The sequence below is a fragment of the Qipengyuania soli genome (assembly GCF_015529805.1).
GTDB lineage: Bacteria > Pseudomonadota > Alphaproteobacteria > Sphingomonadales > Sphingomonadaceae > Qipengyuania > Qipengyuania soli.
Genome location: NZ_CP064654.1, coordinates 1,915,254 through 2,142,936, shown reverse-complemented (window position 1 = coordinate 2,142,936; position 227,683 = coordinate 1,915,254). Strand labels below are relative to the sequence as shown.

The following is a 227,683-nucleotide window of genomic DNA, read 5'->3' as shown; positions in this document are numbered from 1 at the left end:
TAGCAGGACTGGCCAGGCAAGTGACCGGCAAAGGCACCGACCTGCCCTTGGAAACGACCCACAGCGGCAGAGAGCAGAGGGACACGCTCGGCCACACAGGCGTCGGAGATGGCGAGGCGGGTGGAGAAATTGTCCGTCCCGTCGAGCACGAGATCGGCTCCGATGACGAGGTCGGGTGCATTCTCGACCGTGATACGCCGGTCGCTTATCCCAACGTGCAGTCCCGGATCGAACGTGCTCACCCAGCGCTTGGCAAGAACGGCCTTCCCGTGGCCGATATCACGCATGTTGTAGAGGGTCTGGCGCTGAAGATTGGAGACATCGACCTTGTCGTCGTCGACCAACGTCAATTTCCCGATACCGGCAGCGGCCAGATACTGGAGCGCGGGCGAACCGATGCCGCCGAGCCCGACAAGCACGAGATGCTTGCCGGCGAGGGCTACTTGCCCTGCGCCGCCGATTTCGGGCAGCACGATATGGCGGGCGAACCGTTCGAGGCGTTCCGGAGGCAGGCTCACGGCGCCTGGTCTTCCACCTCGGGCTGCCGCTCTCGTCGGAACCCATGCATGCCGTTCCACCATTGCAGTGCGATCACCGCGCCCTTCGCTGGCTGGAGCAGGGCGATCATCATGACAATGGCCAATGGAATGATGATGGCGACGACGACCAGGGGCGAAAGATCGTAGTCGCCCGCCAGCAGGATCAGCACTGGCGCGAGCAGGTGCCCGGTTGCGAACATGGCGATATAGGCGGGAAAATCATCCGCCCTTTGGCCCGAGATATCGAGCGAGCAATGGGGGCATTTATCGACCGGCTTCAGCCACTTGCGGAAAATTTTTCCGTCTCCGCAGCGGGGGCAGCGACTCCGTGCACCGCGCAGGATGGCGGCCCAGATCGTGGTGGGAAGCGAATAGGCGGCGATTTGCTCGCGTGTTTCGGTCATGGAATGCCTGTTGGCAGGCCGTGGAAGGCCTGTCGACAAGTCTCAGATGGGTTCGACGTTTTTGGCCAGCGTCTTGAACCTGTTCCCGTCGGCCAGTCGCACCGTTATCGTCACTGCGCCGGTCTTGCTGACGTGGCGGTCTTCGACCTGGCCGACCTTGCCCTTGTGCGTTCCCGCAAAGACGCGGCAGTCGATCCCGTTGATGATGGAATCGACTGCCAAAGCCGTCAGCTTTCGAGCTGCCTCAGCAGGCTGCGCACATCGCCGTCCATGTCGGCATCGCGCTGGCGCAGGTCCTCGATCAGGCGAACGGCGTGGATCACCGTCGAGTGGTCACGACCGCCGAACTTGCGCCCGATTTCCGGGTAGCTGCGCGGGGTGAGCACCTTGGCGAGGTACATCGCGACCTGGCGGGGGCGGACGACGGCACGTGCACGGCGCTTCGACGACATTTCCGCGCGATCGATGCGGTAGAACTGGCACACGGTGCGCTGAATCTCGTCGATGGTGATCCGGCGGCGGTTGGCCGACAGGATGTCGGTGAGCTGTTCTTCGGCCAGCTGGAGCGACACTTCCTGCCCCGTCAGCTGGGCATAGGCGATCAGCTTGTTGAGGCCGCCGACCAGCTCGCGCACATTGCGCGTGATGGTGCGGGCAAGGAAGTCGATCACGTCTTCCGGCACCGAGAGGGGCGCGAAGCGCGACAGCTTCGAATGGAGGATCTTCTTGCGCAGCTCGATATCGGCAGCGGCAATGTCCGCCACGAGGCCCATCGACAGGCGCGAAAGGAGGCGGGGTTCGACACCGTCCAGTGCCTGCGGCGCGCGATCGGCCGCGAAGACCAGGCGCTTGCCCTCGGCCAGAAGCGCATCGATCGTGTAGAGGAGTTCCTCCTGCGCCGATGCCTTGCCGATGATGAACTGGATGTCGTCGACCAGCAGCAGGTCGAAGCTGCGCAGGCGCGCCTTGAATTCCAGCATCTGGTTGGCCTTCAGCGCCTGGACGAATTCGACCATGAAGCGTTCGGCGCTGCAGTAGAAGATGCGGCTGCGCGGATGGGCCTGAAGGAAGCTGTGGCCGATGGCGTGCAGCAGGTGCGTCTTGCCCTGGCCGGTCGCGGCCTTGAGGTAGAGCGGGCTGAACTGCGGCTTTTCCGTTGCCGACATGCGCTGCGCCGCATTGAAGGCCAGCACGTTGGCTTCACCGGTGATGAAGGCGGCAAAGGTAAGCGACGGGTCGAGGCCCACCGAAGAGGTGAAGCCGGTGTCGCCCAGCGTGTCGGCGCTGATCGCCATCATGCTGGTGTCGGCGCCGTCGTTTGCCGGGCGGCGGCCGTCGGAATGCAGGCGCAGGTCGGCGACCTGGCGGCGACCCGGATGCACCTGGATGTTGACGTGGCGCACTTCGCTGCGCGCGATCTTCCACGCCAGGCTCAGCCGGTCGGCGAAGCGGTCCTTGACCCAGTTGGCGCTGAATTCGGTCGGCAGGAAAAGGTCGAGCGTTCCCGTGTCCTTGTCGATGCCGCCGACCTGGATCGGTTTGATCCACTGGCTGTGAAGTTGATGCCCCAAATCCTTGCGGAGGCCCTGGCTGATGTCCGACCAATCGGCGGCCAAGTTAACGGCTTCGCTGTCTTCCATGAAATCGTCTGTTGCCTTCCGCTTGTGACCCGCGTGTTCTGATCCCTTACCCATCGTAGTCAAAAATCCCCCGAGCTGGCATCACCATGTGACGCAGCAATCCATCAAATCGCAGTTGTGTCGTTCGGGCAAAGCGTAGCCCTTCTCCGGAATCCACCTTTCCCGGAGTATCCCCCAAGCTGTCTGGTCATGTGAAGCCGGGACTGTCCCGTTCCCGGCTGTGAACACAGGTGTAAGTCGCACTCGGATTGAGTCGCAAGGGGGATAACTGCAAAAAAACTGAAATAATGTTGTTGACTCGCCGCAAGCCGCAGAGTTGCGTTCAACACGCTGAAATTAAACAGAAAACACGATATTGCCGACGCGAATCGTTGGAATCCTTAGAGTTTGATTGCGCCCGCGTTACGATACTGCAACGCAGCATGTCCGAGACACGACAAAAGGCCGCTGCCCACGGCAACGGCCTTGTCGAATTCGATACCCAAATGGGTGACAAGCGGAGCTCCCAAGGAACTCCGAAAGCGCGAATCAGAGAGCGCTGACGCGCTTGGTCAGACGGCTCATCTTGCGCGAAGCGGTGTTCTTGTGGAGCACGCCGCGGGCAACGCCGCGAGCCAGTTCGGGCTGCGCATTGGCCAGGGCTTCCTTGGCTGCGTCCTTGTCGCCACCTTCGATCGCGGCTTCGACCTTCTTCACGAAGCTGCGGATGCGGCTCATGCGGGCACCGTTGACTTCGGCGCGACGGTCGTTGCGGCGGATGCGCTTCTTGGCTTGCGGCGTATTGGCCATGTTTGTCCTCGTCAGGCCGCGCGAGATACGCGGCGGAATAATCTCTTAAAAGCGTGCGAAAACGGCGGCAGGACCGCCGGAAAGCGGCGCACTTAGCGACCGACCCGCGAATCGTCAAGCGAATGCTTGGACCGTTTCGCCGTAACGGAACGGTGGATTGCGACGGATGTACACCTACATAGGTGAGCAAGCCGGAAAGGAAACACCCACAGTGAACGAGAAGACGATCCGCAGTGATGAAGAGTGGCGCGCAAAGCTGACGCCCGAACAATACCACGTTCTGCGCGAGGCGGGTACGGAGCGTGCCTTCACCGGCAAGTACGACAAGCACTACGATGCCGGCGAATATTATTGCGCCGGCTGTGGCCAGAAGCTGTTCGAGAGCGACGACAAGTACAACAGCGGCTGTGGCTGGCCCGCATTCACTGCGCCGGCCGAAGGCGAAGCGGTCGAGGAACATCGCGATACGTCGCATGGCATGATCCGCACCGAAGTGACCTGTTCCAATTGCGGCGGTCACCTGGGTCATGTCTTCCCCGACGGTCCGCGCGACCGCGGCGGCCTGCGCTATTGCATCAACAGCGCGGCGCTGGAATTCGAGCCGGGGGATGAAAAACCCGCATAGTCTCAATCCCCAGGTGTCGTTCACTTGGGGTTAGACCTCGCCTTTGCAGATTGTGGCCGATATAGGGCGAGGCGCAGACAAGGGATATCCCGCTAAAGATGGAAAAGAGAGGGAGTCGTCGCAAGAAAGCGGCGCGCAGCGAAATGGCCCGGCGGGCCGAGGGCGACCGTCCGCAGGGTAGCTGGCGGCGGTGGCTGCGAAAGATCATGATCTGGGGTGGGTCGCTGGCGCTGCTCGGAGCCCTATTCCTGGGCCTTGCAGTAGCCTTCGCCGCCCGTTCGATGCCGAGCTTCTACCAGCTCAAGGCCACCCAGACGGCGCAGACCATAGTCGTCCGCGCGCGCGACGGGACCGAAATCGTCGCCATCGGCCCCAGCTACGGCAAGTGGCTCTCCTCCGACCAGATCCCGCAGGTGATGAAGAATGCGATGGTCGCGGTCGAGGATCGCCGTTTCTACATGCATCCCGGCGTCGACCCCTACGGTCTCGCTCGCGCGGTCTATGTGGCGATAACGGGCGACAAGCGAGTATCGGCGACCTCGACGATCACCCAGCAGCTGGCTCGCAACGTCTTCCTCAACAATAACCGCTCCCTCGACCGCAAGGCGCGCGAAATGATCCTGGCGATGGCGCTGGAGGCGAAGTTCTCGAAAGAGCAGATCCTCGAGCTCTATCTCAACAAAGTCTATTTCGGCGGGGGTGCCTACGGCATCGATTCTGCCAGCCGGAACTTCTTCAGCCATCCCGCGACCGAACTTTCGACGGCCGAGGCCGCCATCATTGCCGGCCTCGTGAAGGCGCCGAGCCGCTATTCCCCGACCGCCGACGTCGATGCCGCCGTGGGCCGTGCCAGCGTCGTCCTGCGCCTGATGAAGGAACAGGGGATGATTGCCCCCGACGTGACGGTCGATCCTTCGGCGGTGAACCTGAAAGAAGAGAAGGGGCAGAATTCGGTCCGCTACTTCACCGATTGGGCACTGCCGCAGCTTGACCTGCTGCTGCCCGAGACGTTCGAGCCGATCGAAGTCTGGACCACGCTCGACACCGGCATGCAGCGTGCTGCCACTGCCGCGATCAAGGGAAATGTACCGGGCGGTGCCCAGGGCGCCCTCGTCAGCCTCGACCGGGATGGGGCCATTCTCGCGCTGGTCGGGGGCACCGACTATGTCGAGACCAGCTATAACCGCGCCACAGATGCCCTGCGCCAGCCGGGATCGAGCTGGAAACTGTTCGTCTACCTTGCCGCGCTCGAAGCGGGCTACACGCCCGATGATCGTGTGGTCGATACACCGGTAACGATCGACGGATGGAGTCCGCGCAACTCGTCGGGCCGCAATGTCGGCGAAATCGACGTGCGCACTGCCTTTGCCTACTCCATCAACACGGTTGCGGCACAGCTGGGTAACGAGGTTGGCTTCGGCACGGTTGCATCGATGGCAAAGCGCTTCGGCATCACCACGCCGATCAAGACCTATCCCTCCATGGTGCTGGGGTCGAACGAGGTTCGCCTGATCGACATGACGAGGGCCTTTGCGGTCCTGTCGGCGAAGGGCGCATCGGTCGAACCCTATGGCATCGTCAAGGTCACCACGGCGGGCGGCAAGCTGCTCTACCAGCACGAGCGGCGGCGGTCTTCGCAACTGGTCGCGGACTATGTTGCAGCAGGCATGACCGACCTTTTGCAAACTGCCGTCAACACGGGCACGGGGCGCGCGGCACAAATCGGCCGTCCTGTCGCCGGCAAGACCGGGACCACGAGTTCGAACAAGGACGGTTACTTCGTCGGCTTCTCCAGTGGCATCACCACCGGGGTCTGGATGGGTCGCGACGACAGCAAGAAAGTTGGTGGATTGCAGGGAGGCACGGCCCCTGCGAAGGCCTTCGCTGCTTACATGCGCTACGCGGTGAAGGATCGTCCGGTCGAAGAGTTCGATACGGACCTCAAGCTGCCCGAATGGCAGCTCGAACCGGACGACGAATACATGCTCGGCGATCCTGACGATTATTACTTCGTCGACGAGCAGGGCAACCTGATCGAGCCCGGCGAACCGCAGGGACCGCGCGATGATCCCTTCGGGGACGCACAGCCTGGACCGGGCGAGGCGCAGAGGCCGGGACGCGGTGCGGACGGCGCGCCGCAGGCGGTCGGAGACGACTTCCTCGACGAAGCAACCGGGGCGCGTCGTGACAGGCGACCGCGCCCGAGCCAAACCCCGACACCTCAGCCGAGCATAGAAATCATTAGACCGCGCTAGGAAGCGCCGGGGAGCAAATAGAGGAAGGGCCCCGTACCTGCATCGGCACGGGGCCCTTCGCTATTGGTCAGGCGCTGATCCTAGCGGAAGCGGACTGCCACATACTGCGGCGGCCGACCGCGGCGCTGGTAGCGCAACAGCACCGCTTCGCGTCCATCGCGCTTGGCCGTGGTGATGGCGCCTTCCAGATCTGAGGGACTGGTCACAGCACGATAGTTGGCAGTGAGGATAATGTCCCCGCGCTGCAGCCCCTTGCGCGCCGCATCGGAATTGGGGTCGACGCCAGCGATGACGACGCCCTGTGTATCCGCACCGGCGCCCAGCTGGCGTGCGATCTGTGCGTTGAGCGACATGACCTGAAGGCCGAGGCCATCTTCGATCGTCTTGTTGTCGCCTGGCTGCATGTCGTCGTCTGGGTCCGCGTCGGGATCGAACTGCTGCTGCTGGCGAAGCTGCTCTTCGCTCGGGCGCTTGCCTACCGTGGCATTGAGCTTGCGGCGCTGGCCGTCGCGAATGATGTCGATCGGGACAGTCGTGCCCGGGCGGATGTTGGCGACGAGGTAGGACAGGGTCTGTTCGGGCGTCACTTCCTGGCCGTTGACCCGCAGCACGATGTCACCGGCCTGGATACCGGCCTTTTCCGCAGCTTCGCCCGGCTGGACCGATTGGACGAACTCGCCCTTGTTCTGCGGGATACCCAGAGAGTCCGCGAGGTCTTCGGTCACCGGCTGGATGCTGACGCCAAGATAACCGCGCTCGATTTCGACACCCTTGCGCAGTTTCTCGACGATCGGCGCGGCGGTTTCGGCCGGAATGGCGAAGCCGATACCCACGCTTCCACCCGAGGGCGAGAAGATGGCGTTGTTGATGCCGATCACATTGCCCTGCATGTCGAACAGCGGCCCGCCCGAGTTGCCGCGGTTGATGCTGGCATCGGTCTGGATGTAGCGGTCATAAGCACCGCCCGAACCGGTGGTGCGCTGGATTGCCGAGACGATACCGCTGGTAACCGTACCGCCAAGGCCAAAGGGATTGCCGATCGCAACGACCCAGTCGCCCGGACGAGCCTGGCGGGAATCGCCGAACTCGACGAAGGGGAAGGGTTCGCGGCGATTGATCTTGAGGACGGCAAGGTCCGACTGGGCATCGTTGCCGACCAGTTCGGCCTCGTATTCAGTGCCGTCGGGCATGGTCACCGTGATTTCCTCGACCGTGCCGCGGCCGCTCGGGCTGACGACGTGATTGTTCGTCACGACATAGCCGTCTGCCGAGATGATGAAGCCCGAACCAAGCGACTGGCCTTCCTGGTACTGCGGCTCCTGCTGCTGACCGCGGCGACTGCCGAAAAGGCCTTCGAACGGCGTGCCGGCGAAGGGGTTGCCCTGCTGCTGGACCTCGATCTTCTGGCGAGTGGAGATGTTTACCACCGCCGGTTGCAGCTGCGCGGTGAGATCGGCGAAGCTTTCTGGGGCCCCAGCGCGCGGGACAACCCGCGCCATGTGGGAGTCATCGTTCTGGGCAACTTGCGCCCCGGCGGGATAACCGGTGGCGAGAGAGATGGCAGCGCCACCGACCAGCAGCGCACTCGTTACGGAATATGCATATCGCACGGGCTTCACGTCCTTTTCATCCTCTTCATTGCTTGCGGCGCACGCGGGACGGCGGGGGTTTCCGACTCTCGTGCGGCGCGAAATCCGGGCGAAATCTCGCCTTTCCCGCTGAATGCCGATTGAACGAAGCCTTGCGACTTCGACAAACCGTCAACGGCGTCCGCGAAACTGCCGCAGATACTCGTTGTCTGGCGACAGGATCACCGAAGTGTCTCCCTTGCCTTGCTCGAACGTCCGGCGGTAGCTCTCCATCGCGCGGTAAAAATCGTAGAACTCCGCATCCTTGCCATATGCTGTCGCATAGATGCGAGCGGCTTCGGCTTCGGCTTCGGCGCGGATGATCTGCGCATTCTTCTCACCCTGCGCACGAATTGTCGCGGCTTCTTCCTGCCGGTCGGTCTGCATGCGGGTGAATGCGGCTGTGAGCGGTGCACCATCGGGCAGGTCAGCGCGCTTGATTCGCACGTCGATGACCTGTGCCCCATATTTGCGCGCCTGGGTATCCAGCGTCTTGGTGATGTTGGTCATCGCCGTTCCACGCTCTGCAGTAAGCAATGCGGAGAAGGGACGGCGTCCCAGTTCCTGGCGCAATACCGAGGTAAGGATCGGCGAAAGCTGGGTGCGAAGGTTGTCTTCGGTTCCTGCGTTCTCGACCATCAGGACTGGGTCGATAATGCGGAACCTGGCGTAGGCGTCTACCTGCAGGCGCTGCTGGTCGTTCGACAGAACCTGCTGCCGCTCCATGTCGAGGTCGAGGATTCGCTTGTCGACCAGTTGCACGCGCTCGTAGCCGGGGATGCGCAGCACGAGGCCCGCGCCGGTCTGGCCGAAGTCGCGGTTGGGTTCGAACCGGTTTGCGACACGGTCGGGGCGACCGGCCTGTATGATGACCGCCTGCTTGGTTTCCGGGACGATCACTGTCGCGCTTGCAAGCACGAGCAGGCCGAGGATGACGGCGATTATGGTCGGCTTGTGGTCCTGCCAGATGGTGTTCATGTCAGCGGCCCTCCGGTCCGGTCACGACGGTGGGAGCGTCCTGCTCCTTCGCGCGGCGACGCACTTCGGGCAGTGGCAGGTAAGGGGTGACCCCATTGGCCTCCACGATGGTCTTGTCGGTTCTTCCCAACACGCTTTCCATGGTTTCGTAATAAAGGCGGCGGCGGGTCACTTCGGGCGCCAGCTTGTACTCGGCGTAGATTTTGTCGAACGCAGCTGCGTCACCCTGTGCCCGGGCCAGCACGCGCTGGGCATAGGCGCGGGCAGAGTTGACTGCGGTCTCGGCATCCTGCTGCGCCGCGGAAACATCCTTGAATGCCTCGACCACCTCGTTCGGCGGATCGGTCTTCTCGATTTCGATGCCCTGGACCGCGACCCCTGCCTTGTAGGCGTCAAGGATTGCCTGCATGCGGCTGCGGACGCGAGCTTCGATGTCGGCGCGGCCGGCGCCTGAGAGCACGCTGTCGAGATCCTTTTCGGCGACCGAGGCGCGCATGGCAGCTTCGGCCACTTCGCGAATGGTCTCTTCCGGCTCGGCGAGCTGGAATCGGAACTGGCGCAGGTCCTTGATGTTCCAGCGAATGAGATAGCTCAGGTCGACGAGGTTCTGGTCCCCCGTCAGGATCAGCTTCTGCTCAGCGGTTCCAGGAATGCTTTCCGAACGGATCTGGCTGACGTTCTCGATATCGACTGTCTGGATCGGCCAGGGTGCAGTGAAATTGAGGCCCGGTGTCAGCGTGCGCGAATACTTGCCGCCCAACCAGCTGACCACTCCCTGCTCGCGCGGGGCAACCTGGTGCACCGCGGTGGCAAAAAACCACAGGGCAACGACGCCGAATACGGCAACCGGGAACCAGCTCTTGCCGCCGGGACGCGGGGGCAGGCGAAAGTTCGGGCCGCCCGATCCACCGCCTCTGCGAGGGCCTTCAGGGCCGCGATTGCGGAAAATGTCCTCAATATTAGCCGCGCGGCGACCTTCATCGGCATCACCGCTTCGCGGCGGGAGCCAGGGATTGCGCGGCCCGTTCGACTTGCCGCCATCGTTCCCAGCATCGCCCGCAGGCGTTCCGTCGCCTTCCGGTCCCTTACCAGAACCGCCGCCCCAAGGGCTTTTCTTCCCGGCCATTGCCAGCCAGATCCTCTGTCCGAACCCGTCCAATGTTCTCATGCAGACCCTTATAGGTGTGGTTTGCCGGAAAAACAGGGTTGAACGCCGCTTTTTGATGCTACAGCAGCCTCGCCCATGAGTTCCACGGACCCGAAAGCGCTGTTGCCTGCCGCCATCGCGCAGCGCGTATCATCCCTCAGTTTCCTCAACCGCCGCGCCATCGCCGTCGTCGACGCGAGCGGGCTGGGCGAAAGCGAGCGTTCCGGGCTGGAGCAGGCGATCAGGGATATCCTGATCGAGCGCGACGATGTCGACGAGGTCCGCGTCGCCATGACGGCCGAGCGCAAGGGCCTGACCATCATCGCGATCGGCAGCGGCAAGGGCGGCGTGGGCAAGTCGACGCTCACCGCCAACCTCGCCATTGCGCTCTCGCGCAAGGGTCGCAAGGTCGGACTTGTCGACGCCGATATCTATGGCCCCTCGCAGCCGGTCATCCTCGGCAACCAAGGCGAAAAGCCGGTCGCACATGACGAAAAGCTGGTGCCGGTCGCGAGCAGATTCGGGGTGCCGGTCCTCTCGATGGGTCACCTCGTCGAACCGGGGCGTGCGATCGCCTGGCGCGGGCCGATGGCGGCGGGCGCGCTGACCCAGCTGTTCGAAGCGCATTGGGGCGATGCCGAGGTGCTGCTGGTCGACCTTCCGCCGGGCACAGGCGACGTCCAGCTGACCATGCTGCAGAAGTTCAAGCCGGCGGGCGCGGTGATCGTATCTACCCCGCAGGACCTCGCCCTGATCGACGCGGCCCGCGCCGGCCAGCTGTTCGACCAGGCAGGCGTCCCCGTCATCGGCCTGGTCGAGAACATGTCCGGCTATGCCTGCCCGCATTGCGGCGAGCATTCGGATCCGTTCGGGCAAGGCGGTGTCGAGCAGGCGGCGGGCCGCCTCGAACTGCCGTTTCTCGGCCGCATCCCGCTCGACCTTGCCATCCGGCAGGGCAGCGACAGGGGTGACCCGCCAGCCGCGTCCGACGAGGCCGTGGCGCGTCCCTTCATCGATATTGCCGACAGGCTCGACGCATGGATTTCCGCGAGAAGCTGAGCGACCTTCCGGTCACCCGGCGTCAAATCATCGCCGGGGCCGCCGTCGGTGGCGGGCTTGCCGTGGCGTGGTGGCTGTGGCCGCGCCATTACTCCAGCCCGCTCACCCCCGGTCCGACCGAGCGCGATTTCGGCGGCTGGTTGACCATCGGGCGCGACGGCGTCGTGACCGTGGCGGTACCGCAGCTGGAAATGGGGCAGGGGATTACCTCGGTCCTCGCGCAGGTCGTGGCGGTGGAACTGGGTGCCGACTGGCGCCAGGTAGCCATCGAACCGGCACCGCCGTCAGGGCTGTATGCCAATGTCCCGCTGGCTGCGAAATGGGCGCCGCTGTGGTCGCGCTTTCCGGATTTGGCTGGCGATCCCGACAGCAGGCTGGCACGAAACTTTGCCCGGTCCAGTGCCTTTGCCGCCACTGCCGAGGGCCTTTCGCTCGACGCCTACGAACCTCCCATGCGCGAAGCGGCGGCATCGGCGCGGGCACTGCTCGCAATGGCAGCCGCCGATCGCTGGGATGTCGACTGGGAACAATGCGAAATAGCCAGCGGCTTCGTGCGGCATGGCGAGAACAGCGCGACCTTCGGCGAGCTGGTCGACGATGCCGCGCGGCTCGATCCGCCCGACCCGGCGCCCTTGCGCGTCGTTGCCGCGTTCGAGGAACCGGTCCCCGGTGAAGAGGAGGTCGATCCGCTCTATCCCCGCCTTGACCTGCCATCGAAAGTGGACGGAAGCTTCCTCTTCGCAGCTGACATCCGCCTGCCGGGCCTGGTATTTGCCTCGATCCGCCATGCACCCGTCGGTGGAGGCTACCTTTCGCGTTTCAATGAAAAGGCGGTGGCTGGCATCAAGGGTCTCGTCGGGGTCGTCAGGTCAAAGCGCTATCTCGCCGCCGTCGCTGAAAGCTGGTGGACTGCCGAACAGGCGCTGAAGGCCATGAAGCCGGTCTTCACCGGGCCGCGCCCGCTCGAAAGCGCAGCGTCGGTCGCGCGCCTGGAGCAGGCCATCCAGGACGACGATGCCGATGTGGAGCGGATCTACGAACTCGGCGATGCCGACGGCCTGCTGGCGCGCGCCGACCTCTCGCAAAAATACGTGGTGGCACCCGCAGTCCATGCCGCCATCGAAACCGCATCGGCAACGGCACGGATCGAGGACGGGAAACTCGAGATCTGGGTCGCATCGCAGGCACCCGAACAGACCCGGCTGGCAGTGGCCGAGGCGGTCGGTATCTCGGAAAGCGAGGTCGTGCTCTATCCCACGGCGGCCGGGGGCAGCTTCGACGCCCGGCTGGAAAATCGGCACGCAATCGAGGCGGCGGTCATTGCGCAGGCAATCGGGCGCCCGGTCCAGCTGACCTGGCCGCGAGTGCAGGAATTCCAGAGCGTGCCGGTTCGCACACCCGTTGCTGCGGAGCTGTCGGTCGCATTCCATCCGGCGACCGGAGGGCGGATCGCCGCCTGGCGCGCCCGGCTTGCCATGCCGGCGACAGTCTGCGAATTCGGCCACCGCCTGTTCGACAACTACACGCCCGAAGCGGCCATGGCCCATGCCTCGGGCGAGGCCGACACACTCGCCTGCGAAGGTGCGGTACCGCCCTATGGTATCGACAATGTGGCAGTCGACCATCTGCCGCTCGATATCGGGTTGCCAACCGGGCGGATGCGCGGGAACTCGGCTGCCTACACGTCATTCTTCACCGAATGCTTCATCGACGAACTTGCCGAGAAGGCCGGGCGCGACCCGTTCCTCTATCGCATGGAAATGCTCGGGCATTCTGCGCGCATGGCCGAGGTTCTCCGACGCGCGACGCGGCTGGGCGGGTGGGACGGCGGACGGCGCGGCACCGGGCAGGGGCTGGCGATGGTCCGCATGGGCGGCATCGACACCGGCGGGCGGATTGCCTGCGTGGCAAATGCTTCTCTGGCGCAGGGCGGGGTAACCGTGACGAGCCTTCATGCGGTTGTCGACATCGGTCGCATCGTGAACCTCGATATCGCCCGACAACAGATCGAAGGAGGGCTGATCTACGGTCTCTCGCTCGCAACCGGTTCGAGCGTGGTCTTCGAACAGGGCAAGCCGCTTCCCAATCGGCTTTCCGGACTGGGGCTCCCGAAACTGTCCGACTGTCCCGCAATCACGGTGGAGTTCATCGCCAGCGAGGCACCCGCCTTCGACCCGGGCGAACTGGGCGTCGCGGTTGCGCCGCCGGCCATTGCCAATGCATTGTATTCGGCGACCGGCACGCGTTTCCGCCGTTTGCCATTGCTGTCGGAAGCCCAGTGAGGAGAAAGAATTGACCTGGCGCCCGCAATTTCTTCCCGTCGACCATCCGCAGGTCCAGTCGGGCAAGGTCGGCGTATTGATCGTCAATCTCGGCACGCCGGATGCGCCCGAACCGGGGCCGGTGCGCCGCTATCTCGCCGAATTTCTCTCCGATCGTCGCGTTGTGGAGATTCCGCCGATTGCATGGCAGCCGATCCTGCGCGGGATCATCCTCAACACCCGGCCCAGGAAGAGCGCGCATGCCTATTCGCAGGTTTGGACCGACGAGGGGTCGCCGCTCGCCGTAATAACGCGCAATCAGGCCGAGGCGATGCAGACCGCGCTCGGCTCGGGAGTGATGGTCGACTGGGCCATGCGTTACGGAACGCCATCGATCGGCGATCGCATCGAGGCGCTGATGAAGGCCGGATGCGAGCGCATCCTGCTGGCCCCGCTCTACCCCCAGTACAGTGGCGCGACGACGGCGACGGTTGTGGACAAGGCAGCGGACAAGTTGCGGACAATGCGTTGGCAAGCCGCCTTGCGCACGCTGCCGCCCTATCACGACGATCCCGCCTACATCGAAGCGCTTTCGAGCGACCTCAATCGCCAGCTCAACGGCCTCGATTTCCAGCCAGAGGTGATGCTGCTGAGCTTCCACGGCATGCCTCAACGGACGCTTGAACTCGGCGATCCCTACCACTGCCACTGCCGCAAGACCGCGCGTCTGCTCGAAGCGGTCATGGCGCGCCCGGGGCTGCGGTTCCGTACCACCTTCCAGTCGCGTTTCGGCCGGGCCAAGTGGCTCGAACCGGCGACGGACGCGGTTATCGCTGAAGAAGCCAAGGCCGGGACCAAGCGCATGGTTATCGCCGCACCCGGATTTTCGGCGGACTGCCTCGAGACGCTCGAGGAACTCGCCATGCAGGGCCGCGACCAGTTCATCGACGCGGGCGGGGACAAATTTGCCGCCTTGTCCTGCCTCAACACCTCTGCCGCAGGACTGGAGATGCTGGAAAAACTGCTGCGTCGCGAATTGTCGGGCTGGATTAACGATTAGCGATTACTTACACTCGGGTAAGTTGCTTGGAGAGACTTGATGGCCACGCTAGCCGCACCCGATACCGCTCCCACTCACTGGACCGAGGGTAACCCCACGCCGGACGAGCTGGCTCATATCCCTGGCGAGGGCGGTTGGCCGATTGTCGGCAATACATTCAAGATGCTGGCCGACCCGCATGGCATGGCACGACGCAATGTCGAGCAGTATGGCCGGGTCTACAAAAACAAGGCCTTTGGCGGCTGGAACATCGCGCTGATCGGACCCGAAGCAAACGAGCTGGTGCTGTTCGACCGCGACAAGATCTTTTCCTCGGAGCAGGGTTGGGGCCCGATCCTCGACAAGCTCTTCCCGCGCGGGCTGATGCTGATGGACTTCGACCATCACCGGGCCGATCGCCGCGCCCTTTCGATTGCCTTCAAGCCCGAACCGATGCGCCACTATTCGGGCGCCCTCAATCGCGGGATCGCCCGCCAGGTCGAGGCATGGGGCGCAGGCCCGATGAAGTTCTATCCCGCGATCAAGGAGCTCACGCTCGACCTTGCGGCGGACAGTTTCATCGGGATCGAGTGGGGTCCCGAGGCGGACAAGATCAACCAAGCCTTCATCGACATGGTCCAGGCCTCGGTCGCACCGGTACGCGTGCCGCTGCCCTTCACGCAGATGAAGAAGGGCGTCGACGGGCGCAAATTCCTGGTCGACTTCTTCACCGCCGAGACCATCCGTCGGCGCAAGGAAGGCGGCGGGCAGGACATGTTCAGCCAGTTCGCCACCGCGACGCATGAAGACGGCAGCCTGATGGCGGTCGACGAGGTGGTCGACCACATGAACTTCCTGATGATGGCCGCGCATGACACCATCACCTCTTCAGCCACCACGCTGGTCTGGCTGCTGGCCAAGAACCCGGAGTGGCAGGAAAAGCTGCGGCAGGAAGTGCTAGCGGTCACCGGCGGTCTCGACGCTAACGGCCGCCCACGCGATCTCGCCTACGAGGACCTCGGCAAGCTCGAGCTGACTGAAATGGCATTCAAGGAAGCGCTGCGTTTCGTGCCGCCGGTGCCCTCAATGCCGCGCCGTGCACTCAAGAGCTTCGAATTCGGCGGCTATCGCATCCCGGCGGGCGCGCATGTGGGGATCAACATCTACCACACGCACCATGATCCGGAGATCTGGGACGAGCCGGAAAAGTTCGACCCGATGCGCTTCACCCCCGACAAGGTAAAAGCGCGGCACAAATATGCCTGGGTCCCCTTCGGCGGCGGCGCGCACATGTGCCTCGGCCTCCACTTCGCCTACATGCAGGTGAAAATCCTCATGGCGCAGCTGCTGCCGCGCTACGAGATCGCGCTCGAAGCAGGTGATCCCGACTGGCAGGCCTGGCCTATCCCGAAACCGAAGGACGGCTTGAAGATCGTACTCAAACCAGTCGCCTAGAAGTCGACCGCTATCCCGTCCTTGACCCAGTCGCCGTAGCGCGTCGGGCTCAGTTCCTCGTCCACCTTCGCCTGCCTGGGCGCGGGCGGGGGATCGTTGGTCCAGTGCTTGGGCTTGGCGAAGCCGGCGGGACGTTTGGTGGCGCGATCGGTCATGCTGGTGAAATGCGCGCACTGGCGCGCGGTTTCAAGTGCGGGTAGGGGCCCAGCCAATGGCCGACCCCACTGGAATTCACGCGCGCCGCGCCGCGCTTCGCCTGCTCGATGCCGTGCTGCGCCGGGGCGAGACGATGGACATCGCCTTTGCCGCCGCGACCAAGGACGTCCGCCGGTTCGAGGACAAGGCGCTCGCCCGGGCCATTGCCGGCGAAGTCCTGCGGTGGCTGACCGATCTCGACGCCCTGATCGACAGCGCGACGAAGAACAACCTGCCCGACGATGCCAAGCCGCGAATGGTCCTGCGGATGATGCTGGCGCAATGGCTGCGGCTGGAGACGCCGCCCCACGCGGTCATCGCGACGGGGCTCGACCTGCTCGCCGGAGGGCCGCGGCGCCTCGCCCACGGTGTGTTCTCCACTCTCGTCAAGCAAGAGGCTCGCCTGCCCGATGTGCCGACGCTGCCTGGCGAGGTTGCCGCCCGTTGGGGAGAGCGGGCTTCCGCAATCGCGGCAGGGCTGGCCGAACCGCCACCGCTCGACCTGACATTGCGCGACTGGTCGGAGACGGCGCACTGGACGAACCAGCTCTCCGGCGACAGCCTCATGCCCGGGCATGTCCGCCTGCCCCGCGGGGCGAATGTCGAGACGCTGCCCGGCTTCAGGGAAGGCGCCTGGTGGGTGCAGGACCTTGCCGCGTCCTTGCCCGCGCGCCTGCTGGGTAAGGGCGAGGGCCGCCACGTTCTCGACCTGTGCGCCGCGCCCGGTGGCAAGTCGCTGCAACTCGCCGCGCAGGGCTGGAATGTCACCAGCCTCGATATCTCCAAACGCCGTCTCGAATTGCTGCGCGAGAACCTCAAGCGGACCGGCCTCAAGGCTGGCATCGTCCGCGCCGACGCGCTTGCGTGGGAGCCGAAGCACAAGTTCGATGCGATCCTGCTCGACGCGCCATGCACCGCTACCGGGACCGCGCGCCGCCACCCCGATGTCCTCCACCGGATAGGCCCGCGGCAGATCGTCGAGATGGCAGAGCTTCAGGCCGCACTGCTCGAGCGGGCACTGCTATGGCTCAAGCCGGGCGGAACGCTGGTTTATGCCACTTGCTCGCTGGAGCGCGAAGAAGGGGAGGAGCAAGCGGCTCCCATAGCCTTCGCACCCCAGCCGTTCTCGGCAGACGAGTTGCCGGAGGGTCTTGCCCCCACTTCCGAAGGCTGGCTGCGCACCGACCCCGGAATGCTGGCCGAGGCGGGCGGCCTCGACGGGTTCTTCGTTGCGCGCTGGAACTCCTGACTGGCGGAAGGGACTGCCGCCAAGTAGAAGCAGCGCAGATGGGTTCATTCGGGGGGATGAGGCATGCGGGGTAACGGCGAAACTACCGGGGTCGTGCGCGACCGTTTCTATGCCAACTGGAGCCTGGTGATCCTGGTCCTGATCCTGGCCAGCTTCCCGCTGACCTATTTCATTCCCGTGTCCACCGGCAGCAAGCAGTTTGCTCCGATTGTCCATGTCCACGGGGCGATCTTCTTTTCATGGGCTGCACTATTTGCCTGGCAGTCACACCTCGTGGCACAGGGCAAGGTCGCGCGGCACCGCGAGATCGGGCTGGCAGGCATAGCCATATCCGCCCTGATGCTGCCGATGGGGATGATCACCGCGGCCGAGGCCATCGCGCGGCGCATTGGCGAGGGCAATCAGACGCCCTATGACTTCGCCTTCTTCAACCTGATCGACATATTGCTGTTCTCGGGCCTCATGGTTGCTGCGATCGCGACGGTGACGCGGCATCGCGAATGGCATCGCCGCTTTATCTTTGGTGCGGCGCTTTCGCTTCTCTCTCCCGCTTTCAGCCGCTGGACCCTGCAGTTGCCCTTCGCGGCGCCCTGGCCCGACCTGATAACCTACGGATTCGACGCCTTGCTGGTCGTCCTCGCCCTGCATGACAGGCGTGTGATCGGCAAGATCCACCCGGCCACTTGGTGGACCGCCGCCGCCCTTGTGCCGCTGCATGTGGCGAGCCCCTTCATCGCCTATGGCGAGTGGTGGCGCTCGGTCGCTCCGGCCATCTTCGATCCGCTCCTGCTGGGAGCCTAGTCCCCCGTCTGCCTAGCCGGCACCTGCCACCGCAGGATTGGACTTCGGACGCGAACCCGCGACCCAGCCAAAGTAGGTGACGGCGATGCCGGCCAAGGCACCTGCTGCCATCGTCACGCTGCCCGGTATCCGGCCATAAGCTTCGAACAATGGGCCCAGGAACGGCATGTCAGGTGCGAACCACATGATGACCGCCTGGAGCAGGACGAAGAAGATCGTCACCAGCCAAGGCGCCCCATTGGCGCGGTCGCGAAGATAGAGCGCGAAGGCAAAGGCGGCGACCAGGACATCGCTGATGAGGATAGTGTCCATGACAGCGCGTGGACCTTCGCTACCGATCACGTTGAGCCAGGGAATGAACCGGTCGATGACCCGGCTGAAGGGAGATTCGAACAGGATGAGCGGGGTTGCCAGCAAATATCCCGCATGGAGCTTGATTTTCCTGCGGTGCTTGAGAGCGTTGTAGAAAAGGGTGAGATACGCTGCGAGTGCGATGACCATGCCGATGCCGAAGGATGGTCCTGCGACCATGATGAAGTCGCTCTCGGCTGCGACATATCTCGCCGCCGACAAGTTGATGATCGCTACGAACCCGACCATCAGCAAGGGAAACAGAAGAAAGCTCGCCTGTCCCAGGGTCCGGTGCAAGGCATTGTGCTTCCGGTGAATGGCGACGCTCTGGACGACAAGGAAGGCAAGCCAGGCCAGCGCCGTCACGGCGTGAATGTGGAACGCCGCCGGCATGGGTTCGGCCATGGCAAAATAGCTGGCCCAGAACCCCGCCAAGGTAATGGCCAGCACGAAACCAACGAAATAGTGTCCGTAGCGATACGGCATGAGTTTCCCCTCCCCATTTGCCGCGACCACTGACTATCGTTTTGCGGCACCTACCATACGTCGGGCGCGAAGGGAATCATGCCGGTAAGGCGGTTTCGAACCGATATCGGATGGAAGTGCAATCGTGCCCCGCCTGCGTGACCTGCATGGCGATCTCGTCAGAATCCGCTCCATCGATTCTCGAGATTTCGAAAGGGCTGCCCAATTCGACGTAATGGCGGAAGGCCATTTCCGCCCACACGACACGGAGCGCCTGTCCTTCATTCACCAGGCTGGCAAACTGGCGTGCTGCTTCGGCAAGGTGGGCGGAGTTCACGTGGTCACCCGATCCGTCGAGCCAGGGATGGCCCGGAGGCATGCCGTTGGCGCGGTCGATCAGTGCGATCGCGACGCGTCCGTTCAGCGGGGAGAGGAAGGGCCGCTCGCCGGGTGCGATGCCGAGCAGGCGTTCGTCCGCGAAGGCAAAAGTGTCCGACAGTGCCTTGGGCGCCGCTTCCTTGTCCGGCTGGCGCCACTTCTCGAAATCTCGGGTGCGGAAAACCACGCCGCGCCCGTCCAGTCGGCAGATGAGCCTGTCGTCAGCATCGTAGAGGTGGATCGAGAAGCTCTCCTTCCCCTCGATGGTGCTGCGCTCGTAAGTGCCGTGGGCAATCCGGCCGACATCGGGGTCGCCGCATTCCCAGCGCGTCCAGGTCAGCGCCGACCACTTTTCCGGATCCCATTTGCCCAGCGCCATCGCGCTTTCGACACTGACCCAATAACTCAGTGCCTGGATCGCGCCCGGGTGGTGCGGATGGAGCAGCGACCACGGCCAGCGCTCGCCGTCCTGCGAACAGGCGAAGGCCACGCTGCCGTCGGCGCGGACGACATGGTCATGCGTATAGGCGCTGGTCTTCGAACCCTGCATTCGTGCAGGATTGCAGAGCTTCGCCCGTCCGACAATCCGCTACGCTTCAGGCCTCGGTCTTGAGGTACTTCTGGAAGCTCTTGCGCAGCTTCATCAGCTTGGGCGGAATGACCGCGAGGCAGTACGGATTGCGCTGCCCTTCGCCCTCCCAATATTCCTGGTGGTAGTCTTCCGCCGGATACCATTCGGCCGGACCCTCGATGGTCGTCACCGCTTTCTGGCCTGCGTGTTCGGCATCCCAGCGGGCGATGGCCGCCTCGGCCTCGGCGCGCTGGTCGTCGTCGAGCGGGAAGATCGCGCTGCGATACTGGGTGCCGACGTCATTGCCCTGGCGATTGAGCTGGCTGGGGTCGTGCGTGCCCATGAACACATCGAGGAGGTCGGCAAAGGACAGCTGGTCGGCATCATAGGTCACGCGCACGGCCTCGGCATGGCCGGTCGCGCCGCTGCAGACCTCCTTGTAGGTCGGGTGCGCGGCGTTGCCGCCGATGTAGCCGCTCTCAACCTCGGTCACGCCGATCACGTCCTTCATCACCGCTTCGGTGCACCAGAAGCATCCGCCCGCGACGATCGCCTGTTCCATAGCCATGAAAATCTCCTTCGCGCGCCAGATAGGAAGCGGACTTCGACTTGTCATCCGTCCACTGCATGGGCAGTAGGCGCGCGGGGGAGTACGAAGGAGAGACCTGATGCGATACTTGCTGGCGGCTGCCGCTGCCATGGCCCTCGCAGCACCTGCTGCTGCCGACCACCACATGACGGCGGAACATGCCGCCCACAGCCCGTCGCACCACGCGCTGATGATGGCTTTGGCATCGGACGCGCGCAAGGACGACAAGGCGCGCGACCAGTATCGCCATCCTGCGGAAACGCTGTCTTTCTTCCAGGTCGAACCGGGCATGACAGTGGTCGACTACATGCCCGCGAGCGGCTGGTACACGCGGGTCCTGGTGCCCTACCTCGGCACTTCGGGGCGTTACATCGGCCTCAATCCTGATGGCTCGACCGCGAACAACACCGGCTGGGTCGATTACGCTGCCAAGCTGACCCCGCGCTTCAAGGAAGTTTCACCCGGCTGGAATCTTACTGGCGCCCCCGTCTCTGTGATGAACTCGAACGAGATCACCGACGACATGAAGGGCACGGTCGATCGCGTGCTGATCTTCCGCGAAATGCACAATCTGCTGCGCAATGGCGTGATGCACCAGGAACTCACCCGCATCCGCTCGCTGCTCAGGAGCGACGGCATGCTCGGCATCGTCCAGCACCGCGCCAAGGATGACGCCAGTGGCGACTACACCGACGGCAGCAAGGGCTACCTGCGGCAGAAGGACGTCATCGGACTTGTCGAGGCGCACGGTTTCGAACTGGTCGGGATGAGCGACATCAATGCCAATCCCGCCGACCCCGCCAATCACGAACGTGGCGTGTGGGAAATGCCGCCCGTCTGGGGCAGCAAGAAAGAGGAGCTCAAGAACCTTGGCGAAAGCGACCGGATGACGCTGCTCTTCCGCAAGCGCTGAACCGTCAGGCGGCGTTAAGGTCGCGACCGTAAGTCATGTGACATTATCTCATTTGGGGAGAATGTCACATGATTCGCAAGACTTGCCTGATCACCGCGCTGCCGCTGGTGCTGGCCGCCTGCTCCGACCGCGCCGACGAGACCCGCGGCGTGGACCATGGGGAGACGCTCTTATCGGTCAGTGCCAGCGGGCAGGCGGAAAGCACTCCAGACCGCGCGCAGTTCGACGCGGGCATCCAGACCTGGGCGCGCTCTGCACGGGATGCGAGCAAGGCGAACGGCGAGAAGATCGCGGAGATCGTCGCGGCCCTGCAGAAGCTCGGGATCGCGGAAAAGGACATCCAGACCCGCGCCGTGAGCGTCCAGCGGATCGACTGGGGTGATCGCAAGGGCCAGTTCCAGGCGGGTAATGTCGTGTCGGTGACGATGCGCGATCCCGGGAAGGTTGGCGATGCCGTCACCGCGGTGACCGAGGCAGGGGCCAATATCGTTTCCGGTCCGAACCTCTCGATGACCGATCCCGAAGCGACCGCCAACCTTGCCTATGCCGACGCGTACAAGGCGGCGCGCAAGCGGGCCGAGGCCTATGCCGAGGCGGCAGGGATGGAGGTGAGCCGGGTGCTCTACATCCGCGATGCCGGAGGGCAGCAGGGCGACACATGGCTGCGCGGCGCGGATGCGATGGCGATCCAGGTCGAGCAGGCCGCACCGCCGCCGCCCGTGGCTCCGCCGCCGCCGGTCATGCGCACCGCCAATCCCGGCATGATGGTCGGCACGACGCGGAGCAGTGTCTATATCCAGGTGGACTTCGCCCTCCGGGAGAAATAGTGCGGGCGACATGAGAGAACTGACCCTCGCCGTCCTCCAGCTCCCGCTCGCTCGGCCCGATGCGGCGGACAATATCGCTGCCGTCTCCGCGCTAGTCGAAGAGGCTGCGGGCAAGGGTGCGCAGGTGATCCTGCCGCCCGAACTATTCGCCGGCGACTACTTCTGCCGCGAAGAGGACGAGGCACTGTTCGCCCGTGCCCATCCGACCGCCGATGACCCGAGCGTCGCGGCGATGCGCGAACTTGCGCGCAAGCATGGCGTCGCCATCCCGACCAGCTTCTTCGAGCGCGACGGGCACCACTATTACAACACGCTCGCCATGATCGGCCCCGATGGCGAGATCATGGGCACCTATCGCAAGAGCCATATCCCCGATGGCCCGGGCTACGAGGAAAAGTACTATTTCCGCCCGGGCAATGACGGGTTCAAAGTGTGGGACGTGTTCGGAGCGCGCATCGGCGTCGGCATCTGCTGGGACCAGTGGTACCCGGAATGCGCGCGCGTCATGGCATTGAAGGGCGCCGAAGTGTTGCTCTATCCCACGGCAATCGGGTCCGAACCCTATGACGCCGATCTCGACACCAGCCGCATGTGGCGCCGGGCGATGATCGGCCACGCGGTGTCGAACTGCATGCCGGTGGCCGCATCCAACCGCATCGGGCACGAAGGTCCCGCCGACCGCGCCCAGAGCTTCTACGGACACAGCTTCATCTCGGACGAATGGGGCGATCTGGTGGAAGAATTCGGCGCTGAGGAAATCGGCGTGCTGGTGGCGACGCTCGATCTCGACCGGGCGAAGAAGCACCGCGCGGGCATGGGTTTCTTCCGCGACCGGCGCCCGCAGCTTTACGGCCGGATCAGCGAGGACATCTGAGCCTGTGGGCGGGGGGATCGGCCAGGGCGAACTCGACCGGCTCTTCTCTGCCGCACTGGAAGCGGCGGTCGCCCGCCTCGAGAAGGACGGCCATTTCTTCCCGCTGATCTTCGAACTGCGCGCAGACGGCACGGTCCAGGCGATTGCCATGCTCGAAACCGGCGCGGTCGAGGGCGACGCAGTTGCCCGCATGTTCGATGTCCTGCGCCAGAGAGGCGAGGAAGGTCTCATCCGCGGTGCGGCCATCGCCTGCCATGAGTCCGGCAACAGCCAGGTGGAAGTCCACCTGCGCGCGCCGAACTACGCGAGCAACATCATTGTGCCCTTCACGGTTACGACACGCGGTTTCTTCCGCCGTCGGCGTGAGCTCACGCTTGGCGAATTTTTGGCCCGTCATGCACAGAACGAGGTCTTTCCCGCGGATTAGCGCCCGGCCAGTTCCTTCAGGATCCAGTACCAGTGGTCGAGCCCGTCATAGAACGACTTGACCAGGAGCCGCTCGTCCAGCCCATGGGCATACATGTCCTGCGGCCTGCTGGCAGCGGCGCTGATCGCCACCGTGTCGTAGCCCAGGCGCCGGTAATGCATCCCGTCGGTCCCACCCGATTCCATGTAGGGGACGATGGGTATCGCCTTGCCGTAGCGCTTCGCCAGCGAGACCTCGATTGCCTTGCGAACATCGTCACGCAACTTGCTGTCCGGACCCTCGACCGGGTCGCCCATGGTCTCGAACTTGATGTCGGGATTGGCGACAACCTTTTCCAGGGTAGCTTTGGTTGCCGCCACGCCTTCACCCGGGAAGACACGGCAATTTACCGTCGCCGTAACCTTCTGCGGCAGCGCGTTCTCGGCGTGTCCGCCATCGATCATCGTGGCGACGCAGGTGGTGCCAAGCGTGCCGACAAATTCGGGGCTGGCGCGCAGGGCGGCTATGGCCTTTGCGTCGGTCGGGTCCTTGGCGAAAGCCTGCAAGGCCGCTCCGGCCTCGCCGGGAATCCTCTGGCCGAGCGATCCGAGATAGCTGCGGGTCAGTTCGGTCGCGCGAACCGGGAAGCTGTAATTCTCGATCGCCAGCAGGGCACGCGACATGTCGTACAGCGCATTGTCCTTGCGCGGACGCGAGGAGTGACCGCCCTTGTTGGTCGCGACGAGATGGAACGAGACGAAGGTCTTCTCCCCGGCCTGCACCAGTTGCGCGAGTGGCGCGAAGTCGTCCGACAATCCGATCCCGCCCGCATCGGAGTTGAGGATGAATTCGGGATCGACGTTCTCCGCCACCCACTTCGCCTGTGCGCGGGTCGAGATCATCCCGCTTTCCTCGTCGCCAGAGAAGACCAGGTAGAGGTCCCGCTTCGGCGTCCAGCCTTCCTTCTTCAGCCGGATGAATGTCCCGCTGAGATTGGCGACGCCATACTTGTTGTCGGTCGTGCCCCGGCCATAGAAATAGCCGTCTGCCTCGGTCAGTTCGAACGGGTTGCGCACCCAGTCTTCGGGCCGCGCATCGACCACGTCCATGTGCGCCAGCATTACGATCGGCTTGGCCTTCGCCTTGCCCTTGGCGCTGTATCGAACGATCAACCCCTGCGTCGGGTCGCCATTGGCATCATAGTCGGTGACCATGATGTCATCCTTGGAGAAGCCCGCATCGAGGAACTGCTTGGAGAGGTAGGCGACCATGTCGTCGACCTGGCCATTGCCGCGCGAGGTCCGGAAAGCGATGATGTCGCGATAGATGTCATGGACGCGCTGCTGGTGTTCGGTCAGCTTTGCGCTAGCGGTGTCCTGAGCCGATGCCTGTCCTGCCATGGCCAGCGCACCCGCCAGCAGTATCGCCTTCATCCGCATCCACTCTCTCCCTGTTCCCCTGTGGGTGCGCGGACGCTAGGGCGAGGGAATGGTCGAGGCAAGCGAGCATTGTTACCTCATCGGGATCGGATCCAACATGCGGGTGCCGGGCATCGGCAATCCGCGTGCCGTCATCATCCATGCAGTTGACGCGGTGGCCGAGCTGGGACTGGATGTGGCGGCGGTATCGCGGGTGATCGAGACCCGCCCCGTTGGTCCTGCCTCGCGCAACTATGCCAATGCGGCGGCGATCGTGTACACGCAGCTTGACCCGCCTCAGGTCCTGCACCGTTTCAAGGAAATCGAAGCGGCCTTCGGCAGGCGGCATCGCGGGCTTCGCTGGCGTGCCAGACCGCTCGACCTCGACCTCGTCCTGTGGAGCGGAGGGATCTGGGTATCACCCGAACTTGCCATCCCGCATCCGCACTTCAGGACAAGGCCATTCGTAATACGGCCCGCAGCGGAAGTAGCGCCGGGATGGAAGGACCCGGTGACGGGTCTTACGCTCCGCCAGCTCGCCTTTCGCGGCGCTTGAAGGGCGCTGCAGGGTTGCCACGATAGATCGTCCAAGGGTCGGTATCTTCGAACAACGCTCCGCGTGCCGCGAGCACCGAACCGTCGCTCATTGCCACTCCCGGGCCGACGAATGCCTCTGCAGCCACCCAGCAGCGATTGCCGAGGTCGACAGGGCGCAAGATCAACTGGAACTCGGGATCGTTCACGTCGTGCGTGCTGGCGCAAAGATGCGCACGCTGCGACACGACCGTGTCGTTGCCGATCGTGATGTAACCTTGGTTATAGATGATCGCGCCGGGGCCAATCAGGACATTGTCCTTGAGTGTGAGGTTAGCCGGCAGCCATATGTTGACGCTGGCATGGACGCGGCAGTTTTCTCCGATCACCGCTCCGAACGAGCGTAGAAGGAAGGCGCGCCACGCATGCAGTGGGGGAGGTGTCCATCGTGCCAGCACCAGCCAGCTCGTCCGCCAGAAGACGCGCATGAGCCGGTTGCCGAGGGTGAAGGAAGGCCCACCCGTGCGACTGGCGGATTCCCTTGCGTCCAAGGGTTTCCAGAATTGCGCGACATTTGTTGTTTTCATACCCGGAATCTATAGGCCCAGCGGGTTAACAACAAGGTCAGACCGCTTGACCATCCCCTGCCATCTGCCTAGTGGCGCTCGCGTGGTCGGGCCCTTAGCTCAGTCGGTAGAGCAACTGACTTTTAATCAGTAGGTCGCTGGTTCGAACCCAGCAGGGCTCACCACGAATTATCTGTCGAATCTTGCCCGGACTGCTAGAGGGTTGTGGTGGTTTCCAGGGTTCGCATCCAGCAATCGCCTTATTGCTTTGTAGTTGCAGCGTATTTGTGCGCTTGCAGCCCTGCTTTCGCACAGGCCCAGGAAAGCGTACTGCCCGCTTCGCAGGAGGCGACAGACCTGCCTGAGCCAGAAGGCAGCCCGCTGGCAATCGACTTCGCGAGCGATCCGATCCTCAACCTTGCGCAAGGTGCCGCGGACGTTGACGAATTTCGCAGGATCGTAGCCGCGGCACTCCAGGAAAACGCCGTGCGGCGCGAAGCCGAGGCGCGCATCAACCTTGCCGAGGCACAGGTGGCCGAAGCCAAGTCGGGATACGAACCGCGGGTCGACCTTTCGGTGAATTCCTTTCGCACGATTGCACGTGATTTCAGCAATGATCCCTTCAACCTCCTCGAACGATCGCGACCGAGCAAGCGCACCGATGCCCTTGCCGAAGTCGAGTACACGGTGTTCGATTTCGGCGCGATCAATGCCGCGATTGCAGCGGCCGAAGCGCGCCTGAAGGCCGCCGGCCACGACCGGGATGCTGCCGCCACACAGATCGTAACGCAGGTTGTCACCACGTGGTATTCCGTCTTTGCCTACCAGTCGCTGACCCGCCTCGCGGAAGGTTTCGTCGCGGCACAGGACGACATCGAGAAGGCCGTCGACAACCGGATTGCACAGGGGGCTTCGGCACCCAGCGAAAAGGCCCGTGTCGCTTCGCTGCGTGCCGACGGCGAGATCCGGCTTGCCCAGTTCCAGCGCCGTCTCGCCAGTGCCGAGGCGCGCTTTCGGGAGCTGACCGGGATGGAGCCCCCCCCGCTCCTGCGGCGTGCACCCTTGCTCGAGGCCGGGCGGTTCAGTCGCGATTTCGTGGTCGCTGCCGCGGCTGACGCGCCAGAGGTCCAGAGCGCCGAGGCGCTGGCGCAGGCCGCAAGGATCGACGTCAACAACTCGCGCGCGAGCCAGGCGCCACGCGTCGCTGCGCGTATTGACGCGGGTCGCTATGGCGTATTCGAGGATCGCGAAGATTACGACGTCCGTGCGAGTCTCAACCTGCGTTACCGCCTCTTCGGCGGAGGCGGGCGTGCCCGCATCGACCAGGCGCAGGCGCGGGCGGATGCCGCGACAGCGACTGCCGATCGGGTGAAGCAGGAGAGCGAGCGCGATGCCGCGGTCGTCTGGGCCGACGTCGATGCTCTGGAGAAGCAGCTCGTGGCACTCGAGGCTTCCTATCGTTCCGCCCGGCAAACCCGGGACGTCGTGTTCCGTCGGTTCGCCGCGCTGCGCGGGTCGCTGTTCGACGTATCGGAAGCACAAAGCGCCTATCTTGGCGCGGCGGTCGCCTATATCGAGGGCCTGACCGAGCTCGATGCGGCTCGCTATCTCCTGCTGGCAAGAACCGGCAGGCTGCTCGACCTGTTCGAGCGCGAAGGGGGGAATGCCGAGTAATGAGCGCCGAACCGCTCGTCGAAGTGCCGGGCAAGCGGCTGGCCGACTGGCTGGTCGAGCCGATCCGCGCCAATTGGCGGACCTATTCCAAGGTCGTCATCGCCGCGACACTGATCAATATTTTCGCACTGGTGTCGTCGCTGTTCACGATGACCGTGTACGACCGCGTGGTGCCGAACAACGCCTTCGGATCGCTGGCGGCCCTGTCGATCGGTCTCGGCATCATCATCGTCTTCGACTTCGCGCTGAAATTGCTGCGCGCCTACTTCGTCGATCATGCGGGCATGAATATCGACCGGGAAATCGGCGAGACCGTGTTCGGGCGCCTGATCGAGATGCGGCTCGAATTGCGCAAGGGTTCGACCGGCCAGTTGACTGGCCTGATGCGCGAACTGGAAACCATGCGCGACTTCTTCGCTTCGGCGACCCTGGCCGCGGTGGTCGATGTGCCGTTCATCATCATCACCCTGGTCGTCATCGCGATTATCGGGGGCTGGGTCGTGCTGGTTCCGGCTCTGATAGTCCCTCTTGTCATCCTTGTCGGCTGGGGTGCGCACCCCGCGCTGCAGCGGCTTTCGGCCAAGGCCATGGACGAAGGCTTGCACAAGCAGTCGGTCCTCGTTGAAACGATCGGCAGTATCGAGGCGGTGAAGACCGCAGGGGCGCGTCAGCTTTTTGAAGAACGTTGGCGCAAGGCGGTCGAAGGCCATGCGGCGGTCTCGCTCAAGCAGCGCCTCATTGCGGCAATCGGTACGACCTTCGCAACCTCGGCAGGCACGATTTCGTATGCCGGCGTCGTCATTGTCGGCGTTTTCTCGCTCGCGGACAATCGCCTAACCATGGGTGGGCTTATCGCCTGCTCGATCCTTGCGGGGAGGGCGATTGCGCCGCTGGCGCAAATCTCGCAACTGGTGTCACGCATCACGGCCACCCGCACAGCCTATCGTCAGGTGCGGGCTTTGATGGAGCGCCCCCCCGAGGGTCCCGGTGCCGATGCTATCGAACTCGATAAGCCGCGAGGCGAAATCGAATTACGGAATGTCGCTTTCCAGTACCCGGGCGCTACGAACAAGGCGCTCGACGGTGTGAGCCTCAAGATCGCGCCCGGTGAGAAAGTCGGCCTGATCGGTCGCGTGGGTTCAGGCAAGTCCACGCTCGCGCGCATGATCCTCGGCCTCTACCCACCGCAGGAAGGCATGGTGCTGTTCGACGGGATCGATATTGCCCAGCTCGCCCCGGCATCGCTACGAAATTCGGTAGCTTCGGTGCTGCAGGAACCGGCGCTGTTTTCCGGCACCATTCGCGAGAATATCGTTCTCGGTCGCAATGCGGTCGATGACGAGGAAATGCTCCGCGTAGCGCGCCTTTCGGGTACGGACGCCTTCGCCAGCCGCATACCGCGAGGGTACGATTTGCGCCTCGTCGATCGGGGAGAGGGGTTGTCGGGCGGACAGCGCCAATCGATCGCCATCGCCCGCGCCCTCGCTGGCAAGCCACCGGTCGTCGTCATGGACGAACCGACCAGTGCCATGGATGCACAAACCGAAGCCGACCTGATCGCGCGGCTGAAGGACGAATTTGCGAAGCGCACGCTAATCGTCGTCACGCATCGCCAGCCCTTGCTCACTCTCGTCGATCGCCTCGTGGTTGTCGATGACGGAAAGATCATGGCTGACGGTCCGCGCGACGAGGTCCTGTCAAAGCTGGCCCGAGCAGCGCGCGGCACACCGGTCATATCGCAGAAGGTCAAGGGCTAGTGAGCGAGCGTGAGGAGCTTTTCGCCGAACACGAAGGCGATGCGGAGGGGCGCCTCGAGGGCATGGTCAATGCGATCGAGCCGCGCACCGCGTCGCGCTGGCTGTTCTGGGGCATCGTCGGCTTCTTTGTGATCTTCCTCGCCTGGGCATCGCTTGCCGAGGTCGACCGCACCGTGCGCGGTATGGGGCGTGTCATTTCGAGCAGCGAGTTGCAGGTCATCTCCAGTCTCGAAGGGGGCGTGGTGGAGGAAATCCTCGTCACGACGGGGCAGGCCGTGAAGGCGGACGATCCGCTGCTTCGTCTCGATCCCACGGAAACCGGTTCCTCGCTTGGCAGCACGTCCGCGACGGCAGGTGCGCTGGAAATGAAAGTTGCCAGGCTTGAGGCTGAAATTGCGGGCCGTGCACCACGCTTTCCGGCTCCGGCAGACGAAGAAGCCGCTCGGCAGTTACGGGTCGAACAGGCGCTCTATTCTTCGCGCCAGGCCGACCTCCAGAGTGCCCTCACCAGTTCGCGCGCACAGCTGGCGCGTTCGCGGCAGATGGTCACCGAGGCCGAGCGACAGGTCGATGCCGTGGCCAGCCGCGCCTCGGCCGCGCGCTCGGAGGCCGATCTCTTGCGGCCCCTTGTCGAGCAGGGGATCGAGCCGCGCCTGTCGCTGGTTCGGGCCGAAAGCCAGGCGGCGAGCGCGGAGGCCGAACTGGCCGGCGCACGCGCGGCCGTTGGCCGGGCTCAGGCCCAGGTTACAGAGGCAGGTGCCAATCTCGACCGCGTTGCGCGCGACTGGCGTGCGCAGGCGGCGAACGAACTCGCCCTTGCACAGGCAGAGCTGGGATCACGGTCGGCGGCAATTCCGGCGCTGCAGGAACGGCTCGCGCGGACCACATTGCGATCGCCTGTCGCGGGCACAGTCAACCGGGTGCTGGTCAACACGCGCGGCAGTGCGGTCTCGACCGGCCAGCCGCTGGTGGAGATCGCTCCTTCGGACGACACGCTGCTCGTCGAAGTCAGGATCCGCCCGCAGGACATCGGCACGGTTCGCATCGGACAACAGGCACGCATCGGCATCACGGCTTTCGACCAGGCCGTCTACGGCAAGCTCGAAGGCAAGGTCGTGACGATCTCCCCGGACTCGATCGTCGACGAGAAGCGGGGCGAGGTCTATTACCTCGTTCGCGTACGGACCGAGGCCGAGGCGCTTCCGTCGGACAAGGGTGACCTTGCGATCGGTCCGGGCATGGTCGCTGACGTCAGCCTCCTCGGCGACAAGCGCACCGTGCTTCAGTACATCCTCACCCCGCTGCTGCGTTTCCGCGACACGGCCTTGCGCGAATAGGCGGTCAGCTACGGTTCAAGGGGCTTGCACGAAGCTTCCGCCCGATGGAAAACCTGCTGCGAAAGGTGATGCGATGAGCCAGGGTGTGACGATTGCGATGGCGCTGATGCTGGCCAGCTGCACCACCACTGCAGGAGAAGGGATTGCCGTGAACGAGACGCCCGATCGTTGTATTGTGGATGGTGCATCGCTTGCCGGGCTCGATCACGATACGATCTGCTCCGTCGTCCGCCAGGAATTCCGTAGTGCTGGCGGCAGTGACGCGATGGGTATCGCCATCGCTATCGTCTCGGACCGACAGGCGCATGGACGGCTGCTCGACGCCGATGGCCAGGAGGTCGCCACTCTTACGCTCGACATTTCCGATGCCACGCTGAACGAGAGCGCGTTCCGCCACTTCGGTGGATCGCTGGCACAGGTCGCGCAAAGCAAGACCGACAAGAGCACCTGACGAACCATGGAAGCGGTGAGGCTCGTCATCTTCGCGCGCCTGCCGCAGCCGGGAATGGTGAAAACAAGGCTGATCCCGGCATTGGGCGAAACGGGCGCAGCAGAACTCTACCGGCGCTTGCTCGACCACACGCTGGCGGAGGCTCGTGCGTCGGGCCTTCCGGTCGAACTGCGGGTGACCGGCGGTGAAATTGCGGATTTCAGGCAGATCTTCGGCGATGATTTCGACCTTGTAGAACAGGGCGAGGGCGATCTTGGCGAGAGGCTTGACCGGGTCCCGACTCCGGCAATCATCATCGGCAGCGATTGCCCGGGAATTTCAGCACCGGTCCTGCGTGCCGCAGCCGATGCCCTCGTCGAACGTTCGGTGGTGCTGGGCCCAGCGACCGACGGTGGATACTACCTCATCGGCCACAGGGAACCGGTGTCGTTCCTGTTCGAGAACATGGCATGGAGCACGCCTTCGGTCTTCGCCGAGACCCTTGTACGCCTTGCTGCGCGCGGCATCGGCCCTGCCATCCTTCCCGAGCTCGCTGACATAGATACGCCGGAAGACCTCGCCAGCTGGCCGGAACTCCAGTGAGCGTCAGCCTGGTCATCCCGGCGCTCGACGAGGCAAAGGCCCTCCCGGTGCTAGTCGCGCACCTGGCCAAGCTTTATCCGCGCCCTCGGGAAATCGTGTTGGTCGATGGCGGCAGCACCGATTCAACCACCAAGCTGGCTCAGGCGGCGGGCTGGAGGGTGGTCGAGTGCGAAAAGGGCCGGGCGCTGCAGATCAACCGCGGCGTGACCGAGGCTCAGGGAGAGCTGGTATGCGTCGTTCACGCCGACAGCCTGCCACCTTTCGACATGGTCTCCGTGATTGAGGCGACGCTGGCCGAAAAGCGGATTGCGCTGGCAAGTTTCACCCCGCTCATCCGTGGACCGGACAAGACCCGGTGGGGGACAACGGCACACAACTGGATCAAGACCTGGTACGCGCCGCTCATTACCCGCCCGCACCTCTTCTTCCGAGGTGTGAGGCTGCTATTCGGCGATCATGCCATGTTCTTCCGCCGCGCGGATTTCCTCGCCATCGGGGGCTGTACGCCAGGCGATGCCGTGATGGAGGAAGCGGACCTGTGCGTGAAATTTGCACGCCTCGGGAAGATCCGCATGGTGCCGCGCTGGGTGATTACGTCCGACCGCAGGATCGCCGCATGGGGTCCGCTCAAGGCCAACTGGATCTATTTCAAGGTCGGCATCCTGTGGGCTCTCGGCCTGCGCCACCGGATGGCGGAGAACTATCCCGATATCCGCTAGGCGGCGGAGAGGAAACCGACTGCGATGCAATGGTCGATCAGGCGCCGGATGTAGGGTTCGCCGGTCGGAGGGCATGCACTTCCGGTAAGTACGCGAAAGGCACTGTCGTCAAATTGGGGGTCGCGCTGGAAGTAGGCGGCGTAAAGGCCAGCAACCCGCTTGTAGAGGCGGCGTTCGAGCGCGGGCAGGCTCGCCGGATCGAACCTCGCCGGTTCGACCAGCGCCGGTTCGTGGAACTGCGGATAGGCGCCGATGGCGTGAATGAAGCGCTCGATCGGCAGTGTTCTGCCCGCAACGAGGTGGAATGTCCGGCCGGACGCTTCGTCCATGTTTTCGGCGATAGCCACGATGCCGCCCGCGACATGGTCGATCGGCACGAAATCGAGTGTCGCCCCAGGAGTTGCGGCCATGTGGCGCACCCGACCCTCGGCAATCAGCTTGAATGCGGCATAGGTGGTGTCGAACTGCCTGATCGCGCCGCTGGCATGTTCCCCGACCACGACCGAAGGCCGTGCAATGGCCCATGGCAGGCCGCTATTGCGAACGAGCCGCTCGCCCGCGGCCTTGCTCGCCTCATAGCCGTTGGCATAGCCGCTCTCGGGCAGCGGATCGTCTTCCCTGATCGGGCCGTTGCGATCGCCGCACACATAGGCGGTGGATACGTGCAGGAATTCCATTCCCCCAGCTTCGGCGAGGGCGATGGCATTGGCCGTGCCGCCGACATTTACCGCGGCATAGTCGGCCTCATCGAGATCGAACCGCACGGTCGCAGCGCAGTGGATGAGGAGATCGTGTCCGGCAGCTATGCGGGCAAATTCGTCCTCGCTCCAGCCCATTCGCGGCAGCGACACATCGCCCGGCACGATCTCGCCAACCGCAACCTTCGTCCCGTCATTCGCAAGAATGTCCGGCGTGCGATGGACCATCGCCGTGACGCTGTGGCCACGGGCGACGAGCCGCGCGCACACCTCACCGCCGAGCAGGCCCGCGGCACCGGTAACCAGTATCCTCGAAATGGCGAAACCCTCTTGGTGTTGAAGTCCCGTTTCGTTTCCTAGGGATTTCGGGTTACGGGGCAAGGCGATGAAATTCACCCATGACGTAATCGTGATCGGCGGCGGGGCCGCAGGGCTAACCGCTGCGGGCGGCTGCGCGCTGTTCGGCCTCAAGGTAGCGCTGATCGAGGGCCACAAGATGGGGGGCGAGTGCCTCAACAATGGCTGCGTCCCCTCGAAGGCGCTGATCACTGCGGCAAAGCGCGCTGCCGAAGCGCGCGAAGAGAAGCGCTTCGGAGTTACGCTGGCGGCTCCGCAGGTCGACTGGACCGGCGTGCGCGGCCATATCCGCGATGCCATCGCCGGGATCGAGCATCACGATTCGGTCGAGACCTTCGAGGAAATGGGCTGCGAGGTCCTGCTCGGCCATGCTCGGATGACCGGGCGGCAGTCGGTCGAGGTCGCGGGCCGGACCCTGCATGCTCCGCGCATCGTTATCGCGACCGGCTCCGAACCGGTCGTCCCGCCGATCGAGGGCATCCACGATGTTCCTTACCTCACCAACGAGAACCTGTTCGAAATCGACGAATTGCCGGGGCATCTCGTCATCATCGGGGGCGGGGTGATCGGCATGGAAATGGCGCAGAGCTTCCGCCGTCTCGGAAGCGAAGTGACGGTGATCGAGCCTCATGACCTCATGGGCCGCGACGATCCGGAATCGGTGGCGGTCGTGGTCGATACGATGAAGGGCGAAGGTGTGCGCTTCGTGCACGGGGCGGCGAAGAAGGTCGAAGGCGAAGCCGGACAGGTCACGGTCCATACCGATGGCGGTGAGACAGTCTCGGGCACCCACCTGCTGCTCGCCGTAGGACGCAGGGCACGGGTCAGGGGCTTCGGGGCGGAAGATCTGGGCATCGCCCTTGGCGGCAACGGCTTCAGGGTCGATGCCCGCCGTCGCACCTCGGTGAAGGGCATTTACGCGATCGGCGATTGCCGGGCGGGCCCACGACTGACCCATGTGTCGGGATACGAGGGCTCCAACGTCGCGCTCGAGATCGTCACCGGCCTGCCGACCAAGGTCGACTACAAGGCGCTTCCCTGGTGCACCTATACCGAACCGGAAGTCGCGCAGATCGGCATGACTGAGGCCGATGCCCGCAAGGCGCATGGCGACAATATCACAGTCGTGCGCGAGGAATTCTCCGAGAACGAACGCGCCGTCGCGGAAGGGTATACCAGGGGCCACATGAAGATGGTGCTCAAGGGCAAGAAGGTGCTCGGCGTCAGCATCGTCGGCAGGAATGCCGGCGAACTGCTACTGCCCTTCACCCAGTCGATCACGGGCAAGAGCAGCACCTTCGCGCTCGGCAGCGCGATCATCGCCTATCCGACCCGCAGCGAGATTTCCAAGGCGTCTGCCTTCAGCGCGTGGGAGCAGACCGTATTCGGCGGCCTGCCCAAGAAATACGCCGCACTCGTGGCAAGGCTGCGCCGGGCATTGTCCTGATGGCGAGCCGCAACGCGCCTGTCGGACCCTCGCCCTTCGCGGTGGAGGCACCGCCTCTCCCGCGCGAAAAGTTCGTCGATCCGCATGTCACCGCGAAGGGGGAGGCGCGCGCAACGGTGCCGCTGGTCAGTCTCGACACGCTCTGGCTCAATACCGGGACGCTGTGCAATCTCGCCTGCGCGACCTGCTATATCGAGAGCAGCCCAACCAATGATGCGCTGGTCTATCTGACTCTCGCGGATGCGACCCCCTTCCTTGACGAGGCCCACGGCTTCGGCCCGCGCGAGATAGGGTTCACGGGCGGCGAGCCCTTCATGAACCCCGAAATCCTGCCGATGCTCGATGCGGCCCTGTCGCGCGGGTTCGAGGTGTTGGTGCTGACCAATGCCATGCGTCCGATGCGGCGGCACGAGGAAGCTTTGCTGGAAATGCACCAGGCGTATGGCGACAGGCTCACGCTGCGCGTCAGCCTCGACCATCACACCAAGCCCGTGCACGAGGCCGAGCGGGGCTTGCGCAGCTGGGACCCGGCGATGGAAGGCTTAAGCTGGCTGTCGCAAAACGGCTTCTCGATTGCCGTCGCCGGGCGTCTTCTCCCCCACGAGGATGAGCAAACCGCCCGCGATGGATATGCGCAGCTCTTCGCCGACCGGGGCATAGCCATCGACGCCCGCGATCCGGCGCGGCTGGTGCTGTTCCCCGAAATGGACGCAACCCGGGACATCGCCGAGATCACGACCGAATGCTGGGACATCCTCGGCAAGTCGCCTGCCGAGGTCATGTGCGCCAACAGTCGCATGGTCGTCCACCGCAAGGGCGAAAGTGCGCCGCGCGTCGCCGCCTGCACGCTGCTACCCTACGAGGCAGGCTTCGACATGGGTGCGACGCTGGCGGAGGCTTCGGGCGAGATTGCCCTCAACCACCCGCATTGCGCGCGTTTCTGCGTCCTCGGCGGGGCGAGCTGTTCGGCCTAGCGCGCGTCCAGCCAGCGGGCGAAAGCCACTCCGCCGGTGATGAGGAAGGGCACGAGGACGATGCTGAGCACGACCTTGGCGATCACCTGGCCGATCAGCAAATTGGTGATCGGGAACTCGCCGTAGAAGGCGAGGGTGATGAAGATCACCGAATCGATCGCCTGGCTCAATGCCGATGCGATCGCGCCGCGGATCATCAGCGATGCGGTGCCGCCGCCATCGCCCGTGCCGCGCAGGCGCGCGAAGATCCAGACGTTGAGCAGCAGCGATACGCCATACGCCGCGGGGCCTGCCGCCATGATGCGCGGGGTGCTCGACAGCACGGTCTCGAAAGCGCCGAGCCGGGTCGCATCCATGTCGGGCGAGGCGGGCAGGCCAAGCACGAGGAAGATAAGCAAGGCCGAGATGGCGAGCGGAACGAAGCCCCAGATCACCAGCAGGTTGGCGCGCGCCTGTCCGTAAAGCTGGGCCAAGGTGCTCGAGATCACCACCAGCAGCAGGTAGGGGAAAATGCCCGCCTCGACTGCCAGGTCGCTCGGCACAAGGCGCACCTGCTTGAACGCCAGGACGCCCGCCAACACGGTCATGCCGCCATAGAGAAGCGTGTAGACGAACAGGGCCCGCGGCATGGCGGCTGCGGCCATATGCTTCTCGTTGGCGATGGCGTCGGTCATTCGGGGTCCTTCACAAGCTGTTCACAGGCGATGCTGCGATAGGGCGCGAAAATTGACTAACGGCCCGCCACGCGCAAGACAGCCGTTGATTTCATCCGCAACTTGTCCGCCCTTCGAGGATTTCGCACCATGCCGCCAATCGTCATCAACCTGCTCGGCATCGTCGCGATCCTTGCGATCGCCTTCCTGCTTTCGGTCGGCAAGCGCCGCATCAAGCTGAGGGTGGTTGGCGCGGCGTTCGCGTTGCAGGCGTTCATGGCGTTCCTCGTGCTGGGCACCACAGGCGGTCGTGCGGTCATCAAGGGCATGGCGGACGGGGTCGCGGCGCTGCTGTCCTATGCGGGGCAGGGGACGCAGTTCCTCTTCGGACCGAACGAGACCAACCCGCTCGCCAACACCTTTGCGCTGGGGGCGCTGCCGGTGATCATCTTTTTCGCCGCGCTCGTTTCGATCCTCTACCATCTCGGCATCATGCAGCGCGTGGTGCGCTGGGTCGGCGGGGCGATCGGCTGGGTGACGGGCATTTCCAAGGTGGAATCGCTCGGTGCGGCGGCGAATATCTTCGTCGGCCAGTCGGAAAGCCCGCTCGTCGTGCGCCCCTATCTTGCTGCCCTGTCGCCCAGCCGTCTGTTCACCCTCATGAGCGTCGGCATGGCCGGCGTGGCAGGCACGATCTTGGCCGCATATGCGGGCCTGCTCGGTAACAGCTACCTGCCCTTCCTCCTCGCCGCCGCTTTCATGTCGGCGCCGGGCGGCATCCTGATGGCGAAGATCATCATGCCCGACGAGGACGAAGCGAACGATCCGCAGGGCGGTGTCGCGCTGCCCGCCGCGCGGATCAGCGGTGACGGACCGGCGGCGATCACCGAAGGCGACAAGCCGCACGAGGTCGAGGTCGCCGAGACCTTCGAGGAAGGCCACAAGCCTGCCAACATCATCGAAGCCGCGGCGCAGGGCGCGCAGACCGGCGTCAAGCTGGCGGTGGCGGTCGGTGCGATGGTGCTCGCCTTCGTCGCGCTGGTTGCTCTGGCCAACGGCATTCTCGGCGGGATCGGCGGCTGGTTCGGCATGGCCGACCTGTCGTTCCAGAAACTGCTCGGCTTCGTCTTCGCGCCGGTCATGTACCTGCTGGGCGTTCCCTGGGCCGAGGCCGGGGCCGCAGGCGGGCTGTTCGGCACCAAGATCGTGCTCAACGAATTCGTCGCCTTCATCGACCTCGGCGCGATGGAGCCGGGCGTGTTGAGCGAGCGGACCCGCGCCATCGTCACTTTCGCGCTGTGCGGTTTCGCCAACTTCAGCTCGATCGCCATCCAGATGGCAGTGACTGGCGGGCTTGCGCCAAATCAAAGACCGGTCATCGCCAAGCTGGGATTGCGCGCTCTCGCCGCCGGCAGCCTCGCCAACCTGATGAGCGCGGCGCTGGCGGGACTCTTCCTCCCGTATTAAGGGCGCACACATTATGACCGACTCGAAAACCGAAATTGCGGTTGTGTCACTCGCACAGCCGCTCGAAACCATTGCCGACGATCTTGGACGCAGCTTCGAGGAGTATGGCTTCGCCGTAATCCGCGACCATGGCATCCCGCAGGAACTGATCGACCGCGCCGAAGCTTTGTCGAAGGCGTTCTTCGCGCTGCCCGAAGAGGCCAAGCGGGCCTATCACATTCCCGGCGGCGGCGGCGCGCGCGGCTATACTCCGTTCGGGACCGAGAAGGCCAAGGACGCCAAGGTCCATGACCTCAAGGAATTCTGGCACGTCGGGCGCGAGCTTCCCGAAGGTCACCCGCTCGCCCAGTACATGGCCGACAACGTCTGGCCGTCGGAGGTCGAGGGTTTCCGCGAGACCTTCAGCGAACTCTATGCCGCGTTCGAGGCGGCCGGCGCGCGCGTGCTCGAGGGCATCGCACTGCACCTCGGCCTCGATCGCGATTATTTCGCCGCCACCGTCAAGGACGGCAATTCGGTGATGCGCCTGCTGCGTTACCCACCGCTGGAAGGTGCCGAAGCCGAGGGCGCCATCCGCGCAGCGGCTCATGGCGATATCAACACCATCACGCTTTTGCTGGGAGCAGAAGAGGCCGGTCTCGAACTGCTTACCGCGCAGGGCGAATGGAAGGCTGTCGCGCCGCCCGAAGGTGCGCTGGTAGTCAATATCGGCGACATGCTCGATCGTCTGACCAACAACAAGCTGCGTTCGACCACCCACCGCGTCGTCAACCCGCGCGGGGAGGCTGCTTACCGGGCACGTTATTCGATGCCGTTCTTCCTGCATTTCCGGCCGGATTACGTCATCGAAACGCTGCCCTCGTGCATCGATCCCGAGCGGCCGGAGCATCATCCCGAACCGATTTCGAGTCACGATTTCCTCTTGCAGCGCCTGCGCGAAATCAATCTCGTTTAGGGACGCTGCATTGCAGCATTATTGGCAGGAATTCGCGGGATAGCTGGAAAAGTTATCCCGCGTTGCCTTTCTGCAACATATCTAAGTATCTGATATAAAGCGATTTATTCGGGATTTCCGGTGCTCGTGAGTCAATGCGGCCACGGTTGTCTTGACTCTGTCATAAATCCTCCGCTTTGCCGAAACGTCACCGGAATAACCGGGCACCGCTTTCCTTTGAGCACATAGTTTCGGACACGTAAGGGGTCTTCAAGATGAAGTTCAAATATCTCCTGACTGCTTCGGCGGTCGGCATTGCAGCAAGCGCAATGGTCGCTTCGCCAGCAGCAGCCCAGTCAACCGGTTCGGCCGACTTCGACGACGAAAACGTCATCGTCGTTTCGGGCGCCCGCGCAACCGATGTCGGTGGCGTCGATATTCCGGATTCGCCCAAGGCGAAGGTCCAGATCGACTCCGAACTGATCGGCCGCCAGACCCCCGGCCAGACGATCAACGATACGCTGAACCTCGTCCCGGGCGTCAGCTTCACCAACAACGACCCGTTCGGTTCGCTTGGTGGCAGCTTCACCATCCGCGGCTTCTCGTCGGACCGTATCTCGCAGACCTTCGACGGCGTTCCGCTGAACGACTCGGGTAACTATGCGCTCTACACCAACCAGATGCTCGACCCCGAAATCATCGAGTATGCGACCGTCAGCCTCGGTTCGACCGACGTCGACAGCCCGACCGCCTCGGCAGCCGGCGGTACGATCAACATCCGCTCGAAGGTTCCCGACGACGAGTTCGGCGTCCTGACCAGCATCACCTACGGCAACATCATTTCGCGCGGCGACCCGGGCGACCGCATGATGTACCGCTTCTTCGGCAAGATCGAGACCGGTGAACTGACTGCCGGTGGCCTCAAGGCCTACATCAGCGCTTCGCGTACCGAGAACGACTCGACCTTCTCGAACTACGGCGGCGTCGACAAGCAGCAGTACAACGCCAAGCTGTTCCAGCCGCTGGGCGACAATGGCGACTTCATCTCGATCGCCGGTCACTACAACCAGAACCGCAACAACTTCAACGGCTCGCCGTCGAACTTCAGCGGTATCGAAACCTATGCCATCCAGGATCCGGAAGACCGCTTCTACGACCTGTCGGACGGCACGCCCTGCACGCTCGTCGATGGCGTCAATGGCGTCCAGGACCGCTACAACTCGTGCGGCACTCCCTTCGAGCGTCGTTACAACCCCTCGAACACGGGCAACATCCGCGGCAACTCGCGCTTCTCGATCGGCGACTCGCTGACCCTCACGGTCGACCCGAGCTTCCAGTACGTGAAGGCCAACGGCGGCGGCACCTCGATCGGTTACGAAGGCTTCTCGCCCGACGGTTTCACCGGCGGCATCTTCCGGACCGATGCGCGTAATCCGCAGCGCAACAACCGTTCGACGCAGTACTACTACTTCGGCGGGACCGACCTGAACGGTGACGGCGATACGCTGGACTACGTGACGATCCTTTCGCCCAGCCACACGCAGACCCGTCGTTATGGCGTGATCGCCAACCTGATCTACGACATCGACGCCAACAACCGCGTTCGTCTGGCCTACACCTTCGACCGCGCGCGTCACCGCCAGACCGGCACCGCAGGTTCGCTGCTGCCGAACGGCGAGCCGGTGGACGTATTCCCGATCAACGATCCGCTGCTCGACAACGATGGCGTTGCGCCCCAGAAGCGTAACCGCCTTTCGTATGCTACACTCAACCAGGTTTCGGCAGAGTATCGTGGCGAGTTCGGTAACCTCGTTGCCCAGGTGGGTGTGCGTGCACCGTTCTTCTCGCGTGACCTGAACCAGTACTGCGTTACGACCGACGCATCGGGCAACGTGAACTGCATCAACGGCGACGCCGACATCGCAGCTTACGTGGCAGCCAACTCGAGCTACGTCGCGCCGGTTTCGGCGAAGTACAAGTACGACAAGCTGCTCCCGAACGTAGGCCTTACCTACAACTTCACCGACGCCTTCAGCGTCTTCGCAAGCTACGCGAAGAACCTGTCGGTCCCGGGCACGGACAGCCTTTACGGCTCGCTCTTCGTCGGTGTTGCACCGGTTCCGGAAACCTCGGACTCGTTCGACCTCGGCCTCCGTTACCAGACCGGTAACGTCCAGGCTCAGGTTTCGGGCTGGTTCAACCGCTACAACAACCGTCTGGCCTCCGCCTACGATCCGGTTCTTGACCGCACCATCACCCGCAACCTGGGCACGGTCGACAAGTACGGTATCGACGGCAGCATCTCGTGGAAGCCTTCGGACCCGTTCCTGCTCTATGTCTTCGGTTCCTACCTGAAGTCGGACATCAAAGACGACGTCCAGACCGGTGCCAACTCGTTCGCTGCAACTGCCGGCAAGCGTGAAGCCGGCGCTCCGAAGTTCACCCTCGGCGCCCGCGCCCAGGCCGAACTTGGTCCGGTGGAACTCGGCGCGCAGATCAAGCGCACCGGCGTCCGCTATCTGAACGACATCAACACCGTCGAGCTTCCGGGTTACACCGTGGCCGATCTCGACATGCGCCTCTCGCTGGGTCACTTCAACGAAGACCTCGAAAAGGCATACGTCCAGATCAACGTCACCAACCTGCTCGATGAAGTCTACATCGGTTCGGCATCGACCGGCCTAACGACTTCGGGTGCGTTCGTGAACATCGGCCCGCCGCGCGCCTTCACCGCGTCGCTCATCTGGGGCTTCTAAGACAATAAGGCACCGGGGGCTTACTCCGGGCCGGACAAGACTAGGGGCGGTCATCCTTCGGGATGGCCGCCCTTTTTCATGCGCCGGGGCTAGGCTGCCTGCAGCAATTCCTCGGCGAGGCGCTGGCGGACTTCGGGTTCGACGCTCGAGCGCAGGGCGCGCTCAAGAGCCGCGGCACGGACGCCCAGTTCTTCCTCGCCGAACATGCCCGCAGTCCCGGCAAGCTTGTGGACCGTGCGCGCCAGGTCCTCGATCCCTTCACCATCCATTGTCCCGCAGCGGACTGCATTGGACACAGCCTCGATGGCTTCGCTGCGTCGAAGGGCCCAGCGATCGTTGAGTTCAGGGGCGGTGGAAGCCGGCTTGCGTGCCGGTATGCGGGGTGGCTCGCGCGCATCGTCGATAATCCGCACCGGCAGCCATCGCGCCAACGCAGCCGCAAGGTCCTCGAACACCAGCGGTTTTGCAAGATGTGCCTGCATTCCCGCGTCCTGGGCAGCGGCGATATCCTCGGGATAGGCATTGGCTGTCAGTGCCACGATCGGGAGCTGGTCTGGCCCAATTCCCCCGGCCCGCACTGTTCTCGTGGCGGCATAGCCGTCGCAGCCCGGCATCTGGATATCCATCAGCACGAGGTCGTACATGCTCCCGCCAGCCTGGGCGTCGAAGATGGCCTCGATGGCAGAAACCCCATCGTGTACCACTTCCACTTCCTGGCCGAGCTCCTCGAGCATCGCGGTCACGAGCATGCGGTTCACGTCGTGATCCTCGGCCAGGAGTACGCGTCCGCCCGGGGGAGCACTCACTTTCGATTGCCCGCCTTCCTCAGGCGAGGCGGCGGCAATGTCGGGCTCCACGATGGGGATGCGCAAGGCGAAGCGGGATCCGACCCCAGGCATGGAATCGACGGAGAGGGTGCCGCCGAGCAGCTGCGCAAGCTGGCGCGAGATGCTGAGCCCGAGGCCCGTGCCTCCGAACCGGCGTGTCGTGTCACCCTCGGCCTGGACGAACGGATCGAAGATTGTCTCCAGCCGTGCTTCGTCGATCCCGATCCCGCTGTCTTCCACGGAAAGGGACAACCGCTTCCCTTCACGCATGACGGAAACGATGATCGTCCCGGTCTCCGTAAACTTGATCGCATTTCCGATCAGGTTGAGGAGGATCTGGCGCAGGCGAAGGGGATCGCTTTCGATGTGGCGCGGGAGATCCCCGTCCAAGACGAGGTCGAGATTGATCCCCTTGCGCTCGGCTTGCGTAGCATGGAGCTCGACACAGTCCGCCGCCAGCTGGCTCAGCAGTATCGATTCTGACGAAACGACCAGTTTCCCCGATTCGATCTTCGAGATGTCGAGGATGTCGTTCAGCAGCATCATCATCGAACGACCCGACCGTTCGATGAGTCTGGCATAGCGTCCCGCATCGCCTTCAAGGCCCTGCCGCTGCAGCAGTTCCGCAAAGCCCAGCACACCGTTCATCGGCGTGCGAATCTCGTGGCTCATGTTCGCAAGGAATTGGGCCTTGGCCCGTGCCGCATTTTCGGCGTGGCGCATGGCGCGTTTCAAGCGTTGCTCGAGCTCGACCCTGGGCGTGACATCGCGAGCCGAAACTACGATTCCGTCGCGAGCGCCCGTACGCGCATTGGTCGCGACGGCGCAGTCGGCTTCGATGAAAACGGGCGAGCCGTCTGGCGCATCGAGATAGCGGCGGTATGTGAAACGCTCCTTGGGGCTGGCTCCCGACAGCAACCGCTCCTCGACCGAACGTATGCTGTCGTACGAATCCGGGTGCAGCCGCTCGCTCGGAGAAAGGCCGACGAACTTTTCGGGCGGCATTCCCAGCACGTTGAGGGTCGAGGGCGAAGCATAGGTGCAAAGCCCGTGCTCGTCGTATCTCAGAATGGCGTCGGTGACGTTTTCGGCAAGCAGAGCCAGTTCGGACCTTTGCGTGATCAGAGCATCGGTCATCCTCTTCCTTGTCGCCAGGATTGCGGCAACCGGGAGGCCGACAACGATTGCCGAGGCGAGGAAGGCTTCCAGCACCAACAGCTGCTCGCTCCTATCGTAGGCGAGCAGATTGATCGGACCCCTGCCCAATTCCGTGCAGACCATCGCGATGATGGCAACCTTCATCGTCGAAAAGGCGGTCCCCAGGAGACCAAGCCTGAAGGCGTGCGCCACGACCACTGGGGGCACGAGGAACAGCAGAGGGTAAGCGTTCTGCAGGAAGATGACCAAGGTCACACTCGTGCCGAACACCGACAGCACCAGCCATTCGCCAAGTTCCTGTCGCGTCGGCCGCCGCCGGTTCCGGATGGCATCGATTGCAATCATGCAACTTGGCGCGATGATCAGCAGGCTCAGGGCATCGGCGATGGCCCATTTCAGGTAAATGGCCTCCAATTCCGCCACGCTTTCCGCAAGCGCTAGAGAGGCGACAAGTGCCGACGATACAGGTGCGACGAGACCGACAGCCAGGCTGAACCTGAGCAGGTCCCCGGTGTCGTCCATTTGTGGTGCCCCCTTGCACCTATGGCGCGACAGGCGCGTCGCGATCACGATCTCAAGCAGGTTGGCGCTCGACAGCATCAGCGCGTGACCAAGGTCGTCACCTTGCAGCAGATTGGCAGCGACATTCCCTGCTCCCATCGCAACCAATATGGCCCACTCCGTTCCCATCCGAAACCGCAGGAGGAAGGCAACTGCGAGGGCATTCGGCAACCAGATCGACGCGATCCGCCCACCGCTCCGCGTCAGGTCGATGCTGAAATAGGCGAAAGCCGTGAAGCCGATGCAGGCAACTCCCGCTATCGCGATTTGCCGCAGGTCCTGCCTGCGCTTGGCAGGGAGGGTGGGTTGCAATCCGGTCGATACCGTCATTCAATTCTCCTCCGGGTCGCGATCGCACTTGATCGACCCGCATAGGAACACGGAGGCGGCGTTTGTCGTTATTGCTGGATGCAGGAAGAGGTTACCCGTTACACAGCAATCAGGAAGCGGCCCAATGTCTGGGTTATCTTCCTCATAGTGTTGATTCATTTGGGAATCTTCTACGTGCTGATACGTAGCTTCGCTCCCGGGGCAGTGGCTACGGTGGAGCGGACAGTCGTGTCGGCATTCACTGTCACGGTGACCGCACCAGAAGAACCGGAAGCTCCCGAACCCGAAGGTGCGCAGGGCGATCCTGGCAAGGATGCCGTTCCCAAGCCGAACACCGCGCCCACGCCCAAGGTACGGATGAAGGAAGACAAGCCCGCCCCGCGCGCATCCTCAACCGGGCCGGCCGACACGTCGGGCGCTACAGACAGCGGTTCGGGAACCGGGTCGGCCGGGTCGGGCAGCGGAACGGGAAGCGGTAATGGTGGCAACGGGCGCGGCGGAGGCATGGCGACCAAGCCCGAGATAATTTCGGGACAGCTCAACTCGGCGCGCGACTTCCCTGTACCGCCCGGAGGTCGCGAGGCGCGGATCGGCACATCGGTCATCGTCAAGGTGACCGTGCAGCCCAACGGCCGCGCCACCAATTGCTCGGTCTACCGGCCCAGTCCGTTCCCGGACACGGATCAGGCCACCTGCCGGCTGGTGATGGAGAAGTTGCGCTTCAAGCCAGCAACCAACGATGCCGGCGAAGCCATTGCCGCGCCGTTCTATTACCAGCAGCGCTTCTTCAACTAGGCGTCGACGGCTTCGTCCGGCTTGAAGCTGGCGAGGATCGAAACGAGCTCGTCACGACCATACGGTTTGACCAGCAGGCCGCTGGCGCCGATTTCGTCCAGCCGATCGCGCATCTCGCCGTATCCGGTGGCGAGCCAGAACGGGATGCCGCGGCGCGACAGTTCTGCGGCGACTTCCTCGCTGTTCTCCTGACCGAGATTGTAGTCGAGAATGGCGATGTCGGGCGCCGACTTCGAAAGGATGCTGAGGGCACCCGCCACGGAACTTGCAACCGGCACATCACCGACACCCAGTTCGCGCAGGCAATCCTCGGTATCGAGGGCGATGATCATGCTGTCTTCGACCAGCAGGACGGTTTCCGGGATTGTGCCGATCTCGGGATTCACGGCTTTCTGACGAGCCTCGCTCTTCCCTGTGGTATTGCTAGATTTCCACTCGACGAAACGAGCGGGAATGCAGAATTCCGCTTCGATTCCGGCGAGCTTGTAGTCGACAGAGGACTTGCCGTTCAGTTCGAACGGGATCGAGCGTTCGATGATGGTGCTGCCGAACCCGCGCCGCTTGGGCGGTTTGACCGGCGGTCCGCCAGTCTCGCGCCAGGAAATCCGCAGATCGCTCTCCGCGTCCCGTTCGATGGCGACGGTTACAGTGCCGGAGTTGTCGCTCAGCGCACCGTATTTCGCCGAATTGGTGATCATCTCGTGGAGCACCAGCGCCAAGACGGTGTAGGCTTCCGGCGAGACTTCGACATCGGGGCCCGTGACGACGACCCGCTCGGTCAGCTGGCCGCTGAGGTATGCCTTGGCTTCGCTGTCGATGAGATCCTTCAACGGGGCAGACGACCAGTTGCCCTTGGTGATGTTGTCGTGCGCCATGGCGAGCGAACCGATGCGACCGCTGATGATGTCGACGAATGCCTCGATATCCCTCGCCTCCGCCTTCGACTGGTTCACCAGGCCGCGAATGAGGTTGAGAATGTTGCGGACGCGGTGATTGAGTTCCGCGATCAGCAGTTCCTGCTGCTGCTGCGCCTTGGCTCGCTCCTGCACGGCCTCGTCGGTGAGCCGCAGGATGATTTCGAGCAGGGTGACGCGCAGGCCCTCGGCAATCTTCTGTTCGGCGGGGGTCCACGGCTCCGCCCGACCTTCGACGGTTTCCTGCCACGCCTCGAAGCTCTTGCGCGGGGTCAGGCGGGCACCGTTGGGTCCATATTCGATCGGCTTTTCGGGATTGCCAGCCCAGTTCACCACCTGCTTCAGCGGCTTGCGCCAGAGCACGAGGTAGTCGCGCGGGCTGCGCGAGATCGGAATGACCAGCGCGCCCACGGCACGGTCGGCGAAGCTCGCCGCACGTGGGATGCGTTCGACAAGTTCCTCGGTCGCCAGCAGGCGGCTTGTGGCTGCGGCGTTGAGGATGGGTGCGATCGCGCGAAATTCTTCCTCGCTCGGTGCAGCACCGCGCGAATCATAAATATCGTCCACGAACACGCTGGCACCGTCGTGCGGAATTATCCGTTCGATGATCGGGTCGATCATCGGCAGGCTCTTGGTCAGCGGCGTGCCTGCGGCAATGTCCCGCATGAGGCGGTCGTGAACCGCGCGCCCCTCGTCCTGCAGGTGCGACATTTCGCGCGCCAGCACGCGCTCCATGACCAGCGAGAAGAGCTCGGAGAACAGCTCGGCCGCGGTGCGCTGTGAATAGGGCAGCAGCTTGGGGCCGTAATGGTGGCAGGCGAACAGGCCCCACAGCTTGCCGTCGATAATGATCGAAATCGAAAGCGAGGCGCCGACACCCATGTTGTGGAGGTATTCGATATGGATCGGCGAGACCGCGCGCAGCGTGCTCATGCTGAGATCGAGCGGTTCGCCCTCGAGTGAGAACTCGGGAAGGATCGGGACCGGCTCCGCCTCGACGTCGCTGATGATGCGGAAGCGATTGCGGACGTATAGCGCGCGCGCCTGGGCGGGAATGTCGGACTTCGGGTAGCGAAGGCCATAGAAGGCCTCGATGTCGTCGCTTTTAGCTTCGGCAATGACTTCGCCCGAAAGGTCGTCGCGGAAACGGTAGACCATGACCCGGTCGATGCCGAGAACCATGCGCAACTGCCGCGCGGCTTCACCCGCCAGCGTCTCGGGACGGTCGAATTTGTCGAGCCTCGCCATGATCGGACGCAGCATGGCGATCTGGCGTTCGAGGTCGCCTGCCGTATGCGGCTCGATCTCGATAATGGTAAAGGCACCTGACGTGTGGACCGCACAATCGAACAGGTTTCCGTTACCGGCCAGGTCGATGCCGAAGAGGCGCTCGACATGATCCTTGTCGCCGAGGATCGACGCGGAAGAGCGGATCCTGGTTTCCGCATTGGTTCCGATTATCGAAGACAGCCGGGCTCCGATTTCGACAGTCTTGTCGAGGCCGAGCATGCTCTCGAGATTGGCAGAGCGATGGGCAATGAACCAATCGGAATTGACCGCCACGAGCGCACCGAAATCCTGGATCTTGCCAAGCTGGTGGATCGGTTCGCGATCACAGTTTGCGAGCGAAAGTGGTTCCTGAACCTCGCTCATGCAGCGAGCTTCGAAGTATTGTCGCCAGCGACAGAGATGAAATGTTCGAAGGTGCGGCGAGCGCCGGCGAGTGCGCATTCCGCGTCCCGCTCATTGGCCGGCCGTTCCAGACGCGGGCGCAGGGCGTTCCAGAAACTGGGCATGGCGTCATCCGCAAGGAAGCATGTGGCCATGCCTCCGTCGTATGCCTTGCGCCGCCGCAGGATCACCCGGTTGCCGAGCGAGGATCCGGCCAAGACCCAGGCGATCCCGATCGCTTCTGCGCTCGATTGCGGACAAAAGCGCGGCGAATTCCTCGACGGTCCCACACGGAGCATGGCGAGATCGGTCGCGATCAATCCGGTCTGTGAGGGTGGGCGAAGCACATCGATTTCGGCATCGAACCAATCTTCGATAGGCAATCGCGCAGCATGCTGGATTGCGAGGAACTCGCTGTAGCGATCGCCATCCGCAAGCGGCGCAAGCATGCCATCAAGCGCGTCGTGCAACTCACGCGTTGAATCTCGCAGCACTTCTCTCAGGGAATCGACCCGAACCATAACACTCCCGCCCCCCTATGACGGTCGCGATAGCTTCCACACCGGCTAACGCAATACGCTGATAGGTGGAAGCGCACGGGACGGCGGTTCGTTCCCGAATTTCCTGATAGTTTTTAGGATTTTCCAAGCACCGGGATTGGCCGCGGTCCGAAGGTCAGTCGGCCGGCTTGGCCTCCAGCATCTTCTGCCCTTTGCTGCGAATCGCATTCGCGACCATCGGCTCGACAAATGACAGTGCTGCAGGCAGGTCGATTTCGAAAATCACCTGGGTATCCTCGATGAGAACCCGTCCGTTCACGCCCTGACCCATGGTCTTGACGGATAGGTTCATCGTGTCCTCGTCCGGCCATCCGGTCGTGACATCGGCCATTCCGCCGGGCACGTAGTTGGCGATCTCGTGGCTACGCGATTGCAACCGCCGACGGACTTCGTCCTTGCCGAGCTGGTGGGGAATGGGAACGCGCATCAGGGTTTGTGCTCCAGTTGCGGACTTGTTTCGGCACCTTCGCCGAACTTGTAGTCGAGGTAGCGGTGCTTGATGGCGAGATCGTCGAGCGAGCCTTCGGCCAGTTGCCGGGTGATCGAATCGATTTCGCCGCTGATTCTCGAGAGGCTGTCGGTCAGCTGTTCGTCGGGGGTCGATCCGCCGCGCTTCTCGGTCCGCAGGTGGGCCGGGATCTTGCGGTAGCTTTCGACCATCTGCGGCAATTGCTCGCCCACCAGGCTGCGCACTTCGCGTGCCTTCGGGTGGTTCTGGTCGAGCCCGTCGAGCTGGTAGCCGAGCCCGTCGAGCTGTACGCCGATCTGGTCGACCAGCGTGACGGCCGGCGGGGGCAGGGCAGGGCGCTGCGCCTCGAGCCACAGCTCGGTGCGGCTGACCATCTGCTGGACGTTGCCCTTGTTGATCTCGGGCAGCTTGGGCGTCTTGAGCCTGGGGTAATTGCCGAGCACGGCGACCGCGACGACGCTTGCCACGACGAGCGCCATGACGCCCGCAAAGCCGAGCCCGTCGATGATCAGCCCCAGAACGCCCATGCCGACCCACAGCGCGAACAGCGCGATGGCGACATTGCGCAGCTTCTTCTTCAGGTGATCGCGCTTCACCTTGGCCGAACCCTCGCCGATTGAGGCGACACGCCGGTGCCGCCCGCCGGCGCGATTGTCGTCGCGCACGATGCGCGCCTCGCGGATCAGGCGGTCACTTTCGCGGGTCAGGTCACCCATTGGCGTGCCCTCAGCCCTCGATGCTCAGCAGGCCCGATTCCGCCACCTGGCGCTGCGCCTGGTTCTGACCTTCGGCGCGGGCGATGTAGCCTTTCGACTTTTCGACCTCGCTCGAAAGCAGGGTCACGGTCTGCTTCATGCTGTCGAGCGCGCGCAGCTTGAAGGCGTCGACCTCGTCCATCGTGTCGTAGATGTTCTGGAAGGCGCGCTGCAGCGTCTCGAGCGGAATGGTGCTGGCTGCGGCCTGTTCGTGGATCTTGCCGGTTTGGTCGCGCAGCATGGTGCTGGTGCTGTCGATGATGCCTGCCGTGGTCTCGTTGAGAGCGGTGATCTGCCCGAGCACGAGCCGCTGGTTGGTCATCGCCTCGGCCACGGTCACTGCAGTGCGCAGAGCGCCGACGGTGGTGGTGCTGGCCCGGTCGACGCCCTTGACCAGCTCGACATTGTTCTTCTTCACCAGATCGAGCGCGAGATATCCCTGCACGCTGACCGCCATCTGGGTCAGAAGGTCCTGCGTGCGCTGGCGGACGTAGAACAGCGCGGTTTCGCGCACTGCCTTGGCTTTCGCCGGATCGGTCGCGTCGAGTTCGAGCGCCTTCTCCTCGAGCTTCTCGTCGAGCGTCTTGGAGATGTGGATCATCTGCTCGAGATTGCCCATCGCTTCCCACAGCTTCTGCCGTTCGACGTCGATCGCGGCGTTGTCCATGATCAGCTCGTCCTTGCCGCTGGCGAGGTTGCCGAGGATCGACTGGATGTGCGTCTGCGCACTCTGGTAGCTGCGGAAGTAGTTGGTCAGCTTGTTGCCGAAAGGAATGATGCCAAGGAACTTGCGCGTGCCCGAGAGCTTCCCGCGCTTGCCGGGATCCAGATCTTCGACGACGCGGCGCAGTTCGGCCAGGTTCGCACCGACGCCTTCGTCCTTGTCCATTGCCCTTATGGGACGATCGAGGAAGCGGTTGGACATGCCAGCGGCAGCCATGATTTCCTTGCGGCCCATGTTGGTGAGCTGGTCGACCTTCTTGCCGAATTCAGGTGAATTGGCATCGGATGCGATGAGGTCGGCAACGAAGCCGTCGACCTTGGTCTCCAGCTTGCTCTTCACCTCGTCGGTCACGGGCACCAGGCCCGCCGCCTTTTCCGGTGCGACGGCCGGCACCGGATCGGGCGGGCTGAGGTCGAAGTCGGTGGCGGTTGCGGTCTGCGTCTTGCTCTCGCTCATGGTGGCGCGGGTCTCCGATTATCGGCGAATTGAACTTCGTCGCTCTGTATTAGGATCATAAGACACGATCTTCAAGACAGGTCGCGAGTTTGTGCCTGCGAAGACCTTTGCTGTGCAAGTGTTTTCCCGTGCGCGCGCGAAAGGACGGGATTCGCTAAGTAGCTGGAATTGTGATAATAGACGGGACTCGGGAGGGGTTGCAGGATGAGCGAGACATTCATGGCGCAGTTTGCCCAGGAGGCAGACGATGTGTTGGGCGCTATCCTTGATCAGACGGCCGACTGCATCAAGCTCCTCAGCGTTGAAGGTGACATCGAGTATGTGAACCGCAACGGCCTCAGGGCCCTCGGCCTGTCCAGCAGCGACGAACTGGTCGGGAGGCGCTGGGACGAAATCTGGCCGGTGGACGGAAGGGCGCGGGTCATCGAGGCCGTCAATCGCGCGGGCCGGGGGCAGAACGACCGCTTCGAAGCCTATTGCCCGATTGCTGCCGGGCAACCACGCTGGTGGGACGTCAGCGTTTCCCCGATCATGCGAGCCGATGGAGAGATCAGCCACCTGCTCGCCACCTCACGCGACGTCACCGAAAAGGTCCAGGAAAGCCTCAACGAGCGCCGGATGCGCGAACGTGCCATGCTCGCGGCGGAGCGCTCGGACAGCATCGCACGCGAGATGCGGCACCGGCTGAAGAACCAGCTTGCAGTCGTTGGGTCGGTAGCCAAGCTGCTGGCCCGCCATTCGGAGGGTCCAAGCGATCTTATCGATCGGCTGGAGAACAAGCTGCAGGCGCTGGCGCGGGCGCAGGACCTCCTCACAGTCCACCGCGACCGGCCGGTCACTGCCAAGCTCGCTATCGAACAGGTGCTCGAAGCGAGTGGGGCAGGCAACCTTATCGAGGTCAGCACCCTGCCTGACGCACGCCTTGGCGACGATGCGGTCCAGCAGTTGGCGCTGATACTCGGCGAATTGCAGACCAACTCGCTGAAATACGGTGCGCTCGGGAATGATTCCGGAAAGATCACCCTTACCGGCTCACTGGGCCGAGATATCCTCACCCTGCACTGGCACGAGGATTGCGGGCGACCCGTCACCAAGCCCGATTACCAGGGCTCGGGGCATATGTTGCTTACCAGGCTGGGATCGACTTCGGGAATGTCCGCTGGGGTGAACTGGCACGGCACAGGTCCGGCTGTGGACTTTCACGTCCGCGTCATGCCGGACTGAGCCGCCCGTCAGCAATCGCCCGAGGCAAGCTCACTGATAACCCCCACGATTTCCTCCTTGGTCGCGGGCTTCTCGAGACAGACCATCCGGCGATAGCGATCGGGGAGGTACTCCTGCGTGCAATCGGCGCTGATGAAGGCAAAGGGCACACGGCGTGCGCTCAAAGCTTCGGCCAATGGCCAGACGAGCTCGCCCGCAAGGTCTACGTCGAGCAGCGCGGCATCGGGTTCGTTGTCGTTGAGCAGCGAAAACCCGGCCTGTAAGTCGAGCGCCGGGCCGATGGGCAATGCCCCCAGCTCCTCCATTAGGTCCTTGATGTCATGGGCCAGCAGCGGATTGTCTTCGACGATCAATACGCGTTTGCCAGGCAGGTTGTGTTGCATGTTCGAACTCGGCCGGTGCGACCCGTGTTCCTGCCGAAAAACGGATGGAAAACGGCAGAGTTCCGCCATCCACGCGATTCCGTCGCCAAAATGCGATGAACCGTGAAGCGTTTGATTTGCTTGGACGTGGCTGTGGCGAACGCGCCACAGCCACGCGTCAGGCGGCGAGGTCCAGCGGCTGGATCTCTCCGGCGAGGTAAAGCCTCTTGGCCTTGGCGCGGCTGAGCTTGCCCGAGCTGGTGCGCGGCAGCGTGCGCGGCGGAACCAGTTCGACTACGCAGCTCATGCCGGTGACGCCGCGGACCTTGTCGGCGATCTGGTCGCGCAGCTTGATTCGCTCGTCAGGGTCGGAGACGCGGCAATGGACGAGGACGGCGGGCGCCTCTTCACCAGCCTCGGTATCGATCGAGAAGGCCGCAATATCGCCGTGGTTGAAGCCCGGCAGCTGCTCGACCGCCCATTCGATGTCCTGCGGCCAGAGGTTCTTGCCGTTGATGATGATCATGTCCTTCGCCCGGCCGACGATGAACAGGTAGCCATCGGCAAGGTAGCCCATGTCGCCCGTGTCGAGCCAACCATCGACGAGACAGTCGTTCGTCGCTTCCTCGTTCCGGAAATAGGAGTGCATGACGCTGTCCCCGCGGCACCAGACCTTGCCGATCTGGTGGTCGCCGCGCACGTCGCCGTTCTCGCCGCGGATTTCGACTTCCATACCCGGCAACGCCTTGCCGCAGTTGACGATGGCGCGATAGCGGGCCGGGTGGCTGAGGTCGCGCGGGCGTCCCGAAAGACGTTCTTCTTCGACCAGTTCCACGCGGATGCCCTCGCCCGGCGGCATAACGGTCACGGCGAGCGTCGCTTCGGCCAGTCCGTAGCTGGGAGTGAAGGCACTGGCCTTGAACCCGGCTTCGGCGAATGCATTGACGAAACTTTGCATGACGTCGGGACGGATCATGTCCGCGCCATTGCCCGCAGTGCGCCACCGCGACAGGTCGAAGCGGTCGCCGACATGGCTCTGGCTCGAGATGCGGCGAGCGCAGATGTCGTAGCCGAATGTCGGCGAATAGGAGAGACTGTTGCCCGGGTTGCGGCTGATCAGTTCGAGCCAGGCCAGCGGGCGGCGGGCGAAATGTTCGGTCTTGATGTAATCGCAGCTCGCTTGGTTGGCGATCGGCGAGAGGAAGCATCCGACAAGGCCCATGTCATGGTACCACGGCAGCCAGCTGATGACCCGGTCGTTCTCGCCCAGGTTCACCCCGGTCGCGTGGCCGTAGAGGTTGTGGAGCAGTGCCTTGTGGGTCACCGCCACGCCGGTCGGGAAGCGGGTCGAGCCGCTTGAATACTGGAGATAGCAGATATCGTCCGGCTGCGCCTCGGGCAGCTCGCACTCGGGGTCGGGCCGCTGGGCGAAATCTCCCCAGCTTTCGCCCGCACAACCCTGACGTTCGGCAGCGGCAAACGCCATCTCGCCGATTTCGCCGGGGTAGATGAGGATTTTAGGATCGCTGCTTTCAAGCTGGACCGAAAGCTGGTCGATATAGCTGTCCTTGCCGCCGAAGGTGGTCGGCAACGGCAGCGGCACCGGCCAAGCACCGGCATAGACGCAGGCGCAGAACAGCGCCGCGAATTCGGGACTGGTCTCGGCGACAAGGGCGACGCGGTCGTCCTTGCCGATGCCCGCGGCGACGAGTTGGCGCGCGAATTTCAGCGCGTCCTCGCGCATCTGGGTAAACGGGTAAACCAGTTCCAGCGTCCCGCGCATGTCGTGGAAATTGAGGCCCTTGGCGCTGCGAGCAGCGTAATCCACCGCCTCGGTGAATGTCGCGAAGTCCGACCGGCGACGCGGCAGGTCGCAATCGTTCGGCGTCGGCGTCAAAACGGCGTCGGTCATAATTGTGTAGCGATACCCGTGGATAGTTATGCCCGAAGGCAACCCTCAGTGGTCCCAATCGGTGCCCGTCTGCGTGCGGGCGCCTGTTCAACGTTTCCCAATCGGTAATGACTGTGGCACGATTATGGCCGATGGACCATCGCCACGCAACATCTCGTCGCAAGCAGCGCACGGTCAGGCCGCTTGAAAGCCAACGACTAGAGGAACTTGCGCTAGCTTACGTTGCCCGATTTGCAACAAGCGCGGGGAAGCTAAAAGCTTACCTCACGCGTAAATTGCGCGAACGAGGATGGGCCGGAGAGACCCAACCGGACGTGGAAGGACTCGTCGCGCGGTTCGTGGACAAAGGGTACGTCGACGACGAAATCTACGGCAAGGCGCGAGCAAGCGGCCTGCTCTCGCGAGGATACGGCGCGCGGCGGATCGACCAGGACCTCAGGGCAGCGGATATCGCCGAACCCCTGCGCGAAGCCCTCGGGCCGGACGAGGCTGCGCGGCGCGAATCGGCCGTGGTTCTCGCCCGTCGTCGTCGCTTCGGCCCTTTCGACACTTCGCCTCCTCGCACTCCCGAGGAAGCGCACAAGCTGCGCGAAAAGCGGCTTGCAGCCATGGTGCGCGCGGGCCATGATTTCGACGCCGCGCGCCATGTCCTGGAAGCGGCCACGATCGAGGAGCTCGAAGAATGGGTCGCAGAAGCACGGGACGCGGACTGACCGCGGGAATTCTGGCGGCAGGTGCCCTGCTTGGCATCGCCGCATGTTCGCCGCAGGTGTCCGCCGAGGCCGGTACCAATGCGGAAACCGCTGCGCCGACCGTCCACCCCGTCTCGGGCCTTCAGGTCATTCCCCTCACCGTCGAAAGCGCTGCGGGCAAGCACCGCTTCGCTGTCGAGGTTGCGGATACGCCCGAAGCGCAGCGCAAGGGCCTGATGTTCCGCACCGAACTCGGTCCCGACGAGGGAATGATCTTTCCCTACGACGGCAAGACCGCGCAAAGCTTCTGGATGAAGAACACCCCGCTCCCGCTCGATATCATCTTTGTCGGGCCCGACGGGCGGATCTCCAACATCGCCGCCAACGCCACGCCCTATTCGCTCGAACCGGTCTATTCGGTCGGACCGGTGTTGGGTGTGTTGGAACTCGCAGGCGGGCGATCCGCCGAACTGGGCATAGAACCGGGCGACAAGGTCGCATGGTAAGCGCCGAATGGCTTGGCCCGCGCGCACGAATCGGCTAGTCGCGCCGCCATGGGTATCCTCGGCAAGATTTTCACCTGGTGGGACGGCGCCACGATCGGCACGCTCCTGTGGTCCTCGCGCAACGGCGTCCACGTCGGCACCGACGCGCAGGGCAACAAGTATTACCGCTCGAAGAAGAAGACCGGCGACGGTCGCGAGCGGCGCTGGGTCATCTACGAAGGCGCCAATGATGCCAGCCGCGTCCCTGCCGAATGGCATGGCTGGCTGCACGGCTCTTTCGACGATGTGCCCGAAAGCCACCTGCCGCCGCCGCGCATCTGGGAAGCTGACTACACTCCCAATGCCACCGGCACCGCTGCGGCCTATCGCCCTGCCGGCGCGCTTGAGCGTGGCGGGCAGCGCGCCCGCGCCACCGGCGACTACGAAGCCTGGTCGCCGGACGCGTGACGATGCGCCGGGCGCTGGCCCTGACCCTCGCGCTCGCTGCGCTGGCCGGCTGCAACCGCGACAAGCCGGAAGACCCGAAGGCTGTCGAAACGGAGATTCCCGACGATCTTAAGCTCGCCCCGGTGCCCAAGCAGCCTGCTGCCGAGGCCGGGATCGGGACGCCGATGGAAGACCGGGTGGCCACGATCGGCCTCCTCAACAAGCGCAACAATGTCAGCCAGGACATCGAGATGAAGCCGGGCGAACAGCGGCGCATCGGCAATGTCATCATCCGCTTGCAGGCATGCGAACGGACCGCGCCGTGGGAGATGCCCAAGGAAACCGGGGCGTTCGTTCAGGTCCTGGTGCTCGAACGCGGGACCGAGGATCAGTTTCGCAAGGTCTTTTCCGGTTGGCTTTTCAAGAATTCACCCAGCCTCAACGTGGTCGAACACCCGATCTATGATGTCTGGGTCAAGGACTGCAAAATGGACTTCCCGGGTGATTCCGCTGAAGCGAATCGCGAGACCGATGCGGGCAAGGAACCGACCACGCCGCGCGAACCCCAGGCAGCGCCCGAGCCAACTCCGGAGCCTGTCGCCGAAGCGAGCAACGACACATAAGCCGATTGGGGCATTGCCACCGCGCCGAGGCTGGCAAGGTGGTCGGTCATGAACTGGCAGTCGAGCACCTCGTATCCGGCATCACGCATTGCCGCGACCAGCCACACCAGCGCGACCTTGCTTGCATCCTTCGTGCGGCTGAACATGCTTTCCCCGCAGAACACCCGGTCGAATGCGGCACCGTAAAGACCTCCGACGAGGCGCCCGCCTTCCCAGCATTCGATCGAGTGCGCATGGCCGGCGCGGTGGAGCGCGTTGTAGCTCGCCTCGATCCGATTGCTGATCCAGCTTTCGGCATGCTCCTCGCGCGGTTCGGCGCAGGCGGCGATAACGCTCGCGAAGTCTCTGTCGCAGGTCACCTGGAAGCGGTTCTGGCGGATTGTCTTCTTCAGGCTCTGCGAGATGTGCAGGCTGTCGAGCGGGAAGATTGCCCGTTCGCGCGGCTCGACCCAGTACACTTCCTCGTCGTTGCGATGGTCCGCCATGGGGAAGACGCCCGCACGATAGGCTCGTAGCAGCAGGTCGACCGGAATCGTATGGGCGGCGGGGGCGTGCATCGCATTATCCTAGCACCAACGACGATGGCGCGATATGCGCCTTGCCAAGCATGCGCGCCCATACTAATGCGCGCGGCTCCTGCAGGGGTGTAGCTCAGCTGGTAGAGCATCGGTCTCCAAAACCGAGGGCCACGGGTTCGAATCCTGTCACCCCTGCCATTTCCTTCTTCATCGCTTGTCCGATGGGCTTCGCGGCCCTATCGGGCGAGCCATGACAGAAGAAGAAAAGAAAGAGCGCGACCTCGCCGCTCGCAAATTCTATCCGGCCGAAAAAGAGGCCGAATTCGACAAGAGCCACAAGAAGCAGACGCCGCAGACGGCCCACCCGGCCTACCGCCTGGCGTTCCAGGATCCCGATTTCCTGCTGCGCGAGGAATTGCGCCCCGTTCGCTTCCAGCTCGAACTCCTGAAACCCGAAATGCTTCTCGAAGAGGCCGGTGTCGGATCGACGCTGGTTATGTACGGATCCGCGCGCATTCCCGCGCCCGACCAATGCGAAGCTGCGCTCGAAGCGGCAAAAGACTTGCCGGATGACGAAAAGCGCATCGTCGAAAGCCTCGTCGCAAAAGCCAAGTATTACACTGAAGCGTATCGCCTCGCGCGCATTGCGAGCGACAAATCGATTGTCGAAGACGGCAAGCGCCAGTTCGTCGTCTGCTCAGGCGGCGGCCCTTCGATCATGGAAGCTGCCAACAAGGGGGCGAGCGATGCCGGCGCAGAATCGATCGGCCTCAACATCATCCTGCCCCACGAGCAGGCCCCCAACCAGTACGTGACGCCCTATCTTGCGCTCAATTTCCATTACTTCGCGCTGCGCAAGATGCACTTCCTGCTGCGTGCGCGTGCGGTTGCGGTGTTTCCGGGCGGGTTCGGCACGTTCGACGAATTCTTCGAGCTCCTTACCCTCATCCAGACCGGCAAGATGAAGCCGATCCCGATCCTGCTGTTCGGTAAGGACTTCTGGACCCGCGTTGTCGATTTCGACGCCATCGCCGAAGAGGGCACGATCTCGCGCAAGGATCTCGACCTGTTCCGCTGGTGCGAAACCGCCGAAGAGGCGTGGGAACATATCAGCGCGTTCTACAAGCTCGATCGCTAGGCCTCAGCGCTAGTCCAGCTTGCGCACCGCCTGATGGCCCAGCGGGCCGTTGCCTTCGCCAAAGCCCGGAGCATTCTCGATGGCTGCGAACGTAAAGCTGCGCGCCAGCCGCACTGCATTGGTCAATGGCTGGCGATAGCCGAGGAAGGTCGCCAGCGCTGCTGACAGCGTGCAGCCCGTCCCGTGCGTGTGCCGTGTGTCGATCCGCGCGTGGCCGAAGCTGGCGATTTTCCCGCTCGAAGAGACGATCCGGTCAATGACCTCGTCACCCTCGCCATGGCCTCCCTTGGCGAGGATGATCGTGTCATGGCGTTCGGCGAGTTCGCCCGCAACATTGTAGATGTCCTCTTCCGCGACCTGATCGCGCCCGGTCAGTGCTGCCAGTTCAGGCAGGTTCGGCGTGACGATGGTCGCAATGTCCATCAACGCACCGAAGGCGGCGATAGTCGCTTCGCTCGCCAGCGAAGAGCCGCTGGTCGCGACCATCACCGGGTCAAACACGATTGCACCGGAGAAGGTATCGAGCCTTTCTGCCAGGCGCATGGCGACCTCGGGCGACCCGAGCATGCCGATCTTGATCGCATCGGCCCCGATGTCGTCGAGGCAGCTGTCGACCTGGGCGAGAACGAAATCGGGCGGCAAGGCCTCGACCCCCTGCACGCCGCGTGTGTTCTGCGCTGTGACAGCCGTGATGGCGGTCATGGCATAGCCTCCGAGCATGGTGATGGTCTTGATGTCGGCCTGTATGCCGGCACCGCCGGAACTGTCCGATCCGGCAATGGAGAGGATTCTGGGGGGAGGGGCGACCAAGGTGTTCTCAGCCCTTGAACTTGCGTTCGGTAGACGGAGGATATTTGTCCTGCAGCTGCTTGGCGCGCGTCGGCCGGTCCATCAGCTCGCCGCCACAATTGGGGCAGACGTCATCGAGGTCGTCGGCACAATCGGTGCAGAACGTGCATTCAAAGCTGCAGATGAAGGCGCCGGGGGCCTCGGCCGGGAGGTCCGTGCCGCAGCGTTCGCAATCAGGGCGCATTACGAGCATCAGGCGGCTCCCTTCACGGCGTCGCAAATCCGGTCGACCACGGCTTCGACCTGGGTGGCATCGTCACCTTCGGCCATGACGCGGATGACGGGTTCCGTGCCCGAAGGTCGAATGACGAGGCGACCCTTGCCTTCCAGTTCGGCTTCGGCGTCGGCAATGACCTGCTTCACCGTGGCATCCTCGAGCGGCTTGCCGCCGGAGTAGCGAACGTTCTTCAGCAATTGCGGAACCGGGTCGAAGGCATGGAGCAGTTCGCTCGCCGGCTTGCCCGAGCGCACGAGGCTGGCGAGCACCCGCAGAGCAGCGACGGTGCCGTCGCCGGTCGTGCCATGGTCGAGCAGGATCATGTGGCCCGACTGCTCTCCGCCGACGTTGAAACCGCCCTGTTTCATCCTCTCGAGCACGTAGCGATCGCCCACCTTCGCGCGCTCGAGCGTCAGGCCCTTGCCCGCAAGGAAGCGCTCGAGGCCGAGGTTGGACATGACGGTGGCGACGATCCCGCCGCCGCGAAGGTCGCCGCGGGCATGCAGGCGATCGGCGATGACCGCCATGATCTGGTCTCCGTCGACAGTCTGGCCCTTCTCATCGATGACGATCAGGCGGTCCGCATCCCCGTCGAGCGCGATGCCGATATCGGCGCCTTCCGCGACCACGCGTGCCTTGATGGCATCCAGCGAGGTCGAGCCGACGCCCTTGTTGATGTTGGTGCCATCGGGTTCGACGCCCATGGCGATGACTTCGGCACCCAGCTCCCAGATCGCCGAGGGAGCAACCTGGTAGGCTGCACCGTTGGCGCAATCGACCACGACCTTGAGCCCGTCGAACCGGATGTCGCTGGCGACCGACTGCTTCACGGCATGGATGTATCGGCCACGTGCGTCGTCGATGCGGCGCGCCCTGCCGATGCGGTGAGGTTCCACCAGCAGCGGTTCCTGTTCGAGCAGCCGTTCGATCGAAGCTTCGGCATTGTCCGACAGCTTGAACCCGTCGGGTCCGAACAGCTTGATGCCGTTGTCCTCGTACGGATTATGGCTTGCGGAGATCATCACGCCGAGATCGGCACGCATCTCGCGGGTGAGCATGGCGATCGCCGGGGTCGGAAGCGGGCCGGTCATTACGACATCCATGCCGACGCTGGTAAAACCCGCCACCAGCGCGCTCTCCATCATGTAGCCAGACAGTCGGGTGTCCTTGCCGATCACCACTCTGTGACGGTGCCCGCCGCGCAGGAAATGCGTACCTGCCGCCTGACCCACGCGCATTGCGGTGGCCGCCGTCATGACGCCTTCGTTGGTGCGACCGCGAATCCCGTCGGTGCCGAAGAACTTGCGTGCCATTTGTGCTCCCTTGGTCTTCGCCGGTTCCATGGCGCGAAGCGGCGCTCTTGTCACGGGTAACTGGCACATTGGGCAAAACGCGCTAAGGCCTGTGCAACATATTTCGGGGAGATTGCATGACGGTTGCGAAGGAAAACGGACTGGTCGAGGTGAGGATACCAGCTGGCTGGACCCTGGCAGGTCTCGTCGCTGGCCTGCTTCTCGGAATGCTGTTTCACGGGACACCGGGTTTCGCGCTTCTCGAGACCGTGGCTGCTCCGGTCGGCACGATCTGGCTCAATGCCCTGCAGATGACGATCATTCCGCTGGTTGCTTCGCTGCTGGTGCTGGGCATTTCGCAGATGGCGCGGGCCGCCTCAGCAGGAAGGGTCGCGCGCACAACGATAAGCTACATCCTCGGCATCCTGGCGCTGAGCGCGATATCCACGTGCATCTTTATGCCGCTCCTCCTCGACGCCTTCCCGATACCTTCCGGCGCTGCGGGCTTCCTGATGGCCGACGGAGAAGCGGGGGCGGGCGAGGTGCCCGGAATTGCTGCTTTCATCACCTCGCTGGTGGCCCCGAACGTCATCGCGGCCGCGGCACAGACTACCATGCTGCCGCTGACAATCTTCTTCGCTCTTTTCGCGCTGGCCATCGTGCGCCTTCCGGAGAGTCAGGCGGAAACCCTGCTCGCCTTCTTCCGCGCACTCGGCAATGCGATGCTGGTGATCATCGGATGGGTGCTGGCAGTGGCTCCCGTAGGCGTGTTCGCGCTGGCGATCGGCGTGGCCGCAGTGGGCGGCGGAGGCGCCTTCGTCACTCTCGCGCACTACATCCTCACTGTATCGGCAATGGGAGCGATCGTTCTCGTCGGCGGTTATGTCGTCGCCATGGTTGGCGGCAAGCGCAGGCCGTTCGCTTTCATCAGGGCGATGCTGCCGTCGCAAGCGGTGGCATTGTCGACACAGAGCTCCCTTGCCAGCCTTCCTGCCATGCTCGTCAGTGCCCGTCGCCTCGATGTAAAGGAGGCGACGGCGGATTTCGTGCTCCCACTGTCGGTGGCGATTTTTCGCGCGACAAGTCCGGCCATGAACATGGCTGTCGCGATCTATGTCGCGCATCTCGCTGGCGTTTCGCTCGACCCGGCGACTCTGGCGACCGGTGCCCTTGTCGCACTGATCATCAGCGTGGGATCGGTCAGCCTTCCAGGTTCGATCAGCTTCGTGATCTCGGTCGGCCCGATCGCTCTGGCCATGGGTGTGCCCATCGAACCGCTAGCCTTGCTGGTGGCGGTGGAGATGCTGCCCGACATCATGCGCACGCTGGGGAATGTGACGATGGATGTCGCCGTCACGACTGCCGTTGACCACAGCGGCGACCTGGGCGAAGAGCCCGTGCAACCCTAAGGCGTCCCGCGCATTGGTGTAGGGACAATCGAATTTCGCGCCACCAAGGATTGGAGAAACCCATGGCCTTTACCCTTATCGACCTGCCTTACGACGACACCGCGCTGGAGCCTGCGGTTTCGGCCAAGACGCTGTCGTTCCACCACGGCAAGCATCACAAGGCTTACATCGACAAGACCAACGCCGCGATCGAGGGCACCGATCTTGCCGACAAGTCGCTCGAAGACGTGGTTGCAGCCGCGCGCGGCAGCAACGCCGGCCTGTTCAACAATGCAGCGCAGAGCTGGAACCACGGTTTCTACTGGCACTCGATGGCGGCTGAAGAAACGTCGGCTTCCGACGAGCTCAAGAGCATGATCAACGACGCATTCGGCTCGGTCGACGACCTCAAGAAAAAGCTCGCGGAGCGTGGTGCAGGCCACTTCGCCAGCGGCTGGGTCTGGCTGGCGGTCAAGGACGGAGCGCTGACCATCGAGGAAACGCATGACGGCGACACCCTGGCGGACCAGTCGGGCACCAACCCGCTGCTGGTGATCGACCTGTGGGAACACGCCTATTACCTCGACCACCAGAACGCGCGTCCGGCCTACCTCGATGCGGTCAACGGCAAGCTCAACTGGAGCTTCGCGAGCGAGAATCTCGCCCGCGGCACCACCTGGAAATACCCCGGCTGATACAGCCTCGCATGAATTAGCAAAGGCCCGCCGAGCTCTGTGCCTGGCGGGCCTTTCTTATGCCTCCTGCTCGGTGTCGGTCAGGATCTCGGCGCCGAACAGCGGTTCGCCAAATATGAACCCGACCAGGTTCGGTCGTCCCACGTGGTCGAACAGCGCGGTGAGCATCAGCAGGATGGGCACCGACAGCAGGGCACCAAACACGCCCCAAACCCAGGAAAAGTAAGACAGGGCAATAAGAATGAGGACGGGATTCATTGTGAACCGCGCCCCGAGGATCGACGGGGTAACGATATTCGCCTCGATCGTGTGCAGTCCCAGATAGGCGAGGGCAGGCAGGATGCCCACGAACACGGTCTCTGTCGTCCCGATACCGAAAAGGCCGAGCAGCGTGATCATGATAATCGGCCCGACATAGGGCAGGAAATTGAGCAGTGCGGCCAGCCCGCCCCACATGATCGGCGCGTCGACCCCCATGGACCATGCACCCACCGCGACGATCACGCCGACGCACGCGTTGATCCATCCCACGGTGAGGATGTAGGAGGCGACGCGGTCCTGAACCTCTCGCATCACGCGTGCCGCCTTGATGCTGGTGCCGAAACTGGTGCGGCCGAACAGCAGGCGCTGGCGCAGGCGCACGCGTGCTTCGACCATGAAATAGGTCATAAGCAAGGTCAGTACCGTCTCGAGAACGATACTCGGCGTAGCGAAGGCTACCTCTTCGAGCAGGCTGGGCGAAGCGAGCACGACCTCGCGTCCCTCTTCCCGGCTTACCAGCGCGGCGAGCTGGTCGTTGATCCTTCCGACCCAGGCGAACTGTCGCTGCAATTCGCCGAAACGGTTGATCACCTGCTGCGCCATCGCCGGAATGTCATCGAACAGTGCGATCGCCGGCTGCAGGATCAGCGCCAGGGCAAGGAGGAGGATCGCAAAGAGCACGAGCAGTGAGACCAGCGATGCCAGAGCATTGGGCAGGCCCCAGCCGTTTAGCTTGTCGGCAAGCGGGGACAGAATGACGGTGAGAACAAGCGCGGTGACGACCGGCAGGAACACCACCGAACCGATGGACAAGACGAAGGGCAGCGCCAGGAATAGCCCGATCCCGATCAGCACGACGAGCGACGAAATCAGGCGCAGTTCCTGTTCCGCAAAACCGAGCGTGCGGGTGCGCTCTACGTGCACCGGTTCCTCAGGCGTGGGGTCGACCTCGGCCATGATCCGCTATTTGCCGCGCAGCAGACGTCGTGACAAGCAAAGCGCGAAGGGAGCAGCCATCAGCTGCGAGAGGCAACCCCGTTGCCCGCTGCAACGTCGTCGAGTTCCTCGAGAATCGCCCTGTGCGCGATCTCGTCATCGATCGAACGCCGCGGGATGGAGCCTTCGCTCAGCATGGTCGTCAGTGCCGCGCGTGCACGACCGACCCTGCTCTTGATCGTACCCACCGCGCAGCCGCAGATCGTTGCGGCTTCCTCATACGAAAAACCTCCTGCGCCGACCAGAAGCAGCGCCTCGCGCCTTTCTGGAGGGAGCGTAAGTAATGCGCGATGCATGTCCGACAGGTGGATGGGTTCTTCCTGACCGGCGGGAGCAGTGAGTACCCGCTCGGCGACGGTCTCGTCATACTCGCCGCGGAAGCGGTTGCGGCGCATGTCGGTGAGGTAGGCATTGCGCAGGATGACGAAGGTCCAGGCGCGCATGCTTGTGCCGGGCTGGAAACGGTCCTGAGCAGCCCACGCCTTCAGCAGGGCTTCCTGGACGAGATCGTCCGCCATGTCGGCGCGACCGCATAGGCCGCGCGCGAATGCACGCAGATGAGGGACCACTTCGGTCAACTCGCGTTTGAAATCGGCCTTTTCCGAGGCCGTACGGTTATCGGCCCCCATCAGTCCTTGTCGTCCAGCTTCGAGAGTAGGTCCTTGAAAGCATCGGGCAGCGGCTCGTCGAGAACCGAATCATAGAGCTGGCGAAGGCCATTGCTCCAATCCGGCTTCTCGGCAGGCCGCTTCGGCGGAAGCTTGCCGCCATCCTTTCCGCTCGCACTAGTGCTGTCGGCGCTCATGTCTGTCCAGTTTGGTCCCTGTTTTGGACACCCCGCATCCTGCTCGCCGTTACGGAAGCGGTCAGGCGGGTGGTGTCGCAAGATCCCTCAAGTGTTCGCGTAACGGGCCTTGGGTAAAATGGTTCCCGCAAATCCCACGTGTGGAACGAAATCGCCAATACATCATAGTATATAATCCGAACGACAGGGACCGATAAGGGGCAGGCCGCTGGCTACCGACGACATCCAACGCAAAGGCAACCGACGCCGTTGGCTCGTCGAGTATCCGCGCGCGATACCCGTCATGATCTTCATCATGGTCATGGCGATGACCGTGTTGAGCGTCTTTGCGATCGAAAAGGGGGAGATCGAACGCGACGCGGCGGACATCAACCGGCGTGCGCAGGCAATGACTTCCGCGATCGAACGCCGTGCTTTCACCGGCTCGTCCTACCTTCGTGCGGGCTCGGCACTGTTGACCACGCAGGACGAGGTATCGCCCGAGCTCTTCCGCCGGTTCGTGTCTGAGCTCAGGATGGACGCCGACTACCGGGGTGCGGAGGGTATCGGTTGGGCCCCTGCCATAGGTCCCGGCGAAATCGAGGAATTCGAGGAACAATTGTCGCGGGGTAGGACCTCGCGACTGGTCATGCGCCCGAGTTTCGATGCGCAGCCGCGTGCCGTTATGGTCCCGATTCTGTATCTGCAACCGGATACGCTCAGAAACCGGCGGGCATTGGGCTTCGACATGTATTCCGAGCAGGTAAGACGGGCGGCGATGGACGAGGCAGTCGAGACCGGCCGGCCCACGGCCAGCGGCCCGATCGTGCTAGTCCAGGAAGGTAAGGGGTCGGATGCTGGATTCCTGATCTACATGCCGGTTTTCACCCCTGCCGAGCAGGGGCGCGACCTGAAGGGATTTGTCTACAGTCCCTTCAACGCACGCCAATTCCTGGAATCGGCGGCGGATCTGGTGAGCTACGATGGAGTGGGAGCCCGGATGTACGATATCGGGGACGGTAAGCGTGAGCTTATCGCGGAGCTTCCCGGATGGCGGGAGACCGGCACGACGGTCGAACGAGAAGTCATCCTCGCAAACCGGAAAATGCTCATATCGGTGCAGTCGGCCCGGGACGAAACACTGTCTTCGATGTCCATGATAACCTTGCTGTTCGGGTTGGCGGTTGCCAGCCTGCTCATGCTCGTCGCCCGACTCCTGACGCAGCAGGCGCTTGAAGACGGTCGTTCGATCGACTGGTTTGCCCAGCAAAACTCGATCAGAGACTCATTGACCCGCGAGCTCAACCACCGCGTCAAGAACACGCTGGCAAATGTGCTTTCCATCGTCTCGCTAACCCGCCGTCGCTCGAAGAGTCTCGACGAGTTTGCGGAAGGCATCGACGGACGGATCAGGGCATTGTCGGCAACGCACGATCTGCTCACACAATCGGAATGGGGCACCACGCCGATCAAGTCGGTCGTGGGCGTGGAACTAGCGCCTTATTCGAGCGATGCGGATCACACCATTACCCTCGAGGGTCCGGACGTCGAGCTCGCACCCAATGATGCGCTCTCGCTGGGGCTGGCGATCCACGAGCTTGCCACCAATGCTGCCAAGTATGGTGCACTGAGCGTTCCTGGTGGCAATGTTTCGATCACTTGGAGTTCGGTCAACGACACGCTTGCCCGCATCGAGTGGGTGGAAAGCAATGGCCCCTTGGTGGTTCGTCCCATGCGTCGCGGCTTCGGGACGGAACTTATCGAAAAGATCGTTGCCCACGAACTGCGCCATCCGGTCGAACTGACATTTGCCGAAAGCGGCGTTCGCTGCGTTCTGTTGACTCCCGTGCGCGAACCGAGCGAGTTTGCCCTGCGCCAGAACCGCCCTAGCGGTCGCGGACACTAGGCGACAAAAAAGGGCCCGCCGTCGCCGGCAGGCCCCACCTTGTTTGCTTTTGCTAGATCAACCCAGCGGTCGGCTTGAACCAAAGAAGAGTGCCTGGCTGATCGCTGCCCTTACAGTCTGTTCCTGGAACGGCTTGGTCACGAGGTAGGTCGGTTCCGGACGATCCCCAGTCAGCAGTCGCTCTGGATAGGCCGTAATGAAGATCACGGGTACACTGCTGATCGCGAGGATGTCATCCACGGCATCAAGCCCCGAAGAGCCATCGGCCAGCTGGATATCAGCAAGCACAAGGCCGGGCGTCTTCTCGGCGACAACTTCCTGCGCCTGGGTCCGCGTCGCCGCAGTGCCGCAGACTTCGTGGCCCAGCGAAGAGACAAGGTCTTCCAGCTGCATGGAAATAAGCGGTTCGTCCTCGATAATCAGGACGCTCGTTGCGGACTCGCGATCAATCTCGGTCACGGCCTCCTGCACCAGCCGTTCGATATCGTCGGGGGCCATATCCATGATGTCCGCTGCCTGTTCGACCGAGAAATCCTCGAGCGTGGTCAGCAGCAGGGCCTGCCGGTTAAGCGGTGTAATGGACTTGAGGCGGTCCTGTGCGGCAGTCTCGTGATCGAGTCCGCCAACTGTCTCTGGCACATCGAGATAAGCGCTCGACCAAACCTTGTTGAAGGCGCGGTATAGGGGCACGCGGCCACCTTCGAGCGATTTTTTCAGCTGTTCGTCCGCCAAGGCCGCCTCAAGCGTGGCCCGAACAAAGGCATCCCCTGTTGCCTGCGAACCGGTAAGCGCGCGGGCGTAACGACGGAGATACGGGAGATTTTTGGCTATCTGGTCACCAAGCGACATTCTGACCCCTTCCATTAGGTGCGCGCATTGAACGTATCGCTTGCCGGTTGGTTCCGCAGGATACGATGTGAAAATTGGGCGTTTGACAAATGTTACCATCCGCCCGACGGTCGCGGGGTGAAGAGGGGAGACTTCGCATGCACACGGTGGCCGATCCCGTACCCTGCCGACAATGCCCGTTACAGAACTGCCCAGGCTTACGACCGCTGGATTCGCGGCAGCTCGCCTACATGGAGGAATTCAAGGCGGGAGAGGTCAGGCTGGACCGGTCGGAAGTACTGATCGAGCAGGAAACAGAGTCGAAGCATCTATACACTGTCCTGGACGGCGTTCTGATGCGCTATCGGACACTGGAGGACGGAAGGCGCCAGATCGTCAACTTCATGTTCCCCGGTGATCTGGCAGGGCTTCAGGGCGCGTTCGAGGAGCCTGCAAGCCATACGATCGAGACGCTGCTCGATTCCCGACTCTGTGTGTTCAAGCGCGGCGAATTTGCGACATTGATCGGAGAACACCCGCGACTGGGCTATGACCTCGTGTGGCTGGCCGCGAAGGAAGAACGTGCGCTTGAGGAACACATTGTCGCGCTTGGCCAGCGCAGCGCGCGCGAGCGCCTGACTTATCTGGCCGTCTGGCTCCTGGACCGGGCCTTGGCCACAGGGGTGTCCTCGAACGACAACATACTCCATCTGTCGATCACGCAGAACCAGATTGCCGACATGCTTGGCCTCTCGCTGGTCCACACCAACCGAACCGTGCGGCAATTGGAACGCGAAGGTCTGGTCATCTGGAAGAACCGCGAGATTACGGTCCCCGACATGGACAAGGCATGTGAATTTGCCCAGTTTGACAGGCATCTCGAAAAGCTCAGGCCCTTCATTTAACAGGATAATTCCGGGCTCTCCGTGGCAATCGAAATATTTTTGGCGAAGGTGGGAACCGCCATTCAGGACGAGCATTTATCCTATGTCACCGCCGAGACCCCCCCTCCCGTCCAAGCGGCTGGTGATACGATCCCGAAAGGCCTCCATCGGAATACCGATGGAGGCCTTTTTTCTCGACATGGCGAGGTGCAATTACATCTAGAGTTGGAGCGCCAACGGCATGGAACCGCTGGCGGCATCGGCTAGAGTCTAGGTGGTTTAGCTAAGAGCGCCACGAAGGCGCGAAATTATCCCGCGCCGCTTGGGTTCACGCAACAAGTCCACGAGCGTTATGGCATCGTATGGCTTCACAAGCACACAACCCTGCGCAGCGATGTCGGTCGGGATGTCTTGCGGCATACCGGTCGAAAAAATGATCCGCGGTGCCTGCGGGCCAAGGGTTTGGACAAGTTCTGCGATGGCCCAGCCATCGTCACGATCTGCCAGATGCACATCCAGCACGATCGCGTCGGGTGCCTGGTTGCGCAAGGCTGCAAGCGCTGCATCGGTGGTCGGGCAGATCCGCACATCAGAGACACCTGCGTCTTCAAGCGCCTGTTCGATCGAAAGCCCGAGCACCGCATCGTCCTCTACGATGAGAACGCGTTGCGGTAGGGGATCCGACTTCGATTTCGAGCGTGTCTTGTTCATGGCGTCCAATGACCGAGGAGCGGGTGTCCTCGGCCAGTCCAACGGTTCATCGAGTCAGCCGGTTCCAATCAGCACTGCAATTTTCCGCGCAGTTGCCCCGGCGCCACAGCGCCAAGTCCAAAACTGCCTAGAGCTGCCTGCGATAGATGATGTACTCGCGGTTCACCTTGCTTTCGATGGCATCCGCGATCGCGTTCATTCCCTGATTGTCGTCCAGGATCCAGCCGATCTCGCCGCGGGTCGAACCCAGCCATTCGACGGCATTCTGGCGGATATTCTCGATCATCATGAAGGCAAGTTGGCTCGCGAGGCGCGAATTGTGCAGCTCCTTGAGCACCCCCATCAACGGTACGCGCATGATCGTGCCCGCCGGCTTGCGCATCCACTTGAGAAGCGAAATCCAGCCAAAGGGGAACATCTTGCCGTCAATCTTCTTCAACACGCCGTTGACGTCGGGAAAGGTCAGCATGAAAGCCACCGGCCGGCCATCAACCTCGGCGATCATGTTGAGCCTGCGATGGATCAGCGGTTTCAGCTTCTTCCCCGCGTATGCGATCTCTTCGGGGGTGAAGGGCACGAAACCCCAGTTCGACGACCAGGCATCGTTGAGAATGCCGAGCACGACTGCGACCTCCTCGTCCCAGCGCTTGAGATCGACATGGCGCACGTTGATCCGTGCATTGCGTTCGCCCGACTGGACGATCCGCTGGATCAGCGGCGGGAATCCCTTCTGGATATCGAGATCGTAGGTGAGCAAGGTCTTCGCCGGCTCATAGCCGGCGCCTTCGATCCACCCCTGGTAGTGGGCGGGATGATGTCCCATCATGATCGTCGGCGGGTGGTCCTGGCCTTTGACCAGCAGGCCCGGCTCTTCCCAGATCGACATTGAGATCGGGCCAAGCACATGGGTCATGCCCTGACCGCGGAGCCATTCCTCGGCGGCGGCAAGCAGGGCCTTGGCAACCTCTTCGTCTTCGGCGTCGAAATAGCCGAACATTCCGGTTCCGGGGCCCATGCCTTGTTCGGGAGGCAGTTCAAGCGCCAAGTGATCGATATGGGCCGAGATCCTGCCAACATCCTTCCCGTCGCGTGTGGCGATGAAGAACTGGTGACTGGCGTGCCCGAAGAACGGATTGCGATCGGGGTCGACCAGTTCGAGCTGTTCAGAGCGTAGCTGGGGTACCGAATGCGGTTCACGCGCTGCGAAGGCGCGGCCCAGGTCCACGAAACGCGCACGGTCCTTCTTGCTGCCGATGGGCTCGATACTTATCTCGTTGCCAGCCACGCGGTGCGCCTTTCCTGTTCAGCCTGGGTTAGCCCGTTGTGTGCATAATGATCTTTGTCAAGGAAACACCCGGCGGCGCGGGCCAGGGCGATCACTATGATCGACACCGCGCGCTGTATTCCCGGCCCCGAATGCGTTAGGGCCACCCCCAAGGAAAATTTGCAATGACCGCTCATCCGACGATGCCATCCGACGACTTTGTCGCCCGCCGCGAGGCCGGGGCGAACTGGCACGCGCAGATGCCCGATGACAAGGCGATGCTGCGCGCCGCGCGCGATCTAACCAAGGACATCGAGAACCATCGCGCCGCCGTCTACTGGCCCGACATGATCGGCTCGGCGCTGGTCGGCTATGCTTCGCTTGCCGGGGCGATCCTCGTCGACAGTCCGCCGTTGGCGATCCTGCTCGGCCTGATTTCCTCGCTGACGCTCTACCGTGCGCTGCTGTTCATCCACGAAATCTCGCATTTTCGCGGCAATCCGCTGCCCGGCTTCCGGACCGCGTGGAACCTGATGGTCGGCATTCCCATGCTGATGCCATCTTTCATGTACGAGAACGTGCATACCCTGCACCACAAGCGCACCCAATATGGCACGATCGAGGATCCGGAGTACCTTCCTCTCGCGCTGATGAAGCCATGGAGCCTGCCGCTATTCGTGCTGGTCGCGCTGCTGGCTCCCGTCGCGCTGCTTTTCCGTTGCGCGGTCCTGCTGCCGCTGGGTCTGGTAATTCCGCCGATCCGCCGCCTGACGTGGGAGCGCTTTTCCGCGCTCGCGATCAACCCCGACTTCCGCCGCAAGGCTGCTGACGGCGAATTCCGCGCCTATGTCCTGCGGCTCGAGCTGGCGAGCTTCATCTGGTCGTGGCTGCTCATCGGCAGCGTTTTCCTGTGGGGCTGGCGTCCGCTGTTGGTCACGCTGTCCGTCGTGTCGGTCACTGCGGTCCTCAACCAACTGCGCACACTTGTCGCGCATTTGTGGGAGAACGAGGGCGAGGCGATGACCGTGACGGCGCAGTTTCTTGATTCCGTGAACGTTCCTCCTCCTGGCGCGATTGCGGAGATCTGGGCCCCGGTCGGCCTGCGTTATCACGCTTTGCACCACCTCATGCCGTCAATGCCCTATCACTCGCTGCCCGAGGCGCATCGTCGCCTGGTGAGGGAACTGGGGGCTGGTTCGACTTATGACGGGGCGAACCACAAGGGCATGGGGGTCCTGGTCGCCCGGATCGCGCGGAGCACGATGCGCCCGCGCGGCTGAGCCAAGGAAACGCTCGAACAAAGCAAAAGGGCCGCTCCCGGCGAGATGCGGGAGCGGCCCTGAATTTTTGCGCGGAACGACAGTCCGCGAGCGTCTTAGTCGACGTTGATCTTGGCCTGCACGCCGTCTTCGCTGACGGTCGCATCGACATCCTTGCCATCGACCGTCACGCTGGTGCCATCGGTGGTGTTCACGGTGGCGCTGGTGCCGGGATCTGCGACGACGGTTTCGGTCGCGGTCGGAGTGATCACAGTGGTGTCACCGGCCTCGGTGGTCGCTGCGGTATCGTCGGTCGCGGGCGCATCGGCGCTGTCGCACGCCGCAAGGCTCAGTGCGGCGGCGAGGGCGGGTAGAGCGAACTTCTTCATGCCATGTCTCCTTTGTGGCAACATTGTGGCATCAATGCTCAATGGCTGGCGAGGGTTCCCGCTCAGGTGAGGAATTTGATCATTGCGCAACGGACGTGTGCAGGCATGCCAGCGGAGATCTTGCGATAGAGATCTTCCTTCAATCGGGGATGCGCGGCGAGATCCTCCACAACTTCGAACCCCCGTCGGCCATAGAACGGGCGGTTCCAAGGCACCTCGCAGAAAGTCTCGAGAGTGACCGCCTGGAATCCCGAAGCTCTCGCATCGATACACAATGCCGACAGGAGCAAGGCACCGGCGCCTTGGCCTTGCCAGTCGCATCCGACGCTGAGCTCTTCAAGGTGCAGTTCGCGACTGAATGGCACTGCGGCTGCCAGGCCGATGATCCGCCCATCGAGTTCCGCGACGAGCGAGCGTCCCTTGCGGATGATGCTTTCGAACTGCTGCGGCGTCCGCGCCGCGCCGATGACCAAGTCATCGAATTCCTCGTACTGTTCGAAGAGATGTGCAGCGCTGGCCTCGATCTCCGACATGGCAGCGCCATCCCCGGGACGCGCGAGCCGGATACGCCAGTCGATCACTCTTCGGTCCGGATGAGCACCGTCTCGCCGATCAGGATGAAGAGCAGGACTGGTGCCCATGCGGCAAGGAAGGGCGGATAGCCGCCGAAGCTTCCCATTGCCAAGGCTGCGTTATCGACCACGAAGAAGGCAAACCCCATGGCCATGCCTATGATAGCGCGCAAGAACAGCTGGCCCGATCGGGCGAGACCGAAAGCCGCCACAGCACCGAGCAGGGGCATAAGGAAGGCAGAAAGGGGCCCCGAAATCTTGTGCCACCACTTGGCCTTGAGCTCATCGGTCCGGCGGCCGGCCTTGTCGTAAGCTTCGATTGAACTTGATAGCGTCCAGAAAGGCTGGGTCTCCGGATCCACCTTGGCCAGTTCGATTTGGCTGGGCGTCACGCCTTCGGCCACAGTCACGGGGCCTGGCTTGTCGGTCACGGCGTTCTGGATGCGAAAGCGCGTGGGGTCTTCCAGCGTCCAGCCCGGTCCGGCAAATGTCGCAGTGGGCGCGACCAATTGCTCGATAATCGTACCGTCGGAATTGCGACGATAGAAGGTGACGTTACGCATCGATGTTGTGTCACCAGAACCGGTGATCGCTGCGGCCGTCAGGACATTGGCGCCGTCGGTCAGGTAGATGTTCGACTTCGCGCCCGATTCCGGGACTTCGGCACCGTAGTCGATGGCTTGCCATGCCTTGAGCGAAGCCGTTGAGCGGGTGACGACGCGCTCGTTGAATCCGAAGCTGGCAAGCGAAACGAGGCCTGCTGTCAGCAACAGGGGGGCAAGGACCTGATGTGCCGAAAGGCCCGCAGCCTTCATTGCGATGACCTCGCTGTTCTGGTTTAGCGTGACGAGAGTAATGAGGGTCGCCAGCAACACGCTGTAAGGCAGGAAGCTCTGAATCAGCTGGGGTATGCGATACCCGACATAAGTCAGCAGTTCGCCTTGGCCATTGCCCGGGACTGCAAGGATTTTCCCGCTGTTCGAGAGCAGGTCGAGCATCATCAGCACCAGCACCAGCATGACCAGCATCGCGAGAATGCGGAAGATGAACAGCTTCGCGAGATAGAGCGTGAGCGTGCGCGAGGGGAAGAAGTCGAGCTGCATACTGTCCTATTCCGCAGGCGCCACGCGCAGGGAAGCCCGATTGCGCCTGCTGAACAGCTTTGAAACGCGCTTTGAAAGTTTGGCGAACCACACCTCGAGGGCACCGATTGCCTGTCCGCCCGGCACGTATGCGACCCGCCAGTACATCCAGATGATGAGCGCCGAAAACAGCGCGAAAGGCCCCCAAAGCGCAAGAACGGGATCAACGCGGCCAAGTGCCGCGATGTCTTCCCCATACTGGTTCACCTTGTGATAGGCGACCACCATGATGATCGACAGGAAGACGCCGAGCGCACTGGTCGATCGCTTCGGCGGGATGCCCAACGCCACAGCCAGCAGCGGCAGCAGGGCCATCATGACGACCTCGACGAGGCGGAAATTGAAGCTCGCCTGACTGGCGTCACGCTTGGTTGCGGTCTCGTCCTTGCTCCAGCCGATGCGCAGGAGCTCGGGCAGGATGTATTCGCGCTCGGCATCGCCGCGGGCGCGGAATTTTTCGATCGCCGGAAGGTCGATTGGCAGGTCGTGGCGGGTAAAGGTCAGGACGCGGGGAGTTTGCCCCCCGGTATCCTGCACGATGGTTCCCTGCGTCAGGCGCAGGATGATGGTGTCGGGATTGTCCTTGGTGGCGAGGAACGCGCCCTCCTTGGCCGATATCGACAGGACCTGTCCCTTGGAATTGGCCACACGGGCGAAGATGCCCTTCAGCTTGCGACCCTCATCCTCGCTTTCTTCGATCCGCAAGGCCATGCGATCGGCAAGGGTGGTGAATTCGCCAACCTTGATCGATGCGCCGAGCGCGCCCGAGCGCAGTTCGTAATCTAGTTGCTCGTAATAGTACCGGCTGATCGGCTGGACGTAGAATACCAGCGCGACGTTCACCGCCATGACCATCGCAGTGATGATGTAAGGCACGCGCAGCAGGCGACCGTAGCTTAGTCCCACCGCGCGGAAGACGTCGAGTTCGCTGGTCGTGGCAAGCTTCCGAAACGCGAGAAGGATGCCCAGCATCAGCCCGAGCGGAATGGCAAGGCTGGCGTATTCGGGCACCAACGCCGCAAGCATCTTGAACACGACGCCAACCGGTCCACCCTCGACCGCGACGAAATCCATCAGACGGCCCATCTTCTCGAGCAGGAGGAGCGAGGCCGCAATCGCGAACACGCCGAGCATCGGCACGACTACGAGCCGGAAAATGTAGCGGTCTATGCTGGGCATGAATTTGAACAAGGTGCCGCCGGTCGTTTGCTTCAGACGCGGCCCCTAGCGCGAATTGCCGGGGAGGTCATGCCCCTTGTCGAATTGCGCTGCGATCAGGCCTTTTCGAGGGTGCATTGCAGCGGATGCTGGTTCTGCCGGGCGAAGTCCATGACCTGGTTAACCTTGGTCTCGGCGACTTCGTAGGGAAAGATGCCGCAGACGCCGACACCCTTCTGGTGGACGTGCAGCATGACCCGCGTCGCTTCTTCCATGTCCATGCGGAAGAAGCGCTTCAACACGATCACCACGAATTCCATCGGGGTGTAATCGTCGTTGAGCAAGAGCACCTTGTACTGGCTGGGTTTCTTGGGCTTCGCACGGGTCTTGGTAGCAATGCCGACCTGCCCCTCGCCATCGCGCGAAACATCGTCACCGGCGGCGTGCGGGGTCAGGAGGGGCAGTTCATAGGTCATTGCACGGCCATTATCGTATCGCTTCGCCAAATCGCAAGCGGTGTGCAGTACCCTAAAGCGTGTCCGGGTTAAGAAAGCTCTGATCTGCGACAAGCAAGGCACGCAAAAGGAAACGGGCCGGACGACGCGAACGTCATCCGACCCGTCCTGTCCAATCGCCGGGTCAAGGGAGAGAGAGGAGAGAGCCCGGCGGATTGAAGTCCTTTTCGCTTAGGCGGCCTTCGAGAACTTCTCGGCGGCCAGGCTGAAGCGGGTCGAGAGCGGAGCGAAAGCTTCGTTCGCGAGCTTCAGCATGGCTTCGGTGTTCTTCGAAGCGCCGGCAACGGCTGCGTCGAAGTTGCGACGGGCGATTTCGCCCTGAAGCTGGAACAGCTCGGTCGGCGACTTCACGGCAGCCATCTTCTTGACGTCGGCCTGGACGGTTTCAACGGCGCCCTTGGCTTCTTCGACATAGGTGCGGCCCATGTCCTGCATGCCAGCGGCGAGGATCTTGCCCGAAGCGACGAGAGCTTCAAAGTTGCCCTTCTGGAATTCAGCGGCTTCCTTGGTCAGCTCGGCACCCTTGTCGTAAGCGGCCTTGGCGCGGGTCTGCACGTCGGCAGCCAGTTCCTTCGCCTTGGCGGTGTAGTCGGTGGTCTTTGCGGTCTTGGCAGTGGCCATGATGGTTTCCTTCATCTTGGAAATGGGGCTGTTCTTGGTGGGGGTCGCCTTCTTGGGGGCAGCCTTGGTCTTCTTCACGAGAGCCGGCGCCTTCTTGGCGGCGACCTTCTTCACCGGAGCCTTCTTGGCGACGGCCTTCTTGGCCACTGCCTTCTTCTTCGGTGCACTCTTCTTGGCAGCGGGGGCCGGAGCCGGAGCGGCGACCGCTTCGGCAACCTTCTCGACCTTCGCCGGAGCGGGCTTGTCAGCTTCGACCGCCTTGGCGACGGTCTTCGCGCTCACTTCGGTCTTCACCGCTTCAGCGGTCTTTTTTTCCGCGGCTTCGGCGAATGCCTTCTCGGCAGCGGCATCGATCTTGCTCTGGCTGTCAGCCATGGGAACCTCGCTTTTGTTGCACTGCACAAAATAGGCATTGCAAGTGCGAAGTCAAGGAATTTTTGTGCAGTGCACAATAATCCGCAAAGGAAAATCATATCAGTGCTTTACCGAGCTGCGACGTATCGTCCCGGCGCATCTTCGATGACCCTATCGCCCTTGCCGCCGGGCACGCGCGCGCCCTTGGCGGGAACCATCTTGTCCCCGTGCGAGCGCATCCATTCGATCCAGTCAGGCCACCAGCTGCCGGGATGTTCGACTGCGCCTTCCCGGAATTCGGCAAGACTGCGGGGGCTGCCGTCGTTGAGCCAGTACTGGTACTTATTCGCATCGGGCGGATTGACCACGCCGGCGATGTGGCCTGAACCGGCGAGCACGAACTTGATCGGCCCCTTGAAGTGCTCGGTGATCTTCCACACGCTTTCTGCCGGGGCGATGTGGTCTTCCTTGCCCGCCTGCACATAGGTGGGAGTCTCGACCCTGCCGAGATCGATTGGCGTGTTGTCGACGCTGAGCGCGTCGGCATCGACCAGGCGGTTGTCGCGGTAGAGGTCGCGGAGGTACTGCTGGTGCCACTTGGCGGGGAGGTTGGTGACGTCGCCGTTCCAATGCAGCAGGTCGAAGGCCGGATAGTCCTCGCCAAGCAGGTAGTTGTTGACCACGTAGTTCCAGATCAGGTCGGTCCCGCGGAGCATGTTGAAGGTCGCGGCCATGAACCGCCCGTCGAGATAGCCGTCAGCCGAAAGCGCCTTGATGGCGCCGAGGCTCGGGTCCTCGACCAGATTGAGAAGCTCGCCCGCCTTCTCGAAATCGACCTGTGCGGTGAAGAATGTCGCACTTGCGACTTTGTCCTGCTGGCCGCGGCGATGGAGGACGGACAGCGTTGCAGCAAGCGTGGTTCCTGCGACGCAATAGCCGATCGCGTGGACGCTCTCGACGCCAAGCCGTTCGCGGATGTGATCGATGGCGTCCATCTGCGCGCGGACATAATCGTCCCAGATCACGTCCTTCATGCTTGCATCTGCCGACTTCCAGCTGACCATAAAGACGGTCAGCCCCTGCTCGACCGCCCATTTCACGAAGCTCTTTTTGGGGTTGAGGTCGAGAATGTAGAAGCGGTTGATCCATGGCGGGAAAATCACCAGCGGCGTTTCCATTACCTCGTCAGTAGAGGGCGAATACTGGATCAGCTGGTAAAGGAGCGTCTCGTGCACGACCTTGCCCGGGGTAACCGCGATATTTTCACCCAGCTTGAAGGCACTCGCATCGGTGTGGCTCAGCTGGCCACGACGCAGGTCGGCCAGCAGGTGCTGCATGCCCTTGACCAGGTTCTCGCCCTTGGTCTCCAGCGTCTTTTCCATCACCACCGGGTTGAGCAGAGGGAAGTTTGCCGGGCTGGCAGCCTCGGTGATCGTGCGTGTGGTAAAGCGCAGCTGCTCGCGCTTGTCTTCGGGCAGGCCTTCCATAGTGTCGATCATCTCTGCCACGCGCTGCGCGAGGAAGAGATAGGTCTGGTGGATCAGTGCAAAAGCCGGGTGCGAGCGCCAGCGCGGATCCGAGAAGCGGCGATCCTTGATCGGCATCTCGGGTTCACCCTCGGTCTTCGGTTCGCCGCCGAGACCGTATTGGCCGAGCACCTGCTGCCAAAGCGCCATGCCTTCCTGCATCAGCTTCTGTTGCTGCGTGGGGTCGGCGATCGGCATCTGCCGGAACCAGTCCTGCGCCATGGTCATCCACCGGGTGGGGTTGAAGTACGGAGCGAGTTCCTGCGGACTCGCGAGTTGTTCCGACTGGTACTGCATCCACATCTGCTGCAGCCGTGTTCCGACATTGGCCCACTGCTGCGCGTCTTCCGGCGACATCGCGAACTGTTCAGCACCCTCCTTGAGCGGGGCCATCAGTGCCTGTGCGAATTTGGCGGGCGCCTCGAACATGTTGGTGAAGGGATCGGGGCCGTCGTCGGTCATCTTCGTTCCTCGTTCGGGCAAGCGCGGGTTTCTTCCGCGATAGGTTATTCCGCAGGCAGTTGCACCCTGCTCGATTGCGCCTGCAGGATGAATAGGTAATCAGTATGACGAAACCAACGCCAACTGGAGCCCGAATGTCCGAAGAATTCTACCGCATCAAGCGCCTGCCGCCCTATGTCATCGCGGAAGTGAACGCGATGCGGCATGCCGCGCGCCAGGCGGGCCAGGACATCATCGACCTGGGAATGGGCAATCCCGACCGCCCGCCGCCGCAGCATGTCATCGACAAGCTATGCGAAGTGGCGAACAAGCCCAACGCGCACGGTTATTCGCAGTCGAAGGGCATCCCGGGCCTGCGTCGCGCCCAAGCGAACTACTACGGTCGGCGCTTCAACGTCGATCTCGACCCCGAGCGCGAAGTCGTCGTTACCATGGGCTCGAAAGAGGGCCTCTCCTCCATGGCGACCGCCATCGTCGCGCCGGGCGACGTGGTCCTTGCACCCAGCCCTAGCTATCCCATCCACACCTTCGGCTTCATCATTGCAGGTGCCACGATCCGCTCGGTCCCGACCACGCCCGACGAGCGATATTGGAAGTCGCTCGACAATGCGATGGCCTTCACCGCGCCGCGCCCGACGGTCCTGATCGTCAATTATCCGAGCAATCCCACAGCAGAGACGGTCGATCTCGCTTTTTACGAGAGGCTGGTCGCGTGGGCACGCGAGAACAAGGTCTGGGTCCTCTCCGACCTCGCATATTCCGAGCTCTATTACGACGGGAAGCCGACCCGCTCGATCCTCGAGGTCCCCGGCGCGAAGGACGTGGCAGTCGAATTCACATCCATGTCCAAGACCTACTCGATGGCCGGATGGCGGTTGGGTTTCGCGGTTGGCAACCCAACGCTGATTGCGGCTCTGACCCGCGTGAAGAGTTACCTCGACTACGGTGCGTTCACGCCGATCCAGGCTGCCGCCTGTGCGGCGCTCAATGGACCGCAGGATATCGTCGAGGAAAACCGCCAACGCTACCAGCGCCGCCGTGACGTCATGGTCGAAAGCTTCGGGCGCGCCGGCTGGGAAATTCCCTCACCGCCGGCAAGCATGTTCGCGTGGGCTCCCCTGCCCAAGGGGTTCCACAATGTCGGCAGTCTCGAGTTTTCGAAGCAGCTCCTCCAGCATGCGGGCGTCGCCGTTGCGGCAGGTGTCGGTTATGGCGAAGAAGGCGAAGGTTACGTGCGAATTGCCATGGTCGAGAACGAGCAGCGGATCCGGCAGGCAGCCCGCAATATCAAGCGTTTCCTTGCCGAACACGGCAGCTGAGGCTTTCCAAACCCGCTACCTTCCCTAATTCCATAGGGGATGAACCGGATTTCACTATTAACTCCCTGCCTTCATGACCAAAGGCTCGGGAGGGGCAGGAGATCGCTATGAGCCTGCCAGGTTTTTGTTGGCTATCGGATGCGTCGATTCCGCCCGCACGTTGGGATTTGCGCCATCTCGGTTGGACCTTGGGAAGTGAGCGTTCGTGCGACGCGGCGGACGGACGCTCACCCGTTTTGCTGGATTGGAGGGACGAGACCCGACCGCCTGAATGGACCTCTCTTCGCAGACCTGAAACGGTAGTCGCGGTCGGCGTCGAGGACCCGTTGGCGCGCGCCAGCTTGCTCGATGCCGGGTTTGGCGACGCTCTTGGAACACAGGTCGCGTTGGTCGAGCTTGCCGCTCGCCTCGTCAAACTGGAAGCCTTTGCCAAGACCATGCCGCGCAGACGCAAGGCAGGGCCGGTGTCGCTCGATATCTTCTATCGTGACGGTTATGTCGATGGCAGTTGGCTGGGTCTCCACCCGCGCGAATTCGCCCTTCTCTGGCGTCTTGCAGAAACACCCTACACCCGCGTTTCGCGCCGCCAGCTACTCGCAGACGTCTGGCGTATGGATCATCTCCCGGAAACCAACTCGCTTGAGGTCCACGTATCGCGGCTCCGAGCAAAACTGGCCATCAGTCGCTGCGGCTGGCTGGTGGAGACGCATCCCAAGGGCGGGTACCAACTTGGAGGCGATCGTCATGGAAGTTTCCATGCCTTCGCCGGGGCTCGACGCGAAATGCTGGACAGCGCCGCCACCTTGGGCAACGGTGGCTTGAAAGGCTCTGCGCAAGAAGGAATTCAGCATGCCATCCAGCGACCGCGTTTCGATTGATCTGGGCGACAACGGGGTCGCGCAGGTTCGCTTTACCCGTGCCGACAAGATGAATGCACTGGATCCGGCGCAATTCGAGGCCATCCTTGAGGCAGGCGAGGAACTGCGATCGATGAAGGGATTGCGGTCGGTGGTTCTATCGGGAGACGGCCGCGCATTTTGCGCAGGTCTCGACCTTGGCAGCATGACTTCGGGCGGGTCGAACCCGACGGCGGATCTTGCCACTAGGACGCACGGTAATGCCAACCGGGCCCAGGAAGCTGCGATGACCTGGCGTAAGTGTCCGGTGCCGGTGATAGCGGCTGTTCATGGCGTCTGTTTCGGCGGCGGCCTGCAGATCGCCAGTGGCGCAGATATTCGGATAGTCCATCCCGCCACGCGAATGGCGGTCATGGAAATGAAGTGGGGACTTGTCCCCGACATGGCCGGCTATGCCTTGTGGCGGGGACTGGTCCGCGACGATGTCCTGCGCGAGCTGACCTATACCAACCGCGAGTTTACTGGAGCAGAGGCTAAGGAACTGGGCCTTGCGACCGAAGTGTCCGAGGATCCCCTTGCCCGTGCGACCGAACTCGCCACGATCATTGCGAACAAGAACCCCGAGGCCATTCGCGGGGCAAAACGCCTGTTCCACGTGATGCGTGAAGAGGGAGAAGACGCCATCCTGATGGCCGAGAGCGTCGAACAGGATGGCGTGATCCGCAAACCCAATCAGGTCGAGGCGGTCATGGCCGAAATGCAGAAGCGCGCGCCCAACTTCACCGACGTCTGATCGGGAACTGCTTCAGAAAGGCAGGTGAGCCCTGTCGGGCTCGACCCATCCCTTGCGCGCCTCGACTGAAAACAGGGTGCCCTCTTTCCAGTAGGCGAGGATCCAGTTGCGCGATCCGTAAGCGGATTCGAGCAGGCCATCGAGCACCACATACAACGGTGTCTTGCCACTTGCGCTTTCCAGAACGTGTCGCGACGCACGCAGTGAAGCGATCGTGATGGTGTGATGATAGCCCGAAGTATCGGTGTTCGGTGTGCCGGTAGTCTCGTTGTAGCGCCAGATCAGGCGCTTGAATTCCTCGGGTGGCGCCAGATCGGGCCGATGCCGCAGAATCCACAAGGCTGCAGCAAAATGGGCTGCATGAGTCCAATCCGCCTTGGGCAGGCTCGTATCGATCAGGCCGAGCGCTATGCGCTCGATCGCTTTGTCATTGGTCGGTATCACAGGTCTTTCCTTTGCACGTGCCCGACCGGAATGAAAAACCCCGCCGATCGGGCGGGGTTGTGGTTCGCGAATGTCGCGGATGCTCTGGCGAGACGTCCTAGCGACCAGACGCGTGCAAAAACGCCGCCGGAAATGGGCGGGCTTGTTGCTTGTCGGTGGTCGTCACGCGGAGCATGGCGCGGGTTTACCGGCGCATTGTGCCGGACTCAAGCTCTTGGTTCCGGCGTGGCGCTTGCCTTCAGCCGAACACCGCCACGCACTGCATGCCGTCGAGGACCTGCTTGCCGTCCGCGTTCCAGAGGCGGAGCCGTTCGGACGAATACCCGTCATCGGCATGCTGGCTGGCATTTTCCGACAGCCACCAACCATCGCGTGTCGTCGGAGCGGTTTCCAGAAGATTGAAGGACCAGTTGATCGAACTGATCGGGCCCTGGCGCTTCATTGCCCGCATTGCGCCAGGGGGCAGCACGTCGCCGAGCAGGATAAGTTCACTGACCGGGTCGAGGCCGTCGCGCTGCGTAAGGCGCGCCCAGCGCCGGACCACGGGATCGCCGGGACCGCGCATGTCCTGCGCCCGCTTTATCTCGAAATTGTTCTGGATGAATGTCGGGCCCTTGTCGGTCATCGCGAGTTCCGCTTCGTCAGGCGAACCAGGCCAGTCTGCCACCGGGGCTGCGGGGTGGACTGCATTCGCCTCGCGACCCGTTCCGAAGAGCCAGAAGGCGGTGAGGGCGCACTTCCCTTCGCACCAGATTTCGCTGCGCACCTGCGCTACGTTGCGCCCCTGCCGCACGATCTCCCGGCGAAGCTCGGCGTCCTCGGTCATCGGAGCGACGAACGCGATCTGCGCCGCACGCAAGGGTGGCAGGTCGGAAAAAGCTCGCACGGCGGCGGTATAGGCGATCAGGGCAGAGGCACCGCCATAGAGGGTGCGCCCTTGCAGCCAATTGTCGAGATTTTCGAAGCGAGTGGCACCGCCTTCGGCGGTTATGGGATCGAGGAGATTTGCAACGCTCATCCCGCTTCTTTGCCTGCGCCAAAGCCCACGTCCAGACTGACGTTACGTAAAGCGCATCAAGCCGATTGCGTTCAGCCTGCAGAATCGCTAGTGCGCCGCTTCCTTCCCGAGAGGGTGGGCGAGGCCCGATGGCGGAGTGGTTACGCAGAGGACTGCAAATCCTTGCACGCCGGTTCGATTCCGGCTCGGGCCTCCACTTCATAGCTTGGGCACATTGCGACCCCTTGTCGGTGTCGTTATGGGCCGCAAGAGGCGCCGCTTTAGCTCAGTTGGTAGAGCACATCATTCGTAATGATGGGGCCACAGGTTCGAGTCCTGTAAGCGGCACCACCTTTCTCAAAGAAGCCGAAACACCTGACTAAGCTGTTTTGGACTGTCGGAGACGCGTCCGGCGGCAAGATGCTTCCCTGACTGCCTATAGACCCCTGAAGACAGGCTCGCGCTTCTCGAGGAAGCTGGCGACGCCTTCCTTGTGGTCCTCGGTTTCCATCAGTCGCCTGATCGTGGCGATGGCCCATGCTCCTATTTCCTGCGGGTCACCGAACGCACTGCGTGAGAGGCCTTCCTTCATAAACCGCAGCGCAAGCGGCGGGTTGACGGCGATGCGCCGGGCCAACGCGTAGGCTTCGCCAAGAAGCGCGTCATGCTCCACGACCTTGCTGACCAGGCCTATCCGTTCCGCTTCGGATGCGTCGATGATGTCGCCGGTGAACAGCAGCTCCGCTGCCTTCGCTGGCCCTACGATTGCGGGAAGGCGATAAAAGCCGCCGACGTCGCAAACCAGCCCGCGCTTGATGAACATTTCCGAGAACCTGGCATTTGCGGAAGCGATTCTGATGTCGGCGTAGAGGGCCAGTTCCATCCCCCAGCCGATTGCTGCACCATTCACGGCGGCAATCATGGGCTTTTCGCATTCCAGTGCAGCCATGGCGGCTGGAGTTGGTTTGTGGCGTACGGTCATCTGGTCTTTCGGGCTCGCGAACTTCTTCGGGCCGGCCATTATCTCCATCACGTCATCGCCGGAACAGAAGGCGGGATCGCTGCCCGTGACGACGACACAACGCACGTCGTTGTTCGCCGAGGCATCGCGCAGTGCCTGCTCCAGCAAGGCATAGGCGTTCCAGTTAAGCGCGTTGCGCCGTTCCGGGCGATTCAGCGTGATGGTCGCTACGTGGTCCGACACCTCGTAGAGAACTTCCGGCTGCGGGTGGCCAGCGTCGTCGATCATGCAAGGTCCTCTCTCCGGTCAAGTTTGGAGCGCTTGTATGGGGTGCTGTCAAACCAAACAGGTCGACCTCGCGCTGGCGACGTTCAGAACCGCTTCGCCCCGGACACCGTCAGAAACCCTTTGCTCCCGTGGTCCCCCTGTGGAATCAATTGCGAATAGGGACTGATTCCGACTTGCCTGGAAGAAGGGAGAGAACAGCCATGGCTCACTACGACCTCATAATTCGGGGCGGGACCATGCACGACGGCACGGGTGCTCCCGCGCGGATCAGCGACGTGGCAATTGCCGGCGGCGTCATCGCCGCGGTGGGCGATATCGAGGGCGATGCAGACGAGGTCATCGATGCCACGGGAAAGATCGTCACGCCCGGTTTCGTGGACGTGCACACCCATTTCGACGGCCAGGTAACCTGGGAAAACCGCCTTTCTCCGTCTTCCGGGCATGGGGTGACGACAGCGGTGATGGGCAATTGCGGTGTCGGTTTTGCCCCCTGCCGCCCGGAACAGCGTGACACGCTGGTCAAGCTGATGGAGGGGATCGAGGATATCCCCGAGGTGGTCATGGTCGAGGGACTGCCATGGAATTGGGAGACCTTTCCCGAGTATCTCGATGCCCTCGACAAGCGCGAACTCGATATCGATATCGCCGCCCAGATCCCGCATTCGGCCCTGCGAGTTTACGTGATGGGCGAACGTGCCGCGAGGAAGGAAGCGCCGACAGCCGAGGACCTTGCAGCCATGCGCAGCCTGGTGGCGGAGGGGATCGCAGCGGGTGCCTTCGGCGTGACGACATCGCGCAATGTCATGCACCGCACCAAGGCCGGCGACCTGGCGCCCAGCCTCTATTCGGACGTTGACGAGCTTTGCGCCCTTGCCGGCGGACTAACCGATGCCGATGGCGGCGTCTTCCAGATCATACCCGCGCCGATGGAGCCTGCCGAGGTCGAGTTTCCGATCCTGCGCCAGGTTGCCGAACAATCGGGGCGACCTGTTTCCTTTACTCTTCTCGACGTTCCCAACCAGCCGGGAGACGGTTGGCGGCACCATATGGCGGGGCTCGAGCAAGCGGCTGCAGACGGCCTGAATATCCGCGGGCAAGTCGCGCCGCGACCGGTCGGCATGTTCTTCGGGCTCGATCTGTCGTTGCACCACTTCAGCAGCCACCCCAGCTACAAGGCGATAGCGCACCTGCCGCTGGCGGAACGGGTCGCGATAATGCGCGACAGGAATTTCCGCGAGAGATTGCTCAGTGAAGCGCCGGAAGATTCCAATCCCACCACACTGATGCTGATTGCGGCCTTTCGCGCCTCCTATCAGTGGGAAGGCAAGCCGAATTACGAACCGGAAGCGACAGACCGCGTCGATTCACGCGCGGAGGCGACCAATCTGTCGCTCGATGAATATGCTTACGACGCCCTGCTCGAAGATGGCGGGCGCGCAGTCTTTTACCTCCCTGCGGCCAACTACACCGATGGTGACCTGAAGAACGTTCGCGAGATGCTGGGCAGCCCGCACACCGTCATGGCACTGGCCGATGGCGGAGCGCATTATGGCCTGATCTGCGATGCCAGCTTTCCGACCTTCTACCTCCAGCGCTGGGCGCGCGACGCAACACCTGATGAACGCATCGACCTTGCGGACGCTATCGCCGAGCTGACCAGCCGCCCGGCGGCACTTGTCGGGCTTACCGATCGCGGGCGGATCGCGCCGGGCATGAAGGCCGACCTCAACGTGATCGACCTCGATCACCTGACCCTCCATGTGCCAACGATCGAATATGACCTACCTGCTGGCGGAAAGCGCATGCACCAGCGGGCAGAGGGGATCGTCGCGACCGTCGTTTCAGGCAAGGTGACCTACCGCGACGGCGTACATACCGGTGCGCTCCCAGGACGCCTGGTGCGACGTCGCGACTTGGCCGAAGCTGCGTGAACGAGAGGGCAGGACACCAATGAATCTCGATTTCTCCGCCGAACAGAACGAATTGCGGCAACAGGTCAGGCGATTCCTCGCGGATCGCTGCCCTGCGTCGGCCGTAAGGAAGGTCCTTGAAACCGACGCACAGTACGACGGTGACCTCTACGCCGGACTGGCAGAGCTCGGTGTTCTGGGCGCGGCAATTCCGGAGGAATATGGCGGTGTCGGTCTCGGCCATCTCGAGCTGTGCGTGGTCGCCGAGGAACTGGGACGTGTTCTAGCGCCAGTCCCGGTTGCGTCATCTGTATATCTCGCTGCCGAATGCCTGCTGCAGGCGGGAACCGAGGAGCAGAAGGCACGCTGGCTCCCCAAGATTGCGGCAGGCGAGGCGATAGGCTGCTGGGCGATCAATGAAGCCACCGGGCGGATGCGCCCCGAAAAGGTAGGCGCGACAGTCGAAGGCGGCAAACTCACCGGGACGAAGTCCCCCGTAGCGGACGGCGCGATCGCCGACTTCGCGATCGTGCTGGCGAACGATGGCGATGGGCCCTCGCTTTACCTTGTTGATCTTACGTCGGATGGCGTCAGTCGCGAAGTTCTCAGCACTATCGATCCCACGCGCGGCCAGGCGCGTCTCGCGTTCGACGGCGCACCGGCCACCTTGATCGGCGGTGCAGGCGACGGGAGGCATATCGCGACGCAGGTCATGGACCGTGCGGCCATCCTGATCGGATTCGAACAGCTGGGCGGTGCCGACCGCGCGCTCGAGATGGCCCGAGACTACGCCCTCGAGCGCATGGCTTTCGGACGCCAGATCGGTTCGTTTCAGGCGATCAAGCACATGCTGGCCGACATGTACGTCTCGGCCACGCTCGCGCGGTCGAATTGCTATTACGGGGCATGGGCGCTGGCCACCAGCGCAGCCGAACTGCCGATTGCTGCGGCCACGGTTCGCGTATCCGCGACCAATGCCTTCCAGCACTGCGCGAAGAACAACATTCAAACGCATGGCGGCATGGGCTTCACCTGGGAGTTCGATTGCCACCTCTACTACCGCCGCTCCAATGCGCTCGCGCTTGCACTCGGTTCGCTCTCCACCTGGGAGAGCCTGCTCATCGAACGGATGAGCGCCGGCAATCTCGAAGCTGCGGCTTGAACGAAAGGTCCGGGAAATGGATTTCGACGACACCCCGCAGGAAGCCGCGTTCCGCAAGGAAGTGCGCGCCTGGATCGACGCGAATGCGCCCAAGTACCTCGAGGACGAACTCAAGCAGGCCAGTTTCGGCTCGAGCGGCCTGAAGAGCATCGATCCGGTCGCGGCGGCCAAGGCCTGGCAGAAGAAGAAGGCCGATGCGGGCTGGGCCTGCCTCCACTGGCCAAAGGAATACGGCGGCGGTGCCCGTACTCCGATCGAGAGGGTCATCTGGGGTCAGGAAGAGGGTGTCTACGGCACCCTGTCTGGAACCTTCATTATCGGACAGGGCATGTGCGGGCCGACGGTCATGGCATGGGCCAGCGAGGAGTGGAAGGAGAAGCTGCTTCCGCCGCTTGCCAGTGGTGAGGAGATCTGGTGCCAGCTCTTTTCGGAACCGGCCAGCGGTTCCGACCTTGCCGGGCTTCGCACTCGCGCGACCAGGGCCGAGGATGGCTCCGGCGACTGGATCATCAATGGCCAGAAGATCTGGACCAGTGGGGCTCATATTTCGGACTGGGGCCTCCTCATCACCCGCACCGATCCGAACGTGGCCAAGCACAAGGGACTGACCATGTTCTTCCTGCGCATGGATTCACCCGGCGTGAAGGTCGTGCCGATCAAGCAGGCAAATGGAGCGTCCGGTTTCAACGAAGTCTATTTCACCGATGTACGCATTCCGGATTCGCAGCGGCTCGGCGGGGTCGGCGAGGGCTGGAAGGTTTCACTGACGACCTTGATGAACGAACGCCTCTCCATCGGATCGGGCATGTCGGCGGGATTCCCCGACCTGTTCAAATACTGCATGGACGCCGAAATCGACGGCAAGCCTGCGGTTGCCGATCCTGCCGTTCGCTCCAGGCTTGCACAGTTTGCGGTCAGGCAAAGTGGCCTCAAGTATACCGGCATGCGGGCGATCTCGGCGCTGTCGAAGGGAGAAACACCCGGGCCGGAGAACTCGATCGGCAAGCTTGTTGCAGGCTCCACCCTGCAGGAGCTCGCCATGTTCGCACTGGACCTCCAGGGCGAGGCCGGCGTCGTCTGGGACGAGGACAGCCCCCAGACCGGGCGTTTCCAGGCGATGCTTATGCGCTCTCCTGCGACGCGTATCGAAGGAGGCTCGGACGAGATTCTGCGCAACATCATCGGCGAGCGCGTCCTCGGCCTTCCCGGTGATATCCGGGTCGACAAGGATGTTCCCTTCAAGGACATCCCGACCAAGGGAAGCGCAGCCTGATCAAGATACCGTAGCCGCTGCGGTCATTGCCCTTTAACCTCCAAGAGGTTATCCTGCGCGGAGCGGAGGGCTTCCATGCGCGTAACAAAACCCATCATTATCGCTGCGGCGGCAGGAATGCTCTGCGCGGTTTCGGGATCGGCGCAGGAAAGTGGCACTACCGCCGCTGGCGTGATTGCCTCCGACACACCGGGCGCACTCGATGTGCCGGGCACATGGAATTGCAGCCGTATCAAACCGGAATACACCGACTGGCTCGACACGGGGCATTCGCCCGATAGCTGGCGCCATTTCGGCAAGACCTATCGCGACAGCCAAACGGACAAATTGTACACCTGGCAGGACTGGCTCGACTGGGCCGAGGGCGCCGGCTGCTTCGCAGGCTATGCTCCCGAAGGCGTGGCGTCGCCCAATGTCTTCATCGGCGGTGCCCTGACCTTCTTCGGTGCGGGCCTGATCGCCATCCAGAGCGGTTCCGGGCCGAAAAGCCCCGGCTGACATCGGCATTCCTGCCTATTTCAGTGGCAGGATCTTCGAGATTATGAAGTCTGCGGCCTCTTCGGGGGTCATCTCGACCGTGTTTACGCGAATTTCCGGGTCCTCCGGCGCTTCGTAGGGACTGTCGATGCCGGTGAAGTTCTTGAGCTTCCCTTCGCGGGCTTTCTTGTAGAGGCCCTTCACGTCGCGAGCCTCTGCAACCTCCAGCGGCGTGTCGACGTGAATTTCTATGAACTCGCCGTCGTCCATCATGTCGCGCACCAACTGGCGGTCGGCACGGAAGGGGCTGATGAAGGCGGTCAACACGATGAGGCCTGCATCGGTCATCAACTTGGCAACCTCGCCGATGCGACGGATATTCTCGATCCGGTCGCTTTCGGTAAAGCCCAGGTCTTTGTTCAGCCCGTGCCGGACGTTGTCGCCGTCGAGCAGGAAGGTGTGGCGGTTCATCAGTGCCAGCTTCTTTTCGACCTGGTTGGCGATGGTCGACTTGCCCGAGCCCGACAGGCCGGTGAACCAGAGCACACGCGGGGTCTGGTTCTTGAGCGCCGCATGGTGCGCGCGGGTAATGTCCGTCGCCTGCCAGTGGACGTTCTGGCTGCGACGCAGGCTGAAGTGGATCATGCCCGCGCCGACGGTGTGGTTGGTGATCTTGTCGACCAAGATGAAACCGCCGAGCGCGCGGTTCTCCGCATAGGGCTCGAAGACCACGCGCCGGTCGGTCGTGATTTCGGCGACCCCGATCTGGTTGAGGTGGAGCGTCTTGGCCGCAAGATGTTCCATCGAATTGACGTCGATCTCGTATTTCGGTTCGGCCACGGTCACGCTGACCGTTTGCGAACCGAGCTTGAGCCAGTAGGCGCGACCGACGACCATCGGTTCGTCGTCCATCCAGACGATGGTGCTTTCGAATTGGTCGGCAACTTCGGGCGGGGCATCGGCAGTAGCGAGGACGTCACCGCGCGAACAATCGATCTCGTCTTCGAGGCACACGGTCACAGACTGACCTGCGATGGCATGGTCCAGATCGCCATCCATCGTCACGATCGACTTCACCTTGCTCGTCTTGCCGGAGGGGAGCGAGCGCAAGCTGTCGCCGGGCTTTAGCGATCCGGCTGCGATCAGTCCGCTGAAGCCACGGAAGTCGAGGTTTGGGCGATTGACCCACTGGACCGGCATGCGAAACGGCCCGTCGGCATCGCCCGCCGCACTGATTTCGACTGTCTCCAGATGGTCGACCAGTGTCGGCCCGGAATACCATGGCGTGTCCGCCGACAGGAGGGTGATATTGTCGCCCTTGAAACCCGAGATCGGGATCGCTGTGAAACCCTCGATGCCGATGCTCTCGGCAAAATGGGCGTAGTCGGCGACGATCGCGTCAAACTGCGCCTGGTCGTAACCTACCAGGTCCATCTTGTTTACGGCGAGGACGAGGTTCCTGATGCCGAGCTTGTGACACAGGAAACTGTGACGGCGGGTCTGCGTCAGCACACCTTTGCGCGCATCGATCAGGATCACGGCCAGGTCGGCGGTCGATGCGCCGGTCACCATGTTGCGGGTGTACTGTTCGTGCCCCGGGCAGTCGGCGACGATGAACTTGCGCTTCTCGGTCGCGAAAAAGCGATAGGCGACGTCGATGGTGATGCCCTGTTCGCGTTCAGCCGCGAGGCCGTCGACCAGCAGCGCGAAATCGATTTCCTGCCCCTGGGTGCCGACGCGCTTGCTGTCGCTCTCGAGCGCGGCAAGCTGGTCCTCGAAGATCATCTTGGAATCGTAGAGCAGCCGCCCGATCAGGGTGGACTTGCCGTCGTCGACACTGCCGCAGGTGATGAAGCGCAGCATCGACTTGTTCTGATGCTGCGCGAGATAGGCGTCGATGTCCTCGGCGATCAGGGCATCGGTGCGATAGCTGGTGTCGGTGGGCATCAGAAATAGCCCTCCTGCTTCTTCTTCTCCATCGAAGCATCACCTGCGTCCTTGTCGATGACGCGGCCCTGGCGCTCGCTGGTGGTCGTCAGGAGCATCTCCTGAACAACTTCGCCGAGTGTCGCCGCCTCGCTCTCGACCGCCCCTGTCAGCGGGAAGCATCCGAGCGTGCGGAAGCGAATCGAGCGCTCGACTATCTCCGGAACGCGACCGAGCACTGTCTCCAACCGTTCGATATCGTCGGCCATGAACAGGCCGCCCTCGTGCTCGTAAGTGGGCCGCTTGGCGCTGAAGTAGAGCGGTACGATCTCGATGTTCTCGGCCATGATGTATTGCCAGATGTCGAGCTCGGTCCAGTTGGAGATCGGGAAGACGCGGATGCTCTCGCCCTTCTTCTTGCGGGCGTTGTAGAGGTTCCACAGTTCGGGGCGCTGGTTCTTGGGATCCCAGCCGTGGCTGGCGGTGCGGAATGAGAAGATGCGCTCCTTGGCCCGGCTCTTCTCCTCGTCCCGGCGTGCGCCACCGAAGGCAGCGTCGAAGCCGTACTTGTCGAGCGCCTGTTTCAGTCCTTCGGTCTTCCACATGTCGGTGTGGAGCGGGCCATGGTCGAAGGGGTTTATCCCGCGCTCCTTGGCTTCCGGGTTCTGGTAGACCAGCAATTCCATCCCAGCCTCGCGCGCGGCTTTTTCGCGCAGGGCATACATGTCCTTGAACTTCCATGTCGTGTCGACATGGAGCAGTGGGAAGGGCGGAGGCGAAGGGTAGAAGGCCTTGCGAGCCAAGTGCAGCATGACTGCGCTGTCCTTGCCGATCGAATAGAGCATGACCGGCCTCTCGGTCTCGGCAACCACTTCGCGCATGATGTGGATGGCTTCGGCCTCGAGGCGCTGGAGATGGGTCAGGTTCGGCATGTCGCTCATCTGGCGCCTATTACGAAGAAATCACCGCAAAGCCCAATCCGAGGGAGGACAGAAGTTCTTCTCACCCTGCTTCCGGGAGTTTGTCTCCGGTGCTGATCAGGCCGCCCGATCGGTGCGTTCGACGAGTGCAGGCCAGAATGCATCGGCCCCTTGAGCGATGACGGCCTCTCCCAACACGGCTGACCAGTGGGAATCATTCCCGAAGTCGCTGCGCCATTTCCACAGCGAGCGGGTCAGGTGGTGCAGCGGGTATTCGTGCGTGAAGCCGATTGCGCCATGCACCTGGTGCGCGACAGTCGCCCCGATGCCAACAGCACGATTTGCGCGCAGTTTCGCGGCCGCAACTTCGAAACGGGCGTCACCCCGGTCGAGCGCCTGCGCCGCACCTACCGCGGCGCAATTCGCTGCTGCCGCTTCGCAGGCAAAACTTGCCAGGCTCTGCTGCACTGCCTGAAACTTGCCCAGCTGCCTGCCGAACTGCTGGCGCTCATTCACATAGCTGACCGACAATCCCAATGCCGCGTCGAGCGCGCCTGCGATCTGTGCGGTACGCATGAATGCCCCGATCAGGAAATGCTCTTCGCTGCCCGCGTCTGCCCGCGTCGCGATGATTGCCTCGGGAAGGGGAAGGGAAAGGGCGTGGAAACCGGCGAGGCGGAAGACGACCAAGGCGTCCTCCCAGTTACCGCCGAAGCCTCCCTCGGCCTCGGGCAATAGAAGCTGCGGCAAGCCCAGTTCCTCGACGCGCGACCAATCGCGTTCAAACGTCGCGCTTGCGCCCAGTTCGGCGAACAGCGGATCGGCCATCTCGGCCAGCATGCGGCGGGTGTCGGTCATCTCAGGCCCAGCCCCCTTGCAATGATGCCCTTGAGGATTTCGCGTGTCCCGCCGCGCAGCGAGAAGCTGGGCGAGACCTGCAGCAGGTATCCGGTGACGGCCGCGAGAGCATCTTTGCTCGCCATGTCCATCTCGACACAGGCCTGCACGAGCTCGGGAATGGCGTGCTCGTAACTGTTGCCGAGGTCCTTGACGATGGTCGCCTCCAGCGCCGGATCTTCGCGGCGCGCCAGCTTGGCTGCGACGGAGGCACTCATGAGCCGCAACGTCCAAGCTTCGGCTGCAAGGCGGCCGACCAGCTGCGTCACGGCAGGGTCCGGATGTTTTCCCGCGTACCGGACCAGTTCCAGGAACAGCACCATCGAGGAGAGGTAACGCTCGGGTCCCGAGCGCTCGAGCGACAGTTCGGCAGTCGCCTGCTTCCACCCATTGCCTTCCTCGCCCAAGAGTGCCGAAGCGGGCAGGCGGACATCCTCGAAGAACACCTCGTTGAACTCGTGTGCGCCGGTGAGGTCGATGATCGGCTTGACGGTGACGCCGGGCGCATCCATCGGGATGACGAATTGGGACAGGCCAGCCTGCCGCTCCGACCCGGCTTCAGACCTGACCAATGCGATCATCATGTGCGCGACATGCGCGCCGGTGGTCCAGACCTTCTGGCCGTTGATGACCCATTCATCGCCGTCGCGCCGGGCGGAAGTGCGGACCGAGGCGAGGTCGGACCCGGAATTGGGTTCGCTGAGGCCGATGCAGGCGAAAATCTCGCCGCGGGCCATGCCAGGCACCCAGCGACGCTTCAACTCCTCGTTGCCGAGGCGCAGCAACAATGGCCCGCTCTGCCGGTCGGCGATCCAGTGGGCACCCACGGGGGCGCCCGCTGCAAGCAGTTCCTCGATCACCACGTAGCGTTCGAGCTGGCTCATCTCGTGGCCGCCGTATTCTTTCGGCCATGTCATGCCGAGCAGGCCCGCTTCGCCCAGCTTGCGGCTGAATTCGGGATCCGCCTTGGTCCAGCAATTGGCGCGCCGGACGGGGTCCTTTTCGCCATGTGCATCGACGAGATCGCGGACCTTGCGTCGCAATGCAGGCGCGCTTTCGGGCCATTCGATCGCTTCGGTGACGAAGGTCTGCACGCTCTCTCCTCTCTCGCTCTCTCTCACCAATTTGCCGTCACATCGCAAGACCCGTTGCAACCAGCAACGAATCCGCACAGTCTGTGGAAAGAGAGACGATTCCCCCGTTCGCAAGGAGAGAGACGATGACCGACTACAAGAACCTGATCGATGGCGAGATGGTCGACAACGGCCGCTGGATGGAGGTGGTCAATCCGGCGAATGAGGAAGTCATCGCGCGCGTGCCTTCATGCGGCAAGGACGAGCTCGACCGCGCCGTCGCCGCTGCGCGTCGTGCCTTCAAGACGTGGCGCAAGACCAGCGCGGAAGAGCGCCAGAAGGTCGTCCAGGGCATCGCCGCCGCCATCCAGGGCAATGCCGAAGAACTCTATCGCCTGCTGACCAGCGAACAGGGCAAGCCGCACGCACAGGCGCAGATGGAAATCTACGGCGCCGCCGGACTTGCCGCCGCGCAGTCGCAGCTGACGCTCGACGATGTGGTCAACCAGGACGATGACGAGCGCCTCAGCCGCACCCGCCGCGTGCCGGTGGGTGTGGTCGGCGGCATCGTGCCGTGGAACTTCCCGGTCATGATGGCGATCCAGAAGATCGTTCCGGCCCTCATTTCGGGCTGCACCATCGTGCTCAAGCCATCGCCGTTCACCCCGCTGACCACGCTGCGCATCGCCGAACTGATCAAGGATGTCGTGCCTGCAGGCACGGTAAACATCATTACCGGCGAGGACAGCCTCGGGCCGATGATCACCGAGCATCCGGATATCGACAAGGTGACCTTCACCGGCTCGACCGCGACCGGCAAGAAGATCATGGAAGGTGCCTCCAAGGACCTCAAGCGCATAACCCTGGAACTGGGCGGCAACGACGCCTCGATCGTCCTGCCGGATGCAGACGTGTCCAAGGTTGCCGAACAGCTGTTCTGGTCGAGCTTCTCGAATGCCGGCCAGATCTGCGTCGCGGCCAAGCGCATCTACATCCACGAGGACATCTACGATGATCTCAGCCAGGCCATCGCCGAATATGCCAAGGGCGTGACCGTTGGCGACGGGTCCCAGCAGGGCACGGGCGTCGGTCCGATCCAGAACAGGAAGCAGTACGAGCGCGTGCTGGAACTGATCCAGGATGCCAAGGACAACGGCTACAAGTTCCTCACCGGAGGGGACAAGGACCCTTCGGGCACCGGCTACTATGTGCCGATCACGATCCTCGACAACCCGCCCGAGGATGCGCGCATCGTGGCCGAGGAACAATTCGGTCCGGTCATGCCGCTGATGAAGTTCTCGACCGTCGACGAGGTCATCGAGCGCGCCAACAACTCGGATTACGGCCTTGCCGGCGCTGTCTGGACCAAGGATGTCGACAAGGGCGTCGAGATCGCCGAACAGCTCGAAACCGGCACGGTGTGGATCAACGAGTTCCTCCACATCAACCCGCTCGCGCCCTTCGGAGGCCACAAGCAGTCGGGCTTCGGTTCCGAATACGGGATCGAGGGCTTGAAGGAATTTACCTACGCGCAGGTCATCACGGTGAAGCGCAACGCCGAAGTCTGATTGAGGCAGGAAACAAGCGAGCCGCCGTGGAGAGTATCCGCGGCGGCTCTTTTGTACCTGTCATCCATGGTGCCGGTGGCGCTCAGTCCTCCTGTTCGGCGAGTTCCAGTTTTGGCAGGATGAGGTGGATCAGGCCCAGCGCCGCGAGATAAGCCCCGCCGCAGAAGACGAACATCGGCGCGTAGCCATGGCCATTGGTCAGCGACCAACCGGCAAACTCGATCATCGCCGTGCCCGAGATATTGCCCGCAATCGCCCCCACCGCGATCACGCTTGCGACGCGGACGGCCGGGACGATGTCGGTCGTCATGCCGAAGATGTTGGTCGAGAAGCCCTGGTGAGCGAACAGGCCCAGTCCGATGAAGATCGCGGCCAGCCACGGGCTCCCGGTCGCCAGCGCGATAGGCATCAGCAATACCGAGATCGCGAAGATGAACATCGACAGCTTGCGCGCGCGGTTCACCGAATATCCACGGCTCAACAGGATCGGATAAAGCGCGCCTGAACTGATCGCGCCGATTGCGGCGAGCGTGAAGATGATCGCCACGGGCCAGCCTAGATCTGCCTGGCCCATGCCGAACACCCGATTGAAGAAATCAGGCATCCAGAACAGGACGAACCACCAGACACAGTCGGTCAGGGCCTTGGCCCCCGCCACTGCCCAGGTGCGACGGTCGCTGAGCAATTCGCCCCAAGCAACGGGTGCGCGTTCGGGCAGCTTGGTCACGGGTTGCACTTTTCGCGTGGCCGGGGTCCACAGCGCGAGCCACAGGAAACCGAGTGCGCCGGTGACGATGAATGCGGCCTTCCATCCAAAAGCGACGGCAAAGGGCGGGATCAGGAGAGGGGTCACGATGGCGCCGATATTGGGCGCCGTATTGATCGTGCCGATGGCGATCGATCGTTCGCGCAGGGGCATGTAGACGGCGGCCGCCTTCATGGCAGCCGGCGTGTTCACCGATTCCGCTGCGGCGAGGACCACGCGGGCCGCCACGAATTGCTGGACGGTCATGGCGAGGGCGTGCGCCATGCCGGCGATGCTCCAGATCGCAACCGCGAGGCCGTAGGCGAATTTCACCCCGAAGCGATCGACGAACCACCCCACGCCCAAGAGCGCTGCCGCAGCCGCGAGCTGGAAGGACGAACCGAGGTGCGCGAATTCCTGGTCGGTCCAGCCGAACTCTGCCTCGAGCGTCGGCTTGAGCAGGGCAAGAACCTGCCGGTCGACATAGTTGAGCGCGGTTGCGAAGAAGATGAGGCCGACGAGAAGGAGGCGAAGATTTCTGCTCCCAGGCGCGGCAGTGCCCTGACCGGATGTCATGTTCCTTCTTCTCCTCCCTTGGAGTCCTGTACTCGGACACTCTTCGTGTCGAATGCTTATGACACCGTAAGACACAGGACAAGCACCTGCGATCCTGTTTCGACTTCAAAGCAAAGGGCCTCCGGCTCGCGCCGAAGGCCCCTTGATTGACGCATTTCCTCGCTTCACCCTAGTCGAAGCGGACGCGGGCGGTCACACCGAAGTAGCGATCTGCATCACGCGGGATCTGCAGGCGAGAGCCATTGCCGACGTTGAGCAGCACGTAGCTGTCGTCGAGCAGGTTCCGCGCGTGGAAAGTGATGCGATAGCGGTCTTCAGGATCTGAGAACCCGATCGAGGCGTTGAGCAGGCCATAAGCGTCGATCGGACCCTGTTCGCCGAGGTCGGAATACTGCTTGCTCATGTGTCGGTAGTTGGTGCCGAAATAGCCGATGAACCCGCCGAAGTCGGCCTCGTAATCGGCTCCCAGCGTGTAGCTGAACTTCGGCGCCAGCGGCAGCTGTGTACCGTTACGTGCGTCGGGTGCGTTCGTGGCAGGGTTCGGGTTGAACTCTTTCACTCGCGCATCGGCATAGGCCGCGCTGGCGTTGAAGGTCAGGCCGTCGACCGGGGCGAAGACCAAGTCAGCTTCGAAACCTTCGCTCTTCACTGTGCCCGCATTCGTCAGGTTGGTGATGATGGTGCCGTTGAGATTGACGAAGTTGTTCGCCTGGAACCCGTCATACTGGACGGTGAAAGCGGCAAGGTTCAACTGGATCTTGCGATCCCAGAACAGCGACTTCAGGCCGACTTCGAAGGCATCCGAAGTTTCTTCGTCGATCGGCACCGCGTTGTTTGGCGCCGTGTGGTTGAAGAACACATTGTAGGCCGGCCCCTTGTAGCCCCTTGTATAGCTGCCGTAGAGCATCACGTCGTCGGTGGGCTTGAAGGTGAGCACCGCCTTACCTGAAATATTGTCGTTCTTCTGCGAGCCGCGCGACACGTTGGTCCCATTGCCGCCCCCGGCAATGGTTCCGCCTGCAGGGTTGCCACTGACGCCCGGGCCGGTCGCGGAGAGACCGGTGGTCGCATTGACGCCAGGTGCGCGGATGTGGGTGTAGGACAGGTCGTCCCAGGTATAGCGCAGACCGCCCGTCAGGCCGAGCTGTTCGGTGATGTTCCAGGTCGCCTGGCCGAAAAGCGCGTAGTTGCTCGAGTTGACGTCGCTGAACGAGGTCGCGGTCGGGTAGATCGTGTTGACCGGGTCATTGAGGTTGCAGGGACGACCGCCTGTCACCGGATCGACCGGCAGGGTGGAAGTGCTGCAGGTGATGTCGCGGCGGGTGAAGTCCTGCTTGTTGTCCGAGTGCCACAGGAAGCCGCCGACCTGGTAGAAGAACGGTGCGGTGGGATCGGACGCGATGCGTGCTTCGAACGACATCTGCTCGGTCGTGACAACGCCATTGTCGTGCAATTCGCCTGCAGTCGTCAGTGGCCGCGGGAGGAAGTCGCCTTCGCGGATTTCCTCGTTGAACCAGTTGCGATAGCCGGTGACGACGCTGAGGGTGTGGGTGTCCGACAGCTGGATGTCGCCGCTGAGCGTCAGGCTCCACTGCTTGTCCTTCGTCTGGGTGACGAGGTTGTGATTCACGTAACGTTGGTCCTCGCCCTGCGCGGAACCGTCGGGCAGGTTGAGTTCGGCATCGACGACTGCACCGCCGCTGACGCCGCGCACGTCGGCGCAGCAGTCGTCATTGGCCCTGAAGTAGTCGGCGATGAAGCGAACGTCGGCAATGCTGCCCGAATAGTCGAGAATGCCGCGCACACCGTAGTGCTCGTACCCGTTGACCTTGCCGCCGGTGTAGACGTTGGTGATGTTCCCATCATAGGTGCCGTAGAAGCCGGTCACGCGGGCGCTGAGATCGGTTGCGAGCGGACCAGCTAGCGAGGCACGCAGGCGGTACTCGTTGTCGTCATAGGCCTCGGCCTTGACCTCGCCTTCGAAGCTGTCCGTTCCGCCGCGCGAAACGACGTTGACGAGACCGGCGGAGGCGTTCTTGCCGAACAGCGTGCCCTGCGGACCGCGCAGGACTTCGAGCCGTTCGAGGTCGACGAGGTCCATGAAGGCCTGTCCCGAACGCGACAGCACGATGCCGTCAACCACGGTCGAAACGCTCGGTTCTGCAGCAACCGAGAAAGTGATCGTGCCGACGCCGCGCATGACGATGGCGCTGTTGGCGCTGGTGGTGCCCTTGCGGAAACTCACCGAGGGAGCGACGACCGAGAGATCCTCGATGCTGTCGACGCCCTTGGCCTCGAGAGTCTCGCCCGAAAGGGCAGTGACTGCGATGGGAACGTCCTGGACGTTCTGTTCCACCTTCTGGGCGGTCACGATGATGACGTCCACGCCGCCGCTGGAATCGTCGTTCTCGCCCGCTGCATCCTGTGCGTGAGCTGCGCTGCCGACCATCAGGCCAAGCGCGCTGGCAGACCAGCCGAGCGCACGAATCGAGCTTTTGCCGAAAGCCTTCATTTCCTTCTCCCTCTCAAGCGGGGGCGAAGTTCCGGCGCGCAAATAGCCGCTCTCCAACCTCCCTGATTGCCCGAGGGATGGCAATCGCTGTCCCGTATGTCAAGCGTTGTCATACAAGCCTTGAACTGGACAGCCCTCTGGTGCATGGATGGCGTCAAGGAGAGGGAAAACAGCCGTGGAATTGCGCTTTTCCGCCAGTGAGGACGCTTTCGAGCTGTGGCTCGATGGCAAATTGCTGCTGCGTCACGCAAATTCATGTCCTGCGGTGGTCATTGCCCGGGGCAACCCCAGCGTCGAAATGTATCGCGGCAATTTCCGCATCGAGGATGCTCCACGCGAGTCGGTGCGTCCCGACAGCTTCAGTCTCGATGGCGACGGCGCCGTCCTGCTGAGCGACGGGATCGAAGTCGTTCGCCTGTCATTGGCTGGTTCGGCGCTGCAGGTGGATGCGCTCGATCCGTCGTTCGATCGTATCCATCTCCACTTCCATGCCGAAGCGGGCGAGGTCGTTTGGGGTGGCGGGGAGCAAATGAGCTACCTTGCCCTCAACGGTCGACGCTTCCCGATGTGGACCAGCGAGCCCGGTGTCGGTCGCGACAAGTCGACCGAACTGACGCGCATCATGGATGCCGAGGGCATGGCGGGTGGCGACTATTGGAACACCAATTATCCCCAACCGACGTTCCTGTCTTCGCGCTGGCTGGCGGTTCATTGCGCAGAGACCTGTTACTCGGTGCTCGATTTCACCGACGCGAATACGCACCGCGTCGAAGTATGGAGCAGCAGCGCGCGGTTCGAGTTCTTCGGCGCCGATGGGCCCAAAGCGCTTGTCGGCCTGTTGTCGGACCGCTTCGGTCGCCAGCCTGCTCTTCCCGACTGGGCCATCTCGGGGGCGATCGTCGGCCTCAAGTCGGGTGCGAGCAGTTTCGACCGGCTGGAGAAATTCATCGACGCCGGCTCGGCCGTGTCGGGCCTCTGGTGCGAGGACTGGGCGGGAATCCGCCAGACGAGTTTCGGGCGCCGGTTGTTCTGGGACTGGCACCTGGGCGAGCGAAGCGAAGAGCGTTTCCCCGGTCTCGAGGGCAGAATTGTCGACTTGGCCAGGCGCGGCATCAAGTTCCTCGCCTATGTGAACCCCTATCTCGCAGAGGATGGCGATCTCTTCGCCGACGCGGCGGCGGGCGGGCATTTCTGCCTGAAGCTCGACAGCGACGAGCCTCATCTCGTCGACTTCGGCGAATTCGACTGCGGTGTGCTCGATTTCACCCGCGAGGAAACCCGCAGCTGGTTTGCCGAGCGCATCATAGGGCGCGAGATGCTCGACCGGGGCATTGCCGGGTGGATGGCCGATTTCGGCGAGTACCTGCCGACCGACCTGCGGCTCGCCGATGGCTCCGACCCGATGGAGGCGCACAATCTCTATCCGGTCCTGTGGGCGCAAGTGAATGCGCAGGCCGTCGCGAGTCGCAGCAAGACTGGCGATGCGGTCTTCTTCATGCGCGCGGGATTTTCCGGAGTGCAGGCGCATTGCCCGTTGCTTTGGGCAGGCGACCAGTGTGTCGATTTCACTCGCCACGACGGGATCGGCACGGTGATTACCGCGGCGCTTTCCGCCGGGCTTCTGGGCAATGCCTACAGCCATTCCGACTGCGGCGGCTACACATCGCTTCATGGCAATGTCAGGTCCGAGGAACTGCTCAGGCGCTGGTGCGAACTGGCTGCCTTCGCCCCGGTCATGCGCAGTCACGAGGGCAACCGGCCCGACGACAACCTTCAGTATGACAGCTCGCCCGGACTGCTCGATTGTTTCGCGCGCTGGAGCCGAGTCCATGCCTACCTTGCGCCCTATGTGCGTGAGCTGTGCGGCGAGGCATCGCGCAGCGGGCTGCCCCTGCAGCGCCCGCTGTTCCTCGAATATCCGGACGACCCCAAGCTGTTTGCAGTGCAGGACCAGTATCTTTACGGCTCCGACCTGCTGGTTGCGCCCGTGATCGAGGAAGGTGCCGACCGGCGCGACGTCGTCCTGCCAGGCGAGGGCCCATGGCGCCATTGCTGGAGCGGCGAGGATTTCGCGCCAGGAACGCATTCGGTTGCTGCTCCGATAGGTGCGCCGCCCGTGTTCTATCGCCCGGAAGCGCGGCATGCGCCGCTGTTCGCCGGGCTTGCCGGAGTGCTGAGCCAATGAGCGAGAGATCGAACATCCGCGATGTCGCCGAACGCGCGGGGGTGGCGGTGAAGACCGTCAGTCGCCTGCTCAACGGTCATCCCTATGTCCGCGCCGAGACCCGCGAGAAGATCGAGCGGGCGATGAAGGAACTCGACTTCCGCCCCAGCGTCGCCGCGCGCATCCTCTCGGGCGCGAAGTCGAACCAGGTCGCGCTGATCTACGACAATCACAGCCCGTATTACATGTTCCAGATCCAGACCGGCTGCTGGGACGCGTGCAAGGCAAAGGGCATCCGCCTGATTGCGCAGCCCGTCGACGTCGAGGACCCCGATGTCGGGGAACAGGTGCGCGGGCTGGTCATGGAAACGCATGTCGACGGGATCATCCTGTCCTCGCCCGTGACCGATTGCGAGGCGGTCCTGGCGACGCTCGACACGCTCAACATACCCTTCGTGCGGATCTCGCCGGGGACCAACCATGCGCTGACCAGTTCGGTGTTCATGGACGATGCGCAGGCGGCGGACGACCTGACCAGCCTGCTGATCAACAAGGGACATCGCAGGATCGGCTTCATCAAGGGCCACCCCAACCACATGGCCAGCGACGAACGCCTGTTCGGCTATCGCCGCGCGCTCGACCGGGCGGGCATCGCTTTCGAGCCGGGCCTGGTCCACGATGGCGAGTTCGACGTCGAAAGCGGCATCAGGGCAGGGGGCGAATTGCTCGACCTGCTCAATCCGCCGACCGCGATCTTCGCGTCGAACGACGACATGGCTGCAGGCGTGCTGGCCGTGGCGCACGAGCGCGACATCGACGTGCCGCGCGACCTGTCGGTGGTCGGGTTCGACGACACGCCGCTTGCGCGCACTGTCTATCCGCCGTTGACGACCATCCATCAGCCGATGGCCGACCTCGCCCGCACCGCGACCGAAATTCTCGTCACCGGTGGGGACATCACCCACCAGCGCCTGCCGCACCAATTGATCGAACGCGCCTCCGTCGCGCCGCCGAAGGGATACGAATGACCACACTGCCTCCACCGCCTGCCTCGCGCCGCCTGGGCTCCAGCGATATCGCGATTTCGCCGCTTGCCTGGGGCATGTGGCGTCTCGCCGAAAACGGCCGCACCGCCTCCGAAGCAGCCGCGCTGGTCCATGCCGCGCTCGATGCAGGGATCACGCTGCTCGATACGGCAGACATCTACGGCTTTAACGGCGGTGGCGGCTTCGGCGATGCAGAAGCCTTGCTGGGCGAGGTGCTCGCCGCGGAACCCGGCTTGCGCAGCCGCATGGTGCTGGCCAGCAAGGGCGGGATCATGCCGCCGCTGCCCTACGACCAGTCGGCGGAATACCTGTCGGGTGCCATCGATGCATCGCTGCGGAGGATGAAGGTCGACACGATCGACCTCTACCAGATCCACCGCCCGGACATCCTGACCCACCCGCAGGAAGTCGCGCGGACGCTGGAAGACGCTCTGGCGGTGGGCAAGATCCGCTCGCTTGGCGTGTCGAACTTCACGCAAGCGCAGATCGACGCGTTGGCGCATTTCCTCGACACCCCGCTGGTGGCGACGCAGCCCGAGATTAGCCCGCTGCGGATCGACTGTTTCGAAAACGGCGAGCTGGACCAGGCCATGCGCCTTGGCCTGACGCCGCTCGCATGGTCGCCGCTGGGCGGGGGGCGCCTGCTCTCGCCCGAAACCGAGCGCGACAAGGCGGTGGCAAGCGAACTCGACCGGATTGCGGGCGAGCAGGGCGTCAGTCGCTCGGTCGCCGCCTATGGCTGGCTGATGGCGCATCCGGCAGGCATCGTCCCGATCATCGGTTCGCAGAGCGCGGAACGGATCGCCGAGGGCGCACAGGCGCTCGGCATGACCTGGACACGACAGGATTGGTACGCGGTGCTGGTCGCCGCGCGAGGAGTGAGACTACCATGACCCAACAGTGCGAAATCGCGTGGTTTTCCGCGCTGTGCGACGACGACTACGAATTCCTCGGCGTGCCCGATCCGCAGCTTGCCTCGAGCTGGGAGCATTGCCGCAATATCGTGCTGCGGGCCGAAGAGGGCGGGTTCGACAATATCCTGCTTCCCTCGGGCTACCAGCTCGGCGTTGACACCACTGTCTTCGCCGCCGCGGTCGCGCCCTATCTCAGCCGCATGAAACTGCTGTGGGCGACGCGCATGGGCGAAGACTGGCCACCGCAGCTGGCGCGCCGCATCGCGACGCTCGACCGCATCCTCGGCCCCAATGCCGATGGCACCGGCGGGCGCCTCAACGTCAACATCATCTCCTCCGACATGCCTGGGCAGGCGATGGAAAGCGGTCCACGTTATCGTCGCGGGACCGAGATCATGAAGATCGTCCGCACGCTGCTCAACGGCGAGCACTGCAAGTTCGACGGTGAGTTCTACCAGTTCGACCTCGACCCGGCGCGCATCTCCACGCTCAGCGGCAAGTGCCCGCCGTTCTACTTCGGCGGCCTCAGCCACGAGGCGCGCGAATGCGCGGCCGAGGCGGCAGACGTCTACCTGATGTGGCCGGACACGATGGACAAGGTCCGCGCCAACATCGCCGACCTCAAGGAGCGCGCGGCGAAGTTCGGGCGCGAGCTGAAGTTCGGCTATCGTGTCCACGTCATCGTGCGGGAAACCGAGGACGAGGCGCGCGCCTATGCCGACCGCCTGCTCTCGAAGCTCGACGACGAGACCGGCAAGGCGATCCGCGAGAAGTCGCTCGATGCCAAGAACTACGGCGTCCAGCGGCAGCAGGAACTGCGCGGCGCGGCGGACGGCGACGGCTTCGTCGAGGAGAATTTGTGGACGGGCATCGGCCGCGCGCGATCGGGTTGCGGCGCAGCGATCGTCGGCAATCCCGACCAGGTCCTGGCCAAGCTTCGCGCCTACCAGGCCGAGGGGATCGAAGCCTTCATCCTCTCCGGATACCCGCACACGACGGAGGCGGACCTGTTCGCCCGCCATGTCCTGCCGCATATCGAGCATGGCCCGCTGAAGTTCTGACGTGGACGAATCCGCTGCCCCGAACCTTTACGACGTCGCCGTCATCGGCGGCGGCATCAACGGCTGTGGCATTGGCCGCGATGCCGCCGGTCGGGGCGCCAAGGTCCTCCTGCTCGAAGCCGGGGACCTCGCACAAGGAACGTCCTCCGCCTCGTCGAAGCTGATCCACGGCGGCTTGCGCTATCTCGAGCACTACGAGTTCGGCCTCGTGCGCGAGTCCCTGTCCGAACGCGAGCGGCTGTGGGCGATTGCCCCGCACATCATCTGGCCGATGCGCTTCGTCCTTCCCCACGTGAAGGGCCTGCGCCCGCGCTGGCTGCTGCGGCTCGGGCTGTTCCTCTACGACCACATTGGCGGACGCAAGAAACTGCGTGCTACGCAGACCGTGGCCCTTACCGGCCATCCCGCCGGTGCCCCGTTGAAGCCCGAATTCACCAATGGTTTCGTCTATTCCGACTGCTGGGCGGATGATGCGCGGCTGGTGGTGCTCAATGCCCGCGATGCTGCCGACAAGGGTGCCGATGTCCGTACGCGCTGCCGCGTCACAGGTTTTGCGCGAGAGGGCAACAATTGGCGTATCGAGGCAGGGGGCGAGACCTTCCATGCCCGCGCAATCGTCAACGCCGGTGGCCCGGGTGTGCTCCGCGTGCTGGAAGCGGGTCATGTTCCGGACAGCAATCGCATGCGGCTCGTGCGTGGCTCGCACATCGTCGTGCGCAAGCTGTTCGACCACGATTTCGCCTATTTCTTCCAGCTGCCCGATGGGCGGATCTTCTTCGCCATCCCTTATGAAGATGACTTCACCCTCGTCGGGACGACCGATGCAGATCACCAGGGGCCGCTCGACCATGTCGAGGCAAGCGTGGAGGAAATCGCCTATCTCTGCGAAGGCGCAAACCGGTTCTTCCGCCAGCAAATTGCCCCCGCCGATGTCGTTTGGAGCTACGCCGGTGTGCGCCCGCTGATCGATGACGGATCGGGCAAGCCCGAGGCGGCGACCCGCGGCTATCGCCTGGAATTGAGCGAAGTCGACGAGGGCGCACCGCTGCTGAACGTCTTCGGCGGCAAGCTCACCGTCTACCGCCACTTGGCGCAGGAGGCGGTCGACCGGCTGGGGACGCGACTTCCGCTCGCCGACCGTTCCGGCTGGACCGGGCACGAAGCTTTGCCGGGAGGCGATTTTCCGACCGACGGCGCAGACGACCTGTGTGCGAAGCTTGCTGGCCGATATCCGTTCTTTGACCCCATGACGATCCGCCGCATCGCCAAGGCCTATGGAACGCTGGCTTTCGAAATATTCGGCGAAGCCGACGCCATGTCCGACTGTGGAACCGATTTCGGACATGGCCTGACCCAGCGCGAGGTCGACTATCTGCGTGCCCGCGAATGGGCCCTGACAGCCGAGGATATCCTCTGGCGGCGAACCAAACTCGGCCTCAGGCTGTCCCCCGGACAGCAGGCCACACTCGGCAATTACTGCCTTGAAAGGGAAGCAGCATGACACTTCGGATCGTAGCCATCGGCGGGACGGTCAATCCCGGCAGCACCACCGAGATGGCGCTGCGCTATGCCTGCAAGCCCCTGCTCGAGGCGGGGGCCGAAGTCAGCGTGTTCGGCGGCGACTACCTTGCGGGCCTGCCGCACTACCGCGGCAGGGACTACCAGGAAGGCAGTGGGCGCGAACTGGTCGAGGCGGTCCGGCAGGCCGACGGCATACTGGTCGCAGCGCCGGGCTACCACGGGACCGTGTCGGGACTCGTCAAGAACGCGCTCGATTACCTCGAGGATCTCGCCAAGGATCGTCGCCCCTATCTCGACGGGCGCGCTGTCGGCCTCATCGCCACAGCCTATGGCGACCAGGCGGCCATGGGAACGCTGCTGACGCTGCGCAACATCATCCACGCCCTGCGCGGCTGGCCCACGCCCATGGGCGTGACCGCCCGCACTTACGAGGGCATGTTCTCGCCCGAAGGCGAGTGCCTGGACGATCGCATCCGCCTGCAACTCACCCTGGTCGGGCAGCAGGTTCTTCGCGGGGCGACGGTGTGGAGCCAGGTGGACGCGGCATGAGCACCGGTGTTCAGGAAGCCATCGACGCGATCGCGCGCGGCGAGATCGTCATCCTCACCGGCGACCGGCTGCGCGGCGGTGATATCGACTTTTGCGCCGCCGCGAGCCTCGTCACGACCGAGCACATTACCTTCATGGCAACGCATGGGCGTGGTCTCATCTGCCTGACGCTGCCCAGCGAGCGCGCAATGGGGCTGGGCATCCGGCTCATCAATCCCTCTACCGAACGCCAGACGGGCCGCCCCTTCGGCAATTCGATCGAGGCGCGCGAGGGCGTGACGACCGGCATTTCCGCCGCCGACCGGGCGCATACGATCCGCACAGCCGTTGCTCCGGGCGCCACCAGCAGCGACCTCGTCAGTCCCGGCCACGTATTCCCCCTCATCACCCGCAGCGGCGGCGTCGATGCGCGCATGTCGGCAGCCGAAGGCTCGGTGCGGCTATGCAGCCTTGCGGGGGTGGGCGATGCCGGAGTGATTTGCTCGATCATGCGCGACGACGGCGAAATGGCCCGCCTGCGCGATGTCCAGCCGCTGATCGAGAAGTTCAACCTCAAGGTCTGCGACATCTCGCAACTTAGCGAAGGTGCGGCATAGAGGCCTAGTGGCGGAGACGGAGTCCGATCTGATTTTGATCTAACATCTTGATATCAAGAAACTATAGATGTCGCGAAATGAACCAGACCCACACCTAGACCCACACTTTCGAATGGATGCAAGCGAACTCCTGCGCCAGAAAAACTTAGGGCTACTTGGGGCCCAGCGCCAGAGTATCGCGATTGGTGCAAGGCATCCAAATGGCTGCATCCAGTCGGATATCTGATTCACCCCTGACGTTGGGCCGCGTCACTATGCCTTCGAAGCCCGATAGCGGGCGTCGATCACTTCACAATCCAGGTTTGCCATGAACGCGTCGATGATGTGCATAGCTGCTGTGCCGAAGTTCATGTGATAGGAGAGGAGAGGTCGTTCATAGCTAGCGCAATCAGCGGCGTTCCCGTCATCGCGCCATGCATGTGATCCTATGTCGAGTAATTGTGGAGCGATCGCGTGTGTGCGTTTATGGTCAGCACGCACCAGCCAGCGCCGCTCCCGCGCCACCAACCGCCGCCGGTCCCATAGCCTCGCGTCTGGTTAGATTGCTCATCATGGCAGACTCCCCACTTCACTCAATCAACAGCAGAATGGGCCAATCTAATAATTTAAAGAATAACTCGTATCTGTGTCATTGTCTCGGATCAAAACAAATGCGATCCCGTCTCAATTCTCAAGGAAATCAACCTTCCCGCTGTCGAGATGATAGAAGGCACCGACCACTTTGAGTGAGCCCTGGCGTTGCGGTGCGAGTAAGGCCGGTGAAGCTTCCTCTCGCAGCTCTCTGACCACGCGCCGGACATTGCTGATCGCGGCGGCGTCGACGATGTGATCTGCCCAGGGATCTGTCTCAAGCACGGCTGGGAGCAGCGATTGCAAAACCTTGGAAATGTTTCCTGAGAAGGTGGCCTTACCCCGCGCGAGGGACACCGCGGCGTTGATTGCGCCGCAGGCTTCGTGCCCCATCACCACGATGAGCGGCACCTTGAGGTTCGTGACCGCGAATTCGAGGCTACCGAGTGCCGTCGTGCACAGCGTGTTGCCTGCGTTGCGGATAATGAAAAGCTCGCCAAGCCCACGTTCAAAGAGAAGCTCTGGCGGAACGCGCGAATCGGAGCAGCTCAGATAGGCCGCGAAGGGGCGCTGCGCCGCCGCAAGCTCGAGCCGCCGCATGCGATCCATGGTCGGCTCATAAGTCGTATCGTCGAGAAAACGCCGATTGCCTTCTTTCAAAAGTTCAAGAGCTTGATCGGGTGTAAGTTGAGGTACCTCTTCCACTTGGTCTCATCATCCTTCGGTTCTCGCTGACGGCTCTTGAGCCATCCCGTTCAGAGTATTCCGTGGGCGCCGGCCATTGCACCAAGCGTCGTCAACAGGGCGGCAATGGAAAGGGCCTGATGCACCCGAACCATCAAGCGAAAATCGCGTTCGGGTGTTTGCGAGTGCGCCATCCGCCGGTGCAAAAACAGCGGTTCGGCAATGAACAGCATCACAAAGAACGCCAGCCACAGGGCAAGCATCGCATGCATCCACCAGTAACCCTGCTCGGCAAAACGCCCCCACATGTCGCCGCGCCACGTCATCCAGAACCCGGAGGCGCCAGCCAGCAGAACCCACGCCTTGGCATGTGCGGAAAAGCCCTGCTCTATGCGGTGAAAGGCCTGCAACCGGTTCTCAGGCGCTTCGGTCTTCCGTATGGCCGGCATCACCACGAATGTGACGAACCAGACGCCGCCGATCCAGCCGACAATGGAGACGACATGCAGCACGCGAGCAATGGTGAAGTCGTCGAAGATCATGGTCTTGCCTTCTAGCTGTTATCGCCTGCACAACTTTGATCAGCATCAAATACATCTCGGCTTGCGAGTCTATTCGGGCGATATGAAAACACACCTTCTCAGCCTTACGGCTGCTTCGCTGGCGATACTTTCGCCGACCGCCGCCTTCGCAGATGACGGCAATGACCTGCCGATCGACCCCTATCTGGATTTGAGGTACCGGCTCGAAGTAGTCGATCAGGCGAATCTGCCGCAAGATGCCACCGCTTCGACACTCAGGATCAGGGGCGGGGTCGAGACCGACGAGTGGAACGGTTTCAGCGCGCTGGTCGAAGGCGAGGCCGTGGTCCGGATCGGGCCAGAGGATTTTAATGACACCACGAACGGGTTGGTCCAGTTCCCCGTCGTCGCCGATTCGTCCGACGTGTTGCTCAACCGCGCCTTCGTGCGATGGCGCCCTGATCCGGCGATCGAAGCGGTCGCCGGGCGGCAAAAGGTCAACCTCGACAATCAACGCTGGATCGGTTCGGTCGACTGGCGCCAGAACGACCAGACATTCGACCTTGCACAGCTATCGGTGAAGCCCGTCGAAGGGGCATCGATCCAGTACTTCCATGCATGGCGGGTCAACCGGATCTTTGGGCCGGATTCCCCCAACGGAATCTGGCGGGACAACGATATCCATGCCCTCAACGCCAGCTACGCCATTCCGTCAGTGGGTACGGTTTCTGCCTATGGCTATTTCCTCGATATCCCCGATGCGCCCGCGGCCAGTTCGCAAACACTGGGTTTGCGCCTTGCGGGCTCGCAGCCGGTGAGCGGCAGTACGAAACTCCTCTACACTGCGGAATACGCGAACCAGCGCGATCTGGGGCCGAATCCGGGCAATTTTTCGCTCGACTACCTGCTGCTCGAGCCGGGGGTTTCGACCGGGGGTTTCACTGCCAAGGTCGGCTTTGAGCGTCTGGAAGGCAACGGATCGACCGGGCTGCAGACTCCATTGGCGACCTTGCACGCTTTCAACGGCTGGGCCGACAAGTTCCTCGCCACCCCACCAGACGGGCTGCGCGATTTCTATGGCGACGTGAGCTATCGTTTCGGCGACGGATCGCCTCTCAAGGGGTTGCTATTGCGCGGTATCGTGCACGATTTCGACGCTACCGAGACGGACCTTGCTTACGGACGGGAAGTGAACCTGCTTGCGGTATTTCCGATAAGGAAGAACCTTACCGTTCTGGCGAAGTTTGCGCATTACGAAGCGGAAGGGTTCAGTGTCGATACCACAAAAGGATGGCTGCAAGTCCAGGTCAGTTTCTAGCGCAGGTCAGGCGGAACCGGATCGGGCCGGGAATAGCGCTCAAGGCTTTCGCGGTCCTCGATCCTCACCTTTGAGCCATCAAGCGAGACGCCGTGTTTCCTGAGCGTACCGAAAGCACGGGAGAGGTTTTCGGGCGTCATGCCGAGCAGCGAGGCGAGCAGTCGCTTTTCACCCTTGAGCTCGAACTCCCACTGCCCGCCTTTCCGGGCGGATTTTTCAAGCAAGTGATTGCCTAACCGTTCGGCCGACTGTCGCACCTTCATATCCGTTAGCGCGCGGACAAGATCGCGATAGCCATGTGCGAGCTCGTGCATGGTCGCCTGCATCAAGGCAGCATCATGCCGAATGGATTCGCGCAAACCGGATGCAGGAACGAGCAGGATGCGCGATGATGCGAGCGTGCGTGCCGACATCAGATAGGGTGTATCGGTCACGACGGCGGCGAGAATAAAGCTTTCGACGGGTTCCACGATCCGCATGGTCGTATCGCGCCCGGCGCCCTCCACAAACAGTTCCACCAGCCCATCGACAAGCACATGCAGGAAGTCCGCATCCTGCCCTTTCTCGAACAGCGTAAGCTGGGGAGGAAATACCTGGAGATAGGCCCCCGCAAGGATCGTATCGCGCTGCGCTTCGGCCATGTCCCGAAACAGCGGAAGCCGTGCGATTTCAGGCTTCTCTCCGATTCGCATGATTGTCGCAGCTCCAGCTCGATGAATTCGCCGAGTTAGCCTTCAGATTGATAATTATCAAGAAGGTGCATGATCCATTTCGGTGACTCCATTGCGCCTCGTCATGCCGAGAGGAGATTGCCCGGGCCTCGTATTCCAATTTGATCCTCGTCAAAGAGCCTCGATGAGCCTCCCGTAATTGAGGTCCTGTCCGAAATACCAGATCAGGAACCATATCATGCCAGGACAGGAAATCGCGACCAGCAGCGAACAGAATCGGGCTCTAGGACTGAGCACATTCGCGTTCACGATCTGCTTCGCTGTCTGGACGATCTTCGCGATCGTCGGGATCGAAATCAAGGCCGAGCTGGGCCTCAGCGATACCCAGTTCGGACTGCTAGTCGGAACCCCGATTCTGACGGGGTCGTTGACCCGCCTGTTCCTCGGTATCTGGACTGACCAATATGGTGGTCGCATCGTCTTCCCGATCACCATGCTCGCCTCGGCGGCATCGACATTCCTGCTTTCCTACACGGACAGCTATCTCATGATGCTGCTGGCGGCGTTGGGTCTTGGCTTGGCGGGTGGCGGCTTCGCCGTAGGCGTCGCCTATGTTTCCAAGTTCTACCCGCTTGAAAAGCAGGGCTCGGCTCTCGGTTTCTTCGGCATGGGCAATGTCGGTGCGGCGGTGACCAAGTTTCTTGCGCCGTGGGTTATGGTGGCGATCGGCTGGCAGGGCGTGGCCCAGGTCTGGGCGGGAGCCTTGGCGATCGTAGCCGTCCTGTTCTACCTTTTTGCCAAGGACGATCCCGAGTTCGCGGCCCGCAAGACTAGCGGGGTGAAGGCAAAAGGCTTGCTCGAACAGCTCGAACCGCTCCGTAATGAGCAGGTGTGGCGTTTCTCGCTCTATTACTTCTTCGTCTTCGGAGCCTTCGTGGCGCTCGCGCTCTGGCTGCCCAATTACATGGTGGGACTCTACGGCATCGACGTGAAGCTGGCGGGTATGCTCGCTGCGACCTTCTCGCTCTCGGCCAGTGTGTTCCGCGCCTATGGAGGCGTGCTCTCGGATAAGTATGGCGCGCGCAAGATCATGTACGCCACCTTCGGCGTCTCGCTGATCTGCCTCTTCATGCTGTCCTATCCCGCGACCGATTACGTCATCCACGGGATCGAAGGCGACATCATGTTCTCGACCTCGATGAACTTGGTGCCTTTTGTCATCACTGTATTCGTGCTGGGCTTCTTCATGTCGCTCGGCAAGGCGGCGGTCTACAAGCACATTCCGGTCTACTATCCGGGCCACGTTGGATCGGTGGGCGGTCTCGTGGGCCTCGTCGGTGGGCTCGGCGGCTTTATTTTGCCGATCGTGTTCGGCGCGGTCAGTGACCTGACCGGCATCTGGACCAGCTGTTTCATGGTCCTGTTCGCCCTGGTCGGCATTGCGCTCGCATGGATGCATATCGCTATCCGGCAGATGGAACAGAAGGCCAGCGGCATCGATACGCGCTCGCTTCCCGAATTCCCTGAAATGGCCGAGCTGCACGATGAGGAAAAGCAGGCCGTTGCTACGCCCAGCAAGGTGCTGACCGAGTGGAAGCCAGAGGATCCCGGTTTCTGGGAGCAAACGGGCGAGAAGATTGCTCGCCGCAATCTCTACATCTCGATCCCGGCGCTGCTGCTGGCGTTCTCGGTCTGGATGGTGTGGTCGATGGTGGTCGCGAAGCTGCCCTCGATAGGCTTCGACTACACCACCGATCAGCTGTTTTGGCTGGCGGCATTGCCGGGCCTTTCGGGCGCGACCTTGCGGATCTTCTACAGCTTTGTCGTTCCGATATTCGGCGGGCGCCTGTGGACCACGATGTCGACCGCGTCGCTGCTGATCCCGGCATTCGGGATAGGCTATGCGGTCCAGAACCCGGATACGCCCTATGTCATCTTCCTGACTCTGGCGCTGCTGTGCGGCTTTGGTGGCGGCAACTTCGCCTCCTCCATGTCCAACATAAGCTTCTTCTTCCCGAAGGCGCAGAAGGGCAATGCGCTCGCGCTTAACGCCGGACTCGGAAACCTGGGAGTTTCGGTGATGCAGTTCCTCGTTCCGTTGGTGATTGTCGCCAGCGTGTTCGGCGCGCTGGGCGGGGAGCCTCAGCAAACTGCCGAAGGCGGTCAGCTGTGGCTGCAGAATGCCGGCTTCATCTGGGTGCCGTTCATCATGGCGTCCACGCTGCTGGCATGGTTCGGGATGAATGACATCGCCGATGCAAAAGCCAGCTTCTCCGAACAGTCGGTGATCTTCCAGCGCAAGCACAACTGGCTGATGTGCTGGCTCTACACCGGCACATTCGGCAGCTTCATCGGTTTCTCCGCTGGCCTGCCGTTGCTCGCCAAGCACCAGTTCCCCGATGTGGATGTGCTGCAGTTCGTCTTCCTCGGGCCGCTTGTGGGGGCGCTCAGCCGTGCTGCGACGGGATGGGTGTCGGACAAGTGGGGCGGGGCTCGGGTAACCTTCTGGGTCTTTGTACTCATGATGCTGGGCGTGCTCGGGGTGGTGTACTTCCTCGAAGCGGCCAACTGGTGGGGCTTCCTTGGCGCTTTCATCTTCATGTTCTTCATGACCGGTGTTGGCAATGCATCGACCTTCCAGATGATCCCCAACATCATGCGCCAGGAAGTCCCGCGCCTGATGCCGGAACTCGATGCAACGGCCCGGGTTCGCCAGGCAGAGAAGGAATCCGCTGCGATCGTTGGCTTCACTTCGGCCATTGCCGCTTACGGGGCCTTCTTCATTCCGAAGAGCTTCGGTAGCGCGATTGCCGCCACCGGTTCGCCAATGGCGGCGCTGTGGGGCTTCTTCATCTTCTATTCCAGCTGTGCGGCATTGACCTGGTGGGCCTACACCCGCCGCGGCGGCCTGCTGCACGACATCGAGCGCGGCCGGGCACCAGCCCCGGTTGAAACACCCGCTCAGCTCAAGGGAGCAACCGCATGAGCCATCTTCTCGACCGCCTGACCTTCTTCAAACAGGCCAAGCAGCCGTTTTCAAAAGGCCACGGCATCACAACCAACCAGAACCGAGACTGGGAGGACAGCTATCGCAAGCGTTGGCAGCACGACAAAATCGTGCGGTCGACCCACGGGGTGAACTGCACCGGCTCGTGCAGTTGGAAGATTTACGTTAAGGGCGGGATCATCACGTGGGAAACACAGCAGACCGACTATCCGCGTACGCGGCCCGATCTGCCGAACCACGAGCCTCGTGGGTGCCCGCGCGGTGCAAGTTACAGTTGGTACATCTATTCGGCCCAGCGGCTGAAGTATCCGATGATCCGCTCGCGGCTTGTCAAGCTGTGGCGCGAAGCGCGTACGGTGCGGACTCCCGTCGCGGCATGGGCTTCGATCGTCGAGGATCCGGCCAAGCGCAAAACCTACACCGCAATACGTGGTCACGGCGGTTTCGTGCGTTCGACGTGGGATGAGGTCAACGAGATCATCGCCGCGGCCAATGCCTACACCGCCAAGACCTACGGCCCCGACCGGGTGATCGGCTTCTCGCCGATCCCGGCGATGTCGATGGTGAGTTATGCGGCTGGCTCGCGCTACCTTTCGCTGCTCGGCGGCACCTGCATGTCATTCTACGACTGGTACTGCGATCTGCCACCCGCCAGCCCTCAGACCTGGGGTGAGCAGACCGACGTTCCGGAAAGCGCCGACTGGTACAATGCCGGCTTCCTGATGATGTGGGGCTCCAACGTGCCGCAAACGCGCACGCCCGACGCGCACTTCATGACCGAGGCACGTTACCGCGGAACCAAGGTTGCCGTGGTCAGCCCTGACTATGCCGAGGCGACCAAGTTCGCCGATCTCTGGCTCAACCCCAAGCAAGGGACCGACGCGGCGCTCGCCATGGCGATGGGCCATGTCATCCTGCGCGAATATCACCTCGACCGTCAGGCAGAGTACTTTGAGGATTACTGCCGGAAGTATTCCGACTTTCCGATGCTTGTGCGTTTGGTCGAAAAAGACGGTGCCTATGTGCCCGAACGTCTGCTGCGCGCATCGGATTTCCTCAAGGATCTGGGCGAAGAGAACAATCCCGATTGGAAGACGGTGGCAATCGACGAGACCACCGAAGAAGTCGTTGTACCCAATGGCTCGGCAGGCTTCCGGTGGGGTGAAAAGGGCAAATGGAACCTGGAGGAGAAAGACGGGCGGGGCAACGACACCGCGCTGAGGATGACCAACATTCTCGAAGGCAATCACGACGAGGTGATCGAAGTCTCCTTCCCCTATTTCGGGAATCGCGAACACGATCATTTCGAAGGGACCGATCATCCCAGCGTGCTCAATCGCCGGGTGCCGGCGCGCCAGCTCCAGCTCAAGGAAGGCAAGGCTTTCGTTGCGACCGTCTTCGACCTGTTCTGCGCCAACTATGGTCTCGATCGGGGTCTTGGCGGAGACCATGTCGCGCGGGACTACGCCGAAATGGTCCCCTACACCCCGGCCTGGGCCGAAAAGATCACCGGCGTGCCGGCAGACCAGATCATCACCACTGCGCGAGAGTTTGCCGGCAATGCCGAGACAACCAAGGGCAAGTCGATGGTCATCCTCGGAGCCGGTCTCAACCACTGGTACCACATGGACATGAACTATCGCGGCATCATCAACCTGCTGGTGATGTGCGGTTGTGTGGGCCAGTCGGGCGGTGGCTGGTCGCACTACGTCGGCCAGGAAAAGCTCCGGCCCCAGACCGGGTGGCTCCCGCTGGCCTTTGCGCTCGACTGGAACCGACCGCCGCGGCAGATGAATTCGACGAGCTTCTTCTACGCGCATACCGACCAATGGCGCTACGAAACGCTCGGCGTGGACGAGATACTCTCGCCGACAGCCCCAGAGGGCGAATGGGACGCGAGCCTGATCGACTACAACGCCCGTGCGGAGCGCATGGGCTGGCTGCCCAGTGCGCCGCAGCTCAAGACCAATCCGCTCGAAGTGGGCAAGGCCGCCAAGGCATCGGGCAAGGAAGCCAAGGACTATGTAGCGGAGCAGCTCAAGTCGGGTGAGCTGGAAATGTCCTGTTTCGATCCGGACGATCCGGCAAACTGGCCACGCAACATGTTCGTATGGCGCTCCAACCTGCTCGGGTCATCGGGCAAGGGTCACGAATATTTCCTCAAGCACCTGCTCGGCACCGCACATGGCGTCCAGGGCAAGGACTTGGGAGAGATCGGTGGCCAGAAGCCGAAGGAAGTAAAGTGGCACGATGATGCGCCGCAAGGTAAGCTCGATCTGCTGGTCACGCTCGATTTCCGTATGTCGACCACCTGTGTCTATTCCGACATCGTCCTGCCGACCGCGAGTTGGTACGAGAAAGACGATCTCAACACGTCAGACATGCACCCCTTCATCCACCCGCTATCGGCAGCGGTTGACCCCGTTTGGGAATCGCGCAGCGACTGGGACATCTACAAGGGGATCGCAAAGAAGTTCTCCGAAGTTGCCCCCGAGGTTCTAGGCGTCGAACAAGACGTGGTCTTGAGCCCGATCCAGCATGACAGCCCTAACGAGATCGCCCAGCCCTTCGAGGTCGAAGACTGGGGCCAGGGACAGGTCGAACCTGTCCCTGGCAAGACGATGGCAACCGTTGCTCTCGTCGAGCGCGATTACCCCGCGCTTTATGAACGGTTCTGCTCGCTCGGTCCCCTCATGGACAAGCTCGGCAATGGCGGAAAAGGCATTGCCTGGAATACCGAGAGGGAGGTGGAAAATTTGCGGAAGCTCAATGGTACCACCAAGCTCAATGGCTCGGATAAAGGCGCGCCGAGGATCGAGAGCGCGATCGATGCCGCCGAGGTCATCCTGATGCTTGCGCCAGAGACCAATGGCGAGGTTGCGGTCAAGGCGTGGGGCGACCTGTCGAAGAAGACGGGCCGCGACCACAAGCATCTAGCGCTGCCGAAGGAAGAGGAGAAAATCCGCTTCCGCGACATTCAGGCGCAACCGCGGAAGATCATCTCTTCTCCCACCTGGTCGGGGCTAGAAAGCGAGCACGTGTGCTATAATGCTGGTTACACCAACGTGCACGAATTGATCCCCTGGCGGACGCTAACCGGGAGGCAGCAACTCTATCAGGATCACAAGTGGATGCGCGCCTTCGGTGAAGGGTTCTGCGTCTATCGCCCGCCGATCGATACCAAGGCCGTGCAGCCGATGCTTGATGAAGCGAAGAACGCACCGCACGTGGTGCTCAACTTCATCACGCCGCACCAGAAATGGGGCATCCACTCGACTTATACCGACAACCTCTTGATGCTGACGTTGTCGCGCGGCGGGCCGATCGTCTGGATGAGCGAGGTTGATGCGGCGAAGGCGGGCCTCGTCGACAACGACTGGGTCGAGGCCTTCAACGCCAATGGCGCGCTCGTCGCCCGCGTGGTCGTCTCGCAGCGCATGAAGGAGGGTACGCTCTTCATGTATCACGCACAGGAGAAGATCGTGAACGTCCCCGGCTCGCCGCTCACCGGCCAGCGCGGCGGCATCCACAATTCGGTCACCCGCGCCGTGCTCAAGCCGACCCACATGATCGGCGGCTACGTCCAGCAAAGCTACGGCTTCAACTACTACGGCACGGTCGGATCGAACCGCGACGAATATGTGATCGTCCGCAAGCTCCAGAAGGTCGACTGGCTCGAAGGAGCGCTTGCCGAAGGGGAGAATGCAGCATGAAGATCCGCGCCCAGATCGGCAAAGTGCTCAACCTCGACAAGTGCATCGGTTGCCACACCTGCTCGGTCACCTGCAAGAACGTGTGGACCAGCCGCGACGGCATGGAATACGCCTGGTTCAACAATGTCGAGACCAAGCCCGGCATCGGCTATCCCAAGGACTGGGAGAACCAGAAACGCTGGAACGGCGGGTGGGAACGTACCCCCGCCGGCTCGATCCGCCCCAAGATGGGCGGCAAGTGGCGGGTGCTGGCGAAGATTTTCGCCAACCCCAACCTGCCCGAGATCGACGACTATTACGAACCCTTCACCTTTGATTATTCGCATCTGCAGAAAGCGGGCGAGAGCAAGGCGTTCCCGACTGCGCGCCCGCGCTCGCTGATTTCGGGCGAGCGGATCGAGAAGATCAAGTGGGGTCCGAACTGGGAGGAAATTCTCGGCGGCGAATTCGCCAAGCGGTCCGAGGACTACAACTTCGAAGGGGTCCAGAAGGAGATCTACGGCCAGTTCGAAAATACCTTCATGATGTACTTGCCGCGGCTGTGCGAGCACTGCCTCAACCCGACATGCGTCGCGGCCTGCCCCTCGGGCGCGATCTACAAGCGCGAGGAAGACGGCATCGTCCTGATCGACCAGGAATCCTGTCGCGGCTGGCGCATGTGCGTATCGGGCTGCCCCTACAAGAAGATCTATTACAACTGGAAAACCGGGAAGAGCGAGAAGTGCATCTTCTGCTACCCGCGCATCGAAGCCGGCCAGCCGACCGTGTGCTCGGAAACCTGTGTCGGACGCATCCGCTACCTCGGCGTGATGCTCTACGATGCCGACCGGATCGAAGAGGCGGCGAGCGCGGAGAATATCGAGGACCTCTATCAGGCCCAGCTCGATATCTTCCTCGACCCCAATGATCCGGCCGTGATCGACCAGGCCCGCAAGGACGGCGTGCCCGAAGCCTGGCTCGAGGCTGCGCGCAACTCGCCGGTGTGGAAGATGGCGATGGAATGGAAGGTCGCCTTCCCGCTTCACCCCGAATACCGCACATTGCCGATGGTCTGGTACGTGCCGCCGCTCTCGCCGATCAGCGCGGCGGCGAGCTCGGGCGACATCGCGGTCAACAACGGCATGCCCGACATCCGTTCGCTCCGGATCCCGCTCAAATACCTCGCCAACCTGCTGACTGCGGGCGACGAGGAGCCGATCGCGCAATGCCTAGAACGCATGCTCGCGATGCGCGGCTACATGCGTGCGAAGACGGTCGAGGGTGTGAACGACGCCAGCATCGCCGAGAATGTCGGCCTCACCGGCCTGCAGATCGAGGAGATGTACAAGGTTATGGCGCTGGCGGACTATGAAGACCGCTTCGTCATCCCCACCGGCCACCGCGAAGATGCCGAGGACATGTACGACGAACGCGGAGCCTGCGGCTTCTCCTTCGGCAACGGCTGTTCGGGCGGATCCAGCGACACCAACCTGTTCGGCGCGCCGGCGCGCAAGAAACTCCAGACTCCGACGGAGGTGTTCTGATGAAGAGCCTGCACCTGATCTCGCTGCTGCTGCAGTATCCGACCACCCAGCTCGTCGACGTACTCGATGAGCTGCGCGACCGGCTTGCCGCCGATCCGGCGCTTCCGTCCGGCACGACCGAGCGACTGGCGCCGCTGATCGACCGGCTTGCGGCGAGCGACATCTACGATGCGCAGGAAGCTTATGTCGAACTGTTCGACCGCGGCCGGGCGCACAGCCTGCACCTGTTCGAGCATGTTCACGGCGAAAGCCGCGACCGCGGACAGGCGATGGTCGACCTGCGGCAGCGCTATCTCGAGGCCGGGCTCGACCCGGTGGCGAAGGAGCTGCCCGACTATTTGCCGCTGTTCCTCGATTACTGCTCGACTTTGCCGGAGGCAAAGGCGCGCGACACGCTGGCAGAGCCCGGTCTGGTGCTGGTCGCGCTGGCTGCGCGGCTTGCCGAGAAGCAATCCGAATACGCCCCGCTCTTCGCTCTGCTGTGCGACATCGCCGGCATCGAAATGGACGCGGAAGCGGCAAATTCGATGCCGCCGCCCGAGGATCCGGCGACGCTGGAGGAACTCGATGCGCAATGGGAAGAGGAGGAAATCCGCTTCTCCGCCGAAGCTGCGCCCGATCCCAATGCTGCATGCCCTCAGGTGAGCGCGATGCTCGAACGGATGCGCGATCCATCCCTTGCCGCGACCGACAGGAGGAATTGAGCCATGAACACATATCTCAACCACCTGCTCTTCGGCATCTATCCCTACATCGCGCTGGCGACGCTGGCGGTCGGCTCAATCATCCGCTTCGACCGCGAACCTTACAGCTGGCGATCCGGTTCGAGCCAGCTCCTGCGCCGCAAGCAGCTGATGTGGGGTTCGGTGCTGTTCCATGCCGGCGTGCTGTTCGTGCTGTTCGGCCATATCGTCGGCCTGCTGGTGCCGATCTGGGTGTTCGACTCGCTGGCGGTGAAGCACGAATGGAAGCAGGCGCTGGCGGTCTATGGCGGCGGTCTTGCTGGCACTATTGCCTTCATCGGCGCCTCGATGTTGCTCCATCGGCGGTTGTTCGACCCGCGCATCCGCGCCAACTCGACCTTTGCCGACACCGGAATCCTGGCGCTGCTATGGATCCAGCTCGCGCTCGGACTTGCCACGGTGCCGCTGTCGCTCGGCCATATGGACGGCGAGCAGATGGTGCGCTTCATGGCCTGGGCGAATGGCATCTTCACCTTCAACCCCACCGCCTCGCTGTGGCTCGACGGCTCGCACTGGATCTTCCGGACCCATATCTTCCTGGGCCTGACAATCTTCCTGCTGTTCCCTTTCACCCGGCTGGTGCACATGCTCTCCGCGCCCGTGCGCTATTTGTGGCGGGGCGGCTACCAGGTTGTCCGCTCGCGCAAGGCGATCGGCCATGGCTGACGTCATGGAGCATCCCAAAGTGGTTGTCGGCGGGGTCGAAATCTCCGCCGCCGCCATCGCCGCCGAGGTACAGAACCATCCGGCCCCCGACGCAGAGGAAGCCTGGCAGGAAGCGGCGCGGGCGCTCGCTGTCCGCCAGCTCCTGCTCGCAGAAGCAGACCGGCAAGAGATCGTCGCAGGTGAGTGTACCGATGTCGAAGGCCGCAAACTGGTCAAGGACGATGCCCGGATCGACGCTCTCCTGGTCGAGAATGTCATGGTGCCGAGCGCAACCACAGAGGAGGCAAGGCGCTTCTATAACAACCACACCGACCGCTTCTGCAGCGAGACCTTGATCGAAGCGGAGCATATCCTCTTCTCCGCCAGCCCGGAGGATGAGTTCAACTACAGCCTGGCAGTAGGCGATGCGCGTATGGCCATTCGCGAACTCGAGAAAGACCCTGCCTGTTTCGCTGAGCTGGCCAAGGCCAAATCAGCCTGTCCTTCGAAAGAGCAGGGCGGCAATCTCGGCCAGGTCGGCAAGGGCCAGACGGTCGCGGAGTTCGAACAGGCGCTGTTCGCGTTGGCGGAAGGCGAGTTGTGCCGCGATCCGGTGAAGTCACCCTATGGTGTGCACGTGATCCGTGCCGGGCGACGGGCCGAGGGCAGGCACTTGCCGTTCGAGTTGGTCGAGCAATCGATCCGCAACTATTTGGAGGAGGCAAGCTACCGCAAGGCCATGTCCCAGTATCTGTCGATCCTTGCCAGCGAATCCGAGATCGAAGGCGTCGATCTCGCTGCGGCAGAAGGTCCGCTGGTTCAGTGAACGAGCATCGCATCCGAGATGTTCTTCCGTTGGCGACTGGCGGCTCCACACGGCTGAGCGATAGTATCGGGCGACGCTTCGAATATCTGCGCCTTTCGCTGACCGAGGTCTGCAACTTTCGCTGCACCTATTGCCTCCCGGAGGGATACAAGAAGCCGTGCAATTTGCCGAACGAACTGTCCGTTGAGGAAGTTCGCAGAGCTGTCACGGCCTTTGCACAGCTTGGCCTATGGAAAGTCCGCCTGACGGGCGGGGAACCAACCTTGCGGCGCGATTTCGAAGACGTCGTCCGTACGGTTTCGCAAGTGCCAGGGATCCACAAAGTAGCGATGACCACAAACGGATACCGTCTCGCCCAGCGTGCAAAAGCATGGCGCGATTGCGGTGTGAGCGCGATCAATATCAGCGTGGATTCGCTCGATCCCGCCCGCTTCTCGGCCATCACCGGCCATGACCGGCTTGCCGAGGTGATGCGCGGGATTGATGCTGCCGAGGCTGCGGGGTTTGAGAGCATCAAGCTCAATGCGGTGCTTATGCGCGGAGTGAACGATGATGAGCTGGAGACGATGGTGGAATTCGTGGCCGCCCGCGATCTGTCGCTGCGTTTCATCGAGGTGATGCGAACGAACGACAACGCTTCCTTCTTTGACGAGCGCCATGTCGCGGGGCAGAGCGTCATCGACCGGCTGGAAGCTGTCGGGTGGCAGCGGCTGCCTCGCGAGGTCGGTGCAGGCCCGGCCGTAGAGTTCGGCCATCCGGAGGCGAAGGGCCGCATCGGTATCATAGCCCCCTATTCGAAGGACTTCTGCGCAAGCTGCAATCGCCTGCGATTGTCATCCGACGGTAAATTGCATCTCTGCCTGTTCGGGGATGGCGGTTTCGATCTACGACCGCTGCTGGCAGAGGATTCTGAAACGGACCTGGCGGAGCGCATTCGGACGCTGGTTGGAGCCAAGGCGCCTGCGCATCGCCTGCACGAGGGGAATAGCGGCGCGACACCGCACCTGGCATCGATTGGAGGATAACGCATGGCCGAACTGACGATCAGCGTCGAACTCTGCGGCCGACTGGCCGATCCATGCGGTCCGACTGTCGACATCCCGCTACCAGCCTCGGGGCTTCACGTGCCTGATCTCCTGGCGAGTCTGGGTAGCCACTTTCCGCTCCTTCAGGATAGTCTGGCCAAAGGACGGATCCGGGCCTGCATCAATGAAACCATCGTCCCCGACGAAACGGTCGTGAGGCCCGGCGATGTCGTGGCGATCTTTCCTCCGGTGTCCGGTGGATGAGTATGGCGGTCGAATTGCATGAGCGGGAGTTCGATCCTGCCGCGCTGCTCGCTCAGTTTTCAAGCGAACTCGACGACGAAGGCGCGGTGGTGAGTTTCACTGGTCGTGCGCGTTCGCGGGCAAAGGATGGCGGCGAAGTCGATGCTCTCATTCTGGAGAAGTATCGCAGTGTGACTTTGGCTTCGATGCGGGCCATTGCCGAAGAGGCTCATACGCATTTTCCAATCTCGAAAAGCCATGTTGTCCATCGAGTAGGGAGGATATTTCCAGGCGAGCCGATCGTCTTTGTCGCCACGGCGTCTGCGCATCGGCGCGCCGCCTTCGAAGCTGCGGATTACATGATGGACCGGCTGAAGACCGAGGCCGTGTTCTGGAAGCGCGAAGAGTGTGAGAGTGGATCGAGCTGGATCGAACCAACCAGTCAGGACCATTTGGACAATGCACGCTGGGATAGGCGAGCAAGTGAGGATTTATGCCGGGAATCGATGAAAGCCTGACCTTCTTTCCATTGGGTATCGCGGTTCTCACGATCTCCGACACTCGCACACTTGAGACCGACACGTCAGGTGGCTTGCTCGTCGAGCGCCTGCAATCGGCGGGGCACAAGCTCATTGCGCACGATATCGTGAAGGATGAGATCGAGGACATTCGCGCTTGCCTGCGCGAGTGGCTCGCCAATCCCGAAATCGAGATCATCCTGACCACCGGCGGGACTGGGTTTTCGCCGCGCGACCATACGCCGGAAGCTGTCAAGCCGCTCCTCAAGCGCGAAATGGATGGCTTCTCGGTGGCCTTTCACCAGAAGAGCTTGCAAAGCGTTGGCGTCGCAACCATGCAGTCGCGCGCGTTTGCTGGACAGGCGGGGAATGCTTTCATCTTCTGCGTGCCCGGTTCAACCGGAGCCTGCCGGGATGCGTGGGACGGCTTGCTCGAATTGGAATTCGATAGCCGTCACAAGCCATGCTCGATCGCGGGCGCGTTGCCGCGACTGCGGGATGTCTGCGCTTGATTACAGTTGATGAGGCGCTTGCTCGGCTTGAAGCTGAAATCAGCCCTCTGGCGATAGAGGAGGCCGCGCTTGCCTGCGCAACCGGGCGCGTACTCGCCGAGCCGGTAACAGCTCGCAGTGCCGCGCCGCGCATGGCAGTTGCGGCAATGGATGGATATGCGGTTCTGGACGCCTCCACATCTCCAGACGAGCCGATCAGGGTGGTGGGCGAAAGCCGCGCGGGATTGAGCTTCTCGGGAGAGGTTGGGCCGGGTGAGGCCGCGCGCATTTTCACTGGCGCTCCAATGCCAAAAGGCACTGACCGCTGCATCATGCAGGAATATGCTGAGCGCGAGGGCGGGATCGTGCGCTTTGCTGAGGGCTATGGCCCCGGTTGGCACGTTCGCAGCGCTGGCAGTGACTTTGCGGCGGGTGACGTCCTGCTGGAGGCGGGAACACGTTTGTCACCTCGTGCAATGATCGCAGCGGCCGCTGCAGACCAGGCGACGGTGCAGGTTCATGCACAGCCAAAGGTCGCTATCATAGGCACCGGAGACGAACTGGCGCTTCCCGGGCTGGCCCATCTTCGTGCCGACGCCATTCCTGAAAGCGTGACGCTTGGCATTGCGGCCATGGCTGAGCAGGCTGGGGCAAGGATTGTCGATCGGGTGGTCGGTGAGGACGCCTTGCCCGCTCTTGAGCGACTTGCCGGTAAGGTGCTGGACCTTGCCGATGTCGTGATTGTGACCGGCGGCGCTTCGGTTGGTGAGCGCGATTTTGCCAAGCCCATGTTTGCGCCGCACGGGCTCGAATTGCTGTTCGCCAAAGTCGCGATGAAACCGGGGAAGCCTGTGTGGCTGGGAAGGGCAAAGGGCAAGTGGGTGCTCGGGCTTCCCGGTAATCCGACATCCGCCATGGTCACGGCGCGGTTGTTCCTGGTGCCGCTGCTTGCGAAGCTGCAAGGCCAGGCAATCGGCAAGGTCTTGCACTGGCGGGAGTTGCCGCTTGAAGGGACGATACCCGAAACGGGCAACCGTGAAACCTTCACTCGCGCCTCTTGGGGTGAACGCGGATTGCGCCCACTCAGCAATCAGGAAAGCGGCGCCCAGGCCGCGCTCGCTCAAGCGGATTGGCTTATACGCTGCACGCCCGGAGGTTCAGCCCGCGCATCGGGTGACATGGTGGTGGCGACCGAGTTCTAGCCTTAGTTTGATGCCACTGGGAGCATAGCAATGGTGACATTAAGGACTATGGAGCGGCATCGCGCATGGCAGGGTCCAGCTGTGCTGAGCTTTGGCTTCCGCCCATTCTTTCTGCTGGGAGCGATATGGGCCGCGGCGGCGATGATCCTCTGGATTGCTATGCTCTCCGGGCGACTTGCGCTGCCCACGGTGTTCGATCCGGTGAGCTGGCACGCCCATGAATTCCTGTTCGGCTATTTGGGCGCGATTATTGCCGGGTTCCTGTTGACGGCGGTTCCCAATTGGACCGGGCGATTACCAGTCACCGGATGGGCGCTGGGCGGACTTGTGGTGCTGTGGATTGGGGGCCGCTTGGCAGTTTCCGTTTCGCATTATCTCGATCCGATCGCGGTCGCCTCTGCCGATCTTGCCATGCTCCTCGTATTAGCTGGGCTCCTAGGCCGGGAGATTGTCGTCGGGAAAAACTGGCGCAACCTGCCGGTGGTGGCATTGCTCGTCGTGTTCTGTCTTGCGAATGGACTGTTCCACTGGGAATTTGCGAAAGGGACCTTTGCTGCGCAGGGCTACGGGCTGCGTCTTGGACTAGGCGCCGCGGTGTTGATGATCTCTCTTATCGGGGGCCGCATCGTTCCCTCTTTCACGCGCAACTGGCTGGTGAAACAAGGGGAGGAACGATTGCCCGTCCCGCCGATGCAGGTCTTCGACAAGATCGCACTGGCTGGCTTGCTGGCTGCCGTCTTGTGTTGGCTGGTCAAACCGGATGCACTAGTCACAGCCGTGTTTCTCGCGATTGCCGGTGTGCTCCACCTTGTTAGGCTTATGCGCTGGGCCGGGGATCGGACAGGAGCGGAGCCGCTCGTCTTTGTCTTGCACGCCGGCTACTTCTTCATACCGCTCGGCGCATTGGCTGGCGCAGCCGAAACTTTTGGCTACGGTTTCGCAGGAGCGGGGACGGCGCAACACATCTGGATGGCAGGAGGTATCGGCCTCATGACCTTAGCCGTGATGACCCGCGCAACGCTTGGTCACACCGGGCGGGAGCTGACTGCTGGGGGAGGGACTATAGCTATTTACGTCGCGGTTGTTTTGGCAGTAGCAGCCAGGTTCGCCGCGGGGGTCTGGCCCGCTCAGGCGCAGCTGCTACATACCATCTCGGGGGCAGCCTGGATCGCCGCCTTTGGCGGGTTTGCGGTGCTTTACGGCCCCCTGCTTTTGCGTCCGCGCAAGACGGGCTGAACGATCGTAGGGGCGGCAGCAACCACGCGCTTCTTCCCAGACATTATGACTGCCGGAGCTTGCTCTCTGCTCGTGCGAGCATTTCAAGGTCGTTGATATTGGTGAAGGGATCGATGCCTTGGTCCGCTGGCCAATCGACACGCTTAACCCCGACGCATTCCGCGAAGCGCCAGATCGAACGCCCTCCCGTTGCAACGAAGGCATCCAAAGCGGCGCACTCGACCCTCCACAAGGCGGTCATTGGATGATCGCGCCCTTTGCTCACTGGCATGGCGCAGGATTGCGAGCCAATTCCCCGCGCAAGTCGTTCCGCGAGATCGGATGGCAGGAACGGCAAATCGCATCCGATCAGCAGGACTTGGTCACGATTATGCTCTTCAGCGAAACCGAAGGCACTCTTCAAGGCGCTGATCGGACCAAGGTCTGCCGCTGCATCAACCAGTATCGGAATCGAGGTGAGATCAAGCTGATCGGAATCGCGAACAGCAACAGCGATCAGATCAGAATGCTTGCTTGCCCAATGCAAGGCATGATCAAGAAGAGATTTCCCGGCGAGTGTTTGAGCCGGTTTGCTGCCGCCCATGCGGCGTCCTTCGCCACCGGCGGCAATTACTATCGCTGGCGTTGCATCGGTCACGGGTAGAGTAAATAGCGTTCCCAACGATCATTGTCTTGCTTTTCGAATACTACGCGGTCGTGCACCCGGTATTCCCCTTCGGTCCAGAACTCAAAGCGACGAGGCGCGATCCTGAAACCTGACCAGAACGGCGGGCGGCCCGGATCTTTCAGGGCAAAGGAAGATGTGAATCGCGCAATACGTGCAATCAGTTTCCTGCGACTCTCAAGAGGGACTGATTGCTTCGACGCCCATGCGCCGATCCTGCTGGCGAGCGGTCTTGAGGCGAAATAGGCGTTGGCTTCCTCATCGCTAACTGGCTGGACTGATCCCTCGATCCGGACCTGAAGGCGCAGCGGAGCCCAATGAAAGCAGAGGGCGGCATGGGGATTGGCTGTCAACTCGTTGGCCTTGCGACTGCCAAGATTGGTGTAAATCACAAAGCCCGATGCGTCGTGCCCTTTGAGCAGGACCATGCGGTTCGATGGAATGGCATTCTTGCTTGCCGTTGCAAGATTGACCGCACTCGCATCGGCAATTTCGGGATGTCGGGACGCTTTTGCATACCAAGATCCGAAAAGTTCATGCGGATCGTCGGAAAGGCCGTTCATGAGCCCCTGCGTTCTCGCCAGTCGGCCATACGGTCCCTGAATTTCCCGAATTCCATCCGGGCAATCGATCGCAAGTGCACCTCGTCGGGACCATCTGCGATCCGCAACGCGCGCATACCGGCATAGACTTCGGCCAGGCCGAAATCATCCGAGAGTCCTCCTGCACCATGGGCTTGCATTGCATGATCGAGAACGCGCAGCGCGGTCCGCGGCGCGGCGACCTTGATCAGGGCGATCTCCAGTTTGGCCGCCTTGTTGCCTGCTTTGTCCATCATGTCGGCGGCCTTGAGGCACAGGAGCCGTGCCATCTCGATATCGAGCCGCGCTTCGCCCAGGCGTTGCTCCCACACCGATTGTTCGGACAATCGCTTGCCGAACGCGACCCGCGATTGAAGCCTCTCTGCCATTTTCTCTATGGCACGCTCGGCGGCACCGATAGCGCGCATGCAATGATGAATTCGGCCGGGACCGAGCCTGCCTTGCGCGATTTCAAACCCGCGACCCTCTCCGAGTATGATATTGCTGGCAGGAACCCGGACATCGCGTAGCACCACCTCGCCATGGCCGTGTGGAGCTCCATCATAACCGAAGACCGGCAGCATCCGCACGACCTCTACTCCGGGCGTGTCGAGCGGAACAAGGATTTGCGATTGCTGCTGGTGCGCATTCGCGTCCGGGACGGTCTTGCCCATGACAATCGCCACCTTGCAGCGCGGATCGCCAACGCCAGACGACCACCATTTACGCCCGTTGATGACATATTCTTTCCCCTCGCGGCGGATCGAGGTCTGGATATTGGTCGCATCGGAAGATGCGACATCGGGTTCGGTCATCAGGAAGGCAGAACGGATCTCTCCATCAAGCAGCGGCCTCAGCCATTGCGCCTTTTGCTCCTGCGTTCCGTAGCGGTGCAGAACCTCCATATTGCCGGTGTCAGGTGCCGAACAGTTGAACGCTTCCGAAGCAAAGCCGACCCGCCCCATTTCTTCTGCACACAGTGCGTAGTCCAGATTGCTGAGTCCGGCTCCGCGATAGTCGTCCTCGTCGTGCTCGCTGGGCGGCAGGAAGAGATTCCATAGACCCTCGGAGTAGGCGCGTGCTTTCAGCCCCTCGATGATTGGCGGCACCTGCCAGCGCTCGTCTCCGCACTCGCCCAGCTGGGATCGGTATACCTCCTCTGCTCGATAAACATGCGCGTCCATGAAGCCTCGCACGCGATCGCGCCAAAGGGACTGATTCTCGGAAAGGCTGAAATCCATGGCTCGGGTTGGTCTGCGGAAGTATTTTTCGGAAGCACAGGGATAGACTCAGATGGCCGATTTGAATTGATCTTGGTCAAGGCTCGACGATCGAGTTCGTTTTCTAATAATCGTGATGGACCGTCGTGAGCATATCGAGTTTGTGCAGTCGCAAATGCTCCCATGGCAACGCATTGGGGCTGGGCTCGCACGACCCGATGCCGAGTATAAGATGCTCAGCCGTAACCCTGAAAGTGGGGCTTGCAGTGCATTGATGCGCTATCCTTCTGGCTGGTCGCGCTTGGGGCCGGAGCAGATTCTGGCAGATGAGGAATTCTTCGTTCTCGATGGATCACTGGAAATGGATGGCGAACTGTATGAAGCGGACAGCTATGCCTTCCTGCCTGCCGGGTGGAATCGCAACAGCATGGAGAGCAAGAACGGCTGCGTCTTGATTGCATTCTACAATCGCGAACCCGTTCTCGTCGGAGATATGGGCAACTGCGACACGGCGCGTGCGATCCCGCATCTCAGGACGCGGCAGATGGCTTGGGACATGACGCTCAATGACCCCAATCTGCGCCATCTGTGAATCTCGCGAAAGGATCTGCGGACCGATTCGGAGACCGGCGAACGCACGCTCCCTTCATTGATTCTCCCACAATCCGAGTCGCCAACAGGCAAGGTGCCGCAGGAAAGCCACCCGGTTGTTGAAGAATGCTACATGATTGCTGGCTCGCTCACAGGGCCGCCCGGCACGATGCATCCAGACGCCTATTTCTGGAGACCGCCAACTATTCCCCACGGCCCCTACGGTTCACGTTGGGGTGCGGTCTCGCTGATCCGTTTCGTGGGCGGCAAGCATCAGAATATTTGGAGTGACGACCAAGCCGATTTCTCTTTCGATCGAGCCTACGATCCGAGTCTGCCGGAGCGGTTGGAGCACCTGCGCGAATTCATCTGTGAAGGTCCGCTGCCTTACTAGAACATCGCCTCGACACTCAGTTTCAAGAATGGTGAAGGTTAGCGCCTGTCGGGACTGCATGAAGCCAGATCACTTCATTCAACAGCACTGGGAAATGCGTCGCCGAGCATGTATCAAAGGGCCATATGAACATGGTGACGGGCCGCATCCACCACAGCCGCTGGACCGGTGCTGAAGGGCAGACTCGCTACGGCTGCGAGATCATCGCAGACAAAGTCGATTTACTCGCCAAGGCGAAAGAAATTGGTGTCGCCATGGCCGGCTGTCGAAACCGCGACCTGATGCTCTCGAAGGCCTCGCTGGCACGATCCAGCGGGGCCTTTTTCCATGCACGGGTATGGCCTTTGACCCTTTCGCTTCTGCGCCGCGGAGGCGCAGAAATCCTTTAGGTAAGGCTGCCAAGCGCGCTGAGCACAAAATGGTCCAACGACTGGTTACGGGCCTGGAAAATGGGAAATTTGATTGCACACCGTACCCGGAATTCCGGTGTTTGGGATACGAGCATTTCTGCGGGCTTCGCCGGCATTTCGGTGTCTGTCGCCACCTAATGTCATTTGATGTCAGTTTGGGAGTCGCAACTCGCTTACGAGTTGCCTGTCGGTAAGCACCTAATTTTAAATCAGAAAATAGCGTTTTCCTACAGGGTTGCCGCTGCCGTAAACTGATGTCAATTCAGAGGGGTCATCGGGCCGGCGGGGGCGGCCAAACGTCAGGTGACGCCGTGCGGTTTGCCCTCCAATGCTATGTCGACGAAGACCTCCATGCCCTCGTGAAAGCCGCTGCTGATGCAGCGCATATGAGCGTCAGCCAGTGGCTGAAACTCACAGTCATCGAGGCCCTTCAGGAACCTCAGGATGAGGCGTTCCGCGATCAGGTTCTGGCCGATCTGCTGTTCACCAAGATCGCGCTCGATGGCTGGCTTCGCACCCACAAGGACAAGGAACTGCGCGACCGCGTGGTGATAGCCTACCAACGACGCATCCGGGAGTATCGCGAACGCAAAGCCTTCAAGCCCGAGGGGCGCTGAGCGATGTTGTCGGTGGCCAATGTGCGTTCGGCTGGCGGGGCTGCCAACTACTTCGCCAAGGACAATTACTATACCAAGGCAGACGCCGATCGATCGGGTAGATGGATCGGGAAGGGTGCCGAACGGCTGGGTCTTTCCGGCACGGTCGACGCCAAGGCGTTCGAGGCCATCCTGCGCGGCGAGTTGCCCACTGGCGAGCGCATCGGGCACGAAGCTCAGTATCACCGGGCAGGCACGGACCTGACCTTTTCTCTGCCCAAGAGCTGGTCGCTCCTGGCACTCGTCGGCAAGGATCAGCGGATCATCGACGCCTACCGGTCAGCGGTTGTCGAAACGCTCCAGTGGGCGGAGAACAACGCCGCGCAGTACCGTATCGAAAAGGGCGGGAAAGAGCGGCTGCATACCAGCGACAACCTGACTGTTGCTCTGTACCAGCACGACACCAACCGCAATCAGGAACCGAACCTGCACTTCCACGCGGTCGTCGCCAACATGACGCAGGACAAGGACGGGAAGTGGAGGGCGCTACGCAATGACAAGCTGTGGCAGCGCAACACGTTGCTCAATGCAATGACCATGGCGCGCTTCCGGATCGAGGTCGAGAAACTTGGCTACCGGATCGGTGAACTCGGAAAGCACGGAAACTTCGAGGCCAAGGGCATCGACCGAGATGCGGTGATGGCCTTTTCGACGCGGCGGCAGGAGGTGCTCGAAGCCCGGCGTGGCGGTGGCCTCGAAGCGGGTTTGGTGGCGACGCTGTCGACCCGCGAGGCCAAGCAAAGCGATGTCGATCGCGGTGCCTTGATGGCTAAATGGGAAGGACAGGCTTGGCATCAGGGGCTCGGCCTCGAGGGCATGGTGCGCGATGCCAGGCTGCGCTCGCATAAGCTGACTATAGCGGCTGCAAAGCGGGCGAATGATCGCCCCACCTTGCTCGAAAGAGGCAAGGCCATGATCGCCAGCCTCGCCGAGCGAATGGGCATCAAGGAGGGCGATCCGCTCATACCCAAGCGGCTGCATCTGAAAAGCCGCGAAGAGATTGCAACGGCCCATGCGGTCGCATCGGCGGTGCGGCACCTTTCTGAGCGAGAGGCGGCCTTTACCGCTACCGATTTAGCCAAGGCCGCGCTCGATTTTGGCCTGCCGACGACGATGAATTTAGTCGAGAAGCGTATTGGCCAACTCGCCCAGCAGGGCGCGCTGATGCGCGGGCGAGGCGTGCAGAAAGGGTGGCTGACAACATCCAATGCATTGGCGCTAGAGACCCGCATGCTGGCGGAGATCGAGAAGGGAAAAGGCGTAGTTCATCCGATCCTCGACGCGAAGACCGCTGGACAGTTCCTGCAAGCTTCGGCAGCCATCAATTACGGGATGAAACTCAACTTCGGTCAGGAAGCGGCGGGCCGGTTGATCCTGTCTTCAAACAATCGCGTCGTAGCCGTTCAGGGTGTTGCAGGGGCGGGCAAATCGAGCGTGCTACGGCCGGTCAACCAGCTTCTGGAAGAACAAGGCAAGAGGGTCGTTGGCTTGGGTGTCCAGAACACCTTGGTCCGTATGCTGGAGAAGGACACCGGCATTCCATCGATGACGTTGCATCGCTTTCTCGGTGGACATCGAAAGTTGCTGGATGGCTCCGCTGGAAAGGCCGAGATCGCCGCTGCGCGCGAAGAGTATCGCGACACTGTCCTTGTCCTCGATGAAGCCTCAACGGTCTCCACGCATGACCAGGATCGCCTTATTCGGATCGCCAATCTGCTACAGGTCGATCGCCTCGTGCTGATGGGTGACGAGAAACAACTGGGTGCTGTCGAAGCGGGCAAGCCCTTTTCTCTGGCGCAGCGTGCCGGGACAGATACGGCGCGAATGGACCAGAATCTTCGCGCCCGCTCTGACACCCTGATTAAAGCGCAACAGGCAGCGCAGTCGGGCAAGTCAAACGAGGCCCTCGAACATCTCAAGGACCACATTGTCGAGGTGCAGGAGAACAGCGCGATAGTTGCGGCCGAACGGTGGCTGTCGCTGCCGCCAGCAGACCGCGAGCGCACATCGATCTTTGCGGCTGGCCGTCGTTTGCGCTCGGAGATCAACGAGACCGTCCAAACCGGTCTCGCCGCAAATGGCGAAATCGGACCAGCAAAAACGAGGTTGACCGTTCTCTCGCGCGTGAATGCAACCCGCGAGGAGTTACGCTACGCACGCAATTATCAAACCGGCATGGTGCTCGAAGTGGCGAGCCGACAATCGCGGCACTGTTTAGGGCGTGGCAGCCACGAGGTGATGGCTATCGACATAGGCAAGGGCGTGGTCATGCTTCGCGACGAGCTAGGCCGCTTGCGTCGATTTGTTCCGTCAAAGTTTTCTGCCAAGGGCAGCGACCAGGCGTTGCAGCTGTTCGAGACGAAAGGCTTGGATATCTACACCGGCGACGCAATCCGGTGGACAGCAAGCGACCATCAGCGCGGCATGACAAACGCGGATCGCGCAACGGTAACCGCAATCGATAGAGGCGTGGTGACGGTCACGACCTCCAGCGGCATGGAGCATAGACTGAAGAAGAACGACCCGATGTTGAAGCGGATCGACCTCGCCTACGCGCTCAACGCCCACATGGCGCAGGGTCTAACGGCAGATAAAGGCATCGCCGTACTCGACAGCCGCGAGCGGCGACTGCTTTCGCAGCGCAACTTCCTCGTCACGATTACGCGGGTGCGAGACGAGCTTAAACTGATCGTCGACAGCCGGGAAAAGGTCGGGCGAGGTATTTCCGCCAATCTGGGTGAGAAATCTTCTGCAGCGGAAGTAACCGAGCGGCTTGGGCAGGCGGCGGCAAAAGGCGTCCGCGCGGCCCACGTCCAAGCAATTAAACATGCACCACAGGCCGAGCGCGAGAAGGCACCTGAGTTGGCGAAGGAAAGAGCGAAGCCCTTTGACTTCGGCATCTAACCGCTCAGGCAAAAATCTGCCCAATCGGCCATCAGCGGCCTGCGTTTATCGAGATAATCCGTGCGCCGATAGGCCGCTTCGACCTTGTTGGCGATCGTGTGGGCAAGCGCTGCCTCTGCGACTTCACCCGGATAGTTCGTCTTTTCGGCGACCCAGTCGCGAAAGGACGAGCGAAAACCGTGAACGGTGTAATCGTCGCCCTTGTCGCGCAGGATTTTGAGCAAGGTCATATCTGACAAGTGTCGACGAGGATTCTGGCCCGGAAAGACTAGAGTGCTCACAGGGGAGCGAAAGGCTTTCGCTCGCTTGAGGACGTCCATGGCCGCTTCCGACAGCGGGACGACGTGGATGGTTCCTGCCTTCATGCGTTCGGCAGGGATGTTCCAGAGCTTCTTGCTGAGGTCGATCTCGTTCCAGCACGCACCGCGCACTTCGCCGGAGCGAGAGGCGTTCAGGATCACGAACTCCAGGGCAAGACGGCCAACCGAGGAGCGCCCGCGCAGCCATGTAATGAAAGCGGGTAGGTCAGGATAAGGCATTGCTGCGAAGTGGCTTTGCTTCTTGGGCTGGCGCGGCAAGCCACGGAGTACCGAGCGCATCGGAGCCTCGGTCTCACGAAAGCCCTTTGCGCAGGCCCAATCGAGCACCGACCCGATTCGTTGCCGTACTCGCCTCGCAGTCTCGGGCTTGGTCAGCCAGATTGGCGAAAGCGCATCGCGGATTGCCGGCCCTTCAATTTCTGAAACGAGTTTGTCGCCGAGAGTCGGAAAGGCATAGGTTTCGAGAGTCTTGATCCATTGGGCCTGATGCTTGCCGTTCTTCCACGCGGCCTTTTGCTCGTCATGAACGAGCTTGGCGGCGTCGCTGAAAGTGGGGATGACCAAGGCTTCCTTTTTGCGCTCTGCCAAGACGTCGACGCCCGCCTTTACCTCTTTGCGGAGGGCCCGCGCGGCCTCGCGAGCATCGGCTAGCGGCAGCTCGGAAAGAGGACCTAAACCGATGTCTCGGCGCTTCCCATTGGCCTGAACCCGGACAATCCAGCTGCCTTTACCCTTTGCAGCGAGTTTGAGGATCAAACCCTCGCCATCTGAATAGCGGCCAGGTTCAACCAGATTCTTGACCCTCATCGCCGTCAGCTTGCCCATTGCTTGTTCCTTTCAGACCCACATCCAGACCCACACGCTGCGCCGGATGCATAGGAACATATAGAGAACTAAGCGGACGACGAAAAGCGAAAAAACGCCGCATTTCTGCGGGTTTGGGGACTATAAGGGATTGATTGGGAAAAGCGAGGTGGCGGAGACGGAGGGATTCGAACCCTCGGTACCCAGTTCGAGTACGGTTCCTTAGCAGGGAACTGGTTTCAGCCACTCACCCACGTCTCCGGAACTTCGCAGCGGCGCCAGGCCGTGTGCGAGGGGCGCGCTATAGCCACGGCTCCGGCCCGCTTCAAGGCCTGATTGCGGCGATCTGCGCATCGCACGAAGGACTCGCTTCGACGCAATTTCGATTCGGTTCATCGCCGTTTCATTGCCGCGCTGCTGAAAGAGGATTCTTCTTGTCGCGCAGCTGCCTGCGCTTCGGCGCGGGCAGGGAGGGAACCATGAAAAAAGCCGTTACCGTTACTCGCCGTCTTGCCATCGCTTTCGCAGCGATGGGCATGGCCGCTTCGCCGCTCGCCGCACAGGTCGAGACGATCGATCCCGATACCGCCATCGATGCCGATCTGGTCAAGCAGCCTGCCACGACCGGAGCAGATGCGGGCGTTACTTACACCGCCGAGCCCGATCCGGCGGCTCCCACCGACAGCTATCCCGAGCAGCCGACATGGAGCGAGCAAGGCGCTGAAGCTGCTGCCACCACTGCTGTCGAAACCCCTCCGGTCGAAAACAGCGCGACCACCTACAAGGAAGATGACCTTATCGGTGCCGCCGAGGGTGTGTTCGGCAAGGGTGCCAAGGGCGTCGCAGACATGATCCAGAAGCTGCTCAAGGATCAGGGCGAGCCCAACGCCTACATCGTCGGACGCGAAGCGAGCGGCGCCTTCATCGTCGGTGCGCGCTACGGTTCCGGCACGCTGTTCCACAAGGTCGAAGGCGAGCGTCCCGTTTACTGGACCGGCCCGTCGATCGGCTTCGATGCCGGGGCCAATGCCGGCAGCACTTTCGTCCTCGTCTATAACCTGTGGGACAGCGAGGAACTCTACGAGCGCTTCCCGGCGGGCGAGGGCCAGGCCTATTTCGTCGGCGGCCTTACCGCCAGCTACCTGCGCAAGGGCGATGTGGTGCTCATCCCGATCCGTGTCGGAGCGGGCCTGCGCCTCGGTGTAAATGCCGGTTACATGAAGTTTTCCAAGAAGCAGCGCTGGCTGCCGTTCTGAGGACGAGAAAGGAGCTCTTCGGGTCGTATAATCAAAATTCACGAAGGCTCCGGGGCCGCAACGGGATTTCCTGTTGCGGCCCCAATCATATCGGGCAATGAGGCGCGCATGCTCGACCGACTTCAAGCCCAGGCCCCCGACGCGCTTCTCGCGCTCATCAAGATGCATGCGCAGGACCCGCGCGAGGACAAGATCGACCTCGGCGTGGGCGTCTATCGTACCAACGAAGGCGCGACCCCTGTCTTCCGCTCGATCAAGAAGGCGGAGCAGAAGCTGATCGACGAGCAGGATTCCAAATCCTACCTCGGGCCTGAAGGCGACACCGGCTTTACCGCCGCGCTGATGCCATACATTTTCGGTGAGGACGCCACGATGGGCGGGCGCATCGAAGGGATGCAGACCCCCGGCGGGACCGGCGCCGTCCGCCTGGCGGTGGCGCTGGCCAAGGCTGCCGGAGTGACCCGCGTCCACATGGGCGTGCCGAGCTGGCCGAACCATGCGCAGATCCTTGCCGATGTCGGCGTCGAGACCGTGCCCTTCACCCATGCGAAGTCCGACGGTACGGCCGATCTCGAAGCGGTGCTGGCGGCGATCCATGGCGCCGGGCCGAACGATGCCGTCCTGCTCCACGGCTGCTGCCACAACCCGACGGGTGTCGACTACACGCTCGACCAGTGGGAGGCGATCGCGGCGGCCTTCGCCGAGACCGGCGTGCTGCCGCTGCTCGACATCGCCTACCACGGGCTGGGCCAAGGTCTCGACGAGGACGTCGCCGGGATCCGCAAGGTGCTGGCTGCCGTGCCCGAGGCCCTGATCGCCTATAGCTGCGACAAGAACTTCGGCCTCTACCGCGACCGTGTGGGCGCGTTCTACATGATGGCGAAGGAGGCCTCCCAGCTTCCGGCCATCGTCTCCAACGCCAACGCCCTTGCCCGCGCGAACTGGTCCATGCCGCCCGACCACGGTGGCGCGGCAGTGCGCAACGTGCTGCGCGATCCGGCGATGACCAAGGAGTGGCTCGAGGAACTCGACGACATGCGCGCCCGCATGCGCCGTGTTCGCGCTCGTCTCGCTGCCGCCGACAACGAGGCTCCCGGCCTCAACCTTGCCGCGCTCGGCGACCAGAACGGCCTCTTTGCCATGCTGCCGCTCGACAAGGACCAGATCGCCAGGCTGCGCGAGGATCACGGCATCTACATGGCCGGGTCCGGGCGCATCAACGTTGCCGGGCTTCACGCGGGCAACACCGAGAAGTTCATCGCCGCGCTGGCGGATGTGACGAAGGGCTAGGCCGCGATGGATCGCCAGCCGACGCTCGAGACAGAACGGCTGACGATCCGCCCGATGACCGAGGCGGATCGCGAACCGCTCTACGCCATCGCGTCCGACCCGATGATCTGGGAACAACATCCCATCCACGACCGCTGGAAGCGTGACGTGTTCGACGCCTTCTTCGACGAGGGGATCGAGAGCGGCGGCGCGCTGGCTATCGTGCGCAAGAGTGACGGGCAAATCCTCGGATCGTCACAGTACAAGGGTTTCGATCCCGATGACGGCGGTTCGATCGAGATCGGCTGGACCTATCTCGATCGCTCCTGCTGGGGGAAGGGCATCAATCCCGAAATGAAGCGGGCGATGCTGGCACATGCCTTCCAGGACCTTGCCACGGTGCGCTTCCGTGTCGGCGACACCAACTACCGCTCGCGCAATGCTCTCGAGGCCATCGGGGCCGCGCGGACCGAACGCTACGAACTGGCCAAGTACCAGGGCAAGCGGATCGTCCACCTTGTTTACGAAATTTCGCGCGATGGCTTTGAAAACGGGCCGCTGATGCGCGGCTGACCTGGGGTATCCGCCCTCCTCGGCCTCGGTCCGTCTGCCGAACCCATCCCGAGGTATAGTTGTCGCCTATTCTAAAGAGGTAGCCCGGTGCTTAGTGGGTGCATACCTTGCACCCTGAAGGGAAATGCTGTCCTTACGCCGCGTGCTCTACCCCGGGAAAATCAGGGGTCGCTCTCGTGGTTGAACACTCCCTCTGGCCGCCGGCCAGCGGGGAAGCAGGGTCGCTACGGAAGGGGGAGACCCATGAAGAAGCATCTCGTATTCGGCCTCGCACTGGCCATTTCGACACCCGCAGCAGCCCAGCTCACACCCTACGAGGACTATACGGTCAGCGACAGCGTCTCGACCGTGGCCACCGTCAAGGTGAAGGAGAACATGATCGAGGATTACCTCCAGGGTATCCGCGATACCTGGGTTGCCAGCAACGAAGTCGCGAAGAAGCTGGGGCAGTTGGAAAGCTACGCGGTCTACGTCAGCGACCTGCCGAGCAGCGGCGACTTCAACGTGATCCTCGTGACCCGTTTCGCAAACACTGCCGATCTGGCGCCCAACAAGGCACGCTATGAGGCCTTCATGAAGGCATGGGGTGCCGCCAACGAGGCGAACAACCGGCAGGTGACCACCACTGTCTATCCGAACATCCGCTCCATCGTCGGTGAGTACATGGTGCGCGAAGTGACCTTCCTGCCCAAGAAATAGGTCGTTCTTCGACCAATCTGCGGGGAGCAGGCGCCAATGCGGCGCGTGCTCCCCGAATTCGAAGTACAAGAAAAGCAGGCAAGAAGCTTTGCCGGCCTCGATACTTGCCAAGCCCCCGCCATTGCGGAATACGACTTGCGGGTCGCTTCCGAATGCAGTCGGGGGCTTCTTCCTACGCCTGAAATCTTCATCTCCTACGCGCGCGGCGATGCCCCGATCGCACGGCAGTTCGCCGACGCTCTCGTCGCCGAAGGTCTCGACGTCTGGTGGGACGATGCCTTGCAGGCCGGCGAGGTCTTCGATGAACGGATCGAAGCGGCCCTGCGTGCGGCGAAGGCTGTGGTCGTGCTCTGGTCGCCGCTCTCGGTTTCCTCCCGCTGGGTAAGGGCCGAGGCAACATTGGCGGATCGCAAGAGTACTCTTGTCCCCGTCCTTATCGAGGCTTGCGAGCGACCGATCATCTTCGAGCTCGTCCAGACGGCCGACTTGATCGGTTGGCGCGGGACCAGGCACGATGCGCGCTGGCAAGGCCTGGTGCGACAGGTTCGCGACTTTATCGGCACGGATCGCCACGCGCCTTCATCCTCGCCAAAGCTCGCTGACCCGCAACTCGACCGACAGTCGATCGTGGTGCTGCCGTTCAACAACGTCAGCCGCGACGAGGAACAGGAGTACTTCGCCGACGGCATAGCCGAGGACATCATCAACGACCTCGGCAAGGTTTCGGCACTCTCGGTCATCGCGCGGAGCACCGCCTTTACCTTCAAGGGGCAAACGGTCGATGTGGCGCAGGTTGCACGGCAACTGAATGTGACCCATGTGCTCGAGGGGAGCGTGCGCAAGGCGGGAAATCGCGTGCGGGTCAATGTCCAGCTGATCGACGGGGCGAGCGGGGCGCAGGTCTGGTCCGAACGCTATGACCGCGATCTCGACGACATCTTCGAACTGCAGGACGAACTTTCGCAGGCAATCGTCAGCGCGCTCAAGGTCCAGTTCCAGCCTGGCGAACGCGATGCCATCAGTGAACGCGCGACACAGAATGTCGAACTGTACGATCTCTACATGCGGGCGAGGGCGGCGGCCAATGCGGCAATTTCTGGCGCACAGTACGTCGCAGCGCTCGAGTTGTATCGGGAGGTTTTGGCCAAGGATCCTGCCTTCTATCCCGCGCTCGGCGGCCTGACGTTGATGCTGCAGCAGCAATCGGTCTTCGCGTTTACCCCCGAGGTACGAAGCGACTTCCAGATCGAGCAGCTTGTGGCGATGGCGGAACACCTCCCCCAAGATTCGAGCGAAGCCCATTTGATCCGGGCCGTGCATTACCGTTGGGAGCGAAAATGGGACTTGGCCCTCTTGTCCTTCGACAAGGCCTTGGAAACAGCACCAGTCTATGCGTCAGAAATTGCCTCATTGAAGGGCACATGCTTGTTTTGTGTGGGAAGAGTGAGCGAGGCAATAGAAGTTGCGGAATCGGCGCGACGTGCCGACCCAATGGCGGGCTACAATTCTCTGCTGCTGCAGATGCTTTACCTTGCGTCGGGGCGCCGGAACGAGGGTGATGCGGAGTACGAAAGGTCCAAGACTTTTCCAGTGAACCGCGCCGTATGCGAGCACGCCCGCTTGTTTCGCATTTGGAACGACGGCGACATGCGCGAGATCAAGGAACAAGCGCAACGCCATTTGCGCTACGCGATGGTCGAGGTGCCATATCGCGCTGAACTTTATCAGGTCATCGACGACCGCGAAAAAACGATCGCACTCCTGCTAAAGGCGCTGGCGGATCCAGCATCACGTAGCAGCACAATCTCTTTCATCTTGAGTTATCACTGCGGCGATTTCGATGCGCAGGACCTCGCACTCGATGCCCTCGAGCGCGGTTTGTCGACCGATGCGGCAATGGACTATGCGGTCTGGTGGCCAAGCCATCGCGAAGTCCGCAAGACCACTAGGTTCAAGGAACTCGTCCGCAAATTCGGCTACTACGACTACTGGCGCAGGACCGGCGAATGGGGCGATTTCGCCCGTCCCGTCGGCGATGACGATTTCGAGATAATCGCCTAGCCGGCCAGCGCCTGCATCCGCTTGAGGTAGCGCGCCAGCACGTCGATCTCGAGATTGACCCGGTCACCTTCTGCCAGCTGGCCAAGGGTCGTCACCTCGGCAGTGTGCGGGATGATGTTCACCGCGAAGTCGCAGGTACCGTCGCTGCGGTCGCGCACATCGTTCACGGTCAGCGATACGCCATCGACGGTGATCGAACCCTTTGGTGCCACGAAAAGCGCAAGCTCGCGGCCGATGCGGAAGGCGAGCTTTCTCGACCCTCCCTCGTCGCGTGCCAGAACAACCTGCCCGACGCCGTCGACGTGCCCTGTGACAAGGTGCCCGCCGAGTTCGTCGCCGAGCTTCAATGCGGTCTCCAGATTGAGCTTCGCCCCTTCGCCCCACATGCCGGGGCGCGTGCAGCTCACCGTTTCGCCGGACACATCGAAGACCAAGCGGGCGTCACCTTTCGTGCCTCCCAATGCGACGACCGTCAGGCAGACGCCCGAGCAGGCAATCGAAGCGCCGATATCGATCGCGTCGGGATCGAAAGGGCAGGCGACGGTAACCCGCAGGTCGCCGCGCTGCTCGGCGCTTTCGATGGTTCCGATGGCGGTGACGATACCGGTGAACATGCGGGTCTTCTCTCCTGTCAGCGCGTGCGGCTGTAGGCTTCGTATGTGTCGCTGCCAAGCTGGCGGCGTTCGACAAGGGTCCAGCGGCCATGCGCGTCTGCCAGCCGGTCGAGTCCGATCTCGCCCAGGGCTTGCCGACCATGGCCGATGACGATGGGTGCGCGGTAGAGCTCTATGCGATCGACGAGATCCTCAGCGAGAAAACTCGCGGCAGTCATGCCGCCGCCTTCGAGATAGAGATACTGAACCCCTTCCAGTGCGGCGATCTGGCCCGGAGCATTGATGACCTTCACCCCGTCGGGAGGGACGCCACGGGTGAGGAGTACGCGTTGGGGACTGCGGCTCTCGATGCCTGGCAGTCGCACGTCGAGGCGGGGCTTGTCCGAACGCCAAGTGCCTCCCCCGACGAGTATGGCATCGGCCATGGCGCGGCGCGAATGGACATGGGCTCGGGCCACTTCGCCGGTGATCCACTGGCTCTCGCCCGCAGCGGTCGCGATGCAGCCGTCGAGCGATGTGGCGAGCTTGAGCGTGACATGCGGACGGCCAAATTCAGCGCGGATGAGATAACCTGCAAGGCTGGCGCGAGCATCGTCGCAGGGATACACTTCGGCGACAATGCCTGCCGCACGAAGGTGAGCAAAGCCGCTGCCCGCCGTTCGCGGATCAGGGTCTTCGACCCCGGCAACAACCCGTGCGAGTCCGGATTGTGCGAGAAGGTGCGAGCACGCGGGTCCACGTTGCGATTGATGGGCGCACGGCTCGAGCGTGACATAGGCAGTGGCCCCGCGTGCGGAATCGCCTGCCTGTCCCAAGGCGACTGCTTCGGCATGCGGACGGCCACCGTCACCGGTCCATCCCCTGCCAACGACCTTGTCACCGCTGACTATGATGCATCCGACTGCCGGGTTGGGGCGGCTGAGCGGGCGAGCGCGTCCAGCCAGCCTTGCTGCCGCAGCCAGCCAGCGCGCGTCACTCGGGCTTGTCGCCAACCGTCCTGCTCGCCTGATAAAGTTCCTTCTGCCGGGCTTCGGCAGCTGCGGCCTCTCGAGCATTGTCGACCTTGGCTTGCGCGGCCATGGAGTCGACATCGACGCCGGTCGCCCGGCCGAGCGCCTTGTACGCATCGACCTTCTTCTCGCGCAGCTTTGCGAGTTCGGCCTCTCGGGCCTCCTTGCGCTTCTGGTTTTCGAGGTTGGTGCGGCGGATTTCCTCGTCACTGCGTCCTTCAGCGAAGGTCGAAATGAAGACCACCCTCGGCTTGTCCGGCGGGACGAAAACCGATTCCTGCATGAACGACCAGAGCAGGCCGAAGGTCAGTGCAAACGACATAAAGAGGAACGTCCAGCGGTAAGGCCGTGGTTCGCGGATGTATTCCCACAAGTCGGATGCACCCGACTTCACATTGAATCTGCTGACCATGCGCATGGGGGCTAGATAGGGCGCTTTGCCCGTTCGCGCCAGTGGGGCGCTCAGTCGAAGCTGGCGTAGAGCGTGCGGCCGTTGCGGCTCAGCCAGCCATTGGCAAGATCGATGTCGCCTTCGAACAGTCGGTCGAGCAGGGCGTGGAAGGCGGGGGAATGGTCGAAATGGACGAGGTGGGCGACCTCGTGCGCGACCACGGAGCGGCGCACCGCGTCGGGGGCCTGTACCAGCCGCCAGTTGAGTCGCAGGATGCCTTCGCTCGAACAACTGCCCCAGCGTCGCTTTGCCCGGGTCAGGCGTACTTGGGCAGTGTCGAGGTCGGCCCTCGCACAATAATGCCTCGCATCCTCGGCGAAGAGCCGCAGGGCTTCGCTCTCCAGCCAGCGGTGGAGGCGCTTCGAGAGGGTTTCCTGCGGGCCGCCCACCACCAATGCCTCGTCCGTCAGCAGCGGCCTGCGAGGTGCGTCGCTGCGCCAGTCGATGACGATCTCGCGGCCTCGGTGCAGCAGTCTGCCTTCGTTTACCGGATCGCGTTTTGCGGGCACCTTGGCCAACTGCTGTTCGAGCCATGCCGTGCGCGAGCGAGCGAATGCAACCGCTTCGGCGGAGCGGCACCAGTGGGGCAGGGTAATCCGGATCGCACTGCCATCGGGTGCGAGGCGCAGGGTCAGTCGCTTGGCGCGCCGGTTGCGTGTGAGTTCGACCGGCAGGAGCTTGCCCGCGATCTCGACCACCGGGTCTTCGGGCTCGCGGCGCATCCAGTCGATCATGCCGGCGCCTCGCCGTGCTCGCCCCAATCGTCCTCTCCGTCCCAATCCTCGGGGTCTTCCCATTCAACGATATGGTGTTCGAGCGGGCCGGCCATGTCTTCCGGTATAACCCGGCCGGCGACCGATACGCCGGCACGCACCACGTCCTCGCGGTCACCCGAAATCAGGTAGTGCCAGCGCGGCAGCAGGTCGCCATCGGCGCGCAGGCGATAGGCGCACGTCGGCGGCAGCCACGAGACGCTGTCGACGATCTTGAGCGTCAGGCGGAGGCAGTCGGGGACGAAGGCCTTGCGGTGCTTGTAGTCGGTGCAGCGGGCAGTCTGCGTGTCGAGCAGCTTGCAGGCGACATTGGTCTGCTCGATTTCGCCCGTGTCCTCGTATTCGACCTTGTGCAGGCAACACCGCCCGCATCCGTCGCACAGGGCCTCCCATTCATCATTGTTGAGCGCCGAGAGCGGCAGCTCCCAGAAACGTTCCCTTAATGCACCCATTTTTCCAATTCCGCAGCGACCGCTTCGGCGCCTTCATCGGTCGGCAGAGTCGCAATCGGTTCGCCCTTGGGTCCGAACAGAAGGGTGACATTGGTATGGTTCACGAGATAGCCGCCGCCAGGTGCGGGTTCGCCCTTCGAGAAGCTTGCGGCGAACTTCGCGGCAACCTCGGTCAATGTCTTCTCGTCACCCGTCAGCCCGATCAGACGCGGGTGAAAGTTGTCTGTGAATTCGCGCAGCACCTCAGGCGTGTCGCGCTGGGTGTCGACGCCGACGAAGAACGGCTGGACCCTGGCACCGAGATCGGGGTGCGCCTTCTCGAATTGCTTGAGGCCCGCCATGGCGCGCTGCGTATCGACCGGACAGACATCGGGACAGAACGTATAGCCGAAGTAGATCGTCCGGTACTTGCCCTGGAAATCGTTCCAGCTGAGAGGCTTTCCATCCTCGGAGGTCAGCGTGAAATCACCACCAAGCGCCGCGCCTTCCAATGGAGGGCGTTCGGCGGGAACCTTGTCGCCGCACCCACCCAGCATGGTGATTGCAGCGAGCGGCAGGGCGAAACTCAGGCTTTTCAGACGAGGCATGGCATAGCGGTTCATGGTCTGCTAACCGCCACTCTTCAAGGGTGGCTCCCCTATAGGATTGCGGAAAAACGACAGGGAATCGATACGTGGTACGGCGCGCACTTCAGGCAGCATTCGGCATTGCGGCACTGGCTCTGGTGGCCTCGCCGGTCTTCGCACAATCCAAGCGCGAGGGGTATGAGTTCCTCGAAGCGGTAAAGGATCGCGATGGCGACAAGGCGCTCGAAATGCTCAACCAGCCCGGCAACGTGCTGGTGAATACCCGCGACATCACCAGTGGCGAGACTGCGCTGCACATTGTCACCCAGCGCCGCGATCCGGTGTGGTTGCGTTTCCTGCTGGGCAAGGGCGCAAACCCGAACATCGAATCCAGGGACGGCACGAGTCCGCTCGAAGTCGCCGCCCAGCTCGGTTTTACCGAGGGAATCGAGATCCTGCTCGATAAGGGTGCGCACGTCGATCCGACGAACAGTGCGGGGGAGACCCCGCTGATTTCCGCAGTGCACCGCCGCGATACGGCCATGATCCGTATGCTTATCGCCAAAGGCGCCGATCCCTCGCGGCCCGACAATTCCGGGCGCTCGGCCAGCGACTATGCCAAGCTGATGGGGAATCGCTCGCAGGTGCTCGACGAAATCGAAAAGGCCGTAAGCGAACGTGGTGCCCCGGCCCAGACCTACGGTCCGAAATAGCCATGGAAGTTGCCGACCTGACCCTCGACGAACTGCGCCTCGTTCTCGCTCCGGCAATCGCCGATGCAGCCATTTTCGACGGCTGGAGCGACGCGGCGCTCGAGGCAGCTGCAAATCAGGTTGGCGCCGATCATGATGTGGCGCGGCTCGCGTTCAAGGACGATGGTGCCTTGGGCATGATCACTGCCTGGATCGACACGATCGACCTGGCAATGGAGGCGGAATTGCCGGCCACCCGGCTCGCGCAAATGAAAATCCGTGAGCGCATCCGCAACCTGGTGCAATTCCGTCTTGATGCCGTGGCCGGTCGCGAGGAAGCATTGCGACGTGCACTCGCCATCATGGCCATGCCTCAGAATGCAGCGAAATCGCTGAAAACCGGATGGAATAGCGCCGACATCATGTGGCGCCTCGCCGGCGACACGGCGACCGACTACAACCACTACACCAAGCGCGCGATCCTCGCCTCGCTATACGGGGCGACCCTGGCCGTGTTCGTCGACGACGAAAGCGAGGACAAGGCAGAGACTCGCGCCTTTCTCGATCGCCGGATTGAAGGCGTGATGAAGTTCGAGAAGGTGAAGGCCAAGTGGCTCAACCCTGAGCGCGAGCATTTCAGCATGTCGCGCTTTCTCGGCCGTTTGCGCTATCCTGCTCGCTGATCCGCCCACTTTGACAGGCATCAAGGACCAGCGGACGCGCTGCATCTAGTGCGACCGCATGACGCCACCCGCTATTGATAATCGGTTGCAACAACGCCTCGCTTCTGGCAGCGGCAGGTGCATGACGCTCGACTCCTGCGAACACGAGAAATCTGCCCGGATCGTCTCCGTCGACTGGGACGCCCTTGCTTCCGACGAGGGCAAGCGCCTCAAGGCGCTCGGCGTCGACGAAGGGGCCGAGATAGCCGTCATCCATCGCGGGATTTTCGGCACGCGTGATCCTCTCGCCATCCGCATCGGGCGCATGACCATCGCCCTGCGCCGCAGCCATGCGCTTGCGATCGAGGTGGAGCCGGCATGACCCGCAAGCGGACCGCTGCCCTCGTGGGCAATCCCAACGCGGGCAAGAGCGCGCTGTTCAACGCGCTGACCGGCGCACGCCAGAAGATCGCCAACTACCCCGGCGTCACCGTCGAGCGGAAGGCTGGCCGCCTGATGCTGCCGAGCGGCGAGCCGGTTGAACTCATCGACCTGCCGGGCTCCTACAGCTTCGATGCCGCGAGTCCCGACGAGGAGGTCACGCGCAAGGTCGTCCACGGAGAGTTCGAGGGTGAGGCGCAGCCGGATGTCATCATCCTCGTCGTCGATGCGGCTAATCTCGAGCAGCACCTCGTCTTTGCGCAGGAAGTGCTCGAACTCGGCCGCCCGACTATCGTCGCGCTCAACATGATCGACCTCGCGGAGCGCGACGGGCTGACGCTCGATCCCGCCGCGCTTTCCGCAGCACTTGGCGTGCCGGTCGTCTCCACCGTGGCGGTACGCCGCCGCGGCCTCGCGGAACTGGCCGCCGCAATTGCCGAAGCGGAAACCCATGCCGACGAGGAGGCGCATCGCCAGTGGCACCTGACGCTGCCCGAACGCCGACTGTCGGCAAAGCACATGGCGCGTGCCGCTATCCTTTCGAAGTCGACCCGGCACACAATCGAGAACGGTGTCGACCGGGTCCTGCTCAATCCCTGGATCGGGCCGGTCATCCTGTTCGCGTTGCTGTTCGTTATCTTCCAGGCGGTGTTTGCCTGGGCGACGCCATTCGCAGATGCGCTCGAGGCGGGTGTCGCGAGCCTGTCGCAGGGAGTGTCCGACAGCGTACCTTCCGGCTTCCTGCGCGATTTCCTCACCGAAGGTGTTCTGGCAGGGGTCGGCTCGGTGGTCGTCTTCCTGCCGCAGATCGTGATCCTGTTCTTCTTCATCCTGGTGATGGAAGCGAGCGGCTACATGGCCCGCGCGGCGTTCCTGATGGACCGTCTGATGGCGGGGGTGGGCCTGTCGGGGAAGAGTTTCATCCCGCTACTATCCAGCTTCGCCTGTGCCATTCCCGGAATCATGGCGACCCGGAGCATTCCCGATGCGAAGGACCGGTTGACGACCATCCTGGTGGCACCGCTGATGACATGTTCGGCGCGCCTCCCGGTCTATGCCGTGATCATCGCCGCCGTCATTCCCGATACCCGCGTCGGGCCGGGCATCGGTCTGCAGGGTCTCGTATTATTCGCACTTTATCTTGCCGGGATAGTCGGCGCGATGGTCGTAGCGCTTGTACTTCGCAACACGGTGACAAAAGGCGCAGCAAGCGGTTTCATCATGGAAATGCCGCGCTACCAGATGCCGCGGATCAAGGACCTTGCGATCGGCCTGTGGCAGCGCGCCTGGGTTTTCCTGCGTCGCGCGGGCACCATCATCTTCACGGTCACGATCGTCCTTTGGCTGATGCTGAGCTTCCCCAAGGCCGCGCCCGGAGAGAGCCAGATGGATGCCAGCATTGCGGGCAAGATTGCCGATGTGATGCATCCGGTGCTGGAGCCGATCGGCTTCAATCGAGAGATCAGTCTGGCGCTCATCCCCGCTATGGCGGCGCGCGAAGTCGCCGTTTCTGCCCTCGCGACGACCTACGCGGTTGACGCCGAGGACGAGGATGTTGCTGCGGCCGGCGTGACGGACAAGATCGCCGCCTTGTGGAGTCTTCCGACCGCGCTCGCCTTCCTCGCCTGGTTCGTCTTCGCCCCGCAGTGCATCTCGACCATCGCGGTCGCGCGACGCGAGACAAACGGGTGGAAATGGCCTGCCTTCATGATTGGCTATCTGTTTGCGCTTGCTTACGCCTTTGCCGGACTAACCTTCTGGATTGCGACCGCGCTCGGCCTCTGAGTGTGGGTAAGGCCGGGCAGGGGTGGCGACTCATCCGGCCCTTCGTTAGGCCAAGGCCAACAGATACGAAGGGACGATTCGATGGCCGGTAGCCTCAACAAAGTCATGCTGATCGGAAACCTGGGCGCAGACCCGGAAATCCGCAGCTTCCAGAACGGTGGCAAGGTTGCCAACCTGCGCATCGCCACCAGCGAGACGTGGAAGGACCGCAACACCGGGGAGCGCCAGGAACGCACCGAGTGGCACACGGTGGCGATCTTCTCCGAAGGGCTCGTTGGCGTGGTCGAACGCTTCCTGCGCAAGGGGAGCAAGGTCTATATCGAAGGCTCGCTCCAGACCCGCAAGTGGCAGGACCAGAACGGCCAGGACCGCTATTCGACCGAGGTCGTCATTCGCGGCATGAACGGCACTCTGACCATGCTCGACGGCCCGCAGGGCGGTTCGGGCGGCGGTGGCGGCGGCCAGCGCGGCGGTGGTTCGTGGGACCAGGGTGGCGGTAGCCAGCAGAGCGGCGGCAGCGACAACTGGCGCAGCGGCGGCGGCCAAGGTTCGGGTGGCTCGGGCGGCGGCTCGAACTACGACGATCTCGACGACGATATTCCGTTCTGAGGCCCAGCTAGCCCAGACCGCCAACTCTCGCCGCGATCGAAAACCACTCGGGCGAACTCCACAGGCGATCTGTTAGCAAGGCTGCGGGAACCGTCAGCGCGATCCAGATCCAGTATGCCTTGTGGATTCGTCCAAGACGGAAAAGATCCCAGATGAACATCGGCGCTATGACCGCGAGCGGATACAGTTCGACGGTCATCGTGCCTTCCGGCATGGATTGCGGCAGAAACTCCATTCGATCGAGTGCTGCAGGCATCGGGACCAGTGTCGCAAGGAACATCAGGCGCTTGTGCATCCCGGAATCCCGCTTGCGGAACCAAAGGCCAAGACTGGCGAGGATCGCGAAAAGTATGCCCGCTCGGATCTGGAGCAGCATGATATTGTTGACTACGGGCACGAGATCGGACTGAAGCTGCGCGGCGACATTAGCCGGAGCATTGGCAATCATTTCCGCCAGCTGGCTTCGCCTCACCGGTACCAAGAGGAATCCGGCGATGACCATCGATGGCAGCAGGAATAATCCTGCTATGCCGGTCTGCATGTGCCAGTTCCGCCTGCCAGTGGCCATCAGCGTCGACTGAATGAGCAATAGGGTGATCCAAGATCCCATCAACACGGCGTGGACATGCAGAATCGGTGGAAACGGGGGCAATTCGCCAGCATTGACTGCGGCGATCCTTCGCATCGAGTCGGGAACGAAGCCGATCAATACCAGTGTGAACATCAGCCCGGCAGTGAAGACATAAATCCAGCGGTCAACGTCCGCCTTCCAATTACTTGCTGTCGGCGCGACCGATCCATTTTCTGCTGATATCGGATGTGCAGTAGCCATTGGTCCCTCCCCCAAGGGCGACCCGCTAACTGTCACACTACCATCCGACAGGGCTTCTACAAAGACCTAGTCCTTGCGCAGCGCCGCAAGTGCCTCGGCCAGCGGGCCGCTTGGTGTGTCCTCGTCGCTGACGATTCCGGCGGATTCGCGTGCCTCGTCCGCCCCGGGGCCTTCGCGATAGGGGTCGATAGCCAGCGCCAGCGTCTGGGCGATGGCTTCGCCAAGGTCGAGGGTCTCGCCTTCGTATTCGATCTCGTCGAGGTCTTCGGTGTCGAGCTCTATTTCCTCGTCGGGTGCGTAGTCCGGTGTCGAGCCGGAGGGCACGAAGCGCAAGGTGAGCGGCTCCTCGACTTCATAGGTGAAATTGTCCCGCGTGATCGCACAGGGCTGCTCGATGGTGGCCTTGAGCCTGCCGTTCGCCAGCACCGCGCCATCCTTGGTATCGAAGCCTACCGTTGCGGTCAGTGCCTTGATCGAGGTCACGCCAAAGCGCCGGGCCAGTGCGGCGCGCTCGGCCTCATTGGCCTCGATAGCCAGTTCGCCGGCCGGCAGGGCCCGTGGCTTCACCAGTCGCGAAAGTTCGAGTTCGCTCATTGGGCAATCTCCCCCGCCTGCAATTGCTCCACGCTCGTGCGGGCAAGGCGGGCGTGCAATGCGGCCATGCGCTGGACCAGCGCCTCGGCCTCGTCGGGCTGGGCCATGGTCACGTTGCGGCGCACCGCATCGACCAGCACCTTGGGATCGGCGCGCAGTCCTTCGCGATAGGCGCCGATGCGGCCGTTCATGCTGGCCATCAGCGTGGATATCTTCTTGCCGACGGTGGGATCGCCGATGCCCGCCTCGCGCAGCTGGCCTTCCATGTCTTCGACGAAGAGCTCGGTCAGGCGGGCAGTGGCGGGACCGTGGTCGCCTTCGTCCTCCAGCCGCAGCATGACCAAGGCTAGCACGAGGGTGATCATGTCGTAACGCCCCTCCACCGAATCGGCGACGCCGCACATGCGGTACCAGTCGGGATCGCGGGCCTCGGCAACGGTGCGGTGCCACAGCTTGCGCCACTCCTCGCGCGGGTCGGGGCCGAGGTTCAGCAGGCGGGAAAGGAAGGACATAGTTTCTCCGTTCAGCGGCAATTCAACCGCGATCCCCAAGCGAGAGGCACAGGCACGTTGCATGCACATCCGCTTTCGGACTAAGGCGTGGCCCGAGCATATAGGGAGATGGCCGCCTGCGGCCAAGCGCCCGGAAAACGGAGACTTGCTGTTCCCATGAACAGGACGAAAATTCTCGGGATCGCGGCCATAGCGCTGGCCGGCGTCGCGACCACCGGCTGCAGTTCAATCCGCGAAACCCGCGGCTACGTCGTCGATCCCGTTCTCTATGCTTCGATCCAGCCCGGCATCGACAACGAGGCTTCGGTAACCGGCACTCTCGGGCGCCCGACCTTCACCAGTCAGTTCGGCGAACCGACGTGGTACTATGTGTCGAGCACAACCGGTCGCAAGCCCTTCGTCCGTCCCCGGATCAAGCAGCACCAGGTGCTTGCCGTGAAGTTCGACGGTGCGGGCAATGTCATCGCGGCTGAGCGCACCGGTATCGAACAGGTCGCGAATATCTCGCCCGACGGCGACAAGACGCCAACCCTGGGTCGCGAGCGTGGCTTCCTCGAAGACCTGTTCGGCAATATCGGTGCGGTCGGCGCTCCCGGAGCTCCGGGCGCTGGTGGCCAGCCGGGCCAGTAATCGCGCCCCTTGCTTGACCCCTGTCGTGCGGTCCCCATATCGCGCGGCATGACATCGAACAACGAGAGCCACGGCCTGGTGCAGTGGCATTCCACCACCATCATCGGCGTCAAGCGCGGCGATACCACTGTCATCGCAGGTGACGGTCAGGTGTCGATGGGCAACACGGTGATGAAGCCCAATGCGAAGAAGGTCCGCCGCATCGGCGAAGGCGGCAAGGTCGTTGCCGGGTTCGCCGGGGCCACCGCCGACGCCTTCACCCTGTTCGAGCGGCTGGAGAAGAAGCTCGAGCAGTACAACGGCCAGCTCCTACGTGCCGCGGTCGAGCTGACCAAGGACTGGCGCATGGACAAGTACCTGCGCAATCTCGAGGCGCTGATGATTGTCGCGGACAAGGAAAACCTCCTCGTCCTCACCGGCAATGGCGACGTGCTCGAACCCGAGGGCGGCATCGCCGCGATCGGCAGCGGCGGGATGTATGCCCTCTCCGCCGCCCGGGCGTTGGTCGACTACGAAACCGACCCTGAGACCATCGCGCGCAAGGCCATGGCCGTTGCCGCCGACGTCTGCGTTTTCACGAACAACAATCTGACCGTCGAGACGGTCTGACCTTCCGGAATCCCATGATCGACAATCTTACCCCCAAGGCGATCGTCGCCGCGCTCGACGAGCACATCATCGGCCAGAAGGACGCCAAGCGCGCGGTCGCCGTCGCACTGCGCAATCGCTGGCGCCGCCAGCGCCTCGGTCCCGAGCTGCGCGACGAGGTGACCCCCAAGAACATCCTGATGATCGGCCCCACCGGCTGCGGCAAGACCGAGATCAGCCGTCGCCTTGCCAAGCTGGCCGAAGCTCCTTTCGTAAAGGTCGAGGCGACCAAGTTCACCGAAGTGGGCTACGTCGGCCGCGACGTCGAGCAGATCGCCCGCGATCTCGCCGAAGAAGCTATCCGGCTGGAGAAGGAACGCCGCCGCGAAGCCGTGCGCGAAGCCGCCAGTCAGGCCGCGATGGAACGCCTGCTCAACGCGCTCGTCGGCGAGAATGCCAGCGAGGCGACGCGCGAGGCCTTCCGCCAACGCATCGTCGAGAACGCGATGAACGAGACCGAGGTCGAGGTCGAGATCAAGGACCAGCCTTCGAACGCGATGGAAATCCCCGGAATGCCCGGCAATGTCGGGATGATCGACCTGTCAGACATGCTCGGCAAGGCGATGGGCCGCTCCAACATGAAGCGGCGCAAGCTCAAGGTGCCCGACGCGTGGGACCGGCTGGTCGAAGAAGAGGCCGAGAAGCGCATGGACCAGGAAGACGTTGCCCGCGTCGCCCTGGAGAATGCCGAGACCAACGGGATCGTATTCCTCGACGAGATCGACAAGATCGCGGTCAGCGACGTGCGTGGCGGATCGGTCAGCCGCGAGGGTGTCCAGCGTGACCTGCTGCCGCTGATCGAGGGAACCACCGTGGCAACCAAGTACGGCCCGATGAAGACCGACCACGTGCTCTTCATCGCCTCGGGCGCGTTCCACGTCGCCAAGCCTTCGGACATGCTGCCTGAACTCCAGGGCCGCCTGCCGATACGCGTCGAACTGCGCGCGCTGACGGAGGAGGACTTCGTTCGCATCCTCAAGGAAACCCGGGCCAACCTGGTGGACCAGTACAAGGCACTGATCGGGACCGAGGACGTCACGCTCGACATCACCGAGGATGCAATCGCCGAAGTGGCGCGCATCGCCGCGCAGGTGAACGAGAGTGTCGAGAACATCGGCGCCCGTCGCCTGCAGACGGTGATGGAGCGCCTGCTCGAGGACATCAGCTTCGAGGCCGAGGAGCACAAGGGCGAGACCGTGAAGGTCGATGCAGCCTACGTGCGCGAGCGCCTGTCCGACCTCGCGGGCGATACCGACCTCAGCAAGTATATTCTCTGATGGAGCGGGTGCGCGATACGGCGGCGATGATCGCCGGCATGGCGCCCCGCCTCGATCCCCGCACCTATCGGTTCGTCCTCGTCACGCCCGATGCCGCGCCGCAATTGCTGGGCGCGGCCATCGCGACGTTTCGGGAGGACGAAGGCGTGACCGCAATCGTATCGGCCGAGGCTGCGGCTGAACTGGATATGGAGGGTCCCGACTTTGCCCGCATCACCCTGATGGTGCATTCGGACCTCGAGGGCGTCGGGCTTACCGCAGCCGTCGCGATGGCACTGGCCGAGACAGGTATCGCCTGCAACATGGTCGCCGCCTTCCACCACGACCACGCGTTCGTTCCAGCCGATCGGACGCAAGAGGCGCTGGAGGTTCTCAAGCGCCTCTCGGAACAGGTAACTCCTTCCTAAGCCGTTACTGGTTCTGACACGGAGGCTTCGCTTGAACAATTTCGGCCGGTCACCTTGGCAAAGGTTTCGGCATATTTGGGGTGCTCGGTGCCCATGAGCTTGTCCCACCAGGTGAAATAAAGGCCGTAGTTGGTGTTGAAGCCACCGCTGTGATGCAGGTCGTGGTGGGTCGTCGTATTGATCCAGCTCGTAAGCGGCGTGGACAGCCACCAACGTGGGTGCAGCTCGAACCCGGCATGCCCCATTGCGTTGCGGGTGATCTGGAACAGCAGCCAGGTCAGCACGACGCTGCCCGGTGTCGGGACGATTGCCAGCCACAGCGGCACGAATAGAGCCATGACGAGTGCCTCGGGAATGGCGAAGCTGTAGGCCGCCCACGGCGTAGGCGTGATCGAGCGGTGGTGCGCGCGGTGGAAGACCCGGAACAGCTTGCGATGGTGCATCGTGCGGTGGGCCCAATAGAAATAGGTGTCGTGGGCAAGAACCATCGCCGCCGTCAGTCCGAGATATTGCAGCCAGCTGTCGGCGCGCTCGAAACGGTGAAGGACGCCGCTTTCGACACCCCACAGCACAAATGCCCCGACTACCGAATAGACCATCACCGACTGGACCGACTGCAGGAACTCGCGTCGGCGATCGCCCCATGTCGCCTCGCGTTGCTGGATCCGGCGCGAGGCGAGCGTCGTGCGACGCATGCCCCATACGATCGCACTCACCAAGAGAGCAGCGACAAGGTAGCGGTTGAAGTCGAAAAGAAAGAACTGGAAGCCGCGTTCCAGCAGGATATCGAGCGGCTTGATCCCGGTATGCATGGCGTATCCTTTACGATTGGCCATTGAATGACCAACCAGTGGTGCTGTTCGCCGGAACCTTCCTCCCGATTTCTGGAACCGGCTAGCCGATTCCGGAATCGGCGAGTGCCGTCTTGCGCCATTCGCTCGGCGTGACCCCTTCCGCCTCGCGGAAAGCGCGGTTGAACGGCCCGAGCGATCCGAACCCTGCGTCCAAGGCTATCGTAATGATTGGAACTTCACGCTGAGCGGGGTCCGCCAGCGCCTCCCGCACTTCGGCGAGGCGGTAGCCGTTCAGGAACTGCGCGAAATTGCGGTGACCGAGCGTTCCGTTGATTGCCCGGCGCAGACGATATTCGGGTTCTCCAAGTTGAGCGGCGAGCGAGGCAATGGTCAGCCCGTCGAGCCGGTGGGCCTTTTCCCGCTCCATATGCTCGCGCAGCTTCGCGACCAGATCTCTTTCTGCGGGATCCAACTCTGCCGCGTGAGGAGCGGTACGCGCGGGCGGTCCGAAGAGATCGTCCCGATCGAACCCGAACATCGCTGCACAGAAGAGAAGGGTAATGAGGGCGATCAACATCTCGATGACCGATCGCGCGCTCTGCACAAGGACCTCCTGTTGTACCAGCACCTCGATCACGTTCACGACCAGCATGAATGCACCGACCGTGGCCACGAGCCGCCAGCGGATGCGGCGTCGCGCTTCGACGAGGTCATCCGAGCGCCCTTTCCACGCTACCCATAGTCCGGCGAGGCCAAAGCCAATCATGCTCAATCGGAGCACGATGGCCGCTGCCATGACGGGCGGGGTCCAGTCGAAGCCGGCAGCATAAAGGATCGAGACGCAAACAACCGGTATTGCCAGGGCCGCCCAGCTTGTGGGGCCAATGCGCTTCTCGTCGTCGAACCAGGCACGCGTGAATAGCCAGAACCAGCCGGTCGCCGTGACCGAGGCGATGTCGAGCATCATGCGTAGCGGCTGGGGCACGACCGCCATGGGCACCGTGGCGAGGATATGAGCGACGATGGTGACGTTCATCACCACGGCAATGCGCGCTGCCAGGACCTTGCGCTGGTCGCGAACCAGCAACCAGGTCCACAGAATGAACAATGCGATCGCCGCGCCCCGGAACATCAGGTCGAAGCTGGCGAACAGGGTCATGCTGCTTCTTCGCCCTGTTCAGCCTCGGCCTGCTGGCGCGCCCACATTTCCGCATAAAGGCCATCGCGGCGCAGAAGTTCGAGGTGGCTGCCGCTTTCCGCCAATCGACCGTGATCGAGCACGAGGATACGGTCGGCATCGGCTATGGTCGACAGCCGGTGCGCAATGGCCAGGGTGGTGCGGTGCTCGGACACGCGCCGCAGTGTGCGCAGGATTTCCTGCTCGGTGCGGCTGTCGAGCGCGCTGGTTGCCTCATCAAGCAACAGGATCGGTGGGTCCTTCACTAGTGTCCGGGCGATCGCAACGCGCTGCTTCTCGCCGCCCGAGAGTTTCAGTCCGCGTTCGCCGACCTCGGTGTCAAAGCCCTCGGGAAGACGCTCGATCAGCGGCATGATCGCCGCCGCCTTCGCGGCAATTTCGATATCTTCGCGCGTGGCACCGTCGCGGCCGTAGGCGATATTGTAGCCGATAGTGTCGTTGAACAGCACGCTGTCCTGCGGAACGATGCCGATCTTGTCGCGCAAGGATGCCTGGGTGACTCTGGCGATATCCTGCCCGTCGATCAGGATGCGGCCTGATCGCGGATCATAGAAGCGGAACAGCAACCGTCCGATCGTGCTCTTGCCGGCGCCGGAGGGTCCGACGATGGCGACGTGGTTGCCGGCCGGGACTTCGAAGCTGAGGCCATGGAGGATGGTACGTTCGGGTTCGTAACCGAAGACGACATCCTCGAAGGCCAGGGTCGGGCGATTGATCACCAGCGCCGGCGCACCGGGCACATCCTTAACTTCCGCTTCGGTGTCGATCAGGCGGAACATCGCGCCCATGTCGATCATGCCCTGGCGCACCGTACGATAGACCATGCCGAGCATGTCGAGCGGGCGGAAGAGCTGGGTGAGGTAGGTGTTCACGAAGACGAGATCGCCGGTCGTCAGCTGTCCCTTGCTCCAGCCCCAGACAGTAAAGGCCATGGCGCCGCCCATCAGCAGGTTCATGATCAGTGCCTGGCTGATGTTGAGCAAGCCGAGCGAGTTCTCGGACTTGATCGCCGCTTCGGCGAAATCGCGCGCTGCCTCGCCATAGCGCGCACGCTCGCGGTCTTCGGCCGAGAAGTACTTCACGGTCTCGTAATTGAGCAGGCTGTCGACCGAACGGGCGAGGGCCGTCCCGTCGAGGTCGTTCATCTTGCGCCGCAGTTCGTTGCGCCATTCGGTTATTGTACGGGTGATGAAAATATAGGCGGCCACGGTCACGCCGGTGGCTGCAACCAGTTCCCAGCCGAAATTGAGGTAGAAGATCACGCCGACCGCAATCAGTTCGATGGCGGTCGGGGCGATATTGAAGAGCAGGAAATAGAGCATCACGTCGATGCTCTTCGTCCCGCGCTCGATCGTCTTGGTCACCTCGCCGGTCCGGCGGGAAAGGTGGAAGCGAAGTGATAGCTGGTGGAGCCGGGCGAAGGTGTCCTCGGCCAGTTGCCGCGTCGCTTCCTGTCCCACACGCTCGAAAGCGATGTTGCGGAGGTTGTCGAACAGCACTCCGGCAAAGCGGCCACCGGCATAGGCAATGACGAAGGCCATCGCGACCATGGCCGCCTCGTTGGCAGGCGTGGTCATGGCATCGACTGCGCGCTTGTAGACATAGGGCAGGGTAAGGGTGGTGGCCTTGGCCGCGATCACCAGCAACATGGCCCCGACGATGCGGCGCTTCAGCTGGGCATTATCTTCCGGCCAAAGGTAGGGCAGGAAGCGGCGGATGACCGGCCAGCCTTCGCCCTCGATCGGCTTTTCTTCTGTGTCGGTCTCAGGCGGCATCGCGCACCCATCTGGGGCGTGCGAGCGCGCTAGGCAAGCAAAGCGATGAATTCAGGTGCCGAACCGCCTGATCGAGGTGATCGCAGCACGGCCATTGGCAGAATCGCTGGGAATGTCGAACAGGATGCGCCGGGTCGGGAAATCGATGGCCACGCGATTGAAGACGCTGAGGTTGTTGACGCCCAGCACCAGCGCCGGCTTGTCCTCCAGCCCAAGCGCGGCGAAGATGGGGCTGTCGGTAATCGCAATCGGGACTTCGGTCAGTACGACATCGGATATCTGCAAGGTGCGCACCAGCACAGACTTGCTCGAGAGTTCGGTGCCCAGCACGTCGATCGTCTTCACATCCTCGCCCTTGCGACCGCGCAGTCGCGCCATCAGCGCCGGATTGGCGATCGTGTTCTGCGCGCCGGTGTCGATGATGACCGATGTCTTGACCCCGTTCACGCGGGCGTCGGTGATGATCATCTGGCCAAGTTTCGGCCGCGCCCGAACGACGATCTCGTAGCCGTAGTTCCCGCCCAGGCTGTCGGCGTCAGCGACCTGCATCCGGCGTTCGCGGAAATCGATCAGCACGCGCATGTCCTGCAAACTGTCGAGCCCGAGTATGCCGTCGGCACCGATATGGCTGGCATGAAGCAGCGGGGCGATCAGGCCGCTGACCGAACGATTGGCGAACTCCAGGTCGTCGAGCTCGATCGTCTCCACCTCCTGCGAACTGCCCATCGCCACCAGCGTGGCGGTGCCGCTGCGCCTTAAAGCAAGGTCGTCGACCATTTCGTGCGTGACAACCGTGGCCTGCGCCCCTGTATCGATAAGGAAGCGATAGGGACCTGCACCGTCGACGGTGACCGGCACCGTCATGCGTTCGTATCGATCTTTCTGGAGTGCCGCCTCGTCGACCATGGGAGCGGGCGCTGCATGATCCTGCGCCGCCGCCGGCAGTGCGGCGAACAAGGCAAGGACAAGACCGGCTTTGAGCGGAACCATGGCACACTCGATTGCGAAACTGCCGGTCAATTGCCGGCAAGAGGCAAGTCTACCACGGCGGCGATGGGCGGGCAATTCGGCGGGCGCTGACGTCCCGTGCGCTCAACGACTGCGGACCAGCGCGACAAGTTCGGTCAAACGCTCGCGCGAGAAAAGCAGGAGCCACCCTATATATACAGCACCTCCCATGGCGACGAGCAAAGCAAGCCGGGCGACGGGCACTTCGATGGCGAGGTTCCGGTCGAAGATCGTTACCGCCAGCACCATCGCCACGCCCGCCAGCGCAGTCGGCAGTACAGCGCGAGCTATCTGACCAAGAGTTACTCCGATTGCGCTGGCCGAGCTCGCCGCAGTAATCGCAGTCATCATGGGATAAGCGACCAGCCAGGCGGTCGCGATTCCGAGGATGCCCCCTTTTACGCCAATCAGGAAGGCGATCGGCATCAGAAATGCGCCGATGGCCGAATTGCGCAGAGCTATTCCGGGTCGCCCAACGGCATTCGTCGCGGGGGCGAAGAGGACCTGTAACGTCATCCACGGGATGGCGAAGCCGAGAACCTGCAGGATCGGGGCCACGCCAAGCCACTTCTCGCCCAGCAGCACATGGACGAGCGGCTCTGCCGTCGACGCAAGTCCTAGGCAGAAGGGGATCGAGACCAGCATGATTGCGCGCACCGAGGTCAGGAACCCACCTGCCAGGGCGTCGCTGTCCTGCTGGATGCGGGCGAAGGCAGAGAAGGCGACTTCGTTTAGCGGTGGGACCACCTTGTTGACGAAGATTTGCGAGAGGAACAGCGAGGTAGTGTAGAGGCCAACCGTGTGCGCATCGAAGGCGCGACCCACGATCACGACGTCGGACTGTGTCTGGAAGAAGTAGAACAGGCTCGATAGCGCGATCGCACCGCCATACCCGGCCATGGCACCCGCCCCGCGGAAATCGAAGCTTGGCCACATGAGTGCCCGGGCAGCGATTGCCATGCCGAGCCCGCGGCAGGTGAAGCTGGCGAGCGGCGCGATGACGAGCGTCCATACGCCGAGGCCGACAAGCGCCCCGCCAAGCGCGACGAGCGCCCCGACCAGCGCCGCGAATAGATTGACCTGCGCCTGCTTCTTGAAATCCATCTCGCGCGAGAGGACCGCATAGCCCAGCGCCAGGAACGGGTTGGTGAGGAAGACCAGCGACAGCGCTCTCAGGATGTCCGTCACTTTCGGCTGGCCATAGTACTCGGCGACCAGCGGCGCGGCTAGGAACTGGATGGCGGCAAGCGCGAGGTTCACTACCAGCAGCATGCCGAACAGCTGGCGCAGCTCGTACCGGCTCACTCCTTCTCTCTGCACCAGCGCATTGGCCAGCCCGTAGCCGTTGAGCAGGGTAAGCAGGGCAAGCACTGCCGCGGCCATCGCATAGAGGCCGTAGTCCGCCGGATCGAGCAGGCGCAGGACAAGGAAAGTCGAGGCCCAGGAAATGACCTGGCCGAGAATCTGCGAGCCCGACCGCCAGATGACGGCGTTTCGCACCAGCGCTCGAAAACCGGCGCCATGGGTCTGCGTCGCGCTCATCCCGGCCCGTTACTGCCGCGCGCCAGAGTACGCAGGAAGCTGGCGAAGCTTTCGGTATTCCCACGGCTATGCGATCGGCGACGCCATTGGAGGGTGGGGCGTGCGAGCCCGGGCCAGATCGACCAAACCCGCTTGATCACCATCCACATGGGTCCGTTGAGGTCGCCGTGTTCGTTGATCCCGGCGATACCTCCCTGCGTGTCGCCATCGATCACCTGGTCCACCGCATGTTCGAAGGCGAGTGCGCGACGATTGCGGTCAATCATGTTGTGGGCGACGCCGGCCTCACCGCGACCTGCCAACTGGGTCAGGGCTTTCTCATAGACGCGGATGTTGCCAAGCAGCATTCGTTCGGCACTGGCCGAGGCCGAACTGGCGCGCACGCGGTATTCGCCCAGGACTTCGTCAACGTAATGGGCATGACCACCGAGCAGCATGAGCCGGACCCACAGGTCGAGGTCTTCGGCATGGGTCATGTCTTCATCGAAGCCGCCGACGGTCTCGAAGTCCGCACGGCGAAAGGTCGTGCCTATATATATGCCGAAGCTCCGGTCGAGAACGTCGGCCAGGGAGCCGCGCGTGCCATCGAGCGAACCTTGTTTCGAGGTAAAGCATAGCCGCGGCTTGGCCACCGCCCCGAAGATGAGTGCGTTGCAGGTGACCAACCGGGCATCCGGGTCGCCATCGAGTACGGCGAGGGTCCGGGAAAGATAGTCGGGAGTGAAACGATCGTCGCCGTCGAGCAGCGCTACATAAGGTGCGCTTGTCTGTGCGACCGCGCGGTTACGAGCCGCGGACACGCCGCGATTGTCTGTGGCGAGGAAACGGATCCGGGAATCCGCAAGATAGGGGGCTACTGCGCCCGCGACATCGTCAGGTGCGCCGTCATCGATAACGACACACTCCCAATCGGCGAGCGACTGGGCGAGGAGCGAATCCAGCGCCTCGTGCAACAGGTGCGCAACGCCATAGGCAGGCACGATAACCGCCACGCGGGCGGTGAGGGGCGATGGGCTCGTCATCATTGCGCACGCGTATACGCGCACGATTCTAAATATCGCACTAGCTTTTGGCCGGCGGGTCGATGTGTAGGTCGGGAATCGGTGACGAGAATCAGCTGGCGCAACCTGCACTCCCAGATTCGCAGCGGATTCGAGCGCGTGAATCGGGTCTTCGAGGGGGTGAATCGCGGTGCGTGGGCGACATCGTCGGGGGCTGCGGTTGAACGTTACCGCAGTCACCAGCCTCTGGAGCATATATGCGGGCTCTGAAACCCGCAGAAATCTGCGGTTTTTGAAAAAAGGCGCAATAAAATTGCAAAAGTGTGTTGACCGAATCCCGACCCGCGCCTAGATGGCCTCCACCGACGCGGCGCTGGCGGCTTCCACCGCCCACTGCATCGGTCGCCAAGCACTAACGGATAGCCGGCTCCCCCGGTGTAAATCGGGGAACCAATCGCTGTCCGCTATGACTGTCTTCGGCGGCTCTTTGACATTGTTGGTTTTTGATGAAGGGACATGTGGGCGACGGCGCCCGGTCCGGGGACCTCAAGGCTCCGGTAACCGGTTAACTCAAGCCGATCGCCACATCCGATCGCGGGCTCCACGCCTGCCCGGATGGCAAGCATGTTCATTCGTATCCATTACGTTTGACAGTGCAGGTATCGGCTCCTTGATACTCTGGCTAGTCGAGCTGGCGGGTTATCCCGTGCTTGATTGGTTAGTTTCACAAACTTGAGAGTTTGATCCTGGCTCAGAACGAACGCTGGCGGCATGCCTAACACATGCAAGTCGAACGAAGGCTTCGGCCTTAGTGGCGCACGGGTGCGTAACGCGTGGGAACCTGCCCTTAGGTTCGGAATAACAGTTAGAAATGACTGCTAATACCGGATAATGTCTTCGGACCAAAGATTTATCGCCTTTGGATGGGCCCGCGTAAGATTAGGTAGTTGGTGGGGTAAAGGCCTACCAAGCCGACGATCTTTAGCTGGTCTGAGAGGATGATCAGCCACACTGGGACTGAGACACGGCCCAGACTCCTACGGGAGGCAGCAGTGGGGAATATTGGACAATGGGCGAAAGCCTGATCCAGCAATGCCGCGTGAGTGATGAAGGCCTTAGGGTTGTAAAGCTCTTTTACCAGGGATGATAATGACAGTACCTGGAGAATAAGCTCCGGCTAACTCCGTGCCAGCAGCCGCGGTAATACGGAGGGAGCTAGCGTTGTTCGGAATTACTGGGCGTAAAGCGCACGTAGGCGGCTTTTTAAGTCAGGGGTGAAATCCCGGGGCTCAACCCCGGAACTGCCTTTGAAACTGGAGAGCTAGAATCCTGGAGAGGTTAGTGGAATTCCGAGTGTAGAGGTGAAATTCGTAGATATTCGGAAGAACACCAGTGGCGAAGGCGACTAACTGGACAGGTATTGACGCTGAGGTGCGAAAGCGTGGGGAGCAAACAGGATTAGATACCCTGGTAGTCCACGCCGTAAACGATGATAACTAGCTGTCCGGGTTCATGGAACTTGGGTGGCGCAGCTAACGCATTAAGTTATCCGCCTGGGGAGTACGGTCGCAAGATTAAAACTCAAAGGAATTGACGGGGGCCTGCACAAGCGGTGGAGCATGTGGTTTAATTCGAAGCAACGCGCAGAACCTTACCAGCCTTTGACATCCTAGGACGACTTCTGGAGACAGATTTCTTCCCTTCGGGGACCTAGTGACAGGTGCTGCATGGCTGTCGTCAGCTCGTGTCGTGAGATGTTGGGTTAAGTCCCGCAACGAGCGCAACCCTCGTCCTTAGTTGCCATCATTTAGTTGGGCACTTTAAGGAAACTGCCGGTGATAAGCCGGAGGAAGGTGGGGATGACGTCAAGTCCTCATGGCCCTTACAGGCTGGGCTACACACGTGCTACAATGGCATCTACAGTGGGCAGCTATCCCGCGAGGGTGAGCTAATCTCCAAAAGATGTCTCAGTTCGGATTGTTCTCTGCAACTCGAGAGCATGAAGGCGGAATCGCTAGTAATCGCGGATCAGCATGCCGCGGTGAATACGTTCCCAGGCCTTGTACACACCGCCCGTCACACCATGGGAGTTGGATTCACCCGAAGGCGGTGCGCTAACCTTTTAGGAGGCAGCCGACCACGGTGGGTTCAGCGACTGGGGTGAAGTCGTAACAAGGTAGCCGTAGGGGAACCTGCGGCTGGATCACCTCCTTTCTAAGGATTGTCTCGAAAGCGCCTGGCCGTGAGCCGGGAAGAGCTTCGCGACTTCCAAAGAACATTGCCGTCGTCCTCATGTCCTTTCATCAATCGGATACAGCAGCAGGTCCTGCCTGTTGCTGTTTGCCTGAGCTGGCTTTGCCGCCCGCGGCCATTTGGCCAGCGTGGCTGGCATGGGCCTGTAGCTCAGTTGGTTAGAGCGCACCCCTGATAAGGGTGAGGTCAGAGGTTCAAATCCTCTCAGGCCCACCATATTTGCCAGGTTAAGGGGCCTTAGCTCAGCTGGGAGAGCGGTTGCTTTGCAAGCATCAGGTCATCGGTTCGATCCCGATAGGCTCCACCAGGCATTTCAATCCGATAGATGAAACGAAAGCGGATCTCGCTCCGGCGAGTAGGCGACATTGGTCGCCGTCTTTGACATTGTGAATGGGTTTTTAAATCGATGCCGTGGCGCATGGATTGTATCGAGAGGCTTCGGCTGATCGGGCGATCGATGCATCACAAACAAGATCAATCAAATTGATTTATCTGGCTGAGATATTCCTCCGCATCATCTTCAAGCGGCTGACTTTTATGCAGGTCTGTCGTTGATGGTGTGGATTCTCAAGCGTGAGGTAAGAGCATTTGGTGGATGCCTTGGCATGTGCAGGCGATGAAGGACGTGGCACGCTGCGATAAGCGTCGGGGAGTTGTGAGCAAACTTTGATCCGGCGATTTCCGAATGGGGAAACCCACCCTCACCATTTCCTTTCGATCTAGCTTCGGCTGGCTCGGAAAGAGGTGGATAGGGTATCACCGAACTGAATATATAGGTTTGGTGAAGCGAACCCAGGGAACTGAAACATCTCAGTACCTGGAGGAAAAGACATCAACAGAGATTCCCGTAGTAGTGGCGAGCGAACCGGGACCAGGCCAATGCTTCTTCGTTAATTAGCGGAACACTTTGGAAAGAGTGGCCATAGCGGGTGACAGCCCCGTACGTAAAAATGATCGAAGAAGATTCGAGTAGGGCGGGACACGTGAAATCCTGTCTGAACATGGGGGGACCACCCTCCAAGCCTAAATACTCGCACATGACCGATAGCGAACACAGTACCGTGAGGGAAAGGTGAAAAGCACCCCGATTAGGGGAGTGAAACAGTACCTGAAACCGGATGCTTACAAGCAGTTGGAGCCCCATAGGGGGTGACAGCGTACCTCTTGCATAATGGGTCAGTGACTTAATTTATCGAGCAAGCTTAAGCCGTTAGGTGTAGGCGCAGCGAAAGCGAGTCTGAATAGGGCGACTGAGTTCGATGAATTAGACCCGAACCCCGGCGATCTAGGCATGGCCAGGTTGAAGGTGCGGTAACACGCACTGGAGGACCGAACCGGTGAATGTTGAAAAATTCTCGGATGAGCTGTGTTTAGGGGTGAAAGGCCAATCAAGCCGGGAAATAGCTGGTTCTCCGCGAAATCTATTGAGGTAGAGCGTCGGACGTATGCCGATGGGGGTAGAGCACTGGATGGGCTAGGGCTGCGCGAGCGGTACCAAACCTAACCAAACTCCGAATACCATCGAGTCTTATCCGGCAGACAGACGGCGGGTGCTAAGGTCCGTCGTCAAAAGGGAAACAGCCCTAACCTACAGCTAAGGTCCCCAAGTCATATCTAAGTGGGAAAGCATGTGGGAATCCCAAAACAACCAGGAGGTTGGCTTAGAAGCAGCCATCCTTTAAAGAAAGCGTAACAGCTCACTGGTCTAAATAAGGGTTCCTGCGGCGAAGATGTAACGGGGCTAAAGATATGCACCGAAGCTTAGGGTTGCAGTTTACTGCAGCGGTAGCGGAGCGTTCCGTAAGCGAGTGAAGCGGGAGGGTAACCGACCGTGGACGTATCGGAAGTGCGAATGCTGACATGAGTAGCGACAAACAGGGTGAGATACCCTGTCGCCGAAAGACCAAGGGTTCCTACGCAATGCTAATCAGCGTAGGGTGAGCCGGCCCCTAAGACGAGCCCGAAGGGGGTAGTCGATGGGAACCACGTTAATATTCGTGGGCCTGGAGATGTGTGACGGATCGCGGAAGTTGTTCTCTCTTATTGGATTGAGAGGGCAGCCAAGTGGTTCCAGGAAATAGCCTCTCCGTATAGACCGTACCCGAAACCGACACAGGTGGTCAGGTAGAGTATACCAAGGCGCTTGAGAGAAGTATCCTGAAGGAACTCGGCAAATTGCCTCCGTACCTTCGGAAGAAGGAGGCCCCATTATTGCGCAAGCAGTAGTGGGGGGCACAGGCCAGGGGGTAGCGACTGTTTAGCAAAAACACAGCACTCTGCTAAGTCGGCTTCAAGACGACGTATAGGGTGTGACGCCTGCCCGGTGCTCGAAGGTTAAGAGGAGGAGTGCAAGCTCCGAATTGAAGCCCGAGTAAACGGCGGCCGTAACTATAACGGTCCTAAGGTAGCGAAATTCCTTGTCGGGTAAGTTCCGACCTGCACGAATGGCGTAACGACTTCCCCACTGTCTCCAGGATATGCTCAGCGAAATTGAATTCTCCGTGAAGATGCGGAGTACCCGCGGTTAGACGGAAAGACCCCGTGCACCTTTACTGCAGCTTCAGAGTGGCATTAGGAAAGAGTTGTGTAGCATAGGTGGGAGGCTTTGAAGCGACGGCGCCAGCTGTCGTGGAGCCATAGGTGAAATACCACCCTGCTGTTTTCTGATGTCTAACCTCGCACCGTTAGCCGGTGTAGGGACCCTCTGTGGCGGGTAGTTTGACTGGGGCGGTCGCCTCCTAAAGAGTAACGGAGGCGCGCGATGGTAGGCTCAGGACGGTTGGAAACCGTCTGCAAGAGTGCAATGGCATAAGCCTGCCTGACTGCGAGACTGACGAGTCGAGCAGAGACGAAAGTCGGTCATAGTGATCCGGTGGTCCCTCGTGGAAGGGCCATCGCTCAACGGATAAAAGGTACGCCGGGGATAACAGGCTGATGATTCCCAAGAGCTCATATCGACGGAATCGTTTGGCACCTCGATGTCGGCTCATCACATCCTGGGGCTGGAGCAGGTCCCAAGGGTTTGGCTGTTCGCCAATTAAAGTGGTACGTGAGCTGGGTTCAGAACGTCGCGAGACAGTTTGGTCCCTATCTGCCGTGGGCGTCGATTGTTGAAAGGAGTTGCCCCTAGTACGAGAGGACCGGGGTGAACGTACCTCTGGTGTACCTGTCATCCTGCCAAGGGTGCCGCAGGGTAGCTATGTACGGACGGGATAACCGCTGAAAGCATCTAAGCGGGAAGCCTCCCTTAAGATAAGCAATCTTCGAACCGTCGTAGACCACGACGTTGATAGGCTGGGTGTGGAAGCGCAGTAATGCGTGGAGCTAACCAGTCCTAATAGTTCTTTTCGCGCTTGTAGGATCCATACCATCAACGACAGTCCTGAGCTGTCCGCGATCTGGAGGAAACTTCGGCCGGATACGCCCGAAAGGGGCATCGATTTAAACCCGTCCGCCTGCTTTATTGCTTGGTGGCTATAGCGTCTGTGACCCACCCGATCCCATCTCGAACTCGGCCGTGAAACCGGACAGCGCCGATGGTACTAGTGCCTAAGCACTGGAAGAGTAGGTCGCCGCCAGGCATTACAGCAGGCGGGTAGGTAAAAACCCATTCACATGTTTCAAAAGCCGCTGCCGGTACAAACCGCGCGGCGGCTTTTGTGTCTCTGGCCGTGAGGCCTCGACACAACGGTGCCGCGGGGTGGAGCAGCCCGGTAGCTCGTCAGGCTCATAACCTGAAGGTCGTTGGTTCAAATCCAACCCCCGCAACCACCGTCCTCTTGATAAATAAAGAGAAATTCAACCCGCTGCTTGCAGCGGGGTTTTTCTCGTCTGCAACTGGAATCACATAGGAAGCAGGGCGCAGCGCAGCATTGGGGCTATGGAGTACCCGCAGGGTCCAGTTGCGTGTTGGGGCATAATTCCTAGGAGAATATTCCCTCAAGAACTCTCGCACCTAATGCCTACGGCAGCTTTGCGCCCCAGTTGCTGACCTTTACAGACTCGCCGTAATCAATCCGGGCCTCCACGTCGCTCCACTTTGTGATACGTCACCTTCAATGACTGAAGCGACGCCGACACTTCCGCTAGGAGACAAACTGTCCCTCGAAGAATTTGTGGCGAAATTCCTGTTGTCACATGAAGAGAACAAGGATCTGGAAAGGCTGGCTGAGGCTTCAGGAGACCGAAAATGGGTAAGACGCAAGCTCGTTGGGAAGAATGCCGAGCTGCGGCTTTTCCCCTATGTCGATGAGCTAGGACCACACTCAGACGAATTCCTCGAACAGCAGGCTCTGCATCAGCTGATAGTGAAACGGATCAGAGCGAAGATGACCTCTGGCTTATATTCGGGATCCGGAAGGCCGCCTTCTGGCTACGAGCGCATTGAGTTGGAGGACCAAGATTGGGAAAGTGCAGTCATCTCGATCACAGATTGGACGATTGGGTCCGGGCGGCGTCTTCTGACCGACATTCTAATTGAAGCCTCAGGGAGGCCGAGCAACGACGGCTTACTCGCACAGACCATCCTGGATTGCCTGTCGTCACTGAATCCTTCGTCAAACTCTAAGTCCGACATCCGAGAGCTCGTAACAACTCAAAGCACCTTCACGATCTCCGACCACATGTTTGGTCGAGCGTGGGAAAGAGCTCTTGAGCAATTACCGCCGATTGAGGGTGAAAAATGGACGGCAAAGGGTCGGAAGAAAAATCGATTCTAATTACCTGAGTATTCACGGCTGAAAGTTTCCTCTCATTGGAGCGCCTCACAAATTTCGAGGCTCCAATGAATTCGAACACAGCTCGTATGATTTTCCTGACGACCGCCGAAGTTGCAGCTCGGTGGAGGATGAGTCCCCGCACCTTGGAGGGCTGGCGCGACAAGGGGATCGGACCCAACTATCATAAGTTCGGCGGTAGCGTCCGCTATCATATGGACGAGATCAAGCGCTTCGAAGAAGCCTGGTCCACTTGCCTCGAAGACATCTGACGAATTTGCTTCCGCAGCCCCGCTGCGGCAGGCGCATTCGTTTGGTTTGATACGTTTGGGGATGCGCCCAAATCATTTCCGCTACCAAATGGGGTGAGATCATAGCGGAAGCCCGAGTCCGAAAGGCAGAGCGGGGATCTCCGGAACGGCACACAGTTTCGCAAGCAGCTGTTAAGTGGGTGGGCCAGTGCCGGAACCACCCACGCCCGAATGCGACGGCTGGCTCCGAGGAGCATCTGGTACGCAGAGGGGAGGACCAACCCGGCCAAATGGCGGGGGTTGGTCGTCCTATGCCCTCCGCTCCGACTTCTCCAAGAATCATCAAGTGCAAGGTTAGCTGTAGGGAGGCCTGCGACGCGTGAGCCTTCGAACTAGCGGAGCGGCGCAGGCCTCCCGTGTCGCCACCGTACGTATTCCGTGCTGTTGACACGCATGCGAAAAGAATGCGCGCTCGCTCATTGGATGAGGAAGGTGAGGGGGGATCTAAAACCCTGGCACCTTTTGATCGGACACCGGCGTGGGTCGAAAAAAAATGCGTGGTCGAAATATGGAAGGGGGGTAATGACACGGGCCCGACCGCTACCCTACCTTTTTACGCGGTATTGGCCTTCATTTCTAATGCGTGACTTTGATGACTAGTATGGGGCCGGTTGCGGAATGTCCGGTTTCGGTAGCACAGTGGGAAAAGCGGACAATTCGATCACGGTCTCCGCATCGCTTTCCTGCTACTCGTCCATTGGATCCACATACATCGTCGCCATAGGTCGGGATGAGCCCAATTGATTCAACGAGACTGATAACCACACACGCGGGGTTCCGGTGACTGAATCTGCTCAGTCCTTGTTGTAAACGCCTCGCACTCGCTGGTGCGAGCGCTGCAAAAGGACCGTCAACCCTAATGTCCTGTGACCTTCCTCGACATCGGGGCAAGCTTCGCAAGGAGGCTATTTTGCGCTGCGAAGGGCACGCCCTGTTCGCGCATCGACTGCTGCAGGTTCTCGACCAAGGCGTTCATGTCGCGCATTGTCACGCCCATGCTTTCATGCGCCTTCGCCATGTCTCGCCCGGTGTAGTCGCAACCGGCGTTGAGGATGTAGCAGAACTGTTCAAACAGCGTCCGCTTGAGCCGGACCATGTCATGCGCCGCGAAGATGGCCGCGATGCGCGGGTCTTCCTGCGACAGGTCGACGGTGCGCTCGGCAATGGCGCGGATGCCGTCCTGGCCCCCGAAATTCGCGGCCATCTCAGTACCGCTGAAAGGTCTGGCACCGGCGTTGGCGTTGCTCTGTTCATAGGGGTCAACCGGAATCTCCCCGGTCACAGGGTCCCGGACCTGTTCCTCGACGCCGAATTCCTTGTCCCAGTCGATAGCGCTCTCGGCATCGGCAGGCGGGACTTGCTGGAGCAGAAGCAGGGCGAGGGGGAGAGCGATCATTGACAAGGGTTCCGGTACGGGCAGGGTGGAATCAGAAGGCGAGCTGAGCGGAGAGGAATCCGCCGCGCTGCTTCTCGAAGGTCGCGATCGAGCCGAGATCGACATAGGCGGCCGTCAGGGTGACGTTGTCGGTCAGGGCATAGGCGGCGAACAGGTCGATCCAGTCATTTTCCCCCAGACCCAGATTGTCGGGCTTGGTACGCAGTTCGGTGCCGACCACCGCGCGGCGCGAAAGCTGGTAGGCTAGCGAACCCTCGAACTGGAGCGAGCGCCCGTCGTCCGCCGCATTGCCGAAACCGAGTACCCCGCCCTCGTTGGCCGAGGTATAGCGCAGCGTCGCGGATGCGAGCACGCTGTGCGACAGGAACAGTTTGGAGGCACTGACGAACAAGTCGGTGCCGGTAGCACTGTCGGCCCCCACGGCCTGTACCACGGCGGCATCGCGGCTGCGCTTGTGCTGTATGCCGACGCTGATCTGGGGAAGCAGCGGATCGCCATAGACGAGGTCGCCGACCAGCCGCACCTTGGCCCCGAATACATCCTGGTTGAAGGTATAACCCTTTCCGAGGCCAAGCACGGCACCGGCATCGCGGGTGTCGAAATTCTGCCGGGCGTAGGACAGCTCGAACCGGTTGGCGATGCCGACAGCGATGCCGAGGCTCTGCCAGCCGAAATCTGGCAGCTCGATCAGCGTGACATGGCCGGTCAGGCCAACGCCGCTGTCGGTCTCGAGCCCGCCGATGGTCGCCCAGGTCGCGACACCGCCGCCGCTGGAGCCTTCGATGCCGGTGACGCCGTTGGTCAGCAAGAGCTTGCCGCCTTCGAACAGCGGATCATCGCTCTCGACCGGTGGCGCGTCCTTCGCCGCGGCTGGAGCAGCGACGAGCGCGAGCGCCAGCGTCGGCGCGAAAAGGGCGAAAAGTCTGCTCATTGTCAAAAGCATAGCGGGCCATGGTTAAAGCTGGACTAACTGCAAGGGCGACTGCCGGGGTGTGGTTCGTTAAGTTTTACCCCCTAGGGCGGGCGGCGATGAAAAGGGTCGCATTCTTCCTGCCATTCCTCGCTGCCGGTATTCCCGCTGCACACTTGCTGGCCGCAGGCAGCCCCTCCGCGCGCGTGCAGGTGGTCGACGAGCGCGGCCTGCCCGTCCGCGATGCGGTGGTGGAAATTACGCCCGCCGCCGGTACTAAGTCTCCGTCGGGTTTCGCCTGGCGCGCCGCCATGGCGCAGAAGGATCTGCAGTTCACCCCCGGGACGTTGATCGTCGCCAAGGGTTCCACGGTGGCATTTCCCAATCTCGATAAGGTCCGCCACAGCATCTACAGCTTCTCGAAAATCGCCAAGTTCGAGATTGATCTCTATGGCCGCGACCAGACCCGGGCCCAGCGCTTCGCGATAGCGGGCACGGCGGCGCTGGGCTGCAATATCCACGACGCCATGCGCGGCTATGTCCGTGTGGTCGATACGCCCTATGCAGCGAAGACTAACGCCAACGGAATCGTCGACCTGTCCGACGTGCCCAGCGGCAAGGCCACCATTACAGTCTGGCATCCGCGTCTGCGGGCGCCAGCCAACGAGACGAACTTCGACGCATCTGTGACCGCGGATTTCTCCCGCAAGTACACGGTTAAGCTGCGATGAGCGCGTTCGGCAGGATCGACATCCTCCGCTTCGGTTCGCTGAAGTTGCGGATGGCTGCGCTATATGCGGCGCTGTTCGCCGCTGTGCTGGCGGTCATCCTCATTATCGCGGGTCAGGGTATTGCGCGGTTTGCCGAGAACGCCTCGACCCGCGACCTGGCGGCCAATGCACGGGTCTTCGACGAGATCCTCGAACTGCGGGCCCGGCAGATGCGCAGCACGACCGACGTCCTTTCGCGCGACTTCGGCTTCCGCGAGGCAGTCGCCACCAATGACCGACCGACCATTGCCAGCGCGCTCGACAGCCTCCGCGCTCGCTCGTCCGGAGGATCGGCCTTCGTCGTAGGTTACGATGCGACACTCACCGGCTCGACCGGTGATCCGATGCCGGATCCGATGAGCCTGTGGGAGTCGCTGGACGAGGGGAAAGAATTCGGAGTGATCATGCAGGGTGACCGGCTCGCTCTAGCCACGGCCTCCCCGGTGGAAGTACCGGATCTGGTCGGCTGGCTGGTCGTAACGCAGCCGCTCGACGATGCCGAGCTGGCACGATTGACGCGCCTGGCTGCGGTCGATCTCGATGCCTCGGTTGTCCGGCTAAGTCGCATTCCCGATGCAATCGGCGCGGCCCCGCTCGGCGAAGTCTTCGAACGGGAAGAAGGCGAGCGTATGCTGTACCGGGTGTCGGCCCTGCCGTCGCTTGAGGATAGCCTCAATCCGCGGCTGGTACTCAGGCATTCGCTGACGCGTTCCCTGGCTGAATATTCGGGTATTCGCTGGCTTCTGGCGGCGCTCGCCATTGCCGGACTATTGCTGGTAGTGGCTCTAAGCTGGCGAGTGGCCAAGACGATCACTGCACCGCTGCGCAAGCTCGATGAGGCGACTCGCTTGGTCAGTGCAGGCGAGAAGGTGGAAGTCTCCGTCGATACCAACGACGAAATCGGGCGCCTCGCTGGCAGCTTCAACGCGATGATCGAAGCTATTGAAGAGCGCGAAAAGGAGATCGTCCATGTCGGCTTGCACGACGGACTGACAAGCCTGCCCAATCGCAAACTTTTCCTCGAACAGCTGGCCCTGTCGCTGGCTCGGCGGAAGAACGATCACAAGGTCATGGTGGTCTACGCCGATCTCGACGATTTCAAAGTCGTCAACGATACGCTCGGCCACCCTGCAGGCGACACCTTGCTGCGAAACGTGGCGGAACATTTGCGTGGCTCGCTGGCGGACGCTACCATTGCGCGCCTTGGAGGCGACGAATTCGCGATCCTAATCGACGGCATTGCGCCAAGCGTCGACCTCAACACGTTGGCAGGGCAAGTCCAGGCCTGCTTCATGCGCTGGATCGAGATCGAAGGGCAGAAGGCCGATTGTTCGGCAAGCCTCGGCATCGCCGTTGCGCCAGGGGATGGCGATGACGGCATCACCTTGATGAAGCACGCTGACCTCGCTCTTTATCGCGCCAAGCGCGAGGGCAAGTGCTGCTATCACTTCTTCGAACCCGCCCTCGACGAGCAGGCCCGCCAACGGCGACAGATGGAACTCGACCTGCGCCGCGCCATCAGCGAAGGCGAGTTCGAACTCTACTTCCAACCGCTCTACAGCTTGTCAGAGGAACGGCTGAAAGGATTCGAAGCGCTGATCCGCTGGAATCATCCCACAAAGGGCATGGTTTCGCCCAACGATTTCATCCCCCTTGCCGAGGAAACGGGGCTGATCCTGCCCATCGGAGAATGGGTCGTCCGCGAAGCGTGCCACCAGGCAAGCCGTTGGGAAGATGGTTTGTCGGTTGCGGTCAATATTTCGCCCAAGCAGTTCACTTCGCCCGATCTGGTGACGAAAATTCTCAACGCCATCGCCGCATCTGGGATCGGGGCAAATCGGCTGGAGCTTGAGATTACCGAGAGCATATTCATCGCTCAGGTCGACAAGACGATGGCAATCCTGCACCAACTTCGCGCGCTGGGCGTACGTATCGCACTGGACGACTTCGGCACGGGATATTCCTCGCTAAGCTACCTTCGCTCTTTCCCCTTCGACAAGGTCAAGATCGACCGTAGCTTTGTTACCGACCTGGCGACCGGGGAGAATGGCCACGCCATCATCCGCGCGATCACAACCCTTGCAGAAGCACTGGGAATGGAGACTCTGGCGGAAGGCGTCGAGGACGAACAGCAACTGGAAATCCTCCGTCGCGAAGGCTGCCGCAGCATTCAGGGATTCTTGCTGAGTCGGCCGATGTCCGCGTCACAGGTTTTGGCTTGGGCTGAAAAAGAGCAGGACCTGGCGATAGTTGGATAGCCTGTCGTAACCTCTTGCCCCTGATTCTCCCACCGGCTCTTGACCAATTCTGGGCCGTTAGACGACCGTCTGCTCTTGGCACTGCGCGAGCTCGGTAGTTCAGTCACGAAGTGGGTGGAAGGCGGACACTAACGTCTTTCAAGAAAGAGCAAGGCTGCGGTTTCCTCCTTGCATAGAACCAGATGTACCTGGGAACTAATGCTCAGAACCGGTAGGTTGCTTCCCCGCCGGCCATCAAGATTGTGCTGACTGTCCCGCTCTGATGGATGAACGGTCCATCGGTGAACGCGCCGAGCGAGCCCGACAGCGACAGACCATTTTCGAGATCAAGCGTGAGGCTCACCTCGGCTAGATTACCGATGTGCCGCGCTTGTGCCGTTCCGGCCGTCCGGATCTCTCTGCCGGCTAGATCATAAATGCCATCGCCACGCGATGCGCGCCAGAAGGCGGCAAGATTGAGCTCCACCTGCACTCGCCCTGTCGGCGTGAGCACGATACCCGGATTAAAATTGATGATGTTGCGCGGTCCGAGTGGTGTGAGTTCACCGAAGTATCGTCCCCTCGGAAAAAGCGCATTGAACGATTCGATCTTGTCGGGCGTGTCGGTGCGGTCTCCACTGGCGATATTGGCGCGCAGGCGCAGCTGCGGAGCCAGGAGGACACCGGGGAACGAGATTGCGGTTTCGGTTGCCTGTGACCAGGCCCGGATTCTGCGTCCGGCGAGGGTGCCGCGCTGGATCATCGTCTCCCAGTTCCACGTAACGCGCCCTCGCTCGCCGAACAGCCGCAAACCGTAAGTGTCTCGCGTCTCAACGCCCTCCAATGCGGTAAGGCGAGCGGCGGAATCCTCGTAGCCGATCCAGTACAGATCGAAGTTTATACCCCGCGCCGCTTCTGTCGTAAGGTAGACGCTGCGGACGCGGCGCCCACCTTTGGAGCTGTCGTCAAAATCTTTCGCCCCGATGACCACAGCGCGTACATCGATCAGATCAAGCCTCGCAGGGCCACGGATCAGACTCGCCTGAATGCCGTCGAACGGCTGCGGAGTATTGGGTCCGTAGCGGGTGCCGAGCAACCGCTGAGAGCCGAGCGCAATCAGCGTGCGTCCGGCACGCAGTGACACCTTGCCGTCCTCTCCCAGCGGCTGGTGGAGATCGGCATAGCCCTGCAAGAGATCGATGCCGGTCTGATCGACCGGGCCGCCCCCCCCATTGACCCCGATGGCATAGCCTATGATCGGTTGCACGACGATCCGTGCCGGCCCGGCCTCGGCCTTGAACAGTGGCATCAGCCTGAGCAATAAATAGCCGTCATCAGGCGCGTCTCCCCAAGTCGGGTCATTATAACCTTCGTACCGCACGCGCGCCTCGCCGCTCAGGCTGACGCTGACCGCGTCACTGGCGTCGTTGGCCCGGTCCTCCTCAGCCAAGCCCCTATCGCGAGCGGCAGCAGGAACTGTCGCAACTGCCAGCAGCGCCGCGTACAGAGCCGCCGCCGCCCATATCGCGGGCCTGCGCCGCGTCATCCCTTTTCAAGCTCCGCCATCTGGGGGTGCAGCGCAAAGATGAACGTGGCAAGAAGCACAATCACTCCCGCCATAAGCAGGGTTGATCCGAGACCGACTGCAAACACCATTGCCGCCCCCGCTCCCGCGCCGACAAAGATCATGCAGATAGCGGCTATCCGCGTGCGCTGGTTGGCGCCGTCGCCCGCCGCAAGACGCGAATCCGAGGCGAGCCCAGTGATCGTCAAGGTCAGTACCGTGGTCGAGAGATCTGGTACCTTGAGCTGCCGCACAACGGCATTGCGAAACCCCATCGCGCCAGCCGTGAGAGCGATCAGCACCGGCAAGCTTTCAGCGGGAATCTCCCCGCCGCGTTCGAGCAGAACCGCCAGGCCCCCGGCCAGCACCAGAAGCGCGCTTTCGACCATGGCTGCGATCACCAGCCAGCGGCTGAGCCGACCTTTGACTCCTAGCCGCCATAACCGTCCGGCGATTACCGCTCCGATCATGAAGGCACCGAGTGCCGCGATGTAGTAGGGCGCATGAAAGCCCGGTGCTCCGACCGCGGCGAAGGCGGCAAAGACGATGTTTCCCGTCATGTTAGCGGTAAACACTTTGTCCATCCCAAGAATGCTGGCCGCATCGACCATTCCGGTGGTGGCTGACAGCAGTAGCAGAAGCCGTACGAGTGGGGTGGGGGTCTTGAGCACCGGGGGTTGTTTCATGCAGACAAACTCTTGAACAACAGAGGGTAATGCTAAGGATTAGCTGTCAGCGGAAATGACGGGTCGCGGCGGGGCCAGCCGCGCGGCGAGGATGAACGCACCGACGAGGCCGAGGTGCTCGAAGAAGGCGTTGGCCGCATGAAACCGGGCCTCACCCGCCATGTTCCAGAAATCATTGGCGACGAAAGCGGCGAGCAGGGTGAACCCGCCGAGCAAGCCCGCGCCCAGCCACACCAGCCGGCCCGACAGGATCAATCCGGCACCGACCAGTTCGACGGTGATGGTCAGGTTCGCCCAGAACGCTGGAGGGGTCATTCCGAAATGCGCCTGTTCGGCCACCGCGGCAGGCCAATCGGCAAGTTTTGCGACCCCGCCGACGACATAGGCGCTGACCAGCAGTAGCCGGGCGAGAAACCACGCCACTCGGGTACCGAGGCTGGCCGAGATCACGCGCGCCAATTGATCGGGCATCGCTCAGACCGCCCAGCAGCCGCAACCCAGTGTGCCCCAGAAACTCTGGACATCGCGGGCCGGTATGTTGGCTCCCAACGCGGCGGCGTGATTGTGGCCGTGAACGCCGCAGGCCGATGCGCAGCCGCAGGCACTCGCAAGTACAGCACCCGTGGTGGGCTCCCGGTAGTAACCGCCGAAAGCACGGACAGGCGACCAGTCGGGCATCGCCGGAGGCAGTTGGGGCGCGAGCGGGGCGTAATCGCCTTCGCCATGCACGATCTCGCCGCCGAGCAGGGTCAGCACCGAACGGATATGCACGATCGCGTGTTCGGGTACGGTGAAGTAATCCTCCGACAGCAAGGCACAGTCGGCCAGCTGGCCTGCCCTGATCTGGCCCTTCTTGCCCGTTTCGCTGGAGAACCATGTGTTCTCATGCGTCCACATCCGGAGCGCCTTTTCGCGGCTGACGCGGTTGGCACCGGGATAAAGCGACAGCCCGCCGACAGTCCGCCCGGTGACCAGCCACGAGAGCGAGACCCAAGGGTTGTAGCTGGCCACCCGCGTCGCGTCGGTTCCGGCGCCGACGGGAAGACCGGCCGCGATCATCCGCGCGATCGGGGGCGTACGCTCGGCTGCGCGGGCGCCGTAGCGTTCGACAAAATACTCGCCCTGGAACGCCATGCGGTGCTGCACCGCGATGCCGCCACCTAGCGCGGCGATCCGATCGATATTTCGATCGCTGATGGTTTCCGCGTGATCGAAGAACCAGTTGATCCCTTCAAGAGGGATGTCGCGGTTTACCTTCTCGTAGACGTCGAGCGCGCGGGTGATCGTTTCATCGTAGGTCGCGTGCAGCCGCCATGGCCAGCGGTGTTCGGCCAGCAGGCGGATCACCGATTCAAGATCGCCTTCCATCGAGGGCGGCATATCGGGCCGTGCGACACGGAAATCCTCGAAATCGGCAGCCGAATAGACCAGCATCTCGCCCGCGCCGTTATGGCGATAGGTGTCGTCGCCCTGGCCCGGGGTTACCTGCTTCACCCAGCCGGAGAAATCGGCCAGTTCCTCCTTCGGTTTCTGGGTGAACAGGTTGTAGCTTATGCGCACGGTCAGCTGGCCATCTTCGTGCAGTTTCTCGATCACGCGGTAATCGTCGGGATAGTTCTGGAAGCCGCCCCCGGCATCGATAACGCTGGTGACGCCGAGCGCGTTGACCTCGCGCATGAAGTGGCGGGTGGAGTTGATCTGGTAATCTTCGGGTAGCTTCGGCCCCTTCGCGAGCGTCGAATAGAGGATTGTGGCGTTCGGTTGGGCCAGCAGCAGTCCCGTGGGATTGCCCGCCGCATCGCGCTGGATCTCCCCGCCCGGGGGATCGGGGGTGTCCTTGGTATAGCCGACGACCCGCAGTGCAGCGGCATTGAGCAGTGCCCGGTCGTAGAGATGAAGGATGAATACCGGCGTCTCAGGCGCGATGGCGTTAATCTCTGCCAGCGTGGGGAGACGCTTTTCGGCGAACTGGTGCTCGGTAAATCCGCCGACAACCCGCACCCATTGCGGGGCGGGCGTGCGATCGACCTGTGCTTTCAGCATCCCCATGGCATCGGCGAGGCTCGGCACTCCATCCCAGCGCAGCTCCATGTTGAAGTTCAGCCCCCCGCGGATGATGTGCATGTGACTGTCGATCAGGCCGGGGATCAACCGCCGCCCGCCCGCATCGATAATAGCCGCATCGGGAGTGGCCTTGCGCACCTCGGCTTCGGAACCCGCTACAAGAAAGCGCCCGTCACGGATCGCCACGGCCTCGGCCGCAGGGTTCTCCCGGTCGAGGGTAGTGATCCTCGCGTTGACAATGACTAGGTCGGTAGACACGGTCTTCATGCTCCGTCTGGTAGTGGCATGGGAAAAGCCCGGCAGCAGGCCCAGAGCCGAAGCGCCAAGCACGCCGACGAGTGTTTCGCGGCGCGTGGCGCTCACGGCGCATCCTCCGGCGCAGGTGGAACGCCGGTGACACGCTCCTGGCAATCGGACTTCCAGAACGCGACGACCCCCTGCCCATGCCAGGCCTTTCGCACCAGCGGGACAGCCTGCTCACCCAGCAACATGCCGAGCAGTCCGAGCAACGCGATCGCCGGGGGGGCAGGCGATCTTGTGCCGAGCAGGCTGTAGATAGCACCGACCAAGAGGCCGATTGCAAGTGAGACGAGGTAGGATTTCATGGACAGGGGGCTCCCGGGCGGGCGGGGAGAGGCGCGGGGTTAGTGCCCGGCCGGGGAAGAGGCTTCGTGCGGAAATGCGCCGCGCTGCGGAGCCTTGTGGACCATGGTGTAAGCGTAATCGACGCCCATGCCGTAGGCACCCAGATGCTCCCGCACGATCCCCATCAGCCCGTCATAGGTGTCGCGATTGGCCCAGTCGCGCTGGAGTTCGAGCATCGCGTTGATGGTCGTCAGCGAGTGGCCGCCGGCCTGTTCCATGCGCCGGATTGCGGCATCGTGCGCTTCGGGCGAAGTCCCGCCCGAGGCGTCGGTGACCATGAACACCTCAAACCCCTCCTCTATTGCGCAGAGCGCGGGGAAGAGCAGGCAGGCTTCGGTCCACAAGGCTGCGATCACGAGCTTCTTGCGCCCGCTCGCCTTGACCTGCGCGACCAGCTCGTCGGAATCCCACGAGTTCATCGAGGTGCGCTCGATCGGCTTCTGCTGCACCACGTCGAGCAGCTCGGGCCAGATGTATCCCGAGAAGGATTCGGTCTCGACCGCAGTCAGGATAGTCGGCACACCGAACAGCATCGCCGCCTTGGCAAGCGCCACGGTGTTGTTCTTCAGCGTCTGGCGATCAATGCTGGTGACCCCGAAGGCCATCTGGGGCTGGTGGTCGATGAAGATGAACAAGGTGTCATCGGTGTTGATCAGTTTTTCGGATCGGAAGGACATGACATTGCTCCTTTTGCGAGAGGTCAGTGAGCCTGAAGATGGGCTTCGAGGAACCAGAGCTGCTTGTCAGTTTCGCGCGAGATCTGGGTAAAGAGGTCGGAAGTGTCGGCATCGCCCAGCGTGGCCGCATCGTCGATTGCCGCGCGCACTGCCTTGCCGAAGGCACTGAGGCTGCCTGCGAGCGCCTTGAGATGCGCCTCACCGCCGACCGCTTCAAACGGGTAACCGTAAAGCGAGGTGGCAGAAGCAGTGGTCGCCACCCGCCCGTCGGCAATGTGGCCGAGTGCGGTGATGCGTTCGGCAAGGAGATCTACGAACTGCTCGATCTCGTCGTGGACGGTGTCGAACAACTGGTGCAGCTGGAGGAAATGCGGGCCTTTGACGTTCCAGTGAGCCTGCTTGGCCTGCGCTTCCAGATCGAGCGCGTCCGATAGGCGCGCCTGCAGCAGTGCGCTGGCCTGCTTGCGCAGGTTCTCGGACAGGTCGATGCGGCTGGTATAGATCATCGCGTCAGCTCCGGATGAAGGCGAGCAGATCGGCGTTGATGATGTCCGGATGTGTCGATGCCATGCCGTGCGGCAAACCGGGATAGGTCTTGAGAGTGCCGTCCTTCACCAGCCTGATCGCCAGTTCGGCGGAATTGGCGATAGGCACGATCTGGTCGTCCTCTCCATGCATGATCAGCACGGGTACGGAGATCGCCCTTAGGTCTTCAGTGAAATCGGTCTCTGAGAAGGCCTTGATGCAATCGTAATGAGCTTTGGCACCGCCCATCATGCCTTGGCGCCACCAATTATCGATCAGCCCCTGGCTGACATTGGAACCTGGGCGGTTGAAACCGAAAAACGGACCGCTCGGCACGTCGCGGAAGAATTGCGCGCGATTGGCGATCAGCGCGGCGCGGAAGCCGTCGAAGACCTCCATCGGAAGACCGCCCGGATAGGCCGCCGTCTTGAGCATGATCGGCGGCACAGCGCCGATCAGCACGGCCTTGGCGACGCGGCCCGGCTTTGCCCGGGCGACATAGCGCGCTACTTCGCCTCCGCCAGTGGAATGGCCCACGTGGACGGCGCCTTTCAGGTCAAGATGATCCGTCAGCGCGGCGACGTCGGCAGCATAGGTATCCATCTCGTTGCCAGTGTCCGTCTGCGTCGAGCGGCCGTGACCGCGCCGGTCATGGGCGATGACGCGGAACCCTTGCAGCAGGAAGAACATCATCTGGTTGTCCCAGTCGTCGGCGCTCAGCGGCCAGCCGTGATGGAACACGATTGGCTGGGCGTCCTTCGGTCCCCAGTCTTTGAAGAAGATCTCGGTGCCGTCCTTGGTGGTGATCGTGCCCATTGTGCATTCTCCTGAAGCGGTGTGTGCCGATGACATTGACGACATTGCGAAGCCGGGCATCGCCGCCAGTCCGCCCATTGCTGCACTGGCAGCGATGAATTGGCGCCGGTGAAGTCTGCTGGAGATGTCGGTCATGCCTGCTTCCCTTGTTGCCGGGGAAAGATGCGCGCACCTGCAGTTGGGGGATACACCCGGACGGGGGTAAATCCGCCCCAATATCGGGTGTCTCGAAACCGTCGCCGATTGTGGTATTTGAGGGCATTGTCTGCATGATCGTGGTGCGCCATCCGGCGCTGCCTGCTCCCGGGGGATCGAGAATTCGCATGCACCGAGACCCGTCAGTCCCGATCAGGATCCTCGTCGTCGACGATCATCCGATATTGCGCGAAGGCGTGTGCGCAATCATCGAGCCCCAGCCCGACATGCAGATCGCTGGCGAGGCGGCCAGCGGTAATGAGGCGATAGCACGCTATGCGGAGATACGACCCGACATCGTGCTAATGGATCTGCGGATGCCGGAGATGAACGGGGTGCAGGCAATCGAGGAACTCCGTGCGCTGCACGGCGACGTGCGGATCATCGTGCTCACCACATATTCGGGCGATGCCAAGGCGATTGCGGCGATGCGCGCCGGAGCGGCTGGTTTCCTGCTCAAGAGCAGCCTGCGCCGCGAACTGTTGGGCGCGATCAGGGCAGTGCATGGCGGGCAGCGCCACCTGCATGCCGATGTGGCACAAGACATTGCCCTGCACGCAATTCAGGATGCCCTTTCCCCGCGCGAGATCGAGATCCTGCAACTCATCGCGGGCGGACATGCCAACAAGCAGATCGCCTGGAAGCTCGGTGTGGCCGAGGAAACGGTGAAGTCCAACATCAAGAGCATCTTTGTGAAGCTCCACGTCAATGATCGCACACACGCTGTGACCACTGCCGCCCGGCGCGGGATCATCGAACTGTGAGAGCCGTGCGATGAACGCGGCGCGGCTCGCGCTGGCCGGCTTCGCGTTGTTATTCTCGGCCGTGCTGTGGGGACCGGCGGCAGACGCCCGCGGCGATTCGGCTGCCCCCCCGCTGCGCGGGTTCAAATTGCGCCATTGGTCTCTCGAGGAAGGTGCGCCGAGCCGCATCAACGCGATCGTCCAGTCACACGACGGGTTCCTGTGGCTGGGCGGGGTCGACGGGCTGTTCCGGTTCGACGGTGTGACCTTCGAACGGATCGGCTCCGCGCCGCCCGGCCCCAACCGCATTGTCGTTGCGCGGCTGCTTGCGGCCCGTGACGGCGCCATATGGATCGGACTCGCGCGCCGTCGCGGGATGCTTGTCTGGCGCAACGGCCAGCTGATCGATCCCGGCATGCCCAATCCATCGCGAGAGGTGAATGACATTGTCGAGGGGCCTGACGGGGCGATCTGGGTTTCGCGCGGCGGGCGCAGCAACAAGGGGCTGGCGCGTTGGAAGGATGGCCGCTGGACAGAGTTCGACGCGACATCTGGCCTGCCGGACAAGGCGGTATGGCAACCCTTCTTCGCCTCCGATGGCACCTTGTGGCTGACCATCGAGGACATGGTGCTGCGCAAGCGGCCTGGCCGTGCCCGGTTCGAGCCGACTGGCATTGCGACGGCGCCGCGCGCCACTCTGGCCGAAGCGCCGGATGGCACGATCTGGCTGTTGGACAAGCAACAGGCCCGCGCGATTGCACGCAAGGGGGAAGTCATCGGCAATGGCCGACAATTTGCCGCACCTTTCGCGATCCGCACCCTGTTCGATCAGAAAGGTGCCTTTTGGGCCGTGACATGGAGCGACGGCGCCTTCATGATCGAACACCCGGAACGGATCACTGGGAACCATCCGGCAGTGCCGATGCACGTACTCAATACCAGCAACGGTCTGCTGTCCGATCCGGTGCGGGCGTTGTTCGAGGACCGCGAGGGCAATATCTGGATTGGCGGCGAGCTGGGGCTCAATATGCTTCGCCGCGTGCCAATTACGGCTGCCGAAGGGATTTCTGCCGATCCGGCAATCAACCATATGCTGGCGGCAGATCGTGACGGTATCGTCTATATCGCGGATGACCGTACGGTCTATTTGGTCGCTCCTGGCGCAAAACCGGTACCGGCGCTGCGTTCGTCCGTCCAGATCGAGGCGATCTGCGCTGCGCAAGCCGGCGGGGTCTGGATAATCCAGCGCGGCAACGCGATGCGGCTCGAAGAGACCCGCGTGCTGGGTGCCTTCGCGCTGCCGCGCGATTTCGTGGCCAATTCCTGCGGCGAGGACGCGCACGGCCGCGTGTGGCTGCCCGCCCTCGGCATGGGGCTGTACGTGCTAAAAGGTGGGCGGGCATCGCCCGTTGCGGCCGTCAACGGAATCGAGCAGTTGCCCGGTAATGTCGCGATCATGCCCGACGGGCGGGCAGTGGTCCATTTCCGCGGCAAGGCCCCCAGTCAGACCCGCCTTCCATTCCTTGCACTGACCGATGCCAGCGTGCCGAGCGACGGCGTCGAGGGGCTGTTGCAGGGCAGGCGTACCCTGTTCACTAGTGGCCGCGCTGGACTTACAGCGCCGCTGCTGCCGGGTTCCCCTTTGCTGTCATGGCGGGATTATCCCTGGGCGAGTTCGCTCAACGGGATGGTACAGACCGCCGCAGGCGATACCTGGGTGATCGGCGACATGGGCATCATGCGCATGTCGAGTGCCGGCCTCGATAACGCGCTGGCGAGACCTGGCGCGCCGCTCGCCTACCGCGTTTTCGATTTCCGCGACGGCATGGACAGCTTTGTACAGAAATCGGCGGGCGCGCAGATCGTGGCAGGGAGAGACGGCCGCATCTGGTTCGCTACTCGCGACAGCGTATTGAGCATCGATCCGACATTGATCCGAACCAATATCGTATCACCCTCAACGATCATACGCGGGATCAGAATGGATTCCGAACTGCTGCGGCCCTCGGAAATTTCCCGGATCGCCGCCGGGACTACTGCGCTTGCGATCGAATATACCGCCACCAGCCTTGCCGTGCCAGAACGCGTCAGGTTCCGCTACCGGCTGCTGGGTCTCGGCGAAGAATGGATCGATGCTGGCAACCGTCGCAGCGCCAACTTCTCGGGGTTGGGGCCGGGCGAATACCGTTTCGAGCTTCTCGCTGCCAACGAGGACGACGTTTGGAGCAAGCAACCCGCGGTGCTCGAATTCACGATCGCGCGTACCTTCTATCAAACTTGGTGGTTCAGGCTAGCGCTGACGATTGCTATCGGTGGATTGCTATATACGCTCTATGCCATGCGGCTGCGGCAAGTTAGTCGCCGGATCCGCAACCGCATGCTCGCCCGAACCGAAGAACGCGAGCGCATTGCGCGCGAACTGCACGACACGATGATCCAGGGCGTGCAGGGGTTGATCCTGCGATTCCAAGCGGTGGCCGACCGTTTTTCCGACGATCCCGAGGCTCAGGCGATCCTTCAGCCAGCACTCGAACGCGCCGAGGAAGTGCTGATAGAGGGTCGCGAGCGGGTAACCGAGTTGCGCCTTCCGCGCCTACGCAATTTCCATGCCGATCTGGTGCGCCTGTTGGAAAACCCGATCTATCCGCAGGAACGCATCGCACCGTTGCATGTCGCCCGGAACGTGCGCCCGATCGCTGACGGCATCATAGACGATCTGCTTGCGGTGCTGGGTGAAGCGCTCGGCAATGCAGCGTGCCATTCGCAGGCCTCGCGCATCGAGGCAGGGGTGCGCTACGGCAAGTGGGCCTTCGCCGCCTATGTCCGCGACAACGGCATCGGCATGCACGAGGAGATCATCGCAAGTGGCGGAAAACCCGGCCACTTCGGGCTGCTGGGGATGCGGGAGCGGATCGAGGCGATCGGAGGGAAGCTAGTTGTCGAAAGCGCAACAGGCTTCGGAACGATCGTAGAACTGCAGCTTCCGGCGAGGATCGCCTACGCGAAATAAACGTGGCCCACCCGCAATTTGGAATTCTGCGTCAGGAGATGGCAGCTCTTGAGCCGTTTCCGGAACGGCAGCTTTGTCGGCCTCTCGAACCGGAAGCCGTCATTCCGCTACCGGCCCATTGCGAGCATTCCACGGGGCAAAGGGAAATGACCGCTTTCCACCCACATCGCGACTATTTCACCAAGCTACCGATTTGCTAGGAGCCGCCAGGGCACTAACGATCCGATTGTGGACACTGAAGCCGGCAAGAGGTTGCTCCTTGATTGCAATTCGCCCGACAGATAGGCTGCCGATGACATCTGCTACGGAGGCGAATTTGTCTGGCGAAGGAAGCCTTTCAAGTTCCCCACGAATTGACGGGTGGAAAGCTATCGCTCGCTACTTTGGGCGCGACCGGGCTACTGTCATGCGGTGGGAAGTTGCAAGGGGGCTGCCTGTCCATCGGCTTCCCGGCGGAGGTCGTGCCCGCGTTTTTGCTTTCACTGGAGAGTTGGATACTTGGCTAAGTGAATCAGTGGATATTCACTCAGGTGCGAGCGACAATCTACAAGCTCCTACTTCGATTAGGCGTCGGCAGTTACTAACTGGCTCCCTTGCCACTGTGGCTTTGGGCGCATTGGGAACTCTTTATCTGCGGCGGACGGATAGGAATCCTGAAGTAGTAGCTCTACTAGAACAAGCGAGGGTGCTTCGCAGCCAGAATACGCTTGAAACGCAAAACCAGGCCATAGGACTAGCGAAGGAAGCGGTAAGGCTGGATCCTCTTGATGCCGATGCTTGGGGGATACTGGGTTATACCCAGGCCTCCGCGTCGCGTTGGCGTCATGAACTCCAATCAATTGATCTGCGCGACGCGGCCAAAGTGAATGGGCAGCGCTCACTCGATTTGGCGCCTGGCAATGCCAAGGGTGAACTGGCGCTTGCCGCAGCATTGCCACTCCTGGGTACCGACAATTGGCTTATTCGTGCTAATGGGCTCAAACGATCGCTTGCTGGAAACCCCAGAGACCCAGAGGTGCTTATAGAGCAAGCCTGGATATCGCGGTTCACTGGGCACTGCCTAGAAGCCAGCAAGACGTGCGAGCGAGTAAGCACAGAGTTTCGTACGGCATCGTTTTATAACATCTGGGCGCGAGCATGTTGGAGTGCAGGACAGATCAAGAAAACGGAGAGCATTCTCGCACGATCCGCTTCTGTTTACCCAACAAACAAAATGCTCTGGCACACTCGTGTCGAAGTGCTGATTTTTGGAGGACAGCCAGAGCGAGCAAAGAGCATCCTGCAAGATCAGAAAGGACGACCTGCAGTCGTCACCGATGGAGAGGTCAAAGAACTTGTCTCCATGGCACGAGGAGTGGCTTCCCAGAATCCGTCGGAAGTGGACGCAGCATTGCTTCGACTGAAAGCGAGTGCGCTCCGATCTATCCGTCCTGCCGTGAATGCCATTCGCCTTGCGTCGATGAAGAGGCGGCTGGATGACGCCTTCAGTCTGGCGGAGGCCTATTTTTTTGGGCGGGGTTTTGAAGTCGCGGGAGACGTAGGAGGAGGTTTATTCATCTCTCCAAATCAACGGCATACAAACTTTCTGTTTGAACCTCCGGCTGCGGCAATGTGGAGCGACAAGCGGTTCGGATATCTGCTTGAAGAACTTGGGCTCGAAAGGTACTGGCGCGAGGCTAGAATTCCACCAGACTTTCGATAACGTCAAAGCGGAATTTATGTTCGACACGGTCTTTTTGCTTGCCTCCATCTATGAGGGGCAACGATTTGGCTCTTTTGCAGCTATTTGCGGCTTCTTGCGACACGTACATTTTCTTTGCGGCTGATACTCTGCTGGAACAAAGGACGGCAAAGAGCCGACCTTGATCCCAGGAGATAGCTTATGCATTTCCAGCTTGGTCGTGTCCCACATACCTTTGTCAGTTCCTACGCCCTGTTGGCAATTCTAAGCCTCACGGCATGTGGTGATGATGACGCAAATAGTGGCCCCGGCTCTATCGGCGCTACGCCTTCAACGTCGCCAACACCTACTCCCAGCCCGGTGCTTTACACGGCAACGGAAGTCCCGTTCGGACTTACCCAAAATCGCGATTTCGACATACTTGGCTGGGATGGCTGGCCAACCTCTCCAACACCGTCGGTCATCCAGCTGCGCTGGAACGCGACTGCCGTTGAATATGAAATGTCTGAAAATGGCGATGCTCAGTTTAAGCGGCTGCGGCTGCGTGCCGGAACACAAAGCGCGTACGATGTGTTTGCCGCAGACGGATCGAAGCTGACTTTTATGGTTGACCTTCGTGCAAGTGCAGCTCCGCATAGCGTCGGCAATCTTCGAATCTTCGAAGGATCACAAGCCAAAGCCTATGCCGCATTTGGCATCGGCACTGTCGCGGCGGATATTCCTAGTACAGGGATATTCACTTGCGACTTTGGTGAAGACGAAGTCGGTGACGGATCCGTCATTTTCGATTTTTCTTCCGGTGTCGTTTCCGGTTGGGTCAGGCCCTTTTGGGGGAACGGTGCAAATCCTCCACCTTCGTTGAGCTTAACCCAGGTCGCGTATACACCCGACAAGACACCCATTCTGGATGCGAAATTTGGCAATAGTCCGGACAATCGGCTGGAGGCACGTTTCTATGGCCTGCAGGCCTCGCAAATCGCAGTTCGCACCAAGGGAGAAGTAACCGGGATTATGACCGGCGTTTGCAGTAGTTAATTCTATGCATCTCATGCATGGGTGTTGTCTGGAAGGCTCGCGATGCAAATTTGCCCCAACTGCGGATGCGATCTTGAGCGCTCAGGCCCCATCAGTTTTGGCAATGTTGCGATAAACGAATTGGATGACATCATCTACTATGGACAAAGAGTGCCCTTGCCACGATGTCAGCACATAATCGTTAGCTCTCTAATACGCGCAAAGGGAAGAGGCCTCACACTCGATGTATTAGCTGCACGTGTCGATGGAGATATACTAAACTCGACAGTCGTGAAATATGTTGAGAGAGCGAGGACTAGCCTACGGTCAATAAATCCTGCATTCGATCAAATTGAGTCGATAAAGGGCTTCGGTGCTTACCGATGGTGTTTGAGGCCTAAGGCCAATTAAAAAATTTTTGTCCGTTTTCCACCCACTTCATGACCGATTTGCCGAGCTAGCGTTGTGCCAGGAGCGGACAGACAACTAACGACCGCGATTGCGGACGCAATTTCTGGCGCGCTCATTTTCTTCTAACGTAATAGAAGTTAGCAGTTTCGGTCCACGGGCTACCGTTTACGGATCGTTCCTCTCTAAAGTGGAGGCGTCCATCAGATTGGGGCGTTACGAAGGTAGTAACACGGACATAGCCAGCAGAGTTTTTGCGTTCCAAAGTGTAGACCAAGCCATCCTCTCCGAGCGGATAACCGAAGCGTGTATTGCTAGTGCCTCCACTACCAAAATTTTGGTAGGTGTATCGAGCTTCTATAGAGGAATAGCCAAGAACGCTCTGGGACTTCGAACCATCGCTGCTGTCGCTGCTCGAGCAAACCACGAACGAGCGATTGGCATACCACTCACAGGTTTCACGATAAGTCGCTTCTTCGCCTGCGATAGTCCAATCGCCAACGAGATGAGAAAGCCGCTGTTCTACTTCTTGCGGATGCGTGCTGGTCGTCTCCGCTTGGCCGCTCAGAGCAGCAGTAGCCAGTACGAAGATCCCGACCATAAGGAATCCTTTCGATCCATTGCCACCTTGTCGTCTAGGCTGAAACTACTCTGACCACTGGACAATTCAAGCTATGCTGGATCGACCTGGTTCGATGATCATTCCGACCGTAAGTTATGTCTGCTTCCCACCCAGATCGTGCCAGTTTGGCCGATCTAGCTATATGCCAGTAGCAGACCGTCAGCGTACGTCCCAGTGCTGCCAGGTTGGGACGAAGCAAGTCCGCTCTAGGAAGCCCAAATCGAGAGTGGAGCGACGATCCTTGGGGCTAGAAACCGTCATCCGGGTCGCAGTGATGACTGATCGTCGCTCCGCAACGAGTCATAGCATTTGATAAGTCGAGAGTCTCTGACAATTCCCTCAAAAGTCATTCGGGCATCCGGTCCTTCTCAGCATCGACTGGCAGGTCTTCGCTCCGAAGGACTTTTTCGCACGACCAGGATCCGCCGAACTCAACGTTTGGTCCACAGCGATAGCCGCACTTAAACCTGCCGTTCTTACGCGCTCCAAGTTGTTCCAACCTGTCAGTGGCCGCCTTCTGGCAAAGCTCAGCACTCGTAAAGCCGCGGATTGTCACCTGGCCAACATCGCTTTGGGCATCGGGAAATATCATCGCATCCCACTGTTTGGGTCGCTGATCACAACCAGTGAGTGGAATGAGGATTAGAAATGATGCAGCCAAGGTCGAAGATGTATGGCGGAACGCGGCTCGCTGTCGGTTGCCCCAAACTTGTATCGACATGGTGGTAGCAACTGCCCCGCACTGCATCTGCGGTCGGGCGAGGCAGCGCTACCGCAGGATAATACTTGATTGCCTAATTATCCCAGCGACCCAACGCTCAACGGCCTAGATTGTTCCAGAACGCGAAGCAGGCCGCCCGCGACCCAGGTGAGGAGGGAGAGCGCAGACGACTCGCTCTATCCAGTCAACGGTCAGCTCGCCGGGATTGTTCCTCAGTGGCTGGTGCGCTTTTCGAGACTTGATTGAGGTTCGAAGTCACGAATGCACTCCCTCGCTGACTAACAAGGCGATGAGGTGATGGTGATCCGGCCGACGTCCCGTGGCAATAGAGTTTGGTCGGCCACATCATGCTGCATCAGATCGCAAGCCCACTTTGGCTTGTTGGCTCACGCTTAGGGAACCTCCACGTGTAGTCATCGGTAGTCTGACAATGGCTGAGCAGGCAGCGATTGGGCGGTCGAGCACCAAATAGGCGAAAAAGTTGAACGATAAGATCATCCGACCGCCGCGACGCTCGCCTTTCATTGATCTACTGAATGCCACCATCCGAGCTGGCAACAAGACAGGTGTTATCGAGAAAGCACCCCTACAAAGGGAATACTTGCTGGAAAAGGCAGTATCCGATGCCGGACTGAACGACTTCGGCGATAATTGGTTCGAAACCCCTATGGAGGTGTTGCTAGAGTCGTTGGCCGATGAGGCGCACTTGAACCCCGCTGGAGAGTGGTCTGCTGAAAAGCAATTCTCGCACGTCCTTCGAGGTCGCTTGCTGGCTCAAAAGTGGTTCAGAGATCATCCGGAGATACTTGCGAGACCAATATCGCGCCCGGTCGTGATTGTTGGGCCCATGCGATCCGGCACGACGCGACTTCATCGTCTACTGGCAGCTGATCAACGTTTCAGTCACCTTCGCAGTTTCGAGACCATAAGCCCCGTTCCGCAGCCAGGTTTCCAAGAGGTCATCGAAGGCAAAATAAGCGATCCGCGACCAGCGGTAGCGCGCCGGATCATGGCCATCGCGCGTCTCGCCAATCCGCGGACTTTGTCCATTCACCCCACGGGGCCTTTTGAGCCCGAGGAAGAGTTGGGTCTGCTCGTGGCAAGCATGTGGGGTATGAAGCATGAAGCCCAATGGCGGGTCCCCACTTATGCCCGATGGTGCGAGGGTCAGGATGCTACACCAGCGTATCAATACATGGCCAATCTCCTGCGGCTCATTGGCTGGTCACAGCAGACGTCGAGCAATCGCCCTTGGCTTCTCAAGACCCCTCAGCACATGTTGGACTTGCCCGCGCTCCTCAAAGTCTTTCCAGATGCCCGACTCATCTTCACCCACAGAGATCCTGTGAAACTGGTGGGAAGTGCTGCATCACTGGCTTGGAACCAGACCATAATCTACTCGGACAAGCCCGATCCTCAGAAAGTCGGGAGGGAATGGCTTCGCAAGACTGAACTCAAGGTACAGCGCATGCAGGAAGCAAGGCAGAGCATTCTCGATAGCAAGACGATCGACGTGCACTATGACGATATCGATAGGGATTGGCTTGGAGCCATGAAGCGAGTGTACGGATTTCTCGAGCTGGATATTGGGCCCGCATTAACGGCAATGAAGCAGTACCTTTCCCGCTCAGCCAAACTCAAGAGACGACCCCACAGATATAGCCTCGGTGAGTTTGGGATAACGGACTCAGAGGTAAGAGAGCGTTTTTCCAATTACTCGCGGACATTCGATGTTCCCTTTGAGGCGAGAACGGCGCCACCATCACAGTTCGCGCACATCAAGATTGGGCAGTCGCTAGAACAAATTTAAGGTGCACCGACTGCCGGGCCTTCCGTTAAATGGTCACTGCCTCGTCACACCTCACCTGCCTCAACAAAAATCAAGAGACCATTTTGCGAAGTCCATTCCTTGCAAGGACAGCAATTAGATCTCAAACACCGACTCTCTCAATTCGAGAAGTACGCGCTCCCCCCGTAATCACGCTTTCTTAACTCCGTAGGATGGGAAAGCGGCCCTTCCGTTAGAGGAAGGGCCGCCTCGGTCTCAGATCTCTGTTCGCTCAGCGAGCAGTAGGGCATCCTCGATATCGACACCAAGGTACCTGACAGTGTTCTCGATCTTGGAATGGCCGAGCAATATCTGGATGGCTCTCAGGTTGCCCGTTGCCTTGTAAATCATCGAAGCCTTGGTTCGCCGCATCGAGTGTGTACCGTACTCCTCCCGGCGAAGTCCGATAGCTGTGACCCACTCATCAACCAGCCGAGCATACTGCCGGGTGCTCAGATGTCCGTTGCAATCTATCCGGCTCGGGAAGGCATAATCCTCTATCGTGCCGCCACGACGCTCGAACCACGCCATGAGGCTGGCCCGTACGTCGCTCGTCAGTTCGAACTGAACAGGCCGGTGCGTCTTTTGCTGGATGATAGTCGCTCGTCGCCGGATCTCACTGCCGGCAACCAAGTCGCCGATCTTGAGTTTGACCAGGTCGCAGCCGCGCAGCTTGCTGTCGATGGCGAGGTCGAACAACGCTCGGTCTCGGATACGTTGCTCGCGATCGAGAAAGAAGCGAACAGCCCATATTTGCTTCTGCGACAGTGGTCGCTTGGTCCCGACTTTCTTGCCGGCGTTCCAAGGTGGTCGATCCTGCATTCCCGGATCATAGTGTGAGTAGCCCATGGCGTTTCTCCTCGGCCAAGGATTGGCCAAGTGAAGAACGCGATGGCATCGGATCTCGCCCAAACCTTATGGCGGCTTTCAGGCATCGGTGAGGATGCTAGGTACGGCCGACATCGGGGCGCGTAACTGACCGACCGCAATTGAGCCGTTTGCTGAAGGTCCGCTTTCCGCGCCTAGTCAGTTAGAAGATGACAGTCCGCGATCGGCCCCATTTCGTGACATTGAACTCGTTTTTGGCAATCGTCGGCAAGGAGCCTTTGGGAGGGGTCAGGAAAGACGAACAGCCCGCTGGAACGCTAAGGTACTCGAAAATTGCCTAAGTTGCAGATCCTAAGGGAGCTAGCGTGAGGAAGGTATCCGAGATGGTTTCCAAATTTCAGACTTGTAGCGCTGGGGAGTCGAAGCCCCCCAGCACCATTAGTTGGACCGCGGATTAGCGACGATCCAGCGAGAAGCGGCCAGGGCCAAAGGCTGCTACCTGCAGGAAACCACCGGCCATGGCGAAGTTCTTGAAGAACATCACGAACTGAACTTGGTCAGCCAACTGGCTGTGAAAGATTGCCGCGGTGACAATGCTGAAGATTGCGAGGACAAGTGCTACCGCGCGGGTCTTGAAGCCGGCGACCAACGCTAGTCCCCCGATCACTTCGATCGCAATGGCTGCAAACAGCCCCAGCTCGGGAAACGGCAACCCGACCGAACCGATGTAGCCCATGGTCCCAACGGGATCGGCAGCCTTGTTGAACCCGGCGAGGATGAAGATAGCGGCGAGCATGATGCGCGCACCAAGTGCAAGCCAGTCGATCGACGTGCTGGCGGTGTTCGGCTTGATGTAGCTTTCGGTGATCGTGTTCATTGTGAGATTCCTTTTTTGAGGGGGTGCAAAGGGCCTAGGCAGCAAGCATCTCGATTTGTTCGTGGGCCGAGGCGATTTTGGCTTCTCCGTCGGCACCCATGATGCCGTCTGCTGCGACGATCTCGACATCGGTGATGCCAAGGAAGCCGAGGAAGAGGGTGAGCCACGGGGTCATGAAGTCATAGGCGCTGCCAACTGGCGTGCCGCCCGAGGTGGTAGTGATGTAAACCTTCTTGCCCGTAAGCAGGCCCTCAGGACCATTGGCAGTGTATTGGAAAGTCGTTCCCGCGCGGGCGACAAGGTCGGCCCAGGCCTTAACCGTAGCTGGCACTGAGAAGTTGTAGATCGGAACACCGAACACGATCGTGTCAGCATCCTGAAGTTCAGCGATCAGCGTGTCGGCGATGGCCGCCAGTTCGCGCTGCTCATCGCTGCGTTCGGCAAGCGGCACGAGGTTCGCGGCGAAGCGCACGGCATCGATGAAGGGCAGATCGTTCGCCGCGAGGTCGCGGTTCACGACATTGGCTCCATTGCGTTCGACAAGGCTGTCGACGAGCTTGCTCGAAAGGCTACGGCTGACTGACTCTTCGTTGCTGCGGATGCTGGCGGTGATGTGGAGGATAGTGGACATGGCAATTCTCCTTGGATCTGGGTGGCCCTGCCCCTTGGGAGAGAGGGGGAGATGAGGGGCAGGGCCGGGGGATTGGGTCCTTGGTTAGGCCGCGTCGACGAGCACCAGTTCGCTGTCTTCCAGCGCGGTGATGGTCACATGAGCTTGCTGGGTGATGGCGATGCCGTCGCGGGCCCGTGCCTCGACGTCCTCGACCTTCACCCGTCCAGTGGCCGGGACGAGGTAGAGGTGCCGCGAAGGATCGCGCGGGGCGTAGGTCACACTTTCGCCAGCCTTTACCGTTGCGCCCAAAACCCGGGCATCGGCACGGATCGGCAGGGCATCGTCATCGTTCGCGCTTCCGCTTGCGAGTGGGACAAACTTGCCGGCACGTTCGCCCTTAGGGAAAGGGCGAGCGCCCCAGCCCGGCTCGCCGCCACGTTCGGAGGGGATGATCCAGATCTGGAAAATCTGGGTATTTTCGACCTCGTAATTGTATTCCGAATGACGAATGCCGGAACCGGCGCTCATCACCTGGACATCGCCTGCTTCGGTGCGACCCGCATTGCCTACGCTGTCACGGTGGGTGATGGCTCCCTTGCGGACATAAGTAATGATTTCCATGTCGTTGTGAGGGTGGGTCGGGAAGCCGGTCTGGGGCGCGATGGTGTCATCGTTCCATACGCGGAGCGCGCCCCAGTTGACCCGGGCAGGATCATGATAATCGGCGAAAGAGAAGTGGTGATGCGCATCGAGCCAGCCATAATTGGCCGCACCCAGAGTTTCGAAAGGACGAAGTTCGATCATTCTATTTCTCCTACGGGAGTGAGTCTGTGACGCGGAGATATGCCTTGTCCGATTGCCAGATAAGTGAGATAAAACGCGCAAGAATGTTCAGGAAAGTCGAACAGTGAAAATCGGCGAACCGAGCTTGGATCAGTTGCGCATTTTCCTTGCTGTCGAGGAGGAGGGAACCTTCGGCGGTGCTGCAAGGCGCATGGGACGCGCGGTATCTGCCATTAGCTATGGCATCGCACAGATGGAGCAGATGCTCGGCGTTACCCTTTTTCTGCGCGAGGGTTCGCGCAAGCCGGAATTGACCGACGCAGGCCGTGGGCTTCTGCCCGAAGCACGCGCGGTGGCCGACCGGGCCGACGCGCTCATCGCCAAGACTCGCAGCTTGCACGCGGGGCTCGAGAGCGAAGTTGGGTTGGTCGTCGACGTCATGGTGCCGGGCGAGGTGACCGCGCGGGTGCTACGAGAGTTTCGGAGTATGTTCCCGACGGTCGCGCTCACCCTGCGCGTCGAAGGGCTAGGGGCGGTTGCGGCTTGTTTGCTTGGCGGCGAGAGTCATCTCGGCATTGGCGGTCCGGTGATCGCAGACAGTCCCGACCTAGAACGGCAGGTTATCGGCCAAGTCGAACTTGTACCGGTAGCTTCCCCCGCGCATCCACTCGCACGGGCTGGGATCAAGACGGGTGAAAGTCGCGAGCATCTTCAGTTGATCCTGACCGACCGATCAAGTCTTACCGAAGGCCGCGAGTTCTCCGTCCTCAGCCCACTTAGCTGGCGACTTGGCGATCTCGGTGCCAAGCATGCCCTCCTCAGGGAAGGGATTGGTTGGGGCAATATGCCGCGACCGATGGTCGCGGCCGACATTGCAACGGGCATACTTGTTGAGCTGGAACTGCCCGAGAAGCCTGGGGCGAACTATACCTTTAGCGCGATCTGGCGGCGTGATACCCGGCCAGGCCCATCGACCAGTTGGCTTATCGACGCGTTTCGCAACGCCCTGAAATGACATGTCCCCGGCATAAAGGCCATCGAAGAGAGGGAATTGTCGGCCTCGGTCTCGCGAGCTGCGAATGCGACAAAATGTAACATCAGCAATCGCGCAGGAATCCTGATTGTCTATTTCAACGCTATCTCTGCGTTGATTGTTGCTGACGCCGAAAGAGGGTGAGGAAACGGCTGCTATACCCTCAGGCCTTTCCGGAAGCTGCCGGTCTCCTAACGGGTCGTTAGCGGCCCGTCCTCTCCTGGCACACCGCCAGCTTGATAAATCAGTCATGAAGTGGGTGGAAAGCAGTCGGTCCGACCGATTGCCCTGTGTTCCATAATTGGGTTGCTTGCGGATCGTCCGCTAAGGGAACTCGAAGATTTGAAGGACGGAGGCGCGGGTCAACCCGCTAGGAGGTCTTAACGCAGGATCTATGTCATGCACTCAGCCTGCTGCTCACGTTGCCTTCCAGATTTGCTTCCATGCGCAATCTCACGGCCTGGCTGACGTGGTCCGCACCCAGCTTGCTCATCATCTTGGCACGATGGATTTCGACCGTCCGCGGACTAATCGACATCTCGCTCGCGATAAGCTTGTTGCTGCAACCCTCGGCAAGCCAATCGAGCACCTCTCGCTCGCGGGTCGAGAGGACCGCAATGCGATTTCGGGCCTCGATCATCCTGCGGTGAGCATCAGCAAAAGCTCCTGCCTCACTATTGATACGCACGATAGCGTCGCACAACCGTTCCTTTCGCAAGGGCAGACTGAGATAATCCAAGGCTCCGGCCTTGACCGCATCCACGACGTTCCTAGGACGCGGGGAGGGACAGGTCCCAATCACCGGGAGCCAGATGCCTCGTTGGGCGAGAACCCGGAGAAAACGCGCCACGCCTCCGCGATCCGGGTCATCGTATGCGAGCACAATTCCATCTCGTGGCTTGTGTTTAAGGAGTTCTGTTTCGTCAGAATAGACTTCGCAATGGTAGCCCAGATCGAAGGCAAGAGTTGCCTGCTCAGCTCTCGATCGGCTGGTTCCGCCAACCACATGTAGCCCTTGTTTTTTCTCCATGATCGGGAAGGTGACGCAAATAGCCTCGTGGAGGTATCGCAACTGCTTCCAGATTGGATGCATAGGTATCTGAAATCCCGTTCCCACGCCGGAATTGCATCCAGTTTGAACCAAAGCGGCCTATCTGCGAACTTGCCATTACCGGTACCTGCATGACGTGAGCTTCGGACCACCAAGGTGCTAGCAAGAATGACCATCTAAAGGGGCGAGTCGGTCGACCGCCGCAATGCTATCATTCCAGCGTGAGGTGGTCGTGACACAGCCCACCTTGTTCCTGAAGACCAATCACACTCATCGTCATCCTTTTGGTAAGGAACTTTCAGGGAAATTCACGATGGGGTGACGAAGCTATCGCCGAGCAAAATAACGAATCTTCTGCGCCGCGACATCGAGGACTTGCAGGCGGGTTAGGTACCTTTCGACAATGCTTGGATCTTCGCTGAAGGCGTCTGCCAATGCGACTAGCATATCGGCGACGCTCTCAAGCTCTTCTCGCATGGGAACCGTCTGTGGAACTGGATTCGGGCACGCGCCCTGTTGTCCGCCAATGGACGAAGCACGTGCTTCCGCAACTTGGGCATTCACCGCTGCTTGGTCTCGCACTCCAGAAGGCAACCAGGCAGCCACCTGAATTGGACGGTCGAACTGGAGTCCGGCCCTGTCAGCGATTTTTCGAACGACTTTTCCGCTTGCAGTAAGGTCGCCCCTGCGAAGCGTTATCCGCTCACCTATCCTCGGAAGCTCAGCCCCCTCCACCAAGGCGCCAAGATCTGAGAGATTACGAACCCGAACCGGGGCTGAGACACTGGGAGATGCGATCGACGCTACTGCGAAGAGGTTCGTTCGCACATGTGCCCGTCTCGATTGGGAAGCGTCCATCATGGTCGCGTGATAATGGGCCATGGTGAATCTCGGATTTCAGTTGGACTACGTGATCCTACGTAGTGTTTCGTCTCCTTTGCCTTCTTGCCGTCAGATGGCCTACCTTTTCAGGGTCAGAGACAGCGTGAGTGGAATCCCGTACTAGGCTGACGGCGATGTGCGCTGGTATGACGGGGTTTCAATTGGTCTCTGGTTCCCTCGACAACGAGTCGCCTTGCTTGGCAACCGAGACCACACAGCTTTTGGCGATAGGTCGGGACATGCAACTGGGCGAAACGCAAATCCCTTTCACGGACGATGAAATCAAGGAGGCCGTGCTGGACAACTTGCGTTCGTGCCATTCCGGAAGCCCGTTGGGCCCACCCGTGCGGATTGTTCCCGAAAGCCTTTGCCTGGAAATCGAGCAAATTTTGATGTTTGGGAATTTGCATGCTCGCGGCTCGGATCGCGCTCACTAGCTCGCGAGGCGGTGGACTGATGTTGACTAGATTTTCATCAAACTTCGGTTATGGCTTTTCCTCGATGAATGAGGGTCCGCCTGCGCAGAAGCCAGCCGAACTGGTCACGCTTTTGACCGAGGTCGAGGCTGCGTTGGAGAAGGCCGATGCCCTCTCGCTCTACTTGGTCGCAATCGACCTGTCTCATGCTCGCGAACGGTTGCGCGAGAAAATTGGGTGCGCATCGCAGTAGCTCTTCGCACCGTACCATCGCATTCAGCTATCCAGACCTTTCTGAGTTAGCGAAATTCGTATATTGAGAACGGATGCAGAGATATCGCAGAAGCTCTGGGAATGTTGCTCTCACTGAAAAGCAGTGCGAGGCAATTCAACTAGTTGCAGAGGGCTACACTTCAAAGGAAGTGGCACGGATCCTCTCCATCTCTCCCAAGATGGTGGACCGCCGCATTGATGCAGTCCGTCAGAAACTCGGCGGCGTCAGTCGTGGCGAGGCTGCTCGCATATACCGAGCCAACTACACTGAGGGGGATAATTCCCCCGGTGGAGCAATCCCCCTAACGCGTCCTGAAGGATTGGATGCACTCGATGCGAGCCGCGAGGACGCAGAGGTCTTCTCATTCGCAGATGTTGGTTCTCATGCAGAGTTCTTCGACGCTGCGCCTTGGGATTACCCAAACGTCTCTCCGGTGCCGAAGTTTGAGTTGGCTCGATTTGGAATCGGCGCGCGATTGGCGATGATGGGTGGAGGGGCTCTACTCATTGCCGCGGTCCTCCTGGTTCTCATCGGGGTAGCCAATGGGCTGAATGAGATGATCGTCTCGTAGTCCCGATCTTCGGCCCACTTTGAGCCGGAGAAATTTGATGTCCCTTACTCTCTCAGCTGCGACCGCTCGCATCGCACGTGAAATTGTTGCCACGGAGGTTGCGTTCGCCGAGGCCACCACGGCGACCGCGAATACTATCGCCACCGTATCAACCGCCAGTGTCGAGGTCAGCGGGGCGCCGAAGGGCGAAGCCCAAGTTGCTTTGCGGCATTTGCAGCGCGCTACTTCTAGGCTGATGGACGCGCAAGCAGACGTTTTCCGCGCTCACGCCAAGCTGCGCGAAATTGGACGGGAAATGATGGGGCCTGAAGAACCATGGTGCCCTGATGAGCAGGTTTTCACTGGTGCAGAGCTTGACGAAGAATTTCGTGCAGCTTGAATTGCAGATGACTCTGCGATCTGGCAGCGGAACCGTGTATGGTTCGATTTGCAATCCAATGCGCGCTTCTCTTGGTGGTGTGCTGGCTCGCATGGCGGCGCGGTGGGCTGTCCGAAAGGCTCGTTGCCACCGCGCTGTCAGCCCAGCTTGTCGTCGACCAGCTTCTGCATTTCGCATTGGGAGCGAGGGGATCCTATTGGGGCTTGCACCTTTGGCACTTCCCGCTGGATCTGGCGCTCTTTGCCGTCATCTTGACGGCCGCCCTAAAGGCTGACCGGTGGTGGGTGATTTGGGCTGGTTCGGCACAGTTCCTAGCGGTGCTCGGGCACATCCTTCGGGCGATCGACGACGCGATGTTTCCGATTACCTATGCGATCATGGAACGTCTCCCCTTCTGGCTGGTGATCCTTCTGGCCGGGTACGGGACCATTACGCGAACTCCTGCAGTAGCCAGATCGAGTATCTCTCCACGCAGTTGAAGCCGATTGCGGGCAGAAGCGCGACGAGAATTGCCGAGCGCCTACTTCTTCGCTTCGGTTCGATAGGTGGGGTAATGGCGGCCCCGTCGCTGGCGATATCTGAGTGTGCCAAACCTGGTGAAACGTGGCACGAGAGCCTGATCTCGACCCGAGCCTTGTTCCTGATGGGCCTTGAGGCAGGAGTTTCGCGCTCGAACCTGGATAGCGGTGATGCGAGATTCAGGCTTTGGCTCAAATCCCAGTTCACGGGCCTCGTCGAAGAGCGTCTGTTGGGCGTCTTCGGTGACGGTGCAGGGCGCTTTATTGCATACAAGTGGCTGGCCTTCGGCGGCGAATCCATGGTGCAAGCTTCGGCACGGACGATCGTACAGTCCGCCTTCGACCTGAAGGCCAGGTCTGTCATCCTGGCCCATAATCATCCTTCCGGGAACGCAAGCGCAAGCGAAGACGACATTCGCTCGACCATCAATCTCCAGAGTTTGGCTCGGCCATTGGGGATCGAAATTCGTGACCACATCATTCTGGCTGATGCAAACATCTGCAGCATGGCTGATCGGGGGATATTGTGAAGAAGGAGAATGTTGCTGAGCTCAGGGACCTTGCAACTCGCATTCTCGGCCTGACGGAGGAGCAAGGCGCCACAATCGAACTCTACCGGCAAGATGCCAAACCCATCCAAGCCATCCAATATTCAACGGATTTGATAGGAGACGACGAGCTATGGCGTGCGGCGAGAAAGGAGCTTGCTCGAAAAAGAGCGCGGACCGAATTTTTGCCGGCAGAAATGTCGACGGGAGCCTGTTGGACGATGCTGCTCGACCTGTTCGACAATAAGCGTCGTCATAAGCAGGTTAGCATCACGAGCGTTTGCTCAGCGGCGATGGTCCCTACCACGACCGCACTTCGGTATCTTGGCCTTTTGTTCACAATGGGCCTCGTCGAAAGGCTTAGTGACCCAAGAGATGCGCGACGGGTTCATGTGAGGCTGACCGGCCAAGGGGAGACCGCGGTGAAGCAGACGTTGCAGCGCCAGATCGAAGTCGAGCGGAGGATCGACGAAGAGGATCTCAAGGAGAACAACTCGCGCGGCTGACCTTGTCTCGGCGGTTGATGTCGCATTCGACGGCTGGATCCTAGGTAGTTCCCCTGAGTGCCGACAGGTCTTCGTACACATACAATGCTGCCAAGCCTTTGAGAATGATTGGCACGATTATGAAGCGATGTATCTCAGCGCTGGTTTTGGCGATGGCGCTTTTCGGCTTGCAACAACCGCCACCTTTGCGAGCCACTCAGAATTTTTCAGTCTCGCCTATCGGCGCGATCAACTGCCGCTCCGGGCTTACAAGTTGGCGCACGACTGGAACTCTGGTCGGCGACCAGAAGACTGTCCTCACGGTAGCTCATTTTGACACTTTCCGCAGGCGAAACGTTGATGTCGCCAAGGACCTTCGCGATTGCCGATTTACTCTCTACGATAGCTACGGAGTCCAATCTTTTAGCTCGAGGTTTGAACTCGTACAAAGGGGCGGCTCTCCCCAGACCAGACACTTGTCCAATGCAACCGACTGGGCGGTCCTCACACTTGATCACTCCGCACCTGAGGCCGTCACTCCATTGCAGGTCGCGACTTCCCCTGACTTTCCGAGCAGGAGCGAAGTCATGATAGTAGCTTCGTCGAAGTCAGGGCGAAGAGCCAACAAAAACACTCGAAGTTGCTTGGCATGGCCGCAGGCGGAACGATCGATTGTCCTGCAACACAGTTGTCCTACAAAAGGGGGCTGGAGCGGTGCCCCACTGTTGGTCCGAATTGATGGCGAGCTCCAAGCTGTAGGCGTGCACAGCGGAAGGTTAGGCAATTTTGGACTGGCCGTTGGATTTAACGGTCGCTTGGGTGAACGCCTGCGCGCTGCGATTCCTCGCCAATCACCCCGGACTCTTGGGACCGCTACCTCTTTCCGCAGCGACTAGGCCCACACCAAACTGCGGAATCGCCAAACCTAACCATTCACTCGAAGACATTTCAGGCTTGGCCAGCAGTGCGTCACCACCACAGTTGCTCACGTTGGCCCAGTCGATCCAATTTCGCCAAGTGTAGATTTTACCGCTGTTGGCATCCCTGTAGACCTTGCCAACATGTATCCAGGCCTCAGGAGCATTACCCGCATCAAGATAAGCTTTGTATTCCGGGTAAATGCGTTCGCAGGTCCACAACTCGGGAGGGTCTAAGGCGCCTTCTGTTGATGAACTAATAGTACCGTCACGGGCAGCGCTAACCTCATCGCCGAACAGAAATCCGTAGGCTCCCACACCTATTGCTGCCATCGCGGGAAGAATCAGGCTCCAGACTAGCGACTTCGACATAATTCACTCCAGGTAGGAAACTGACTTGCGCCAAATAGCGGATATGAGAGTGTGCGGAAAAACTAAAGTGTTTCAATGAATAAACACGAGGATTTTTCCATCCTAACTAAGCCAGGGGCCTGTAACCCTTGGATCTTTAATGCACCTATGCGCACTCTTCCGGATTGTGGATCGCCAGCCATCTAGTACGCTCCGGATGGGCGCGGGATTACTGTTCCTTGGGATTTCGCGCTCAATGAAATCAAAGTAGGTTTGGCAAATATGCCTGATGACTTGGTCTTGCTTGGGTTTACCTATGCATATTTCTGTCTGGCCGCTGCCTTCGCGCTTTGGTGCCTGCGATTTCCGAGTTGCTTGGAACAGGAGCAAGTCGATCAATTCTAGCTGGGCTTAAGAACACCTCGGGACTCAGATCAGAGCTTCGACGGCCGGTTCTATTGGTGGCCCTGCTAGCGCCGCCGCGAGCCAATCAAATCGATCGACCTGACTTCAGTGATTACTCAGAAATTCTTTGATGAAAAGAATGAGAGCGTCAAAGTAGCTAGGCGCCATTGTCTCCAATCGGGTCGTTAGCTGCCCATCCACTCCTGGTACGGCGCTAGCTCGGTGAAAGCGTCGTCAGATGGGGTGGTTAGCTGTCTGACCACATGTGGGGAGGGTTGCCCTCGGCCCTACCGAACGTCCAATCGCTCGGTCGATCGGTCGATCGGTCCATAGACGGGTGAAAACTCTATCCGGGGATGTGGATCCCGCAAAGTTTATTGCCGTCAGGATCACGCACGTAGGTCAGGTGGATCGTTCCCATCGCAGACTCCCGCGGGCCGGGAGCGTCTTCGATTGACGTTCCGCCGTTGGCGACGGCCACATCATGAAATTGCTGAACTTGTTCGGGCGAATCGCACGAGAAAGCAACCGTAGCCCCGTTCGCCACGGTGGCAGGTTCATCGTTGATCGGCTGAGTGACGATGAAGTTTGTTCCGCCCGGGTTCGGGTAGAAGAGGCGCATATGTCCGCTACCGGCAATATTGTTCATCGGCTCTGGCATTCCCAGAACACCCAGAACCGCGTTGTAGAACTGCCGCGACCGCTCAATGTCGTTTGAGCCTACCATTGTGTGGAACAGCAATCTCTTTCTCCCTATCGTTTCGCGGACGCTTGTGGAGGCAGTGGGGGATCAGAGCAAGCGGCCAGTGGCGAGCTATCCCGTTAAACACCTTAGGCCGAATGGGCGGAAAGCTCCGATTGCAGCGGTTCCGGGCTCCATGAGCACGTGGCCACTTTCAGCAAATTGCCGCTCGCAAGCAAACGTCCGCAATCGGGTCGGAAACCGACTGGCAGCTTTCAGTGCGAGAAAATGGGAAAGCAGCCTCTCAAGTGGGCGAAGGTTTCTAGAATTTACTAGTCAGCAGTTCGTTTCCATTAGCATGAATACGGGCCTGCAAGCTCAATCACCCGGCTCTGCTACTCCCACGAGATCACGCCGTCCGCCGAACGCCAGCTCGCTGGCCGGATCATTTTCTCATGGGCGATTCGGACTGACCTTATCTCCGCCTCGATCTCGCGCCGCCAATGCGCGAGGAAATCGAACAGCACCGGAAAATCCGGTGCTGCATCGTATTCCTGCCAGGCATAAATCTGCAGGAGCGAGGGGTAATCCGGCATGAAATAGCAGATTTCTGCCGTGGTCAGCCCGTATCCTTCCAGCTGAACCAGGAAAGCGCGGTCGGTCATTGCAGTGTGGGCTGGCTGTCTGGGCCGTCGAGCGAGCGCAGTGCCGCGAATACATCGTCAACGGAAACCGGAGCTTTGAGTTCGGGAGGCTGGCGCATTGCAGGATGATTTTCGACGGCATGCCGATCGGACGCCCAGGAAGCCAGGATGGCTCGCTTCACTTCGGGCTCAAGCGAGGGATGATGCGCTACATCGAACGGATGCAGGTAGCGCGCGAATGGTTGCGACATAGGAAAATCCTCCTTTCTGCCTTGCCGCTGGTCACTCACTGCGGATTGCTCCGCTCGACGTATTTTGTGAGTCGATTTCAGACCGTCAAGGCCCTGATAAGGCTTCCGGAAAGCGCCCATTGGCAGTCGCAATCGGCGAGTGCCAAAAAATTTGATTTGGACCTCTTGAAGCCGTTTCCAGCAAAACTAGATCGCGAAATGCCTCCTGCCGATCATCCGGGGGAGGCGCTGTAAGTCATTTCGCTTTGTAATGGAGGTTATGCATGCATTTCCGACCTTTGCACGATCGCGTGCTGGTTCGCCGTATCGAGGCCGAAGAAAAGACGGCCGGCGGCATTATCATCCCTGACACCGCCAAGGAAAAGCCGATGGAAGGCGAAGTCGTCGCCGTTGGCCCGGGTGCGCGTGACGATGCCGGGAAGCTGGTGGAACTCGCCGTCAAGGCGGGCGACCGCATCCTGTTCGGCAAGTGGTCCGGCACCGAAGTGCGGATCGACGGCGAGGACCTGCTCATCATGAAGGAGAGCGACATCCTCGGTATCATTGAAACCACCGCCGAACTCAAGAAGGCGGCGTAAGCAATCAACCCAATCTTCGGTTCAATCGAAAGAAGAGAAAGGAGCAGGCCAGATGGCTGCGAAAGAAGTAAAGTTTGCGTCGGATGCGCGTGATCGCATGCTCCGCGGCGTGGATACGCTTGCAAATGCGGTTAAGGTAACTCTCGGCCCCAAGGGCCGCAACGTGGTGATCGAGAAGAGCTTCGGTGCCCCTCGTATCACCAAGGATGGCGTCACTGTCGCCAAGGAAATCGAACTCAAGGACAAGTTCGAAAACATGGGCGCACAGATGCTGCGCGAAGTCGCCAGCAAGCAGAACGACAAGGCGGGTGACGGCACCACCACCGCTACCGTTCTTGCCCAGGCCATCGTGCGCGAAGGTGCCAAGGCGGTTGCTGCCGGCATGAACCCGATGGACCTGAAGCGCGGTATCGACTTCGCCGTCGGCACCGTGGTCAAGGACCTCGAAAGCCATGCCAAGAAGGTGTCCGCCAACAGCGAAATCGCACAGGTCGCGACCATTTCCGCCAATGGCGACGAAACCGTCGGGCGCATCCTTGCCGAAGCGATGGAGAAGGTCGGCAATGAAGGCGTGATCACGGTCGAGGAAGCCAAGAGCCTCGAGACTGAGCTCGAAACGGTCGAGGGCATGCAGTTCGACCGCGGCTACCTCTCGCCCTATTTCGTGACCAATGCCGAGAAGCTGAAGGTGGAACTCGAGGATCCGTACATCCTCATTCACGAGAAGAAGCTGTCGAACCTGCAGGCGCTGATCCCGCTACTCGAACAGGTCGTGCAGTCGGGCAAGCCGTTGCTGATCATCGCCGAGGACGTCGAAGGCGAAGCCCTAGCAACCCTCGTTGTCAACAAGCTGCGTGGCGGACTGAAGGTCGCGGCAGTTAAGGCACCCGGCTTCGGCGATCGCCGCAAAGCCATGCTGGAGGATATTGCCATCCTTACAGCCGGCAATGTGGTCAGCGAGGAACTTGGTACGAAGCTCGAGAACGTCACGATTGGCATGCTCGGCCGGGCCAAGAAGGTCATCATCGACAAGGACAACACTACCATCGTAGATGGTGCCGGCAACAAGGCCGACATCGACGCCCGGGTCAGCCAGATCCGTGCCCAGATCGAGACCACGACCAGCGACTACGACCGCGAAAAGCTGCAGGAACGCGTGGCCAAGCTGGCTGGCGGCGTGGCCGTCATCCGCGTCGGTGGTGCGACAGAGGTCGAGGTCAAGGAGCGCAAGGACCGCGTCGACGATGCGCTGCACGCGACCCGTGCGGCTGTCGAGGAAGGCATTCTGCCGGGCGGCGGTATCGCCCTGCTCCGGGCGCTTAAGTCGCTCGAAGGCCTCAAGGCCGCCAATGATGATCAGCAGTCCGGTATCGACATCGTGCGTCGCGCCCTGCGCGCGCCGGCTCGCCAGATCGCCGAGAACGCGGGTGAAGACGGTGCCTATATTGTCGGCAAGCTGCTCGAAGGCGACGACTACAATCACGGCTTCAACGCCGCGACCGGCGAATATGAAGACCTGGTGCAGTCGGGTGTCATCGATCCGGCAAAGGTCGTGCGCACCGCGCTGCAGGATGCGGCTTCGGTCGCCTCGCTGCTTATCACCACCGAGGCGCTGGTGGCCGAACTGCCCAAGGAAGACACGCCCGCACCGATGCCGGCGATGGACTTCTAACGGGGTGAGGAGAGCGCGGTATCACACCGCGCTCTCCCATCCTCCCGCGCACGCCTGGCGGCAGTGCTGCTCGGGTGCCTGCTGAGCAAGGTAAGGTTGGCGTTCAACCCCAACTCAGACGTCGGATAGACAGCTCCAGCTTCTTGGAAGCGGACCTTCGGCTTTCAGGTCATTCGAGGCTGGCCTCCAATGGCCGAAATTGGGGCGCATAGCTGTCATCCTAATGGTCCCGCCGAATTTTTGGGACCGTCAGGTGCTAAGCTGTGCTTCAATCAGAGACGAAACATCATTAGCGGCTTCCATGACCGGCTGGTTGGCCAGATGCGCATATCGGGCGGTAGTCTGTACCTGCGTGTGACCGAGCAGCTTTCCGATCATAGGTAGGCTCTGTCCGTTGCTCACGGCAACGGAAGCGAAGGTGTGGCGCAGATCGTGGATCCGCGCATCTTTGAGCCCGGCGCGGCCGCGCAACCGCTGCCAGAAGGGCTGCAGGTCCGTCAAATGCGCACCGGGTTTGCGACCGACAATAACGAAATCGCTATCCTTTGGTTTGTCGATACCTTTGAGAACGGTCAGTGCAGCGGTACCCAGATGCACGAGCTTGGCACCCGTCTTCGAGTCCGGCAGGCGCAGTACTTTCGCATCGAAATCTACAAAGTCCCAACGAAGCGTCATGATCTCCCCGAGGCGGCAGCCGGTGAACAGGAGCAGCCGGATCGCGGCGATCGCCGAGGGCAGCTCGATGCGCTCCTTTTCCATTTCGGTGAGGACTCGACCAAGTGCTCGAAGCTCGCCAGCCGAGAAATAGCGTTCGCGCTTCTTCTCGGGGTATTTCTTGATGTGGCGGCGGGGGTTCGTCCCATCTGGTCGCAGTCCCCACATCTCTGCGAGATTGAACATCTTGGAGATGATCTCGAGGTTGCGGTTCGCCTGATAGGGACGATGGCGCCAGTCATGATGGTACTTGGCGATATCAGCTCGGGTCACATCCAAGACGCGAAGGTGACCGATCGCCGGCAAAATGAAGAGCTTCAGATTGCGCCGGTATTCCTTCGCGGTGCTGACCTTCAACCGGACGGCGATATGTTCTTCGTCGAAGCGGTCGGCGAGCTCTTTGACGGTTATAGCTGTTCGGCGCTGCTTCTTCTCGAGCTGCGGATCGACATCCTGCCGGATTTTGACGAGGGCCTCCAGGGCTACGCCTCTCGCCTGGTCCGGAGTGATGGCACCGAAACGACCAAGGCTCATCCTACGGCTGGTCTTGCCGAAGCGGTATTGCAGGACAAACTGCTTGCGACCGGTCGGGAAAACGCGAATGCCCAATCCGGAAAGCTCGGTGTCCCAGACAAAGTAGTCTTTCTCAGCGGGCTCTAGGCTCTCGATTTGCCTCTTCGTAAGTTTTGCCATTCTGACCTCCTGTTACCAGTGCGGGTTTCGAGGTCCGTTCCGGAAGCAAATAGGAAGCAGGCGGGAGAGAAACGCAGCGAAACCGTGCGTAGACACACAGTCGTCAGACTCGCGAATAGTCAACGTAAGGCGTTGTAAAAAAGGAGATAAAGGTATCGAGGCGTAGTAGGGAGTAGGATGGCTGGAGAGCCCTCATAACCTGAAGGTCGTTGGTTCAAATCCAACCCCCGCAACCACCGTCTCATTGGAAACAAAAGTCTAGTCCACCCCACTGCATCCAGTGGGGTTTTCGTCGTTATGCTCCGGGAGTATGCTCCGCGACATGTAATCCTGGCGCTGCATATGTGCTCGAAGGTCCAAACATTTGCGATGTCCTTGCTGGCGTCGAATGGGTGATGCCGAGCATCAAGATTCGTCTCCCCGGGTGTATGTCGTTATATTGGCCTCACACCCGAAAGCGGGGAAATCAGCCGCGAAGAGTTGGGGACCGACCGCCACGACCGAAAGATAGGGTCGCCAAGAGGCTTCCCTCTCGGGAACGGTACGTGAGTGACTAAATCACTGGTCCCTGTGCGCTTGCCTGCGGAGTGCTGAGCGTCGTCATGCGCCTGCATGATGGACGGGAAACTGCCGAACTGGTCTTTGCAGCAAAAAAACTGGCATCGGCACCCACGCGTGTTAGGCTTACACGAGATGGGTTGGTCCAACTGGTCAGGCAGCGTCAACGCAGACGGTAAGGTCCATCTGCCTCGGACCGAGGAAGAACTCGGCGCGCTAGTGCGTTCCTCACGGACAGTCAGGCCTACAGGTGCAGGCCATTCTTTCATGCCGCTGTGTGCAAGCAACGACATTATCGTTAGCTTGGCCGACCTGGACGCCCGCCTCACGATCGCGTCCGACAGGCAAACCGCACGGATCCCTGCAGGCTGGAGCATCAAGCGCCTGACCCAGCAACTCTGGGAGAATGGTCTGGCGCTGGCGAACCAGGGCGATGTCAATCCTCAGTCGCTTGCCGGTGCGATGGCAACTGGAACCCATGGAACGGGCCGGGAACTGGGCAATCTCGCCACATTTGCGCGCGGCTTCCGTCTTGTCAGAGCGGACGGCACCGTAACCTGGTGCGATGCGAATACAGAGAGTAACCTGTTCGAAGCCCAACGCCTATCGCTGGGGATGTTCGGAATTGCGACTGAAATCGAGTGCGACGTGGTCCCCGCCTATCACCTGGCCGAGCGGATCGAGAAGCGCCCCTGGGACGAGGTGCGCGAGAAGTATTTCGAGCTGGCAACCAAACTGCGCCATGTCGAGTTCTGGCTCTTTCCGCATGCCGACACGGTCATCCTGAAGACGCTGGAGCCATGTGATCCCTGCGACCCGCCGCCGACGACGACGGACATGGAAGAGGACAGTTTCCGTCGCCTGCTCAACATCGGCGCGATTGTTCCCCCGCTTGTGCCCACCTTGCAACGCCTGATCATGCGATCGAACATGAACGGGCGGCGCAGGGGACCCGCTCACACGATCTTTCCTTCCGACCGCACAATTCCATTCGAAGAAATGGAATACGAGATGCCCCAGGCGGCCGGGCTGGAAACGCTGGAAGAACTGGTCGCATGGATCCGGAAGAAGCGGCTGCCGGTTTCATTCCCCTTCGAGTTTCGCATCGTCGCTGCCGATGACATCTGGATGAGCCCGATGAATGCGGGTCCGGTCGCGGCGATATCGATGCACCAGTATGCCAAGATGCCATGGCGCAGACTGTTTGCGGATGCAGAGGCAATCTTCCGTGCCCATGGAGGAAGGCCGCACTGGGCAAAGCGTCATACGCTGAGGCGTGACGAAGTCGATGCGCTCTATCCCATGGCCGAGCGCTACCGCGAGGTGCGCCGGACGGTCGATCCTGACGGCAAGTTTCTCAACCCGCACCTCGAAGAATTGTTCGGCTGATGGACGACCGCGAACTCCATGAACACCTGATTGGCCAGCAGGGATCGCGGGCCGCGCTCAATACGCCCGTTCTGGTGCTCGATCTCGACCAGCTTGATCGCAACATCTTCGCGATGCAGGCAAAGGCGACGGACAGGGGAGTGGCGTTGCGCCCTCATGCCAAGACGCACAAGAGCGTCGACATCGCGCGCCGGCAGATCGCCGCCGGAGCGGTAGGGGTGTGCTGCGCCAAGATCGGCGAGGCCGAGGTGATGATCGACGCGGGAGTGGCAGGCGTGCTCATCACGTCGCCCGTGGCTGCGCCTGCCGCAATCGGACGTCTGGGGAAGCTTGCCCGTCGCGCGGAGGCCCTGATGGCTACCGTCGATGACCCGCAGATCGCCCGAAGCATCGATGGTGCGGTGGCGCGCAGCGATGCGTTGCTCGATGTGGTCATCGACATCGATCCCGGTATTCGCCGTACCGGCGTTGCATCGGCTGACGCTGCCGTCGACCTCGCGCGAACCATCGCCGATTGCGAGCACCTGCGCCTGCGCGGCGTGCAATTCTATTGCGGGATGCAGCAGCATATCGAGGATTTTGCCGCTCGCCGCGCCGCCATCGAGGAGCGCACGCAGTATCTCCAAACCGTCTTAGACGCGCTGTGCGAAGCCGGCTTTCCGCCCGAGATCGTAACCGGTTCCGGCACCGGAACCCACGCAATTGACCTTGCGCTGGGGGTCTTCACCGAACTGCAGACCGGATCCTATGTCTTCATGGACACGCAGTATCTCGACTGCGACCTCGACGGTAGCGGCGCGGCTCCCTTCGAGACGTCTCTTGCGGTCGACGCGCGCGTGGTCAGCGCCAATCACAGCGCCCTGGTCACGATCGATTCGGGCTTCAAGTCGCTGTCGACCGACGGCGGATCGCCGCGGGTCGGCAAGGGTGCGTCGCCCGATACGGTCTTCGCCTTCATGGGCGACGAACATGGCGCGCTGGTGGGGCCGGAAATCGGCACCCGCCTTCGTCCCGGAGATCCTGTCAGCCTGGTGGTGCCCCACTGCGACCCGACCGTGAACCTCTACGACCACTACCACGTGGTCCAAGGCGACACGCTCGTGGACATCTGGCCAGTCAGCGCCCGCGGAAGAGCGCGCTAGTCTTCGAGCCCGATCAGACTCCGCTGTCTCGGCCGGGTTTGGTCGTTTCCGATGAGTTTTTGCGTGCTCAGTTGTCGCGAAACGCGGCGGGCAGGATGCCGTGCTTTCCTAGTTTGTCGTAAAGCGTCTTGCGCGGAATCGAGAGGGCGCGTTGCACTTCACCCACGTTGCCTCCGGTTTTTGCGAGTGCATCCTCGAGGACCGTCCTTTCAAAGGCGGCCAGCATGTCCCGGAGGCTGGAACCCGTTGCTTGCGCTTCCCCGGTGTCCGCCATTCGAGTCAGACCGAGTACGAGGTTTTGCGCGTACATGCGCAGTTCGCGAAAATTGCCAGGCCACGAGTGGGTGAGGAGGTGATGCCACTCCGCCTCTGTCACCGCTTCGGCTTCGCGCTCGAACTCACGTTCGAATTCCGAGACAAAGCGGCGAAACGTGGATGGGATATCTTCTCGCATTTCACCAAGGGAGGGCAATGAGATGGTGATGCCCGTCAGCCTTTCCGCGAGGGGGTTGCCGGCCAATACTGATCCGTCACGAGCCGTAGCGATTATTCGAAGATCGACACTGCGGGGTTTGGGCGCGCCCAAGGCCAGAAAACTTCGGTTGTCGACCAGGCTGGCGAGACGTGCTTGCGCAGCGAACGGGATCTGGTCGATGTCCTCTAGAACAAGGGTGCCCCCGTTGGCACGTTCAATCATCCCTGATCGCGAAAGCGCGACCGAGGGGTCTCGACCATATAGCAGCAAGTCTGCCTCGGCGTTAGCGAACAAGCCGGGGTCGACGGTTACAAAGGCGCGCCCGGATCGCGCGCTTCGCTCATGGATTTGCCGGGCTCTATGGCTCTTGCCGGACCCGGGCCCGCCCCGCAGCAAAAGGTCTGCGTCGGTTCGTGCCACTTCATCCGTGATTGCTTCAAGCCGCCGCGCTGCAGCGGATTGCACCGAAGTCGCCCTGCTGGTTTCTCCGTCCAGCTGGGCACGCAACTTGCGGTTCTCGAGGACCAGGGCACGCTGTCGCAGCGCCTGCCTGACCGCATGGGCAAGGCGGGCGATCGAGTAGGGCTTGGTGAAGAAGTCTGCAGCACCGTCGCGCATGGCGCCGACGGCCATTTCGATGTCGCCGTGCGCGGTCGTGAAGATGACTTGCAGCCCGGAATCGATCGCCCGCATTCGTTGAAAGAACTCAAGCCCATCCAGCTTGGGAAGCCTGACGTCGCTGACGACCACGCCGGGATAGTCAGGAGTGAGCAATCGCAACGGTGTTTCCGCTTCCGCGAACGCGGCAACCGCAAACCCTTCCAGCTCCAGTGCCTGAGTGGCGCTTGCGCGCAACGCGTCATCATCCTCCACCAGGAGCACCTGTGTCAGCAGGTCTGTCACAGCGACCTCGGTATGATCATGGTGAAGCAGGTTCTATTGGCGCGCGGCGCGAAAATCAGGTCTCCGCCGAGGTCACGCATGATGTCGCGCGAAATAACCAGGCCCAAGCCAAGACCATCTTGTTTCGTTGTAGCAAAGGGGTGGAAGAGCTTTTCCTTCTGCAACTCGTCGATCCCGCTGCCTTCATCTAGGACGTGGAGGCGCACATCATGCTCGGCAATTGTGAGTTCGATAGATACCGGTGCCTCGGGTCCGCTCGCATCGAGTGCATTCTGGAGCAGGTTGACTAGGACCTGCTCCAGCCGGACGTGTTCGGCGGCCACTTCGACGTCGAGAAGTTCCGCAGGGGGGAGCAATATTCCCGCCTCACGCGAAACAATGCGATCATGTAGCAGCAGCAAGGCCCCTTCGATGATCTCGCGGATCGCAGCGACGCGCGGCTCGGCGGGATTCCGCCGGCTGAATCTTCGCAACTCGCCGGTAATCCGCCCGATCCTGTCCGCAAGCCGGGTAATCTCGCGAAAGTTTGCAGCAGCCTCGTCAGAGCGACCGGAGGTGACGAGCTTTTCTCCGGTTTCGGCGAAAACGCGGAGCGCTGCAACGGGCTGCCCGATCTCATGGTTCACACCGGCAGATATCTGGCCCAGCGTCGCCAGCCGGTTGGCTTGCGAGAGCTGGTCGCGCAGGATGGCTGTCCTTTCTGCGACCACTGCCGCCTCCCTTGTCCGGTGACGTCGCCGGACAAGCAAGGCGGCGATGGCGAGGGCACCAAGCGCTGCCAGTGCAAGGACGAAGGCCAATCTCCCGGTCGCCACGGCCGCAGCTATGCGTGGGCTTGGGTCGACGAAAAGATGGAGGTCCCAACCCGCGGGAGAAATTGTCTGCTGTGCTTCGACCAGGGGGACTTGGACAATCTCCCCGCCGCGGTCGCGCTGGTCGATTTCCAAAGCCGGTAGCTTGCTCAGCCCGAATTGCTTGAGATCGAGATCGAGGTCGCGTTCTTTGGCCTCATTACCGGGAAGGATATGGAACCGCCAGGAAGGATCGCTTGCAAGAAGGACGACGCCATCGGCGTCGGTCACGTAGACGCCGCGTGTCGTGCGCCGCCAACTGTCTTCTGTGGCATCGAACTCGACCTTCACGGCAACAATGCCCGAGGGTTTTCCGGCCGGACCGATGCGGCTGGCGATATAGAGACCCGGCTTTCGGCTCACGGTGCCCAAGGCGAATTGGGTCGCCGACCCGCGTTCGATCGCCCGCTTGAAATAGTCGCGGAACGCGTAGTTGGAACCTACGAAGCTGGTCGGAAGATTCCAATTGCTTGCTGCAAGCGTACGTCCGTCGCGCTCCATGACATAGATTGCTGCGGCATCGGACTGGGTCGCCAGGGTTTCCAGCCTTCGGTTGAGCGATGCCGCCTCGCCAAGGTCGCCTTCCACGAGGGCCTTCACCTGCGGGTCTCTCGTAAGAGCCATAGGGAGCAGGCTGAATTTATCGAGTTCGCTGTTGAGGCTGGCAGCAAGGATCGCGGCTTCGTTGCGCGCCGCGTTCGCTTCTTCGCCCACAGCCCGGCTCCGCATCGCCGAGTCCGTGACCCAGAGGCCACCCCAAATGACAGTCGCGACTCCGACTAAGAGTGCCGCCCAACGCGTGACCTGGATGAGTTTCGTCTTGCCCCCCATGGATATGCAATGTGCGGAAATCCGCACAATTAGCAATCGTCATGTGCGGTTTTCCGCACAGACAGCTCGATTGGTCAGCATAAGTATCTGAAAATACGTTGATGATAGTTCGGCCTCGGCAAGGTTGCCGATTCCTCTGCCAGCATTGCACAATCTTCCCGAGAACGCGCCCAGACGCGAACACAGGGAGGGAAACTTGGTCGCAAGCCACGGTGCAGCGGCAGCTGCGCAATTGCCGCAAGGTCGCACGCCAATTTACAAGCGCCTCTACGCCCAGGTCGTTGCAGCGATCATCGTCGGGGCGCTTGCTGGGCATTTCTTCCCGGAGTTCGGCGCATCCCTGAAACCGCTTGGTGATGCCTTCATCAATCTCGTGAAGATGATCATCGCGCCGGTCATCTTCGTTACTGTCGCGACCGGCATCGCGGGCATGAAGGATATGTCCTCGGTCGGGAGCGTTGCGTGGAAGGCGTTCGCCTATTTCCTGTTTTTCTCGACCCTCGCGCTGATCGTGGGCCTTGTCGTTGCGAACGTGGTGCAGCCGGGCGCAGGACTGAACATCGATCCCGCAACGCTCGATACGGAGGCCGTCGCGAACTACGCGAGCACGGCCGAGGAGACGACGATCTCGGGCTTTCTGCTCGGCATCATACCCACGACCTTTTTCAGCGCCGTCACCAGCGGGTCGATCCTCCAGGTGCTCCTGGTCGCCATACTCAGCGGCGTTGCCATCGCCGCGACGCGCCCGCACAGCGACCTGGTGTTCGACGTGCTGGGCTCGTTCAGCCAGGTCATCTTCAAGCTGGTGCACATGCTCATGAAGCTGGCGCCGATCGGGGCCTTCGGTGCCATTGCATTCACCATCGGCGAGTTCGGCATCGGCTCGCTTGCAAGCCTCGCCGCGCTCGTCGGCACTTTCTACCTGACTTCGTTTGTCTTCGTACTCGTCGTGCTGGGCACCATGGCATGGGCGACAGGCTTCTCCATTTTCGCGCTGATCAAATACCTGCGCGAAGAGCTGCTGCTCGTTCTGGGTACCTCCTCGTCGGAAGCGGCCTTGCCGAGCCTGATGGAGAAGATGGAAATTGCCGGTTGTCGCAAGACGGTGGTCGGCCTGGTGGTGCCCACGGGGTATTCCTTCAATCTCGACGGAACGAACATCTACATGACGCTTGCCGCGCTCTTCATTGCGCAGGCGGTGAGCATCGACCTGTCGTTGGGCGAACAGATCGCACTGGTTCTCGTCGCGATGATCAGTTCGAAGGGAGCGGCCGGTGTGACAGGCGCAGGTTTTGTCATCCTCGCCGCTACCCTTTCGGTCGTGCCCTCGGTTCCGGTGGCGGGCATGGCCCTCATCCTCGGCATCGACCGCTTCATGAGCGAGTGTCGGGCCCTCACGAATTTCATCGGTAACGCAGTGGCCACCATTGTCGTCGCGCGCTGGGAAAACGCGCTGGATCGCGAAAGACTCGTCGCGGCCTTGGCCGGCAATCCGATGCCTCTCCCGGAACAGGATATCGAAAGGCACGAGCGGAGCGGACCGCATAGCGAAGCGATCGACGCCAAGCTCGGGGGGCTCGCGTGATCGGAAGGCGCCAATTCCTCTCTGGCGTCACCGTCGCAGGGTGCGTGGCGGGGGTAGCTCTGACCCCCGCCCGCATCTTTGCGCACGAAGTCGAGGACATTCCTCTCTGGCCCGGCTCGCCTCCGGGGCGGGGTCAGGTGAGGGGACCCGAGAAGATCGGTGGTGAGGGTGCCGGATACGGTGCGGTCTCCAACATTTCGACCCCACGGATGAGAGTTTACCGTCCGAACCATTCCAACGGCCGAGCCGTGCTCGTTTGTGGCGGTGGAGGCTATTACCGCATCCAATTGTGGAAGGAAAGCACGCCGATCGCGCTCTGGCTGCAGAACCGCGGCTACACAGTGTTCGAGCTCCTTTACCGCCTTCCCAACGACGGCTGGGAAGCATCGGCCCCGTTTGCGGATGCCCAGCGCGCAATGAAGATCATCCGCGCGCGCGCCGCGGACTTCGGCATTCGACCCGACGCGATCGGTATCATGGGCTTTTCCGCTGGAGGTCACCTCGCAGGCTTCACCGCCCTCCAGCCTTCGCGCGCGCTATATTCTGGAGCTGATCGGTTCGAGCAGGCAAGCGCACGTCCGGACTTTGCCGCCCTGCTTTTTCCTGTCGTTTCGCTTCGCAAGCCGTTCGACACCACGCGGACACGCAAGGAGATCATCGGCGAGAAGCCGACGCGCGATGCCGAAGACGCCTGGTCGCTCGATACCTACGCGGCCAAGGATGCGCCGCCGACCATCATATTCTCGGCGGCCGACGACCCGATCACGCCGCCCGCACACGGCATTTCCCTGTTCCAGGCATTGCGCGCCAAGGGGGCGCCAGCGGAACTTCATATCTTCGGCGAAGGAGGTCACGGTTGGGGCCTGGGAACGCCGGATCAGACATTGAGCCAGTGGCCCGAACTGTTCGCCGCGTGGCTTGAAACGCAACTGAGAAAGAATGTTCGGGAGGAAGAGCAATGAACATCGCGACCATGAGGAAACTCGTCCTGTTGTCGGGCACCAGCCTGCTGGCATCGGCAACGATCGCCAGTGCGCAGGAAGTGCCGGCACCGCCAGCGGCAGCGGATGAAACGGAAGAACCCACCATCCTCGTCACCGGCACGCGCATCCAGGGCGCGCAGATAAACGACGTCCTGCCCGTGACCGTACTCGACGAAGAAGCGATCGCGAACACCGGCGCGTCATCGGGTGACGAGCTGTTCCGGGCCATCCCGCAGGCGGGTACGGTGGCCTTCAACGAGCAGAACGCAACCACCCAGAACAGCGCACGCGGCGACGTCGGCTCGATCAACCTGCGTGATCTGGGGACCGGAAACACGCTCCTCCTCATCAACGGGCGGCGCATGACACTGCACCCTGGCTTCCAGACCGAGTTGCTCGTGCCTGTCGTCAGCTCCGACACCAATGAGATCGCGCCCGGTAGCGTGAGGCGGATCGAGGTCCTCCGCGATGGTGCATCCGCCATTTATGGTGCCGACGCGGTCGCGGGTGTGGTCAACACCGTGCTCAAGGGCGACATGACCGGTGGTTTTGTCGAGGGCGACTACCGCATGTCCGACGGCACCAGCCTCTACAGCTATCGGCTGAGCGGTGGCTATGGGTTCGATTTCGGCGGCGGTCGGGGCAATATCACCGTCTATGGCGGCTATTTCTACGAAAACGGCATGCCGACCTCGGAACGGTATTACGCTGCGGACGAGAACCGCCTGCCCCTGGTGGTGGGCACCGACTTCGAAGGCGACGCCTCGTTCAACAATCGCAACACGTTCGGCCCGTTCGGTCAGTTCGATATCCAGGCACCGTCCAGCCGCACTCCGATTGGGGACGACGATTTCTACCTGCAACCCGATTACTTCCCCAATTGCAGGCTCGATTTCGGCAATGGCATTTGCGCCCGCAACGGGACGACGCCCACGTCCGACGTACGCTACAACCAGAATTATGATGGCACGCTGATCAGCGAAAAGAAGCGCTACAACGCGATGGCGCTGCTGAGCTACGACCTCACCGATAACATCGAAGCTTATTTCGAGGGCAGCTACTACCGCTCGGAAAGCCGGCGCAACAACGAGGCCTCCGCCATCCTGGGCGCCACGCCGTTTCGCATTTCGCGGAATGCCTACTGGAACCCCTTCGGCCCGGTCGGCAGCCCCAATCGCCTTACCGATCCCCGTATTACCATCGCCGCAGGCGGCGCCGACATCGACCTCGAGCGTTATCGGTTCGTCGATATCGGCAGTCGCGACGTATCGGTGGACAAGGATGTGTTTCGCCTCGTCGGCGGGTTCCGCGGGAATTTCGGGTCGTGGGACTTTGACACCGGCTTCCTCTACTCGGAGGCGGACGTAGTCGACCTTGCGCGTAACCGTGTGTCCATGACGTTGGCCCAGGCGGCGATCAATCGCACCACACCGGACGCCTACAATCCCTTCAACGGCGGTTGCCTGGGCGATCCGGGTGAAGGCGATTGCACGCCCAACTCGCAGGCGACCATGGACTCGATGCGAATCGACGTCTTCCGCAAGGGCGGCACCAGCCTTGCCCTTGCCGACTTCAAGGTCAGCCGCGACGACCTGATCTCGCTGCCGGGTGGCAATCTCGGCGTTGCCGCAGGCGTCGAATGGCGTCGCGAGACGTTCTACGATGATCGCGATCCGCGTCTCGACGGCACGATTACCTTTACCGACAGCATCACGGGCGAGTTCATCGGCAGCGATGTCGTGGGTACCAGCCCGTCGCCGGACACGAGTGGCAAGCGCAATGTCTATTCGGCCTATGCCGAGCTGTTCGTTCCGCTGGTCGGACCCGACATGAACATTCCGCTGGTCGAGGAATTCAACGTCCAGGTGGCCGGTCGCATCGAGCGGTTCACCGACATCAAGGAAACCGCGATGGTCCCGCGCATTGCTGCCTCGTGGACTACCGTGCCCGGGGTCACTTTCCGCGGTGCATGGTCGGAAGGGTTCCGTGCGCCGAACCTCGTGCAGGTGAACGACGAGGGCACTACGCGCGTCAACACGCGCGACGATCTCGTCTTCTGCCAAGCGCAGGTCGAGAAGGGGACGCTGACGAACCTTGGTGCATGCCCGGGCGCCAGTACGGTCAGCTTCCGTTCGGGCACCGAAAACCTCGTTCCCGAAGATAGCGAGAGCATCAACCTCGGCGTCGTACTCGAACCTGGTTTCCTTCCCGGCCTGACGCTCACCGCCGATTACTGGCGTGTCGAACAACGTGGACTGGTCGGAACCTTTGGCGACGACAATGCGATCGCGCTCGATCTCCTGCGCCGCCTCAATGGCAGCACGAATCCCAATGTCATCCGCGAAACGCCGTCGGCGGAAGACATCGCGCTGTTCAACGGGACCAGCCTCGCCCCGGCCGGTGAGATCATTCGCGTTCTTGACCCTTATCTCAACCTCGACAGTCGCGTCTCGAAGGGGTGGGATTTCGGTCTCTTCTATCGCGTGCCGGACTTCGGTCTCGGCAAGTTCCGTCTCCGGTTCAATGCCGCACGCCTGGAAAGCTTCGTCCAGTCGGCAGGCCCCGACAGCCAGGAGCTGCTTGCCGGTATCGCAGATGGCAGCTTGCCGGCAGACGTCACGGTCGGAGGTCTCGGCGAACTGCTCGAGATCGACGGTCGTCCGAAGTGGCGCTTCAGCGGTTCGATCAACTGGGACAAGGGTCCAGTCGACGTGGGTCTCTTCGCCAATTACGTTGGAGAGGTCTGGGATACGAGTGTGACGCGTGACGTGCTGCTCGACACCGACGATCCGAACGGCAATTTCTATCGCGTCGACGATCAGATCACGTTCAACCTGTCGATTTCCTACTCGATCAATAACGACACGCCCCTCGACGGAACGAGGTTGCGGTTCGCGATCAACAATCTCTTCGACAAGGATCCGCCGCTGGCAGATGAGCAGTTCGGCTATTACAGCGACCTGCACAGTGCACGCGGACGGGTATTCCATGTCGAATTGCGCAAGGAGTTCTGATCGGAGCGACAAGGTAGGGCGAGGGCTGCTGGGGGCAGCGCTCGCTCTTGCCGTCGGCGGTTGCGCGCCATCACTTGTTGCTCCCGAGGGATCGCCGGTGGCGCGCGATGCCTGCGCAACCGCATCGGCCACCATTGCTTTCGATTTCGAGGGGGCATCGCAATCGCGCTGCGTAATCGAAGGAGAGCGATCCTTCGCGGTACTGGTGAGCCCCGAACACGCGCCCCCGATCAATCCCAGTCCGTGGTACGCCTTCCGATATGAAGTGAAGCCAGGCGACCCGGTGTCTGTCCGGCTGGATTACCTTGAGGGCGAGCATCGTTATCGCCCCAAGGTGGCCAGCTCGCAGGGTTTCGCGGTGATGGACCCTTCGGTTTCTGCCGACGGGAAGAGCGCCACGATCGAACTGCCCGCAGGTGCGGGTACCGTAAGCGGTCAGGAGCTTTTCACCTCATCCCGGTATGCCGGCCTTGCGTCCAGGCTCGCCGCCACCGGAGTGGCGCACAGCGAGGTTATCGGTCTTAGTCGCGATGGTCGGCCAGTAGAGGCGATCCGTATGGGCGACGAAACCGCCTCGCGCGTCGTCTTGCTGCTCGGGCGTGCCCACCCTCCCGAGGTAAGTGGCGCCGTTGCAATGGAGGCCTTCGTCGAGGAGATCGGCAGTCTTTTCGCGAACGGAAGTATCGATGGAGCGCGTCTCCAGTTCATCGTCATACCACTGCTCAATCCGGATGGCGTTGCGCGGGGGCATTGGCGGGCAAATCTGGGGGGGCGTGACCTCAATCGCGATTGGGGAGATTTTACCCAGCCCGAAACCCGTTCGGTCGGCGAATTGCTGAACGGGCTTGGCGAAGGCCGCAGCCCGGTGCTGATGGTCGACTTTCATTCAACCAGGGAAAACCTGTTCTACGTCCAGGGCGAGGACGAGACCGATGCCGCAGAGGAGCGTTTCCTCTCAGCATGGCTCGGGTCACGAACGGAAAGCATCGCAGGCTACCCCTTCACCATCGAGCGGAGGAACGCCAATCCGGGCTCTGGAACATCGAAAAACTGGTTCCATGAGACCTACGACATTCCGGCCTACACGTATGAAGTCGGCGACGAGACCGACAGCACTGCTACGTCCCAGGCGGCGAGAGAGCTTGCTCGAGGGCTTGTTCCAGCTCTCGAGGAACTCGCGGCCGCGCGCTAGATCGTCGCTCCACCGTCGACCACGATGGTCTGGCCGGTAGTCCAGCGGGCTGCTGGCGACGCAAGGTAGACCGCAGCGCCCGCAATATCATCGGGTTCCCCGATCCGGCGCATCGCGAGCGCCCGCTCGGTCGCCGCCAAGGCCTCCGGATTATCCCACAGGGCCTTGGCGAAATCGGTCTTCACCAGGCCGGGGGCGATTCCGTTGACACGGATGCCATGCTTCCCGTTCTCTGCCGCGTAATTGCGAACCAGTTGGAAGTCGGCCGCCTTCGATATGCAGTAGGCCCCAATGGTCGTCGATGCGCGCAGCCCGCCGATCGAACTGATCACTACGATCGCGCCGTCTCCCTTGGAGCGCATGTCGGGCAGGGCAAGCTGGATAAGCCAGTGATTCGAGATGACATTGTTGTCGAGGATCTTGCGGAACTGTTCGTCGGCAATTCCGTCCATCGAACCATAGTAAGGATTGCTGGCAGCATTGCAGACGAGGATATCGACCGGCCCGAGTGCTGCCTTGGTCTGTGCGAAAAGGTCCTCGAGCTGGGCTTTCTCCGAGATACTGGCAGCAATGGCGACAGCAGTGCCATCACCATGAACCGAATTGATTGCAGCGGCCACTTCTTCGCAGGCGTCCTGCTTGCGGCTCGAGATGACGACCCGCGCGCCCTGTGCGGCGAGCCCTTCGGCGATTGCGCGGCCGATACCGCGGCTCGACCCGGTGACAACGGCGATTTTGCCGGTGAGATCGAATGATGACATCGTGCTTCTCCTGTTGGGGGACAAAGAAAAAGGGCCCGAAGCGTGAACTCCGGGCCCTTTCTTTCCTGGATCGCGTCGATCAGAACTTCGTGCGAAGGCCGATGCGATAGTTGCGTCCGATCCCGTTACCGATGAAGGGGTTGTAGCCGAGCGGCAGGTAAGCCTGGGCCGGCTCTTCATCGAAGATGTTGAGGACCGCTGCGGTCAGCTGCACTTCAGCGAAGGTGATCGGGAGCGTGTAGTTCGCCACCAGGTCATGCTGCGTATAGCTGCCGCTGTTCTTGCCGTAGTTGCTGCCAGCCGGAACACCGGAGATGGCGAAGCAGGGGTCGGCCGTGCAGCGTTCGTCGAACACGCTGTCGATATAGTTGACCGAGTAGCGCAGGTTCAGGCCGCTGGTGTTGAGGTTGACGTAACCGTTGGCGCGCCATTCGGGCAGGGTGCCCGGATCACGGAAGTAGTTGCCGAAACCGACGGCGTCATACGCCGGCGTGACGAGGATGTCGTTCACGTAGAAGTCGTCGGTCTTGTACTCGATGTTCCAGGTCGCGTTGCCACCGATCGAGATCACGCCGAAGCCGGCTTCGATGTCGTAGTTGGCGGCAAAGTCGATACCCCTGACCTTCACGTCCGGACCATTGACGTACTGGGTGCGAACGCGGGCAATATCGAGCCCCGTGGTCGTGCCCTGGGTACAGGCATTGCCCGAGAAGGTGATCAGGTCGACCAGTTCGCTCGAACAATCGACCGCGGCGGTACCGCTCGTCTGGTTGTTGCCCACGTAGCTGGCAATGGCATCGGCCGGGGTAATGACGATCTGGTCCTTGAAGTCATAGGTCCAGAAGTCGGCGCTGAAGGTCAGCCCACCGGTGTTGACGATAAAGCCGAGGTTATAGGTAAGCGCGGTCTCCGGCTTGAGGTCGGGATTGCCGTAGATGTCGACCGACTTGTAGTTGCCGCCGGTCGCGGTCAGTCCCTGCAGCGCCGTCACGAAGTTCGGATCGACGTTGCTGGCCAGAGGGCCGCGGAAGGTGGTGCCGATGGAGCCGCGCAGCGTCAGCCAGTCGGTTGCCTCAAAGCGGACAGCCGCCTTCGGATTGATCGTCGAGCCGATCGGATCGCCGTAATCTTCGTAGCGGATGGCTGCAGTCAGCTCGAGATTGTCGAGAATGGGCAGCTGCAACTCGGTGAAGAGTGCGTAGACGCTCTGGTCCAGCTTAGTCGGGCGGGTGCCGCCGAGGAAGATGAACGGACCCACGCCCTCGGTCGGCGTACCGACACAGCTCGTGTCGCCTTCACGGAAGCAGGGGTTGATGTCGAGGTTCGACGTATCGTCGAGCGGACGGCTGATGAAGTTGTTCTTACGGTACTGGGCACCGACAGCGAAGGCGACTTCGCCGCCGGGCAGTTCGAAGCCCGTGCCGCCCGAAAGGACCGCATCGGCAATCCACTGTTCTTCACGCTGGAAGGTGCCGTTCGGAACCTGCAGCCATGCGACCAGATCCGGATCGTTCTCGAAACCCGGCTGGTAGTAGGGGTTGGCGATATCCAGCGACGGGTTCGAAGGTCCGGCAAGGACGAACGGGTTGAACCACTGGCATCCGTTGGCCCCTGCGGTGGTGCCGGTACAATCTGCACCGCCGAAACCGTTGAGTGCGGCCTGCAGGCGCGAACCGATGATGCCCGGGGCATAGGCCGTACGAGCCGAACGCCAGTAGGTACCGTCGAGATCGAGCACCAGGTTGTCGCCGATATCGAACTCGAACCCAGTGTTGATGCGCCATGCGTTGTTCTTCGCAAGGCCCTGGCCCGCACCGCGTTCTTCATCGCGCGGATTGCCGATGAAGCCGAACGGGCGGTAGTAGACGTTGGTGACCCGGAAGAGCGTGCCGTTGGCTCCGCCCGACTGCGGCAGGCCCTGCTGCGTCAGGAATGCCGCCACCGCCGGGTTATTGACCGAGGTGGTGAAGGCGCTGACGAAACCGGAACCGTTCGGACCCTGCGTCGGCGGGAAGGCTGGCGAATAGTTCAGGCTCTCGAGATCGGTCTTTGCCCAGAGCGCGCTGGCGTGCCAGCGAGCCTTGTCGGACAGGTCGGCATCGGCCTGCGCGTAGACCTGGTAGCGGTCCTCGTCCTCGGTGATGTTGTCGAAGGGAATGTAGGTGAAGCGACAGACCGGCGGAGTGTTGTAGCCGCCGAGCTCGTTACAGCCCTTGTCCTGCGAGAGGATCGTGTTGACGCCGGTATTGCCGATATACGTCACGGCGAACAGGCCGGGTGTGGCAAGAGCCGAATAGCCGGACGCGTTCTGGTCATATGGCTGGCTGGTATAGGAGCGAGCCGTGGTCGCGAGTTCGGACCGGTGCTGCCAACCGGCACCAACCAGCAGGTTCACGTCGCCGAAGTTCTTACCGACCAGCGCGCTGATGTTGTAGTTGCCGTCCGACCCGTCGATGAAGGTCCAGTCGCCCGCCACTTCGACGCCGTCGAAGTTCTTGCGGGTGATGAAGTTGGCAACACCGGCGATTGCGTCGGAGCCATAGGTGGCTGCTGCGCCGTCCTTCAGGATTTCGACCTGCTGCAGGGCGAACATCGGAATGAAGTTCGTGTCGCTGAAACCGTCGCCCGGAGCCTGGATCGTACGCTTGCCGTTGACGAGGACGAGGGTGCGCGTTGCGCCGAGACCGCGGAGGTTGATCGAGCCATTGCCCTGGAAACCCTGGGCAGCGGTCGAGAACTGGTTGGTATCGCCGAGGACCGACCCGACCGACGGCAGTTCCTTGATCAGTTCGAGCGGCGAGGAGATGCCCTTGTTCTGGAGCTCTTCGTTGGAAAGCACGTCAACCGGAAGAGCAGCGTCTTCGGGTGTGCCGCGGATATAGGAGCCGGTGACGACGATGCGGTCTTCGGCGGCTGCGGTATCCTCGTCTTCCCCGCCCTGGTCCTGCGCGAAGGCCGGCGATGCCAGCAGTGTGGAAACGGCCAGCGCACCGATGGCGCAGGTGTGACGCAATCCAAACTTCCTCATCAGTATCTCCTCTCCTCCGGGTTGGCCCTTTTGAGCACATACCCTGTCATCGAAATTGAACTGGTGTCCTTGTTTTATGTCAAGGGTTAACGGATAAATGTACGCTTCAAGACGTCGAATGCCGTACCGTCGTTTCGAAAATGTCGCACTTTCGGCAAGGTCTAGAACTTCCCTCCCCCTTCGGCGCGGCTCTTCAGATAGTCGCTGACCGGCAGGCCGTACTTTTCCAGACCGGCGACGACTGTATCGAGACCGATGGTCTCGGCCCAGTGCATCGGGCCGCCCGTGTAAAGGGGCCAGCCGTAGCCGTTGATCCACACGACATCGATGTCGCTGGAACGCTGGGCCATGCCTTCCTCGAGGATTTTCGCGCCCTCGTTGACCATGGGGTAGAGCAGGCGCTCGCGGATTTCGTCTTTGCTGATTTCGCGCTGTTCCTTGCCTTCCTTGGTGGCGAAGTCGGCGATGATTGCTTTCACCTCGTCCGACGGGGTCCGGTTGCGGGCCTCGTCATAGTCGTAGAACCCCTTGCCGTTCTTCTGGCCGAAGCGGCCCGCCGCGCACAGTGCCTCGCGGATCGTGGTGACCTTGGTCGGATCACGATGCCAACCGATATCGATGCCGGCGAGATCGCCCATCTGGAACGGGCCCATGGGAAAGCCGAATTCCAGCAGCACGTCGTCGACGTCCCAGTAGTTGGCGCCTTCCATGATCAGCGCATTGGCCTGTTCCTGGCGCTTCGACAGCATGCGGTTGCCGATGAACCCGGGGCAGACGCCCGACACGGCGGCGACCTTGCCGATGGTCTTGGCAAGCTTCATCACCGTCGCGAGCACATCGTGCCGGGTTTCTTTGCCGCGCACGACCTCCAGCAGCTTCATGACATTGGCGGGCGAGAAGAAGTGCATGCCGAGCACGTAGCCCGGCCGCTTGGTTGCGGTGGCGATTTCGTCGACGTCGAGGTAGCTGGTGTTCGACGCCAGGATGGCGCCCTGCTTCACCACTTCATCGAGCTTGGCGAAGACCTGCTTCTTGACGTCCATGTTCTCGTAGACCGCCTCGATCACGAGGTCGCAATCGGCAAGATCGTCGTAGGAAAGCGTCGATGTCAGGAGGCTCATGGCGTTTTCGACCTGTTCGGTGGTCATGCGCCCGCGCTTGGCGGTGTTCTCATAGTTCCTGCGCATTGTCCCGGTGCCGCGCTCAAGCGCATCCTGGGCCATTTCGAGGATCGTCACCGGGATGCCTGCGGAAAGGAAATTCATCGAGATGCCGCCACCCATAGTGCCGGCCCCGATGACGCCGACCTTCCTAATCGGGATCAGCGGCGTGTCTCTTGGCACATCGTCAATCTTGTTGGCGGCGCGCTCGGCGAAGAAATAATGCCGCATTGCCGCGCTCTGCGTGCCGGTCATGAGCTTCATGAACAGCTCGCGTTCCTTCTTTACCCCGTCGGCGTAGGGCAGCTGCCCCGCCGCCTTGACCGCCTCGATCGCGGCATTGGGTGCGTCGAAGCCACGGATCTGGCGGGCCTGCGAGGCGCGGAAGCGGTCGAACAGGTCGGGGTCGCGGACACCGTCTTCATTGGCCGTACCTTCCGAGGCGCGCGGGACCGGCTGGCCGATCTTCGAGCGCGCGAAGGCAATCGCGTCGGATTCCAGCGAGCCTTCCCCAACTATTTTGTCGAGCAGGCCGATCTCCTTGGCCTTCTTCGCCGAGATGGGATTGCCGCCGACGACCATTGGCAGTGCTGCCTCGGCGCCGACTAGCCGCGGCAGGCGCTGGGTTCCGGCAGCACCGGGGATCAGTCCGAGCTTGACTTCCGGCAGCCCCATTTTCGCCGACGGCACTGCGACGCGGTAATGGCAGGCTAGGGCAACCTCGCACCCGCCGCCAAGCGCGGTGCCGTGAATCGCAGCGACCACCGGCTTGTCGCTGGCTTCCATTGCGTCGAGCGCTTCGGGAAGGTTCGGTCCGACCGGCGGCTTGCCGAATTCGGTGATGTCGGCGCCTGCAAAAAACGTCTGCCCGTCGCAGCGGATGACGACGGCCTTGATACTGTCGTTGGCGAGTGCCTCGCCGATGGCATCCTTGAGCCCGGCGCGCACCGCTTGGCCCAGCGCGTTGACCGGGGGATTGTCGGAAATGACGACAAGCACATCGTCGTGGCGTTCGGTGCGGATGGGCGAGGTCATGGCGTTCTCCTCAGGCGTAGCTGTCGGTGAGGGCGGAATAGATCAGCGTCTTGAGCTGACGGCGGATGGGATAGGTGGACGAGGGGTAGACCTGCGTCATGAAGACCATGGTGATCCGCTCGACCGGATCGACGAAGAAGGCGGTCGAATAGGCACCGCCCCAGTAGAACTCGCCCATGCTGGACGGCATCAGCGTCTTCGCCGGATCGATCACCATGGCGAAACCGAGTCCGAAGCCGGTCCCCGCATTGTTCGCTTCGGAGAACAAGCTGCTAGACATCTGCGTAAGGTCGGCATTGTTCGGCAGGTGGTTGGTGCGCATCAGGCGCACGGTCTTGGGGCTGAGAATTCGTGCGCCGTCGAGCTCGCCACCGTTCAGGAGCATGGCCGAGAAGCGGTGATAGTCGGCGATCGTGCCGATGAGGCCGCCACCGCCGCTGTCGAAAGTTGCGGGATTGACCAGCTTGCTGGTCGCGCCCGCGCTGATCATGCGAGGCGACTGGCCCGGGCGATAGGCATAGGCATCGACGAGACGCTCGATGTCGTCCGAATTCACACCGAAGCGCGTGTCGTTCATGCCAAGTGGTGCGAAGATGTTCTTTTCGAAATACTCGCCCAGGCGCATCCCGCTGATGCGCTCGACAGCAATGCCCAGCACGTCGGTCGAAACCGAGTAGTTCCATCCCTGTCCGGGGGCGAACTCGAGCGGCAGCTTCGACAGCTTGTCGATGAAGCCGTCGCTCTCGAGGTGATCGCGGGCGAAGTCGAAATTGAGCTCGCGGTAGACCGCATCGATGTTGTTGCGGTTCTGCAGTCCGTAGGTGAGGCCCGACATGTGGGTCAGGAGGTCGACGAAGCGGATCGGGTGGGCCGGCGCACCCGGAGCGAAGGGGATGGAGCCGCCGCCACCAGCATAGATCTTGAGGTCGGCGAATTCAGGAAACACGCGCGTCACCGGCTCTTCCAGGGCCACCTTGCACTGTTCGACCAACTGCATGAAGGCGACCGAAGTAATCGGTTTGGTCATGCTCGCGATGCGGAACAGCGCGTCATCGCGAAGTTCGCGCTTGTCGTCGCCCATGGTACCAAGGCGGGTGTAGTGCACCGGAACTCCATTGCGCGCCACGACCAGCTGGGCATTGGGCAGGCGACCCGATTCGATATAGGTGCTGGCCAGGAATTCGGGGATTCGCGCCAGTCGTGCACCGTCGAATCCCAGCGTTTCCGCACCTGCCAGCTCGAACATCAGTATCTCCCTCGCCGCGCATACCTATGCTTCGGTTTTGCACGAATAGCGATTTCATCTGTTCTTGCCACCCTCATACCTTACCTTCGAAGCCCGCTTGCGCAGAATGCCGGTTGAAGGTTAGACCGAGCATTGGAGAGGGAGTCGCCGCGCAGACGGCGGCCAAAGAGGATTATTGATGAACGACCTCGCACGCGCGATCGGCTGGACGCCGCCCGAAGGCTGGCCGGCCATGACCCGCGATGAATGCCATGCCCGGCTAACCGCCCCCGGCGCACGCTTCGAAATGGAAACGATCGACATTCGCGGCGTGCCAACGCGCGTATGGAAGAATGCCCCTGCCAATCTGCGCGTCATCGCCATGGCGGGCCGGGCGCATGGCGAGAGACTGTTCACGATCTACGAGGATGAACGCGTAACCTACGACGCGTGGTTCCGCGCTGTCGCCAGGCTCGCCGCCGAATTCCAGTCCCGGGGTGTGGCGAAGGGCGACCGGGTTGCACTTGCCATGCGCAACCTTCCCGAATGGCCCGTGGCTTTCTTTGCCGCTGCGGTGATCGGGGCGATCTGCGTGCCCCTGAATGCCTGGTGGACCGGGCCGGAGCTCGCTTTTGGCCTGGCAAATTCGGGCGCGAAGCTCCTTGTCTGCGATGAAGAGCGATGGGAGCGTATCGCCCCGCATGAAAGCGAGTTTCCGGACCTCGAAACCATCTTCGTATCCCGCGCCACAGCGGCTCCCGAGGGGACGGAGCGGCTCGAGGACGTCATCGGCAGGCCCAACGACTACTCTGCATTGACCGAGGCAGAGCTGCCGGATGTCGAAGTCGCGCCCGACGACGAGGTCACGATCTTCTACACCAGCGGCACAACCGGGCAGCCCAAGGGAGCGCTGGGAACCCATCGCAACCTCGCCACCAATATCCTCTCCAGCGGCTGGAGCATTGCGGTGGCCGCACTG

At 61.6% G+C, this 227,683-nt stretch carries 210 protein-coding genes, 8 tRNA genes, 3 rRNA genes and 1 pseudogene (2 of these 222 only partly in view); 121 read left to right on the top strand and 101 right to left on the bottom strand.

Annotated elements, in window-relative coordinates:
• The 5 genes from IRL76_RS10670 to rpsT all read right to left on the bottom strand — a co-directional run.
• On the bottom strand, positions 1–518 hold the 5' portion of the coding sequence (locus IRL76_RS10670) for a HesA/MoeB/ThiF family protein (RefSeq protein WP_200981322.1). It extends 256 nt beyond the left edge of the window; 518 of the gene's 774 nt are visible here — the first part of the coding sequence; its start codon is at positions 516–518; its stop codon lies off the left edge, out of view.
• Complete coding sequence (locus IRL76_RS10665) at positions 515–943, bottom strand: DUF983 domain-containing protein (protein ID WP_200981321.1); 429 nt, start codon at positions 941–943, stop codon at positions 515–517. Before IRL76_RS10665 ends, IRL76_RS10670 begins: the two co-directional genes overlap by 4 nt.
• A 42-nt stretch (positions 944–985) precedes the next feature.
• Positions 986–1,165, bottom strand: coding sequence for a hypothetical protein (locus IRL76_RS10660; protein WP_200981320.1), 180 nt, complete (start codon positions 1,163–1,165; stop codon positions 986–988).
• A gap of 5 nt (positions 1,166–1,170) precedes the next feature.
• Entirely contained in the window at positions 1,171–2,637 is a 1,467-nt protein-coding gene (gene dnaA / locus IRL76_RS10655) for a chromosomal replication initiator protein DnaA (protein WP_200981319.1), read from the bottom strand.
• Positions 2,638–3,111: 474 nt separating this feature from the next.
• The gene (rpsT, locus tag IRL76_RS10650; protein ID WP_200981318.1) at positions 3,112–3,372 is read right to left on the bottom strand and encodes a 30S ribosomal protein S20; all 261 of its coding nucleotides are present in this window, start codon (positions 3,370–3,372) and stop codon (positions 3,112–3,114) included.
• Positions 3,373–3,583: 211 nt separating this feature from the next.
• Here rpsT and msrB point away from each other — a divergent pair, with 211 nt between their 5' ends.
• Together msrB and IRL76_RS10640 are read left to right on the top strand one after the other, a co-directional pair.
• Complete coding sequence (msrB, locus tag IRL76_RS10645) at positions 3,584–3,997, top strand: peptide-methionine (R)-S-oxide reductase MsrB (RefSeq protein WP_246449702.1); 414 nt, start codon at positions 3,584–3,586, stop codon at positions 3,995–3,997.
• A gap of 98 nt (positions 3,998–4,095) precedes the next feature.
• Entirely contained in the window at positions 4,096–6,252 is a 2,157-nt protein-coding gene (locus IRL76_RS10640) for a transglycosylase domain-containing protein (RefSeq protein ID WP_200981316.1), read from the top strand.
• An 80-nt stretch (positions 6,253–6,332) separates the two neighbouring features.
• Here the strand turns inward: IRL76_RS10640 and IRL76_RS10635 are convergent, their stop codons facing one another.
• The 3 genes from IRL76_RS10635 to hflK all read right to left on the bottom strand — a co-directional run bounded on the left by IRL76_RS10635 (position 6,333) and on the right by hflK (position 9,984).
• Positions 6,333–7,862 carry a Do family serine endopeptidase gene (locus IRL76_RS10635; protein ID WP_200984286.1) on the bottom strand — a complete coding sequence of 510 codons (1,530 nt, stop codon included), beginning with the start codon at positions 7,860–7,862 and terminating at the stop codon, positions 6,333–6,335.
• A 150-nt stretch (positions 7,863–8,012) separates the two neighbouring features.
• Positions 8,013–8,858 carry a protease modulator HflC gene (gene hflC / locus IRL76_RS10630; protein ID WP_200981315.1) on the bottom strand — a complete coding sequence of 282 codons (846 nt, stop codon included), beginning with the start codon at positions 8,856–8,858 and terminating at the stop codon, positions 8,013–8,015.
• Position 8,859: 1 nt separating this feature from the next.
• Entirely contained in the window at positions 8,860–9,984 is a 1,125-nt protein-coding gene (gene hflK / locus IRL76_RS10625; protein ID WP_200981314.1) for a protease modulator HflK, read from the bottom strand.
• A 117-nt stretch (positions 9,985–10,101) separates the two neighbouring features.
• On the opposite strand from hflK, the gene IRL76_RS10620 reads away from it, so the two are divergent.
• Genes IRL76_RS10620 through IRL76_RS10605 form a run of 4 tightly spaced genes read left to right on the top strand, consistent with a single transcriptional unit; the run spans position 10,102 to position 15,819 of the window.
• Positions 10,102–11,064, top strand: coding sequence for an Mrp/NBP35 family ATP-binding protein (locus tag IRL76_RS10620; RefSeq protein WP_200981313.1), 963 nt, complete (start codon positions 10,102–10,104; stop codon positions 11,062–11,064).
• The gene (locus tag IRL76_RS10615; protein ID WP_200981312.1) at positions 11,043–13,346 is read left to right on the top strand and encodes a xanthine dehydrogenase family protein molybdopterin-binding subunit; all 2,304 of its coding nucleotides are present in this window, start codon (positions 11,043–11,045) and stop codon (positions 13,344–13,346) included. The genes IRL76_RS10620 and IRL76_RS10615 overlap by 22 nt, the downstream gene beginning before the upstream one ends.
• Before the next feature lie 10 nt (positions 13,347–13,356).
• Positions 13,357–14,385: a ferrochelatase gene (hemH, locus tag IRL76_RS10610; protein WP_246449700.1), complete on the top strand. Its 1,029-nt coding sequence runs from the start codon at positions 13,357–13,359 to the stop codon at positions 14,383–14,385.
• A gap of 39 nt (positions 14,386–14,424) precedes the next feature.
• Positions 14,425–15,819 (top strand): cytochrome P450, encoded by a 1,395-nt coding sequence (locus IRL76_RS10605; protein WP_200981310.1) that lies wholly within the window; start codon positions 14,425–14,427, stop codon positions 15,817–15,819.
• Here IRL76_RS10605 and IRL76_RS10600 read toward each other — a convergent pair.
• Entirely contained in the window at positions 15,816–15,974 is a 159-nt protein-coding gene (locus tag IRL76_RS10600; RefSeq protein ID WP_200981309.1) for a DUF1674 domain-containing protein, read from the bottom strand. The two genes, IRL76_RS10605 and IRL76_RS10600, sit on opposite strands and share 4 nt — an antisense overlap.
• 56 nt (positions 15,975–16,030) lie before the next feature.
• Here IRL76_RS10600 and IRL76_RS10595 point away from each other — a divergent pair, with 56 nt between their 5' ends.
• Both IRL76_RS10595 and IRL76_RS10590 read left to right on the top strand, forming a co-directional pair.
• A complete protein-coding gene (locus IRL76_RS10595) occupies positions 16,031–17,263 on the top strand; it encodes an RsmB/NOP family class I SAM-dependent RNA methyltransferase (RefSeq protein WP_200981308.1) in 1,233 nt (410 codons plus the stop codon).
• Positions 17,264–17,326: 63 nt separating this feature from the next.
• Complete coding sequence (locus IRL76_RS10590) at positions 17,327–18,064, top strand: hypothetical protein (RefSeq protein WP_200981307.1); 738 nt, start codon at positions 17,327–17,329, stop codon at positions 18,062–18,064.
• Positions 18,065–18,076: 12 nt separating this feature from the next.
• Here the strand turns inward: IRL76_RS10590 and IRL76_RS10585 are convergent, their stop codons facing one another.
• From IRL76_RS10585 to msrA, 3 genes are all read right to left on the bottom strand, one after another.
• Entirely contained in the window at positions 18,077–18,901 is an 825-nt protein-coding gene (locus tag IRL76_RS10585) for a hypothetical protein (protein ID WP_200981306.1), read from the bottom strand.
• Between the two features lie 76 nt (positions 18,902–18,977).
• A complete protein-coding gene (locus IRL76_RS10580; RefSeq protein ID WP_200981305.1) occupies positions 18,978–19,808 on the bottom strand; it encodes a hypothetical protein in 831 nt (276 codons plus the stop codon).
• Between the two features lie 46 nt (positions 19,809–19,854).
• Positions 19,855–20,391 carry a peptide-methionine (S)-S-oxide reductase MsrA gene (gene msrA / locus IRL76_RS10575; protein WP_200984285.1) on the bottom strand — a complete coding sequence of 179 codons (537 nt, stop codon included), beginning with the start codon at positions 20,389–20,391 and terminating at the stop codon, positions 19,855–19,857.
• Between the two features lie 106 nt (positions 20,392–20,497).
• Between msrA and IRL76_RS10570 the strand changes: the two genes are divergently transcribed.
• From IRL76_RS10570 to IRL76_RS10555, 4 genes are all read left to right on the top strand, one after another.
• On the top strand, positions 20,498–21,331 hold the full coding sequence (locus IRL76_RS10570; RefSeq protein WP_246449698.1) for a class I SAM-dependent methyltransferase: 834 nt from the start codon (positions 20,498–20,500) through the stop codon (positions 21,329–21,331).
• 68 nt (positions 21,332–21,399) lie between these two features.
• Positions 21,400–22,158, top strand: coding sequence for an SIMPL domain-containing protein (locus tag IRL76_RS10565; protein WP_200981304.1), 759 nt, complete (start codon positions 21,400–21,402; stop codon positions 22,156–22,158).
• A gap of 10 nt (positions 22,159–22,168) precedes the next feature.
• Positions 22,169–23,032 (top strand): N-carbamoylputrescine amidase, encoded by an 864-nt coding sequence (gene aguB, locus IRL76_RS10560; RefSeq protein ID WP_200981303.1) that lies wholly within the window; start codon positions 22,169–22,171, stop codon positions 23,030–23,032.
• Between the two features lie 4 nt (positions 23,033–23,036).
• The gene (locus IRL76_RS10555) at positions 23,037–23,459 is read left to right on the top strand and encodes a hypothetical protein (protein ID WP_200981302.1); all 423 of its coding nucleotides are present in this window, start codon (positions 23,037–23,039) and stop codon (positions 23,457–23,459) included.
• Here IRL76_RS10555 and IRL76_RS10550 read toward each other — a convergent pair.
• A complete protein-coding gene (locus IRL76_RS10550; protein ID WP_246449696.1) occupies positions 23,456–24,871 on the bottom strand; it encodes a M20/M25/M40 family metallo-hydrolase in 1,416 nt (471 codons plus the stop codon). The two genes, IRL76_RS10555 and IRL76_RS10550, sit on opposite strands and share 4 nt — an antisense overlap.
• A gap of 55 nt (positions 24,872–24,926) precedes the next feature.
• On the opposite strand from IRL76_RS10550, the gene folK reads away from it, so the two are divergent.
• Entirely contained in the window at positions 24,927–25,412 is a 486-nt protein-coding gene (gene folK, locus IRL76_RS10545) for a 2-amino-4-hydroxy-6-hydroxymethyldihydropteridine diphosphokinase (RefSeq protein ID WP_200981300.1), read from the top strand.
• On the opposite strand, the gene IRL76_RS10540 is transcribed toward folK, so the two are convergent.
• Positions 25,378–25,941 (bottom strand): LbetaH domain-containing protein, encoded by a 564-nt coding sequence (locus IRL76_RS10540; protein WP_246449694.1) that lies wholly within the window; start codon positions 25,939–25,941, stop codon positions 25,378–25,380. The genes folK and IRL76_RS10540 overlap by 35 nt on opposite strands.
• Positions 25,942–26,065: 124 nt before the next feature.
• Between IRL76_RS10540 and IRL76_RS10535 the strand changes: the two genes are divergently transcribed.
• The 7 genes from IRL76_RS10535 to IRL76_RS10505 all read left to right on the top strand — a co-directional run bounded on the left by IRL76_RS10535 (position 26,066) and on the right by IRL76_RS10505 (position 32,476).
• Positions 26,066–26,141, top strand: a tRNA-Lys gene (locus tag IRL76_RS10535).
• Between the two features lie 100 nt (positions 26,142–26,241).
• On the top strand, positions 26,242–27,630 hold the full coding sequence (locus IRL76_RS10530; protein WP_200981298.1) for a TolC family protein: 1,389 nt from the start codon (positions 26,242–26,244) through the stop codon (positions 27,628–27,630).
• Complete coding sequence (locus tag IRL76_RS10525; protein WP_200981297.1) at positions 27,630–29,387, top strand: type I secretion system permease/ATPase; 1,758 nt, start codon at positions 27,630–27,632, stop codon at positions 29,385–29,387. The genes IRL76_RS10530 and IRL76_RS10525 overlap by 1 nt, the downstream gene beginning before the upstream one ends.
• On the top strand, positions 29,387–30,724 hold the full coding sequence (locus IRL76_RS10520; RefSeq protein WP_246449691.1) for an HlyD family type I secretion periplasmic adaptor subunit: 1,338 nt from the start codon (positions 29,387–29,389) through the stop codon (positions 30,722–30,724). The genes IRL76_RS10525 and IRL76_RS10520 overlap by 1 nt, the downstream gene beginning before the upstream one ends.
• A 73-nt stretch (positions 30,725–30,797) precedes the next feature.
• Positions 30,798–31,175, top strand: a complete 378-nt coding sequence (locus IRL76_RS10515; RefSeq protein ID WP_200981296.1) for a hypothetical protein — start codon at positions 30,798–30,800, stop codon at positions 31,173–31,175.
• A gap of 6 nt (positions 31,176–31,181) precedes the next feature.
• Positions 31,182–31,757 (top strand): TIGR04282 family arsenosugar biosynthesis glycosyltransferase, encoded by a 576-nt coding sequence (locus IRL76_RS10510; RefSeq protein WP_200981295.1) that lies wholly within the window; start codon positions 31,182–31,184, stop codon positions 31,755–31,757.
• Entirely contained in the window at positions 31,754–32,476 is a 723-nt protein-coding gene (locus IRL76_RS10505; RefSeq protein WP_200981294.1) for a glycosyltransferase, read from the top strand. Before IRL76_RS10510 ends, IRL76_RS10505 begins: the two co-directional genes overlap by 4 nt.
• On the opposite strand, the gene IRL76_RS10500 is transcribed toward IRL76_RS10505, so the two are convergent.
• Positions 32,473–33,480, bottom strand: coding sequence for an SDR family oxidoreductase (locus IRL76_RS10500; protein WP_281388137.1), 1,008 nt, complete (start codon positions 33,478–33,480; stop codon positions 32,473–32,475). The two genes, IRL76_RS10505 and IRL76_RS10500, sit on opposite strands and share 4 nt — an antisense overlap.
• Before the next feature lie 79 nt (positions 33,481–33,559).
• Between IRL76_RS10500 and IRL76_RS10495 the strand changes: the two genes are divergently transcribed.
• Positions 33,560–34,978 (top strand): dihydrolipoyl dehydrogenase family protein, encoded by a 1,419-nt coding sequence (locus tag IRL76_RS10495; protein WP_200981293.1) that lies wholly within the window; start codon positions 33,560–33,562, stop codon positions 34,976–34,978.
• A complete protein-coding gene (locus IRL76_RS10490) occupies positions 34,978–35,952 on the top strand; it encodes a radical SAM protein (RefSeq protein WP_200981292.1) in 975 nt (324 codons plus the stop codon). The genes IRL76_RS10495 and IRL76_RS10490 overlap by 1 nt, the downstream gene beginning before the upstream one ends.
• Here the strand turns inward: IRL76_RS10490 and IRL76_RS10485 are convergent.
• Positions 35,949–36,626 carry a queuosine precursor transporter gene (locus tag IRL76_RS10485; RefSeq protein WP_200981291.1) on the bottom strand — a complete coding sequence of 226 codons (678 nt, stop codon included), beginning with the start codon at positions 36,624–36,626 and terminating at the stop codon, positions 35,949–35,951. The genes IRL76_RS10490 and IRL76_RS10485 overlap by 4 nt on opposite strands.
• A gap of 129 nt (positions 36,627–36,755) precedes the next feature.
• Here IRL76_RS10485 and IRL76_RS10480 point away from each other — a divergent pair, with 129 nt between their 5' ends.
• The 3 genes from IRL76_RS10480 (at position 36,756) to IRL76_RS10470 (ending at position 41,762) form a co-directional block, all read left to right on the top strand.
• Positions 36,756–38,072: a NupC/NupG family nucleoside CNT transporter gene (locus IRL76_RS10480; protein ID WP_200981290.1), complete on the top strand. Its 1,317-nt coding sequence runs from the start codon at positions 36,756–36,758 to the stop codon at positions 38,070–38,072.
• Between the two features lie 13 nt (positions 38,073–38,085).
• Positions 38,086–39,027, top strand: coding sequence for an isopenicillin N synthase family dioxygenase (locus IRL76_RS10475; protein ID WP_200981289.1), 942 nt, complete (start codon positions 38,086–38,088; stop codon positions 39,025–39,027).
• A 254-nt stretch (positions 39,028–39,281) separates the two neighbouring features.
• The gene (locus tag IRL76_RS10470; RefSeq protein ID WP_200981288.1) at positions 39,282–41,762 is read left to right on the top strand and encodes a TonB-dependent receptor; all 2,481 of its coding nucleotides are present in this window, start codon (positions 39,282–39,284) and stop codon (positions 41,760–41,762) included.
• An 89-nt stretch (positions 41,763–41,851) separates the two neighbouring features.
• On the opposite strand, the gene IRL76_RS10465 is transcribed toward IRL76_RS10470, so the two are convergent.
• A complete protein-coding gene (locus IRL76_RS10465) occupies positions 41,852–44,638 on the bottom strand; it encodes an MASE1 domain-containing protein (protein WP_200981287.1) in 2,787 nt (928 codons plus the stop codon).
• Between the two features lie 174 nt (positions 44,639–44,812).
• Between IRL76_RS10465 and IRL76_RS10460 the strand changes: the two genes are divergently transcribed.
• Positions 44,813–45,433, top strand: coding sequence for a TonB family protein (locus IRL76_RS10460; protein ID WP_246449685.1), 621 nt, complete (start codon positions 44,813–44,815; stop codon positions 45,431–45,433).
• On the opposite strand, the gene IRL76_RS10455 is transcribed toward IRL76_RS10460, so the two are convergent.
• From IRL76_RS10455 to IRL76_RS10435, 5 genes are all read right to left on the bottom strand, one after another.
• Positions 45,430–48,000 carry an HWE histidine kinase domain-containing protein gene (locus IRL76_RS10455; protein ID WP_200981285.1) on the bottom strand — a complete coding sequence of 857 codons (2,571 nt, stop codon included), beginning with the start codon at positions 47,998–48,000 and terminating at the stop codon, positions 45,430–45,432. The two genes, IRL76_RS10460 and IRL76_RS10455, sit on opposite strands and share 4 nt — an antisense overlap.
• Positions 47,997–48,488: a biliverdin-producing heme oxygenase gene (locus IRL76_RS10450; protein WP_200981284.1), complete on the bottom strand. Its 492-nt coding sequence runs from the start codon at positions 48,486–48,488 to the stop codon at positions 47,997–47,999. The genes IRL76_RS10455 and IRL76_RS10450 overlap by 4 nt, the downstream gene beginning before the upstream one ends.
• A 205-nt stretch (positions 48,489–48,693) precedes the next feature.
• Positions 48,694–49,005, bottom strand: coding sequence for a polyhydroxyalkanoic acid system family protein (locus IRL76_RS10445; RefSeq protein ID WP_200981283.1), 312 nt, complete (start codon positions 49,003–49,005; stop codon positions 48,694–48,696).
• Positions 49,005–49,763 (bottom strand): hypothetical protein, encoded by a 759-nt coding sequence (locus IRL76_RS10440; RefSeq protein ID WP_200981282.1) that lies wholly within the window; start codon positions 49,761–49,763, stop codon positions 49,005–49,007. The genes IRL76_RS10445 and IRL76_RS10440 overlap by 1 nt, the downstream gene beginning before the upstream one ends.
• Positions 49,764–49,773: 10 nt before the next feature.
• Positions 49,774–50,982, bottom strand: a complete 1,209-nt coding sequence (locus IRL76_RS10435; RefSeq protein ID WP_200981281.1) for a toxic anion resistance protein — start codon at positions 50,980–50,982, stop codon at positions 49,774–49,776.
• A gap of 204 nt (positions 50,983–51,186) precedes the next feature.
• Here IRL76_RS10435 and IRL76_RS10430 point away from each other — a divergent pair, with 204 nt between their 5' ends.
• Positions 51,187–52,206 carry a PAS domain-containing protein gene (locus IRL76_RS10430; protein WP_200981280.1) on the top strand — a complete coding sequence of 340 codons (1,020 nt, stop codon included), beginning with the start codon at positions 51,187–51,189 and terminating at the stop codon, positions 52,204–52,206.
• A gap of 8 nt (positions 52,207–52,214) precedes the next feature.
• On the opposite strand, the gene IRL76_RS10425 is transcribed toward IRL76_RS10430, so the two are convergent.
• Positions 52,215–52,589: a response regulator gene (locus tag IRL76_RS10425; protein ID WP_200981279.1), complete on the bottom strand. Its 375-nt coding sequence runs from the start codon at positions 52,587–52,589 to the stop codon at positions 52,215–52,217.
• A 157-nt stretch (positions 52,590–52,746) separates the two neighbouring features.
• Positions 52,747–54,480 carry a fatty acyl-AMP ligase gene (locus IRL76_RS10420; protein WP_200981278.1) on the bottom strand — a complete coding sequence of 578 codons (1,734 nt, stop codon included), beginning with the start codon at positions 54,478–54,480 and terminating at the stop codon, positions 52,747–52,749.
• A 314-nt stretch (positions 54,481–54,794) separates the two neighbouring features.
• Between IRL76_RS10420 and IRL76_RS10415 the strand changes: the two genes are divergently transcribed.
• The 4 genes and pseudogenes from IRL76_RS10415 to IRL76_RS14685 all read left to right on the top strand — a co-directional run.
• Positions 54,795–55,193 (top strand): RecX family transcriptional regulator, encoded by a 399-nt coding sequence (locus IRL76_RS10415; protein ID WP_425504494.1) that lies wholly within the window; start codon positions 54,795–54,797, stop codon positions 55,191–55,193.
• Positions 55,163–55,678: a DUF192 domain-containing protein gene (locus tag IRL76_RS10410; RefSeq protein ID WP_200981276.1), complete on the top strand. Its 516-nt coding sequence runs from the start codon at positions 55,163–55,165 to the stop codon at positions 55,676–55,678. Before IRL76_RS10415 ends, IRL76_RS10410 begins: the two co-directional genes overlap by 31 nt.
• Positions 55,679–55,726: 48 nt before the next feature.
• Positions 55,727–56,125, top strand: a complete 399-nt coding sequence (locus IRL76_RS10405) for an NADH:ubiquinone oxidoreductase subunit NDUFA12 (protein ID WP_200981275.1) — start codon at positions 55,727–55,729, stop codon at positions 56,123–56,125.
• A 2-nt stretch (positions 56,126–56,127) separates the two neighbouring features.
• A pseudogene (locus IRL76_RS14685) lies at positions 56,128–56,529 on the top strand (DUF2155 domain-containing protein); the annotation flags it as partial.
• Between the two features lie 35 nt (positions 56,530–56,564).
• Here IRL76_RS14685 and aat read toward each other — a convergent pair.
• Complete coding sequence (gene aat / locus IRL76_RS10395; RefSeq protein ID WP_200981274.1) at positions 56,565–57,284, bottom strand: leucyl/phenylalanyl-tRNA--protein transferase; 720 nt, start codon at positions 57,282–57,284, stop codon at positions 56,565–56,567.
• A gap of 83 nt (positions 57,285–57,367) precedes the next feature.
• Here aat and IRL76_RS10390 point away from each other — a divergent pair.
• Positions 57,368–57,443, top strand: a tRNA-Trp gene (locus tag IRL76_RS10390).
• A gap of 52 nt (positions 57,444–57,495) precedes the next feature.
• Positions 57,496–58,383: an LOG family protein gene (locus IRL76_RS10385; RefSeq protein WP_200981273.1), complete on the top strand. Its 888-nt coding sequence runs from the start codon at positions 57,496–57,498 to the stop codon at positions 58,381–58,383.
• Between the two features lie 9 nt (positions 58,384–58,392).
• Here IRL76_RS10385 and thiD read toward each other — a convergent pair whose 3' ends face one another.
• Genes thiD through glmM form a run of 3 tightly spaced genes read right to left on the bottom strand, consistent with a single transcriptional unit; the run spans position 58,393 to position 60,762 of the window.
• Positions 58,393–59,193: a bifunctional hydroxymethylpyrimidine kinase/phosphomethylpyrimidine kinase gene (gene thiD / locus IRL76_RS10380; RefSeq protein WP_200981272.1), complete on the bottom strand. Its 801-nt coding sequence runs from the start codon at positions 59,191–59,193 to the stop codon at positions 58,393–58,395.
• Between the two features lie 7 nt (positions 59,194–59,200).
• On the bottom strand, positions 59,201–59,425 hold the full coding sequence (locus IRL76_RS10375; protein ID WP_200981271.1) for a DUF1272 domain-containing protein: 225 nt from the start codon (positions 59,423–59,425) through the stop codon (positions 59,201–59,203).
• On the bottom strand, positions 59,425–60,762 hold the full coding sequence (gene glmM, locus IRL76_RS10370; RefSeq protein WP_200981270.1) for a phosphoglucosamine mutase: 1,338 nt from the start codon (positions 60,760–60,762) through the stop codon (positions 59,425–59,427). Before glmM ends, IRL76_RS10375 begins: the two co-directional genes overlap by 1 nt.
• Before the next feature lie 116 nt (positions 60,763–60,878).
• On the opposite strand from glmM, the gene IRL76_RS10365 reads away from it, so the two are divergent.
• A complete protein-coding gene (locus IRL76_RS10365; RefSeq protein ID WP_200981269.1) occupies positions 60,879–62,150 on the top strand; it encodes a dicarboxylate/amino acid:cation symporter in 1,272 nt (423 codons plus the stop codon).
• 62 nt (positions 62,151–62,212) lie between these two features.
• The gene (locus tag IRL76_RS10360) at positions 62,213–62,824 is read left to right on the top strand and encodes a superoxide dismutase (protein ID WP_200981268.1); all 612 of its coding nucleotides are present in this window, start codon (positions 62,213–62,215) and stop codon (positions 62,822–62,824) included.
• Positions 62,825–62,881: 57 nt separating this feature from the next.
• Here the strand turns inward: IRL76_RS10360 and IRL76_RS10355 are convergent, their stop codons facing one another.
• From IRL76_RS10355 to IRL76_RS10345, 3 genes are read right to left on the bottom strand one after another with little or no spacing between them, the layout of a single operon-like run.
• Complete coding sequence (locus IRL76_RS10355; protein WP_200981267.1) at positions 62,882–64,042, bottom strand: AI-2E family transporter; 1,161 nt, start codon at positions 64,040–64,042, stop codon at positions 62,882–62,884.
• Between the two features lie 59 nt (positions 64,043–64,101).
• On the bottom strand, positions 64,102–64,710 hold the full coding sequence (locus IRL76_RS10350) for a sigma-70 family RNA polymerase sigma factor (protein ID WP_200981266.1): 609 nt from the start codon (positions 64,708–64,710) through the stop codon (positions 64,102–64,104).
• Positions 64,710–64,886: a NepR family anti-sigma factor gene (locus IRL76_RS10345; protein ID WP_200981265.1), complete on the bottom strand. Its 177-nt coding sequence runs from the start codon at positions 64,884–64,886 to the stop codon at positions 64,710–64,712. The genes IRL76_RS10350 and IRL76_RS10345 overlap by 1 nt, the downstream gene beginning before the upstream one ends.
• 283 nt (positions 64,887–65,169) lie before the next feature.
• Here IRL76_RS10345 and IRL76_RS10340 point away from each other — a divergent pair, with 283 nt between their 5' ends.
• The gene (locus IRL76_RS10340) at positions 65,170–66,771 is read left to right on the top strand and encodes a CHASE domain-containing protein (protein ID WP_200981264.1); all 1,602 of its coding nucleotides are present in this window, start codon (positions 65,170–65,172) and stop codon (positions 66,769–66,771) included.
• A 57-nt stretch (positions 66,772–66,828) separates the two neighbouring features.
• Here the strand turns inward: IRL76_RS10340 and IRL76_RS10335 are convergent, their stop codons facing one another.
• Positions 66,829–67,620 carry a response regulator gene (locus IRL76_RS10335; protein ID WP_200981263.1) on the bottom strand — a complete coding sequence of 264 codons (792 nt, stop codon included), beginning with the start codon at positions 67,618–67,620 and terminating at the stop codon, positions 66,829–66,831.
• Between the two features lie 137 nt (positions 67,621–67,757).
• On the opposite strand from IRL76_RS10335, the gene IRL76_RS10330 reads away from it, so the two are divergent.
• Positions 67,758–68,504 carry a Crp/Fnr family transcriptional regulator gene (locus IRL76_RS10330; protein ID WP_200981262.1) on the top strand — a complete coding sequence of 249 codons (747 nt, stop codon included), beginning with the start codon at positions 67,758–67,760 and terminating at the stop codon, positions 68,502–68,504.
• Positions 68,505–68,762: 258 nt separating this feature from the next.
• On the opposite strand, the gene IRL76_RS10325 is transcribed toward IRL76_RS10330, so the two are convergent.
• Positions 68,763–69,194 carry a response regulator gene (locus IRL76_RS10325; RefSeq protein WP_200981261.1) on the bottom strand — a complete coding sequence of 144 codons (432 nt, stop codon included), beginning with the start codon at positions 69,192–69,194 and terminating at the stop codon, positions 68,763–68,765.
• Positions 69,195–69,321: 127 nt separating this feature from the next.
• Positions 69,322–70,479, bottom strand: coding sequence for an N-acetyltransferase (locus tag IRL76_RS10320; protein WP_200981260.1), 1,158 nt, complete (start codon positions 70,477–70,479; stop codon positions 69,322–69,324).
• 164 nt (positions 70,480–70,643) lie between these two features.
• Between IRL76_RS10320 and IRL76_RS10315 the strand changes: the two genes are divergently transcribed.
• A complete protein-coding gene (locus IRL76_RS10315) occupies positions 70,644–71,738 on the top strand; it encodes a fatty acid desaturase family protein (protein WP_200981259.1) in 1,095 nt (364 codons plus the stop codon).
• Positions 71,739–71,833: 95 nt separating this feature from the next.
• On the opposite strand, the gene IRL76_RS10310 is transcribed toward IRL76_RS10315, so the two are convergent.
• The 7 genes from IRL76_RS10310 to IRL76_RS10280 all read right to left on the bottom strand — a co-directional run bounded on the left by IRL76_RS10310 (position 71,834) and on the right by IRL76_RS10280 (position 78,456).
• On the bottom strand, positions 71,834–72,106 hold the full coding sequence (locus tag IRL76_RS10310; RefSeq protein ID WP_200981258.1) for a hypothetical protein: 273 nt from the start codon (positions 72,104–72,106) through the stop codon (positions 71,834–71,836).
• Positions 72,107–72,168: 62 nt separating this feature from the next.
• A complete protein-coding gene (locus IRL76_RS10305) occupies positions 72,169–72,687 on the bottom strand; it encodes a GNAT family N-acetyltransferase (protein WP_246449682.1) in 519 nt (172 codons plus the stop codon).
• Positions 72,684–73,781: an LPS export ABC transporter permease LptG gene (lptG, locus tag IRL76_RS10300; protein ID WP_200981256.1), complete on the bottom strand. Its 1,098-nt coding sequence runs from the start codon at positions 73,779–73,781 to the stop codon at positions 72,684–72,686. The genes IRL76_RS10305 and lptG overlap by 4 nt, the downstream gene beginning before the upstream one ends.
• 6 nt (positions 73,782–73,787) lie before the next feature.
• Positions 73,788–74,999 (bottom strand): LptF/LptG family permease, encoded by a 1,212-nt coding sequence (locus IRL76_RS10295; RefSeq protein WP_200981255.1) that lies wholly within the window; start codon positions 74,997–74,999, stop codon positions 73,788–73,790.
• A gap of 95 nt (positions 75,000–75,094) precedes the next feature.
• A complete protein-coding gene (gene clpS / locus IRL76_RS10290; RefSeq protein ID WP_200981254.1) occupies positions 75,095–75,454 on the bottom strand; it encodes an ATP-dependent Clp protease adapter ClpS in 360 nt (119 codons plus the stop codon).
• Positions 75,455–75,664: 210 nt separating this feature from the next.
• Complete coding sequence (locus tag IRL76_RS10285; RefSeq protein ID WP_200981253.1) at positions 75,665–76,489, bottom strand: phasin family protein; 825 nt, start codon at positions 76,487–76,489, stop codon at positions 75,665–75,667.
• A 107-nt stretch (positions 76,490–76,596) separates the two neighbouring features.
• Positions 76,597–78,456 carry a PHA/PHB synthase family protein gene (locus IRL76_RS10280; protein WP_200981252.1) on the bottom strand — a complete coding sequence of 620 codons (1,860 nt, stop codon included), beginning with the start codon at positions 78,454–78,456 and terminating at the stop codon, positions 76,597–76,599.
• Positions 78,457–78,590: 134 nt separating this feature from the next.
• Between IRL76_RS10280 and IRL76_RS10275 the strand changes: the two genes are divergently transcribed.
• The 3 genes from IRL76_RS10275 (at position 78,591) to IRL76_RS10265 (ending at position 81,425) form a co-directional block, all read left to right on the top strand.
• Entirely contained in the window at positions 78,591–79,775 is a 1,185-nt protein-coding gene (locus IRL76_RS10275) for an LL-diaminopimelate aminotransferase (RefSeq protein WP_200981251.1), read from the top strand.
• A gap of 326 nt (positions 79,776–80,101) precedes the next feature.
• Positions 80,102–80,653, top strand: coding sequence for a winged helix-turn-helix domain-containing protein (locus tag IRL76_RS10270; RefSeq protein ID WP_246449680.1), 552 nt, complete (start codon positions 80,102–80,104; stop codon positions 80,651–80,653).
• Positions 80,625–81,425, top strand: coding sequence for a crotonase/enoyl-CoA hydratase family protein (locus IRL76_RS10265; protein ID WP_200981250.1), 801 nt, complete (start codon positions 80,625–80,627; stop codon positions 81,423–81,425). Before IRL76_RS10270 ends, IRL76_RS10265 begins: the two co-directional genes overlap by 29 nt.
• Before the next feature lie 12 nt (positions 81,426–81,437).
• Here IRL76_RS10265 and IRL76_RS10260 read toward each other — a convergent pair whose 3' ends face one another.
• Together IRL76_RS10260 and IRL76_RS10255 are read right to left on the bottom strand one after the other, a co-directional pair.
• Entirely contained in the window at positions 81,438–81,869 is a 432-nt protein-coding gene (locus IRL76_RS10260) for a hypothetical protein (protein ID WP_200981249.1), read from the bottom strand.
• Positions 81,870–82,107: 238 nt separating this feature from the next.
• Positions 82,108–82,887 (bottom strand): acyl-CoA thioesterase, encoded by a 780-nt coding sequence (locus IRL76_RS10255; RefSeq protein WP_200981248.1) that lies wholly within the window; start codon positions 82,885–82,887, stop codon positions 82,108–82,110.
• A 122-nt stretch (positions 82,888–83,009) separates the two neighbouring features.
• Between IRL76_RS10255 and IRL76_RS10250 the strand changes: the two genes are divergently transcribed.
• Positions 83,010–83,083: transfer RNA gene (locus IRL76_RS10250), tRNA-Cys, on the top strand.
• Positions 83,084–83,141: 58 nt separating this feature from the next.
• A tRNA-Thr gene (locus tag IRL76_RS10245) sits at positions 83,142–83,217 on the top strand.
• 85 nt (positions 83,218–83,302) lie between these two features.
• Here the strand turns inward: IRL76_RS10245 and IRL76_RS10240 are convergent.
• Positions 83,303–84,115: an enoyl-CoA hydratase/isomerase family protein gene (locus IRL76_RS10240; protein WP_200981247.1), complete on the bottom strand. Its 813-nt coding sequence runs from the start codon at positions 84,113–84,115 to the stop codon at positions 83,303–83,305.
• A gap of 200 nt (positions 84,116–84,315) precedes the next feature.
• Here IRL76_RS10240 and IRL76_RS10235 point away from each other — a divergent pair, with 200 nt between their 5' ends.
• The 4 genes from IRL76_RS10235 (at position 84,316) to IRL76_RS10220 (ending at position 88,958) form a co-directional block, all read left to right on the top strand.
• Positions 84,316–86,046 carry an N-acyl-D-amino-acid deacylase family protein gene (locus tag IRL76_RS10235; protein ID WP_200981246.1) on the top strand — a complete coding sequence of 577 codons (1,731 nt, stop codon included), beginning with the start codon at positions 84,316–84,318 and terminating at the stop codon, positions 86,044–86,046.
• A 19-nt stretch (positions 86,047–86,065) separates the two neighbouring features.
• Positions 86,066–87,187, top strand: a complete 1,122-nt coding sequence (locus tag IRL76_RS10230; RefSeq protein WP_200981245.1) for an acyl-CoA dehydrogenase family protein — start codon at positions 86,066–86,068, stop codon at positions 87,185–87,187.
• A gap of 16 nt (positions 87,188–87,203) precedes the next feature.
• A complete protein-coding gene (locus tag IRL76_RS10225) occupies positions 87,204–88,460 on the top strand; it encodes an acyl-CoA dehydrogenase family protein (protein ID WP_200981244.1) in 1,257 nt (418 codons plus the stop codon).
• Between the two features lie 75 nt (positions 88,461–88,535).
• Positions 88,536–88,958, top strand: coding sequence for a hypothetical protein (locus IRL76_RS10220; protein ID WP_200981243.1), 423 nt, complete (start codon positions 88,536–88,538; stop codon positions 88,956–88,958).
• A 15-nt stretch (positions 88,959–88,973) separates the two neighbouring features.
• On the opposite strand, the gene cysN is transcribed toward IRL76_RS10220, so the two are convergent.
• From cysN to IRL76_RS10200, 4 genes are all read right to left on the bottom strand, one after another.
• Positions 88,974–90,884: a sulfate adenylyltransferase subunit CysN gene (cysN, locus tag IRL76_RS10215; protein WP_200981242.1), complete on the bottom strand. Its 1,911-nt coding sequence runs from the start codon at positions 90,882–90,884 to the stop codon at positions 88,974–88,976.
• On the bottom strand, positions 90,884–91,804 hold the full coding sequence (gene cysD / locus IRL76_RS10210; RefSeq protein ID WP_425504493.1) for a sulfate adenylyltransferase subunit CysD: 921 nt from the start codon (positions 91,802–91,804) through the stop codon (positions 90,884–90,886). Before cysD ends, cysN begins: the two co-directional genes overlap by 1 nt.
• 96 nt (positions 91,805–91,900) lie before the next feature.
• Complete coding sequence (locus IRL76_RS10205) at positions 91,901–92,641, bottom strand: acyl-CoA dehydrogenase family protein (protein ID WP_200981241.1); 741 nt, start codon at positions 92,639–92,641, stop codon at positions 91,901–91,903.
• Positions 92,638–93,774 (bottom strand): acyl-CoA dehydrogenase family protein, encoded by a 1,137-nt coding sequence (locus tag IRL76_RS10200; protein ID WP_246449678.1) that lies wholly within the window; start codon positions 93,772–93,774, stop codon positions 92,638–92,640. The genes IRL76_RS10205 and IRL76_RS10200 overlap by 4 nt, the downstream gene beginning before the upstream one ends.
• A 125-nt stretch (positions 93,775–93,899) precedes the next feature.
• Here IRL76_RS10200 and IRL76_RS10195 point away from each other — a divergent pair, with 125 nt between their 5' ends.
• Positions 93,900–95,321 (top strand): aldehyde dehydrogenase family protein, encoded by a 1,422-nt coding sequence (locus tag IRL76_RS10195; RefSeq protein ID WP_200981239.1) that lies wholly within the window; start codon positions 93,900–93,902, stop codon positions 95,319–95,321.
• Between the two features lie 82 nt (positions 95,322–95,403).
• Here IRL76_RS10195 and IRL76_RS10190 read toward each other — a convergent pair whose 3' ends face one another.
• The gene (locus tag IRL76_RS10190) at positions 95,404–96,642 is read right to left on the bottom strand and encodes an MFS transporter (protein ID WP_200981238.1); all 1,239 of its coding nucleotides are present in this window, start codon (positions 96,640–96,642) and stop codon (positions 95,404–95,406) included.
• Between the two features lie 169 nt (positions 96,643–96,811).
• Positions 96,812–99,154 carry a TonB-dependent receptor gene (locus tag IRL76_RS10185; protein ID WP_200981237.1) on the bottom strand — a complete coding sequence of 781 codons (2,343 nt, stop codon included), beginning with the start codon at positions 99,152–99,154 and terminating at the stop codon, positions 96,812–96,814.
• Between the two features lie 175 nt (positions 99,155–99,329).
• Between IRL76_RS10185 and IRL76_RS10180 the strand changes: the two genes are divergently transcribed.
• Genes IRL76_RS10180 through IRL76_RS10150 form a run of 7 tightly spaced genes read left to right on the top strand, consistent with a single transcriptional unit; the run spans position 99,330 to position 107,005 of the window.
• Complete coding sequence (locus tag IRL76_RS10180) at positions 99,330–101,339, top strand: alpha-glucosidase (protein WP_200981236.1); 2,010 nt, start codon at positions 99,330–99,332, stop codon at positions 101,337–101,339.
• A complete protein-coding gene (locus tag IRL76_RS10175) occupies positions 101,336–102,346 on the top strand; it encodes a LacI family DNA-binding transcriptional regulator (protein ID WP_200981235.1) in 1,011 nt (336 codons plus the stop codon). The genes IRL76_RS10180 and IRL76_RS10175 overlap by 4 nt, the downstream gene beginning before the upstream one ends.
• The gene (locus IRL76_RS10170; RefSeq protein ID WP_200981234.1) at positions 102,343–103,257 is read left to right on the top strand and encodes an aldo/keto reductase; all 915 of its coding nucleotides are present in this window, start codon (positions 102,343–102,345) and stop codon (positions 103,255–103,257) included. Before IRL76_RS10175 ends, IRL76_RS10170 begins: the two co-directional genes overlap by 4 nt.
• On the top strand, positions 103,254–104,339 hold the full coding sequence (locus IRL76_RS10165; RefSeq protein WP_200981233.1) for an LLM class flavin-dependent oxidoreductase: 1,086 nt from the start codon (positions 103,254–103,256) through the stop codon (positions 104,337–104,339). The genes IRL76_RS10170 and IRL76_RS10165 overlap by 4 nt, the downstream gene beginning before the upstream one ends.
• Before the next feature lies 1 nt (position 104,340).
• Entirely contained in the window at positions 104,341–105,840 is a 1,500-nt protein-coding gene (locus IRL76_RS10160) for a glycerol-3-phosphate dehydrogenase (protein ID WP_200981232.1), read from the top strand.
• Positions 105,837–106,409, top strand: a complete 573-nt coding sequence (locus IRL76_RS10155) for an NADPH-dependent FMN reductase (protein ID WP_200981231.1) — start codon at positions 105,837–105,839, stop codon at positions 106,407–106,409. Before IRL76_RS10160 ends, IRL76_RS10155 begins: the two co-directional genes overlap by 4 nt.
• Positions 106,406–107,005, top strand: a complete 600-nt coding sequence (locus IRL76_RS10150; RefSeq protein ID WP_200981230.1) for a 3,4-dihydroxy-2-butanone-4-phosphate synthase — start codon at positions 106,406–106,408, stop codon at positions 107,003–107,005. Before IRL76_RS10155 ends, IRL76_RS10150 begins: the two co-directional genes overlap by 4 nt.
• A gap of 663 nt (positions 107,006–107,668) precedes the next feature.
• Here the strand turns inward: IRL76_RS10150 and IRL76_RS10145 are convergent.
• Both IRL76_RS10145 and IRL76_RS10140 read right to left on the bottom strand, forming a co-directional pair.
• A complete protein-coding gene (locus IRL76_RS10145; RefSeq protein ID WP_224831971.1) occupies positions 107,669–108,280 on the bottom strand; it encodes a carbonic anhydrase in 612 nt (203 codons plus the stop codon).
• 50 nt (positions 108,281–108,330) lie between these two features.
• Positions 108,331–108,801 (bottom strand): hypothetical protein, encoded by a 471-nt coding sequence (locus IRL76_RS10140; RefSeq protein ID WP_200981229.1) that lies wholly within the window; start codon positions 108,799–108,801, stop codon positions 108,331–108,333.
• Between the two features lie 82 nt (positions 108,802–108,883).
• On the opposite strand from IRL76_RS10140, the gene IRL76_RS10135 reads away from it, so the two are divergent.
• Positions 108,884–110,098: an alginate export family protein gene (locus IRL76_RS10135; protein ID WP_200981228.1), complete on the top strand. Its 1,215-nt coding sequence runs from the start codon at positions 108,884–108,886 to the stop codon at positions 110,096–110,098.
• On the opposite strand, the gene IRL76_RS10130 is transcribed toward IRL76_RS10135, so the two are convergent.
• Entirely contained in the window at positions 110,095–110,790 is a 696-nt protein-coding gene (locus IRL76_RS10130; RefSeq protein WP_200981227.1) for a helix-turn-helix domain-containing protein, read from the bottom strand. The two genes, IRL76_RS10135 and IRL76_RS10130, sit on opposite strands and share 4 nt — an antisense overlap.
• 217 nt (positions 110,791–111,007) lie before the next feature.
• On the opposite strand from IRL76_RS10130, the gene IRL76_RS14655 reads away from it, so the two are divergent.
• From IRL76_RS14655 to IRL76_RS10070, 12 genes are read left to right on the top strand one after another with little or no spacing between them, the layout of a single operon-like run.
• Positions 111,008–113,755: a nitrate/nitrite transporter gene (locus tag IRL76_RS14655; RefSeq protein WP_200981226.1), complete on the top strand. Its 2,748-nt coding sequence runs from the start codon at positions 111,008–111,010 to the stop codon at positions 113,753–113,755.
• Positions 113,752–117,489, top strand: a complete 3,738-nt coding sequence (locus IRL76_RS10120) for a nitrate reductase subunit alpha (protein ID WP_200981225.1) — start codon at positions 113,752–113,754, stop codon at positions 117,487–117,489. The genes IRL76_RS14655 and IRL76_RS10120 overlap by 4 nt, the downstream gene beginning before the upstream one ends.
• Positions 117,486–119,012 (top strand): nitrate reductase subunit beta, encoded by a 1,527-nt coding sequence (gene narH / locus IRL76_RS10115; RefSeq protein WP_200981224.1) that lies wholly within the window; start codon positions 117,486–117,488, stop codon positions 119,010–119,012. The genes IRL76_RS10120 and narH overlap by 4 nt, the downstream gene beginning before the upstream one ends.
• Positions 119,012–119,716: a nitrate reductase molybdenum cofactor assembly chaperone gene (gene narJ, locus IRL76_RS10110; RefSeq protein WP_200981223.1), complete on the top strand. Its 705-nt coding sequence runs from the start codon at positions 119,012–119,014 to the stop codon at positions 119,714–119,716. The genes narH and narJ overlap by 1 nt, the downstream gene beginning before the upstream one ends.
• 3 nt (positions 119,717–119,719) lie before the next feature.
• Positions 119,720–120,421, top strand: coding sequence for a respiratory nitrate reductase subunit gamma (gene narI, locus IRL76_RS10105; RefSeq protein WP_200981222.1), 702 nt, complete (start codon positions 119,720–119,722; stop codon positions 120,419–120,421).
• On the top strand, positions 120,414–121,226 hold the full coding sequence (locus IRL76_RS10100; RefSeq protein WP_200981221.1) for a peptidylprolyl isomerase: 813 nt from the start codon (positions 120,414–120,416) through the stop codon (positions 121,224–121,226). The genes narI and IRL76_RS10100 overlap by 8 nt, the downstream gene beginning before the upstream one ends.
• Positions 121,223–122,251: a GTP 3',8-cyclase MoaA gene (gene moaA, locus IRL76_RS10095; protein WP_246449675.1), complete on the top strand. Its 1,029-nt coding sequence runs from the start codon at positions 121,223–121,225 to the stop codon at positions 122,249–122,251. Before IRL76_RS10100 ends, moaA begins: the two co-directional genes overlap by 4 nt.
• Positions 122,252–122,254: 3 nt before the next feature.
• The gene (locus tag IRL76_RS10090; protein ID WP_200981220.1) at positions 122,255–122,515 is read left to right on the top strand and encodes a MoaD/ThiS family protein; all 261 of its coding nucleotides are present in this window, start codon (positions 122,255–122,257) and stop codon (positions 122,513–122,515) included.
• Positions 122,512–123,012, top strand: coding sequence for a molybdenum cofactor biosynthesis protein MoaE (locus tag IRL76_RS10085; RefSeq protein ID WP_200981219.1), 501 nt, complete (start codon positions 122,512–122,514; stop codon positions 123,010–123,012). Before IRL76_RS10090 ends, IRL76_RS10085 begins: the two co-directional genes overlap by 4 nt.
• The gene (locus IRL76_RS10080) at positions 122,988–123,524 is read left to right on the top strand and encodes a molybdenum cofactor synthesis domain-containing protein (RefSeq protein WP_200981218.1); all 537 of its coding nucleotides are present in this window, start codon (positions 122,988–122,990) and stop codon (positions 123,522–123,524) included. Before IRL76_RS10085 ends, IRL76_RS10080 begins: the two co-directional genes overlap by 25 nt.
• Positions 123,476–124,705 (top strand): molybdopterin molybdotransferase MoeA, encoded by a 1,230-nt coding sequence (locus IRL76_RS10075; RefSeq protein WP_200981217.1) that lies wholly within the window; start codon positions 123,476–123,478, stop codon positions 124,703–124,705. The genes IRL76_RS10080 and IRL76_RS10075 overlap by 49 nt, the downstream gene beginning before the upstream one ends.
• Positions 124,706–124,753: 48 nt before the next feature.
• The gene (locus IRL76_RS10070; protein WP_200981216.1) at positions 124,754–125,941 is read left to right on the top strand and encodes an NnrS family protein; all 1,188 of its coding nucleotides are present in this window, start codon (positions 124,754–124,756) and stop codon (positions 125,939–125,941) included.
• A gap of 43 nt (positions 125,942–125,984) precedes the next feature.
• Here the strand turns inward: IRL76_RS10070 and mobA are convergent, their stop codons facing one another.
• The 3 genes from mobA to IRL76_RS10055 are packed head-to-tail and all read right to left on the bottom strand — an operon-like array spanning position 125,985 to position 128,427.
• Positions 125,985–126,578 (bottom strand): molybdenum cofactor guanylyltransferase, encoded by a 594-nt coding sequence (gene mobA / locus IRL76_RS10065; protein ID WP_200981215.1) that lies wholly within the window; start codon positions 126,576–126,578, stop codon positions 125,985–125,987.
• Complete coding sequence (gene pdxH, locus IRL76_RS10060) at positions 126,575–127,168, bottom strand: pyridoxamine 5'-phosphate oxidase (RefSeq protein ID WP_200981214.1); 594 nt, start codon at positions 127,166–127,168, stop codon at positions 126,575–126,577. Before pdxH ends, mobA begins: the two co-directional genes overlap by 4 nt.
• Positions 127,165–128,427 (bottom strand): acyl-CoA dehydrogenase family protein, encoded by a 1,263-nt coding sequence (locus tag IRL76_RS10055; RefSeq protein ID WP_200981213.1) that lies wholly within the window; start codon positions 128,425–128,427, stop codon positions 127,165–127,167. Before IRL76_RS10055 ends, pdxH begins: the two co-directional genes overlap by 4 nt.
• Positions 128,428–128,542: 115 nt before the next feature.
• On the opposite strand from IRL76_RS10055, the gene IRL76_RS10050 reads away from it, so the two are divergent.
• The 5 genes from IRL76_RS10050 (at position 128,543) to mobF (ending at position 133,361) form a co-directional block, all read left to right on the top strand.
• Positions 128,543–128,998, top strand: a complete 456-nt coding sequence (locus IRL76_RS10050) for a cupin domain-containing protein (RefSeq protein ID WP_216629291.1) — start codon at positions 128,543–128,545, stop codon at positions 128,996–128,998.
• Positions 128,999–129,091: 93 nt separating this feature from the next.
• Complete coding sequence (locus tag IRL76_RS10045; protein ID WP_200981211.1) at positions 129,092–129,391, top strand: hypothetical protein; 300 nt, start codon at positions 129,092–129,094, stop codon at positions 129,389–129,391.
• A 68-nt stretch (positions 129,392–129,459) separates the two neighbouring features.
• Positions 129,460–129,780 (top strand): single-stranded DNA-binding protein, encoded by a 321-nt coding sequence (locus IRL76_RS10040; protein WP_200984277.1) that lies wholly within the window; start codon positions 129,460–129,462, stop codon positions 129,778–129,780.
• A 332-nt stretch (positions 129,781–130,112) separates the two neighbouring features.
• Positions 130,113–130,418 carry a hypothetical protein gene (locus IRL76_RS10035; RefSeq protein ID WP_200981210.1) on the top strand — a complete coding sequence of 102 codons (306 nt, stop codon included), beginning with the start codon at positions 130,113–130,115 and terminating at the stop codon, positions 130,416–130,418.
• Positions 130,419–130,421: 3 nt separating this feature from the next.
• The gene (gene mobF / locus IRL76_RS10030; RefSeq protein WP_200981209.1) at positions 130,422–133,361 is read left to right on the top strand and encodes a MobF family relaxase; all 2,940 of its coding nucleotides are present in this window, start codon (positions 130,422–130,424) and stop codon (positions 133,359–133,361) included.
• Here the strand turns inward: mobF and IRL76_RS10025 are convergent.
• Both IRL76_RS10025 and IRL76_RS10020 read right to left on the bottom strand, forming a co-directional pair.
• Positions 133,358–134,506 (bottom strand): tyrosine-type recombinase/integrase, encoded by a 1,149-nt coding sequence (locus IRL76_RS10025; RefSeq protein ID WP_200981208.1) that lies wholly within the window; start codon positions 134,504–134,506, stop codon positions 133,358–133,360. The two genes, mobF and IRL76_RS10025, sit on opposite strands and share 4 nt — an antisense overlap.
• 149 nt (positions 134,507–134,655) lie before the next feature.
• A tRNA-Ser gene (locus IRL76_RS10020) sits at positions 134,656–134,746 on the bottom strand.
• 218 nt (positions 134,747–134,964) lie between these two features.
• Between IRL76_RS10020 and IRL76_RS10015 the strand changes: the two genes are divergently transcribed.
• The 5 genes from IRL76_RS10015 (at position 134,965) to IRL76_RS09995 (ending at position 140,343) form a co-directional block, all read left to right on the top strand.
• Positions 134,965–135,741, top strand: a complete 777-nt coding sequence (locus IRL76_RS10015) for a DUF1134 domain-containing protein (RefSeq protein WP_200981207.1) — start codon at positions 134,965–134,967, stop codon at positions 135,739–135,741.
• Positions 135,742–135,849: 108 nt separating this feature from the next.
• A complete protein-coding gene (locus IRL76_RS10010; RefSeq protein WP_200981206.1) occupies positions 135,850–137,031 on the top strand; it encodes an amino acid aminotransferase in 1,182 nt (393 codons plus the stop codon).
• A gap of 6 nt (positions 137,032–137,037) precedes the next feature.
• Positions 137,038–137,583 carry a GNAT family N-acetyltransferase gene (locus IRL76_RS10005; protein WP_200981205.1) on the top strand — a complete coding sequence of 182 codons (546 nt, stop codon included), beginning with the start codon at positions 137,038–137,040 and terminating at the stop codon, positions 137,581–137,583.
• 243 nt (positions 137,584–137,826) lie between these two features.
• On the top strand, positions 137,827–138,282 hold the full coding sequence (locus IRL76_RS10000; RefSeq protein WP_200981204.1) for a hypothetical protein: 456 nt from the start codon (positions 137,827–137,829) through the stop codon (positions 138,280–138,282).
• Positions 138,283–138,318: 36 nt separating this feature from the next.
• The gene (locus tag IRL76_RS09995; RefSeq protein ID WP_200981203.1) at positions 138,319–140,343 is read left to right on the top strand and encodes a TIR domain-containing protein; all 2,025 of its coding nucleotides are present in this window, start codon (positions 138,319–138,321) and stop codon (positions 140,341–140,343) included.
• Here IRL76_RS09995 and IRL76_RS09990 read toward each other — a convergent pair.
• From IRL76_RS09990 to IRL76_RS09965, 6 genes are read right to left on the bottom strand one after another with little or no spacing between them, the layout of a single operon-like run.
• Positions 140,340–140,957, bottom strand: a complete 618-nt coding sequence (locus IRL76_RS09990; RefSeq protein WP_200981202.1) for a riboflavin synthase — start codon at positions 140,955–140,957, stop codon at positions 140,340–140,342. The genes IRL76_RS09995 and IRL76_RS09990 overlap by 4 nt on opposite strands.
• 17 nt (positions 140,958–140,974) lie before the next feature.
• A complete protein-coding gene (gene ribD, locus IRL76_RS09985) occupies positions 140,975–141,949 on the bottom strand; it encodes a bifunctional diaminohydroxyphosphoribosylaminopyrimidine deaminase/5-amino-6-(5-phosphoribosylamino)uracil reductase RibD (protein WP_246449669.1) in 975 nt (324 codons plus the stop codon).
• Entirely contained in the window at positions 141,930–142,379 is a 450-nt protein-coding gene (locus IRL76_RS09980; protein WP_200981200.1) for a hypothetical protein, read from the bottom strand. Before IRL76_RS09980 ends, ribD begins: the two co-directional genes overlap by 20 nt.
• Positions 142,380–142,429: 50 nt before the next feature.
• Complete coding sequence (locus IRL76_RS09975; RefSeq protein WP_200981199.1) at positions 142,430–143,152, bottom strand: M48 family metallopeptidase; 723 nt, start codon at positions 143,150–143,152, stop codon at positions 142,430–142,432.
• Positions 143,149–143,643, bottom strand: a complete 495-nt coding sequence (locus IRL76_RS09970; protein WP_200981198.1) for a YcgN family cysteine cluster protein — start codon at positions 143,641–143,643, stop codon at positions 143,149–143,151. Before IRL76_RS09970 ends, IRL76_RS09975 begins: the two co-directional genes overlap by 4 nt.
• Positions 143,631–144,245, bottom strand: coding sequence for an SCO family protein (locus IRL76_RS09965; RefSeq protein ID WP_200981197.1), 615 nt, complete (start codon positions 144,243–144,245; stop codon positions 143,631–143,633). Before IRL76_RS09965 ends, IRL76_RS09970 begins: the two co-directional genes overlap by 13 nt.
• A 71-nt stretch (positions 144,246–144,316) precedes the next feature.
• Here IRL76_RS09965 and IRL76_RS09960 point away from each other — a divergent pair, with 71 nt between their 5' ends.
• The 5 genes from IRL76_RS09960 to ssb all read left to right on the top strand — a co-directional run bounded on the left by IRL76_RS09960 (position 144,317) and on the right by ssb (position 148,398).
• The gene (locus tag IRL76_RS09960) at positions 144,317–144,922 is read left to right on the top strand and encodes an ankyrin repeat domain-containing protein (RefSeq protein WP_200981196.1); all 606 of its coding nucleotides are present in this window, start codon (positions 144,317–144,319) and stop codon (positions 144,920–144,922) included.
• Positions 144,923–144,924: 2 nt separating this feature from the next.
• Positions 144,925–145,584: a COQ9 family protein gene (locus IRL76_RS09955; RefSeq protein ID WP_200981195.1), complete on the top strand. Its 660-nt coding sequence runs from the start codon at positions 144,925–144,927 to the stop codon at positions 145,582–145,584.
• 121 nt (positions 145,585–145,705) lie between these two features.
• On the top strand, positions 145,706–145,945 hold the full coding sequence (locus IRL76_RS09950; protein ID WP_200981194.1) for a FeoA family protein: 240 nt from the start codon (positions 145,706–145,708) through the stop codon (positions 145,943–145,945).
• Positions 145,942–147,789 (top strand): ferrous iron transport protein B, encoded by a 1,848-nt coding sequence (feoB, locus tag IRL76_RS09945; RefSeq protein ID WP_200981193.1) that lies wholly within the window; start codon positions 145,942–145,944, stop codon positions 147,787–147,789. Before IRL76_RS09950 ends, feoB begins: the two co-directional genes overlap by 4 nt.
• Before the next feature lie 81 nt (positions 147,790–147,870).
• Positions 147,871–148,398: a single-stranded DNA-binding protein gene (gene ssb / locus IRL76_RS09940; RefSeq protein WP_200981192.1), complete on the top strand. Its 528-nt coding sequence runs from the start codon at positions 147,871–147,873 to the stop codon at positions 148,396–148,398.
• A 7-nt stretch (positions 148,399–148,405) separates the two neighbouring features.
• Here the strand turns inward: ssb and IRL76_RS09935 are convergent, their stop codons facing one another.
• The 3 genes from IRL76_RS09935 to IRL76_RS09925 form a co-directional block, all read right to left on the bottom strand.
• Entirely contained in the window at positions 148,406–149,230 is an 825-nt protein-coding gene (locus tag IRL76_RS09935; RefSeq protein WP_200981191.1) for a hypothetical protein, read from the bottom strand.
• Positions 149,231–149,296: 66 nt separating this feature from the next.
• Positions 149,297–149,824 (bottom strand): YceD family protein, encoded by a 528-nt coding sequence (locus IRL76_RS09930; RefSeq protein WP_200981190.1) that lies wholly within the window; start codon positions 149,822–149,824, stop codon positions 149,297–149,299.
• Positions 149,821–150,336: a ubiquinol-cytochrome C chaperone family protein gene (locus IRL76_RS09925; protein WP_200981189.1), complete on the bottom strand. Its 516-nt coding sequence runs from the start codon at positions 150,334–150,336 to the stop codon at positions 149,821–149,823. Before IRL76_RS09925 ends, IRL76_RS09930 begins: the two co-directional genes overlap by 4 nt.
• 156 nt (positions 150,337–150,492) lie before the next feature.
• Here IRL76_RS09925 and IRL76_RS09920 point away from each other — a divergent pair, with 156 nt between their 5' ends.
• The 4 genes from IRL76_RS09920 to IRL76_RS09905 are packed head-to-tail and all read left to right on the top strand — an operon-like array spanning position 150,493 to position 153,298.
• The gene (locus IRL76_RS09920; RefSeq protein WP_200981188.1) at positions 150,493–150,966 is read left to right on the top strand and encodes an outer membrane protein assembly factor BamE; all 474 of its coding nucleotides are present in this window, start codon (positions 150,493–150,495) and stop codon (positions 150,964–150,966) included.
• A 48-nt stretch (positions 150,967–151,014) separates the two neighbouring features.
• A complete protein-coding gene (gene hslV / locus IRL76_RS09915) occupies positions 151,015–151,575 on the top strand; it encodes an ATP-dependent protease subunit HslV (RefSeq protein ID WP_200981187.1) in 561 nt (186 codons plus the stop codon).
• A gap of 14 nt (positions 151,576–151,589) precedes the next feature.
• Complete coding sequence (hslU, locus tag IRL76_RS09910; protein ID WP_200981186.1) at positions 151,590–152,891, top strand: ATP-dependent protease ATPase subunit HslU; 1,302 nt, start codon at positions 151,590–151,592, stop codon at positions 152,889–152,891.
• Positions 152,891–153,298, top strand: coding sequence for an ACT domain-containing protein (locus tag IRL76_RS09905; RefSeq protein ID WP_246449666.1), 408 nt, complete (start codon positions 152,891–152,893; stop codon positions 153,296–153,298). Before hslU ends, IRL76_RS09905 begins: the two co-directional genes overlap by 1 nt.
• On the opposite strand, the gene IRL76_RS09900 is transcribed toward IRL76_RS09905, so the two are convergent.
• From IRL76_RS09900 to IRL76_RS09875, 6 genes are all read right to left on the bottom strand, one after another.
• Complete coding sequence (locus IRL76_RS09900) at positions 153,295–154,110, bottom strand: sterol desaturase family protein (RefSeq protein ID WP_246449664.1); 816 nt, start codon at positions 154,108–154,110, stop codon at positions 153,295–153,297. The two genes, IRL76_RS09905 and IRL76_RS09900, sit on opposite strands and share 4 nt — an antisense overlap.
• Before the next feature lie 82 nt (positions 154,111–154,192).
• On the bottom strand, positions 154,193–155,251 hold the full coding sequence (locus IRL76_RS09895) for an AraC family transcriptional regulator (protein WP_200981185.1): 1,059 nt from the start codon (positions 155,249–155,251) through the stop codon (positions 154,193–154,195).
• Positions 155,248–157,065, bottom strand: a complete 1,818-nt coding sequence (locus tag IRL76_RS09890; RefSeq protein ID WP_200981184.1) for an ABCB family ABC transporter ATP-binding protein/permease — start codon at positions 157,063–157,065, stop codon at positions 155,248–155,250. Before IRL76_RS09890 ends, IRL76_RS09895 begins: the two co-directional genes overlap by 4 nt.
• 51 nt (positions 157,066–157,116) lie before the next feature.
• Entirely contained in the window at positions 157,117–158,055 is a 939-nt protein-coding gene (locus tag IRL76_RS09885) for a retroviral-like aspartic protease family protein (RefSeq protein WP_200981183.1), read from the bottom strand.
• A gap of 102 nt (positions 158,056–158,157) precedes the next feature.
• Positions 158,158–159,615 (bottom strand): lipopolysaccharide biosynthesis protein, encoded by a 1,458-nt coding sequence (locus tag IRL76_RS09880; RefSeq protein ID WP_200981182.1) that lies wholly within the window; start codon positions 159,613–159,615, stop codon positions 158,158–158,160.
• Positions 159,612–160,640 (bottom strand): glycosyltransferase family A protein, encoded by a 1,029-nt coding sequence (locus IRL76_RS09875; RefSeq protein WP_200981181.1) that lies wholly within the window; start codon positions 160,638–160,640, stop codon positions 159,612–159,614. The genes IRL76_RS09880 and IRL76_RS09875 overlap by 4 nt, the downstream gene beginning before the upstream one ends.
• 704 nt (positions 160,641–161,344) lie before the next feature.
• On the opposite strand from IRL76_RS09875, the gene IRL76_RS09870 reads away from it, so the two are divergent.
• From IRL76_RS09870 to IRL76_RS09835, 8 genes are all read left to right on the top strand, one after another.
• Positions 161,345–162,830: ribosomal RNA gene (locus IRL76_RS09870) — 16S ribosomal RNA — on the top strand.
• A 178-nt stretch (positions 162,831–163,008) separates the two neighbouring features.
• Positions 163,009–163,085, top strand: a tRNA-Ile gene (locus IRL76_RS09865).
• 15 nt (positions 163,086–163,100) lie between these two features.
• Positions 163,101–163,176, top strand: a tRNA-Ala gene (locus IRL76_RS09860).
• A 261-nt stretch (positions 163,177–163,437) separates the two neighbouring features.
• A 23S ribosomal RNA gene (locus tag IRL76_RS09855) occupies positions 163,438–166,227 on the top strand.
• Positions 166,228–166,335: 108 nt separating this feature from the next.
• A 5S ribosomal RNA gene (rrf, locus tag IRL76_RS09850) occupies positions 166,336–166,450 on the top strand.
• The 16S, 23S and 5S rRNA genes sit together here with 3 tRNA genes alongside, the layout of an rRNA operon.
• A 113-nt stretch (positions 166,451–166,563) precedes the next feature.
• Positions 166,564–166,640, top strand: a tRNA-Met gene (locus IRL76_RS09845).
• Between the two features lie 287 nt (positions 166,641–166,927).
• Positions 166,928–167,587 carry a hypothetical protein gene (locus IRL76_RS09840; RefSeq protein WP_200981180.1) on the top strand — a complete coding sequence of 220 codons (660 nt, stop codon included), beginning with the start codon at positions 166,928–166,930 and terminating at the stop codon, positions 167,585–167,587.
• A gap of 65 nt (positions 167,588–167,652) precedes the next feature.
• The gene (locus IRL76_RS09835) at positions 167,653–167,856 is read left to right on the top strand and encodes a helix-turn-helix domain-containing protein (protein ID WP_343072248.1); all 204 of its coding nucleotides are present in this window, start codon (positions 167,653–167,655) and stop codon (positions 167,854–167,856) included.
• Between the two features lie 895 nt (positions 167,857–168,751).
• On the opposite strand, the gene IRL76_RS09830 is transcribed toward IRL76_RS09835, so the two are convergent.
• Positions 168,752–169,291 (bottom strand): group I truncated hemoglobin, encoded by a 540-nt coding sequence (locus IRL76_RS09830; RefSeq protein WP_200981178.1) that lies wholly within the window; start codon positions 169,289–169,291, stop codon positions 168,752–168,754.
• A 31-nt stretch (positions 169,292–169,322) separates the two neighbouring features.
• Positions 169,323–170,222 (bottom strand): DUF3034 family protein, encoded by a 900-nt coding sequence (locus IRL76_RS09825; RefSeq protein WP_200981177.1) that lies wholly within the window; start codon positions 170,220–170,222, stop codon positions 169,323–169,325.
• 98 nt (positions 170,223–170,320) lie between these two features.
• On the opposite strand from IRL76_RS09825, the gene IRL76_RS09820 reads away from it, so the two are divergent.
• Both IRL76_RS09820 and IRL76_RS09815 read left to right on the top strand, forming a co-directional pair.
• Positions 170,321–170,932, top strand: coding sequence for a cupredoxin domain-containing protein (locus IRL76_RS09820; protein ID WP_200981176.1), 612 nt, complete (start codon positions 170,321–170,323; stop codon positions 170,930–170,932).
• Positions 170,929–173,229 (top strand): putative bifunctional diguanylate cyclase/phosphodiesterase, encoded by a 2,301-nt coding sequence (locus IRL76_RS09815; protein ID WP_200981175.1) that lies wholly within the window; start codon positions 170,929–170,931, stop codon positions 173,227–173,229. The genes IRL76_RS09820 and IRL76_RS09815 overlap by 4 nt, the downstream gene beginning before the upstream one ends.
• 202 nt (positions 173,230–173,431) lie before the next feature.
• Here IRL76_RS09815 and IRL76_RS09810 read toward each other — a convergent pair whose 3' ends face one another.
• The 8 genes from IRL76_RS09810 to IRL76_RS09775 all read right to left on the bottom strand — a co-directional run bounded on the left by IRL76_RS09810 (position 173,432) and on the right by IRL76_RS09775 (position 180,185).
• On the bottom strand, positions 173,432–174,658 hold the full coding sequence (locus tag IRL76_RS09810; protein ID WP_200981174.1) for an alginate export family protein: 1,227 nt from the start codon (positions 174,656–174,658) through the stop codon (positions 173,432–173,434).
• Between the two features lie 92 nt (positions 174,659–174,750).
• Positions 174,751–175,458 (bottom strand): YoaK family protein, encoded by a 708-nt coding sequence (locus tag IRL76_RS09805; protein ID WP_200981173.1) that lies wholly within the window; start codon positions 175,456–175,458, stop codon positions 174,751–174,753.
• 39 nt (positions 175,459–175,497) lie between these two features.
• On the bottom strand, positions 175,498–175,929 hold the full coding sequence (locus IRL76_RS09800) for a DoxX family protein (protein ID WP_200981172.1): 432 nt from the start codon (positions 175,927–175,929) through the stop codon (positions 175,498–175,500).
• A 3-nt stretch (positions 175,930–175,932) separates the two neighbouring features.
• Complete coding sequence (locus tag IRL76_RS09795; RefSeq protein WP_200984274.1) at positions 175,933–177,789, bottom strand: amidohydrolase; 1,857 nt, start codon at positions 177,787–177,789, stop codon at positions 175,933–175,935.
• A gap of 92 nt (positions 177,790–177,881) precedes the next feature.
• Positions 177,882–178,127 (bottom strand): DUF1427 family protein, encoded by a 246-nt coding sequence (locus tag IRL76_RS09790; RefSeq protein ID WP_200981171.1) that lies wholly within the window; start codon positions 178,125–178,127, stop codon positions 177,882–177,884.
• Between the two features lie 39 nt (positions 178,128–178,166).
• Positions 178,167–178,844, bottom strand: a complete 678-nt coding sequence (locus IRL76_RS09785; protein WP_200981170.1) for a hydrolase — start codon at positions 178,842–178,844, stop codon at positions 178,167–178,169.
• A 23-nt stretch (positions 178,845–178,867) separates the two neighbouring features.
• Complete coding sequence (gene dps, locus IRL76_RS09780) at positions 178,868–179,350, bottom strand: DNA starvation/stationary phase protection protein Dps (protein WP_200981169.1); 483 nt, start codon at positions 179,348–179,350, stop codon at positions 178,868–178,870.
• Between the two features lie 4 nt (positions 179,351–179,354).
• A complete protein-coding gene (locus IRL76_RS09775; protein WP_200984273.1) occupies positions 179,355–180,185 on the bottom strand; it encodes an alpha/beta fold hydrolase in 831 nt (276 codons plus the stop codon).
• A gap of 323 nt (positions 180,186–180,508) precedes the next feature.
• Between IRL76_RS09775 and IRL76_RS09770 the strand changes: the two genes are divergently transcribed.
• The 4 genes from IRL76_RS09770 (at position 180,509) to IRL76_RS09755 (ending at position 186,849) form a co-directional block, all read left to right on the top strand.
• Complete coding sequence (locus IRL76_RS09770; protein ID WP_200981168.1) at positions 180,509–181,144, top strand: response regulator; 636 nt, start codon at positions 180,509–180,511, stop codon at positions 181,142–181,144.
• Between the two features lie 10 nt (positions 181,145–181,154).
• Complete coding sequence (locus IRL76_RS09765) at positions 181,155–184,133, top strand: ligand-binding sensor domain-containing protein (protein WP_200981167.1); 2,979 nt, start codon at positions 181,155–181,157, stop codon at positions 184,131–184,133.
• A gap of 685 nt (positions 184,134–184,818) precedes the next feature.
• A complete protein-coding gene (locus IRL76_RS09760; protein ID WP_200981166.1) occupies positions 184,819–185,835 on the top strand; it encodes a hypothetical protein in 1,017 nt (338 codons plus the stop codon).
• 180 nt (positions 185,836–186,015) lie between these two features.
• A complete protein-coding gene (locus IRL76_RS09755; protein WP_200981165.1) occupies positions 186,016–186,849 on the top strand; it encodes a hypothetical protein in 834 nt (277 codons plus the stop codon).
• Between the two features lie 502 nt (positions 186,850–187,351).
• On the opposite strand, the gene IRL76_RS09750 is transcribed toward IRL76_RS09755, so the two are convergent.
• Complete coding sequence (locus tag IRL76_RS09750) at positions 187,352–187,837, bottom strand: hypothetical protein (protein ID WP_200981164.1); 486 nt, start codon at positions 187,835–187,837, stop codon at positions 187,352–187,354.
• 1,223 nt (positions 187,838–189,060) lie between these two features.
• On the opposite strand from IRL76_RS09750, the gene IRL76_RS09745 reads away from it, so the two are divergent.
• Positions 189,061–190,389, top strand: coding sequence for a sulfotransferase family protein (locus tag IRL76_RS09745; RefSeq protein WP_246449658.1), 1,329 nt, complete (start codon positions 189,061–189,063; stop codon positions 190,387–190,389).
• A 234-nt stretch (positions 190,390–190,623) separates the two neighbouring features.
• Here IRL76_RS09745 and IRL76_RS09740 read toward each other — a convergent pair whose 3' ends face one another.
• The 4 genes from IRL76_RS09740 to IRL76_RS09725 form a co-directional block, all read right to left on the bottom strand.
• The gene (locus IRL76_RS09740) at positions 190,624–191,256 is read right to left on the bottom strand and encodes a tyrosine-type recombinase/integrase (RefSeq protein ID WP_200981163.1); all 633 of its coding nucleotides are present in this window, start codon (positions 191,254–191,256) and stop codon (positions 190,624–190,626) included.
• 433 nt (positions 191,257–191,689) lie between these two features.
• On the bottom strand, positions 191,690–192,112 hold the full coding sequence (locus IRL76_RS09735) for a DoxX family protein (RefSeq protein WP_200981162.1): 423 nt from the start codon (positions 192,110–192,112) through the stop codon (positions 191,690–191,692).
• A gap of 34 nt (positions 192,113–192,146) precedes the next feature.
• Positions 192,147–192,743 carry an FMN-dependent NADH-azoreductase gene (locus IRL76_RS09730; RefSeq protein WP_200981161.1) on the bottom strand — a complete coding sequence of 199 codons (597 nt, stop codon included), beginning with the start codon at positions 192,741–192,743 and terminating at the stop codon, positions 192,147–192,149.
• A gap of 84 nt (positions 192,744–192,827) precedes the next feature.
• A complete protein-coding gene (locus tag IRL76_RS09725; protein ID WP_200981160.1) occupies positions 192,828–193,529 on the bottom strand; it encodes a pirin family protein in 702 nt (233 codons plus the stop codon).
• A gap of 103 nt (positions 193,530–193,632) precedes the next feature.
• On the opposite strand from IRL76_RS09725, the gene IRL76_RS09720 reads away from it, so the two are divergent.
• Entirely contained in the window at positions 193,633–194,523 is an 891-nt protein-coding gene (locus IRL76_RS09720) for a LysR family transcriptional regulator (protein WP_200981159.1), read from the top strand.
• Between the two features lie 415 nt (positions 194,524–194,938).
• Here the strand turns inward: IRL76_RS09720 and IRL76_RS14555 are convergent, their stop codons facing one another.
• The gene (locus IRL76_RS14555; protein ID WP_246449656.1) at positions 194,939–195,229 is read right to left on the bottom strand and encodes a response regulator transcription factor; all 291 of its coding nucleotides are present in this window, start codon (positions 195,227–195,229) and stop codon (positions 194,939–194,941) included.
• Positions 195,230–195,919: 690 nt separating this feature from the next.
• Positions 195,920–196,450 (bottom strand): PilZ domain-containing protein, encoded by a 531-nt coding sequence (locus IRL76_RS14715; protein WP_425504522.1) that lies wholly within the window; start codon positions 196,448–196,450, stop codon positions 195,920–195,922.
• Between the two features lie 221 nt (positions 196,451–196,671).
• Here IRL76_RS14715 and IRL76_RS09710 point away from each other — a divergent pair, with 221 nt between their 5' ends.
• From IRL76_RS09710 to IRL76_RS14710, 8 genes are all read left to right on the top strand, one after another.
• Positions 196,672–196,911 (top strand): hypothetical protein, encoded by a 240-nt coding sequence (locus IRL76_RS09710; protein ID WP_200981158.1) that lies wholly within the window; start codon positions 196,672–196,674, stop codon positions 196,909–196,911.
• Between the two features lie 19 nt (positions 196,912–196,930).
• A complete protein-coding gene (locus tag IRL76_RS09705) occupies positions 196,931–197,143 on the top strand; it encodes a hypothetical protein (protein WP_200981157.1) in 213 nt (70 codons plus the stop codon).
• Positions 197,144–197,216: 73 nt separating this feature from the next.
• Positions 197,217–197,735 (top strand): helix-turn-helix domain-containing protein, encoded by a 519-nt coding sequence (locus IRL76_RS09700; RefSeq protein WP_200981156.1) that lies wholly within the window; start codon positions 197,217–197,219, stop codon positions 197,733–197,735.
• Between the two features lie 37 nt (positions 197,736–197,772).
• Complete coding sequence (locus tag IRL76_RS09695; RefSeq protein WP_200981155.1) at positions 197,773–198,114, top strand: hypothetical protein; 342 nt, start codon at positions 197,773–197,775, stop codon at positions 198,112–198,114.
• Between the two features lie 38 nt (positions 198,115–198,152).
• Positions 198,153–198,593, top strand: a complete 441-nt coding sequence (locus IRL76_RS09690) for a hypothetical protein (protein ID WP_200981154.1) — start codon at positions 198,153–198,155, stop codon at positions 198,591–198,593.
• A 74-nt stretch (positions 198,594–198,667) separates the two neighbouring features.
• Positions 198,668–199,162 carry a JAB domain-containing protein gene (locus tag IRL76_RS09685; RefSeq protein ID WP_200981153.1) on the top strand — a complete coding sequence of 165 codons (495 nt, stop codon included), beginning with the start codon at positions 198,668–198,670 and terminating at the stop codon, positions 199,160–199,162.
• Positions 199,159–199,686, top strand: a complete 528-nt coding sequence (locus IRL76_RS09680) for a winged helix DNA-binding protein (protein WP_200981152.1) — start codon at positions 199,159–199,161, stop codon at positions 199,684–199,686. Before IRL76_RS09685 ends, IRL76_RS09680 begins: the two co-directional genes overlap by 4 nt.
• Positions 199,687–199,790: 104 nt before the next feature.
• Positions 199,791–200,561 (top strand): trypsin-like serine peptidase, encoded by a 771-nt coding sequence (locus IRL76_RS14710; protein WP_200981151.1) that lies wholly within the window; start codon positions 199,791–199,793, stop codon positions 200,559–200,561.
• Here IRL76_RS14710 and IRL76_RS09670 read toward each other — a convergent pair.
• The 4 genes from IRL76_RS09670 to IRL76_RS14550 form a co-directional block, all read right to left on the bottom strand.
• Positions 200,517–200,954 (bottom strand): hypothetical protein, encoded by a 438-nt coding sequence (locus IRL76_RS09670; RefSeq protein ID WP_200981150.1) that lies wholly within the window; start codon positions 200,952–200,954, stop codon positions 200,517–200,519. The two genes, IRL76_RS14710 and IRL76_RS09670, sit on opposite strands and share 45 nt — an antisense overlap.
• A 730-nt stretch (positions 200,955–201,684) precedes the next feature.
• Positions 201,685–202,080 carry a VOC family protein gene (locus IRL76_RS09665; RefSeq protein WP_246449653.1) on the bottom strand — a complete coding sequence of 132 codons (396 nt, stop codon included), beginning with the start codon at positions 202,078–202,080 and terminating at the stop codon, positions 201,685–201,687.
• 335 nt (positions 202,081–202,415) lie between these two features.
• Positions 202,416–202,685: an usg protein gene (locus IRL76_RS09660; RefSeq protein ID WP_100868481.1), complete on the bottom strand. Its 270-nt coding sequence runs from the start codon at positions 202,683–202,685 to the stop codon at positions 202,416–202,418.
• Entirely contained in the window at positions 202,682–202,891 is a 210-nt protein-coding gene (locus IRL76_RS14550) for a hypothetical protein (protein ID WP_232730328.1), read from the bottom strand. Before IRL76_RS14550 ends, IRL76_RS09660 begins: the two co-directional genes overlap by 4 nt.
• On the opposite strand from IRL76_RS14550, the gene IRL76_RS09655 reads away from it, so the two are divergent.
• From IRL76_RS09655 to groL, 3 genes are read left to right on the top strand one after another with little or no spacing between them, the layout of a single operon-like run.
• The gene (locus IRL76_RS09655; RefSeq protein WP_200981149.1) at positions 202,790–203,149 is read left to right on the top strand and encodes a hypothetical protein; all 360 of its coding nucleotides are present in this window, start codon (positions 202,790–202,792) and stop codon (positions 203,147–203,149) included. The two genes, IRL76_RS14550 and IRL76_RS09655, sit on opposite strands and share 102 nt — an antisense overlap.
• A 29-nt stretch (positions 203,150–203,178) precedes the next feature.
• Positions 203,179–203,493 (top strand): co-chaperone GroES, encoded by a 315-nt coding sequence (groES, locus tag IRL76_RS09650; RefSeq protein WP_200981148.1) that lies wholly within the window; start codon positions 203,179–203,181, stop codon positions 203,491–203,493.
• 52 nt (positions 203,494–203,545) lie between these two features.
• Positions 203,546–205,165 carry a chaperonin GroEL gene (gene groL / locus IRL76_RS09645; protein ID WP_200981147.1) on the top strand — a complete coding sequence of 540 codons (1,620 nt, stop codon included), beginning with the start codon at positions 203,546–203,548 and terminating at the stop codon, positions 205,163–205,165.
• 249 nt (positions 205,166–205,414) lie between these two features.
• Here groL and IRL76_RS09640 read toward each other — a convergent pair whose 3' ends face one another.
• A complete protein-coding gene (locus tag IRL76_RS09640; protein WP_200981146.1) occupies positions 205,415–206,572 on the bottom strand; it encodes a tyrosine-type recombinase/integrase in 1,158 nt (385 codons plus the stop codon).
• Positions 206,573–207,265: 693 nt separating this feature from the next.
• Between IRL76_RS09640 and IRL76_RS09635 the strand changes: the two genes are divergently transcribed.
• Entirely contained in the window at positions 207,266–208,519 is a 1,254-nt protein-coding gene (locus IRL76_RS09635) for a D-arabinono-1,4-lactone oxidase (RefSeq protein WP_200981145.1), read from the top strand.
• Positions 208,519–209,661 (top strand): DSD1 family PLP-dependent enzyme, encoded by a 1,143-nt coding sequence (locus IRL76_RS09630; protein WP_246449651.1) that lies wholly within the window; start codon positions 208,519–208,521, stop codon positions 209,659–209,661. The genes IRL76_RS09635 and IRL76_RS09630 overlap by 1 nt, the downstream gene beginning before the upstream one ends.
• Positions 209,662–209,728: 67 nt before the next feature.
• Here IRL76_RS09630 and IRL76_RS09625 read toward each other — a convergent pair whose 3' ends face one another.
• Together IRL76_RS09625 and IRL76_RS09620 are read right to left on the bottom strand one after the other, a co-directional pair.
• A complete protein-coding gene (locus tag IRL76_RS09625) occupies positions 209,729–211,039 on the bottom strand; it encodes a sigma-54-dependent transcriptional regulator (protein WP_200981144.1) in 1,311 nt (436 codons plus the stop codon).
• Positions 211,036–212,604, bottom strand: a complete 1,569-nt coding sequence (locus tag IRL76_RS09620) for a sensor histidine kinase (RefSeq protein WP_200981143.1) — start codon at positions 212,602–212,604, stop codon at positions 211,036–211,038. The genes IRL76_RS09625 and IRL76_RS09620 overlap by 4 nt, the downstream gene beginning before the upstream one ends.
• Before the next feature lie 313 nt (positions 212,605–212,917).
• On the opposite strand from IRL76_RS09620, the gene IRL76_RS09615 reads away from it, so the two are divergent.
• The 4 genes from IRL76_RS09615 to IRL76_RS09600 all read left to right on the top strand — a co-directional run bounded on the left by IRL76_RS09615 (position 212,918) and on the right by IRL76_RS09600 (position 219,495).
• The gene (locus IRL76_RS09615; RefSeq protein WP_425504492.1) at positions 212,918–214,306 is read left to right on the top strand and encodes a dicarboxylate/amino acid:cation symporter; all 1,389 of its coding nucleotides are present in this window, start codon (positions 212,918–212,920) and stop codon (positions 214,304–214,306) included.
• Positions 214,303–215,268 carry an alpha/beta hydrolase gene (locus IRL76_RS09610; protein WP_200981142.1) on the top strand — a complete coding sequence of 322 codons (966 nt, stop codon included), beginning with the start codon at positions 214,303–214,305 and terminating at the stop codon, positions 215,266–215,268. Before IRL76_RS09615 ends, IRL76_RS09610 begins: the two co-directional genes overlap by 4 nt.
• Positions 215,265–218,303 (top strand): TonB-dependent receptor domain-containing protein, encoded by a 3,039-nt coding sequence (locus IRL76_RS09605; RefSeq protein WP_200981141.1) that lies wholly within the window; start codon positions 215,265–215,267, stop codon positions 218,301–218,303. Before IRL76_RS09610 ends, IRL76_RS09605 begins: the two co-directional genes overlap by 4 nt.
• Positions 218,304–218,400: 97 nt before the next feature.
• Complete coding sequence (locus IRL76_RS09600) at positions 218,401–219,495, top strand: M14 family metallopeptidase (protein WP_200981140.1); 1,095 nt, start codon at positions 218,401–218,403, stop codon at positions 219,493–219,495.
• Here the strand turns inward: IRL76_RS09600 and IRL76_RS09595 are convergent.
• The 4 genes from IRL76_RS09595 to IRL76_RS09580 form a co-directional block, all read right to left on the bottom strand.
• A complete protein-coding gene (locus IRL76_RS09595) occupies positions 219,492–220,256 on the bottom strand; it encodes an SDR family NAD(P)-dependent oxidoreductase (protein WP_200981139.1) in 765 nt (254 codons plus the stop codon). The genes IRL76_RS09600 and IRL76_RS09595 overlap by 4 nt on opposite strands.
• A 79-nt stretch (positions 220,257–220,335) precedes the next feature.
• The gene (locus IRL76_RS09590) at positions 220,336–223,284 is read right to left on the bottom strand and encodes a TonB-dependent receptor (RefSeq protein WP_200981138.1); all 2,949 of its coding nucleotides are present in this window, start codon (positions 223,282–223,284) and stop codon (positions 220,336–220,338) included.
• 161 nt (positions 223,285–223,445) lie between these two features.
• Positions 223,446–225,479, bottom strand: a complete 2,034-nt coding sequence (locus IRL76_RS09585; protein ID WP_200981137.1) for a 3-hydroxyacyl-CoA dehydrogenase NAD-binding domain-containing protein — start codon at positions 225,477–225,479, stop codon at positions 223,446–223,448.
• Positions 225,480–225,489: 10 nt separating this feature from the next.
• Complete coding sequence (locus IRL76_RS09580; RefSeq protein WP_200981136.1) at positions 225,490–226,725, bottom strand: serine hydrolase domain-containing protein; 1,236 nt, start codon at positions 226,723–226,725, stop codon at positions 225,490–225,492.
• A gap of 178 nt (positions 226,726–226,903) precedes the next feature.
• Between IRL76_RS09580 and IRL76_RS09575 the strand changes: the two genes are divergently transcribed.
• Positions 226,904–227,683, top strand: partial view of a class I adenylate-forming enzyme family protein gene (locus IRL76_RS09575; protein WP_200981135.1) — the beginning only. It continues 957 nt past the right edge of the window; the window shows 780 of its 1,737 coding nt (coding positions 1–780); it begins with the start codon at positions 226,904–226,906; the stop codon falls past the right edge of the window.

Coding starts and splice junctions, on each gene's coding strand:
- IRL76_RS10365 (WP_200981269.1), top strand. CDS start 60,879: ATGACGGTTGCGAAGGAAAACGGACTGGTCGAGGTGAGGATACCAGCT.
- IRL76_RS10315 (WP_200981259.1), top strand. CDS start 70,644: ATGACCGCTCATCCGACGATGCCATCCGACGACTTTGTCGCCCGCCGC.
- IRL76_RS10350 (WP_200981266.1), bottom strand. CDS start 64,710: ATGGGGGCCGATAACCGTACGGCCTCGGAAAAGGCCGATTTCAAACGC.
- IRL76_RS10090 (WP_200981220.1), top strand. CDS start 122,255: ATGGCCGAACTGACGATCAGCGTCGAACTCTGCGGCCGACTGGCCGAT.
- IRL76_RS09895 (WP_200981185.1), bottom strand. CDS start 155,251: ATGACCCTGTTCGCCAGCTTCGACCTGATGTTCCGGGGCGCGGCGATC.
- narI (WP_200981222.1), top strand. CDS start 119,720: ATGAACACATATCTCAACCACCTGCTCTTCGGCATCTATCCCTACATC.
- IRL76_RS10190 (WP_200981238.1), bottom strand. CDS start 96,642: ATGACATCCGGTCAGGGCACTGCCGCGCCTGGGAGCAGAAATCTTCGC.
- IRL76_RS09725 (WP_200981160.1), bottom strand. CDS start 193,529: ATGATCGAACTTCGTCCTTTCGAAACTCTGGGTGCGGCCAATTATGGC.
- ssb (WP_200981192.1), top strand. CDS start 147,871: ATGGCCGGTAGCCTCAACAAAGTCATGCTGATCGGAAACCTGGGCGCA.
- IRL76_RS09890 (WP_200981184.1), bottom strand. CDS start 157,065: ATGCCGCCTGAGACCGACACAGAAGAAAAGCCGATCGAGGGCGAAGGC.
- IRL76_RS09795 (WP_200984274.1), bottom strand. CDS start 177,789: ATGAAGACCGTGTCTACCGACCTAGTCATTGTCAACGCGAGGATCACT.
- dps (WP_200981169.1), bottom strand. CDS start 179,350: ATGATCTATACCAGCCGCATCGACCTGTCCGAGAACCTGCGCAAGCAG.
- cysD (WP_425504493.1), bottom strand. CDS start 91,804: ATGAGCGACATGCCGAACCTGACCCATCTCCAGCGCCTCGAGGCCGAA.
- IRL76_RS10100 (WP_200981221.1), top strand. CDS start 120,414: ATGGCTGACGTCATGGAGCATCCCAAAGTGGTTGTCGGCGGGGTCGAA.
- IRL76_RS10640 (WP_200981316.1), top strand. CDS start 4,096: ATGGAAAAGAGAGGGAGTCGTCGCAAGAAAGCGGCGCGCAGCGAAATG.
- IRL76_RS09965 (WP_200981197.1), bottom strand. CDS start 144,245: ATGAACCGCTATGCCATGCCTCGTCTGAAAAGCCTGAGTTTCGCCCTG.
- IRL76_RS10325 (WP_200981261.1), bottom strand. CDS start 69,194: ATGAACAAGACACGCTCGAAATCGAAGTCGGATCCCCTACCGCAACGC.
- IRL76_RS10005 (WP_200981205.1), top strand. CDS start 137,038: ATGGATCGCCAGCCGACGCTCGAGACAGAACGGCTGACGATCCGCCCG.
- IRL76_RS09995 (WP_200981203.1), top strand. CDS start 138,319: ATGCGGCGCGTGCTCCCCGAATTCGAAGTACAAGAAAAGCAGGCAAGA.
- IRL76_RS09980 (WP_200981200.1), bottom strand. CDS start 142,379: ATGGTCAGCAGATTCAATGTGAAGTCGGGTGCATCCGACTTGTGGGAA.
- IRL76_RS09975 (WP_200981199.1), bottom strand. CDS start 143,152: ATGATCGACTGGATGCGCCGCGAGCCCGAAGACCCGGTGGTCGAGATC.
- IRL76_RS10615 (WP_200981312.1), top strand. CDS start 11,043: ATGGATTTCCGCGAGAAGCTGAGCGACCTTCCGGTCACCCGGCGTCAA.
- IRL76_RS09605 (WP_200981141.1), top strand. CDS start 215,265: ATGAACATCGCGACCATGAGGAAACTCGTCCTGTTGTCGGGCACCAGC.
- IRL76_RS09595 (WP_200981139.1), bottom strand. CDS start 220,256: ATGTCATCATTCGATCTCACCGGCAAAATCGCCGTTGTCACCGGGTCG.
- IRL76_RS10455 (WP_200981285.1), bottom strand. CDS start 48,000: ATGAGCGAGGTTCAGGAACCACTTTCGCTCGCAAACTGTGATCGCGAA.
- IRL76_RS10550 (WP_246449696.1), bottom strand. CDS start 24,871: ATGAAGGCGATACTGCTGGCGGGTGCGCTGGCCATGGCAGGACAGGCA.
- IRL76_RS10585 (WP_200981306.1), bottom strand. CDS start 18,901: ATGCCGTATCGCTACGGACACTATTTCGTTGGTTTCGTGCTGGCCATT.
- IRL76_RS09925 (WP_200981189.1), bottom strand. CDS start 150,336: ATGTCCTTCCTTTCCCGCCTGCTGAACCTCGGCCCCGACCCGCGCGAG.
- IRL76_RS10525 (WP_200981297.1), top strand. CDS start 27,630: ATGAGCGCCGAACCGCTCGTCGAAGTGCCGGGCAAGCGGCTGGCCGAC.
- IRL76_RS10620 (WP_200981313.1), top strand. CDS start 10,102: ATGAGTTCCACGGACCCGAAAGCGCTGTTGCCTGCCGCCATCGCGCAG.
- IRL76_RS10195 (WP_200981239.1), top strand. CDS start 93,900: ATGACCGACTACAAGAACCTGATCGATGGCGAGATGGTCGACAACGGC.
- IRL76_RS10430 (WP_200981280.1), top strand. CDS start 51,187: ATGAGCGAGACATTCATGGCGCAGTTTGCCCAGGAGGCAGACGATGTG.
- IRL76_RS09920 (WP_200981188.1), top strand. CDS start 150,493: ATGAACAGGACGAAAATTCTCGGGATCGCGGCCATAGCGCTGGCCGGC.
- IRL76_RS10470 (WP_200981288.1), top strand. CDS start 39,282: ATGAAGTTCAAATATCTCCTGACTGCTTCGGCGGTCGGCATTGCAGCA.
- mobF (WP_200981209.1), top strand. CDS start 130,422: ATGTTGTCGGTGGCCAATGTGCGTTCGGCTGGCGGGGCTGCCAACTAC.
- groL (WP_200981147.1), top strand. CDS start 203,546: ATGGCTGCGAAAGAAGTAAAGTTTGCGTCGGATGCGCGTGATCGCATG.
- IRL76_RS10280 (WP_200981252.1), bottom strand. CDS start 78,456: ATGACCGACGACGGCCCCGATCCCTTCACCAACATGTTCGAGGCGCCC.
- clpS (WP_200981254.1), bottom strand. CDS start 75,454: ATGACCTATGAACTGCCCCTCCTGACCCCGCACGCCGCCGGTGACGAT.
- IRL76_RS10340 (WP_200981264.1), top strand. CDS start 65,170: ATGATCTTCATCATGGTCATGGCGATGACCGTGTTGAGCGTCTTTGCG.
- IRL76_RS10420 (WP_200981278.1), bottom strand. CDS start 54,480: ATGACCGACGCCGTTTTGACGCCGACGCCGAACGATTGCGACCTGCCG.
- IRL76_RS14655 (WP_200981226.1), top strand. CDS start 111,008: ATGCCAGGACAGGAAATCGCGACCAGCAGCGAACAGAATCGGGCTCTA.
- IRL76_RS09800 (WP_200981172.1), bottom strand. CDS start 175,929: ATGCCCGATCAATTGGCGCGCGTGATCTCGGCCAGCCTCGGTACCCGA.
- IRL76_RS14715 (WP_425504522.1), bottom strand. CDS start 196,450: ATGGACGCTTCCCAATCGAGACGGGCACATGTGCGAACGAACCTCTTC.
- IRL76_RS09690 (WP_200981154.1), top strand. CDS start 198,153: ATGGTTCGATTTGCAATCCAATGCGCGCTTCTCTTGGTGGTGTGCTGG.
- IRL76_RS10665 (WP_200981321.1), bottom strand. CDS start 943: ATGACCGAAACACGCGAGCAAATCGCCGCCTATTCGCTTCCCACCACG.
- IRL76_RS09880 (WP_200981182.1), bottom strand. CDS start 159,615: ATGAGCGCGACGCAGACCCATGGCGCCGGTTTTCGAGCGCTGGTGCGA.
- IRL76_RS09635 (WP_200981145.1), top strand. CDS start 207,266: ATGGGTTGGTCCAACTGGTCAGGCAGCGTCAACGCAGACGGTAAGGTC.
- IRL76_RS09685 (WP_200981153.1), top strand. CDS start 198,668: ATGGCGGCCCCGTCGCTGGCGATATCTGAGTGTGCCAAACCTGGTGAA.
- IRL76_RS10015 (WP_200981207.1), top strand. CDS start 134,965: ATGAAAAAAGCCGTTACCGTTACTCGCCGTCTTGCCATCGCTTTCGCA.
- IRL76_RS10055 (WP_200981213.1), bottom strand. CDS start 128,427: ATGGATTTCAGCCTTTCCGAGAATCAGTCCCTTTGGCGCGATCGCGTG.
- IRL76_RS10310 (WP_200981258.1), bottom strand. CDS start 72,106: ATGAAGAAGTTCGCTCTACCCGCCCTCGCCGCCGCACTGAGCCTTGCG.
- hflK (WP_200981314.1), bottom strand. CDS start 9,984: ATGGCCGGGAAGAAAAGCCCTTGGGGCGGCGGTTCTGGTAAGGGACCG.
- IRL76_RS10205 (WP_200981241.1), bottom strand. CDS start 92,641: ATGACCGACACCCGCCGCATGCTGGCCGAGATGGCCGATCCGCTGTTC.
- IRL76_RS09820 (WP_200981176.1), top strand. CDS start 170,321: ATGAAAAGGGTCGCATTCTTCCTGCCATTCCTCGCTGCCGGTATTCCC.
- IRL76_RS10120 (WP_200981225.1), top strand. CDS start 113,752: ATGAGCCATCTTCTCGACCGCCTGACCTTCTTCAAACAGGCCAAGCAG.
- IRL76_RS09970 (WP_200981198.1), bottom strand. CDS start 143,643: ATGGGTGCATTAAGGGAACGTTTCTGGGAGCTGCCGCTCTCGGCGCTC.
- feoB (WP_200981193.1), top strand. CDS start 145,942: ATGACCCGCAAGCGGACCGCTGCCCTCGTGGGCAATCCCAACGCGGGC.
- IRL76_RS09705 (WP_200981157.1), top strand. CDS start 196,931: ATGTTGACTAGATTTTCATCAAACTTCGGTTATGGCTTTTCCTCGATG.
- msrA (WP_200984285.1), bottom strand. CDS start 20,391: ATGGAACAGGCGATCGTCGCGGGCGGATGCTTCTGGTGCACCGAAGCG.
- IRL76_RS09735 (WP_200981162.1), bottom strand. CDS start 192,112: ATGAACACGATCACCGAAAGCTACATCAAGCCGAACACCGCCAGCACG.
- IRL76_RS09885 (WP_200981183.1), bottom strand. CDS start 158,055: ATGGTTCCGCTCAAAGCCGGTCTTGTCCTTGCCTTGTTCGCCGCACTG.
- IRL76_RS10600 (WP_200981309.1), bottom strand. CDS start 15,974: ATGACCGATCGCGCCACCAAACGTCCCGCCGGCTTCGCCAAGCCCAAG.
- IRL76_RS09935 (WP_200981191.1), bottom strand. CDS start 149,230: ATGGCTACTGCACATCCGATATCAGCAGAAAATGGATCGGTCGCGCCG.
- IRL76_RS09990 (WP_200981202.1), bottom strand. CDS start 140,957: ATGTTCACCGGTATCGTCACCGCCATCGGAACCATCGAAAGCGCCGAG.
- IRL76_RS09670 (WP_200981150.1), bottom strand. CDS start 200,954: ATGTCGAAGTCGCTAGTCTGGAGCCTGATTCTTCCCGCGATGGCAGCA.
- IRL76_RS10150 (WP_200981230.1), top strand. CDS start 106,406: ATGAGCACCGGTGTTCAGGAAGCCATCGACGCGATCGCGCGCGGCGAG.
- IRL76_RS10360 (WP_200981268.1), top strand. CDS start 62,213: ATGGCCTTTACCCTTATCGACCTGCCTTACGACGACACCGCGCTGGAG.
- IRL76_RS10480 (WP_200981290.1), top strand. CDS start 36,756: ATGCCGCCAATCGTCATCAACCTGCTCGGCATCGTCGCGATCCTTGCG.
- IRL76_RS10565 (WP_200981304.1), top strand. CDS start 21,400: ATGATTCGCAAGACTTGCCTGATCACCGCGCTGCCGCTGGTGCTGGCC.
- pdxH (WP_200981214.1), bottom strand. CDS start 127,168: ATGAACGGCCTTTCCGACGATCCGCATGAACTTTTCGGATCTTGGTAT.
- IRL76_RS10580 (WP_200981305.1), bottom strand. CDS start 19,808: ATGCAGGGTTCGAAGACCAGCGCCTATACGCATGACCATGTCGTCCGC.
- IRL76_RS10185 (WP_200981237.1), bottom strand. CDS start 99,154: ATGAAGGCTTTCGGCAAAAGCTCGATTCGTGCGCTCGGCTGGTCTGCC.
- IRL76_RS10425 (WP_200981279.1), bottom strand. CDS start 52,589: ATGCAACACAACCTGCCTGGCAAACGCGTATTGATCGTCGAAGACAAT.
- IRL76_RS09835 (WP_343072248.1), top strand. CDS start 167,653: ATGAATTCGAACACAGCTCGTATGATTTTCCTGACGACCGCCGAAGTT.
- narH (WP_200981224.1), top strand. CDS start 117,486: ATGAAGATCCGCGCCCAGATCGGCAAAGTGCTCAACCTCGACAAGTGC.
- IRL76_RS10490 (WP_200981292.1), top strand. CDS start 34,978: ATGGCGAGCCGCAACGCGCCTGTCGGACCCTCGCCCTTCGCGGTGGAG.
- IRL76_RS09825 (WP_200981177.1), bottom strand. CDS start 170,222: ATGAGCAGACTTTTCGCCCTTTTCGCGCCGACGCTGGCGCTCGCGCTC.
- IRL76_RS10155 (WP_200981231.1), top strand. CDS start 105,837: ATGACACTTCGGATCGTAGCCATCGGCGGGACGGTCAATCCCGGCAGC.
- narJ (WP_200981223.1), top strand. CDS start 119,012: ATGAAGAGCCTGCACCTGATCTCGCTGCTGCTGCAGTATCCGACCACC.
- IRL76_RS09590 (WP_200981138.1), bottom strand. CDS start 223,284: ATGAGGAAGTTTGGATTGCGTCACACCTGCGCCATCGGTGCGCTGGCC.
- IRL76_RS09815 (WP_200981175.1), top strand. CDS start 170,929: ATGAGCGCGTTCGGCAGGATCGACATCCTCCGCTTCGGTTCGCTGAAG.
- IRL76_RS10075 (WP_200981217.1), top strand. CDS start 123,476: ATGCTCGATCGCGGGCGCGTTGCCGCGACTGCGGGATGTCTGCGCTTG.
- IRL76_RS09755 (WP_200981165.1), top strand. CDS start 186,016: ATGCATTTCCAGCTTGGTCGTGTCCCACATACCTTTGTCAGTTCCTAC.
- IRL76_RS10165 (WP_200981233.1), top strand. CDS start 103,254: ATGACCCAACAGTGCGAAATCGCGTGGTTTTCCGCGCTGTGCGACGAC.
- IRL76_RS10445 (WP_200981283.1), bottom strand. CDS start 49,005: ATGCGCGTTCCCATTCCCCACCAGCTCGGCAAGGACGAAGTCCGTCGG.
- IRL76_RS10405 (WP_200981275.1), top strand. CDS start 55,727: ATGGGTATCCTCGGCAAGATTTTCACCTGGTGGGACGGCGCCACGATC.
- IRL76_RS10130 (WP_200981227.1), bottom strand. CDS start 110,790: ATGCGAATCGGAGAGAAGCCTGAAATCGCACGGCTTCCGCTGTTTCGG.
- IRL76_RS10265 (WP_200981250.1), top strand. CDS start 80,625: ATGCCATCCAGCGACCGCGTTTCGATTGATCTGGGCGACAACGGGGTC.
- IRL76_RS09660 (WP_100868481.1), bottom strand. CDS start 202,685: ATGACCGACCGCGCTTTCCTGGTTCAGCTGGAAGGATACGGGCTGACC.
- IRL76_RS09900 (WP_246449664.1), bottom strand. CDS start 154,110: ATGCATACCGGGATCAAGCCGCTCGATATCCTGCTGGAACGCGGCTTC.
- IRL76_RS10285 (WP_200981253.1), bottom strand. CDS start 76,489: ATGGCTGACAGCCAGAGCAAGATCGATGCCGCTGCCGAGAAGGCATTC.
- IRL76_RS10570 (WP_246449698.1), top strand. CDS start 20,498: ATGCGATACTTGCTGGCGGCTGCCGCTGCCATGGCCCTCGCAGCACCT.
- IRL76_RS10345 (WP_200981265.1), bottom strand. CDS start 64,886: ATGAGCGCCGACAGCACTAGTGCGAGCGGAAAGGATGGCGGCAAGCTT.
- IRL76_RS10275 (WP_200981251.1), top strand. CDS start 78,591: ATGTCCGAAGAATTCTACCGCATCAAGCGCCTGCCGCCCTATGTCATC.
- IRL76_RS09630 (WP_246449651.1), top strand. CDS start 208,519: ATGGACGACCGCGAACTCCATGAACACCTGATTGGCCAGCAGGGATCG.
- IRL76_RS10010 (WP_200981206.1), top strand. CDS start 135,850: ATGCTCGACCGACTTCAAGCCCAGGCCCCCGACGCGCTTCTCGCGCTC.
- IRL76_RS09655 (WP_200981149.1), top strand. CDS start 202,790: ATGATTTTCGACGGCATGCCGATCGGACGCCCAGGAAGCCAGGATGGC.
- IRL76_RS09950 (WP_200981194.1), top strand. CDS start 145,706: ATGACGCTCGACTCCTGCGAACACGAGAAATCTGCCCGGATCGTCTCC.
- IRL76_RS10465 (WP_200981287.1), bottom strand. CDS start 44,638: ATGACGGTATCGACCGGATTGCAACCCACCCTCCCTGCCAAGCGCAGG.
- IRL76_RS10355 (WP_200981267.1), bottom strand. CDS start 64,042: ATGGCCGAGGTCGACCCCACGCCTGAGGAACCGGTGCACGTAGAGCGC.
- hflC (WP_200981315.1), bottom strand. CDS start 8,858: ATGAACACCATCTGGCAGGACCACAAGCCGACCATAATCGCCGTCATC.
- aguB (WP_200981303.1), top strand. CDS start 22,169: ATGAGAGAACTGACCCTCGCCGTCCTCCAGCTCCCGCTCGCTCGGCCC.
- IRL76_RS10440 (WP_200981282.1), bottom strand. CDS start 49,763: ATGGGTGACCTGACCCGCGAAAGTGACCGCCTGATCCGCGAGGCGCGC.
- IRL76_RS10240 (WP_200981247.1), bottom strand. CDS start 84,115: ATGATCGACGACGCTGGCCACCCGCAGCCGGAAGTTCTCTACGAGGTG.
- IRL76_RS10080 (WP_200981218.1), top strand. CDS start 122,988: ATGCCGGGAATCGATGAAAGCCTGACCTTCTTTCCATTGGGTATCGCG.
- IRL76_RS09585 (WP_200981137.1), bottom strand. CDS start 225,479: ATGACCTCGCCCATCCGCACCGAACGCCACGACGATGTGCTTGTCGTC.
- IRL76_RS09580 (WP_200981136.1), bottom strand. CDS start 226,725: ATGTTCGAGCTGGCAGGTGCGGAAACGCTGGGATTCGACGGTGCACGA.
- IRL76_RS09700 (WP_200981156.1), top strand. CDS start 197,217: ATGCAGAGATATCGCAGAAGCTCTGGGAATGTTGCTCTCACTGAAAAG.
- IRL76_RS10000 (WP_200981204.1), top strand. CDS start 137,827: ATGAAGAAGCATCTCGTATTCGGCCTCGCACTGGCCATTTCGACACCC.
- IRL76_RS09830 (WP_200981178.1), bottom strand. CDS start 169,291: ATGATCGCTCTCCCCCTCGCCCTGCTTCTGCTCCAGCAAGTCCCGCCT.
- IRL76_RS10590 (WP_200981307.1), top strand. CDS start 17,327: ATGCGGGGTAACGGCGAAACTACCGGGGTCGTGCGCGACCGTTTCTAT.
- cysN (WP_200981242.1), bottom strand. CDS start 90,884: ATGCCCACCGACACCAGCTATCGCACCGATGCCCTGATCGCCGAGGAC.
- IRL76_RS09785 (WP_200981170.1), bottom strand. CDS start 178,844: ATGTCCTTCCGATCCGAAAAACTGATCAACACCGATGACACCTTGTTC.
- folK (WP_200981300.1), top strand. CDS start 24,927: ATGGTCGAGGCAAGCGAGCATTGTTACCTCATCGGGATCGGATCCAAC.
- IRL76_RS10050 (WP_216629291.1), top strand. CDS start 128,543: ATGGACCGTCGTGAGCATATCGAGTTTGTGCAGTCGCAAATGCTCCCA.
- IRL76_RS10385 (WP_200981273.1), top strand. CDS start 57,496: ATGACAGAAGAAGAAAAGAAAGAGCGCGACCTCGCCGCTCGCAAATTC.
- IRL76_RS09805 (WP_200981173.1), bottom strand. CDS start 175,458: ATGAAACAACCCCCGGTGCTCAAGACCCCCACCCCACTCGTACGGCTT.
- IRL76_RS10170 (WP_200981234.1), top strand. CDS start 102,343: ATGACCACACTGCCTCCACCGCCTGCCTCGCGCCGCCTGGGCTCCAGC.
- IRL76_RS10085 (WP_200981219.1), top strand. CDS start 122,512: ATGAGTATGGCGGTCGAATTGCATGAGCGGGAGTTCGATCCTGCCGCG.
- IRL76_RS10330 (WP_200981262.1), top strand. CDS start 67,758: ATGCACACGGTGGCCGATCCCGTACCCTGCCGACAATGCCCGTTACAG.
- IRL76_RS10435 (WP_200981281.1), bottom strand. CDS start 50,982: ATGAGCGAGAGCAAGACGCAGACCGCAACCGCCACCGACTTCGACCTC.
- IRL76_RS10135 (WP_200981228.1), top strand. CDS start 108,884: ATGAAAACACACCTTCTCAGCCTTACGGCTGCTTCGCTGGCGATACTT.
- IRL76_RS10595 (WP_200981308.1), top strand. CDS start 16,031: ATGGCCGACCCCACTGGAATTCACGCGCGCCGCGCCGCGCTTCGCCTG.
- IRL76_RS09770 (WP_200981168.1), top strand. CDS start 180,509: ATGCACCGAGACCCGTCAGTCCCGATCAGGATCCTCGTCGTCGACGAT.
- aat (WP_200981274.1), bottom strand. CDS start 57,284: ATGCACGCCCCCGCCGCCCATACGATTCCGGTCGACCTGCTGCTACGA.
- hslU (WP_200981186.1), top strand. CDS start 151,590: ATGATCGACAATCTTACCCCCAAGGCGATCGTCGCCGCGCTCGACGAG.
- IRL76_RS09730 (WP_200981161.1), bottom strand. CDS start 192,743: ATGTCCACTATCCTCCACATCACCGCCAGCATCCGCAGCAACGAAGAG.
- IRL76_RS09840 (WP_200981180.1), top strand. CDS start 166,928: ATGACTGAAGCGACGCCGACACTTCCGCTAGGAGACAAACTGTCCCTC.
- IRL76_RS09955 (WP_200981195.1), top strand. CDS start 144,925: ATGGAAGTTGCCGACCTGACCCTCGACGAACTGCGCCTCGTTCTCGCT.
- IRL76_RS10230 (WP_200981245.1), top strand. CDS start 86,066: ATGAATCTCGATTTCTCCGCCGAACAGAACGAATTGCGGCAACAGGTC.
- rpsT (WP_200981318.1), bottom strand. CDS start 3,372: ATGGCCAATACGCCGCAAGCCAAGAAGCGCATCCGCCGCAACGACCGT.
- IRL76_RS10235 (WP_200981246.1), top strand. CDS start 84,316: ATGGCTCACTACGACCTCATAATTCGGGGCGGGACCATGCACGACGGC.
- IRL76_RS10475 (WP_200981289.1), top strand. CDS start 38,086: ATGACCGACTCGAAAACCGAAATTGCGGTTGTGTCACTCGCACAGCCG.
- glmM (WP_200981270.1), bottom strand. CDS start 60,762: ATGGCACGCAAGTTCTTCGGCACCGACGGGATTCGCGGTCGCACCAAC.
- IRL76_RS10335 (WP_200981263.1), bottom strand. CDS start 67,620: ATGTCGCTTGGTGACCAGATAGCCAAAAATCTCCCGTATCTCCGTCGT.
- IRL76_RS10410 (WP_200981276.1), top strand. CDS start 55,163: ATGGGTCGCAGAAGCACGGGACGCGGACTGACCGCGGGAATTCTGGCG.
- IRL76_RS10495 (WP_200981293.1), top strand. CDS start 33,560: ATGAAATTCACCCATGACGTAATCGTGATCGGCGGCGGGGCCGCAGGG.
- IRL76_RS09740 (WP_200981163.1), bottom strand. CDS start 191,256: ATGGGCTACTCACACTATGATCCGGGAATGCAGGATCGACCACCTTGG.
- IRL76_RS09790 (WP_200981171.1), bottom strand. CDS start 178,127: ATGAAATCCTACCTCGTCTCACTTGCAATCGGCCTCTTGGTCGGTGCT.
- IRL76_RS09875 (WP_200981181.1), bottom strand. CDS start 160,640: ATGATGACGAGCCCATCGCCCCTCACCGCCCGCGTGGCGGTTATCGTG.
- lptG (WP_200981256.1), bottom strand. CDS start 73,781: ATGCAGCTCGACTTCTTCCCCTCGCGCACGCTCACGCTCTATCTCGCG.
- IRL76_RS10070 (WP_200981216.1), top strand. CDS start 124,754: ATGGAGCGGCATCGCGCATGGCAGGGTCCAGCTGTGCTGAGCTTTGGC.
- IRL76_RS10225 (WP_200981244.1), top strand. CDS start 87,204: ATGGATTTCGACGACACCCCGCAGGAAGCCGCGTTCCGCAAGGAAGTG.
- IRL76_RS10255 (WP_200981248.1), bottom strand. CDS start 82,887: ATGAGCGTTGCAAATCTCCTCGATCCCATAACCGCCGAAGGCGGTGCC.
- IRL76_RS10025 (WP_200981208.1), bottom strand. CDS start 134,506: ATGGGCAAGCTGACGGCGATGAGGGTCAAGAATCTGGTTGAACCTGGC.
- IRL76_RS10175 (WP_200981235.1), top strand. CDS start 101,336: ATGAGCGAGAGATCGAACATCCGCGATGTCGCCGAACGCGCGGGGGTG.
- IRL76_RS10605 (WP_200981310.1), top strand. CDS start 14,425: ATGGCCACGCTAGCCGCACCCGATACCGCTCCCACTCACTGGACCGAG.
- IRL76_RS10220 (WP_200981243.1), top strand. CDS start 88,536: ATGCGCGTAACAAAACCCATCATTATCGCTGCGGCGGCAGGAATGCTC.
- IRL76_RS09750 (WP_200981164.1), bottom strand. CDS start 187,837: ATGGTCGGGATCTTCGTACTGGCTACTGCTGCTCTGAGCGGCCAAGCG.
- IRL76_RS10485 (WP_200981291.1), bottom strand. CDS start 36,626: ATGACCGACGCCATCGCCAACGAGAAGCATATGGCCGCAGCCGCCATG.
- IRL76_RS09640 (WP_200981146.1), bottom strand. CDS start 206,572: ATGGCAAAACTTACGAAGAGGCAAATCGAGAGCCTAGAGCCCGCTGAG.
- IRL76_RS10140 (WP_200981229.1), bottom strand. CDS start 108,801: ATGATCTTCGACGACTTCACCATTGCTCGCGTGCTGCATGTCGTCTCC.
- IRL76_RS10510 (WP_200981295.1), top strand. CDS start 31,182: ATGGAAGCGGTGAGGCTCGTCATCTTCGCGCGCCTGCCGCAGCCGGGA.
- IRL76_RS14710 (WP_200981151.1), top strand. CDS start 199,791: ATGATTGGCACGATTATGAAGCGATGTATCTCAGCGCTGGTTTTGGCG.
- dnaA (WP_200981319.1), bottom strand. CDS start 2,637: ATGGGTAAGGGATCAGAACACGCGGGTCACAAGCGGAAGGCAACAGAC.
- IRL76_RS09765 (WP_200981167.1), top strand. CDS start 181,155: ATGAACGCGGCGCGGCTCGCGCTGGCCGGCTTCGCGTTGTTATTCTCG.
- hslV (WP_200981187.1), top strand. CDS start 151,015: ATGACATCGAACAACGAGAGCCACGGCCTGGTGCAGTGGCATTCCACC.
- IRL76_RS09930 (WP_200981190.1), bottom strand. CDS start 149,824: ATGAGCGAACTCGAACTTTCGCGACTGGTGAAGCCACGGGCCCTGCCG.
- IRL76_RS09775 (WP_200984273.1), bottom strand. CDS start 180,185: ATGGGCACGATCACCACCAAGGACGGCACCGAGATCTTCTTCAAAGAC.
- IRL76_RS09905 (WP_246449666.1), top strand. CDS start 152,891: ATGGAGCGGGTGCGCGATACGGCGGCGATGATCGCCGGCATGGCGCCC.
- IRL76_RS10295 (WP_200981255.1), bottom strand. CDS start 74,999: ATGCCCAGCATAGACCGCTACATTTTCCGGCTCGTAGTCGTGCCGATG.
- IRL76_RS10375 (WP_200981271.1), bottom strand. CDS start 59,425: ATGCTCGTAATGCGCCCTGATTGCGAACGCTGCGGCACGGACCTCCCG.
- IRL76_RS09695 (WP_200981155.1), top strand. CDS start 197,773: ATGTCCCTTACTCTCTCAGCTGCGACCGCTCGCATCGCACGTGAAATT.
- groES (WP_200981148.1), top strand. CDS start 203,179: ATGCATTTCCGACCTTTGCACGATCGCGTGCTGGTTCGCCGTATCGAG.
- IRL76_RS10515 (WP_200981296.1), top strand. CDS start 30,798: ATGAGCCAGGGTGTGACGATTGCGATGGCGCTGATGCTGGCCAGCTGC.